Below are 174,754 nucleotides of genomic sequence, written 5' to 3' on the forward strand. Positions count from 1 at the left end.
CGGACGGAGTCGTCCGCGATGACAGCTGGATGGAGGTCTTTCAAGCGGAAGACGGCAGCATCGCCGTCGTGCAGGCTTCCGGTCCCGACTACCCGTGTGTGCTGACTGAGGCCCTCCGCTACCCGGACACCGACGATGAAGACGGCGCCCCGCTCATCGTGCACAGCGGCGAGATCGCCTTGTTCAGCGCCGCGTGCGACGGCACCGGATCACATTCGCAACCCCTGGTGCCTGCCCGACCAGGACCGGTGCCGCCGGTACACGGACGACCATCGCATGCGGCCGATCCAGGCCTGGTGATAACGACGACGTACACAACGTTCGCGTTCAAGGTGCGCTGGTACACCCAGCTAGACGGAGAGAGCTGTTTCGCCCGGTGGCTGCTGATCCCTGCATGAACCTTGTAATCAGTAGGTCCAAACGACATCCGCAGTCGTCCAGATCCGTTCGCTGTGCTGCTCCCCGGTACTGCACCTGTTCAGATCCGTCCGAGGCGGTTCGTGATCGTCCGTCCGGGTGGCTCCCAAGGTGGCTCCCGAGACTGCCGTTGAATTCCTGCTTGCAAATCGGCCTGATCAGCAGGGGAAACGGCCCCGACCTGGGCGAGAAGCAGTCCGCGAGTGACCGTGTGTACCCCCTGTTGCCCGACAGCGGATGGGGAGAGATGCGGCTTACCAACGCCGAACCTCGTGCCGGAAGCCGTTGGACCAACAACGGCCAGACGAGAGAGCGCCGCGCGCTCAAGCACCGCGCGGACGGCGAGACGCGCAAGGTACCGATTCACCCCGAGCTGGTGACCCTCCTGCGGGCGCACCTAAAGGAATTCAGCACCGACCCCGAGGGACGCGTGTTCATTGGCCCCCGTGGCGGACTGATGACCGATCGGGCTTACCTCAAGGTCTTCCACGAAGCCCGAGAGCAGGCGTTCACACCCGAGGAAGCCGCCTCGCCGCTCATGGACGTACCCTACTCACTGCGGCACGCAGCTGTCTCGACGTGGCTTAATGCCCCTCAGGTGGCCGAGTGGGCAGGGCACAGCGTCGACGTCCTTTTACGCGTCTACGCGAAATGCGTTCACGAACAGCAAGATGAGGCTATGCATAGAATCTGGAAAGCTACCCGAACAGCTGATCACTGAAATCAGTCGACAACAGTACGGTCGCCACCACGAACTAAACCTCAGCGATACGATCCCAAAACTCGCGAGGAAGGTAATCTGAAGATCTATACCTATGCACCAGATGCTCTAAGTTCACACTTTCGAGCGGCGATGCCTCTCGTCGCCTCTTTTGCACGTAGGGGCCAATCGCTTCCCACACCATAGGCGGAGATCGATGGAAGCTGGCTACGACCAATTCGAAGTCGATCAGGTTCTGCTTCACTAGCACACCAAGGACCTCTAATTGATCAAGCAGCTGCCAGAATCTATGGAAGTTCTCCCTGTCGAGCTTGTCTGCATCGAACTCCTCCGGCATACCGAATTCTCCAGCCAGCAGCCACCGCCGGAAATCCCTCGCCGAAATGGAGTGATAGTTCTCCTGAAATGCCAGCAACAAGGTGATGTGGCGCGAGCGCCGCGCTTCCTTGACCTGTATATGGGCGTAGACGGATGCAACAATAACAAGAAGCACTCCTAGCGCTGCACTTATTGCGCTCAATGCCGCCCAAACGTCCGACATGCGCCCCTCCGATTTGAGGGCCAAGAAGCACAGTGGTATCTACAGTATCCATCCATTGAATCGACACGTCCAGGCCAATCCAGGGCACGTCTGACGCCTTGACGTCCGACCCGGCTCAGAGACAACACAAGCTTGGACGCGCTCACTGCGCTAACGCGTAGTGCCTCGACAAGGACTAGGCGGTCCGGCGGGGCATCTCAACCGCGCGGCCCTCCATCCCTGGGCACGCATTGGGCACGGTCACCCGTAGAGGGCCGGTGACGGCCGGACGCAGCCGGACATGCCAGAACGACCCCTGATCGCATCTCTGCTGGTCAGGGGCCGTTTTGGCTGGTGTGGCAGGTGCAAGGTTCGAACTTGCGTAGGCTGAGCCGACGGTTTTACAGACCGCTCCCTTTGGCCACTCGGGCAACCTGCCGTGTCTTCCGCTCGCCGCGGCGACAGGTAGAAGAATAGCGGACTTCCCGGGTGCACGTGACATGGGTTCCGTCCGGGTCGGTCCTGGACAGCGGCGGGTCCGGAAACCCAGGAGCGGGCGCGGCAGCCCGGCGGTCATAGTGGGACAGTGATCAGACAGGCCGAGCCGGCGGACCTCGCGGCCCTTCCCGAGATCGAGCGAGCGGCGGACGGGGTGTTCGCGCCGCTCGGCATCGTCTTCCCGCCGGGCACCACGGTCGTCGAGGAGTGCGACGATCCTGCGCGTGTCATCGTGGCCAGCCGGCCGCCGGTGGGGTTCGCCCTGCTCGGGGTGGTCGACGGCCTGACGCACCTTGAGCAGATCGCCGTGCATCCCGGCCATGCCAATCAGGGGATCGGGACCCGGCTTCTGGAGGCCGTCTGCGCGATTACCGCCATGCAAGCCGGTCTCGCCGCGCGAACGACCACCGCCGCGCGAACAACTGTCGACCCGACGACTATCGCCACGCACACACCGGCCGTACGGGCGACCGTTGCGGCGGTGACGCTGACGACGTTCCGGGACGTGCCGTGGAACGCGCCCTGGTACGCGCGACGCGGCTTCCGCGTCATCCAGCCCTCTGAGTGGGGGCCGGGACTCAGCGCGCTGGTCGAGCACGAACGGGCGCTCGGCATAGAGGTGGCGCCCCGCGTCGTGATGAGGAAAGACCTCTGATCCCGGCGGGGCCCACTAATCTCGAAGGGCAACGGAGAGAGGACACGGACACCGATGGCCGACAGCAGTTTCGACGTGGTGAGCAAGATCGACCGGCAGGAGGTCGACAACGCCCTGAACCAGACGGTCAAGGAGGTCGGGCACCGCTTCGACTTCAAGGGCACGGGCGCGAGCATCTCCTGGTCGGGGCAGAAGGACATCGAGATCAAGGCGAACAGCGAGGAGCGGGCCAACGCGGTCCTCGACGTCTTCAAGGAGAAGATCGTCAAGCGCAACCTGTCCCTCAAGATTCTGGACGCGGGTGAGCCGAAGCCGTCCGGCCGGGAGTACCGCCTGGTGGTGGCCCTCAAGGAGGGCATCGACCAGGAGAACGCCAAGAAGATCTCCAAGCTGATCCGGGACGAGGGCCCGAAGGGTGTGAAGGCGCAGATCCAGGGCGAGGAGCTCCGGGTCAGCTCCAAGAAGAAGGACGAGCTCCAGGAGGTGATCTCCCTGCTCAAGGGCAAGGATCTCGACATCGCCCTCCAGTTCGTCAACTACCGGTGATACCGGTCACAGCCGGAAACCAGCGCTAAGGCCCTGACCTGCGGGTTCAGGGCCTTTGTCGTGTCTGGACACCCCACCATCATGACCACTTGGTTGCCCCAAGCAACGATCAGCGTATGATTGCTTAGGGAAACTAAGTTCAAGCGCAGAGGGGCTTTGATGGCGAACGCGATGACCAGGGAGACGCCGCCAGGCGCGGCGGCCCCCGCGATGACGCACCGGGAGATCCTGGAGGCGCTCTCGGGTCTGATGCTGGGGATGTTCGTCGCGATTCTGTCGTCCACCGTCGTGGCGAACGCGCTCCCGACGATCACGGCGGAACTGCACGCGGACGAGACGACGTACACGTGGGTGATCACGGCGACGCTGCTCGCGACCACGGTCTCGACGCCGATCTGGGGCAAGCTCGCCGACCTGTTCAGCAAGAAGTTGCTGATCCAGCTCGGGCTGACCGTGTACGTGATCGGCTCGGCGATCGCCGGCCTTTCGCAGAACCCCTCGATGCTGATCGCGGCGCGGGTGGTGCAGGGCCTCGGCGTCGGCGGCCTGACCGCCCTCGCCCAGGTCATCATGGCGGCGATGATCCCGCCGCGGGAGCGGGGCCGCTACTCGGGTTACCTCGGCGCGGTGTTCGCCGTCGGCACGATCGGCGGACCGCTCATCGGCGGCCTGATCGTCGACACCTCGTGGCTCGGCTGGCGCTGGTGCTTCTACGTCGGCGTGCCGTTCGCGATCATCTCGCTGATCGTGCTGCAGAAGACCCTGCACCTGCCGGTGGTCAAGCGTGACGTGCGCATCGACTGGGGCGGCTCGGTCCTGATCGCGGCCTCGGTCTCGCTGCTGCTGGTCTGGGTCTCCTTCGCGGGCACCAAGTACGACTGGCTGTCGTGGCAGACCGGCGCGATGGTCGGCGGGGCCCTCGTGCTCGCCGCGCTGTTCCTGCTGGTGGAGACGAAGGCCAGGGAGCCGATCGTCCCGCTGCACCTGTTCCGGGTCCGTACGATCAGCCTCGCCGTGATCGCCAGCGTCCTGGTCGGCGTGGGCATGTTCGGCGGCACGACCTTCCTCAGCCAGTACTTCCAGCTCGCCCGCGGCGAGACCCCCACCGTGGCCGGCCTGATGACGCTGCCGATGATCCTCGGCCTCGCGCTCTCCTCCACCGTCTCCGGGCAGATCATCACCCGCACCGGACGCTGGAAGGTCTTCCTCGTCTCCGGCACGTTCTTCCTCACCGCCGGCTTCGCGCTCATGGGCACGCTGCGGTACGACACCGACTACTGGCTCGTCGCCGTCTTCATGTTCCTCGTCGGCGTGGGCGTCGGCATGAGCCAGCAGAACCTCGTGCTCGCCGTGCAGAACCAGGTGCGCGCCGAGGAACTGGGCGCGGGCAGCGCGGTCGTCGCGTTCTTCCGCTCCCTCGGCGGCGCGATCGGCGTCTCCGCGCTCGGCGCCGTGATGGTCAACCGCGTCCGGACCTACCTGCAGGAGAACCTCTCCGCGATCGGCGTCGACGGCACCGGCGGCGAGAGCGGCACGATTCCGAAGCTCTCCACGCTCCCCGCGCCGATCCGGACCGCAGTGGAGGGCGCGTACGGCCACGGGATCGGCGACCTGTTCCTCTACGCCGCACCGGTCGCCTTCCTCGCGCTGATCGCCGTGCTGTTCATCAAGGAGGTCCCGCTGCGGACCAGCGCGCACACCGTCCAGGCCGAGGCTCCGGCGGAGCCCGAGCCCGCCCTCACGGAGCCCGCCCGCGGAAGGAACGGCTCCGCGCCCGGCCGCCACGCCCAGCGCGACCGGCAGACGCCCGTCACAGTCGGCGTAGAGACAACCGGGACCGACACGACCTCGCCCAACGGCTTCGGCGCCGTCCCCCACCACCTCGAGACCCAGCCCTTCGCTCCCGAGCCGTCCGTCCTCACCGCCACGCGCGAGCATCCGTACGCGAGCGTCGCGGAGACCGAGGCGTACGGCACCGGCGGCGGCCGGAGCGGTCAGGGCGGTGTGGAGATCCGCGGGCTCGTCACCGGCCAGGACGGCGTGCCCGTGGGCCGCGCCGTGCTTACGCTGATCGACGTGCGCGGTCACCAGCTCGGCCGTACGGTCACCCGGGACGACGGCGGCTACGCGCTCGCGGCTCCGGGCGGCGGGACGTATGTGCTGATCGCGTCGGCCGGCGACCGGGACCCACAGGTCGCCACGCTGGTCGTCGGCGAGCAGCCGGTGGACTTCGACATGGTGCTCGCGGCCTCCGGACGGCTCGTCGGCACCGTACGCGGCACCGACGGAGCGCCGGTCGCCGAGGCGATGGTCGTGGTGACGGACGTGCGCGGCGAGGTCGTCACGACCGGCGCGACCGACGCCGAGGGCGGCTTCTCCTTCTCCGGCGTGGTGGCCGGGACCTACACGCTCACGGTCAGCGGCGCGGCGTACCGCCCGGCCGCGGTCCCGATCGAGGTGCTCGGCACCGGGCAGACCCGGCAGGACGTCGTGCTGCTGCCCGGCGCGCGGGTGCGCGGCACGGTCCGCGTCCGGGACGGCGTGCCGCTGGCGGACGCCAGGGTCACGCTGCTCGACGCCGCGGGCAACGTGGTGAGCGTGGTGACCACCGGTGAGGACGGCGAGTACGCCTTCACCGACCTCACCGGCGGCCGCTACACCGTCGTCGCGACCGGTTACCCGCCCGTCGCGAACTCCCTGAACCTCGACGGGCAGGGCGACGAACCGTACGACGTGTGGCTGGGGCACCCGGAATGAGCATGTCCACGACGGTCCCCCGGGGACTGCACGCGTCGGTCCGGACCCCGGACGGCTGGGCCGTCCAGCACGCGATCGTCACCGTGACCGACACGGCCGGGCGCCAGGTCGCGCGGGCGGAGGCGGACGCCGACGGGCAGGTCGCCACCGCCCCGCTGGCCCCGGGCGTCTACACGGTGGTCGCGACCGCGATCGGGTACGCGCCGGCCGCGTCCACCGCGATCGCGACCGCCTCGGGGGCGGCGGAGGCCGGGACACTCGTGCTCGCCCGCCAGGGCGGCACCGAGCTTCCGCCGCCCGGGGTGTGGACGATCGACCCGGCGCACTCCAAGGTGTCGGCCACGGCCCGGCACCTCGGCCTGAGCAGCGTGCAGGGGCGGTTCACCGAGTTCTCCGGCCGGATCGACATGGGCGCGACGCCGGAGGAGTCGTCGGTCGTCGCCGAGATCGTGGCGGCGTCCATCGACACCGGCAACGAGATGCGCGATGATCACCTGCGGTCGGCGGACTTCCTCGACGTCCCGGAGCATCCGGTCATCACGTACCGGAGCACCGGGCTGTCGCCGGCGGGCCCGGACCGGTGGACGGTGCACGGCGTGCTGACGCTGAGCGGCGTGAGCCGCCCGGTCGATCTCGACCTCGCGTACCTCGGCACCGGCCCGGATCTGTGGGGCGGGCTGCGGGCGGCCTTCCGCGCGGTCACCGAGCTGCGCCGGGAGGACTTCGCGATGACGTACAACCAGATCGTCCAGGCCGGCATCTCACTGATCGGGGCGACGCTGAAAGTGGAGCTGGACATCCAGGCGGTGCGCGGGTAGACCCTGCCACAGGCAGTCAGGAGGAGGCAGGCCATGACGGAGACGGGGACCTCTCTCCGGCCGCCCGCGGCCGAGACCCAGGAGGGACACGAGACGGTTCAGGAGGCGCACGAGGCGTACTGCGCGGTCGAGCGGCAGCTCGCCATCCTGCTCCGGCGCTCCCAGGCGTTCTCCGCCGGGATGGGACGCAAGGTGCATCCCGAGCTGGACCCCGGCGCGTACGGCCTGCTCGTGCGGATCGACCAGAGCTCGCCCATGCGCTCCAGCGATCTGGCCGCCTATCTGCGGGTGGGCCGGGCGACGATCAGCCGCCAGCTCAAGGTGCTGGAGGAGCTCGGGCTGATCGTCCGCAGCCCCGACCCCGAGGACGGCCGCGCCCACCTGCTGGCCCTCACCGAGGAGGGGCACAGACGGCTCCACGACGCGCGGGCGGCGCGCCAGGGACAGCTGCGTACACTGCTCGCCGCCTGGCCGGAGGAGGACGTGCGGCTGCTCGCCGGGATGCTGGAGAGGTTCAACACACTGACCGAGGGCATGCACCCCTGACTCCGGAGTCCCAGCTGTTACCAGGAGACCTCACCCTGTGACAAAAGCGTCATAACGTGCCCCTAAACTGCGCCTCTGTACAGTTCACGTACTAGAGCGAGGAGGCCGCGTGGCTCCCTGGTCCACTTATCGGCAAGCGGCGGGCATCGGCGCGGCGGCGCTGGCGACGGTCCTCCTGGTGACCGCCTGCGGGGGCGAGTCGGGCGGCTCGGACTCGGCCGCGACGGCCCCCGCCGGCCCGAACACCGTCGCCCTCATCAACGGCGGCAAGATCACGACCTGTACGAACATCCCGTACGAGCCGTTCCAGTTCAACCAGGGCGACAAGGTCGTCGGGTTCGACGTGGACATCGTCGACCTGGTCGCCAAGAAGCTGGGCGTGACGCAGGACATCGTCGACATCGACTTCGCGGCGATCAAGAGCGGCGCCGCGCTCAACTCCCGCAAGTGCGACGTGGCCGCCGCCGGCATGACGATCACCGACGAGCGCAAGCAGAACCTGCTGTTCTCCGAGCCGTACTTCGACGCCACCCAGGCGCTGATGGCCAAGAAGGGCAGCGGGGTCACCTCGCTCGACGACGTCAAGGCCAAGAACCTCAAGCTCGGCGCGCAGGCGTCGACGACCGGTCTCGACTACGTCAAGGGCAAGGGCTTCGAGCCGATCGAGTTCGCCGACTCCCCCAAGGAGCTGCTCGGCCTGCAGACCGGCCAGGCGGACGTCATCGTGCAGGACCTCCCGGTCGTGCTGACGTGGCTGAAGAAGCCCGAGGTCGGCGCCAAGTTCGAGCAGGTCGCCAGCCTCGACACCGGTGAGCAGTACGGCATCGGCATGAAGAAGGACAACACGGCGCTCAAGAAGGTCATCGACGAGGTCCTCGCCGCCGCGAAGTCGGACGGCACCTACAACGCGATCTACAAGAAGTGGTTCGGGACCGAGCCGGGCGCCGCGACCGGCGGTGCCTCGGACGGCGCCACGACCGGTGAGAGCCCGGCCACGACCGGAACCGAGTCGCCCGCCGCCGGATCATGAGTGCTGTGAGCGAGCAGGAGGCACCCTCCCCGGCTGAGCCCCGCAAGGGGCTCAGCCCGCGCCGGAAACAGCGCATCAGCCGGGGCGTCCAGTATGCCCTGCTGGTGGTCCTCGTGGTCGTCCTGGCCGCCCTGGCCGACTGGGGCGCGATCCGCGAGTCGTTCCTCAACCTCGACGTGGCCGGCAAGGGCCTCCCCCAGCTGTTCACGGTCGCCCTGCGGAACACGGTCATCTACACCGTCACCGGGTACGCCTTCGGCTTCGTGGTCGGCCTGCTGCTGGCGCTGATGCGTCAGTCGTCGGTGGCGCCGTACCGCTGGGTCGCGGCCGGATACGTCGAGATCTTCCGGGGGCTGCCCGCGCTCGTCATCTTCCTGATGATCGGCAGCCTGCCGCTCGCGTTCCCCGGCTTCCACGTGCCCGGCGAGGTGTACGGCCAGGCGGCCCTGGGCCTCGGCCTCGTGTCCGCGGCGTACATGGCCGAGACGTTCCGCGCCGGCCTGCAGGCGGTGCCCAGGGGTCAGATGGAGGCGGCGCGCTCGCTCGGCATGCCGTACATGCGGGCGATGGTCTCCATCGTGATCCCGCAGGCCATCAGGATCGTGATCCCGCCGCTGACCAACGAGCTGGTCCTGCTGTTCAAGGACTCCTCGCTGGTGCTGTTCCTCGGGGTCACGGCCGCGCAGGTGGAGCTGGCCAAGTTCGGCAACGACCAGTCGTCCACGTTCGCCAACCCCACGCCGATCCTCATGTCCGGCCTCACATACCTGTTGATCACGATCCCCCTCGGGTACGTCGCCAGGCGGCTGGAGTCTCGTCAGGGAGCGAGCCGATGAGCACCGTCGAGATCAAGGACCTGCACAAGTCGTTCGGCAGCCTGGAGGTCCTGCGCGGCATCGACTTCACCGTCGAGAGCGGCCAGGTGGTCTGCGTGATCGGGCCGTCCGGCTCGGGGAAGTCGACGCTGCTGCGCTGCGTCAACCTGCTGGAGCAGCCGACCTCCGGCAAGGTGATCGTCGACGGCGTCGACCTGACCGACCCGGACGTGGACATCGACGCCGCCCGGCGGCGGATCGGCATGGTGTTCCAGCAGTTCAACCTGTTCCCGCACCTGACCGTGCGGCGGAACGTCACGATCGCCCAGGAGCGGGTGCTCAAGCGGCGCCGGGACGAGTGCGACAGCGTCGCCAGGGAGAACCTGGAGAAGGTCGGCCTGCTCGAGAAGCTCGACGCCTATCCGCCCCAGTTGTCCGGTGGTCAGCAGCAACGCGTGGCCATCGCCCGCGCGCTCGCCATGAACCCCTCGCTGATGCTGTTCGACGAGCCGACCTCGGCGCTCGACCCCGAGTTGGTCGGCGACGTGCTGTCGGTCATGCGGCAGCTCGCCGAGGACGGCATGACCATGCTGGTCGTCACCCACGAGATGGGCTTCGCCCGCGAGGTCGCCGACCGGGTGGTGTTCATGGACGGCGGCGTGATCGTCGAGGACGGGCCGCCCGAGCAGGTCATCGCCGACCCGCAGCACGAGCGGACCCGCGAGTTCCTGCGCCGGGTGCTGCACCCTGGCACCTGACCCCGGCACCTGAGACCCCGCTCTCCCGGCAGTCCACCCTGTGGACGGGGTGGCTGCCGGGCGGGTGGCCCGGGTTATCGTCGCAGTATGGGCAAGGTCTACGAAAAGCTCACCGACCGGCTGCGTGAGTTCGTCTCCGCACAACCCGTCTTCTTCGTGGCGACGGCCCCCGAGCAGGGTGGCCACGTCAACGTGTCGCCCAAGGGCTACGCGGACACCTTCGCGGTCATCGACGACACGACGGTCGCGTACCTCGATCTCGACGGCAGCGGCGTCGAGACCATCGCCCACATCCGCGACAACGGGCGCGTCACGCTGATGTTCTGCGCCTTCGCCGGGCCGCCGAAGATCGTGCGGCTCTTCGGCACCGGCCGGGTGGTGACTCCCGGCGACGCCGAGTTCTCCGGGCTGCTCACGCTCTTCGGGCCGCACCCGGGGGTGCGCTCGGTCATCGTGGTGTCCTGCGACCGCATCGCCGACTCCTGCGGCTACTCGGTGCCCTTCATGGCGTACGAGCAGGACCGGGCGCTGCTCGACGACTGGGCCGGGCGCAAGGACGTCCAGCAGCGGCGGGACTACCGCGCCAAGAACAACCGGGAGAGCATCGACGGCCTGCCCGCGCTCGGCCCCGAGGAGACCGACCCGGTCCGGCAGCACTCCTGAACGCCGCCGGCGCCGGGCCGCGCTCGAAGCCGCGTCAGCGCCGGTAACCGGCCATCCGCTCCAGCCGGGCGATCCGCGCGGCGACCGGCGGATGGGTCGCGAACAGCCGGCCGAGCCCGGCGCAGCGGAACGGGTTCACGATCATCATGTGGCCTGCGGAGGCGAGCCTGCCGTTCTCCGGGAGGGGAAGCCGGCGCGCCTCCATCTCGATCTTGCGGAGTGCCGAGGCGAGAGCCAGCGGGTCACCGGTCAGCCGTACGCCCGCGTCGTCGGCGGCGAACTCCCGGGACCGCGAGATCGCCATCTGGATCATCGTCGCCGCGACCGGGCCGAGGATCATCACCAGGACGGCGCCGAGGAACCCCGGCCCGTCGTCCTTGTCTCCGGAGCCGGAGCCGAAGCCGGAGAACAGGCCGACGTACCCGAAATAGGTGATCATCGTGGCCAGCGCGCCCGCGACGGACGAGATCAGCGTGTCCCGGTTGTTGATGTGCGACAGCTCGTGGCCGAGCACCCCCTTGAGCTCGCGCTCGTCCAGCAGCCCGAGAAGGCCGTGCGTGACGCACACGGCGGCATCACGCGGGTTGCGGCCGGTCGCGAACGCGTTGGGCTGCATGGTCGGCGACACGTACAGGCGGGGCATCGGCCTGCGGGTCTCCGTGCACAGCTCGCGGACGACCCGGTAGAGCTGCGGCTGCTCGACCTCGGCCACGGGCCGGGCCCGCAGGGCCGACAGCGCGATCCTGTCGGCCGTGAAGTAGGCGACGCCGCAGGTCGCGAGTGCGACCACGACGGCGATCCGAGCACCGGCGCCGCCCCCCAGCCAGACCCCGGCCGCCAGGAGGAACGCGGACAGCGCCCCCAGCAGGACCGCGGTGCGCAGGCGGTTGTGGTGCACGCCTCCTCCTCACGGTTGGGTGCGTCCAGCCCTACCAACGCGCAGGTCCTGGGCGAACGTTCCCCGCGAGGTGCTCCGGCGTGCGAGAGGTCAGCTCTCCCCCTCGGGACCGCCCTTCTCACCGGGTTGCCGGGACTTCTTCGGCAGTGAGCCGGGTGGCCGGATGGAGCGGACGTCGCGCATGGCGCGCGGCGGCTCGCGCCGGGGGCGGTTCCCGGGACCGCCCGCGGCGCCGGTCCGGGAGCCCTGCGGCGCGCCGTTTTCGGGACCGCCCGCGGTGCCGTTCCGGGGACCGTTCGCGGGTTCGGTCCGGGGACCGTCCGCGGGTTCGGTCCCGCGCGCTGGCGCTGGTTCCTGCCCGGGAGCGCCGGGGCGCTCCGCCGCGCCGCCCTCCGGCGCCCGGCCCGCCTGCGGACCCGTGGGCTGCGTGGTCCCCTGCACCGTGGGCCGCCCCGCGGCCTCCTCCGCGACGGAGGCGCCCTCGTCGGGCCCCTTCACCGGCCCCGTGACCGGCGGCCGGGCCAACTGCCCGCGCGCGCCCGCCGACGGCCCCTTGAGCGGTCCCTTCGGCGGCTCGGCGCCGACCTCGTGCCCGGGCGGCGGGGGCACGGTCGCGACCCACTCGCCGAGCCTGTCCTTCTCGTGCAGGAGGTCGCGGACGTCGTACTCGGCGTACTCGAACTCCGGCGACCAGAACAGCGCGTCGAACGGGCACACCTCGACGCAGATGCCGCAGTACATGCACAGCGAGAAGTCGATCGCGAAGCGGTCGAGCACGTTGTGGGCACGCGGCCGCCCGCCTCCCGGCGCCGGGACCGTCTCCTTGTGCGAGTCGATGTAGATGCACCAGTCAGGGCACTCGCGCGCGCAGAGCATGCAGACGGTGCAGTTCTCCTCCACCAGAGCGATCACGCCCCGGCTGCGCGCGGGCAGGTCGGGGCGGACCTCCGGGTACTGCCCCGGCTCCGGCCCGTACGGCGCCTGCCGCGCGATCGCGGCCGGATCCCCGCCCGGTCCTTCTCCTGGTACGCACGCCATACCTCATTTTCGCGCACCGTGTCGCGCACTGTGGACGGCGGCCGGGCGCGCGGCTCCGTCCCCGTGGTTTTCCACATCGTCCACAGCCCCGTCCCCAGGGTTGTCCACAGGACGGGTGGAAGAAGGGCACGCACAAACGGCGACGAATCCGTATCGTCTGGACCATGAACGGCTATGGGGGACCGGGAGGCTACCCTCCCGCACCGCAGGGACCACCGAATCCCTACTACGGGGGCTATCCGCCGCCGCCACCGCAACCGCCGTCCGGCGCCGCCAGCGTGTTCTGGGCGCTCGTCCCGCTCTTCACCTGCGGAGCGGGCACGCCCTTCACGATGCTGTACGCCGCCGTCCGGCGGCGCAGCGCCGCGCTCGGCCTGTCCGCCGCCGGATACGCCGCGCTGACGGCGGCGTGGCTCTACAACAGCGTGGTCTACGACGACGTCCCCACGCCGTGGCCGGCGACCGCCGCCATCGTGATCGGCGCTCTCGGTCCCTGGCTCGGCGGGACCCTGCACTCCTTCCTGATCAGGAAGCGGGTGTTCGGCCTCGCCTCGCAGCCCTCCACGCTCAACGAGCACGCGCTGGCGGTCGCGCAGCATCGGCGCACGCTGCGGCAGCAGGCGAGGGAACTGGCCGAGCGGGATCCCGCGATGGCGCGCGAACTGCGGATCGGACGGCCCGACCTGCCCCGGCAGTACGACGACGGAGGCCTGGTCGACCTCAACCGCGCTCCCGCTCCGATCATCGCGAGCCTGCCGGGGATGACCCTCGCCCTCGCCGACCAGGTCGTGCGGGTCCGGGAGCAGGTGGGCGGTTTCGTCTCGGCCGAGGACGTCTCCGCAGCCGCGTCGCTGCCTCCCCACCTCACGGCCGATCTCGCCGAATACGGCATCTTTCTCTCATAAACGCCCCGATTCCGGCCGCAGTCACATATCACTGGTTATTCGAGATGCGTTTCTCTAGGCTGCGAAGTGCTCCTTGCGCGTTTCGTCAGCCGCGACAGCCGGAGGGCACCAGTGACGGCACCGGAAATCGCCGAGTGCAGAGCGGACATGGCCGCGGCCGGCGCCGCCGCGCGGGACATTCTCGATGCGCTCGGCGCCGTGCCCCCGATGTTCGGCGACCACACCTGGCAGGGCCCGGCGGCCGATCAGTGGGCCGCCGGCTGGCAGGCGCGAAAGGTCCAGCTCACCAAGCTGCTCGACGCCGTTCTCACCGAGCAGCCGCATCTCGTCGCCCGTGTCGAGGAGGCGGAACGCCGGAGGGCCGCCTCATAACCCGTCGTCACGGAGTTCGCCGGGGAGAGGGGACGCAATGGGGGAATTCGTCGGGGTCGATCCCGAGAATCTGAAGGAGCTGACCAAACGGCTGGAACATCTCCACGACCTGCTCGCCCGGCAGGGCCCCGCGATTCACCAGAAGATGCAGAAATGGGGCAGTGAACTCAGCTTCGCCTCGCTCTCCCGCCTGATCGCCGCCGCGCTCGACGACGTCCGCGACATGGACGCCCGTACGACCAGGGCGTACGAACTGGCCAGGGAACAGGGGTGGAGCGTCATGACCCGGGCCCCGGGCGTGCTCGGGCCGGTCTTCACCCGTCCCCCGGTCGTACGGCTGGACTGGGAGGCGACCGGGCGGAGCGGCGACCAGGGCAGGCGTGACGCCGAGGCGCTGACCGCCGCTCTCGCGGCCAAGGACCCAGAGGCGGCCCGCGCCGCCCTGTCGACGTTGCCCGAGCACCTGGAACGTCACCTCGCCGACAAGGACTACCAGGCGGCCTTCTGGGCGGGCGCCGGGCCGCTCGCCGTACAGGCCGCCCGCACGCTGTACAACCGCACCGGACCGGCCCTGTTCAGCGCGGAGAGCGTGGGCATCCTGCGGGCGCTCGGCGCCTCGCTGGCCGCCGCGAGCCGGATGCGCGTGGGCACCGGCAAGGAGAGCCGTCCTCTCCTCTCCACCGCGGCCCGCGACGCCATGACCCGCGGTTCCGACCCCTGGTCGGCCGGCATGCTGGCCAAGTACGGCCCGGACGGCCGTTCGTGGGACCCGCGCCTGCTCGCCGACCTGACCCGAGCCATGCTCGACGCCCGCGCCGCGGGCAAGACGATCTGGCCGCCCGCCCGCGGCGAGGCGGAGACCGACACCGGCGCCACCCGTCACCAGCGCCTCATGGCGGAGTTCGACGCCGTCGGGGCCGTCCTGCAACGGGCCGCCGAGAACGGCGTCGCGGCCCGCCACGTGCTCGGCGACCCCGCCACCGGCCTCAGGTACGCCCGCATGCTGGTCAGCGACTCCTGGCACACCCCCGGCTACGATCCCGGCCGGTTCCTCAGCTCGTACGTGCATCCGGGAGGCGCGCTTCCCCCCGCCGGCCGGGTGGACCTTTCGACTCCTGTGGGGGCCTTCCTCAAGGCCGCCGTCTCCGCCGAGCGCGGCACCTCCGCCGACGCCGAGGAGTCCGCCTGGTCCGTCGTCCACATCGTCCAAGCCACCGCCGACTTCGCCAGACTCCACCCTCAGACGGTGCTTCCCAACCAGGTCCGCCAGGCGTTGATCTACACCGCCGAGCGCTACCTGCCGGACTTCGCCAAGTCGGTGGGTCACGACTTCTCCTCGCAGCCGCTGCCGAAGGAGAACGATCCCGCGAATCCCTGGACGGTCGTGGTCAGGAACAGCGAACTGGAGACGGTGATCGCCGAGGCGTTGCGGACGCCGGAAGAGTTCGGACGGTTCAAGGGGATCCTCAACGCTCGCGTGGCGATCGCGGTGGCGGCGACCATCAAGGATCCGTCCGATGCGGATTACCTGAACGAGATAGCCGGCTTGTACGGCCTGGTGCAGCGTCTGCAGAACGAGCGGCACTTCATCGACGAGCAGTTGCGGGATGAAGAAGAGACACGGAACCAGACCGCTTTCGCGATCCTGACCGGCGGCTTCGGTGCGCTCAGCTTCAAGAACACGTGGGGACCGGGGACCATCGCCCAATTCCTGACCGGCAGCTTCGGCCCGTTGGTCAGCGAGTCGTTCGATACGGACCACGCGTTGCGTGCTCTGAAGGACAATGACGATGCCTTCCGCAAGCAGGTTCTTCAGATCGAGGTGCCGGTGGTCCAGGGCCTTATCGGTGCGGGCGCGCTCCATCCGCCAGAACACGTCACCTGGTACACGAACGGCAGGCTGACGCCCAACGCCGAGTTCGTCGAATGGCTCAGCGCACACGCCGAGACCTCCTACGGCGGCAGAACCCTGCTCGAGTGGATCAGGGCCGCGCAGGAAGCGATGAAGGTACAGCAGTGAGGACATCGTGGGCGGCGACCACACTTCTCCTATCGCTGGTGCTCACGCTGGCGGCCTGCACGGAAGAACAGAAGCCGCCGGTCAACGACGAGGTGCAGCGGCGTGATCAGGCGCTCGTGGCGGTGGTGCAGTGCCTTGTGGACCACGGCGGCATCCCGCGCGCGGACCTCCGCGGCCAGCCCTGGCTGGTACGGAACAAGGTCCGCGGAAGCGCGGAACTGGTCGAGTGGCTGAGTGTTCACCGCGAGACGGTTTACGAGGGGAAGACGCTGCAGGCGTGGGAGGACGAGGCGACGGCGGCGTGGCCGGGGTGGAGGTGCCCGTTCTGATGCCGCACCGCCGTCACAGGTGCGGCCGGAGCACCGCGCGGCAGGAGCCGGTGCGGCAGGAGCCGGTGCGGGAAGTAGCACGAGGTCGAGCGCGCCGGTTGCGGGAGTCCCCTCAGGAGGACCCCCAGCCGGGCGGGACGCCTGGGGGGAGCGTCCTGCGGCGGCTCGGGGAGCCCTGGCCGGACTCCCCCGGTTCCTTGGCCCCCGGCCACGCCTTGGCGACCCGGGCGGCCAGCACGAAGTCCTTGCGCAGCGGGTGGCCCTCGAAGCCGTCCGGCAGCAGCAGCGGGCGCAGGTCCGGGTGGCCGTCGAACACCACGCCGAACATCTCGTACGTCTCGCGCTCGTGCCAGTTCGCACCCCGGAAGACGCCCGTCGCGGTCGGCAGGCGGGGGTCGGCGCGTGGCACCCGGGTGCGTACGAGCAGGTGCGCGAACGCGACGGGGTCGAACACGTGGGCCACGACGGAGAACTCCTCCGGTGGCTCGTCCACGGCGGTCAGCCAGTCGAAGAACGCGAACCCGGCCGAACGCGCGGCCGTCAGCGCGTCGATCCATTCGCCGGGCTCCACGTCGAGCACGGCCTGGCCGAAGGAGTCGCCGACGCGGGAGCCGTACGGCTCCGGCAGCGCGCTCACGAGTCCGCGCCCGGGAGGGAGGGGTCCGCGGCCGTCTCACCCGCGATCTTCTCCTGCAGCTTCGTGATCCCGTGCAGCAGGGCCTCGGGACGCGGCGGGCAGCCCGGGACGTACACGTCCACCGGGATGATCTGGTCGACGCCCTTGGTCACGCAGTAGGAGTCCCAGTACGGCCCGCCCGAGTTGGAGCAGGCGCCGAACGAGATGACGTACTTGGGGTCGGGCATCTGCTCGTACAGCCGCCGCACGGCCGGGGCCATCTTGTCGGTGACCGTGCCCGACACGACCAGCAGGTCGGCGCGGCGGGGGCCGTCCGCGAACGGGCTGACCCCGTGGCGGATGAAGTCGTGCCTGCTCATGGAGGTGGCGACGAACTCGATCGCGCAGCACGCCAGGCCGAAGTTGAACACCCACAGTGAGTAGCGGCGGCCCCAGTTCAGCACGAACCGCATCGGCTCGGGCAGCGGCCGCGCCATCGGGCCCACCGTCGGCATCGGAAGATCGTTCACGGGCATGTGCTCACCGCCATACCCCCATTGTCCTCCGCCGGAGGGACCGGTCACGTCCGGCCCGGAAACAGCCCATGACCACGGCAGATGAGCCGGAATGCCCCCTCGCACCGCCTACCGGGTACCCCTGAATATCGGGGGGCGCGATCTCAAGGGCTGAACGCTGACGGTCTCAGCCCGATCCCCCGCATATAGTTGAGGATCGTGACCCGACCCATGCTCGTCGCCCGCTTGCACGTGGACCTGTGCCGGCTCGCCTCGGGCCTGTGTCGCCCGGACGGTTCATGAGGCTGACGGTGCGCCACCCCGGCGGCCGGAGCAACCAGTGGAAACACCCCGCAGACGGCGGGCCGGCAAGTCCCGGTAGACAGCACGTCAAGTGCGCACTACGGAGAAACCAGCCTGACCCCGATGGATCTAGCATGGACATGACAACGTGCCACAAGCAGACAGGCCTGGGCGCGTCAAGGAGGACTGAGGAGCTGTGACCAAGCAGGTTCAGCAGCTCGACCGCGTGATCATCCGGTTCGCGGGTGACTCCGGCGACGGAATGCAGCTCACCGGTGACCGGTTCACGGCGGAGACGGCCCAGTTCGGCAACGACCTGTCGACGCTTCCCAACTTCCCGGCGGAGATTCGTGCGCCCGCCGGCACCCTGCCCGGGGTGTCGAGCTTCCAGCTGCACTTCGCCGACCACGACATCCTGACCCCCGGCGACGCGCCCAACGTGCTTGTCGCGATGAACCCCGCCGCGTTGAAGGCGAATATCGGCGACCTGCCACGCGGCGCCGACATCATCGCCAACACCGACGAGTTCACCAAGCGCAACCTGCAGAAGGTGGGCTACCCGGGCAACCCGCTCGAAGACGACTCGCTGAAGGAGTGGCGGCTCCACGCGGTGCCGCTCACCTCGCTGACCGTACGGGCGCTCGACGGCTTCGACATCTCGAAGAAGGACGCCGAGCGGGCCAAGAACATGTTCGCGCTCGGCCTGCTGTCGTGGATGTACAACCGGCCGACCGAGGGCACGGTCAAGTTCCTGGAGTCCAAGTTCGCGCGGAAGCCCGAGATCGCCAAGGCGAACATCGCGGCCTTCCAGGCGGGCTGGAACTACGGCGAGACGACGGAGTCGTTCTCGGTCTCCTACGAGATCAAGCCGGCCACCCTCACGCCGGGCGTCTACCGGAACATCTCCGGCAACCAGGCCCTGGCGTACGGGCTGATCGCGGGGGCGGTGCAGGCGAAGCTGCCGCTGTTCCTGGGCTCCTACCCGATCACCCCGGCCTCCGACATCCTGCACGAGCTGTCCAAGCACAAGCGGTTCGGCATCCGCACCTTCCAGGCCGAGGACGAGATCGCCGGGGTGGCCGCCGCGCTGGGCGCCTCCTTCGGCGGGTCGCTCGGCGTGACCACCACCTCGGGCCCCGGCGTCGCGCTGAAGGCCGAGACCGTGGGCCTCGCGGTGACCACCGAGCTGCCGCTGATCGTCGTGGACGTACAGCGGGCCGGCCCCTCGACCGGCATGCCGACCAAGACCGAGCAGACCGACCTGCTGATGGCCATGTACGGCCGCAACGGCGAGTCCCCGGTCCCGGTCCTGGCCCCGGCCACGCCGTCGGACTGTTTCACGATGGCGGTGGAGGCGGCGCGCATCGCGGTGAAGTACCGCACGCCCGTGATGCTGCTGTCGGACGGTTACCTGGCCAACGGCTCGGAGCCCTGGCGCATCCCGGAGGTGTCGGAGCTTCCCGACATCTCCGCGCCTTTCACCACCGAGGCCAACGGCGAGGACGGCACGTACCTGCCGTTCAAGCGTGACCCGGAGACGCTGGCCCGCCCGTGGGCGGTGCCGGGCACGGCGGGCCTGGAGCACCGGATCGGCGGCATCGAGAAGGCCGACGGCACCGGCAACATCTCCTACGACCCCGACAACCACGACAGGATGGTCCGGCTGCGCCAGGCCAAGATCGACGGCATCGACGTGCCCGATCTGACGGTCGACGACCCCAGTGGCGACGCCCGCGTGCTGGTGCTCGGGTGGGGCTCGACGTACGGGCCGATCGCGGCGGCGGCCCGGCGGGTGCGCGCGGCCGGGCACAAGGTGGCCCAGGCGCACCTGCGTCACCTGAACCCGCTGCCCGCCAACACCGGCGAGGTGCTGCGCTCCTACGACAAGGTGCTGCTGCCGGAGATCAACCTCGGGCAGCTCGCCATGCTGCTGCGAGCCCGCTTCCTGGTCGACGTGATCAGCTACAACCGCGTGCGGGGGCTCCCCTTCAAGGCCGAGGAGCTCGCCGCCGTCATCGGGGAAGTGATCGAGAGTGTCTGACAGCTTCAACGGGGGCCTCAACGGCAAGGGCCTGGCCCTGATCCCGCGCACCGACTCCAAGCAGACCCTGAAGGACTTCAAGTCCGACCAGGAGGTGCGCTGGTGCCCGGGCTGCGGCGACTACGCGATCCTCGCCGCGGTGCAGAGCTTCCTGCCCGAACTTGGGCTGCGCCGGGAGAACATCGTGTTCGTCTCCGGCATCGGCTGCTCCTCCCGCTTCCCGTACTACCTGAACACCTACGGTTTCCACTCGATCCACGGGCGGGCACCGGCGATCGCGACCGGCCTGGCCGCCTCCCGGCCCGACCTGTCGGTGTGGGTCATCACCGGTGACGGCGACGCGCTGTCGATCGGCGGCAACCACCTCATCCACGCGCTGCGCCGCAACGTCAACCTGAACATCCTGCTGTTCAACAACAGGATCTACGGCCTGACCAAGGGGCAGTACTCCCCCACCTCCGAGATCGGCAAGATCACCAAGTCGACCCCGATGGGCTCGCTGGACAAGCCGTTCAACCCGATCTCGCTGGCGCTCGGGGCCGAGGCCGGGTTCGTCGCCCGGACCATGGACAGCGACCGCAAGCACCTGCAGGGCGTGCTGCGCCAGGCCGCCGAGCACCGCGGGGCCTCTCTGGTGGAGATCTACCAGAACTGCAACATCTTCAACGACGGGGCCTTCGACACGCTGAAGGACCCGGGCACCCGGGACGAGATCACCGTACGGCTGGAGCACGGTCAGCCGATCGTGTTCGGCACCGGCGAGAACGAGCGGGCCGTACGGCTGTCGCCCACGGGCGGCGTCGAGGTCGTGCGCCGCGCCGAGGTGGCCGACGGGGAGATCCTGGTGCACGACGCCCACAACCCCGACCCCTCGCTCGCGTTCGCGCTGTCCCGGCTGGACGAGCCGGCGTTCGAGCACGTGCCGATGGGCGTCTTCCGCTCGATCGACCGGCCCTCCTACGACCACCTGCTGAACGAGCAGCTCGCCACGGCCACGGCCGACAAGGGCGAGGGCAGCCTCGCCGACCTGCTCCACGGCGGGGACACCTGGACCATCGGCTGACGCGACCGACAAACCTCACGGCCCCGGTTCTTTCAGGACCGGGGCCGGGGCTTTTTCTGAAGGCGAAGGCATCACCACAAGTCCCCATTTTCCGGGGGCCGTGAATGGCATACTCGAACCGCGCCGCGGGGCGGTGCCCGAGTGGGATCAGTGTGCCGACGCTACGGAGGGGCTCTGTTGATGGACCTGTACCGCCGGGCGCCCGGGACAGGGCTGCGCTATCTGGGCCATGCCGGGTTCATCGCCGAGCACCAGGGCGTCCGGCTGCTCATGGATCCCTGGTTCTACCCCGCGTTCCTGCACTCGTGGTTTCCGTACCCCGACAACCGGCACCTTCTGGACGTGGTGACCAGTGGTCGTTTCGACTACCTCTACGTCTCCCACGCCCACGAGGACCATTACGACGAGCGCCTGTTACGCATGCTGGACAGGTCGATAACCGTGATCGTCCCCCGCTACCGCTCGAGAATCATGGTGAAGCGGTTCGCCGCGCTGGGCTTCGCCGACGTCGTGGCGCTGGGCCACAAGGAGTCCCACGAGCTCGCGCCCGGCTTCACCGTGACGATGTACCTCGACACCAGTCACAAGGAGGACAGCGGGCTCCTGCTCGACCTGGACGGCTACCGCTTCCTCGATCTCAACGACTGCAACACCCCGATGTCGGAGCTGCCCGGCGACGTCGACCTGCTGGCCGCGCAGTACTCGGGCGCGATGTGGTACCCGAACTGCTACGACTATCCGCCCGAGGTGATGCGGAAGAAGGTCGAGGCCGTCCGGGGGGACCTGCTGGACACGCTCTACCGCAAGGTACGGATCACCGGGGCCACCGCCTACCTGCCGTCGGCGGGCCCGGCCTGCTTCCTCGACCCGGTCCTGGAGGCGTACAACGACAGGGAGGCGACGATCTTCCCGCAGTGGGAGGACGTGGCGGACCGGTTCGCCGACGCGTGCCCCGGCGTCGAGGTGCTGCGGCTCTTCCCGGGCGACGTGGTACGGCTGGACGACCAGCCCGGCGGCACGCTGGTGGAACGTGACAGCGACGCGCCGCCCACCGAGGACCTCGCCGCCTATCGGGAGCGGCGCCGCGACGAGTGGGGCGCGTTCTACGACGAGCCGGCGGAGCCGGTGACCACCGAGGAGATCGAGGCGTACTTCGCCAAGCTGCAGAGCTGGAACAAGCGCTTCCTGGGCGACTTCGCCAAGGACGTCCGCCTGGTGGCGGACGGCCGCATGTGGGACGTGCGCCTGGGCCACCTGGCCGAGCACTTCGTGATCGAGGGCGAGGAGCCGTACGACCCCGAGTACACGCTCCTGCTGTGCCCCAGGACGATGCGGGCGGTGATCGAGGAGCGGACCGGCTGGGAGGAGGCCCTGCTGTCCATGCGGGTGGGCCTGCACCGCGAGCCCGACGTCTTCGACCTGACCTTCATGAGCCTGCTGCGGTACGGTAACCAGCCCGTGCAGACGATGCAGATGCTGCGGGAGCGGCAGAACACCGAGACCATCGAGCGTGACGGTCTGCGCATGCAGCGGTTCTGCCCGCACGCGGGCGAGGACCTCACCCATGCCGTCATCTGCGACGGCGTCGTCGAGTGCCCCCGTCACCACTGGAAGTGGGACGCGGCCACGGGAGAGTGCGTCGACGGCGGCACGCTGCCCCTGCGGGTGGAACCGCTGACCTGACGGCTCGCCGGAGCGCCGGGAGCCGCGACTACGTGGCGCGGAGCTTGTCGTAGTACGCCAGGCATTCGTCGTAGGCGGGCAGCAGGCCGGCGGCCATGGCCTCCGACAGCGTGGGGGCGGCGGCGTCCTTCGGCGACAGGATCGGCTCCAGGCCGGCCGGCCAGGCGATGCCGAGCTCGGGGTCGAGGGGATGCACCCCGTGCTCGCGCCCGGGCGCGTAGGGCTCCGAGCACAGGTAGACGACCGTGGCCCGCTCGCTGGTCGCCATGAAGGCGTGCCCGAGCCCCTCGGCGAGGTAGACGCCCCTCCTCGTGACGTCGTCCAGTTCGACGGCCTCCCAGCGGCCGAAGGTGGGCGACCCGGTTCTGAGGTCCACGACCACGTCGACGACGGATCCGGCCACGCAGGTGACGTACTTCGCCTGGCCGACCGGGACCTCGGCGAAGTGGACGCCTCTCAGCACCCCCCGGCGGGAGACCGAGCAGTTGGCCTGGGCGAGGCGCATGGAGTGCCCCACGGCCTCCGCCAGCCCGTCCGCCTTGAACCACTCGAGGAAGTCGCCCCGGTCGTCGGCGTGGATCGCCGGGGTGAAGGTGTACGCCCCGGCGATCGGCAGTTGTCTCATGTCAGAGTTCGACCGTGGTCCGGGTGCCCTGCCACACGTTGTTCTGCCACACGTTGCCGGGCGCCGATCTGTCGAAGTGCGCCACCGGGCCGTACGCGCCGCAGTTGGAGAAGAGCGAGCGGCTGAACACGTTGTCGCGGACCACGACGTTCCTGCTCGACCCGGCCTTGTCACCGCCGCCGTAGAAGCAGTAACCTCCGCCGCCGATCAGGTTGCCCTGGATGAGGACGTTGGTGACGGGACCGAGGCTGGTGGCCAGCATGATCGCGCTCGTCTGGCCGACGGGGTTGAGGATGGTGTTGTTCTTGATCACCAGCGGTGCGCTTCCGGACGAGCCCTCGGTCTGGATGCCGTCGACGTGGTCCCCGGTGAACGCGCGCAGGTCGTGGATGTAGTTGCCCTCGATGGTCCCGCGCCCGGTGTTGATCGCGTCCGTCGCGTCGTGGATGTCGTTGCCGCGGATCGTGATGTCGCCGTCCCCGATGTTCTTGACGGCCACGGCCAGCTGGCGCCTGCCGTCCCCGGCGATCTCACAGTGGTCGACGACGAGGTTGCCGTGGCCGTTCCTGAGCTGGACGCCCCACTCTCCGGTGGTGATGATCCTGCAGTTGCGCAGGGTCACGTTGTCGGCGTAGACGTCGATCGCGTCGGTGAACTCCACGCCGTCGTAGACGGCGCCGTTCTGCCGGAGTTCGCCGCCCTTCATCCGGGTGAACACCGTGCCCTTCGCGGGGCCCGTGGTGGAGGCGTCGGGGAATCCGTTCGCCGGCGGCGGAGCCTGGGTGGGCTTCGAGCTCGGCTCGGACGTCGCCGTGGGAGTGGCGGAGCGGCCGGGCCCCGTGGTCGGGGTGACGCGCGGCGTCACGGGCGGCGTGACGGGAACGGTCACCGTCGGTGTCGCCGCAGGCGTGGTCGTCGCCGTGTCGTCCGGGTACGCCGGCGTCACCGGCGCCCCCGGCGTCTCCGCGGGCTTCTGGGGGGGCTCTGTCGGGTCCGAGGCCGGCGGCTCGCCCTCCTCGCCCGCCGGATCCGGGACCACCGTGGTGTAACGGAAGACGACGTCGACGAAGTAGTTGTAGCCGGCGGGGTTGGAACGCCGGGGGAAGGACGGCCGGCCGTAGGAGAAGACGCCGTTGCGCTCCGCCGGCGCGACCAGGGGACCCACCTCCAGCGGCCCCTGCGTGAACACCCCGCGCTGCGCCACGTACCTGCCGGCGCCGCTGTTGTAGGAGACCGTGTAGGTGCGTCCGGCCTCCAGCGCCACCGGCGCCGACAGACGGGTTTCCTGCCAGCCTCGGCTGGTCTCGGAGCGGAAGGTGACGCGAGCCAGCAGCGCCCCGCGGTCGCTCCACAGGCTCCCGATGTGCCGGCCGTAGTCACCCCGCGCCTTGAGGAAGCGCAGCGCGACGACCTGGCCCTCGACCTGGGGGACGAACCGCATGCCGACCTCGACCGGCATCGGATCGCGCCGGGTCCTGGCCGACTGCGACTCCGGCGCGAAGCTGGCCTGCAGGACCCGTTCCTGGGCGACGGGAACCGTCGGGCCGAGCGACGTCTCGGGCGAACGGCTGGTGAGGGCCACGGTGACCGCGACTCCGCCGACGGCGCAGGCGGCGAGCAGCGACACCAGGCCGGGCAGCCGGCTCCGCCGGCCGCTCGCGCGCCTCGAGCTACGTACCATCGCTCTGCCTCCGACCTACGCGCCCGGTCGAGCGCCTCGTTTCCGCCGACTCAGCGATATACCCAAGCGGTCATTGTTGCGGCTGCGACACGGCGAGACAACAAGAATGGCAGAGTTCGTCTATTTTTCAGTTAAACAAACCGAGTGTCGGAATTATCCGTCCTCACGGCTCCACCGGACGGCCGGTGTCGAGCCAGACGTTGTCCCGCCACTCGTTACCGCGCCCGGCGGACTCCCAAGCGTTGACCGGTCCCCATCGGCCGCCCTTGGGGAAGATCTGCCGGGTCCAGACGTTTTTGATGACCTTGATGTTGCTGGTGGCGTGTTTGTCGTCGGCCCCCCGCCCCGCGTAGAGGCTGTAGCCGCCGCCCCCCAGCAGGTTGCCCTCGATCAGGACGTCGTGCGGGGCGCCGAAGTCCTGGAACAGGCCCACGGCCGAGGTCTGCTCCTGCTGGTTGAACAGGGTGTTGTTCCTGATGATCAGCTTCAGGCCGGCCGCGGGACCGCTCCCCGCCTGGATCAGGTCGACGTGGTCGTCCTTGCCCGGCGACGGGTCGTGGATGTAGTTGCCCTCGATGAGGCCGTGCGAGGTGACCACGCCGTCGGCGGTTCCGGAGATGTTCGTACGGCGGACGGTCAGCATGCCGCCGAAGTTGAGCACCGCCTGGTCGATCTTGTGTCCCGGCGTGCTGACGATCTCGCTGTCCTCTATCACCAGGCCGCCGACGCCCTGCCGCTGGATGATCCCCCAGCCCTGGTGGGAGTCGCTGACGACCCGGGTGCGGCGGATGACGACGTCGTCGGCCTCGACGCTGATGTCTCCGTGGACCTCGTAGCCGTCGATCACCTCGCCCGGGGTGGTCACCCGGAGGACCGGGTTGGGGATCAGCTGGATGTCGCCGACCCCCGTCGTCTTCGCGTTCGGCCACCGGGACGCGTCGATGGCGCCGGAGGCGCGGGAGGACGGCGTGGCCGTCGCGCGCACGTGCAGGCTCTCCCGCTCCTCGCCGGGACGCGGCACGGCCACCAGCCACACGACCGCTCCGCCGACGACGGCGCCCGCGAGAAGGGCCGCGACCAGCCTCCCCCACCCTGCCGGTGCCATACGTTGTCCCTTCATCGCGACGGTACGGGAGCCCGCGGCGGCGGTGCCGCCGCCGGCGCTCTGCGCAACCGGAGCCAGCTTCGCCGGGAGGCGAGCACCCGGTCCGCCACCACTGCGCTCTTCACCACGACCATGACTACCAGCAGAGCGAGGACGGCGGCGGCCTGTTTGGTGTGCCTGGGCACCTCGACGGCCTTCCGGGTGCTCGCCACGTTCTTCAGTCGGAGAAGGTAGTAGTCGTCGTCGGCGCCCGCGGACATCTGCCAGGACGCCAGCCTGACCCGCATCGCCCGGACCAGCACGGTCATCGCCTTCTCCGCCTCGGCGGCCGCGGGGGCGAAGGTGTCGACCACGATGTACGGCTGGTCGTGGGTCGGCACCTCCTCGCTGCCCTGGTTGTCCATCACGACCCGGTAGTCCGCGCGCCCGCCCGCCCTGGCCACCTCGTCCCGGGACCTGTCGTCGTCGAAGGACGCCGCCAGCAGTTCGGCCGTGCCGATCGTGCTGGAGGTGAACTTGGTCTCCTCGCCCTGCCGCACCACGGAAACCACGCTGTGCGCCTGGTAGGAAGCGGGGGCCAGCTCCGTGACATAGAATCCGGGGCCGCCGATCGCGACGATGACGAACAGCACCACCAGCGGATGCCGGAAAATCGCCCTGAATATGTGGCGAATAGTCACGGAACGCTCCAAGCGGGGTGCAAGGGACCGTCTGAACGTGCCATTGTTGCACCACGCGACTCGGGGCGCATCGCGAATCAGGGCGCGCGCTTCCCCGGCCCGGCTGGCGGAACCTCCTGTCGTAGGGGACACTTTGTGGGTCCGTTTACCTGGGAACGGTCCGGCGGTCCAGGGACGGCCCGTCCGGTACCGCCCGCATGAGCACACCGGCGTCACGACTATTCACGCGGGGTGGAAGTTGATGGAGGTCCGGTGGACCTGATGGAGGCCGTGTTCGTCCTCGCGCGCCGATGGACGATCACGATTCCCCTGCTGGTGCTCACGATCGCGGCCGTGACGGCGGGATACCTTCTGGTGCCCTGGACCTACGAGTCCTCGGGGACCGTCGTGTTCCTCACGTCGAGGCAGATCGCCGAGAAGAACACCGGTGGCAACCCGTACCTGGCCTTCGACGGGTCCCTGTCGATCACCGCGGAACTGGTCGGCCGCGCGGTCGACGACGAGCTCACCGCGCAGGACCTCGCGCAGCATGGTCTCACCGGTACGTACGAGACGCAGATCCCGCCCGACAGCCGCGCCCCCCTGCTCAAGGTGACCGTCACCCACAGCGACCCCGCCATGGCGCAGGCGACCATGGAGGCGATCCTCAAGAGGATCCCCGCCGCGCTCGACGACCTCCAGAAGACCAACAGCTCCATATCCCAGGTCCGGCTCTCGGTGCTCACCAAGAGCAAGAAGCCGGAGCGGGTGGCGACGTCGAAGATCCGGTCGCTGGTGGGAGTACTCGCGGTCGGTCTCATGCTGACGGTCGGCGCGCCGCTGATCATCGAGTCGATCAAGAACCCGCGCCGGCCGATCCAGCCCAAGCGCGTCCCGGACCCGAACGGCGGGCTCGCGCCGAAACGGCTCCGGCTGGACGACGACGCGCCCACGGCCGTCCACGTCTGGCCGCCCGCGGCGGCCGCCCCCGCCCGCCCGCCGGCGAGCGGGAATCCGCCGGAGCCGGCTCGCCCGAGGAGGGACGGGCAGGGTTCGAGCCGGAGCAGGACCCGGGGCACGCGCAGAACCCCCCGCGCGAATCCCGACGGGAACCCGAACGCGGCCGGCGACCGGACCGACACGGCCTGGCCGAGGGAGACCGACGATGGCCGGAACACGAGAAGATACCCCTAGGGCGCGGCGGAAGGCATGGTCAACGGTGCGGTCGACGGCGTGAGCGACCTTTCCGAGCCGGTTCTCGACGACGAGGCGCCGCGTCGGCGGCTGCCCTTCTCCGTGGACGCCGTGACCGTGCTCAGCCTGCTGGTCGTGGCGCTCGTGCTGATCCCGTCGCGATACGTGGTGGGCCCGCTCGGCTCCGCAGGCACCCCCGCGATCCTCATCGCCGCGGTGGCGTTCGGCTGGTACTGCGCGTCGATCTTCACGGAGCGCTCCACGCCGCTGCGGGGGCGGCAGCCGGTCCGGACCTCGATCTTCGTCTACGTGTGCGCCATCCTGGCCAGCTTCGTGGCGGCCACGACCCGGCCGATCTCCCCGGCGGAGCTGCAGGCGGCCAACACGTCGCTGCTGCCCGTGATCGGCTGGTGCGGCATCGCCCTGCTGGCCGCCGACGGAATCCCGAACCGCGAGCGCCTCGACGTGCTGCTGCGCAGGTTCGTCATGGGGGCGACGTTCGTGGCCATCGTGGGGATCGTCCAGTTCGCCACGGCGTTCGACCTGTCGCAGTATCTGGCGTTTCCCGGGCTCAAGGTGAACGGGACGTTCATCTCGCTGTACAACCGCGACGGCTTCAACCGGCCGACCTCGACGACGATCCACCCGATCGAGTTCTCCGCGACCCTCGCGATGGCGCTGCCGCTCGCCCTCCACACCATGCTGTACGGCCCGGCCGCGAAGCGCTGGTCCAACCGTTTCTGTGTGGCGGCGCTCGCGGTGGCCATCCCGCTGACCGTGTCCCGGACCGCGGTGCTCGGCATGGCCGTCACGTTCGCCGTCCTCATGCCCACCTGGCCGAGAGCGTGGCGGCACGCCGCCTACGTCGCCCTGCTGATGTTCACGGGCGTCATGGGCGTGGCGGTGCCCGGCCTGCTGGGGACGTTCAAGCGGATGTTCCTCGGGATGAACGAGGACTCCAGCGCCACCGCGCGCACCGACGACTACGCGGCGGTGGCCGAGTACTTCTCCCAGCACCCCTTGTTCGGCCGTGGTGTCGGCACCTTCCTGCCGCACGTCTACCGGATCCTGGACAACCAGTACCTCGCGACGCTGGTGGAGACGGGCGCGTTCGGGCTGTCGGCCGTGCTGCTCATCTTCGTGTGCGGGTGGACCGTCGCACGCCGCTCGCGACGCAAGTCCGCGGACGCGCCGACCCGTCATCTCGGCCAGGCCCTCGCGGCGGGCATCGCGGTGTTCGCGGTGACGTGCGGCACGTTCGACGCCTTCTCCTTCCCCGTCGCCGTCAGCTCCGCCTTCCTGCTGATCGGCTGCGCGGGCGCGCTGTGGCGCATCACCGACCCGTATGGAGGCGCGTATGTCGCCGTATCCCCGCGTTGGCTTCGCCTGCTTGTGGGACGAGGATCCACGCAGGACCTGGTCGTACACTCCCTGGAACCTGCGCGCGGCAATGCGCGAACGGGCCGACCTGGTTGATCTCGGTGTGGAGATCCCGAGGACGGTCCGCACCGCCCTGCGCGCCGCCCACGTACGGCCCCGCCACGGCCGGCTGGCCACGACGTGGAAGTACTCGAGGATCACCGACGAGTACTGCCGCAGGGCGCTGCTGCGCTCGCTGCGGGGCTCGGACTGCGAGGCGGTCCTGCAGATCCAGGACATCGCGCCGCTGCCGGCGCCTTTCTTCCTCTACCAGGACCTGAGCTACGACGCGCTGCTCAGTGTGCACGACCCGGACAACCGGCACGCCGTGCTGCCCAACATCTCGCCCGGCATGATGCGCCGCAGGCGCGAGCGCCAGCTCGACATCTACGCGCGCGCGACGGGGGTGCTGGCGATGAGCTCCTGGTTCGCCCGGACGCTCGTGGAGGTGACCGGGCTGCCCGCCGGGAAGGTGCACGTCGTGCATCCGGGCATCACGTCCGTGGGCGACCCCTCCCGTCCCCTGCCCGAACGGGAACGTCCCCGGCGGCGGCTGCTGTTCGTGGGCGGTGACTTCCGGCGCAAGGCGGGAGCGCTGGTGGTCGCGGCCACCCGGCTGCTGCGCCGCGACTTCGACCCGTCCCTCACCCTCACCGTGGCGGGACCCCCCGCCTGGCCGTTGCCCGGTGAGCCGCCGGAGGGCGTCCGGTTCCTCGGGCAACTGCCCCCCGCCGAGGTCGCCGCGCTGTGGGACGAGCACGACCTGTTCGTCATGCCGTCACATCTGGAGGCCTTCGGGATCGTCTTCGCCGAGGCCCTCGCCCGGGGCGTCCCGTGCGTGGGCCGCGACGCCTTCGCCATGCCGGAGATCATCCGCCCGGGTGAGAACGGCGGCCTGGTCTGCGGCGACGACCCGGCCGAGCTGGCGGAGACGATCGCCGGGATCCTGGACGACGACGGGCTCTACGCCCGGTGCCGGAAGGACGCCGCCGCGACCGTGGAGTGGTTCAGCTGGGACCGGGCCGCCCGGCAGGCGCTCGAAGTCGTCACCGCCGCCTGAGCGGCCGATGCCGCCGGGCCCCGGGCGGGAGGTCACAGCGCCTTACGGAGCGCCCCGGCCACCTCCTCCTGCTGCTCCGGAGTGATGTGCGGGAAGATCGGCAGGGAGAGGATCTCTCCGGCCGCGCGCTCGGCCACCGGGAAGTCGCCCGCGCTATACCCGAGGTCCGCGAACGCCGGCTGGAGGTGCACCGGCACCGGGTAGTGGATCTGGGCCTGCACCCCCTGTTCGTGCAGACCGGCGAGCACGCGGTCGCGGTCGGGCACCCGGATCACGTAGAGGTGCCAGACATGGTCGGTGCCCAGCGCCTCCTCAGGAGAGGCCGGGAGGGTCACGCCCGCGTCCACGAGGTCGGCCAGCAACTCGCCGTAACGGGCCGCCGCCCTCCGCCGCCGGTCGTTCCACTCGGCGAGCCGCCGCAGCTTCGCCCGCAGCACCACGGCCTGGAGAGTGTCGAGGCGTGAGTTGAAGCCGAGCGTCTCGTGCCGGTATTTCACGACGCTGCCGTGGTTGCCCAGCAGGCGCACCCTTCTGGCCAGCTCGGCCGAGCCGGTGGTGACCGCGCCCGCGTCGCCGTACGCGCCGAGGTTCTTGCCGGGGTAGAAGCTGGTGGCGGCGATGGCTCCGAATCCGCCGGAGCCGACTCCGTCGCGGGTCGCGCCCTGGGCCTGGGCGGCGTCCTCCAGGATCGGAACGTCGCCGGCGACCTCGGCGATCCGGTCCATCCGGGCCAGCCGGCCGTACAGGTGGACGGGGACGATCGCCGCGGTGCTCGGGGTGATCGCGGCGGCGAGCCGGTCCGGGTCGATCAGCAGGCGGGCCGGCTCGGCGTCGACGAGGACCGGCCGTGCCCCCGCCCTGAGCACCGCCTCGGCGGTGGCCACGAACGTGTTGGCGGGCAGGACCACCTCCGATCCGGGTCCCGCCCCCAGCGCTCGCAGCGCGAGTTCGATCGCGTCGGTGCCGTTCGCGACGCCGACGCAGTGCGCGACGCCGCTGAAGGCGGCGTACTCCTCCTCGAACGCGGCCACGTCCGGCCCCTGCATGAAGGCGGTGGAGCCGAGCACGCGGGCGAAGCCGGCGTCGATCTCCTCCGCCACCTCCTCGTGAGCGGCCCGCAGGTCGACGAACGGGATCACAGAAGCTCCTTCTGCCATGAGGCTGTCACGTTGGATTCACGGGCGCCGGACGGAGGTACCGGGCGGGGTTGCCCGCCCACACCTCGCCCTCGGGCACGTCCCTGGTCACGACCGATCCCATGCCGACGAGCGACCAGGCCCCGACGGTACGGTTCTCCCGGACGAGCGCCCCGGCGCCCAGGTAGGCGCCGCGGCGGATCCGCACCCCACCCGCCAGCCGTACGCCGGAGGCGATGGTGGCGAAGTCCTCCACCACGTCGTCATGGGTGAGGGTGACGTGGGGCATTACCGCGACGTGGGCGCCCACCTCGACCGAGGCGGTCAGCACGCACTGTGCCTGCACCACCGATCCGGGACCCACCCGGGAGGTGGCGGACACCACGGCGGTGGGGTGGACGAGGGTGGCGTACCGTTCGGCGGGCAGGCCGAGCCGTGCCACGATCCTGAGGCGGCTGGCGTAGTCGTCCGGCCTGCCGGTGCAGACGACGAGCCGGGCGTGGTCCGGCAGCGCGGCGACGCCGCCGAGGACGGGCAGGCCGTCCACGAGGGTCCCATGGCGGGCCGGGTCGTCGTCGAGGAAGCCGAGCAGCCGCCATCGGCCGGCGGACGCCAGCGCCAGCTGGGCGGTCTCCCTGGCGAAGCCCCCCGCCCCGACGAGCACCAGATCCTCGGGGATCACGTCGCGGCCTCCGCCGCCACCGCGCCGGCGCCCCGCAGGCCGCGCAGCGCCCCCCTCTTCAGGTAGACGAGCGCGCCGACCACCGCCAGCGTGACGGACCCCGCCAGGAGCAGGGCCACCACGTCGATCCTGATAAACCAGGCGATCAGCGCGGCGGCCAGCCCGGCGAGCAGGCCGCCGGCGACGCCGGGCGCGACGCTCGCCGCCAGGCCCAGCGCGCCGACCCCGACCCGTCTCAGCTCGCGCAGGTAGATGGGCAGCACGACGAGCACCGCGACGGCGACGTGCGCGACGCCCGCCCCGGCGAAGCCGTACGCGCGCACCGCTACCACGAGCGCCGGGGCGAGCAGGACCAGCCAGATCACCTGCACGGTGAACACCACCCGTGAGCAGGCGAGCACCACGAAGTAGTCGTAGACCAGCTCGTAGGCGATCCGCAGCGCGCCGAAGACGGCCAGCCACACCAGGGCGGAGGCGGCCGGCTCCCACACCGGGCCGTAGACGAACCGGACGAGCGGTCCGGCGGCCCCGGCCAGCAGCAGGCACACGGGCACCGTCACCGCGACGAGAAGCCCGGCCGTGGAGGTGAAGGCCCCGCGCAGCGCCGGCGGGTCGTGCTGCAGCCGGGCGAAGGCGGCGGGGGCCACGCTGCGCACCGGCTGGGAGAACACGCTCACCGGCCAGTTGGACAGGTTGAAGGCCAGCACGTAGAAGCCGAGGGCGGTGGCCCCCAGCAGATGCCCCACGACGAACTGGTCGAGGTTGGCGACGAGGAAGACGACGATGCTCGACCCCGCGAGCGGCAGGCCGAACCGCAGCAGCCTGCGGGCCACCGAGAGATCGAACCCGAGCCGGAGCCCGCCGGGCGCGAATCCGATGTACAGGAGGGCCGACCCGGCGGCCCCGGCCAGGCGCCCGACCGCGAGGCTCATCGCGCCCCATCCGGCGAAAGCGAGGGCGATCGACACGAGCGCGCCCAGCCAGTTGTTCACCTGGTCGGCGACGGCCTTCCTGTCCTGCCTGAAGTATCTCTGGAGCATGGCGGCGGGGGCGGCCACCGCCCCGCTCACCAGCACGTTGAGGGCGAGCAGCCGCACGACGGGCGCGGCCTGCGGATTGCCCATGGCCGCGGCGAACGCCGGCGCGCCGGCGAAGCAGGCGAGGTAGATCAGGCCGCTGGAGACGAGGGAGATGGTCGCGACCGTGGGAGCGATCTCCTTCGGGTCCCCCGGCCAGCGGACGATGGCCAGGCTCACCCCCAGCTCGTTGAAGCTCAGCACGGCCAGCAGGGCCACCATGGCGACGGCGAACGTGCCGAACTCGGCCGGCCCGAGCAGCCGGGCGAGCACGATGCCGATGGCGAGCGTGCTGAGCCTTCCCACGACGGTGTTGACGAGGCTCCAGCCGAGGGCCCGGGACGCCTGCCCGAAAAGAGAGTCGCCGTCCCGCACCCGGATGCTCCGTAACCGGCTCACCACTTGTCCGCCATCGGCTCCCGGGGGGTGGCACGGGCCGCGGCCACGGCGTTGAAGTCGTCGGCGGGCGCCCGGCCCCGCGCCCGCGCGTACTTGCGGCGCACCTTGTAGCCGACCACGGCGGCCGACGAGCCGAGCGCCGACCGCAGCGAGCCGCGCGGGCCCGTCCCGGTCAGCGCGTCCCGGTAGACACCCTCCTGCACGCGGGCCGCGCTCTGGAGACTGAAACGCTCCACGACGAGCGAGCGGCCGAAGGCGCCGAGCTCGGTCCGCAGCCCGGCGTCCGTCAGCAGCGGGCGAAGCGCCTCCTCCAGCCTGCGAGGGCCCTCGGCGGCGCCGTTCCCGAGGCCGTACCAGCCGCCGGTGAGGAAGCGGTCGACGGTCCGCGGGGTGAGCGTCTCGAAGAACCCCGCCTCGCCCTGCACGACGAGCGGGCAGCCGAAGGCGAGGGCGCGCAGCGCCGACCCGCCCATGCCGATCGCGACCGCGCCGCACGCGTACGCCGGTCGGGGGTCGAACAGCTCGCCGGTCAGCACGACGACCCGCTCACCCGCCCTGGCGTTGGCCTCGGCGGCCCGCCGCTCCACCTGGTCGCGGGCCGCGCCGTCGCCGACGACGACCAGCCGGACCGGCAGTTCGGCGGCCAGACGGCCCACGACGTCGACGGCCGTCAGCAGGCCCTCCAGCTTGAGCTCCGGCACGAGGCGGCACACCACGACGACGTTGAGCCGGTCGTCCCCCAGCCCGAAGCGGGCGGTGAACTCCCCGGAGGGGACGCCGGGCGCGTTGGCGACGACGTCCACCGGCGGCTCGATGAGACGCACGTACCTGCGGCGCCCGGCCTCCAGCTTCCGCAGTTCCTCCGTACCCACGACGAGCGGCAGCTCGGGGGGCAGGAACGGCGCGACGCCGGCGGACATCACCGTGCACACGGCCGCGGCGGGCGACCTGCCGAACGTGGCGAAGTACGCCTCCAGCCCCGGCGGCCACTCGTATCCGTGCACGACGTCGATGCCCCGCTCGGCGACCAGCCTTCTGATCATCCGGATGGTGGGCGGATCGGGGCGCCGCCTCGCCGGGTCCAGCTCGACGTGTTCCAGCCCCGCCGCCCTGACCCGCTCGACGAGCGGCCCGGGATCGCTCACCAGCATGACCTCGTGTCCGAGGTCGCGTACGGCCGCCGCGAGCTCGATGGCGTTGAGCTGGCTGCCCCCGACCTCCATCGTGTGGGGGTAGACGAGGATCCTCATGCCCGGCTCGCCGCCCTGATGACTCCCACCACGACCTCCTGGTCCCGCTCGGTCAGGTCGTGGTGGAGCGGCAGGATCAGCGAGTCGCGGGTGAGCCGCTCGGTGACCGGCAGGTCGGCCTTCGCGTCGGAGGCGTACGCGGGCTCCAGGTGAGCCGCCATGATGCCGCGCCGGGCCGACACGCCCGCCTCGCCGAGGAGCCGCAGCAGCTCGTCGCGGCCGACCGGGAAGTCCTCGGGCGGCAGGACCCAGAAGCCCTGGTAGTTGGTCTCGCCGTGCCGCGGGTCGCGGATCGCGTACAGGCCCGGGATGTCGCTCAGCAGGTCGTGGTAGCGGGCGGCCAGCGACCTGCGGCGGGCGACCATCGCGTCGAGCTTGGCCAGCTGGACCAGGCCCAGCGCGGCCTGCATGTCGGTCATGCGGTAGTTGAAGCCGGTCTCCAGGTACTGCTCCAGGATGGGGGTGGCGCCGGCGGCGTGCCTGTCGGCCGCGCTGACGCTCATGCCGTGCTCGCGCAACCGCCTGGCGCGGGCCGCCCACTCCCCGTTCCCTGTGGTGATCATCCCGCCCTCGCCGGTGGTGAGGAGCTTGCGCGGGTGGAACGACCACGCGGCCACCAGCGCGTCCGCGCCGACCGGACGGCCCTTGTAGACCGAGCCCGCGGCGCACGCGGCGTCCTCGACGACGGCGATCCCCCGCGGCTCGCAGACCGCGCGCACCGCGTCGGCGTCCGCCGGAGTGCCCGCCTGGTGCACCAGGATCACCGCGCGGGTGCGGCCGGTGAGGGCCGCCTCCACGGTCTCCGGGGTGAGGTTGGCGGTGGTGGGCTCGACGTCCGCGAAGACGGGAACCGCGCGGAGGTAGCGGACGGCGTTGGCCGTCGCGATGAAGGAGAGCGAGGGCACGACGACCTCGTCGCCCTCCTCCACCCCGGCGAGCAGCAGTGCGAGGTGGAGCGCGGTCGTGCAGGAGGACAGGGCGACGCCGTGGGCGGCGCTCATCCTCGCCGCGAACGCCGCCTCGAACTCCGCGACCCTCGGCCCCTGGGCCACCCAGCCGGACTCCACCGCCGCGGCGACCGCGGCCGCCTCCTCCGGCCCGAACCACGGCTTCATCACGGGTATCACGCCCGTGACACCTCCCTCGTCTCGTTGTCGAGCAGCCCGGCCAGCGCCAGGGCGCGTTGCGACCAGTCGTGCCGCGCGGCGAAGGCCCTGCGGCGCCCGGCCAGGCCGGGGGTGCGCGGCTCCCGCGCCGCCTCCGCGACGGCCCGGGCGAACTCCTCCGGCGAGCGGGCCGTCCTGATCAGCTCGCGGCCGTCCGGCTCGCTCCGCAGCAGCGCGGTGGCCGGCAGTTCGGAGGAGACGACCGCGCGGCCCGCCGCCAGGTACTCCAGCGTCTTCAGCGGAAAACTGGCCTGGTTGAACGGGGTGTCGGCGTACGGCGTCAGTCCCACGTCGATCATCCGCAGATAGGACGGAAGCTCCGTGAAGGGCTTGTGCCCCACCCATCGGACGGTGGGCCGCCGGATCAGCTCGTCGAACCGGCCGGGGGCGAAGCCCGGCTTCCGGGGGCCGACGAGGAGCAGCGGTCCGGCGACGGCCACCGCCTCCAGGAACGCGATGTCGGTCCGCTCGTTGATGTTGCCCACGAACCCCGCGACCGGGCCGTCCGCGGGAGTGAATGGCACGTCCGGGGGAGGCGGCGCGTCGTCCACATCCGCGTAGGCGGACACGTCGCAGCCGTTCGGGACCAGCTCGGCGGCCCGCCCGAGCGCGGCGAACCGGTCGCGCAGCGCCGGGCTGACCACCGCGACCGCGTCCGCCTTGCGCAGTTGCCGCGCCTCGGCTCTGATCATGGTCCGCACCGGCAGTCCCATCATCGGGGCGCCGGCCACCAGGTCGTCGGTGGCGTAGAACAGGGTGCGCGCGCCCTCGGCCGTGCCGAGGACGTCGTCGTAGTTCGCGGCGATCACCGCGTCGGCCCGCCGTCCCAGGCCGCGCAGCGCCCGCCGTACCGCACGGCGGGTCAGCGCGACGCCGAGCGGGTAGACGCCCGGCCGGGTGCGCGCGGGCGGCACCCGGACGGTGAGCAGGGTCAGGCCGGGACCCGCCGCGTCCAGTGGCGGGCGTGCCAGCGTGCCCGCCAGCTCCGGCCTCCGCCTGCGGGCCGCGACCGCGACGGGCGGGTTGACGTAGAGCACGTCGCGTCCGGTGGCCAGGCGGTCGGCGATGTGGCGGTCGGTGCCCGCCACGGAGCCGTCGTAGTGGCTTCCCGCGAAGTAGACGAGGAGCCCTTCGCTCACCGCGCCCGGCCACCCGCCGCCGCGGCCGTCGCCTCCCGCCACCAGGCGACGAGGCGGGAGAGCCCTTCCTCCAGGCCGATCTCCGGCTTCCAGCCGAGGAGCTCCACCGCGCGGGAGATGTCGGCGAGCCGCCGCGTGACGTTGTTCACCTGGCGCGGCGGCCCGTACTCCGGCCGCAGGTCGCTGCCCATCACGCGGAGCAGGGCCTCGGCGAGGCCGGTCAGGCTGATCTCGGTGCCGCCGGCGATGTTGAAGACCTCGCCGCTCACGTCGGCCGCCGCCGCGGCCAGATTGGCCCTCGCGATGTCCTCGGTGTAGACGAAGTCCATCGTCTGCTTGCCGTCGCCGAGGATCAGCGGCGGCTGCCCTCCGGCGATCCGCTCCATCCACCGGATGAGCACTTCCGTGTAGAGCCCGTGGACGTCCATCCGGGGGCCGTAGACGTTGAAGTACCGCAGCGCCACGTAGTCGAGGCCGCGCGTGGCCCGGAAGCTGCGCAGCATGCCCTCGTTGTACAGCTTCGCCGCGCCGTAGAGCGTGTCGTTGTCGTACGGGTGGTGGTTCTCCGAGGTGGGGAAGACCTCGGCCAGGCCGTAGACGGAGGCGGAGGAGGAGGCCACGACCTTGCGCACGCCCGCGTCCACCGCCGCCTCGATCACGTTGAGCGTGCCGTTGACCAGCACGTCGTTGGCCAGGCGGGGCTCCTCCACGCACTGGGTGATGCGGATGGCCGCCAGGTGGAAGACGTAGTCCACGCCCTCGGTGAGGCTCCTGACCAGGTCCCGGTCCAGGATGTCGCCTTCGACCAGGCGCACCGCCCCGCCCGCCTGCGCCAGGTTCTCCCTGCGGCCGCGGACGAGGTTGTCCAGGACGACGATCTCACCGGCTCCGGCCCGCGCGAGCTGGTCGGCGACGGCCGATCCGATCGTTCCCGCGCCTCCGGTGACGAGGCACCGGCTGCCGGTCAGTGCCGGGTACGCGTGTGTCATTGACTCCTCATTCGATTGGTCGGATCACCGAGTGGGGGCGGGGGGATGATCACAGTTCGACCCGTACGCCACCATTGTTGAGGCTGCGGGACGCCGCTTCCAGCAAACGCAGGATCCGCAGCCCGGAACGTCCGTCGGTCAGCGGCGCCCGGCCCTCGGCGATGGCGCTCGCGAACTCGCTCATCACCCCGCGCAGGGCCTCGCCTTCGGGCAGGGCCGGCACATGGATGTCACCCAGCCGGTAGGAGATGAGGGCACGGTGGCGCTCGTCGGGGCCGAGCTCGCCGGGCCGCCGGTCCACGCCCCGGTCGTAGACGCCGACCCGCTGGGAGGGGTTCAGGTCGTCCCAGACGACCGTGCGGCGCGAACCGCCGAGCACCATCGTCCGGATCTTCGTGGGACTCAGCCAGTTGACGTGGATGTGGGCGATGCTCCCGGTGGACAGCCAGAGGGTCAGGTAGGCCACGCAGGTGCGGCCCGCTCCGATCGGATCCGCGCCGTGCGTCGCCACCGCGATCGGCCGCACGTCGTCGGGGAGGACGAAGTCGAGGATGGACAGGTCGTGGGGCGCGAGATCCCACAGGACGTCCACGTCGGGCTGGACCAGCCCGAGGTTGATGCGGACCGAGTCGATGAACTGGACGTCGCCCACGCCGCCGCCGCGGACCAGCTCACGGATGTGCCGGACGGCGGGGGTGTAGCAGTAGGTGTGGTCGAGCATGAGTGCCAGGCCCGACTCCTCGGCCAGCTCGACCAGTTTGCCCGCCTCCTCCGCGTCCGGTGTGAGGGGCTTCTCCACCAGCACGTGCTTGCCGGCTTCGAGCGCGGCGCGGACGAGTTCGAAGTGGGTGGCCGCCGGGGTCGCGATGGCGACGGCGGCCACGGACGGGTCCGCGAGCACCTGCTCGACGGACGCGGTGGCCCGCACCGTGGAGTAGGACCCGAGCACCGACCGGGCCCGGCCGAGGTCCAGGTCGCAGAGCCACTCCAGCCGCAGTGCGGGCGTCGCCTGCGCGTTGCGGACCAGGTTCGGCCCCCAGTACCCGGCGCCGATGACGGCCAGCCCGATCGGTGAAGACACTGTTGTCCCTTCTGTCGAGACACAGGGCGGCGGGCCGCGCCGCTTCCCGGCACGGCCCGCCGCCTCTGCCTAGGGGTGGAAGACGACGTCGACCCAGTAGTTGGCGCCGTTGTAGGTGTTCTGCGGGAACTGGGACGCGCCGCCGTAGGCGTACACACCGTTTCCGGCCGATCCGCCGCCGTTGGCGAGCGCGGTCAGGTGGCCGTTGACGGCGGGACCGGAGTTGAAGTAACCCCCGTCTCCCGAGTAGTGGCCGTTCGGCGCGTAGTAGGACGCGACGTACGTCGTGCCGGCGGCGATCGGCACCGGGGTGGTGAACAGCAGCGTCTGCCAGCCGCCGGTCGTCTCGGTGGAGAAGGTGCCGGTGGCGAGGCGCGTGCCGTCGGCCGCCCACAGGCTGCCGATGTGCGTTCCGGTGTTGCCCGGGCCCTTGTAGAAGCGGATCCCGGTGATCTCACCGGCCACGTCGGACCGGAACTTGACGCCCACCTCGATCCCCGAGGCGTCGTTCTCGGCCACGTTGCCGGGAACGGCGTCGCTCTCCCAGATGGAGCACGGGCAGGCGCCGGTCGTCGTGAACGACCACTGGGTCTGCACCATGGTGTTGCCCGCGTCGTCCTTGGCTCCGCTCACCCGCACCGTGTACTGCTTGCCGTCGCCGAGGGCGGCGGCCGGTGTGAAGGTGAGCACCTTCCTGGTCGGGTCGAGCGAGGCGCCGCCGCTGACCAGCACGCCGCCCGGCCCCTCCACCGTGATCACCGGGGTGCCGGTCTGCACGGCCTCGCTGAAGGTCGCCTTGACGGCGGTGGAGGCCGGGACGCCGGTGGCGGCGTCGGACGGCGCCTTTCGCGCGACGGTCGGCGCGGCGACGTCCGGCGGCACCGAGAACATCACGTCGACCCAGTAGTTCGAGGCCCCCCACGACCCGGTGGGGAACCGCCGGGAGCCGTAGGCGTACACGCCGTTGCCCCCATCCTGGCCGTTGCCCAGCGCCGTGAGCGGCCCCCGGGTGACGGCCGAGGACAGCCCGGAACTCGTCACCGCGTAGTTGCCGGCCATGGTGTGGTACGACGCGACGTAGGTGGTGCCCTCGGTGACCGGCACCGGCGAGGAGAAGGTCACCTCCTGCCAGCCGAGGGTCGACTCGTTGTTGAAGGTGGCCGAGGCGAGGGCGGTGCCCGCGGCCGACCACAGAGTCCCGATGTGGGTACCGGTGTTCGCCACGCCCTTGTAGAAGCGGATGCCGGTGACAAGACCGTCGACGGAGGCGCGGAACTTCACGCCGAGCTCCACCTCGCTGGGGTCGTTCGTGCTCGCCGTCGCGGGAAGGGCGAGGTCGTCCCAGATGGAGCACGGGCACTGCCCGGGGGGCAGCGTCGCCTTCGCCGTGACGAAGGTGAAGCTGTAGGTCCCCTGCATGGTGTTGCCCGCCGTGTCCTTGGTCCCGCTGACGGCCACGGTGTAGCCGGTGTTCGCGGCGAGCGCCCCCGACGGGGTGAAGGTCAGCTTTGCGGCCGAGCCGTCGAGTGCCGCCGTGCCGGGGATCGTGACGCCGCCCGGGCCCTTGACCGTGAGCGTCCCGAAGCCGCTCTGGATCGGCTCGTTGAACGTGATCGTCGGGGTCGCGTTCGTCGGCACGCTGGAGGAGCCGGCGTACGGCGTCGCGTTGACGACGCTCGGCGGGAACGTGTCCTGGGTGGCGAACACGACGTCCACGCCGTAGTCGCCGCCCCGGTAGGAGCTGTTGGGGAATCCGGCGCCCACCCGGTAGACGCCGTTGCCGTCGGCCTCCGCGGTGCTGGGCGCGGTCAGCGGCGCCCGCGAGTACGACTGGCCCCAGAAGGCTGCGGGGGTCGAGGAGTAGCGCCCCACCGGCGCGTAGTAGGAGGCGACGTAGGTGGTGCCCGCGGTCACGGTGACGGCGCCGGGGAAGACCAGCGTCTGCCATCCGGTCGCGGTCTCGTTGACGAACGTGCCGGTGGCGAGGAGCGTTCCGTCGGTCTTCCACAGGGAGCCCGTGTGGGTCCCGCTGTTGCCCGTGCCCTTGTAGAACCTGACGCCGGTGACCCAGCCGTTGACCGACGGGCGGAACTTCACGCCGAGCTCCAGGGCCGAGGTGTCGGTGCCCGTCGGGACCGTCGGGACGTAGGAGGGCGGGTAGAGGCTGCACGGGCACTTGACGGTCACGTTGCGCCCGGCGCCGGGCGTCTCCAGGTTGGCGCTGTCGTCGACCGCCCGGCTCTTGATGTTCACCGTGCCGGACCCGGTGGCCGTCCAGGTGTAGGACCAGCTCTCACGGCCGTTCGCGGGATGCCACGTGGCGCCGCCGTCGGTGGAGACCTCCACGCCGCCGACCCTGCCGCCGCCCGAGTCGGACGCGGTCCCGGTGACGGTCACCGTGGCCCCGCTGTTCAGCGACGCGTTGAGCAGCGGACTGGTGATCGTCGACGTCGGGGCGGTGTGGTCGGACGACGCGGCGGCCGCGTCGAGGTCCGGCATCAGCGAGGCGGGCTGCACGCCCATGTCGGCCAGGACGTTGACCGTGGCCTGCTGCATGTTCGGGTCGGCGGCCGGGGTGTCGCCGTCGTGCTCGGCGTCGAGGCCCCACGCCCACTGGACGGTGCCCGCGCCGAACACGAGGGCTCCGCTCGCCGCGCGGTACATCGTCAGACTATGGGTGGCGGTGCCGGCCGCCACGTTCGTGCCCCAGTCCTGGATCTTCGCCGGGACGTCCACCGTCGTGCTCGACATGCGGAACAGGCCGGCGGGGCGCGACCCGTTGTCCACGTCCTCGTCCCACTCGTATCCGAGCGTGCCGTCGGGCAGCGTCGTGGGCTGACCGAGCAGGGCGCGAGTGGCCAGGTTCGTGTTGCGCCAGAGCCGCAGCCTGCCGTCGGCGGCGGGGACGGTCATGGCGTAGGTGCAGCAGTTGACCGTCCACAACGTGCCGGTGAGGCTGTTCTCCGGCTTGCCGCCGTCCGCCGGCGGGCTGAAGCGCGGATCGCGCCAGGTGCCCGTCCAGGTCCCGGACGGGTCGGTCTTCGCGTTGTCGTGGGTTTCCTTGTAGCTGACCAGCGTCCGGTACGGGGCGTCGCCGGCGCCGTTCTCCCACCGGGTCTTCCAGAAGACCTCGTTGCCGCTGAAGAACGCGAGGTTGACCCCGGCGTCCCTGGCCGCGGTGAAGGCGTCGCGCTCGGCCCCCGACCAGTACTCGTCGTGGCCGACCGACAGCAGGGTCTTGTGGTGCAGCAGCGCGCCGGGGTTACGGGCCACGTCCATGCTGCCGACGTAACTGATGTCGTACCCGTTGCGCTCCAGGAAGCGGACCATCGGGTACTCGGCGTTGAACAGGTAGTCCCGGGCGGTCGTGCCGACACGGTTGTGGAACGGGCGGTTGTAGCTCACCTTGACGGCGCGGCCCGTGGCCGTGTTGGCACTGCCGCCGTACAGGCTGTTGCCGCCCCAGTCGTTGTACGCCTGCCAGGTGGTGTCGGAGGTCTTGAAGAGCAGGGCGCTGGTGCTGGCGTCGTCACGCACCACGAACACGATCTTGTTGCCGTCGGTCGTGCCGTCCGTACGCACGAGGTGGGCGAAGTAGATGCCCGAGATCTGGCCGGACGGGACCGCCCAGCTCGCCGCGGTGTTCCAGGAGCACTCGGTGAGACCGGTGGTGTCGTTGGTGGGGCAGGTGGCCGGGTTGGCCCGGGCGACGGCGACGTTCGGCGTCAGCTCCGTGACGAAACGCGCGCCGTTGCCCTGGTAGTAGCCGAGCCGGTAAATCTTCACCGTGAACGCCGTGGCGCTCGTACGGATCTTGAAGTTGACCGTGGCGCCGGAGGCGACGCTGAATTGGTCGGAATATCCCTCAATAGTGGATCCGTCGGATGTATCGCGCTCTGAATCCCATTCGTCCGGAGATGTCCCCGAAATCTCATTTTCGCAGGTAATCGCGTTTCCACCTGGGCCGCAGGCCCCCGCGGCCTGCGCCGGAACGGGAATCGCGAACACGGCGAACAGCGCGCCGAGGATGGCGACTCGAAGTCTCATTGACGTTCCTTACAAAGTAGGTGCCGCAGGCGCATCGGACGCCGGACGTACACCAGAGAAAACCCACATAATCGACGTCACCTGAACCACATTGGTTTACCGGCTTGAGGGACCAGATGGATCGATCCATCGCTCACCCCGCCACCGCGGGGGAACGGGCGTCGCGCAGGAGCGGACGGGGCGTCCCGGAGCCGTCGGCGGGCACGGTGTAGACGTCGGTGGTGTTCTCGCCGCGTACCCGTGCGTACATCACGTCGTGGTCGTCGAGCCAGGCCGCCTGGTCGTCGACGGAGGCGGTCTCGGCCAGTTCGACGTCGCGTCCGCTGCGCAGATCGAGGACGTGCAGCCGCCACATCGCGGTGCCGTCGGCGACCCGCTTCTTGTAGACGACCCGCGTCCCGTCCGGGGACAGCGACGGGCACTCGACGTTCTCCCGCACCGTCTCCATCCGGCGCCTCGCGAAGTCACCCCGCACCAGGTAGGTGGAGCCCCCGGTCGACACCGTCGCGTAGAAGCGGTTGTCGTCGTGGTCGAAGGTGACCCCCCAGTAGTTCAGGTCGGCCGGCCGGTGCACCTTGCCCTTCATCACCAGCGTGAACGCCTCCAGGTTCTCGACGAGGGCGCCGGTCCTGGTGTCGAGGACGCCGGTGCGGGTCGAGAAGCCAAGGCCGGCGTAGGAGTCCCCGTTGACGAAGACCGTCCAGGAGACCATGCGGCCGGTCGGCGACACGCGGGCGCGGCTCGGCGCCCCCGGCAGCTCGATCCGCCGCGTCTCCCGCAGCCGGGCGTCCACCATGACCGCGTAGAACCTGGCCACCGCCGAGCGCACCGCCGTCAGGCAGACGCCCGAGCCGGCCGCCGTGTAGAAACGCACGCACTCCAGCCCCGACACCTCCCGGGGTCCGTCCGCGGGGACCGGACCGGACGGCAGGCCGGTGGAGGCCACCTTTCCGCCACCCGCCCCGGCGGTCACGAACACCAACCGGCCGGGCCCGTCGAGGTCGACCCGGCCGGGCCGGGAGGACGCCGCGGCCGTCGTCGTCTCCTGCCGCACCCGCTTCGCCGCGTTGGCCGTGTAGACCCACGCCGCGACCGCCAGAAGGACCGCCGCGGCCGCCAGGGCCACCAGACGCGTCCGCGTGCTCATCGTCACTTCTCCGCTTTCCGCCCCTGGCATCCGGCGTCTCGCGAAGCGCTCGCCGTGCCCTGCCCGACGGCCGCCAGGGCTGTTTCAGTGCTGATCGGGCGCTTTCTGCCGTCTGTTTCAGGCGAGGGCGAGCAGCCCCGCGTCCTCCACGTACCGCTCGCCCGTCTCCGGACAGATCCATCCGCCGTCCGAGGACGGCGTGAGCGGCCGGCCCGCTCGCCCGACCCACCCGATCCGCCGCGCCGGGTTGCCCGCGACCAGCGCGAAGTCGGGCACGTCCCGGGTCACCACCGCGCCGGCGGCGACCAGCGCGTACCGGCCGATCGTCCGTCCGGCGACGATCACGGCCCGCGCTCCGACGGCCGCCCCCTCCCGCACCTGGACGCCGCGGGCCTCCCAGTCCCCGTCGCGCTTGAGCCGTCCGGTCAGGTCGGCCGAGCGCGGGTAGAGGTCGTTGGTCAGCACGGCCGCCGGGCCGATGAAGACGCCGTCCTCCAGCACCGCGGGCTCGTAGACGAGCGCGTAGTTCTGGACCTTCACGTTGTCGCCCAGCACGACGCCGGGGCCGACGTACGCCCCCCGCCCGAGGATGCAGGAGACGCCTATCCGCGCCTTCTCGCGGACCTGCGCGAGATGCCAGACCCGGGTCCCCCTGCCGATCGCCGCGCTCGGGTCGACGTCCGCCGAAGGGGCGATAACGGGTTCCTCGGTAGTCATGCCACTCCTCGGGTGTTCGGTGAATAATCCGGTCCATGACCGAGACCGCCCCGGCCGCCATGACCGTCGTCGTCCCGGCGCACAACGAGGCCACCGTGATCGGGCGGCTGCTCTCCGGGCTGCTCCGTGACGCCGAGCCGGGCGAGATGGACGTCGTCGTGGTCGCCAACGGCTGCACGGACGGCACCGCGGACGTCGCCCGCGGCTTCCCGGGGGTCCGCGTGCTGGAGACGCCCGTGCCGTCCAAGCGCGAGGCGCTGCGCATGGGCGCCGCCGCGGCGGGTGTCTTCCCGATCCTCTACGTGGACGCGGACGTCGAGCTCGGCACGACCGACGCGCGGGCGATGTGCGCCACGCTGAGGGCCGACGGCGTCCTCGCCACGGCACCCGAGCGCGCGCTCCCGCTGGCGGACCGGCCCTGGCCGGTGCGTTCCTACTACGCCGTCTGGAGCCGCCTGCCCGAGGTGCGGGCGGGACTGTTCGGCCGGGGCGTCATCGCCGTCGGCGAGGAGGGCCAGGCGCGGCTCGACGCCCTCCCCTCCGTCATGGCCGACGACCTGGCGGCCTCCCTGGCGTTCCAGCCGCACGAGCGGGCGGTGACGGGGACGGCGAGGGTCGTGGTCCACCCGCCGCGCACCCTCGGCGACCTGATCCGCCGTCGGGTCCGGGCGGTGACCGGAGTGGCGGAGCTGGACGGGAGTCCGGGCGGGCGGACGGCGCGGACCGGGGTGCGCGACCTCGTGGGCATGGCCCGCTCCCCCCGGCTGGTCCCCCACCTCGCCGTGTTCCTCGCGGTGACCCTGCTCGCCCGCACGCGTGCCCGTCGAGCCGTACGGCGCGGGGACTTCACCACCTGGCTCAGGGACGACAGCAGTCGCTGACGCCGTCCCGCCGGCGTCGCGGAGGCCGGTCATGACGGCGATCGGGACGGCCATCCCCGCGTCCACTGCGCCCTGGCGGCCCACAGCGCGCGCCAGTCGTCCCGGCGCGACGTGGGACGCCCCTGCCTGGCCGCGTCGGGCGGACTCATCCATCTGCTCAGCACCGCCCGCAGGAGCACCCCCGACTTCAGCAGCAGGACCGCCGCCCACCGCGTGCCCGGCGTGAAGTGCCGCCGGATCAGGGTGACCTTCCCCGTGTGCAGCATGACCTGCTTGCGCAGACTGCTCGACGAGAGGCCGCCCGGGTGCACGAACGCCGCCGTGGAGGTGACCATCGGGCGGTAGCCCATCCGCGCCGCCCGCAGGCAGAGGTCGGCGTCCTCGCCGTACATGAAGAACGCGCGGTCGAACCCGCCGAGCTCGTCCCAGGCATGCCGGTCCACCAGCATCATCGCCCCCGTGACGATCGGCACGCGCGACTCCTCCGGAGCGCCGCCCGGCGCCGGGGCGGCCCACGGCCGGGGCGTCTCGGGGTCGAGGAGCCGGTGGCCGGGGAAGGCCGTGCTCAGGCCCAGGCCGAAGCAGAGCGCCGACCACAGCGTCGGCCGGCCCCACCACGAGCGCGGGTCGCTCTCCCCGCTCTCGGTGACGCATCTGCCGCCGATGATCCCGGCGTGGGGGTGCCGCCGCGCCGCGTCGAGCAGCGCGGTGACCGCGCCGGGCTCCAGCTCCGCGTCGGGGTTGACGAACAGCAGATGCCCGCCCCGCGCGATCCGGGCGCCGGCGTGGCACCCCCCGGCGAAGCCGTCGTTCTCCTCGCGGGCCACGATGCGGGCGCCGGGCGCCGCCCCCCGCACCACGTCCACCGTGTCGTCGCCGGAGGCGTTGTCCACGACGACGAGCTCTCCCGTGATCCCCTCGCCGCGCGCGTGTTCGAGCGCCCTGTCCACGGCTTTCAGGCAACCGGTCACATAACCCGCGCTGCGGTAGGTCACCACGATCACCGAAACGCCCAGATCCGGCCGGGCGGGCCTCGGCGCCGCGGCGCTCGCCCCCCTCATCCGCTCCAGCGCGGTCATGCGGATGAACGCCCCGTTCGTGCGGAGATAGCGCGGCCCTAGTCGCCGGGGCTCCTGGAGCAGCCGGTAGAGCCACTCCAGCCCGGCCCGCTGCCAGGCGAGGGGAGCCCGCCTGACGACCCCTGCCAGCACGTCGAAGGAGCCGCCCACGCCATGCACCACGCAGGCGCCGGTGCGTTCGCCCCAAGCCTCGACGAACCTCTCCTTCCTGGGCGACGACATGCCGAGGAAGAGCAGGTCGGTGCCCGCCGCGCGGATCTCCTCGGCCACGGCGCCCGCCTCCTCCTCCGAGAAGTAGCCGTCCCTGGCTCCGGCCACGACCAGACCGGGGTGGCGCCGGCGGATCTCCGCGAGCAACGCGTCGAGCACCTCGCGGGTCGCTCCGAGGAAGAACACCCGGTGGCCGCGGCGCTCGCTCTCCCCGAGCAGTGACGTGAACAGGTCGATGCCGGCCACCCGCTCCGGCAGGGACCGGCCGAGCAGCCGGGCGGCCCACACGACCGCCTGCCCGTCGGCCAGGATCATGTCGCACTGGACGACGGACCGCCGCAGTTCCGGCTGGGCCCGCATGTGCACGAGCTTCGCAGCGTTCACCATGCCGATCGACAGGAACGAGCGCGTCTCGACGGCGGACACGCACCGTTCGACCGCGTCCCGCAGCGTGAGCGGATCGATCGGCGTCCCGAAGACCACGGCGGGCGCCCTCACTTCGCGAGCTCCTCGAACAACCAGGCGTAGAGCAGCCACCCCAGCTCGTACGGCCGGCACTCGTGGTCGACCGCCACGGGCGGATAGACCCTGTCGAGCACGCCGATCCGCGTGCCCCTGCTGACCGCCGTGGACATCGCGCGTACGCCTCTGACGAGTTTGCGGGGATCCTCCCGGGCGGCCTTGCGCCAGGTCAGGCCGAGCTCCTCGACGATCAGTTCCTCGCCGGTCTCCGGTCGCCCGGTCATCCAGCCCAGCCCCAGGCGGATCGCGTCGAGGTGCGACGTGCCGCCCGCGTCCGCGAGGTCGAGCAGCGCCATCGGCGCCATGGACAGCTGGTGGACGCTGTACACCGGGTAGCCCTCGACCACCTCACCCGTACGGGCGTCGTAGTGCCACCACCACTGGCCCTGCGGTCCCTGGACCCCGCAGATGCCCGCCGCCACGCGCTCGGCGGCGGCGAGCGCCTCCGGGTCGCCGCCGCTCACGACGTGCAGCCGGGCGAGGGCCTGCAGCGGGTAGACCTGGTCGGCGAAGCAGCCGACATGAGCCCGGTACCAGGGCGCCGAGCCGATCACGTGACGGTAGAGCCGGTCCTCGCCGAGCCCCGCAAGGAGGCGTCCGCGAGCCTTCCGGAGGCGTTCGCCGAGGCCGGAGGTCTCCCCAGCCGCCGTCGCCGCGGCCAGCGCGGAGAGGGCCCACGCGGCCTCGACCGTCGGGACCGGTCCGTCGAGGGCGTCCTCGACCTCGGCCAGCCGGGCGAGGGCGAGGCCGAGGTCGCCGTGCCCGCTCTCGGCCGCGGCCCAGCAGATCAGCGCCACGTCGCCGAGTCCGGTCACCTCCGGCAGGCGCTTGACCAGGTGCCCGGTCAGGTCGAGGGCGGTGTCGCCGGCGAGCGCGGCGCGCTGCCCGTCCTCCGGCAGGGCCGCGACCCCGAGCGCGACGATGGCGCTGTACCTGACGCTGCGCCCCTCCGGCACTGCCGTCCACCGTCCGTCGGGCCCGCGCCGGCCGCGGCGGGTGAACACGAACTCTCCGTCGGAGTAGCCCGGAGGAAGCCCGCGGATCGACAGGGCGACCATGCGGTCGACGAGGTCGGCGGCGGCGGGGTCGGCGGCGCGGAGCCGATCGAGACGGGTCACAGCTCAGCCCTCCGGCGGCCGTACGACGTACCGCGATGTCTACTCTTCACCGGTACCTCCATTTCTGGGGAGAACGAGGAAGGCGGCCACGAGCGTGATCGCCAGCCCGGCCGCCATGACGCCGACGGCGGCCCGCGGCCCGAGCCAGGACCACAGGACGCCGAAAATCCAGGAGGCGGCCATCGCGGCGAGCGCCTGGCCGGTCTGCACGACGGCGAGCCCGGTGGCCCGGCGCCGTTCGGGGAGGAGCGGCCCGACGAGCGCGCTGACCACGCCGTCCGTCGCCGCGTAGCCGAGCCCCCGCAGCAGCAGCACGGCCACGGACACCACCGGATGGTCCGCGGCGAGCACCAGGAGGTAGCAGGCGAGCAGCGCGCCGTACCCTCCGAGGACGACCTTCGGCCGGCCGAGACGATCGGCGAGCCGGCCGGCGGGCACGGCGGCGAGGAGATAGGGCGCGGACACGACGACCGGCAGCAGCGGCAGCCACCGCGCGGCGACGTCGAGCCGCTCCAGCACGAGGAGATAGAGGAAGGCGTCGCTGATCGTCGTCAGCGACAGGGGCACGACGGCGAGGAGCACCCGCCGGAAGGGCCCGGGACCGAGCAACGCCGTGGCCTGGGCCAGCGAGACCCGCGCACGCCCGCGCGCCACCCCGTCCGGCTCCCGGACGAACAACACGAGCACCAGCACGCCGAGGACGGCCACGCAGAAGCTGGTGACGAAGACGGCATCATAGGAGCCCAGCGCCAGTTCCAGCACGCCGAAGGCGACGAGCGGACCGGCGAGGGCCCCGGCGGTGTCGAGCGCGCGGTGCACGCCGAAGGCGCGGCCCTGCGCCTCGTACGGCGCGCTCAGCGAGATGATCGCGTCACGCGGGGCCGTCCGCAGGCCCTTGCCCGCCCGGTCGACGCCGATGACGAGCCCGAGGAGGGGCGCCGACCGGCCGGCCAGCAGGAACCCGAGCTTGGTCACCGCCGAAAGGGCGTAGCCGGCTCCGGCGACCGCCTTACGCCGCCGGAACCGGTCCGCGACGTGTCCCCCGGCGAGGCGCAGCACGGCGGTGGCGCCCGTGTACACCCCGTCGAGCACCCCGAACTGCACCGTGCTCATGCCCAGGCCGAAGACGAGGTAGAGCGGCAGGATCGCCGTGACCATCTCGGACGAGACGTCCGTCAGCAGGCTGACCATCCCGATCGCCAGGACGTTGCCCGTGACGACCCGCAGCGGACGCCGTCCGGACGTCCGTTCGTCCCGGGGCCGCGTGTCCCCCGTTCGCGCCTCGGACAGGTACATGTCAGGCCACCAGCGAGGGCCAGGCGGCGTGCAGCGCGTCCCGCCAGTGGCGGATCGGCGCCAGCCCCGCCCGGGACCAGGCGGCGTGGCCGAGCACGCCGAAGGCGGGCCGGGGAGCCGGTCGCGGGAAGGCGGCGGAGGCCACCGGACGCACCCGGTCCGGGTCGGCGCCGAGCAGCGTGAACACCTCGCGGGCCAGGCCGTGCCAGGAGGTGCTCGCGGAGCTCGTGCCGTGGTAGACGCCGGGGGGCGCGCCGGCCCCGATCATCCGGATGATCTGGTGGGCCAGGTCGTCCGTCCAGGTCGGCTGGCCGAACTGGTCGTCCACCACGTCGACGGCCGGCCGCTCGCCCGCCAGCCGGATCATGGTGCGGACGAAGTTCCCGCCGGTCGCGCCGTACAACCACGCCGTGCGCACGACGTAGCCGGAGTCGGGCAGCGTCTTGAGGACCGCCTGTTCGCCCGCGAGCTTGGTGCGCCCGTAGGCGTTCAGCGGAGCCGTCGGCGCGTCCTCCGCGTACGGCCGCCGCGCGGTGCCGTCGAAGACGTAGTCGGTGGACGGCTGCACGAGCCGCGCGCCCACCTCGCCGCACGCCTCGGCGAGGACCCGCACGGCGTCGCCGTTGACGGCGAGCGCCTCCTCCTCGTGGGTCTCCGCGTCGTCGACGGCGGTCCAGCCGGCGCAGTTCACCACCACGTCCGGCCGCAGTTCGCGGACGGCCGGCCGCACGGCCGCCGGGTCGCTCAGGTCCAGCCGGGCACGGTCCAGCGGCACGACCTCGTGCCGTCCGGCCCGCAGCACGGCGACCAGGGTGCTGCCGAGCATGCCGCCGGCACCGGTGATCAGCCATCGGGGGGTCATCAGGTTCGCTCTCGGGGTGCTCGGGTCGGTGCCGTGTCGTCGTTGGCGGTGTCGTTGTGGGCGTCAGGACCGGGCCTGCTTGAGGGGGCGCCACCAGTCCGCGTTTTCGACGTACCAGCGGACGGTGGCGTCGAGGCCCTCGTCGAACGCGATCCGGGGTTCGTAGCCCAGGGCGCGCAGCTTCGTGTCGTCCAGGGAGTAGCGGCGGTCGTGGCCCATGCGGTCGGCGACCCGCTCGACCCTCTCCCACTCCGCCCCGAGCGCGGCGAGCAGCTTCTCGGTGAGCCGCAGGTTCGTCAGCTCCGCCGTGCCGGCGACGTGGTAGACCTCGCCCGGCTGCCCGACCTCGGTCACGAGCCGGATCGCCCGGCAGTGGTCGTCGACGTGGATCCAGTCCCTGACGTTGCCCCCGTCGCCGTAGAGGGGGACCTTCACCCCCTCCAGCAGGTTGGTGATGAAGAGGGGGATCACCTTCTCCGGATACTGGTAGGGCCCGTAGTTGTTGCCGCACCGGGTGACGGAGACCGGCAGCCCGTAGGTCACCCCGTAGGCCAGGGCGACCAGGTCTCCCCCCGCCTTCGCGGCCGCGTACGGCGAGCGCGGGCGCAGGGGCGCGGACTCGTCCCAGGACCCGGAGTCGATCGACCCGTACACCTCGTCGGTCGAGACGTGCACGACCTTCCCGACCCCCGCGTCGAGGCACGCCTGCATCAGCGTCTGCGTGCCGAGGACGTTCGTCCGCACGAACGGCGCGGCGCCCGCGATCGACCTGTCGACATGGGATTCGGCGGCGAAGTTGATCACGAGGTCGTGGCCGGGAACCACGTGCGCCAGCAGCTCCGCGTCGCAGATGTCGCCGTGCACGAAGTCGAAGCGCCCTGACACGGGCTCCAGGTTCGCCGGGTTGCCCGCGTACGTGAGCGCGTCCAACACGGTGATCTTGTCATTGGTCTCGGCGGCGGCCATCCGGACGTAGTGGGAGCCGATGAAGCCGGCGCCGCCGGTGACGAGCACTCTCATGGGGAGATCTGCACCTTACTGTGATCACCGAGCACGAGCCGGTGCGCCTTGGGCGTGTTGGGGGCCGGAGTGACCTCGACGTCGTGTCCGATGAGCGAGGCCTCGATCCGTCGCACCCCCTGGATCGACGCACGGGCAAGCACGATGGAGTACTCGATCTCGCTGTCCGTCAACCGGCAGTCCTCCCCCACCGAGGTGAAGGGACCGACGTAGGAGTCCGTGACGACGGTCCGGGGGCCGATGATCGCGGGACCAACGATACGGGAACCGCGCACCGACGCGCCCGCCTCCACCACCACCCTGCCGATGAGCTCGCAGTCGCGCACCTCGCCGTCCACCCGGGGCTCCACCGCTTCGAGCACGAGGCGGTTGACCTCCAGCATGTCGGCGACGTTGCCGGTGTCCTTCCAGTACCCGGAGATCACCTCGGGCTCGACGTCGTGGCCGGTGTCGATGAGCCACTGGATGGCATCGGTGATCTCCAGTTCGCCCCGCCCGGACGGCTTGAGTTCGGCGACCGCCTCGTGCACGACGGGGGTGAACAGATAGACCCCCACGAGCGCGAGGTCGCTCTTCGGAGCGCGGGGCTTCTCCTCGAGTCCGACGACGCGTCCCCGCGCGTCCAGTTCGGCGACCCCGAACTGACGCGGGTCGGAGACCTGGGTGAGCATGATCTGGGCGCTCGGGCGCCGGGCACGGAAGCGCCGGACCACCCCGTCGATGCCGCCGACGACGAAATTGTCGCCGAGATACATGACGAAGTCGTCGTCACCCAGGTAGTCGCGGGCGATCAGCACCGCGTGCGCCAGTCCGAGCGGCGCCTCCTGGCTCAGGTAGGTGACGTCGAGCCCGAAGGCCGAGCCGTCCCCGACCGCGGCCTCTATCTCGGCGCGGGTGTCGCCCACCACGATGCCGGCCTCCCGGATCCCCGCGGCCGCGATCGCCTCCAGGCCATAGAACAGGACGGGTTTGTTGGCCACCGGAACCAGTTGTTTCGCCCGTGTGTGGGTGATGGGTCGTAACCTCGTCCCGGCTCCGCCGGCGAGCACGAGGGCCTTCATGTCAGTAGGCCCCCCTTCCCCCGGTCACCGCGGACCACGTCTTCCACAGCACCTGAAGATCCATCATGAGCGACCAGTTCTCCACGTAGCGCAGGTCCAGCCGGACCGACTCCTCCCACGACAGGTCCGATCTGCCGCTCACCTGCCACAACCCCGTCATGCCCGGCCGGACGACCAGGCGCCGGTGCACGTCCGTGCCGTACTGGTCGACCTCGGCGGGCAGCGGCGGACGCGGCCCGACCAGCGACATCTCTCCCCGCAGCACGTTGATGAGCTGCGGCAACTCGTCCAGCGAGTAGCGGCGGAGCAGGTGCCCGACCCGCGTGATTCGTGGATCGTTCCGAATCTTGAACAGCACGCCGTCCGATTCGTTGGACTGCTCCAGCACCAGCTTGAGCCGCTCGGCGTCGACGACCATGGTGCGGAACTTCAGCATGTCGAACTCCCGGCCGTACCGGCCGATGCGCGTCTGCCGGAACAGCGCGGGACCGGGGCTGGTCGCGCGGACGAACGCCGCGATGACCAGCATCGGGACGAGGAGGACCAGGAGAAAGGCCGCGGCCACGATCCTGTCGAAGGCGTTCTTGACCAGCCGTCGCGATCCTTCGAGCTCGGGGTGCTCGACGTGCAGCAGCGGCATCCCCGCGACCGGGCGGACGCTGATGCGCGGGCCGGCGACGTCCATCAGGGCCGGAGCGACGAAGAGGTCGGTGCCCCCGGACTCGATGGCCCAGGCGAGGCGGCGCAGCGCGGCGCCGTGGAGTTCGGGGCACGCGAGGACCGCGACCGCCTCGGCGTCGACCTTGTCGACCACGGCGGCCACGTCCCGGAAGTCCCCGAGCACGGGCACGCCGTCGATGTCGGAGCGCTGTCTCCGGAACTGCCTGTTCGGCAGGCATGCGGCCACCACCCGCATGCCGTGGTACGGCTGCCGCCGCAGCTGCAGCACCAGCTCCTGGACGGACTGCCGGTGTCCCACGGCCACGACCCGCCGCATGTACTCGCCCCTTGAGCGCAGGCGGTGCAGCCTCTTCCGCATCCGGTGCCGGAAGAGCAGCGTCAGCACCGTGGCGAGCGGCAGCATCGCCATGACGTAGCTCCGGGCCACCATGGTCTGCGTCAGATACGCCCCGATCGCGACGGCCGCGGTGAGCCCGAGCCCACCCTGGGCCACCGAGCGGAACTCCGCCGTGCCCTCGCCGTGAGCGCGTGCCCGGTACCCGCCCGCGAGGCCGACGACCAGAGGCCAGCCGAGCGTCAGGGTGGCGCCGAAGACGAGGTCGTAAACCGGGATGTAGGCCCCCAGCTGGAGCCGGGTCAGCTCGACTCCGCAGAAGGCCAGGGCCCCGCACAGGAAATCCCCCGCCGTGAGGAGTCTGCGAAAGGACCGCTCCGACACCCTTGCCGGGAGCCGGACGCCGAGGCCGCGGGGAATCACCCCCAGTTCCGCCAACTCTAACCGCGATTCCATGTCACCACGCCCAAGTAGCCAGACTGCGCAGGAAGATGACGCACCCCCCGTCACACAGGTTGACGCACAACTCATCTTTTTTCAGGGACGGGGGGCATGCACGAGCCTGATGGTAGACAGCGACCGCTCAGTACGGAATGTACGTGATCTGTCCACAGTTGGCCGGGCGAATTCGCGTTTTGGACTTGACGGGAACGTTCCAATATGCCCCTCGCGTCGGTCATCGCACAACACCACTGACTTATACATCAGATCCTCGTCTATGATCTCCGCGTGGCGAGGGCGGGACAGCGGGTGAAAGCCGGAGCCGGGGTACGGCCGGCCGAGCGGTGCGCTTCCCACCACGACCTGACCGCGGCGACCGGTGGATATCCGCTTCGGAACACGTCCGCCGCGTGGAACCGAGCATTGGACGCCTCGTGACGACATCCGGGCAGTTGCCTCTCACTGTGACTCCACCGCCGCGGACGTCGCGCCGGCGCAAGGTGCTGATCGTCGTGACCCTCGCGCTCCTCCTCCCGCCGGCGGCCCTCTTCGCGGTGCTGATGCAGCGCCAGCACGTGTACGACACCAACCTCCGGCGGGTGCAGCAGGTGTTCCCCGAGGAGTCGGACCGACCGGCCAGAGCCATTGGAACCGCCCAGAACTGGCTGGTCGTCGGCGCGGACAAGCGGCCGGGGGAGAGCGGCTTCCAGCGGTCGGACAGCCTGATGATCGCGCATGTCCCCGCCGACCGGAAGCGAATCTTCCTGATCGGCATACCTCGTGACTCGTATGTGACCATCCCGGGCCACGGGCACGACAAGATCAACGCAGCCTACGCGTACGGCGGCCCGCGCCTGCTCGTCCAGACGGTGGAGCGACTGGTCAAGGTCCGGATCGACCACTTCGTCGCGCTGGATTTCGACGGCTTCATCGACATGAGCACGGCGTTGGGCGGCGTCGACGTCTATGTGGCGCGCCAGGTGCACGACCCCGCGAACAAAATCACCTGGCCGCAAGGAAACGTACATCTGGAGGGCGAGCGCGCGTTGCTATTCGTCCGCCAGCGTTACGGACTACCCGGTGGGGATTTCGACCGGATTAAACGGCAGCAGGCGTTCTTACGGGCGGTGGCCGAAAAGGTGGTCAGCAAGGGAATGCTGACCAATCCGTTCGCTGTGGACAAGTTCCTCCAGGCTTTGACGCGATCCCTGTCGGTGGACGCCGGGGTGGACATGAAGACCCTGAGAGGCCTGGCGCTCGAACTCCGCGACATACGCGGCGGCGACCTGCTGTCGGCCACCTACCCCGTCGCCGGCACGGGCACGGTCAAGGGGGTGAGCGTCGTCCGCCTGGACGCGAAGGAGGGCGCCAAGCTCACCGACGCCCTGCGGAACGACACGCTGGAGCGCTACTTCGCCGACCGGGGCGGGCTGAACGAGTCGTCCTTCGTCAGGTGACCCCGCTCGTTCAGTCGTACTCCAGGTCGGGCAGGGGCGAGGGCGGCTCCGGGCTGCGCCACACCACGACGTAGTCGGCGCGCGCGCCGGCCACCGCCGTGCTCAGCCGGTCGAGGTCGAAGTCCGGCAGGTACCGCAGCCGGGCGAGGAAGCTCGCGTCGGTCGCCGAGTGCGGGACCACGCAGCCCTCGCCCTCCCGGTCCAGCAGGACGATGAAGACGTCGTCCGGCTGGCCGGACGGATCCCGGCGATCGTGACCGCCGACGCGGACCTCGACGACGTCCTCCCACGCGAGAGCCTCGACGCTGCCGTCGGCATAGTGACGCGTCACGCCTTCTTCGGTGACGTACACATAGGTGTCCGGCACTGGGTTGCCGTGCATGGGCGCGATTGTGACGACTCACAGCGGCCCCGTGCAAGACCGTTCAGACCCGCGCTCAGCCGTGCCGCCACCGCAGATGGTCGCGCACCGCCCGTACGGCCGCCTCCGCCGGTCCCTCCGCGATCGCGCGGAGCAGCGCCGCGTGCTCGGCCGCGAGCTCACGAGGGTCCTCGTACGCGTGCCTGAGCCGGACGAGACCGAGCCGCGTCTCGGCCGCCAGCGTGCCGTACAGGCGCTCCAGGCGAGGACTACCGGCGGCGGCGACGAGCGCCTCGTGCAGCGCCATGTGCTCGGCCACCACACTCGCCCACGGCGCGCCGGGCGGCAGGCCGGACAGACGGCCCAGCGCCTCCTCCGCGGCGCCCACCCGGCGACCGGCCACCGCCTCGGCCATGAGCTCCTCCAGCGGCCTTCTGACGTACATGAGGTCGGCCAGGTCGGCGGGGGTGATCACCGGGACGTACGCGCTGCGGTTGCGCTCGCGCCGCAGCAGCCCCTCGTGGACGAGGAGCGCCAGCGCCTCCCTGACCGTGGGGCGGGCCACGCCGTACCGGGCGGACAACTCCTGCTCGGGCAGCGCCGCTCCCGGCTCGACGTCCCCCGACAGCACCCGCTCGCGCAGCGCGGCGGCGAGCGCCTCGACGGTGGAGACGGGCCTCAGGGTGGTCACGGGGCCGAGCCTACTCATCGGGCCTACTCGCCGGGCCTACTCGTCGGGCCTACTCGTCGGGCCGGGCCCGTCGGCCGAGCGTGTCAGTGACGCCCGGCCGTCGCCCTCGGCGTCCCCGGCGCGGGGACGTCCGGAGTGCGCGCCCGGGCGGGCAGGGCGACCACGGCGAGGCCCACGGCGAGCAGCGCCAGGCCGGTGCACGAGACCGCGGACAGGTGCTCGCGCAGCGCCACGACGCCGAGCAGGGCCGCGACGGCCGGTTCGGCCAGCGCGAGCGTGGCCGCCGTGGCCACGGGGGTCGTGCGCAGGCCCCGGCCGTACAGGAGGTAGGCGAGGGCCGTCGTGGCGCAGCCGAGATAGAGCGCGGTCAGCAGGCCGCCCGGCCGGGCGAGCCACACCGGGCCGCTCAGCACGAGGACCGGCAGCATGAGGACGGCCGCACCGCCGAAGAGCACGCCCATGACGATCCCCGAATCCGTCCCCCCGCCGATCGCGCGGGCCGCGACGACCGCGTAGAAGGCGTAAAGGAGCCCGCCGAGCAGGGCGAGCCCGATCCCCGCGGCGTCGGCGCCGCCGGCCTCCCCACCGGCTCTCCCGCCGGTGACGAGCACCGCGCATCCGGCGACGGCGGCGGCCGTGGCGAGGGCCCAGCGCCCGCTCGGCCGCTCGCGCCCCACGAGCCAGGACAGGACCCCGGTGAAGACCGGGCCGCTGCCGATGGCCACCACCGTGCCGATCGCGACCCCCGTACGGTGGACCGCGGCGAAGTAGCAGAGCTGGTAGGCCGCCACGGCCGCGGCCCCCAGAGCCAGTGTCCAGTGCGCGCGGGCCCGATGCGCGAGGGTCCAGTGCGCGCGGGCCGGCCGCGCCGGATTCCGCCCGGCGCTCCGTACGTGCTCGCGGGAACGGTCCAGAGGACGCGAGCGGAGGGAGCTGCGGCGCGCGGACACCGCCAGCGCGGCCAGCACGGCACCGCCCAGCACCAGGCGGGCGGCGGCCAGAGAGACGGAGTCGGCGGCGGCGAGGGCTCCCGCGGTGCCCGCGGTCCCCCACAGCACGGCCGCGGCGACGACGGCGAGCGGACCGGATCGCGAGTACATGGCCTCGATTGTCTGACAATCAGACAGAATCGGCAAGGTCTTTGCCCCTCAACGTCGAGACTGTCCTGATACGGGCTGTGGCCCAAGTCGTTAGGAACGATCCCTGGTGGGCCGTCTCACGGATTGCTAGGGTTTCGCCACTAATTAACACGTGTGTAACCGACGGGCGGGGCCATGGCTGGTCGGAAACGGTCCATTCGCTTCAAGATTTTCGCGATCCTGCTGGTGCCGGTGACCGCTCTGGTGGTGATCTGGGGGTTCGCCGCCACCGTGACGATCGAGCAGGGGCAGCAGCTCCTGCGCATCCAGAAGGTGTACGACAACGTCGTCTATCCGGTCAGCGAGACGATCAACGCACTGCAGACCGAGCGGTTCGTGTCCGTGAGCTACCTCGCGTGGCGCACCACCTCGTTGCGTACCGACCTCCAGGGTCAGCGGCGCAGGACCGACGGCTGGGCGGCCGAGATGACCCGCCTGTCGGCGCAGGCCCGGGACGAGACGCCGCCCGCCATGTGGAGCCGGGTCCAGGACCTGATCCGGCAGGTCCGCGGGCTCGACGTGCTGCGCGGCCAGGTCGACGACCACACGCTGACCCGCCTTGAGGCGATCGAGGAGTACAGCTCGGTCATCGAGACCGCCCACCAGGTCTACGACCGGCTCATGATCTCGCCCGACATCGACATCGTCGCGCAGACCAAGGCGATCATCCTCCTCGTCCGCAGCCGCGAGGTGGTGAGCCAGCAGTCGGCGCTCGTGCTGGGCGCGCAGGCGGCCGGACGGATGTCGCAGGACGAGCGGGACGCCTTCTCCGGCATGGTCGGCAAGCGCCGCCTCCTCTACCAGCTCGGCACCAGCCAGCTCGACGCCACCCTGCTCAAGCAGTTCGGCGCCCTGAACGCCGCCCCCGTCTACTCGGCGTTCCTCTCGCTGGAGAACGACGTGATCGCCAGCGTGCGGCCCGGGCAGCCGCTGCCCCCCGACGCGATCGCCTGGCCGACGACGGCCCAGGCCCTCACCAGCCAGCTCACCGAGACGACCAACGTCGCGGCCGACATGACCGCCGCCCGGGCCATGCCACTGGCGCAGGCGGTGCTCTGGCGCATCGGGATCGTCGGCGGCCTCGGCCTGGCCGCGGTGCTCGCGACCCTGTTCGTCTCCTTCCGGTTCGCCCGCACGCTGACCGGCGAGCTCACCGCCCTCCACCGCGCGGCCCGCGACCTCGCCGAGCGGCGCCTGCCCGACCTCGTACGGAGGCTGCGGCGCGGCGACGACGTCGACGTGGCGGCGGAGACGCCGCCCGTGGTGGGGCGCAGCGACACGGTCGAGGTCGAGAACGTGGGCAACTCGTTCACCTCTGTGCAGCAGACCGCCGTGGAGGCGGCGGTGGGCCAGGCGGAGCTGCGCAAGGGCGTCAACAAGGTCTTCCTCAACCTGGCCCGCCGCAGCCAGTCGCTGCTGCAGCGCCAGCTCGGCATGCTCGACAGCCTGGAGAAGGAGATCGCCGACCCCGACCTGCTGGAGCGGTTGTTCGGGGTCGACCACCTCACCACCCGCATGCGCCGCCACGCGGAGGGTCTGATCATCCTGTCCGGGGCGGTTCCCGGGCGTGGCTGGCGCAACCCGGTCCGCCTGTACGACGTGGTGCGCGCCGCGATCGAGGAGGTCGAGGACTACCTGCGGGTGGACGTGACCGTCCCGCACGGGTACTCCCTCGCCGGCGGCAGCGTCACCGACGTGATCCACCTGCTGGCCGAGCTGATCGAGAACGCCACCGTCTTCTCCCCGCCGCACACCCGGGTGCACGTCCGGGGCGAGGTGGTCGGCCGCGGTTTCGCGCTGGAGGTCGAGGACCGCGGGCTCGGCATTCCTCCGGAGGAGCTGGAGCGACTCAACCAACGCCTCGCCGACCCGCCGGAGTTCGACCTCGCCGACAGCGACCGGCTCGGGCTGTTCGTGGTGGGCCTGCTGGCCCGGCGGCACAACATCCGCGTCTCCCTGCGCAGCTCGCCGTACGGCGGGACGAGCGCCGTCCTGCTGCTCCCGCAGGAGGTCGTGGTGGAGGGCGGGATCCACGAGCCGGTGGTGGAGCCTCTCTCTCAGCCGGAGCACGTCGCCCCGGCGCTCGCCCTCACGCCGCCGGTCGGCGGTGACCACGGCTCGCTGCCCAAACGGGTACGCCAGGCCAACATCGCTCCGCAGCTCAGGGAGGATCCGAGGGAGGAGCGGAGTGACGTGTTCTCCTCGTTCCGGTCCGGCTGGCAGCGCGCCCAGGAGGACTCGTGACCGAGCAGGAGGAGGGGCCCCTGCTGCGCCCCTACACGATCACCCGGGGACGCACCCGTCCGACGGGGCCGGAGTTCGACCTGATGACGATCATCAGGACGGCCCCCGCGGCGTACCGCGGGGTCTCCGGTCTGGCCCCCGAGCACTGGCGGATCCTGCAGCTGTGCCGGGGGCCCTCCTCCGTGGCCGACCTGGCCTCGGAGCTGGGCCTCTCGCTGAACGTCGTACGCATCCTGCTGAGCGACCTGCGCGACCAGGGGCTGATCACGGCACGGCCGCCGGCGACCGTGGCCCAGCTGCCCGAGGAGCGTCTCCTGCGCGAGGTCATCCAGGGGCTGCAGGCGTTGTGACGCCTCAGGAGTCCGTCGCGCAGGACTCCACGAGGCGCTGCACGTGCCAGCGGGCCGGGGTCGTCAGCTCGTCGGCGTACCGCTCCAGCAGGGCCGCGCACTGCACCGGATCGGCGATCTCGACGGGCGGCAGGACCAGGATCGCCTCCTCTCCGTCCAGCACGAGTTCGCCCCGCACGCCGAACGTGCCGTCGCCGACCGTGACGGCGGTCTCGAACACGAGGTCGTGCCCGGGCAGCTCCAGCGCCACGCCGAGCCGTACGGCGGGCCCGGCCAGGTCGGTGATGATCTCGACGCGGACATGGGGGAAGAAGTCACGGGAGAGGGACCGTCCCATCTCGCTGAACCGCGCCGCCGTGCGCTGCAACGCCCGCAGAAGCTCGGCGGCGCCCTGACTTTTGGCGTCCACCCCCGCAGGGTAGATCACCGCCGGTAGCGGTTTGGCCGAATATTTAGGTTGGCCCGGAAATTTCCCCAGGGGAAACCGTCGTCAGCGGAAGGCGTAGCACTCGACCTCCGCACGCCGGCGGGTCAGCCCGCCGCCCACCGACTCCTCCACGCACGCCCGCTGGGCGGCGCTGAGTTCGAGGGGCCCGCAGACGGAGACCCCGGAGTACGTGCGGCAGTCGAGGGCGGGGTTGAACGCCCCCACGACGTACTTCGCGCGCACCTGCGCCCGGCACCGCGCACGCGCCTGCCCCGTCTTCGGGTACCGGCACTGGCCGACGAGGACGTCGTACTGCTCCTGGCTGACCTCTTGCCGCTCGACCCCTCCCTCGGGCGGCGCGAGAGCCTGCCGGTACGCGCTCCGCAGACCGGTCCCCGGGCGTACGCCGGTCCCGGCGGCGACCGCCGCGACCGCGGCGGCCGTGCCGAGCGTCGTCATGGCGGCGAGCACGGAGACAGCGACGATCTTTCTCATGCGATCCCCCCGAGGAGGAACGTACCCACGAGCGACAATCCGCCCCAGGTGCCCCGCCGGACCACAATGGACGACCGTGACCTCACGTCATCGTGAGATCGGAGAAGTCACCACGTTGGGTAAACGCGATATTGCCGAGTGTGGTCGAAGAAGATCGCGGGTAGATGTGGTCCCGGAACCGAAGGGGACGGCCTTCCGCCGTTCAAACCCATTTTCCTCGGTCCAAATCCGGTCATTCTCGATACAACGGAGCTTTTAAGTGCGATTTGTTCACGCAGTCACGACAGGCGCCCTGGTTCTCGCCGGACTGACGGGTACGAGCGCGGCCGCGCTGGCCGGCACCGGACCGACCGACCCCTCCGGGTCGGCGTTCACCGGCTACCAGGTCGTCGCCCTGCCCAACGCGAACGTGCCGAACTTCACCCGGCGCACCGTGTACTGCCCGGGCGGCAAGCGGGCCGTGGGCGGCGGCGGCGAGGCGCAGGGCAACGACGCCGTCCTCGTGGGCAGTTTCCCCACGGCCGACGGCACCGGCTGGATCGCCCTCGGCCGGCAGCCCCGCTACGACAGCGTGGGCATCAGCGTCTACGCCATCTGCGCGTACACCAGCTGACACGGCCCGCCCGCGGCGCGCCCCACAGCGCGCCGCGGACGCGGCCCGCGCCGGGAGGCTCACCCCGAGGCGCGGGACGGGCGCCTTCCGGCGTGCGCCGCCGTGTGCGTCAGAGTGCGCGTCAGGGCGTGGGCGGCCCGGCGGGCCGTGGTCTTGGGACGCGAGAGCGCCCGCGGGGCGGGGCGCCCGGCGGGCGGGTCCTCCCCGGAAGGCGCGGCGAGCACCTGGGCGATGTCACACGCCCGGCTCCCCCGGCACAACGCGTTCTGGATGCCGATTCCCTCGTTCGCGACGTTGACGGAGACCTGCTGGGTGCCCCGGTTGCTGATGGGGCTCGACGCCGAGAGCGCCGGCCGCGCCTCATCCCTCCCCGCCGACGCTCCCCGGTCCCGGTGCGACTCCCGCGGATGACCGGCCGCATCGGCGGCGGGCGCCGCGACGGCGAGAGTCAGCACGAGCGACGCACAGGCGAGAAGCCCCGGACCGCTCCGCAGAACCGGCCTGCCGTACCACCGACACCTCATCGCGCGCCGCTCCCGTCAGCCGGACCGCTCCTGCAGCCCCTCCTCGTGCGGGGCCGCTACTCAGGCTAGTGATCCGCCTTTTCCCAGCGTCCGGCACGCGCGGCGTCTTACGCCATCATTGCCATATTCGTCGGCGCACGGTCCGGTCGATCGATTCGCGGCCCGGACGCGCGGCGGGAAACGTCACCAGCCGAAGGCGTTGACCGGCATGTTCTGCCAGATCTTGCAACGCTTCGGGCCGGGGCCGCAGAAGGCGCCCTGGGTGTTGATGCGGCCGCCGACCGTGATGCCGGTCTGCTGCTGGCCCATCATGAAGGTCGGGCTGTAGACGCCGTTGAGGTTCTGGTTGAACCTGCCGTTCCCGGAGCCGAACTGCCTGGCCGTGGCCACCCCTCCGGCCGCCACCTGCCCCTCGCCGCCTCCGTGTCCGCCTCCGTGCCCACGTCCGTGTCCGGCGGCGTGCGTCACCACGCCCGGGCGCAGCGGAGCCGTGCTCGCACTCGCCTCCCGCGCGGTGGCGGCCGAGGCGAGCGCGGCCACGAGGACGGCCAGTGTCAGGCGGCCGGCCGCGAGCGCCGGAATCTTTCGCGAAGGGGGCGTACAGTCGCGGGACATCTGGAAACGCACCTACTCACCAAGGCCATCCGGCGACGGGTCTCGTCGTGGACATAAGCAACGATGCCCTCATACCCCATTCGATGGCCTCGGTTCCGGCCCTGCCGAGCGCGGCATGGATGATGACTCAGCTTTTGCCGCAATTCCGCTTATCCGGCAAATACGCGCAGAATCACCATTTCTACGACACCTGGGCGACCGGTGACACGGGAGCGGGCGACGGATCCGGCCTGCCGTCCTGCCTCGGAGACGTCCATACGGGCCACGCCGGCGAAGACGTCGGCAGCGCCGTGACGGCGGGCCGCGCCGGAAGACCCGTCCCTTGATCAAGACCGTGGTCGAGCCCGTGACCGACGCCCAGATCGAGGCCCAGATCGAGGCCCACGGTCAGCGTTCCGTCGTACGGCAGTTCCCGCTCGCCGCATCGGTCCCAGACGGCGAGCGGGCCCTCGAAGCGCGACGTGAGCAGATGCTGCAGCGGAGTGCGGGGCAGGAAGAGGTCGACGTCGGGCGTCGCCCGGCGCACGGCCCGGGGCAGTCGCGGCTCGCGCAGCCGGACCAGTGTGGCCGGTTGGGAGCGCTCGGCGAGCGCGCGGATGTCGAGGAAGGACAGGTTCGCCACCTCCCGGGCCGCCGAGACGTGCCGCACCAGCACGCGGACCGGACCCGGCGCGCCGTCCATCCGGGCGAGCGCGGGCTCGGCCCCGGCGTCGCAGACGATCTGGTCGGCGAAACCGTCCCTGACCGCCACGACTCCCCCGGCCTCGATCACCGCGACCGCCTCCGCCAGTGCGTCCTGGCCGAGCAGCCCGTCCCAGCGCAGCGCGGGGCCGCAGGCCGCGCATCCCGCGGCGTCGTCCGGGCCGCGCCGCGAACCGGGCCGGCCGCACTCACGCCGGCAGTCCTCGCACAGGGCGAGCGGCCGTACGCGCGGCTCGCCGGCGGGGGGCCCGCACTCACGGCACCGGACCAGCGGGTAGAGATGCCTGCGCCCGCGCGGGTCGAACAACTCGCGTACGCAGCCGGGGCAGATGCGGTGCTCCAGGCCGTACCCGCCGATGCCCGCCGGCACGCTTCCGGCCGGCGCGGAAGCACCGGCGGCCCGCCCGCCGGGAGAAGTCAAGATGCCCATGGCGTCCGCACTGCCCTGGATGATCGACACCAATCCCACAGACACCAACAGTCACAGATGTCACATATTGCGCATCTCGACCACCGGCGCGAGACTGATGATCTCGATCGGCACAGCAGACCGGAGAACCACGGTGACCGACGGACCAGGATCGCCCGCGATCGACTCCTCCGCCTCGCACTCGGCCCGCGTCTGGAACTACCTCCTGGGCGGCAAGGACAACTACGCCGTGGACCGCGAGGCCGGCGACATGATCATGCGGATGTTCCCCGACATCGCCCGGATCGCCCGTCAGCAGCGGCGTTTCCTGGTCCGCGCGGTGCGCTACCTGACGGCCGAGGCGGGTGTGCGCCAGTTCCTCGACATCGGCACCGGCCTGCCGACCGCCGACAACACCCACCAGGTCGCCCAGCGCGTCGCCCCCGAGAGCCGGATCGTCTACGTCGACAACGACCCGCTCGTCCTGGTGCACGCGCGGGTGCTGCTCACCAGCACGCCGGAGGGCAGGACCGACTACATCGAGGCCGACGTGCGCGACACGGACACGATCCTGGCCGCCGCCCGGAACATGCTCGACTTCGACCGGCCCGTCGCGCTGATGATGCTCGGGATCCTGGGGCAGCTTCGCGACGAGGAGGACCCGTGGGCGGTCCTGGCCCGCCTGCTCGACGCCCTGCCGCCCGGCAGCTATCTGGCGGTGAGCGACGGCACCGACACCAGCGAGGCGCTCGTGCGGGCCATCGAGATCTACAACGCCAACTCCGCGAGTTCCTATCACCTGCGCGCCCCCGAGGCGCTCGCCCGCTTCTTCGAGGGCCTGGAGCTCGTCGACCCCGGAGTGGTCACCGTCCCCCGCTGGCGGCCCGACCTCGCGGACGCCGAGAGTTCTCCCCGCGCCGTGGACGCGATCTGCGGCGTCGGCCGCAAGCCCTGACGGACGGCCGGGCCCGGCCGCTGAATATTTCACCGGCTCCGGCGCGGACCGGCAGGGGTCTCGTACGGATTCTCCGAGGTCCCCTCACACTCTCGTCCGTTCGTTGCGGAAAGGGCGCTTTCCCCTGACGCGGACGGTGTACACGCGCCGGGCGATTGATGAGTCTGGGGATCATCGGCGCCCCTCCGGCATCCGGAGCGGCCGCCGGGACACGCCCGGCTCACCTCATCTGGAGAACGATCGCCCATGACATTCGGCGGCAACCGGTTTCTACGCGGACTCCTGACGGCCGTCACGGCCACGGCCCTGGGCGGAGCGGGGATCGTCCTGGGCACGACCTCCGCCGACGCCGCCGTCGGCTGCAAAGTGACCTACGCGACCACCCAATGGGGCACGAACTCGGGTGGCTTCACGGCCGGCGTCACCCTCACGAGCTCCGGCGAGTCGCTGAACGGCTGGAAGCTGACGTTCTCGTTCCCCGGCACCCAGCGGCTCACGCAGGGCTGGTCGGCCCGGTGGACCCAGTCCGCCAACCACGTCGTCGCGGAGAGCGAGACATGGAACGGCTCGGTGCCCTCCGGCGGATCCGTCCACCTCGGCTTCAACGGCACCTGGACCGGAAGCAACCCGCCGCCCACGGACTTCGCCGTGAACGGGGTGCCGTGCCAGGTGATCCTCATTCCGAGCCCGTCGCCGAGCCCTTCACCCAGTCCCTCACCGAGCCCTTCGCCCAGCCCTTCGCCCAGCCCTTCACCGAGTCCCTCGCCGAGTCCGAGCGTCAGCCCGAGCCCGGACGTCCCGGTGGACAACCCGTTCATCGGCGCCACCGGGTACGTCGACCCGGACTGGGCGGCCGACGTGGAGTCCTCGGCCGTCAAGGTGGACGACGCCACCGCGGGCAGGATGCGCGGCCTGAAGAGGACGTCCACCGCGGTCTGGCTCGACCGCATCGCCGACGTCACCGGGGGCTCCGGTGTGACGAGGACGCTCAAGGACCACCTCGACGAGGCCGTGCGGCAGAACGCCGGCTACGTCACGCTCGTGCTGCACGACCTGCCCGACCGCGACTGCCGGTCGCTGGTCTCCAACGCCGAACTGCACGAGGCGCAGGGCGGCCTGAACCGCTACAGGACCGAGTACGTCGACGCCATCGCCGCCCTCCTGGCCAGGCCCGAGTACCGGAACCTGCGCGTCGCGACGGTCGTCGAGCCGAAGGCGCTGATCGACCTCATCGTGGGCACGGGCACCCTGCGGTGCGTGCAGGCGCAGCAGTCGGGCGTGTACACGGCGGGCATCCGCTACGCCCTCGACAGGCTCGCGCCGCTGCCCAACGTCTACACGTACCTGGACGCCGGCAACGCGTCGCTCGCAGGCTGGGACACCAACTTCACGCAGCTGACGACCCTCATCACCGAGACCGTGCGCGGCACGGCGGCGGGGCTGAACAGCCTCGACGGCATCGCCACGAACGTCGCCGACTACGTCCCCCTCACGGAACCGTTCCTGCCCGACCCCAACCGCACCGTGGCCGGCCAGCAGCTCATCATGAGCAGGTTCTACGACTGGAACCCGCACTTCGACGAGCGGGACTACGCCCTCGCGATGCGCGGCGCCCTCGTCGCCAAGGGCCTGCCGAGCTCGCTCGGCGTGGTGATCGACACCTCCCGCGACGGCTGGGGCGGACCGGGCAGGCCGACCGCCGTAAGCACCTCGCTCGACCTCAACACGTACGTGGACCAGAGCCGCGTCGACCGGCGCCCGTCGCGGGGCGCCATCTGCAACCAGAACGGCGCCGGGCTGGGCACGCGGCCGGTCGCGGCGCCCGTGCCCGGGGTCGACGCCTACCTGTGGATCAAGCGGCCCGGCGAGTCGGACGGAGCGGGCGGCCCGGTTCCGCCCGCGGGCTCGGACCAGCCGCTCGACGGCGTGTGCGACCCCAAGGGCAACCTCACGCCCTGGACGGACTCGATACGGCCGACCAACGCCCTTCCCAACGCGCCGCTCTACGGCGACTGGCACCACGAGCAGTTCGTGATGCTGGTGAACAACGCCTACCCCGCGCTCTGAGCACGCTCCGGCGCCCCGCTGCGAAACGCCGGGCGGCTATCCGCCCGGACGGCTCTGGAACAGCTGGGCGTCGGTGCTCGGCGGCGCCTGTGTCGAGGTGTCGACCTGTGAGGTGATGTCGATGCCGTGCCTGAGCTGGGTCCACAGGCCGAGGATCGCCGCCGCCTGGGCGACGATGAGCGCGATCCCGCTGCCCGCCGTACCGAGCCGGTAGACGACGGCCACGGGGGTGAGCCGCGACGCGAGGCCGCCCGGGCGGGTCTGGAGCGTGCGCGCGTCCATGAGGACGGCGACCACGGTCAGGACCAGGAAGAGCAGCAGGATCCGGACGAGAGAACCGCGCACGGGGGCCTGCCCGATGAGGTTGTTCAGCACGGCGTGCGCCCCCGTGGCCGCGCCGTACGCGAGCACGGGCACGGCCCCCTTCAAGTAGCCGCGCCTGCCGGGCAGGCGACGCCACAGCGCGCCCAGCACGAACCCGGCGACCGGCCAGATCAGCAGCCCTCCGATCAGGTCGCCGGCCAGTCCGTAGAACCCGTTGGGCTCGCGGAGCCGGTCGAGCCAGCCGTCGTGGCCCATGCTGTCGGTGCTCCAGGTGGCCCAGATGAGGAACACGGCGGCGGGCGCGCCCACGTAGGTCGCGTACCGCGAGGCGAGCCGCGCGTTGGCCCACCATGAGCTCCCCGGGCCGCGCGCCAGCGCGAGGTCGAGCGGGGTCAGGCCGTCCTCTCTGCGGGGATCGAGGCCGATCTCCCCGCGTAACCGCCCGATGCGCTCCACGACCGGCTCGTTCTCCCTGTGGTAGGCGGCGTCGTCCATGTCTCCCGCGGCCCAGCGCCGGCGCAGGCCCTTCTCCCGCGCCTCCAGGGCCCGGTGCTCCTCGACGATCACGGCGAGCCGCCGCCGCGACACACCCGGGTCCGCGGGCTCGGCCCGTCGCGTCAGCCGCAGCAGCAGAGACAGCACCGCCAGACCGGCGAGCGCGGCGAGCGGGACGGGCATCCCCGCGTACGTGCTGGGCCATCTGATCGTGCCCACGACGAACAGGAAGGCGACGAGCCACGCGGTGAGCGGCCCGACGGCTTCCGTGCGCCGTCCGTGCAGACGCAGCAGCAGCAGAAGCAGGAGCACCACCAGCGGCCACATCAGATAGGCGAGGTTCCGCAGCAGAAAGAAGGGCGACACGACGACATCCGGCAGGTATCCCCAGGTCCGCAGGCCGGTGACGGCCGCGTGGGCCACGAACGCCAGGGTCGTCAGCGCGAGCCCCGGGACGCTCCATCGCAGCAGCGCGCGGACGGCCCGGGGCGTCCTCCTGTCCGGTACGCGAGCCGCCCGCACCGCGATCACCCACGCCGCTCCGGTCAGCAGCGACGCCGTCGCGACGGCCGATGCGACCCACGCGGGGTCCGCCTGCTCGTGGACGTACCGCCTGGCCAGGGGCGCGAAGCCGCTGACGGCGACGAGCGCCGCTCCCGCGAGCACCACTCCCGCCGACGCCGGACCGGTGGGCCCTGGACGGGTGCGCCCGGAGCCGGTGGGCGCCCGGCCGGCCCGCCGGATTCGCGGACGCGCCCGCCGCCACGCGGCCGCGCAGAGCGGCGCCGCCAGGATGAGAACGGCCCCGGCGTCCGTCAGGCCGATGAGGTGGGCCGGGAAGAGCGTCCCGCTGAGGAGTACGGCCGCGATCACCTCCACCGCGGTGATCAAGGCCAGGGTGCCGAGAACGATCCTGACGAGGGCGCGCTCGTCCCGGTCGGCCGAGCGCCGGCCTGGCAGCACGAGCAGTCCGGCGAGCAGCAGGTAGGGCAGCGCGAAGCCCAGGCAGGTCGCGACCGTGAGCACCTTCTGTCCTCCGGAGCCGGTCCAGCGCTGGAACGCGGACCGCGCGGACATCCGGAGGGCGACCTCGACGCGCGGCGGGGCGGCGGCGTCCCGCCACACGTACGTGTGGCCGGGCCGCACCTCCGACGGCAGGGGCATCACTGCGCGCACCTCCGAGTCCGGCGTCCGCACGGCCACGGCCCGCCATCGCGCCCGGGCCAGCCCGGGCGGCAGACCGGCCGGTGAGAGCTGCAACGCGACGAACCGGGTCCGGCCGGACGTCCGGCTCGACCAGAGCCCGGCGACCTCCGTCTCCCACTCCATGTCGTACGACTGCAGAGGAGTCTCCTGGGTGCGCTGGACCACGACCTCGGCGCCGTCCGGCGACATCGTGGCGGTCGAGGTCGACGGACCGCCGGCCGGAAGCAGGCAGCCGTCGGCGCCGCCGGCGGCGAACAGGGCGGCGGCCCCCGGCCAGTCGCGGGGCACGCCGACCCGCGTCGTGCTCCTCATCACAGCGGTGTCGTGGCCGCGTTCCTCGACGGTCACGGACGTCTCGACCCAGGCGGAACCGGGAGGCCCGAACTCGCACTCCGAAGCGGCGAGCGCCGGGCGCGGACCGAGAGCCACCGCCGCGAGGAGCGCCGACGTCAGGACGGCGGCTCTGAGCACCATCGCGACGGGGATCATTCCCACGACAGTCGTCATCTGCCGCACAGCCGACCTCCCCGCGCGATTGGGCTCCAAAGGATCAGTCGCTCGGGAGGCGGCATTGGTTACAGCCAGGGCGACATGTCGGCGCGGCCGCCGGCCCGCGCCGTCAGAGGCCGCTCAGGGGCCGCTCAGAGGTCGTTCAGGGGCCGTTCAGGGGCCGTTCAGGGGCCGCTCAGGCGCCGTTCGCCCTTCGTCGTGATGACGTACACCTGCCAGTTGTAGTAGGCGTAGTAGTTCCTGATGTCGCGCTTCATCTGGCGGGTGTGCAGCAGGACCGCGTCCACGTACGCCTGGGAGTGGTTGTAGGCGTACAGCGCCCGCCGGTAGTCGCCCGGCGCTCCCGACGCGTGCAGGTAGTTGGCCGCGGCGAGCAGGGCGTCCCGGGTGTCGTCGATGTCGCCGCCCATCCCGTACGCCTTCCAGGTGCCGGGCATGAACTGCATCGGCCCCTTGGCGCCGACGTAGCTCGGCGACCGGACGCGGCCGAACTTGGTCTCCACGAGCATGACCGCGGCCAGCACCTGCCAGTCGATCCCGAACCGGCGCCCGGCCCGGCGGAAGCCGTCGAGCAGGACGTCCGCCGGTTCGGGCGGCTCGATGCGGAACTTGACCGGCCCGCTGACGGGGTGGGCCAGGGAGAGCAGGTCGCGTACGGCCGTCACGTTGTCCCGCGCCCGCGCGGCCTGGTCCTTGGACAGTTTCCCGTAGGTGCGCGACGCGACGCCGGGGTTACGGGCCAGATGACGGTAGAGGCGCTGCTCGTACAGGGCGAGCAGGACCACCGGCTCGGGGGCCTGTCCCCTGGCGGGGTCCCCCGTGCGCCGCCAGTCGTCGACGGCGTCCCGCAGCAGCGCGGTCGTCCGGGTCAGCGCCTCGGCCAGCGCGGCGGGATCCTTGGGAATCTTCGCGTCGGGCGCGGGCGGCTTCGCCTCCGGCTCCGCGGGCGGCGGCTGCTCCGGCGTCGCCGGCGCGGACGGGCCTCCGGAAGGCGGCTCCGGCGGCGTCACGGACGCGGCCGGAGCCTCGGCCCCGCCGGAGACGGCCGGCGATCCCTCGCCCCGCGCGCCGGCGCAGCCGGACAGCGAGACCAGACCGGCGAGCCCGCCTGCCAGCAGGCCGGCGAGCAGGCGCGGACGCCGCGACGCGGAGAGGAACAGGACATGACTGGGACGGGCACGCTGATCGTTCATCGGTCCCAACGTATGCCCGCCGGCGGCGCCGTTTCACGTCGTCCCGACGCCGGGGCGCCGTGCGCCGCCGTCCCGATGGCGGGCGGCGGCGACGGGAGGGATACAGCCGGCCGTAACCTTTTCCGGCCGCACCCCATTCCCCGTTCTCCCACCTCAGGTGTTGACCGGATAAGTAACCGGGCAGTAATGCTCGACTCGTGCGCCTGCCCCGGGTGAAATTCGAGCACCGGCCCCACCGGTACGAGGACGGCACCATTCGCATCGGCGGCGAGATTTACGGGATCGCCGCCGAAATCGAGGATCCGTACGGTTGGGTCTGGACCGCCCTGTGCCTGATGGACGGCACCCGCTCCCGCGAGGACATCGCGGACCGGCTCCGCCTGGCCCATCCGGAGCTGACGGACGCCGAGTCGGTCGTCGAGCAGCTCGTCGCGACCCGATACGTGGAGGACGCCGCCGACGTGCCGCCCGCCGCGCTGAGCGAGCGGGAGATCGACCGGTACAGCAGGAACCAGGCGTTCTTCCGGATGGTCGGCCCGGGCCCGCACAGCTGGGAGGCGCAGCTGCGGCTCAAGGGCGCGCGGGTGGTGGTGCTGGGCCTGGGCGGCACGGGCAGCCACGCGGCGTGGGCCCTCGCCGCCGCGGGCGTCGGCGAGATCCACTGCGTGGATCCCGACCTGGTCGAGCTGTCGAACCTCAACCGTCAGGTGCTGTACGGCGAGGCCGACGTGGGACGGCCGAAGGCGGAGGCGGCCGTCGCGCGGCTGCGCGGCGTCAACTCCGACATCACCGTCACCGGCGACCGGCGGTGCGTCGGCAGCCGCCGCGAACTCGCCGAGCTGATCGCGGGTTTCGACGCGCTCGCCCTCTGCGCCGACCGGCCGGACGGGCACCGCATCAGGGTGTGGGCCAACCGCGCCTGCGCCGCGGCGGGGATCCCGTGGGTGGGCGGCGGGTACAGCGGGCCGCTGGTCACCGTGGGCTGCTTCACCCCGGACGCCGGGACCTGCTACGAGTGCCTGTGCGACGGCGAGGAGGCCCGGCGCCGCCCGGGCACGCCGGTGGACCTCGGCGGACCGGGGGTGATCGCCACGTCGGCGGGCCTGTCCGGCCAGCTCGTCGCCCACGCGCTGATCGCGCTGCTGACCGGGGCGTCCGCGCCGCCGGCCGGCACCATCCGGGGAGTCAACCTGATCGCCGCGGACCACCATGTGCGGGTCAGCCATCCCCCACGCCCCGGCTGCCCGGTCTGCGGGACCCGGGTACGCGCCCGTTTCGATTCGAATGGGCGCATTTCGCCGGCATGACCGAAACAGCGATTACCACAACGAATTGACAGAATCATTGACTGCGTGCCGCCGGCGGCGAATCATGAACGCGTTCTCGCGAGAACATCCCCGTCCCTCACCCACGAGAGGAACCGGATGACCCCCAACGAGCACGAGATCGAAACCGCCGACGAGGCGGCCCCGCCGGTCAAGACGAAAATCACCATCCGGCTGCTCGACAAGATCGAGACGACGAACGCCAGCAACAGCGTCGGCAACTGACGCCGGTGCCGCCACCGTGGTGTGCGGGCGCGCAGCGGGAGCGCCCGCACGCCGCAGGCGGTCGTGCCGCACCGGCCCCGCGGCCCCGCGCCGCACCGCGACGGACGGCCCGAAGGAGAGAAGGGTGGCATCCACCCGCACCATCTTTGACGACGTACGGCAGGCCGAGGCGCGGGTGCTGCCCGCCGACGCCTACCAGGCCGAGTTCGCCGAGGAGTTCGACCGGGCGACCGGCGTGGTGTGGAAGCTCGAACGCGCCCAGGAGTTCCGCGAGCCCGACGTCCCGAGCTGGCGGGCGATGATGGCCGGTGACTGGGAACGTTCCCTCGCCCTGATCGCGGAGATGCGGGAGCCGCTCACCGCCTACTACCGCACCCGCCCGGCGACCCGCAGGCTCCGCGTCGTGGAGACCCCGCTCACCCCTTACCTCCAGTGGGAACTGCACGTCCTGGCCGTCAGGGCGGAGGCCGGGGAGCGTCCACGGGTGCTCGCCGCGGGCGCCGTACGGGAGTTCGAGCGCACCGCGCCGCTCCCCGAACTCGTCGCGATCGGCTCGTCACTCCTCTACGAGGTGCTGTACGACGAGATCGGCGGGCACGTCGGCGCCCGGCGGATCACCGACCCGGACCTCGCGGGCCCCTGCCGCGCCGCGATCGAGACGCTCTACGAGCGGGGAGAGGACGTGCGGGCGTACGTCGAGCGGGAGGTCCTCCCGCTGCCGCCTCCCTCGGCCTCCTCCCGGTCGCGCGGCACCCACCGCCCCTGAACCCCGCGCCTGGAGGCCGCGATGAGCCAGGACGCCGGGCAGCCGGCGGACGGGACCCGGGTCCGGCTGCGCGACCTCGCGTTCCGGCGGGACGGCTCCCAGTGGATCGTCGGCCGCCCGGACGGGCAGGAGTTCGCCGCGGTGCCGTACGAGGGGATGCGGGCCATCAGGCTGCTGATGGAGGGCGCGACCATCGAGGAGGCCGAACGGCGGCTGCGCGGCGAGACGGGCGCCGACCTCGACGTCCGGGACTTCGTCCGCGCCCTCGGCGAGCTGGGTTTCCTGGACGAGCCGGGCAGGCCGGCCGCCCCGGCCGAGCCGCCGACGTTCCCCCGGCTGCGTCCCCGGCACGTGCGGTGGACGCTGAGCCCGCTGCTCCACACGGCGGTGGCCGGCGTGATCGCCGCCGGGGCGGTGACGGCGGTGATCAGGCGGGAGACGCTGCCGGGCTGGCAGGACCTGCTGTGGAGCGAGCACGGCACGCTCGTCCTGCTCTCGGAGATCGCCGTCGGCTGGACGCTGATCTTCCTGCACGAGATGGCGCACCTGTCGACCGCCAGGGCGGCCGGGGTGCCGGGCCGGATCCGCCTGGGCACGCGGTTGCAGTTCCTGGCCGTGCAGACCGAGGTGTCCGGGATCTGGCTGGCCGAGCGGCGCGTCCGCCTGACGGTCTATCTCGCCGGGATGGCCGTCGACGCGGCGGCCTGCTCGGCCGCGGTCGTCCTGGCCGCCGTCCTGGGCCGCCACACCGTGCTGTCCCTCGTCACGCTGACCTCGGTGTCCATGCTGACCACCCAGTTCCTGGTGTTCATGCGCACCGACGTGTACTTCCTGCTGCAGGACCTGACCGGCTGCCGGAACATGTACGGCGACGCCACCGCCTACGCGCGCCACCGGGTGCTCCGGCTGCTCGGCAGGCCGACGCCCGACCCGCTCGCCGGCCTGCCCCGGCGGGAGCGCCGCAGCCTCCGGGCGTACGCGGTGCTGGTGGTCGTGGGCACCGTGGTCTGCCTCGGGGTGGCGTTCGCGGTCACGCTGCCCGCGACGCTCGTCCTGCTCTGCCGGGCGGTGCGCGCGCTCGGCACCCCCGCCACGCCCCTCTCCGTGCTGGACGCCGCTGCGGTGCTGCTGGCCGCGCTCGCGTTCCAGGTGGCCTGGGCGCGGGCCTGGTGGCGCAGGCACGGCCCCCGCCTGCGCCGCACACTCCCCCGCCCCCGCCTGCGGCCGTAGCCGTCGCGCAGGCGCCCCCATCGATACTCGTGTAAAAAATTCTGTACACGAGGTCAAAGATTGGCTACCTTGGAGATGTCAAAGATGTTGTACATCGAGAGGAGCCGCTCATGACCCACCTGGAGAAGCGCGCCTGGATCAGGCTGGTCGTCGCCGTGCTCGCCTACGCGGCGTACGTCGTCGTCGTCCTCAGACGGGCGGGCGGGGGTCCGTTACCCGACACGCCGTACACCGCCGCCCTGCTGTGGTCGGTCGGCGGGGCCATCGCCGCCACGATCGCGGCCGAGATCGGGATGGCGATCGTGAACCCCCGCGCCTCCCGCGTGCAGGACGCGCGTGACCGGGAGATCGGGCGGTTCGGCGACCACGTCGGCCAGGCGTTCGTCGTGATCGGCGCGGTGGCCGCGATGCTCATGGCGATGGCCGGGTGGGACCGGTTCTGGATCGCCAACGTGGTCTACCTCTGCTTCGTGCTGTCGGCGGTCCTCGCCGGGATCGCCAAGGTCGTCGCCTATCGCAGGAGCCTTCCGGAATGGTGAAGCCGACCCGCGTGACCAACCGCATCCGCACGCTGCGGTTCACGCACGACGAGATGACCCAGGCCGAGCTCGCCGAGCGCATCGGCGTGACCCGGCAGACCCTCATCGCCATCGAACAGGGCCGATACTCGCCGTCCCTGGAGATGGCCTTCCGGATCGCCCGCGTGTTCGGCGTTCCGCTCGACGACGTGTTCCAGTACCCCGACCTCCCCGAGGAGACGCCATGAAAGCCATCGTCCAGGACGCGTACGGCCCGGCGGACGTGCTCCGCCTGAGCGACGTCGACCGCCCCGAGATCGGTGCCGAGGAGGTGCTCGTCGAGGTCCGCGCCGCCGCGGTGGACCCCGGCGTGTGGGTCCTCATGACCGGCCGGCCGTACCTCATGCGCCTCGCGGGCTTCGGGCTGCGCCGGCCGAAGGTGACGGTCCGGGGCCGTGACATGGCCGGGGTGGTGGCGGCCGTCGGCGCCGGAGTGACCCGGTTCCGGCCGGGTCAGGAGGTGTACGGCACCTGTACGAGCGGCTCGTACGCGGAGTTCGCGAGGGCGCGGCAGGACAGGCTCGCGCCGAAACCGGCCGGCCTCACGTTCGAGCAGGCCGCCGCGATGCCGGTCTCCGGCATGACGGCGCTGCAGGCCGTGCGCGACGTCGCCGGTGTGCGCCCGGGGCAGCGGGTTCTGGTGATCGGCGCCTCGGGAGGCGTGGGGTCGTTCGCCGTGCAGATCGCCAGGGCGTACGGCGCGAGCGTCACCGGCGTGTGCTCGGCGGCGAAGGCGGGCTTCGTGCGGTCGCTCGGCGCCGACGACGTCGTCGACTACACCCGGGAGGAGATCGACCGGGACGGGCCGCGTCACGACGTCGTCGTCGACACCGCCGGAAACCGGCCGCTGTCCCTGCTCCGGCGCGCCCTGACGCCGCGGGGGACGCTGGTCGTCGTCGGCGGCGGGCACGTGGCCCACCGTTTCACCGGGGGCATGGGACGCACGTTCCGGGCGCCGCTGCTGTCACCGTTCACCGGGCAGCGGCTTCGCCCGGTAATGACGCGAGAGCGCGCCGAGGACCTGGAGGAACTGACCCGGCTCGCCGAGTCCGGCGCCGTCACCCCGATGATCGACCGGGTCTACCCCCTCGCCGACGCGCCCGACGCGATCCGTCACCTCATGGGGGGACACCCGGGCGGCAAGGTCGTCGTCACCGTGAACGGGACGGCCTGAGGCACGGCGGAGGCATCGGTGGGCGGCTCTAGGCAAAAGTGATATCACTTTGCTAGTGTCTTGCTAGACATCGAGGAGCGTGCACATGACAGACCTGCAGATCGCCGTCGACATGCCGGCCCCCCAGACGCACGAGAGAGCGGCCCGCGAAACCGGGGGATGGCCGATGCTGATCCTGGCCCTGGTGGGCCTGCTGAGCCCCTTCGTGCTGGTCCCGGTCGGAATCGGCATCGCGGCCGACGGGAGCGGCGGCTCGGGGGCCGTGCTGATCATCGCCGGGGTGCTGCTCCTCCTGGTGGCCGTCGTCGCCTTCACCGGGCTCACCGCGGTCGCTCCGGGCGAGGCGCGCGTGATCCAGTTGCTCGGCCGCTACGTAGGCACGGTCCGTACGCCCGGCCTCCGGTTCGTGGTCCCCTTCACGCAGAAGCGCCGGGTGTCGACCCGGATCCGCAACCACGAGACCGACGTCAGCAAGGTCAACGACGCCGACGGCAACCCGATCGAGATGGCCGCGGTGGTGGTCTGGCAGGTGGAGGACACCGCGAAGGCCGTCTTCGAGGTGGACGACTTCGTGGAGTTCGTCGCCTTCCAGACCGAGACGGCGGTCCGCCACATCGCGGGCAGCTACCCCTACGACGGGCACGACGACGTGCTCTCCCTGCGCCAGAACGCCGACGAGATCACCGGCCGCCTGTCGGCCGAGATCCAGGCCCGGGTGGCCTCGGCGGGGGTCCGGGTGATCGAGTCGCGCATCACCCGCCTGGCGTACGCCCCCGAGATCGCGCAGGCCATGCTGCGCCGCCAGCAGGCCGGAGCGGTCGTCGCGGCACGTCAGCGGATCGTGGAGGGCGCGGTCGGCATGGTCGAGGCTGCCCTGGCCCGCCTCGACGAGCACGACGTGATCGAACTGGACGAGGAGCGCAAGGCCACCATGGTCAGCAACCTGCTCGTCGTCCTGTGCGGCGACCGGGACGTGCAGCCCGTGGTCAACACCGGTTCCCTCTACCGCTGACCGTGGCGACCGACCGGAAGAGCATCCTGCTGCGACTGGACCCCGCCGTGCACGACGCGCTGGCCCGGTGGGCCGGTGACGAACTACGCAGCACCAACGCGCAGATCGAGTTCCTGCTCCGCCAGGCGCTGGCGGAGGCGGGGCGGCTTCCCCGCGAGGCCGCCCGCATCCCCCGGCGCGGCCGACCGCCCAGGACATCGGCCCCGCCCAACGGCTCCGCGGCCTCCCAGGAGCCCGACGAGCCCGAAGGCGGAGCTCCGCCCGGAGACGACTGAGAGAAGGCGACCTCATGAACGTTCCCGGCTCCCTGCCGGCCCGGCTCTACCTGCTCGGCTACGACCCCCGTAAGGAGCGGGTGGTGACGAACTACCGCTTCCCGTACCTGCTCCGCGCCGCCGCGCTCACCGAGCTGCTCCTCGACGGCCGGATCGCCGACGAGCGCGGCAAGGTGCGGGTGGTGAGCGAGAAGCCGCTCGGCGATCCGGTCCTGGACGACCTGCTGCACCAGATCGCCGGGTCCCGCCCCAAGCCGTGGCGGCACTGGATCGACAAGGACGGCCGCGCGACGGTCCGGGCGGTCCGGGACGAGCTGGAGACGCGGCACTGGGTCCGCGTGGAGCTGCGCCAGCCGTTCCTCCTGGTCTTCAACAGGACCCGGGTGCGCGTGCGCGATCCGCGCGTGGTGAAGCGGCTCACGACGCAGGTCACCACCGCGCTCAACGGTCCCATGTCCCGGGTCGGCGAACGGGAGGCCGCCCTGGTCGCGCTGGCCGCCGCGGGCGAGCTCCGGACGGTGCTGCCGCGGGCCAGGCGGAAGGCGTACCGGCAGCGCATCGCCGAGCTGGGCGAACGCGGCGGACCGGCGACGCCCGCCCTGCGCAAGGTCATCCAGCAACTGCACGCGGCGTCCGCCGCCGCCATGAGCGGGGGCGGCTGACCCGCCCGCACGACTCGTACGGCCCCGGCGTTCCGGGGCGGCGGGTCCCCGGGGGCGTCACTGTGCGGCGAGGCCTGGGGCGATCGTGCGCAGCGCCTCGGCGAGGTCGGCGGCGGACGGCGCCTCGTCGGGATCGACGAGCCACTGCGCCGCCATGCCGCCGAGCAGCGCCTGGTAGAACGCGCCGACGGCCATCGCCTTCCGCGGATCCGCGGCCGGGTCGAGGTTCTCGAAGAGCGCCGCGAGTCCCAGCTTCGCCTGGCGGTTGGCCGTCGCGAAGGCCTCCCGCAGCTCGGGCATGCGGTCCATCTGCGCGATGAGCTCGAACTGGATGGCCCACAGGGGCCTCAGCCTGGCGAAGGACTCGATGATCCGGTTCCAGGTGGCCTCGAACCGCTGCGCGGGCGTCTCGCCGAGCGCCGGTCCGGCGGCCAGGGTCCGCTCGATCTCCTTGCCCCACTCCTCCATCGCATCGACGAGAGCCGCGTTGAGCAGCGCCTTCGTCGACCTGAAGTGGTAGCCGATGGAGGCGAGGCTGGTGCCGGCCGCGGTCGCGATGTCACGCGCGGTGGTGCCGGAGTACCCCTTCTCCATCAGGCATCGCCTGGCACCGGCGAGCAGGTCTTCCCGGTTTCCCATGCGCAGATCCTAACCGATTGACGGACCGATGTCTGAGACATCTGTACTAGACAAAATATTGAGACGTTTGTACAGTCCGAGTCGTGACGAACATCCTGATCTCCGGCGGAAGCGTCGCCGGGCTGACGCTGGCGTACTGGTTGCGTGAGTACGGGTTCACCCCCACCGTCGTCGAGCGCGCTCCCCGTCTGCGGGAGGGCGGCTACAAAATCGACATCCGGGGCGCGGCACTCGACGTCGTCAGCCGCATGGGCCTGCTGGACGAGGTGCGCCGGCACAGCACGGACATGCGCGTCGCACGCTTCGTCGACGCCCGGGGGAAGCAGGTCGCGACGATGAACGCCGAGGTGTTCGGCGGCCGCGAGGGCGACGACGTCGAGATCATGCGCGGCGACCTCGTCCGGATCCTGCACGGTGCGGCCGGAGACGGTGTCGAGTACCTCTTCGACAACTCCGTCACCGCCCTGGAGCGGACGCCCGGAGGGGTGCGCGTCACCTTCGAGAGCGGCCCCCCGAGGACGTTCGACCTGGTGGTGGGTGCCGACGGCCTCCACTCCAACGTCCGCGCGCTGGCCTTCGGCGAGGAGTCCCGGTTCGTCCGCGACCTCGGGCACCACATCTCGATCTTCACGGTGCCCAACCACCTCGGCCTGGACCGCACCGAGATGATGCACCCGGCGCCGGGCCGGAGCGCCGGGATGTACGGCACCCGGCGAGACGCCGACGCCAGGGCGATGTTCCTGTTCTCCTCCCCGCCGGGGGCCGGCGACGGGCGGGACGTCACCCGGCAGAAGAAGCTGCTCGCCGAGGTCTTCGCGGACCAGGGCTGGGACGTCCCGCGCCTCCTCGACGCCATGTGGGACGCGCCGGACTTCTACTTCGACTCGATCAGCCAGGTGTGCATGGACGGCTGGTCGTCGGGCCGCGTGGCCCTCGTGGGCGACGCCGCCTACGGGCCCTCCCCCGCGTCCGGGCAGGGCACCAGCCTGGCCCTGGTCGGCGCCTACGTGCTGGCGGGCTGCCTCGCCGCCGCGGCCGGAGACCACACCGCCGGGTTCACCGCGTACGAGCGTGAGATGCGGCACTTCGTCGAGGAGAACCAGAAGCTCGCGGCCGCCAACATCAAGGGCATGGTGCTGAGGTCCGCGGCGCAGATCCGCTTCCAGATGCTGATGCTGCGCCTGATGCCGCACCTGCCGGGTAAGGACCGGATGATCGAGCGGGTCACCGGGCCGATCCGCCGGGCCGCGACCGCGATCACGATCCGGGACTACCGGGTCCCGTCCGTATGAGCCGCACCGCCGGGCGTCCCAGGCCGGGCGGGGCTTCTGGGGCCGCCCGGAATGACGGTGCGCCCGGCTGCGCCCCCACGGCGGAACCGGGCGCACCGAGCCGGCCCCGGACTCTGGCGGCAGAACGGCGGCGAGATGGCATGGGGATGGCGGCGAACCCCCCGTCGCGAGGCCGGTGCTCGCGCGGGTCCGGTGGGTCCGCCGCCTCCTGGTGGGCGGCGCCGTCAGGGCGCCGCCGGTCTCACGATCCGGTGCAGGTGACGGTGGGAGTCGACGCCGTACCGTTGGCGAGGAAGCCGAACGTCGTCGACGCGGACGGCGCGAGCGAGCCGTTGTACGAGGCGTTGCTCACGGAGACCGTCGAGCCGCTGGTGGTCAGCGTGCCGTTCCAGACCTGGCTGATGGTCTGGCCGCCGGCCAGGGTCCACTTGACGGTCCAGCCGCTGATCGCCGAGCTTCCGGCCGTCACGGTGACCTCTCCCTGGAAGCCGCCGGACCACGTGTTGGTGGTGCGGTAGGTCGCGCTGCAGGCGCCGGTGACCGGCGGAGTCGGCGTGCGCGTGGGCGTGGCCGACGGTGACTGCGAGGGCGACTGCGAGGGCGACTGGGAGGGGGACTGCGACGGCGACTGGGAGGGGGACTGCGACGGGGACTGCGACGGCGACTGCGAGGGCGTGGCCGAAGGCGACGGCTGGCCGTTGCCGCTGAACTGCCACCAGTTCACGTTGAACAGGTTGCCGCTGCCGCCGGTGAACTTGAGGTACAGGTCGTGGGTGCCCGTCGCGCCGTTCACCGAGCAGGAGACGGTGGTCCAGGTCTGCCACCCGCCGGTGCCGGAGACGTTGCACGTGCCGACCAGGGTGCCGTTGACGCCGTCCAGGTGCAGCTCGATCTTGCCGCCGGAGTTGGCGGAGGCGACCCGGGCGCTGAAGGACGTCGCGCCGGAGCCGAAGGCGACCCCCTTGACCTTGATGTAGTCGCCGTTCTCGATGAACCCGACGTTCATGCCGCCCTCGGTGGAGGCCTCGGTCTCCACACCCGACTCCCACGCGATCGTCTCGGCCTCCTGCCGGACGTACGGGTTGAGCGTGCCGATCTGCGGCGCCCCGGTCGTGGTCATGTTGATCGTCGGGATCGACCCGTCAGAGCCGTAGGTGAACTTCTCCACCGCCACCGAGCGCGTGTATCCGCCACCGCCCGGCAACGCGCCGTTGTGGTAGAAGAAATACGACCCGCCGTTGTAGTCGATGATCCCCGGGTGGTTGGTGAAGCTGCTGCCCTGCGTCGACATGATCGTGCCGCGGTAGGTCCACGGCCCGGTCGGGCTGGAGGAGGTCGAATAGGCGATGAACTCCGAGCAGCACTTGGCCGCGAACACCATGTAGTACAGGCTGCCCCGCTTGTAGAACCAGGGCCCCTCCTCGAACAGCGTCGGCCGGTTGGCGTCCCCGGTGCGGGTGCCGAACCCCGACGTGGTCAAGGTGACCTTGGTCGCGCTGCCGGAGTAGGAGATCATGTCGCTGTTCAGCTTGACGTACCACAGGTTCGGGTTGCCCCAGTACAGGTAGGCCTGCCCGTTGTCGTCGATGTAGACGGTCGGGTCGATCTCCCCGTTCTCGACCAGCGGGCGCCCGATGGCGTCCTTGAACGGGCCGGTGGGGCTGTCGGAGACGGCCACGCCGATGGCCATCCGGCCGGTCGAGCGGTTGGTCGTGGGGACGTACCAGTAGAACTTGCCGTTGCGGTAGACCGCCTGGCCCGCCCAGGCGTCCGACTTCGCCCAGCTGAAGGTGGCCACGCTCAGCGGGGAGCCGTGGTCGGTCCAGTTCACCATGTCGGTGGTGGAGAAGACCCGCCAGTCCTTCATCGTGAAGTAGGTCGAGCCGTCCTCGTCGTGACCGGTGTAGAGGTACACCCGCCCGTTGTAGACCAGCGGGGCCGGGTCAGCGGTGTAGATCGTCTGCACGATGGGGTTGTCCGCCTTGGCCGTCGTGGCCGGCAGCAACGCCGCCATGCACAACAGGCCCGCCATCCAGACGACACCACGCCTGAGCCGGGCCCGAAGGGTGAACGCCGATCCCATACTCACCTCCTGGGGTAGTGACCACGCGACTTGCGCATCGACACGTTCAGCGGCGACAAGTACTACCTAATTGTTAGCGTTAACAATCACGGGCGCACGATTCCGTTCGCCCGCTTGTACGGAATTCGTCTCCGTCAACGCGTGCCGCGGCGACCGTGGACATCGCCACGGCGCGGAGCCAATCCCATGCGGGCGGGATGGTCAAGGTTCCGGGCCCGCGCCCCGGCGGCGTCACGCGCCCGGGCCACCCGTCCTGAACTGTGTCCGGAGCGCCGCGACCGGGACCTCCGTACCCGTGCGGGGTGTGAAACTTTCAGCTCCGCGACGCGGCGGAAAACCTGCCCATCCGCCGGTCAGCCACCCGGGCCGACCTCGTTGTCCGGCGCGCCGTCGCCTGCCGTGGGCAGGTCGCCTCGTTCCACCGGCACGCGGGGCGGCGCGGTGCCGGCCTTCCCGTCGCCGGTGGCGCGCCGCGCCCCGGCGACGGCCGCCTTCAGCGCCGCCCGGCCGACGTCCGTCACCCCTCCGCTCAGCTTGATGAGGACGTCTCCCCTGAGCGCGACGTACTCGTGGCGGTCACCGGCCATCCGATACCAGCCCACCTCGTCGTGGACGCAGAGGACCAGCGCGTCCGGGGGCGTGGCGAGGTTGATCGGAGTGCTCCGGCACACGTCGTCGTCGAAGGCGCCCCGGTCGACCCGCAGTTCCACCTGACGTCCGCCGGGCGCGGTGTAGAAGACGCCGAACCCCTCCTCGCCGACCCCGCCCATGGACTGCTCGGCCATCTCGTATCCCGGCAGATCGACGAGGTAGACGAGGTCGGGCGCGACCCCCAGCTCCCGCAGGTGATCCATGTCCACACCGGAGGAGGCCGTCACCGACCCGCACGCGCCCAGGCAGGCGAGCCCGAGAGCCGCCGCCATGGCCCATCGGCCTCTCCTCACCCGGTCATCGTCCCCGGCCGGGAGCGTTCGACCACCGCGCGAGCCGCATCGTCGCTCCTTGATCGCCTGCAGGTGTCCCCATTATGCGCGGAAAGCCGTGGTTCGTCCTTGAGACGGTTCAGCGGGCGTCTCCTACGCGCCGCGTGGTTTCGCCCGGACGTGCATGCGTTCGCCCTGGGTGCCGAACAGGCTGAGGATCTCCACCGGCGCCTCGCCGGTGCTGCCGAACCAGTGCGGCAGCCGGGTGTCGAACTCCGCGGCCTCCCCCGCCCTGAGGACGAGGTCGTGTTCGGCGAGCACCAGCCGCAGCCTCCCGTTGAGCACGTAGAGCCACTCGTAGCCCTCGTGCGTACGCGGCTCGGGATCACAGCGCTCCACCGAAATGATCATCTTGTACGCCTGCAGCCCGCCGGGGTGCTGGGTCAGGGGCACGATCGTCGAGTCCCAGCGGCTGATGGGCTTCAACCGCACCCGGGGGTCGCCGACCGGCGGCGCGCCGACGAGTTCGTCGAGCGGCACCTGGTAGGCCCGCGCCAGCGGCAGCAACAGCTCCAGCGTGGGCTTGCGTTCGCCGGACTCCAGGCGCGACAGGGTGCTGACCGAGATGCCGGTGGACTCCGCGAGCCGGCTCAGCGTGCTGCCGTTCTGCCTGCGCAGCGCACGCAGCCGGGAACCGACGGAGGCCAGGACGGCGGCGTCGTCGTTTGCCATACCGGCAATCCTACTTGTCGTTTTCGCACGCGGACAGGCCGATTCCACCGCATCCGCGCCGGAAGTCGCGTGGCCGCCCGGTGAACGAATGTCCTCGATCGGACGTCATATGGGCGAACGGAGGGGAGCGTCATGCGTACCGCAGTCGTCACAGGGGTGATGGTTCTCGGCCTGGCGAGCGTGCCGCCCGTGGCCGCGTCCGGTGCGGCCCACCAGGGCCACCTGGGCTATCAGGGCTACCAGGCGGAGGCGCCCGCGCCCACGTGGAAGCCGGTCAGGGTGAACACGCTGCCCGGGGACGACGTGCTCAACGACGTGACGGTCCTGGGCAACGGGTCGGTGTGGGCGGCCGGGCACCGGGTCGTGAACGGCAGGCAGCGGGGTCTCGTCCAGCGGTTCGACGGCCGATCCTGGCGGGTCGTCCCGAACAGCCCGCCGTACGAGCTGCGGGCCGTGACGGCCACCTCCGGCACGAACGCGTGGGTCTTCGGCGAGGGCAGGGCCGCGCGCTGGAACGGCCGCGGATGGACCACGATCTCCCTGGGCAGTGGCTTCTCGGCGACGGACGCCGACTCGACGGGCGCGAAGGACGTCTGGGCGGTCGCCGGGACGGCCGCCACGGCGAGGCACTGGAACGGGTCCTCCTGGAAGAGCGTCCGGCTGCCGGGCCGCGCCTCCGCCGTCGACGCGTACAAGGCCGGCGTGGCCTGGGCGGCGGGCGTCAAGGGCAACCATCCCTCGATCATGCGGTGGAACGGGACGTCCTGGACCCTGGTCCCGGCTCCGGCCCTCACCCTTCCCGCGCCGGACGCCGTCGTGACCATCCAGGACATCGCGGTCGTGGGATCGAAGAACGTGTGGGCCGTCGGCGGGGTCAGCTGGGAGGGCGCCGACGAGGAGGGCGACGACGTCAACTTCGGCCGCACCCTGGTGATGCACTGGAACGGCAGGTCGTGGACCGTCTCCATCGGCTCCGCCAACGCCCAGCCGTACACCGAGGTGGAGCCCGACGGCAGGGGCGGCGTCTGGGTCCTGCAGGGCAACTGGAACCCCACCCTGTGGCAGGTCACGGGCTCGACGTGGCGACAGGCCCGGCTCGTCCGGAAGTCCGGCACCGACGCCGTCGTGTTCTCCGTCGCCCGCAGGCCGGGAACGACGACGATGTGGGGCGCGGGCTTCAGCGTCCCGCAGGGCGACCCCGACGACCCCTCGGCCAACGGCACGTTCTGGCGTACGCAGTGACCGTCTGACCTCGCCACGCCGTGGACCGACGGCGTGGCGAGCGCTTCGGGATCGCCCGCGGCCGGTGGAAGATGCCCCGCCGGCCGGATGCGCGCGCCCTGGCGACCTGCGGAAGGCCGATCGGCCGGTGTGACGAGCGTCACGTTTTCCGACTACCACACCTGCCCTGACCTGCAGCTCCCCGCTTTATGATCCCTTTATGCGGTCATAATCCCATTTGCCCCCTTTGCGGCAATATGGCGTGTCTTGGTAGTTTCCTTGCCCAACGAACCCGGCCAGCCCGTGTTCGGAAAGCGCATCCACTGTCACCGGCGCCATGTCCTCTCCCGCCCCCCTGGGCGCCGGTGATGCCGAATCCGTGCAGCAAGGAGGCCCGGAGCCGGGGAACCAATCGACCTTCCATCCGAAGGTCCGGGGTGAATCGGCGCGTAAGCGCTGTAGGGCGACTTCCCTGCCCGAATCCGTCAGCTAACCCGGTAGGCGCAAGCGGAAGACCCTAGGAGAGATCCCCCTGTCCGCCAACCCCACCAATCTGCTTCGCGCTGCCTGCGTCACGCTCGGTAGCGCAGCGCTCACCGTCTCCCTGGCAGGCTTCGGCGCCCTGCCTGCCGGCGCCGTCACGGGGACCGTGACAGCCCCGCCCCCGGACTCGACGGCCATCCCGCCCGAGCCCCCCGTCACGGCGTTCACCCCGTACGCCGGAGAGACGCCCACGGCCTCCACGGCGGAGGCCTCCGTCAACACGAAGCTCACCAAGGCCGCTGTCCAGCAGGAGAAGGCCGAACTCGCCATCAAGGTGGCGAAAAAGCAAATCGGCGATCCCTACGTCTGGGGCGCCACGGGCCCGGGGGCGTTCGACTGCTCCGGGCTGGTCCAGTTCGCCTGGCGCAAGGCCGGCGTCAAGATCCCGCGTACGACGTGGTCGATGCTCAACGCCGTCAAGAAGAAGGTCTCCCTGGCGCGTCTCAAGCCGGGCGACCTCATCTTCACCAGCGGCGGCGGCCACGTGGGCATGTACATAGGGAACAAGAAAGTGATCAACGCTCCCCACTCCGGCGCGGTGGTCAGGGTCGACCGCCTCAAGGGCTACTGGAGGAGCAACTTCGTCACCGCCGTACGCCCCGGCGTGTGACCCCGGCGTCGTGGACGACACCCCGGCGGGGACGTCCGGTCACACGTGACCGCGTCTCCGCCGGGGGCCGGCCAGGCCGGCGGCACGCCGGCGGTCGTCCCGGCGCCGCCTGTAAGGGCGGATTCGGCTTGCCGCAAGGGTTCGGGGATGCGGAAGGATTGGGCCATGGACCGCCAGCTGATCAGCCATCTCGCTCATCGGGACCACCCCATCGCCGCGCCGGTCTCCGGTGCCAACGTGACCCGGCTGCTGCGCCGGGCCCGGCTGGCCGAGGGGGCGAGAATCCTCGATCTCGGCTGTGGCGAGGCGGCCTGGACGCTGCGCGCGCTGGCGCTCTACCAGGACGCGACCGCCGACGGTGTGGACATCTCCGCGCTCGGCCTCAAGGCGGCGGAACAGGCGGCCGAGGTCCAGGGCGTCTGGGAACGCATCCGGTTCCACGAGCGGCCGGCCGCCGACTTCCCGGTCGCCGAGCAGTACGACCTCGTGCTCTGCGTCGGGGCCACGCACGCGTTCGGCGGGCTCGTCCCGACCGTCGAGCACGTCCGCCGTTACCTGCGGCCGAACGGGCTGGCACTGGTGGGCGAGGGCTTCTGGGAGCGCGAGCCGACCACGGAGGCGCTCACCCGGCTGGGCGCCGCGAAGTCGGAGTTCCTCGACCTGCCCGGCACCGTCGCCGCCGCCGAGTCCCCCGGTTTCGACGTCGTCCACGCGTACACCAGCGATCTGGCCGAATGGGACGAATACGAGTGGTCCTGGACGGGCACGCTGCTGCGCTGGGCCAACGAGCATTCCGGCCCGGACGCCGACGACGCTCGCACGGCGGCTCTGGAGCACCGTGACATGTGGCTGCGCGGTTACCGGGGCATCCTGGGGTTCGTCACGCTCCTCCTCCAGCGCAGGAACTGACCCGATCCCCTACAGCTGACGGAGCACCCGCATGGCGTCCTCCTCCAGGCGCGAAAGGTCGCGGAGGATGACCCCGGCCTGCTCCAGGTGTCCCGCGTCACCGCTTTCTCCCGCCTTCGCGATCAGGACGGACACCTCCGTCCAGAGGCCGGCGGCCTCGGCGTACAGGCGGTGACCGGTGCGGAGGCCGCCGTCGTCGATCAGCCGGGTGCACTCGTCGAGGAAGTCGCGGTAGAGGGCGCGGAACAGGGCGCCGCCGGTTCCGCCCTTCTCCATGAGGAGAGCGGCCTGCGGCAGGTCCCGCCGCGGCTCGGCTGCGCGTAGCAGCCATCCGGGCACCTGCTTGCCGGCCTTCTCGATGCCGCGGTGGCCCAGGTTCGCGATGGGAGCGGCGAGGAAGGCGTCGGCGCAGTCCCGGATGGCGGGGATGATCTGGTCCCGCCAGTTGAGCGGGCGGGCCGGCAGGGTGAGGGTGAAGGACCGGTTCCTGGCGGTCATCGGGCCGCGTTCGGCCCGCGCCCTGGCGAGGCCGTCCCGGCCGGTGCGTACCGCTCCACCCTGCTGGTCGGTGTCCACCAGGTAGACCTCGTGCTCGTCGTAGCCGTACATCGCGACGACATGACCACCGAAGTGCACCTTGGAGCGGAAGTAGTCCAGGTGGTAGCAGTCGAGCTGGAGGCCGACCGGCCGGCCCGCGTCGACGCGGGCGGCCACATTCTCCCACGCCTTGCGCGACGAGGTGGTCTCCTCGGTCGCCAGCGTCAGTCCCAGCCGGGCGGCCAGGTTCCTGGTGAGTTCGAACGGCTTGACCCGGCCGCCGAGAAAGGGGATCGGCATGGCCTTGCTGTCCCAGTAGACGAAGGACAGGCCCGACCCCAGCCCGAACAGCATGGGCTCGGACAGATCGAGCCCCTCGTGCCGCAACAGCACCCCCAGCGCCGTCGTCTCGCAGTGGCGCATGCCACGGGTCTCGACGTCCTTCACGAAGGTCATGCGTCGCTCTCCTCATGCCGGCCGACGGTCACCCTGACACCTCTATCGCACCTGATGTGAGTAGGGAGGTACTCATGCGGAGCGTCAGAGGCCTCTTTAGCCTTCGAGCATGTCGATCGAGCTCGCCGTCGCGCTGGGCGCGATCGCCACCAAGGCGGCCGTCACCGCGCTGCTCCAGCAGGGCGCGTGGGACGACGCCAACTGGGCGATCGTCGCGCACCAGGTGATCGACGCCGTGGTCGGCGTGCGGAACCGGCCCGACGCGGGGGTGCAGCGGATCGGCCAGCGGTTGGACGTGCTGGAGCGGCAGATCGCGGCGGTGGGGCGGAAGGTCGACCTGATCCCGGTACGGGAGTTCGACGAGCACATGGCCGCAGGGCGCCGGTACATGCGGGACCTACGGGACCAATGGCGCACCGCCTACGACCGGTACGCGCTCGTCGAGCGAGCACAGCACGAGTTCGTCCGTGCGTTCGGCATCGCGGAGAACATGAAGGACGCGTCCCGGCAGGCGCTGGCGGACACCGCCATCGCGGGCTGCTGGTTGTGGGTGCCCTCCATGCCGGACGTGATCAAGACCATCGGGCAGGCACGGCTGATCCTGGAACAGGAGTTGCTGTTCGGCGCGACCCTGCCCACCAGCTCGTACGCCGATGTGGTCAGGCTCTGCAGGGCGTACGGCGAGTGTCCCGCATGGACCGGGAATCCCGTCGTGCCGGCGAGCGGTCCGCCGACGCCCGGCGCCCGGGTGGCCGTCAGGGCCGAGTACAACCGGTGGACCAGATGCGCGGGCGTCGACATGCGGGTCAACCCGGCAGGCGACGACGGTGCTCGGCAGCGGACGGTCACGACGCGCAGCGGGCTGGTGATTCCGGTTGACACGGCGCCGGGCCCGCAGGAGCGGGTGAAGATCGAGCTGCACAACAGGCGCGCCGACTGGATCTCGGTGTCGGTGACGGCGGACGCCGTCGTCGTACGGCTGCCGCAGCACAACAAGCTGCCGGGCCAGAACAGGGTGGCCCCGGGGAGCTCGGCCTCGCTGACTCTGCCTCGGCCGGGGTTCTCGGCGTCCTTCTCACCGTACGGAAGCCCTTCAGCCCTGCCGTCGGATCAGTACTTCGCGAACCCGCGGAACGGCCTGGCCTCGAACCCGTCGCCGATACCGCCGATCCCTGCCATCGGTTTCGTCCTGCCGCGGTCCTCCAAGCGGCTCCAGACCGCACCGCCGCCCTCGACGCCGCGGATCCCCCCTCCCAGGCGCAACCAGAGAACGTCCTGGTGGCAATCCGCCCTGGACTGGGTCGAGGAAAACTGGTGACTCCGATTCCGCCGGTGCCATGACCGCCGGGCCTCGGCGCCGGAGGGGCCTGAAGCGCAAAGCTCCGAGATGAAATTTTCATCTAGGCGGCGACGGCGGCCTCGGCCTTTTCCCTGGTCAAAACCGAAGGAATGGCCGCTCCCGGGCGAAGGGCCGTCGAGGAGAAGACAAGATCCTTGACACGCTTCATGACTTCCTATTTGCTCCGGTTCACCACCACTTCCAGTCGCCCGTTAGAGAGGAGCACTTGGCCGCCCCCGTCACTGTTAGCGTTAACAAACCGTGGCCTCAAAAAACACACGGCAATGCGCCATGCCGACGCTGACGGACATCTGAACTCGCCCTGCTCTTCTGCAGCAGGGAAGGGGCGAGCACGCACACGCCGACGACGGTCGGTCACCGCGCCGCTCCGGGTCGACTGACGGTGGGCTCACCTGGCGTTTGAATCCGTCCGGCAGGGCTGCCCGGCCGGCATGCACAGGCCGCGGACGCCCCACCGGACGAAAAAACAAATGGCTTCCCTATCGACACACGTCCATTTTCGAATGGCAAGGGAGTTGCGGGAAATTGAGACAGAAATCCATTTTCGCCGCTGTCGCGGCGGCCGCGCTTCTCGTTCTGGCGACGGGACAGGCGGCGCTGAGCGACAGCCTTGGCACGGCCAAGTCGTCCTCGGCCACCGCCGTCGCGGCGGCGACCGCCGGATGCGGTAAGACCCCGACGCTGAGAAGCGGTTCACAGACGATCACCACCAGCGGCAAGAATCGTAGCTGGATCCTGAGGATTCCCGACAACTACGACAACACCCGCCCCTACCGGTTGATCATCGCGTACCACTGGCTGAACGGCACCGCCCAGATCGTCGACTCGGGCGGCTCGGACGGAGCCGTCTGGGCCTACTACGGGCTCAAGCAGGTCTCCAACAACAGCACGATCTTCATCGCGCCGCAGGGCATCAACAACGGCTGGGGCAACAGCAACGGTGAGGACCTGACCTTCACCGACGACATGCTGAAGCTTGTCGAGAGCAACCTCTGCGTCGACACGACGCAGCGCTTCGCCCTGGGGTGGAGCTACGGCGGCTCGATGAGCTTCGCGGTCGCGTGCGCCCGGCCGACGGTCTTCCGTGCCGTCGCGGTCTACTCCGGCGCGCAGCTCAGCGGGTGCAACGGCGGCACCCAGCCCGTCGCGTACATGGGCATCCACGGCACCCACGACTCGGTGCTCAACATCTCGCAGGGACGGGCGCTGCGTGACAGGTTCGTCTCGAACAACGGCTGCACGCCCCAGAGCCCGCGGGAACCCGCGCAGGGCAGCCTGACGCACATCATCACCGCCTACTCGGGATGCCGGGCCGGATACCCGGTCGTCTGGGCCGCGTTCGACGGGGACCACACCCCCTCTCCCAATGACGGGTCCACCTCCACCAGCGGCGCCAGGACCTGGACGACGGCTGAGGTGTGGAAGTTCTTCACCCAGTTCCAGTCCGGCCCGTCGCAGTCGCCCTCGGCTTCGCCGTCCCAGTCCCCGTCGCAGTCGCCCTCGCAGTCGCCGTCCCAGTCCCCGTCGCAGTCGCCGTCGCAGTCGCCGTCGCAGTCGCCCAGCGGCGGACCGGGCGCCTGCCGCGTCACCGCCACGGTCAACGCGTGGAACAACGGCCTGACCGAGAACCTCGCCATCACCAACACGGGTTCCTCCACCGTCAACGGCTGGTCGCTCGTCTTCACCCTCCCCGGCGGGCAGACCATCACCAGCGGGTGGAACGCCACCTACTCGCCCACCAGTGGCCAGGTCACCGCGAAGAACATGAGCTACAACGGCACGCTGGCGCCCGGAGCCACCACTGAGGTCGGCTTCCAGGCCACCCACACCGGCAACGCCGGCAAGCCCACCTCGTTCACCCTGAACGGAAGCCCCTGCACCGTCGCCTGATCGGCGAGGATCGCCGGGGGTGGCGCCCGACCGGGCGCCACCCCCGCACGCGTCCGTGCGTACGGCCACGACGACGCGGTCCGGCGCGCGAGGCGCCGGAAGGAGGAGCCCCGCAGGGGCTCCTCCTTCCGCACCTTTGCGATGAGGTCACGAAGGCGGCCAGGCGGCCGCACGTTGGCTAGCCTCACCGCATGCCCCTCGCCTCGATCCCCAGCCCTGCCCAAGGGGTCTGGCACCTCGGATTCATCCCGATCCGGGCCTACGCGTTGTGCTTCGTCCTCGCCATCCTCTTCGGCGTCTGGCTCAGCGAGCGGCGCTGGCGCGCCCGCGGCGGCGAGAAGGGCGTGATCAGCGACCTCGCGGTGCCCGCGGTGGTCTTCGGGCTGGTCGGCGCCCGCCTCTACCACGTCATCACCGACTGGCAGACCTACTTCGGCCCGCGCGCGATCAAGGAGCCCTACCGGGCGTTGTTCGTCTGGGAGGGCGGGCTCAGCATCTGGGGCGCGGTCGCCCTGGGAGGCGTGGGCATGTGGCTGGCCTGCCGCCGCCGGGGGGTGCCCCTGGGCGCTGTGGCCGACACGGTCGCGCCCGCCATCGCGTTCGGGCAGGCGATCGCCCGCTGGGGCAACTGGTTCAACCAGGAGCTGTACGGCGGTCCGACCACGTTGCCATGGGGCCTGGAGATCGACCAGGCCCACGGCGGTGAGCCAGGCGTGCTCTACCACCCGACGTTCCTGTACGAGTCGCTGTGGGACGCGGCGCTCGGTTTCGCACTGATCCTGGCCGGCAGGCGGTTCACGCTGCACCACGGCCGCCTGTTCGCCCTCTACGTCGCCGGCTACACGTTCGGGCGGTTCTGGATCGAAGGGCTGCGGATCGACCCCGTGGGCGGAGTGGACCACGCGGTGACGCTCCTCGGGCTGCGGATCAACCAGTGGACCTCGATCGTGCTGTTCGTCGGCGCGCTGGTGTATCTCTGGGCGACGCGTGACAAGGACGGCGAACAGATCCCGGTGCCGGCCGCACAACAGGGCCGGCCCGCACAGGATTGAATCCCTGCAGCCGCCTCACGGCCTGATGCCTGCGGGGAACCCGGTCCAGCGCAGGCCGGGCGGAAGGTGGCTCATGTCGTTGAACATCACGATCGTGGGCGGCAGCCCGCGCCGGTACTCGATGACCGTCAGCGCGGTGTTGGCGCTGTTCAGCCCGAGCCACCGGGACGGCGGCGCGTCCATCGCGTGCCGCACCAGCCACGCGATCGGGTAGGCGTGCGTCACCAGGACCTCGTTCACGTCGGGCCGGGTCCCTTTCGTGCCCGGATCGGGGACCTTCGCGAACCTGGCGACCAGGGCCTCGGCGAGCCTCCGGCCCGAAGCCGCCTCGGTGTCGTCGTAGCCGTCGAAGAAGCCCGCCCAGGACGCGGGCGTCTCGGCCGCGCCGGGAACGTAGGGCACGTGGTCGGCGAGTTCGGCGGCCTCGGCCACGGGCACGTCCGGTAGGTGACGGGCGATCTCGTGCGCGCTCGCCACGGCACGTGGCAGCGGAGAGTGCCACACGGCGTCGACCGGCAGGCCCGCGAGCCGTTCGCCCAGCAGGCCCGCCTGCCGGCGCCCGATGTCGGTGAGTTCCCCGAACGCGTCGGCGGCGCCGTGACGTGCCAGGTAGAGGCGTCGGATCGGCATCGGGATGCTCGGGTTCCGGTCGGCTTGGCGCTGCCCGGTCACGCGTTCGCCGCCGTGACGGTGCCGTTGGTGCCGTCGACGGTGACGACGGTGTCGTCGCGGAGCCTGCTCGTCGCGGCCGGGATGCCGAGGACGGCGGGGATGGCGTGCTCTCGCGCGACGATCGCGGCGTGCGAGAGCACGCCTCCGGTCTCGGTGACGACGCCGGCGGCGATGCGCAGCAACGGCGTCCAGGCGGGGTCGGTGAAGGGGCAGACGAGGATGTCGCCCGGGCGTACGCGCGCGAAGTCGCCGGGACCGCGGACGATCCTCGCGGTTCCGGTCACGGTCCCGCGACTGCCCGGCGTTCCGGTGAGCGTGGCGGACGGGATGCCGGAGACGCGGGAACGCGCCGCCGACGGTGGGAGTGCGGCGGTGACCGGCCGTGCCTGCAGAACCCAGGCGCGGCCGTCGGCGATCGCCCACTCGATGTCCTGCGGTCCGCCGAGCACGGCGGCGATCCGTCTGCCCAGCGCGGCCAGCCGGGTGGCGGTCGCGTCGCCGACCGCCGGCCGCTTCCGGGCAGCGGTGGGCACGTCCTCGACCACGAGCCGCGCGCCGCGCCGGTCGAGGCGCTGCCGCTTGTCCGCGATGGTACGGGTGACCGACCCGTCCGCGGCGACGAGGTAGGCGTCAGGGGTGACCCTGCCCTCGACGACGCTCGGGCCGAGTCCCCAGGACGCCTCGATCCGGGTCGCGTCGCCGGAGTCCGCGGGGGTGAACATGACACCGGACGCCTCGGCGTCCAGATGGCGTTGGACGATGACGGCCATCAGAAGATCGTCGGAAGAATGGCCGGCACGGCCGGAGGCGGCCCGGTAGGCGACGGCACGCGTAGAGAACAGCGAGGCCCAGCAGGCACGTACGGCCTTGGCGACCTCGTCGGCTCCGTGCACGGCGAGGAAGCTCTCGTGCTGACCGGCCGCCGACGCCTGTCCGGTGTCCTCCTTCGCCGCCGACGACCGCACCGCCACGGGCGGATCGCCGATCTCGCCGAGCGCGCGCCCCAGCGCGTCGATCTCGGCGGCGTGGACGGGGCGGTCCTCGATCGTCCGCCGGGCCGCGGCGACGCCGTCCGGCTCGCCGGCGAGCCGCCCGAGGTCCAGGTCGCGGACGGCGGCGAGGTAGGCGGCGAACGGGACGACGAAGCCGTCGGGCACCGGCAGACCCGCGCGGAGCAACGCACCGAGCGCGCCGGCCTTCCCCCCGCAGGTATCGGCGACGGCCTTAACGAGGGGTACGATCATCCGCCCGCCCTTCAACGTTTCATTGACAACAATTTGTTGATTGTGCATTGTGAGACCCATGCACCGCAAGGACGACATGGCGCACGGCGCGCACGCCGACCACGTACAGGCCCAGCGTGAGCGGGACGCGCGTGAGCGTCTTCTGCGCCTGGGCGCGGACACGCTCGACGCCCGTCCGTGGCGACCCCCGCCCGCCCCGCCGTCGGCGGTCGACCTCGTGCAGTTCGCCGTCTGGCGCAACGCCGACCTGGACCCGGAGGACGTCCTGAGCGCGCTCGCCCTCCTGCCCGCGGCACGAGCCGAGGTCGAAGGACTCGAATCCGCCCTGCTGTTCATCGCCCGCGGCGCGGGACTGACCTGGGCGCAGATGGCGCAGGTGATGGGGTTCAACTCCCCGCAGGCGTGCCAGCAGCACTACACCCGCCTGACGGCGCGGCAGGACGCCGAGTCGTGACGCGCGACTCCACGCCCGGCCTCCTGGTCCTGCACGCCGTGCGCGTCACCGGGTTCGCCGACACTCCGGTGATCGCCCGCCGGTACGGGCTCAACGACGTCACGACGGAGCAGGTGCTGCGCGACGCCGAGGCCCGCGGCTGGGTCGAGCACACCGCCTTCGCCGGCACCGCGGGCTGGTCGTTGACCGAACCGGGCCGGGCCGAGAACGAGCGGCAGCTCGCGGCCGAGCTCACCCGCGCCGGCGCCGCCGACGAGGTCCGCGACGTCTACCGCACGTTCCTCCCGCTGAACGCCCTCCTGCTGCAAGCCTGCACCGACTGGCAGCTCCGGCCCACCGCGGGCGATCGGCTCGCCGTCAACGACCACTCCGATCCCACCTGGGATGCTGGAGTGCTCCATGAGCTCGCCTGCGTCGAGCGGGCGCTCACGCCACTCGCGGACCGGCTCGGTCGCGTCCTCACGCGGTTCCGCGGATACGACACGCGATTCACCGCGGCCCTGGCGCGCGCCCGGGCCGGGGACGGCGCCTGGGTCGACCAGACCGGCCTGGACTCCTGCCATCGGGTCTGGTTCGAGCTCCACGAAGACCTCATCGCCACGCTCGGCCTCGACCGGCACGCGCAACCCTGACCCGCCGTCCCGGCTCGATACACGGACGGCAACTGCAATCCTTTCACACCCGTTTTTCCACTCTTGACACATCCACGGCAGCCGCCACAATGACGGTGTCGTCGCGAGTTGCGCCCTCTCGACGTGGACCATATTCCGTGGTTTTCGGGTCGAGACGTGGGAGTTCACACATGCACTCAGCATTTCGGCGTGCGTTCATGGCGGCGGTCATCGCCGCCGCGGCGATTCTCGTGCCGACGGGGCCCGCGTCCGCGGGGATCTGGCAGCTCACCGACGGGTTCGAACCGTCGACGAATCCGGCGTCCCGATGGACCTTCACCGCGAACGGGGGGTGCAGCGGGCCGGTGTTCGGCAGCGCGTCGAACACGCCGCGTACGGGGAGCGGCATGGCCGCCATGGCGGCCTTCACGAAGGGCGACTGGTGCGCGCTCGGGCGGACCATCACCCTCACGCCGGTGAGCATTCACCCCGGGGCACGATGCACCGCCGGCGTCTACACGGACCTGTGGGGCGAGTGGGCCCAGTTCAACCTTGAGGTGATCGACCCCGACACGTGGAGGTACATCGCGCTGAAGTCGATCACCCAGGACTGGGTCCACGGCTGGGAGCTTCAGACGGTGAGCTGGACGGCGCAACGCTCCGACGTCGTGCTGCGGTTCGCCGTCGTGCAGCGGGAACCGTACTGGCACAACGCGGAGGTCGATCTCGACGACGTCGTTGTGCAGTGCTCCTACTGATCGGCCGAGTCGGCCGGGCCGTCCGGCCCGGCCGGTGCTAGCGGTCCGGGTCGTGAATGACGGCCCACTTGTCACCGCGCTTGAAGTAGAGCATCTCCGTACCGATGTAGAGCGTGGGAGATGCCTTGCGGTCGTCGCGCATCCACAGCCTGCCGGCCCGTGCCGCGGCGAGATCGAAGATCACTGAGGCCTTCCGCCCCCGCTCGTCGCGCTGGTTCAGCGTCACGAAGCGGTCGGCCACGATCGACCGGGGGTTGTCGCCCGGCAGGTCCAGAACCCGGCTGCCGTCCCGGCGGATCGCCTGGCTGCCGGTGATGCACCAGGTCACAGCGCACTGCGCCCGCGCCGGATCGTCGAGCCGCTCCCCCGTGCTCAGGTTGAGCAGGTTCGTCATGGCCGCCGGACCATCGGCGGGACGCCCCGCCCAGGGCCAGGAGAAGAGACGCAACCCCTCCGTGCCCGGGACGGACGACGGTTCGCCGCCCGCCACCGGAACCTGGTTGACGCCCCCCGACCTGGTCGACGACCAGAAGATCCTGCCGCCTCCGACGGCCAGGTCCACACCGTAGACGGTGTCCCCGTTCACCTTGTCCACATCGAGCTCGGCCGGGAACGAGACCACCGCGCGGGGAGATCCCCCGGTCAACGGGATCGACATGATGCGGATGTCTCGGTCCACGTACTCGAACCAGGCGATCACACCTTCGCCCACAGCGGGCGAGTCCACCGGCGCGATGGGATGGTCGATGACGGCCAACCGGTGAAAGATTCGCGCTTCCAAGTGATAAGCCCACAGTTCAGGCGCGGGATCGTAGCCCTTCTTCGACACGTACCCGAGCATGGTGCGTGAATCGATGAACGCCTTCGGCGTGAAGGCCTCACCGTTGGGGACCTTCCGAGGGACCTCCGCGACCACCGAAGGCAGCACCTGTTCCAGCGGCGGCGCGATCTCCTCCACGATCCGCGGTTCGTGAACGAGCGGCGCGGGCTTGGCCGGGATGGCGGGTGACGGCTCGGGAGCCCGCCATGTCACGGCCGACGCCGCCCAGATCACCAGACAGGTGGCCATCGCGGTCGCCGGCACCAGGCCGCGGCGCCCGCGCCGGGTCTGTCCCTCGGTCACCTGGCGGAGCAGATCCGGCGGCACGGCCGGGATCCGCGCCTCGGCGCGGGCGAACGTACGGCGCAGCGCCTCTTCGACGTCGTTCATCGCAGGCTCCTTAGCGGGGTGACGATCTCGCGCAACTTGCCGAGGGCGCGGGACGCCTGACTTCGTACGGTCCCGGGAGAGATGCCGAGGATCTCCGCGATCTCGGCGTCCGACCGGTCCTCGTAGTAGCGCAGGACCAGTACGGCACGCTGCCTCTTGGGCAGTCTGGCCAGTTCGCCCCAGAGGTCCAGCGGGGGTTCCGCCACCGGTTGCGGCTGTTCGGGCACCTCCCATGCCAGGTGTTCGCGCCTGCGCCGTCTCCAGACGGAGATGTGCAGCCGGGTGATCGTGGTTCTCACGTAGCTCTCCGGGTTGTGCTTGCGCCGCACGCGCGGCCATGCGCCGCGCAGCCGCACCATCGCCTCCTGAACGAGGTCGGCGGCGTCGTGCGGGTTGCCGGTGAGCATGTAGGCGTAGCGGAACAACGCGTCGATCCGCTCGGCGGCGAATTCCGCGAAATCCGGCGCGTCATCCACGGGCGGGAATCCTCTCGTCCATCCCGGCTGAGACGCATCAGAACCCCGATATGTTGCATCATCTGGAATCCGCCCAAGCGGGGCAGGCCCGTACGCCGGGAAAGGCGGGCCCGCACCCGCAGGGGGCGCGTCCTCGTAAGTAGTGCCGGATCGGCTGAATGAGTAGTGCCTGCTCTACCTGCACAGGCGCCCATTGCCGATGCTGAGGGCGCAGGAGTCGGTTCCCGATCGGGAGGAGGCACCGAGATGACGGTGCAGGACATGGCCAAGCAGGTACTGGAGATCTCCGACGGCGAGGGGCGGGAACTGCTCGAGGAGTGGGCCGCCGTGGAGAACGCCACGTTCACGGCCTACGCGAGCAGATACCTCACCACCTTCATGCACCCGTGCGCCAAGACGCACTGCTGAGGTCGTAGCGGAATTCAGATCCACCTGAATCCGGGCGGGTGGGTCGGCGGGATCCCCGCCGACCCACCCGCGTTTGGCGAACGGAGCCGATGATGGCGAAACCCGGCGTTCCCCTCCTGTTGAGAAGGCAGACGTTCAAGGCCGAACTGTCCGCACGGTCCCTCGATTTCCAGTCGCTCGTGGGCCGGCCCGCACGATATGACGACGGCTGCATGCCGTGCGTCATGATCATCACGCGTGCCGACGACCGCGAGGCCGACTACATCTCCCTGCGTCTGGCGGCGGCGGGGATACCCCTGCTGAGAATCGACAGCGACCGTTGCGCGGGAGCCGAGCTGGTCTGGGACGTCTTCCGCGGGATCGTGAGCGTGGGAGGTGAACAGTTCCGGCCCAGGGTCTTCTGGTCGCGGTACTTCTCGGCGAGTTCCATCGACGCCCCAGCCCCGGACGGAATCGCTCACTATGTGCGGGAGCAGTGGGGCGCGTGGGCGGAAAGCATGCAGCCGCCCATGGACGTCGTCATGGTCAACCGCCTGACCGGACGGTGGCAGCCGAGCCGGATAGCGCAACTCGCGGCGGCGCGGAAAGCGGGACTGCGGGTCCCCGCCAGCGTGGTCACCACGTGTCCGGGCCTCGCACCGGATCTGATCCCGGGATCTGGTGATCTGGTGATGAAGAGCCTGGGCGAGCATCTGATCGAGGAGACTCCCGGCAATGCGATCGGGTTGTTCCCCCGGAGAGTGAGCCGGGCCGAGTTGTCGGACGACCGGACGGTGGAGTCCGCCCCGGTGTTGGTCCAGGAGTTCGTGCCGTCCAGCGGGGAGCTGCGGATCAATTGGGCCGACGGTGAGTTCGTCGCTTTTCGTCTGGACAAGCGGTCCATGGATGTCGAACGGCTGGACGTCTCCGAGGTGTCGATCGAGCGGGTCCCGATGCCGCCCGAGCTGACCGGGCCGCTCACCCTGCTCTGCGAGCAGTGGAATCTACAGCTGGCGGCTTTCGACCTTCTCGACACACCGTGGGGATATGTGTTCCTCGAGGTGAATCCCGCGTTCGACTGGTTGTGGCTGGAAAATCACGTCGAGGGAAGGCCCGTCTCTTCGGCCGTGTGCGATTTCCTGATCAACGCCTTCGAGGAGGTCTCGTCATGAGGGTGCGGGTCGCCGAGCACGCGGTGCTCTACTGGGACGACGGGAGGTTGGTCTGGGACGACTACCTCCATCAGCAGCAGTTCGCCCTGACCGAGGACAGCTCGCGTGTACTGTGGTGGTTCGGGAAGTGGCGCGAGCTGCGCAGCATCGAACGGTTCGACGCCGCGCTCGTCCCGATCGCGGAGCGGCTGCTGGAGGCCGGCCTCCTCATCGCCGAGGGCTCCGACCGGCATGAGCGGCAGAACGAGCTCAAGAAGCGGTGGGGAGTGTGGGGGCCACCGGCCGCGTACTACCATTTCGCGACTCGTGCACGGTCCGGCAGCAGGATCCTGACCGCCGGAGAGGACAAGGCCAGAACTCGTGAGAAGGTCGGCGCCTCTCCCGCCCCGCCGCCGTTCAAGCCGACCGCCGGCCGGCCGCTGATCGCGCTCCGCAAGCAGCGGCCGAGTGATGCCGGCTGGCCCCGCCCGCGCCTGATGGACGCCCTGTGGACACGGCGCTCGACACGGGCCTATCTCGACAAGCCCGTCGCTCTCGACGACCTGGCGGGCATCCTGACAGCCGCCGGCGGCATCATCGCCTTCCGCGACGATCCGGAGTTCGGCCACAACGTCTTCAAGGCCAGCCCTTCGGCCGGGGCACGTGACCCCATCGAGATCTACCTGTACGCGGGCAACGTGGAGGGTGGTCTCGAACCGGCGATATACCACTTCTCGCCATCGGCCCACGGGGTGACGCGGATGGGGGACGCGCCTTCCCCCGAGAGGCTGGTGTCGGCGCTGGGCGGCCAGGCCTGGCTGGCCGCGGCTCCCGTACTGCTCATCTACACGGCGATGATCGAGCGAAGCCAGTGGCGCTACGAGGCCGCTCGTGCCTACCGGGACATCTCGCTCGGGCTCGGTCACGTCAGCCAGACCGTGCTGCTGACCGCGACGGCCATGGGCCTGGGCGCCGTCTTCGCCACGGCCGTCCGCGACGAGGAACTCGAAGAGCTTGTCGGCTGTGACCATATGTCCGAGATAGTGCTCGGCGTCACCGCACTCGGCCATCCCCGCGGTCCGACGCCGTCGATCCCCGACGACACGGCTCTGTGACCGGCAGGTCCTCCGGGAAAGGGCCGCGCGGGGTGAGCCGCGGAGCACGGCCACGCGTACGCAGGGCCGGCCGGCCCGGGGGAATCCGAGCATGGACCTGATGCCGAGGCTGCCGCGATCCGCCTGGATGACGCTCGTCTCACACGCCTTGTCCGCGGTGGGCACCGGCATGACCATGCCCTTCCTGATCGTTCATCTCCACGACGTGCGCGGGATCGCCATCGGAACAGCCGGGCTGGCGGCGGCCACGGTGGGCGTCGGCGCCCTGACGACCAACCTCGCGGGAGGTATGGCGATCGACCGTTTCGGCGCGCGTGCCGCCCTGATCGGCGGATGGTCGGTCGCCGCGGCCGGGACAGCGTTCATCGCCGTACCGCCGCCCGCGGAACCGTCCCGGCCCCGCCCGGCACCGGCTTGACGATCGCCGCCTGCGTCCTCGCGGCCGTGATGGTCGGAATCGGCGAGACCATGCTGTCCCCGGCCCTTCTGCCTATGATCAACGATCTCGCCCCCGAGCTCCTGTCCGGCCGCTACAACGCCGCGACGTCCCTTGCCTTCACGGTCGGATTCACCCTCGGGCCCGCGCTGGCCGGGTTGATGCTCCAGCACGGTCTGGGCGCTCATCTGATCACCGGATCGATCGTCATGTCCGGCCTGGCCGCGATCCTCGCTCACCGGCTGGCCCTCCGGCTGCCCGCATCCGCGAACAGGATGACGCAGGCTCCGCCCGCCACACCCCAGGTGTCCGCGCTGTAGGGAACCTCAACCCGCCCGGCCCGCCGTGCTGTGTGCCCGCGGTCGTCACAAACGGCATCACTACCGATGTGCGGTTTTTCGCACCTTCCCCTCCCCCGCCATCGGCTCCCGTCGGACAATCAGGAGGCGTCTCCGGCCGGCCCCGCCGACGCGGCCGGCTCCCGTACGACGCGCCCGATTGTCCAGCGGAAGGAGAAAGCTGCGGTGTCGACGGCTGAGATGGTGCCGAGACGATGGTCCTTGGTAGGCCGTGAACCGGAGCGGAAGGCGTTCACGACGGTCCTTGATGAAACCGGTTACAACGGGTTCCTCCTCTTCGGGGAGCCCGGCGTCGGCAAGACACGGCTGGCGGAGGAATGCCTCGCCGTCGCCGTCGGCCGGGGACACGCCGTGGGTCGCGCGGTCGCGACCGGCGCGGCGGCCCAGATCCCCCTCGGGGCGATAGCCCATCTGCTGCCGGACGGCGTGGACCTGTCGGATCCCGTCGCGGGCTTCGCGACGGCGGTCCGGCTCATGTCGCGGGCCTACAGCGCGACGGCCCGCCTCGTCCTGTTCATCGATGACCTGCACCTGCTCGACACCGCCTCGGCCCTGCTGCTGCGCCAGCTCATGGAGACCGGCGCCGTCTTCCTGGTGGGCACGGTGCGCTCCGACGCCTCGTCCGAAGAGAGCGTCGTGACGCTCGGGCGGGGCGATGCCGTCCATCACGCCGACCTCGCGCCGCTGACCTGGCGGGAGGTGCACGAGCTCCTCCAGTGCGCCCTGGCCGGGCACGTCCACCGCGAGACCGTCGACCGATTACACGCCGCGAGCGGGGGCAATCCGCTCTATCTGAGCGAGCTGGTACGCGGTGCGCTGGCCGAAGGCCGGCTGACGAACGATGGGGAGATCTGGCAGCTGCCCACCACCGAGCTCCTTCCGGTCACCCGCCGCCTCACCGATCTGATCCGCCACCGGCTCGCGACGGTGGCGCCGTGCGGCCGTCGCCTCCTCGACGTCCTCGCGCTGTGCGGCCCGGTGTCCGTGGCCGACCTGGAAAGCGACCCCGGCACCGACGCCCTCGACGAGCTGGAGCGAGCCGAACTCGTCACCGTCGTACGGGAGGGACGGCGCACGTACGCCCGCCTGGCACACCCTCTCTACGCGGAGGTGCTGCCCGCGGGCATCACCGAGGGGTGGCGCCGGGAGATCCTGCGCGAGCAGGCGAACAGGCTGGAACGGACCGGCTCGCGCCGCCGGGAGGACGCCATGCGCCTGGCCTCCTACCGGCTCGCCGGCACCGGCACCGCCGATCCGGCCCTCCTCCTTCAGGCCGCCCGGCTCGCCGCGTACGGCGACGACCATGCCCGCGCGCTCGTCTTCCTCCGGGCGATTCCCGAGCAGGCCCTCACCTTCCCGGCGCTGCTCCTGCTCGGCCGTACATTGTCGGAAGCGGGCCGGCCGCAGGAGGCCGAGGAGGTGCTGTGCCGGGCCGACAGGTGTGCCGCCACAGAGAGCCGCGCGCTCGCGGTGGCGCTGGCGCGCACCCACAATCTCATCTGGTGCCGCGGTGCGAGCCGCGAGGAGGCCGTCGCCGCGAACGACGCGGCGCGCGACCGCGTCACGAGCGCCGCCGGGCTGTGGGCGCTGCGGGTGAACGAAGCCAACATGCTCTCCAGCCTGGGCCACCACACCGAGAGCCTCGGCCTGCTCGACGGCATGCCTGACGGGGAGCCGCCGCCGGAAGACATCGCGGGCGTGGCGGCCTGGACGGCCGCCGCCGCGACGAGGTCCAGCGCGCTGTCCTTTCTCGGCCGGAGTGAGGAGGCGGTGCGGTGGGCCGAACGCGCCGTGGCCCTGTGCGCCAGGGCGAGGGCGGAGGGCAGAAGCCGCAGCCCGCAGGAGGCGGCCGCGCGGTCCGCCCTCGTCCTGGCCCTGACCGAGAGCGGGCGCCTGGAGGAGGCACGCGTCACCGCGGAGCGCGCCTACACCGATCCGGGTGCGGCGCCGACCGGGTGGCAGCGTACACTCCTGGTCTTTCCACTCGCCCGCAACGCCTTGATGGCCGGCCGTCCCGCCTCGGCGCGTCGGTGGTACGCGGAAATCGCGCGCGACACCCGCCCCCAGGCAGTGGTCATCCGTCCGCTCGCCCTCGCCGGGCTCGCCGCGGCCGCGGCCCTGCAGGGTGACGTGCGCGCGGCGGAGGCCGCCCTCGCCGAGCACGCCGGCCTCGCGGCGCCGGTGCACGTGCCCGAGGAACGGCTCGGCGAGGCGTGGACGCACGTCGCGCGGGGAGACCGGGAGGCGGCCAGGACGGTGCTCAGGGCGGCGGCGACCGAGGCCCGCGAGCGGGGGCAGTTCTCCTCCGAGACCGTGCTCCTTACGGACCTCGCGCGGCTCGGCGTCGCGGCGGAGGCGGCGGGCCGGCTCGCGGAGCTCGCGAGAACCGGAGGGCCCTTCACCGCCGCCCGGGCACGGCTGGCGACCGCGCTGGCCACTGGTGACCAGGGCGGCTTGACAGCAGTGGCTGGAGACCTGGACCGGATGGGGGCGAGCCTGCTCGCGGCGGAGGCGGCGAGCGCCGCGGCGGAGCTGTGGCGCCGTTCCGGCAACCCCAGGCAGGCCTCCGCCGCGGCCGCGCGGGCGGCCGCCAGCGCGGCCCTGTGCGAGGGCGCGCGCACGCCCATGCTCCAGGCGGCCGACGCGGCCGTACCGCTCACCGCCAGGGAAAGGGAGGTCGCGATCCTGGCCTCCGAGGGGATGCCGAGCAAGGACATCGCGGCCAAGCTGACGATCTCCGTCAGGACCGTGGACAACCACCTGCAGCGCGTCTACGCGAAGCTGGGCGTCTCGAACCGCCGGGAACTGGCCGGCTGGCTCCGCCGCACGACGGCCTGACCCCGGAAGGGGATTCCGCTGTGGGACTGCCGGGGCGGAGCCCCCGCCAGGGGTTTCGGGGCGGGAGTCCCAATGAGGGCAGTCCGAGCGGAGCCGCGAATCCGGCCACGGGCCACACCCCGACGAGTGCGGTCCACAGTCCGGTGGATCAGGCCCTCGCCGGCGCTCCGGCCGGCGGGATACGGGCCGCGATCTGCTCGCGGGCGTGCGGGCAGTCCGCGAACCTGTGCGGGCAGGCGAGGGCGTGCTCGATCAGATCCTTGGCCGCGCGCGCCCGCGCGATGCTCTGCTCCAGTTCGACGACGTGGCGGCGCAACAGGTCCCGGTGGTCCATCGGATCAGGAGCGGACAGCACGGCGCTCAGCTCACGCAGCCCGAGGCCGGCCTCCTTACCCATCAATATCAGCGCCACTCGCACCAGCGCGTCCTGCCCGTAGCGGCGCTGACCGCCGGCACGCCGAGCGGGTTCGATCAGGCCCATGCTCTCCCAGTGCCGCAGCACATGCGTGGCCAGGCCGAACCGCTCTGCCAGCTCCCCTATGGTCAGTTCCTCACTCGACTCCATGCGTACATTAACCGGCACCGTCGGCCGCCTGCTCAAGCAAACGATCGCGGTCACCCGCGTGGGGGGCGGACCCTGTGGTGCGGCCCGGCAACGCCTACGCGTTCACCAGCGCGTGGATCCTCAGTCCTCGCCGGGACGGATGAGTCCGCTCTCGTACGCGAAGGCGATGGCCTGTGCGCGGTCGCGCAGCCCGAGCTTGTCCAGCACCCTGCCCAGATGCGTCTTCACGGTGGTCTCCCCGAGGTAGAGCCGAGCGGCGATCTCCGAGTTCGACAGTCCGCGGCCGACGAGGGCGAACACCTCGGCCTCCCGGCCGGTGAGCCGGTCCAGCGCCGAGTGCCGGGGCTGCGGCGCCGGCGCCCTCGTGTACCTGTCGATCACCGACGGGACCACCGCCGGATCGAGCAGACCGCGCCCGGCGGCCACCTCGCGCAGCGCCTCCAGCAACTGCTCGGGGGGCGACACCTTGAGCAGGAAGCCCGCGACCCCGGCGCGGAGCGCCCCGTCCACGATGGCCTCCTCGTCCAGTGTGGTCAGCACCAGCACCTTGATCTCGGGATGCGCCGCAGTGATCGCGCGGGCGGCCGCGATGCCGTCGAGGCCGGGCATGCGGGCGTCCATGAGCACCACGTCGGGTCCGATCGTCGCGGCCATCCGCACCGCCTCGTCGCCGTCGGCCGCCTCTCCGACGACGTCCATGTCCGGCTCCTCGGAGATCAGCATGCGCAGGCCGGCCCGCATGATCGCCTCGTCGTCGGCCAGCAGCACCCGGATCATCGTGTCCCCTCCGCGAGCGGGAAGCGCGCGTACACCTCGAAGCCGCCCTCGGCACGCGGCCCGGCCCGCAACTCCCCACCGAACATGCCCACCCGTTCGCGCATCCCCACCAGGCCGTGCCCGCCGCCGGGCCCCGGTCCGAGCGCGGTGGCGCCCCGCCCGTCGTCCACCACCCGGACGCTGACTCCGGCCGGCTCGTATGTCACGGTCACCGTCGCGACCGCCGCCTCCGCGTGGCGCAACACGTTCGTCAACGCCTCCTGAACGATCCGGTACGCGGACATGTCAACACCAAGCGGCAACGAGGCCGGCGTACCGGACACCGTGGACGTGGCCTGGAGCCCTGCCGAACGCACCTCATTCACGAGGTCGTCGATCCTCCGCAGAGACGGAGGCGGAGCCAGCCGGTCGGCCTCGTCGGGACGCAGGAGGTGGACCACCCGGCGCAACTCGGTGACGGAACGCCGGCCGAGCTCCTCCACCTGCGACAGCGCGTCGTGCTCGACCGGCCGGTCGGCCAACCGGCGCCGTACCACCCCTGCCTGCATGGTCATCACGCTGACCGTGTGCGCCACCGCGTCGTGCAGCTCGCGGGAGATCCGGGCACGTTCCTCGGCCACCGCCGCCCGCGCCCGCGCCTCCCGCTCGGCGGCCAGCTCCGCGGCGAGCGCGGCCAACTGGCGAGAGCGCGACTGCTCCCGCCGCAGCAACGTGCCGAGAACCCAGGCGGCCCCGACCAGCGCGCCGAAGAAGACGAACTCCCAAGGCCCTTCGCCACCCCAGACCAGCGCGACCGCCGGAACCACGGCGGCACACACCGACGCGGTGAGGGAAAGACGAGGTTCGGCCCGGTAGGCCGCGTGAACCACGAGCACCAGTTCGGCGATGAGCTGGGCCCCGCCCACTCCTTCCGCACCGGTCAGGATCGCGTACGGGAAGGACAGCATCGCCACGGACATCGCGGTGATCGGATAACGCGCCGCGAGCGGAAAGCAGATCACCAGCACCAGGCCGAGCCCGGCGGTGGTGAGCCGGTCATCGGCGCCGCGCGGGTCGCCGTACACCTCGACCAACGCGAGGACGGCGAACAACGCACCCGCCACGGTGCCCGCGAGCAGCCGTCTCCGGCGGCTCCATGGTGTTCCCACGCCCGCTCCCCTCGTCGTCGGCACACCGACGGTAACGAAAGGGGCCGACCCTCGGATCAGACGTGAGAAGGACGGCAGAAGGCCGCGGGTCGTCTCCGGAGAGGACCCGGCAGCCGACGGGGTGACCTGGGATCGCATCCGGGACGGCCCGCTAGGCCGATCCGGCCGGCAGGTGCGCGCTCATAGCGTTACGGCAGCTCAAGAGACAGCCGAAAGGACACCCCATGGACGCCACGTCCGCCGCCTCCGCTCCACTGCGCCGCCTCGCCGGCCTCGCGCTCGTACTCGCCCCCGTCCTGATGTTCGGCGGCATGCTCACCTCACCGCCGCAGGAGGATGACTCCTCCGCAGGGTATCTGGCCTCGTTGGCCGCCGACCACGGGCTGTCGCTGCTGTCGGCGAACCTGCTCCACTACGCCTGGGCGCTCATCGCGCTCGGCGTACCGGCGACCCTGACGCTGCTCCGCGGCCCGAGGGGCCGGAAACTGACGGCCACCGGCGTGGCACTGTCCATGTTCGGCGCCATCCAGATGTCCGGCATGCTGCTTTCCGACTGGTTCACCGCCACCATGCCGAACGTGGTGCCGCTCGCCGACGCGGTGAAGGTGTTCGACACCGTCACGGCCGACCCGACCCTCGCCGTGTGGCGACTCACCGGAATCCTGTGCGGCGTCGCCATGCTCCCGCTGCTTCTGGCCGGGCTCGCCCGAGCGGGAGTGGTCGGCTGGTGGACAGTGCCGGTGATCCTGCTGCCGTTCGTGGCAGCCGCGACGCTACCCCCGGTCGTGGGGGCTGTGGCGGCCCTGGCCTGCTACGCGCCGCTGGTGCTTGTGGGGGTGCGGCTCCTGCGCCGCTCAGCCCGGGACGTGGTCCGGGCCGAGGCACTGGCCGCGCCGGCCCCGGCCGCTTGACTGAGACGAGGAGCCGGCGCCGCCCAGGCGCCGGCTCCTCATGTATCACCTGCTACAGCTCCGTTCCGCATACTGGTGATCACAGGTGCCAGCCGAGCAGGTTCCAGTGCAGGCAGAACCAGAGGAGGGCGAGCAGCCCCGCCAGCACGACCACCTGGTGGCCGCGGGCCAGGACGCCCACGCCCCGCCAGGCCCTCACGGTGGTGGCGAGCGCGGCGACGGTGAGGGCGAGGACCAGCAGCGGCAGCACCAGGAGGACCTGGACGTTGGCCGGCACGCCGTACAGGATGCTCGTGTCGCCGGTCAGGACCAGCGTGAACAGCACCACGAACACCAGTCCGACCGCGGCGGCGAGCCCGGTCAGGACACGCCCGGCACGCCAGACACGCGGAACGGGACGCTTCTTGGCCCGGCGGACCACAGCGGCCACCGGCAGGCCGAGCACGGCGGTCAGGGCGGTGACGGCGAACAGCAGGACGATGACGACGTTGACCGGCGGGCTGTCCCACCAGGGGACGCGTTGGTAGGCGGGGCCGTCCGTGGCCACGTACGCGACACCGCTCGCGCCGGTCACCAGCGCCAGCCGCTGCGTGCCGCCGTCCTGCTGATACAGCCCGGGCCGCAGCGAGCTCCACGTCGAGCCCCTGAAGGTGAGCTTCCCGCCCTCCACCCGCAGCCGGGTGGAACCGGTCAGGGCGACCACCTTCTCGATGCTGGACTCGGCGGACCGGGTGAGCTTGTAGAAGCCCTCGACAGGCACGACGGAAGCACCGCCGTCGGGCACGGCGCGCTTTCCGGGCAGGAAGCGGTCGAAGAAGGCAGGAATGATCTTGGTCATGGCGTCGGCCCCGTCCAGACTGTTCGTGGAGACGAACAGGCCGAGGTCGGCGTCGGGCACCAGCAGCAACGCGCTCTGGAAGCCCTCCCAGCCGCCGTCGTGCATGATCACGCGATGCCCGTTGAGCGTCTGCTCCTTGAACCCGTGGGCGTACCCGTCGACGCGCGGATCGGCCGCGAACGTCCGCCGGTGCATGAGCTGCGCCGTCGGCTCGTCGAGGATGCGCCGGCCGCCGAAGCGTCCGTCCAGCAGGTGGGCGATCATGAAGTGGGCCATGTCGTTCGCGGTGGCACTGATCGACCCGTCGGGGGCGAGGTTGTCGAAGACGAACGGCTTGCGCCGATACGCCCCGCCCTCGTAGTCGTAGCTGCGCGCCAGATCCGTGGCCAAGGGGGCGGGGACGGGCTCGGCGGCCGTGCTGTGCCGCATCGCGAGCGGGGCGAGGATGTGGTCGCGCACGTACTCGTCATACGGCTGCCCGCTCACCCGCGACACGATGTATCCGGCCAGCGCCGCCCCATAGTTCGAGTACGACGACACCTCGCCGGGCGGGCGCACCCGCGCGGGCATGTTGTCGGCGAGATAGTCCGCCAGGGGCGGCACGTCGTCCTTGCTCCGCGACCCCACACCGATCGTGCGGTCCTCGAACCCGGCCGTGTGGTCCATCAGGTCCTGCAGCGTGATCGGCCGGGGGTAGGTCGCGGGGATCCGGAACGCGGTGAGGTAGCGGTTCACGTCCGCCTTCAGGTCCAGCTTGCCCCGCTGAACCTGCTGCATCACGGCGGTCCAGGTGAACAGCTTGGTGATCGAGGCGATCCGGACCATCGAGGTGTCCGGGTCGAAGGGCCTGCGGTTCTCTACGTCGGCCAGTCCGTACCCCTTGCTGAAGAGCGTCTTCCCACCGCCCACCACCGAGACGACCGCGCCCGGCACGTGGTCGGCGGCCAGCCCGTCCGCCATCGCGGCGTCGAAGAAGTCCGCCAGCGCGCGTCCGTCCGGAAGATCGGTGGCTGCCGCGGCAGGAGGGGCGACGCTGGGCGGCACGAGGATCGTCATCGCCGCGCACACCGCGACGAGCATCGAACGGAAGAGATACACGGGACGGCTCCTGACCTTGTCGAGGCCATCCACGATGCGGCCGGCGAGGGTCCGGCCACATCGCCATCGCGGCCACGGGCGTCTCCGACGAAAGTCGGAGACGCCCGGCGTACGGCATCGACGCCGGTATGAGGTGGCGCGCCGCCGCCCTGGCTACGCTGAAGCGATGCTGTCGTACCGCGCGGCGCTGCGGCGGGTGGCCGCGCTCGGGCCACACGCGATCGGCGCGGCCTCCGTGGCGCTCTCCCTGTTCCTCACCGTCCTGGCGGTCAAGACGCCGTGGGCGCCGCTGCCACGACCCGTCATCGCCGCCGCCGGGCTGGCGGGCACGGGTGCGGTGTGGTTCCGGGGCCGGTGGCCGGTCGCGGTGGCCGTCGCCGGGGCGGGCGCGTACGTGCTGTCGGGCAATCCGGGCCCGCTGCTGATCAGCCTGTTCTCCGGCGCGGGCACGCGTTTCCTGGCTATGGCGGCGATCGGCATGGCGGGGTTCCTGGCCCAGCAGTGGGTGGACGGCGGCACGTTGGGCACGGACGCGCTGATCTCGGCGGTGACCGCCACCGGGGTCACGCTGACGGCAGGGGCGTACGCCACCACCCGCCGCGAGCTGACCCGATCGCTCCGCGAGCGCGCCGAACGCGCCGAGACCGAGCAGCGTCTGCGCAACGAGCAGGCGAGGTCCGCTGAGCGCGGCCGGATCGCCCGGGAGATGCACGACGTGCTCGCGCACAAGGTGACGCTCATCTCGCTGCACGCCGGCGGCCTGGAGGTGAACGCGAGCGCGGGGCCGGAGCGCGTCGAGCGGGAGGCGGCGCTGATCAGGGTCAGCGCGCAGGAGGCGCTCGAAGAGCTGCGCAAGATCCTTGGCGTGCTGCGCGCCGGGCCCGACGACGACGACGGCTTCCCCGACCTGCGGCGGCTGGTGGACTCCTGGGTATCGGCCGGCGGGACCGTCACCCTGCACGGCGATATCGGCACGTGGCCACCGGAAACGGCCAGGGCCGCGCATCGCCTCGTCCAGGAGGGGCTGACAAATGCACACAAGCACGCCCGCGGGGCCCCGGTGACGGTCACGGCGACCGGGAACAGGGAAGACGGCGTCACGATCGCGGTCACGAACGGACGATCGGCCCAGCCGAGTGTGGAGACCGGCGCCGGGGTCGGTCTGGAGGGCCTGGCGGAGCGTTTCCGGCTGATCGGCGGAACGGTGCGCGGCGGGCCGGACGATGCGGGAGGCTGGCGTCTTGAGGGCCGGCTGCCGTGGCACGCCGCGGACGCGTTCCCAAGGGAATCACATGATCAGGACACTGCTGGTTGACGACGAGTCGCTGATCCGCGCGGGACTGCGGTTCATCATCGAGTCCGCGCCCGACGTGGAGGTCGTGGGCGAGGCCGAGGACGGCGACCAGGCCGTCGACGCGGTCCGCCGCCTGGGGCCCGACGTCGTCCTGATGGACGTCAGGATGCCCCGGTACGACGGCCTGGCCGCCACGGGGGCCATCCGCCGGCTCGCCCGGCCACCCGCGGTGATCATCTTGACCACGTTCGACAGCGACGAGCACGTCTTCACCGCCCTGGAGGCGGGAGCGTGCGGGTTCCTGCTCAAGGACACCTCGCCGCACGACCTGATCCGGGCGATACGTCTCGCGCACGGCGGCGACTCGATGCTGTCCCCGCGGGTCACTCGGCGGCTGATCCACCGGCTCACCACCGACCAGCCCATCCGGCGCCGCCGTGACGCGCTCGCCCGGCTGGAGACCCTGACCGGCCGCGAGCGCGAGGTGCTCACCGAGGTCGGGCTCGGCCACTCCAACACCGAGATCGCAGCCCGTCTGAACATGAGCGAGGCCACGGTCAAGAGCCACATCTCCCACCTGTTCGACAAGCTCGCCGTCACGAACCGCGTACAGGTGGCGATCGCCGCCTACCGCGCCGGCCTGGTCGACTGATCCGGCCCAGTCCCCGTAGTTCCTGCGGAAGCGCCGCGTGCGATGGCGTACTCGGTGAACCGGCCGCAGGTATCGAATCCGAGGCGGCGGTAGACGGGCTCACCGTCCGGAGAAGCCTGCAGGACCGCGGTGCGACAGCCCTCGTCGTACGCGACGTGCAAGGTGGCCAGGGTGATGGCGCCGCCGTAGCCGCGCCGGCGGTCCGTCGCGAGGGTCGCGATGTTGTAGATTCCGGCGACTCCCCCGTGGAAGAAGACCTCGGCCGAGCAGACCGGGCGGCCGCTCACGTAGCCGACCAGATACCGGGCAGGGCAGCCGGGCGCGAGGGCCCACTCGGCGGCGTCGGTGAAGAACCGGCGCACCGTCGCGGCCGGCGGGTCCCAGTTCGCGGCCAGGACCATCGCGTAGTCGGCGAGCCGCTCCGGAGTCGTCACCAGGCGGATGTCCAGGTCATCGGCGTGCGGCTGCGGCAGGGCGGCATGCAGGTCCTTCCACATGCCCGTCTCGGCCTCGGCCGCCCGCAGACCGGCTCTCTTCAGGAGCGAGGCGAGGTTCGGTGGTGTGGAGGCGGGGCCGACCCACCAGGAGAAGGGGCGACCGGTCGCGGCCAGCGCACGGACGGTCTCCTCCACCCGCGCGGGGGCGGTGTCCGCGGTGAAACGCGCCGCCGCGACGATGTTGAACGTGTCGTCGTCGAGCCCGCTGTCGGCGATCAGGAGGTCGTCCGTCTCCGTGACAGTCGAGCGATCCATGCGACGGTGCAGGTGGCAGGCATGCTCGGCAAGGTTCTGCTCCATCCTGACCAGCAGATCAGGATCGCCGGAAACCTGTCGTTCCACCTCATTCATGCAGATCATCACATCATGCCGGTTTGTGGCTCGGGCGCTGTTTCCACGCCGCGATCGGGTGACGAATGTCCGGGCCGCCCGTCCACGCCGACGGACGATGCTGCTGTTCGGCATTCGCTCGCGAGCGTGGATCTGCCCCGAAAAGCGGCTGATGAGCCAGGCTGGACGTGTGAAGGACGAAGGGCTCTACACGATCGGCCAAGTGGCGCGGCTCACCGGGGTGCCGGTGCCGACGGTCCGGTACTACTCCGACGAAGGGCTGGTACCTCCAGCCGGTCGGTCGGCCGGCGGCTACCGGCTCTACGATCACGACGCCCTGGACCGGCTGGAACTCGTCCGTACGCTGCGAGATCTCGGCGTCGAGATCGCGACGATCACACGGGTGCTCGCCGACACGCAGACTCTGGCCGAGGTCGCCGACGGGCAGATCGCGGCCATGGAGGGCCAGATCCAGACCTTGCGGGTACGCCAGGCGGTGTTGCGCTACGTCACCACCCGCCGTACCGGCACGGCCGGAATCGCCCACGTGAACCGGCTCGCCCGGCTACCGGCGGAGCGGCGCCGGCAGCTGGTGGCCGACCTCGTGGCCGAAGCGACGCGCGGGCTCGACATGGAGCCCGCGTTCGCCGCGCACCTGCGCTCGATGCTGCCCGACCTGCCCGACGACCCATCGGCCGAGCAGCTCGACGCGTGGCTGGAGCTGGCGCACCTGGTCGGCGACCCTCACTTCCGGGAGAGCGTACGCGAGGCGTTCGAGCGGCACGCGACGGACCGCTCCTCCGGCGCCGAGCACGGCGACCACGAGAGCTGGGCGCGGGCCGAGCAGGCCGCGCTGGACCTCGTCGGCCGCGCCCTGGCGGACGGGATTGCGCCGGTCTCCGCCCTGGCCCGGCCCATCGTGAACGAGCTGGTCGCCGTCTTCGCCCAGGCCCACCGGCGGTCCGACGACGCCGGGTTCCGGCTCTGGCTCGCCGAGCGGATCCGCATCGGGGCCGACCCTCGGGTCTCCCGATACTGGCAACTACTGGCCATGATCAACGGTACGCCCCCGAAACCCGATCCGGTCCCTGCGGCCCGCTGGTTCCTCGCCGCACTCGACCCCGCGTACCCGGCCTCTAGGGAACGGGATGGTGCCGGAGCGCCTGGGTGAACCAGTCGAACGCCGGCGCCAGGCTCGGCGGCACCGGCCAGCCGTTGATCGTGTGCAGCAGGGCGAAGTACCGCTCCGTACGGGGATCATCGGCGATCTCCAGCCGAGTCAGCAGCTTCCGGCGGTATTCGGCACTATCGGGATGGCCGAATGTCGCGGTGTATCCGGCGATCAACTCCACCAGCACCGTTCGCGCCTCCTGCGAACCCGGCTCGACCCCGTCCGCCTGCGCCTGCCGCACCCGTTCCCGGACCAGTTCGGTCACCTCGTGATGCAGACCGGTCTGATCCCCGGCCGCCCTCTCGGCCGCCTGATGCTCGGCCATCCTGCGGACCCTGGCCCTGAAGTCGGCGTCGCGGACCAGCTCGGAGAGCTCCGCCCAGGCGCCCAGCTGCTCAGGGCTGGGATCGGCGGGCATCTCGGGCACCACCGTACGCAGCATGGCGACGAAGTCCGGGTTGGCGTCCAGATCACCGAAAGTCTCGTCGATGAAGTCGTTGATGAGGCGCTTGCCATCCTCAGCGGACGGCGTCACGTATCGCGGCATGGAATGCGCTCTCCCGGAGTCGGATCGGATGGGTCGCGGACGGCGGAAACGAACAACGCGCCGCCCACGGCATCGATCCTGGAGTCTCCGGTTACTTGAGACTCAAGTGCCGTTCCGGACAAAGGCTCAGCCCACATCGTGAGCGGCGAGGAACTCCGTCGGTTCGCCGGCGTGCACGTTGCGGCCGGCCGCGATGATGACGAGGACGGCGCCGGGCATCCGCTCGACCATCTCGGCGATCAGGTGCCGGAAATCTGGCTGTCCCGGCCGGTTCACTTGGGGCAATAAATCATCGCGGTGGGCCCTCGCCGGCCACTCGAACTCACGCAGGCGGCCTCGACGTGACGGTGCTATCGGCTGATCTTGTCGACGTGAACGACCTGTATCCGCTCGTGACCCGCCGTCAGGGCGCTCAGGTGCGGCACGTCGGATCTGACGATCATGACAGGACCCGCTTGAGCCAATGCCGTAGCCGCGACCATGGCAGAGGTGTGCATCTCCTGGTGAGCGGCGTGGTCTGCCGGCCTGCGACGAGTAGGCTGATCGTTCGTCATTAGACCGGGGAGGTCGGCGTGGACTATGGCGACAAGCTCTTCTGGCTCTCGGTTGTGATTCAACGCAAGTACGCGCAGATCTGCGCCGAGTTCGACCTGACCCCCTCGCAGGCCACGCTGCTCTGCGCAGTCAGGAACGAGCCGCGGCAGATGGCTGACCTCGCCGCGTCGTTGGGTATGACCAAGAACGCATTGAGCCAGCTGGTCGATCGCACCGCGCGGCGCGAGTTGGTCGGCCGGGCAAGCTCGGCGCAGGACCGACGGGTCGTCATGCTCAGTGCGACGCCCACGGGGAAGGTGCTCGCCGAGGCCGTTTACGCCGAGGTCGCCAAGCGCCTGCCCGAGATCGCCAGGAACCTCGACGCCGACGACCAGCGCGACTTCGAGCGCGTGGCCACCGCCATCGTGGACACCTCGGACCTCTCTTCGCCCACCTCGAACAGACCAATCACACCGTGAGGTCCCGCTACACCCGCACCTTGACGATGTTCATGCCATGAACTAATTTCGTTCATGCCATGAACTAATGAAGGGTGGCAGCGATGAATGCACAGACGACCGGCACGATCGCAGTCTTCGGCGCGACGGGGCAACAGGGCGGGGCGGTGGTCGACGCGCTGCTGGACCACAAGGCGCGGGTGCGGGCTTTGGTCCGCAACCCGCAGTCCGACCGGGCTCAGGCGCTGGCCGCCCGCGGCGTCGAGCTGGCGGCCATCCGGGCCGACGACCCGGCGTCGCTGGCCGCCGCGCTGGCGACGGTCCAGGGGTTCTACTTCATGACCCCGGAGGCGAACAGCCTCGAAGAGGTCGAGGCGGAGATCCGCATCGGTACCGCGCTCGTCGACGCGGCGGTCGAGGCGGGCGTCCCGCACGTCGTGTTCAACTCGGTCTTCGGAGCGGACCGGGAGTCGGGTGTGCCGCACCACGACTCGAAGCACTCGATCGAGGAGCATCTGAGGAAGTCCGGCCTCAGGGCCGCGATGGTTCGCGCGACCGCCTTCATGGAGAACTTCGCGAGCGTGATGGCACCGAGCCTGGAGCATGGGGAGATCGTGCTGAGGCTGCCGCTGCCGGAGGACGTCGCCCTGAAGATGATCTCGGTCAGGGACATCGGCCGGGTCGCCGCCGCGCTCCTGCTCGACACCGCGGAGGCGCCCGGCGGAGCCGTCGAGCTCGTCGGCGACGAGCTGACGGGCCCCCAGATCGCCGCGGCGTTCGGCGCGCGCGCCGGGCTCCCGGCACGGTACGAGGCCCTCCCGTTGAGCGTGCTTCCCAACGACCTCGACAAGGCGATGTTCCGCGAGTTCGCGAAGGCGGCGGAATACCCTTCGGACCTCGCGGTGGTGCGCTCGATCGAGCCGGCCACCCTGGACCTGGTCGAGTGGATCCGAGCTACCGGCTGGACCGCGCCCACAAACGTGGCTGGTTCCTGAGCCTCCGGCGGCGGTCGTTCCGGGGCCGGGCCGAGACCGGCCTCAGGAATCAGATCGCGAGGGCGGTGCGGCGGCCGCGGCGGGCCACCTCGCGCTCCAGGTACCACTCCACGGCCAGCAGCGGGATCGTCCAGCCGAGCCAGCCGGACAGGCCGGAGATCGTCCACGCCATCAGATCGGGGTCGCCGCGGAAGACGGTGTCCTGCAGCGGGGACAGGGTGATGATAAGGATCACGGTCCACACCCGGTTGGTGATGATGGAGTAGGTCAGCACGGCGCTGCGCAGCATCCAGCGCCGGTGGTCGGCGTACCGGCGGGCGCGGGCGGCGCGCCAGCCCGCCAGGGTGAAGGCGAGCCACAGCAGGGCGAGGAGCACGTCGCTGACCGCGAGGAACAGCCCGAACGGGGAACGCGCCCCGATGACCAGACCGGTCAGCCCGGCGGGCAACACCCCGGCGAACACGTAGACCCGCCCGGCGCGCCGGTGCCACACCCGGTGCCGCCGCCGGAACCACGGCCACACCTGGAAGAACGCGGTGACCATGGCAACCGAGGCGAACAGCACGTGCGCGACGAGCAGCGGGTAGTGCAGGCCGAACCCCTGTGGCTGCGGCACCCGGGACAGCGACGGGTCCCCGGTCAGGTACGGCGGCAGCGAGAACGCGAGGAACCCGGCCGTGACCAGGGCGAGCGGCACCGTCCAGCGGCGCCGCCACCACGGACGCCGGTGGGCCGATACCGGCGGAGGACTGTCGATCGTCGTGTGCATGACGGCTCCAAGAGGGCGGTCGAGGATGCGTATCCCATACGCTTAATGCGTATCATATACGCAATGCGTAGGCCGTACGCAAAGTGCTAAGCTCACTGGAATGCCGGACGACATCGGGAACGAGCTGCCGCACGCGCTGAACGTGCTGTGGGGGCGGGCCAAACCGAAGGGGCGGGGACGCACGCCCGCGCTCAGCCTGGAGCGGATCGTGGCGGCGGCCATCGCCCTCGCCGACGAGGAGGGCCTGGCCGCGCTGTCCATGGCCCGGCTCGCCGAACGGCTCGGCTGCGCGCCCATGTCGCTGTACCGGCACGTGACCGGCAAGGACGACCTGCAGCTGTTCATGCTGGCCGCCGCGCCCGGCACGCCGCCGGAGTTCGACACCGCGCCGGCCGACTGGCGCGGCTCACTCACCCGGTGGGCCGTCGAGCTGTTCGGCGTCTACCTGCGGCATCCGTGGATCGCCCAGCTGACGAACTCCCCGCCGATGGACCCCGGCCAGCTCGCCTGGCTCGACGCCGCGCTGCGCTCCCTCGGCGGCACGCCGCTGGACCCGCGGGCCCGGTTCTCGGTGGTCATGCTGGTGCTGCACTACGTGCGCGGCGCCGCCCAGCTCCTGACGTCCATCCCCGCCGAACCAGAGGAAGGGGCCGACCGGGCGTACGCCGCCCTGCTCACCGAGCTCGCCGACCCCGGCCGGTTCCCGGCGCTGGCCCGCGCCGTCGAGGCCGGGGTGTTCGACCCCCAAGCGGGGGCCGCTCCGGACGACGACTTCCGCGCCGGCCTTGACCACCTGCTCGACGGGGTGGGAGTGGCGATCGAACGCGCCGCCGGGGCCTGAGCCGGGTCAGCGGGCGCGGGCTAGATCGTGTCGGCCGATCCGGAGAGAAACGGGTTCTGCTTGGACTGAGCGACGGGGAACTTCACCCCGGTGAGGTCTTCGGAGACGGCCCACAGCCGCTGCTGGACAGCTACCTCGTACGACTTCGAACTGGAGGTGACCAGCCGGGGGTGGCCCATGACCTCGAAACGTCCGCCGGGACCGTAGTACTGGCCGCCGAGCACGGCGGGGTCGGTGGCGGCGCGCAGGGTCGGCAACGCGCCCATCGCCGGCGTCTGGGTGATCAGCGGCGCGAGCCAGGTGAGCGGAAGCCGGAGGGCCGCGGGGGTGTTGCGGGCGAGCTCGGTGCTGGACACGCCGGGGTGCGCGGCCACCGCGACGGTGGTGCCGTGCGTGGCGAGCCGGCGCTGCAGCTCGTACGTGAACATCAGGTTGGCCAGCTTGGACTGACCATAGGCGGCGACCCGGCTGTACGACCGCTCCCACTGCAGGTCGTCGAAGTGGATCGCGGCCCGGATGCGGTGGCCGGTGCTGCTGACCGTCACCACGCGTGAGCCGGGCACCGGCAGCATCAGGTCCAGCAGCAGCCCGGTGAGCGCGAAGTGGCCGAGGTGGTTGGTGCCGAACTGCATCTCGAAGCCGTCCCGGGTGGTCTGCTTCGGGGTGTACATCACGCCGGCGTTGTTGATCAGCAGGTCAATCCGGTCGAGCCGGGACCGCAGCGCCGCCGCCGCGGTCCGGACGGAGTCGAGCGAGGTCAGATCCAGCGCCTGCACGGTCACGTCGCCGGTCATACCGGCCGCGGCCTGCTCGCCCTTCTCGACGTTACGCACGGCGAGGACCACGGACGCCCCGCGCTCGGCGAGCGCCTTGGCGGTCTCGTACCCCAGTCCGGTGTTGGCCCCGGTCACCACGGCCACCCGCCCGCGTTGGTCCGGGATGTTCGCCGTCGTCCACTTCTCGCCCATGCCAGGCTCCCAACTAACGTACCGAAGGTATCTTCCTTCCGTAACGCTAAAGTACCTTCGGTACGTTGTCAACGTACCGAAGGTACTTAAATTAAGCTGGCGACCGTGACTTTCCAGCGGGCGAGAACCGAAGAGCAGCGGGAGATCCGCCGGCAGGCGATCCTCGACATGGCGTCGGCGATGCTCCACGAGATGCCCGTGGCCGCGGTCACCCTGAACGAGCTCAGCCGCCGGGTAGGCCTGGCGAAGCCGAACGTGCTGCGCTACTTCGAGTCTCGCGAGGCGGTGCTGCTGGAACTGCTGGACCGCTTCCTGCAGGAGTGGCTGACGGAACTGGCGGGCGAACTGGCCGCCGGCGTCGACGAAGATCTACCCATGGCCGAGCGAGCGGCAGCGGTGGCAGAGATCCTCAGCCGCTCGCTCTCCAGTCGAACGGTGCTGTGCGACCTCTTCGGCGCACAGGGCAGCGTCCTGGAACACAACGTCTCCGTCGAAGTGGTAGCACGCTACAAGCGCGCCTCCCTGGACCGCCTGACAACCATGACCGCCCTGATCCAGGACTACCTGCCGGAGCTGGGCGAGAACGCGACACTGTTCAGCCTGCAAACCATGGTCATGGCCGGCGCGCTGTCGGCGTACAGCACACCCCCACCCAGCCTGCAGGAGGCCTACCAGGCCGAGCCCGACCTCGCCCGCTTCCACCTGGAGCTGAAGGACTCTCTGAAGCTGGCCCTGACCGCAACCCTCCTGGGCGTGCTACCCCGCCGCTGACCTGCCTTGCATTGGGCAGGTCAGCGAACAACATCGGGACGATACCTCCGGCCTGGAAGCGCGCACCGCTGACTGTGTCATCCTCAGCCGCACGGGCCTACTCGCTCTGACTCCAGCCACGAGCTTCCCGCATCTCCCGCGCCGTCCGACCGAGTCCGACGGCAAGTTGAGCCGCCTCATGGGTCTCCGCGGCACGTGCTCGGCCATCCGCTGAACCTTGAGATCCGTCCCGCGGCCGATGTCCCGATCCCGGCCGCTCACCGTACCGCCGACCGGTGCGCCGATCGGCGACGTCTCAAGCCGATGAGCGGGCGTGGCGGACTCCGCTGCCACGACCGCCGACTATCGGATTTCGATGATGACCTTTCCGAACGGGCTGGTCGACTCGTAGTACCGGAACGCCGCGCCGGCTTCCTCGAACGGGAACACTCGGTCGATGACGGGCCGAAGCCGCCGTGCGGCGATGATCTCGTTCATCTGGGTGAACTGCGCGTGGCTCCCGACGGCCAACGCCCGGACCGTCGCGGCGACACCGAACAACAGGCGAGGGTCGAGTGGCCGCCAGTCACCCGAAACGGACCCGACGAACGCGACGTGTCCGTTGACGGCAAGCGACTTCAGTGACTGCTCCAGAGGTCCGGCGGTGTGGACGACCCGGTCCACCCCGCGCCCGCCGGTGATGCCGCGGACCGCGGTGTGCCAGTCGGGAACGGCGCGGTAGTTGACGACCTCGTCAGCGCCCAGGTCGCGGAGGTGCTGGTCTCTTTCCGTCCGGCCGGTCGTAGCGATCACTCTCGCGCCGAGAAGTTTGGCCAGTTGTACCGCGAACAGTGATACGCCGCCCGAGCCGGTGGTCAGCACTGTGTACCCGGGCTGGATCCCAGGACCGTCCCCGGTCAGCGCGTTCCACGCGGTCACCGCGGCGCACGGCAGCGTCGCGGCCTCGGCGTAGGAGAGGTGGTCGGGAATCGGGACGAGGGCTTGCTCCGGGAGGACGGCGAGTTCGGTGAGCATGCCGTCGAGGGAACCTCCCAGTTGTGGCAGGTACGACGGTTGCAGGGGGCCGTCCAGCCACTGCGGGAACAGCGTGGCGGTGACCCGGTCGCCCGGTCGTACCCGCTGGACGCCCGGCCCCACGGCGACGACCTGCCCGGCACCGTCGGAGACCGGGATGACGTCCGGCTTGACGGGCAACACGTACTGCCCGCGCAGCACCAGCAGCTCGCGGAAGCTGAGCGAGACGGCGTGGACCATGACCGCGACCTCGCCGACGCCTGGCGTGCGCGGTTCGTGGGTCCGCAGCGACAGCCCCTCGATGCCGTCGCCACTGTTGACGTGGTAGCTCCGCACGGACGATGGCAGTGCCGCCGTCATCGCGGTCATCCCTCGATGAACTGGTAATCGCTGACGATGCGACCGTCCGCGCCCAGCATGAGGATTTCCAGCCCGATACCGGCCGCATCGCCACCGCCGCGAGCCACCATCTCCCAGCGAAATTTGACCACGTCGTGGAGCCGTTCGGCATCGCCGCGGGACCGGAAAACGTAGGCGCCCGGAGCGACGAACTCCTCGTACGCGCGCGTCACCCGCAGTTCCAGTGCGTCATAACCGCGAGCCTCCAGTACGAGACGATCGAACCCCAGCCCTTCAGCGGCCTGTCGCATCTCCTGAGGCGGCTGCAGGACATGGACCGCGTCGGGGGACCACAGCTCGCGAACGGCGGCGCGGCGACGCTCCGGGTCGGGTTCACTCCACACCGCGACATAGCGGTCGGTGAGATTCTTCAGGTCTGTGTCGGCCATGACGATCCTCAGGTCGTGGTTGATCGTTTGCGACCACGAATATGCTGCGCCGGACGCACCGCGACAATTCCTCGAAGGGAATCGCCGACCGGTGCCATGCCCGGTAAACAGGAGGAATGATCACCGAATCGGCAAGCGGCGGACTCGCGGGTGCGCTGCGCGAGTGGCGCACCCGCCGACGCGTCAGCCAACTCGAACTGGCGGTGCGCGCCGGCACCACTCAACGGCACGTCAGCTTCATCGAGAGCGGACGCTCGGTCCCTGGCCGGTCGATGATCATACGGCTGGCCGAGTCACTCGAGGTGCCGATCCGCGAACGCAACGAACTGCTCCTCGCCGCGGGGTTCGCGCCCGCGTACCCGCAGACCGACCTGGACGATCCCCAGTTGGCAGCGGTACGAACCGCCCTCGACCGCGTCCTGCACGGCCACCTGCCGTACCCGGCCGTGATCGTCGACCGGCACGGCGACCTCGTCTCGGCCAACGCCGGCTTTCAGGTGATCATCCGCGGAGTGGACCCGCACCTGCTCGCCCCACCGGTGAGCGTCCCCCGAGTCCTGCTGCACCCTCAAGGACTCGCGCCGCGCATCCTCAACCTCGACGAGTGGGCATGGCACATCATCGAACGCATCCACGCCGAGAGCACGCGGAACCCGAGCGATCGGCTCCAACTGCTCGCCGCGGAACTCGTCGGCCTGGCGCCGCCGCGTCCACGAAAACTGCCGCCGCATCATCTCGGCTTCGCGGTACCGCTCCACCTCCGCATGAGCGAGCCGGAGAACCGGGAACTGCGACTCATCACCACACTGACTCACTTCGGTACCGCCACCGACGTCACCATCGCAGAACTGCGATTGGAAGCATTCCTACCGGCCGACGAAACGACCAGCACCGCGCTGACCGAGCTCGTTACGTGGTGAACGCCATCTGCTGAGGCCGCGTATCGGATGTTGCCGGCGGAATCTCGCCTGCTCGCACGGCTCTGACCCTCGATCGGCACCGGGCTTGCCGGGCGACCGAGGGCCAGGATCAGTCAGTTGCCGCAGATCAAGCATCACCGGCAGTCAGGCCGACCGGGCAGCTCACACCGGTGCCGCAGTAGCCGTTTGCACCTTAAAAAGGTATTGCTGGTGGTTGCGGTTCACTCCAGGCAACAAGTCGCGCTACGACCTTGCGACATTTGCTCCCGCCCTCGGCGCTGGGAATGGCTGTATCACATTCGCCAGCAGGTCAGCCGGCCTCAGACATCGGTGTCCTTGGGATGACGGGGCGAGGCATAGACGATCCATACCGTGTGAGCGGCGTCGTCGATCACGTAGCGCACGCGCCCACCGCTGGTAACCTCGAACTCCCATTGCTCGAGGTCCTGTCCGTTGTGGCAATGAGTCGCGAGGTCGCCACGCAGGCGATGCTGACGCTCATGGTCGGTGCGTGAGCGTGGATCTGCGCGCAGCGTCTCCAAGCAGCGGCGTGTGTTGGCCAGGGCATGACGGCATAGTTCCTCCCAGCCCTTCACCGCATCGCTCGTACCGAACCGTACGTCCCATTCGCTGTCAGGAGGCGGGACTGTGACCCGGTCTCCGCGCTTCGGACTCATACCGAAACCTCAACCGGCCCGAAGTCTCCGCTCGTCGCCTCACGCGCCTGCGCATAGTGCGCGGGGTCGGCCTTGATCCGGGCGGTGGCCCGCCAGCCTGCGATGACTTCCTGAGTAGTGGCGTCGACATCCAGCTCGGCCGCGTCAGAGAGCGCCTCAACCAGTTCAAGAGTGAAGGACCGCACCTCATCAGAGGAGAGGTGACGAACCCAGGGAAAGACCTCAGGCATGGCGATGACCAGGGCGCGGGCGGTCGGATCATGCCTCAGCAGCGCGAGGAACAGACGGGAAGCAGTGGCCAGCGTCTGCTCGCGTCGTTCCTCACGGTCAGCCGCGGTCAGGTAGAAGTCCTGGGCATCCCGGTGAGTCACACGTACGCGACCGAGTCGCGCGGCGCGTTCGGCGACAGCCCGGGGATTCCTCGACAGGTCCGAGAAGGTGACGGCGTCGGCATTGCTGATGCTCACGCCGTCAGTCTAATTCAGAACACATTCTGATAGCGCTCCAACCTCGCCCACCTGGCGCGCCGCGCTGTGGGACGGCCGCGCCCCACCCAGGCCCGCACTTCGAGACCGCCGATCGCGTCGAGCCTGACCCCGGCCCACACCGCACCAGCCCGGGCGGCGAAGGGCCAGGATCAGTCAGTTACCGCAGGTCAGGCTTCGCCGGCGGTCAGGCCGACGGGGCAGCTCACACCGGTGCCGCCGATGCCGCAGTAGCCGTTTGGCACCTTAAAAAGGTATTGCTGGTGGTAGCGGTTCTCCTCGGGCAATAAATCATGCTGGGATCTCGCGACACTTGCTCAGCCTCGGCACCGGGACTCGCTGTGTCACAGATGTCGGCGGGTCATTGGACCGGATCGACGCCGTCAACGAGCCGCCGTATCACAATGCGGTCGCGCCCTTGTCCGCGGCCGAGCGAGCCGTGCCAGGGCGGCGGCCGGCAGCGCGACGGCCGGCGCCAGCAGCGCGACGATCATGGCGTTCCAGTACGGCAGCGCCTGGGTGGAGTGGTCATAAAGCCGGGAACCGACCGTCGCGTACACCGACCAGATGAACAGCGGCCCCGCCATGCCCGCCAGTATCCCCGGTCCGATGTCCGCGTTCCGTCGTGCCGTAACCCACGCGGCCACCACGGCGGCCAGCGCGATCGACACGAAGACTCCCACGGGGAAGTCGTCCAGCCGGCCGGTAGCGTCGCCGGCGGTGAACAGCAGGACGAAGCAGACCAGTCCGAGGCGTGTCCCGGTATGCCGGAGCGCGGCGGCGCCTGCCGCCGCGCCGACGCCGCCACCCGCGAGGGACGCCATGAGCGCCACGGCCGGGGGGTCGTACGGCGCGCCGAGCGCCTGGAGATACTGCAGCGGCCCGGCCGTCACCGCACAGCCGAGCCACGCCGCCAGGGGTGGCGCCAGGAAACGCCACCGGCCGGCAGGCATCCCGCCCGCGACGAGCGAGGCCAGCACCACCGAGGCGGCGGGATACCAGAGGGCACGGGTCAGGTCGCGATACCAGCCCGGCCCGTCATACTCGTGGTAGGCCTCCCATAAGGTCATGCCCAGTGCCTTGCCGGCGACGATCTGGCCGCAGGCGAGCACGGCGGCGAGCGCGGCCGTGAACACGATCGAGAGCATGAGGTGCCCGGCCTCGCCGGAATCGGCGTGCGGCAGCCGCCCGATCGTGGTCCGGTGCGCGCGAGTCACCCCAGCGGGATCGGCGTGCGTCGTAACCGGATGCGCGGGGGCCATCTGATCGGCCTGCGCCCTGGGCGGCCTCCCGGCTGCGATCGCGTAGGCGAGCACGGCCCCGATCATCCACCCTGGCCAGCCCGGCCGGACGGCCATGGCGTCGGCGAAATCCGGGCCGCCGCCGAAAGCGCCCTGCGAGATCTCGCCGATCAGAACGGCCGAGGCGCTGCCGTACAGGGTCGCGACCGCGGCCCTGACCGGCTTCCCCCGCAGGAGGCCCCCCGCCGCCAGGCCGGTCAGCACCCCCGCCGACTCGAGCCCGCCGGTCACCCTGAGGAGCACGGAAACGCCCGGGCCCACGGCCGTAGCCACGATCACCGCGAGCACGACGCTCCGCATCTTCGACATCCGCATAGAAAATCACGACAAGACACGGCGTGACGGTGAATCTTGTGGACTCCAAGCCGAGCGGCTCAGGTGGGGCCCGCGGTGGCATCACACTTGCCGCCCAGCGACGCGAACGCGCCCGCAGCCGCAGCCGCAGCCGCAGCCGCAGCGAGAAACAACACCGCCGGGGACGACCCGCCAACGAAGCCGCCTGACCAACCCCTGCGAATGTTCGTGGTTGCCGCACCAGCCCGCACACCTGGCAACATATTCTCCTGCCCTCGGTGCCGGACCTGGCTATGTCATAGATCTGGGCGGGTCAGCCGACCTCAGGCGTCGGTGTCCTTCGGATGACGGGTGTCAATTCCGGCTCGATCGTGGTTCTGGCACTAATTCTGTGATCTTCCAGCGCTCGGCTGCGGATGTTGCTGATCATGCTGGGTGACGATCTCGAAGTTGCTCGCGGTTCTCTTCCCTCACCTGGCCTGTCTGCAGATCGACGGCGTGTGCCGGTCGGGGACGTCGGTGCGGATCCGGGCCAGAGCCCGCACCATGCAGGCGGCGTGTCCGCGATGCGGGACGGTGTCCCACCGTGTGCACAGGAGCCACGAGCGGCGGGTGTACGACACAGCCGTCGGCGGCCAGGAGACCATCCTCCACCTGCGGATACGGCGATTTCGGTGCGGCAACGACGCCTGCGCCGCGAAGACCTTCCGGATGAATACCTTGACACCTTCTTCGACACGGGAAGCGAGCATCAGGGGAAAATCGGCGAAGGTGGCACCACGGATGTAGCGGACGCTTAACCCGAATTCAGGCCGAGGGCGGTCCGCCGACTCGACCCTCGGCTGTCGCGTATCGGACTCCACTCAAGATTCCAACCCTTCAATCGGCACCGGGCTTGCCGGGCGACCAAGGGCCAGGATCAGTCAGTTACCGCAGGTCAGTCCTCACCAGTGGTGAGGCCGATCGGACACGCGACGCCCGTACCACCGATCCCGCAGTAGCCGTTTGGCACCTTAAAAAGGTATTGCTGGTGGTAGTCGTATCGCTGGGGCAATAATTCGGCACCTACACCCGCACGAGGCGGACTGCCTTTCCGCAGAGCTTGCTCATGTCGTCCTCGTCCGAGGTGAGGACGATAACGGGCCGGGTGGAGCGAAGAGCCGTGGCGGCCACGACGGCATCGATCGCGTACTTGTGGCCGTGAAGACCGCTCTCACGGAGCAGATCCAGCGCGTGGACGGAGACCTCCTCGGTCACCGGCTCGACACGCAGCCGGGACAGATGCCAGCGCAACCGGTCGTTTGTCACCCGGCCGTCGAAGGCCTCGATAGACGTCAAGGCACTGATAACCACGCGGAAGTCGTTGTTCTGTGCCTCTCGGACGATCGCCGTAACTCGCTGATCGGCCGCGCACCACTTCGAGAGTCCCTCGGAGTCAAGGATGACCGTCCCCGCACTCAGCTTGCTTCGTGCGCGTGCCATCCACGCCCCTCCTGTAGCTCCGGAGCGGACTTCACGCTACGGAACAGCTGCTCAGCCTCGTCCCGCAGATGCTGCGGGATGGGACCGCACTCGTTCTCGTTCGCCTGCAGGGCCTCCTCCAGTAGGTCCCGCTCGATCTGCCGCTCCACAGCGGCGTCGACGTACGCGGAGAACCCACGCGCGCCGACACGCTCCTTGATGGCGCGGATGTTGCCGGCTCGCAAGGAAACGCTCACCTTGGCCGCGGGCCCGTCCCCGGGCGGGAAGGCCTGTTCAGGTGTACTCATAGCGGTAGTTTACTACTTCAAGTAGCAAACGATCGGCATCGGAGGCAGGAAACCTCCGAGTACCACCAGGCCGCTCGGAGGTGTCACGATCCCGCCCGGCGACTGATCAGCTCTCGCCGGTCGTCAGGCCGATGGGGCAGGAGACTCCGGTGCCGCCGAGGCCGCAGTAGCCGTTCAGCACCTTAAAAAGGTATTGCTGGTGGTAGCGGTTCACTTCAGGCAATAGATGCCTCCTCACCTCACGCTGCGACATCTCACTGCCTGCGGGCAGGTCGGGGCCTACACTTGGCAGCATGGACTTGGACAACGAAGGCTGGGCCGACATCGAGGAGCCACTCGACGTGCCCGCACTTCCACGGCACCTCTCCGCGCTCGTCGGCGCGCTACAAGGGCCGGCAGACCTCGGCGTCCACCACGACCGGTACCTCACCTATCCTCACCACGAGGAGTCCGACGGAGCGATCACCGCGTGATCCTCTGCGACACGGGACCCCTCGTCGCGGCGTTCAACAGGGCCGACAAGGACCACGCTCGCTGCGTCCGGTTTCTCGCGCAGAACTGGACCAAACTCGTCGTGCCATCGCTCGCGGTGACAGAGATCTGTCACCTGCTCTCCGATCCAGTGCGCCGCGGCAGCCCCACTCTCGCCGCCGAGTTCTGCGCTGCCATCGCCGACGACGAACTCCGCGTGATCGAGGCGACGCCCCATGACTATCGGCGAATGTCCGAGCTGCTCTCGGCCTACGCCTCGCTCCGTCTTCAGGCCGTGGACGCCTGCGTGATAGCCCTGGCCGAGCGCTTCGACCTTCGCGAAGTCGCCACGTTGGATCAGCGCGACTACCTTGTCGTTGCCCCTCGTCATCTTCCCAAGGGGCAACGACTCACGATCCTGCCAGCCGACTGATCAGGCCTCGCCAGCGGTCAGGCCGACGGGACAGCTCACGCCGGTGCCGCCGATGCCGCAGTAGCCGTTTGGCACCTTAAAAAGGTATTGCTGGTGATAATCCTCGGCGAAGTAGAACTCGCCGGCGGGGGCTATGTCGGTGGTGATCTCGCCGTACCCGGCGTCGGTCAGCACCTTCTGGTACGCCTCCTGGGACGCCAGGGCGGCCTCCAGTTGCTCCGGGCCGTGCGTGTAGACGGCCGACCGGTACTGCGTGCCGACGTCGTTGCCCTGGCGCATGCCCTGGGTGGGGTCGTGCGCCTCCCAGAAGACCTTGAGAAGTTCCTCGTACGACACCTGGGCCGGGTCGAAGACCACCCGGACGACCTCGGTGTGCCCCGTGAGGCCGGAGCAGACCTCCTCGTACGTGGGGTTGGGCGTGTACCCGCCCGCGTAGCCCACCGCGGTCGAGACGACGCCCGGGGTCTGCCAGAACTTGCGCTCGGCCCCCCAGAAGCAGCCCAGCCCGAACTCGGCGATCTCCGTTCCCTCGGGGTACGGCGGAGCCAGCGGCGCGCCGAGGACCTGATGGCGGGTGGCCACCGGCATGATCTCGGCCCGGCCCGGCAGCGCGTCCGTGGGCTCCACCATCGTCGTCTTGTCCCTGCCGAACAGCCAGCCCATCGTGAACCTCCCCTTCTGTTCTGCCAACACCAACCACCCACCCGGCCGCGTTGTTCCTCCCGTAAGGATTCCTAAACGTCAGGCGTAGAGCTCCTTATTTGTCCTGAATCCAGGTAAGCAGCGAAGATAGGCGACATGCCTGATACCCGCCGTGGCCTCCTGTTCGGCGTCGCCGCCTACACGATGTGGGGTCTGTTCCCTCTCTACTGGCCCCTGCTCAAGCCCTCCGGCGCGGTGGAGATCCTCGCGCACCGGATGGTCTGGTCGCTCGTCGTGGTGGTCGCGGTCCTCGCCGTACGACGTCACTGGTCGTGGATTCGCACCATCACCCGACGCCAGCTGATCCTCCTCACCGTCGCGGCCGTCACGGTCTCGGTGAACTGGGGCACCTACATCTACGCCGTCAACACCGGCCACGTGGTCGAAAGCGCCCTCGGCTACTTCATCAACCCCCTGGTCAGCGTGCTCTTCGGGGTGCTGGTCTTCCGTGAGCGGCTACGCGTGTGGCAGTGGGCCGCGGTCGGCCTTGGCGCGGTCGCGGTTCTCATCCTGACGCTCGACTACGGGCGCCTGCCCTGGATCGCGCTCGTGCTCGCCTTCAGCTTCGGCACGTACGGCCTGGTCAAGAAGAAGGCGGGGGTGGGCAGCGCGGAGAGCCTGACCATCGAGACCCTCGTGCTGCTGGTGCCGGCCCTGGCCTACCTGCTCGTCCTGGAGGCGAACGGCACGGGCACCTTCGCCCACCACGGCGCCGGCCACGCCCTGCTGCTGGTGGCCGCCGGCCTGATCACAGCGGTGCCGCTGCTGTTCTTCACCGCCTCGGCGCTGCTGGTCCCCCTCACGGTCATCGGCCTCCTGCAGTACATCGCGCCGGTGCTGCAGTTCCTCTGCGGCGTGCTGATCGTCCACGAGACCATGCCCGCCAGCAGGTGGGCCGGCTTCGTCGTCGTCTGGCTCGCGCTGAGCGTCTTCACCTGGGACAGCATCCGCGCCGCCCGCGTCTCCCGCCGCGAGCGCGCCGCCGAGCTCCAGACCGTGTAGTACGCCCCCGGGAGTACGGCTCCCGCCACCGACGGGGGGACGACCTCGACCGGCCGCAGCGGCGAGGATCGGCCCATGAGCAAGGACTTCCGCTTCGGGATCGTCGCCGGCCTGGCTCCCGACGCCGCCGCGTGGACGGCCACGGCCCGCCGGGCCGAGAACCTCGGCTACTCGACCCTTCTCGTCCCCGACACGCTGGGGACGCTCCCGCCGCTGCTCGCCATGACCGCGGCGGCCACCGCCACGACGACGCTGCGCGTGGGCACGTTCGTGCTGGCCGCGCCTTACCGCAATCCCCGGTTGCTGGCGCACGAGCTGGCCGGGCTCGACTTCCTGTCCGGCGGACGGCTGGAGGTCGGCCTGGGAGCCGGCCGCCCCGCCGCCGAGCGGGACGCCCACGCGCTCGGCGTGCCGTACGGCACCGCGGGTGAGCGCGTCGCGCAGGTCAGGTCGGTGATCGACGAGGTGCGGACGGCGTTCGCGAAGGGCCGCCTCAGCGTGCGCCCTCAGGGGCCGCCCATCCTGGTCGCGGGCGCCGGCCCCCGCATGCTCGCGCTCGCCGCGGAGGCGGCCGACATCGTCGCGCTCGCCGTGCCCGCCGACACGCCCGAGGAGGGCCTGCGCGGGCCCGTCGGCATCCTGCGGGAGACGGCCGGGGCGAGGTTCGACGACATCGAGCTGAGCATGAACCTCTTCCAGGTCGGCGACACGCCGGCCCCGTGGCTGCCCGAGGGATCCCGCACCATCCCCGACGGCGCGGCCGCCGTACTGCGCGGTTCGCCCCGGGAGATGGCCGACACGCTGCTGCGCCGCCGTGACGAGCTGGGCGTCTCCTACGTCACCGTCAACGGCTTCTACGCCGACGCGTTCGCTCCCGTCGTCCAGCTCCTCGCCGGCCGCTGACACGCACCCCTCGGCGGCGTCAGCGCGTGGCCCCGATGCGCGACCGGGTGCGTGCGGGCGCCGACTCCGGCAGCGAGGCGAGGATGTCGGCGAGCGTGACCCCCGCGAGGCTGTCGCGCCACGCGGCGTGCGCCTCGCCCATCTTCTCGGCGATCACGCAGATGCTCCGGCAGTCCTCGGGAGGCAGCGCCCCCCGTCCCCTCTGGCGGATCTCACGGCACTCGTACGGCGAAGACGCGCCGTCGACAGCCTCGACGATCTGCAGCAACGTGATGTCCGAGGCCGCCCGCCCGAGCCGGAAGCCGCCCCGCGGGCCGGTCATCGCGGCCAGCACGCCGGCCTTCACGAGCGCCTGCAGCTGCTTGGCCAGGTAGGGCGCCGGGACGTCGTAATACTCAGCCAGCTGTGCCGCCGACGCGGTGGCGCCCGGCTCCAGCTGCGCCAGCGTGGTGGCGCAGTGCAACACCCACTCGGTGCTCGCGGGCAGCTTCATAGGCCGTAGTATATTGCAGACATTGCGGACCTTTTTTGTCCGAGATGGCATCCGTGGCATCGAGTGAAGGAGAAGACCATGCGAATCGCAGTCGCCGGCGCCACCGGGAACATCGGGTCGCTCACCGTCGCCGCCCTCGAACGGGACGGGCACGACGTCGTACGCATCAGCCGGTCCCTCGGCGTGAACCTGCTGACCGGTGAGGGGCTGGACGACGCTCTGGCCGGCGTCGAGGCGGTGGTCGACGCGATCAGCTCGGAGGCGACCGACCGGGACGAGGCGGTGGCGTACTTCGGCACGACCACTCGCAACCTGCTCGCCGCCGAGGAGCGGGCGGGCGTCCGTCACCACGTGCTGCTGTCGATCATCGACGTCCACCGGGTGGAGGGCAACGCCCACTACGCCGGCAAGCGGGAGCAGGAGCGCCTGGTCTCCGCCGGTCCGGTGCCGTGGACGATCGTCCCGGTCGCGCAGTTCCACGACTTCGCCGAGATGGTGGTGAGCTGGACCGAGCAGGACGGCGTCGCCACGATCGCACCGCTGCTCGTGCAGCCGATCGCGCCCGCGGACGTGGCCGACGTCCTCGCCGAGATCGCCGTGGGCGAGCCCCAGGGGCGCTACGCCGACGTGGCCGGTCCCGAGCCGCAGGACCTCGTCGACATGGCCCGGCGCACCCTCGCGGCGCGCGGCCGTACGGTCAAGCTCGTGCCGACCTGGTCGGGGCTCTTCGACACGTCGATGGCCGGAGACGTGCTCCTTCCCGGAGAGGGTGCCCGCATCGCGCCGACCACCTTCGACGAGTGGCTCGCCGACCAGAAGTAGACCTCGTGCTCGGCCACCGGCCGGACGGGGCGGCCCCGGCCCGCGGAGACGTCAGGCGAGCGCCGCCTCGGCTCTGGCGTACGCCGCCTCGGCGGGGCGTCAGCCCGTACGGTCGACGACGTAGTCGCACAGGGCGACCAGGGCCGCACGGGCGGGGATGTCGGGCAGGCCGGCGAGGGCGGTCTTGGCCCGGTCGGTCCAGCGGATCAGCTCGGCGCGGGCCTGCGTCATCGCGTGGTTGGCCCGCAGCAGCGTGAGCGCCTCCTCGACGTCCTCCTCCGCCACCGGCCCCGACAGCAGCGTACGCAGCCGGGCGTCGGCAGGGTCGTCGGAGGCCAGGGCGTGCAGCACGGGGAGTGTGCGGATGCCCTCGCGCAGGTCGGTGCCGGGCGTCTTGCCCGAGTCGGCCGTGGGCGCGGCCACGTCGATGAGGTCGTCGCCGAGCTGCCAGGCCACGCCGATCGCCTCGCAGGCGTCGGTGAGGCGGTCCACGACGTCGGCGGGGGCGCCGGCCAGCATGGCGCCGAAGCGGCCCGAGGTGGCGATGAGAGAGCCCGTCTTGTCGGCGAGCACGCTGATGTAGTGGGCGACCGCGTCGCGGCCCTCGGCCGGGCCGATCGTCTCGCGGATCTGGCCGCGCACGAGACGGGAGAACGTGCGCGCCTGGATCCGGATCAGCTCGCTGCCGAGGTCGGCCAGGATCTCCGACGCCTGGGCGAAGAGATAGTCGCCGGTGAGGATGGCCACGGTGTTGTCCCACCGGGCGTTGGCGGACGGGGAGCCCCGGCGCACCGGGGCCTCGTCCATCACGTCGTCGTGGTAGAGCGTGGCCAGGTGGGTCAGCTCGATGACGACGGCCCCGGGCACGACGCCGGGAGCGTCGTGGGTGCCGAACTGGGCGGCGAGCAGCACGAGCGTGGCCCGGAACCGCTTGCCGCCCGCCTCGATGAGATGCCGGGACGCCTCCGTGACGAAGGCGTCCTCGCTCTCGACCGACGAGCGCAGCAGCTTCTCCACTGCCGCGAGACCGTTCGCCAGGTCCTCGGCCAACCGCTCGTCGACGAAAGGAATGTCCACTACGGGCGGCGCGGCCATACGGAGATCTCCTATCGGACGAACAGGGACTGCGCAGCCGTGTGCGCGAGGTCAAGCACGGGCTGAGGGAACACCCCGAGAACTACCGTAGCCAATGCCGCGATACCTACCACAGCCGCGGTCCCCCGGGAGGGCAGGACGACGGACGGACCGTCGGCGGCCGGGTCGCTGAAGAACATCAGCACGATCACCCGCACGTAGAAGAACGCGGCGACGGCCGAGGCCACCACGCCGACGATGACCAGCGGCAGCGCTCCCCCGCTGACGGCCGCCTGGAAGACGGCGTACTTGCCGAAGAACCCGCTGGTCAGCGGGATACCGGCGAAGGCCAGCAGGAAGAAGGCGAACGTGCCGGCCAGCAGCGGCGAGCGCTTGCCGAGCCCGGCCCAGCGGGACAGGTGCCACGCCTCGCCGCCCGCGTCGCGCACCATCGTGACGACCGCGAACGCGCCGACCGTGGTGAAACCGTACGCCACCAGGTAGAACAGCAGGCCCGACAGGGCCGCGGTGTTCTGCGCGGCGCTGCCGGTGGCGATCACGCCGATGAGCAGGAAGCCGCCGTGGGCGATCGAGGAGTAGGCGAGCATCCGCTTGATGTCGGTCTGCGTGATCGCGAGGATCGCGCCCACCACCATCGTGAGAATCGCCACACCGTAGAACACCGGGCGCCAGTCCCAGTCGAGACCGCCGAGGCCGACCCAGAACACGCGCAGCAGCGCGCCGAAGGCGGCCACCAGGGTGCCGGAGGCCATCAGCGCCGTGATGGGCGTGGGCGAGCCCTGGTAGACGTCCGGCTTCCACGCCTGGAACGGCGCCGCGCCGATCTTGAACAGCAGGCCGACGCCGAGCATGGCCGCGCCGATGTAGAGCAGCGTGTCCTGGCCGCCGACCGAGCCGAGCGCGAGGTTGATCTTCGCGAGGTCGACCGAACCGGCGTAGCCGTACAGCAGGGCGGTGCCGTACAGGAAGAACGCCGAGGAGAAGGCGCCGAGCAGGAAGTACTTGACCGCGGCCTCCTGCGACAGCAGGCGGCGGCGGCGCGCGAGGCCGCACAGCAGGTACAGCGGCAGCGACATGACCTCCAGGGCGACGAACGCCACCAGCAGGTCGTTGGACGCCGGGAAGAGCAGCATGCCGCCCACCGCGAACAGCAGCAGCGGGTAGACCTCGGTGTGCGCGGCGCGCTCCACCAGCGACTGCTCCTCCTCGGCCGACCCGGGCAGGGCCGCCGCGGAGCCGACGAAGTGCTCCTCGTCCTTGATCAGCAGCACGCTCACGAAGGCGAGCACGAGGATCGTGCCCCAGATGAACAGCGCCGGGCCGTCGACCGCCACCGCGCCCATGGCCGCGGGCTTGGTCGGCACGCCCCTGACCGCCTGCCACACGGTCAGCGCGAACGCGCCGGCCAGCGAGAGGAGCGTGAGCGGCAGGTGGACCGCCGAGCGCAGGTAACGCGGCGTGAACGCCTCCACCAGCACACCGGCGATCGCCGCGCCGAAGACGACGAGCATCGGCGCCAGCAGGGCGTACTCGATGGTGGGCGCCTCAATGGTGCCGTTCACTTGCCCTCCTGAGCAACGGGTACGGCCGGCTTCGGGTCCGTGACCGAGACGCTGGACAGCGTGTCCTTCACGGCGGGATTGATCACGTCGAGCAACGGCTTGGGATAGAAGCCGAACACCAGCAGCAGCGCGATCAGCGGCGCCACCACGAACTTCTCCCGCGTGTTGAGGTCCGGCAGCGCCTTCACCGACTCGGCGGTCGGGCCGTTCATCGTCCGCTGGTACATCCACAGGATGTAGATCGCGGCGAGGATCACGCCGGTCGTCGCGATGACCGCGGGCACGAGGTACCGCTCGTAGGTGCCGATGAGGACCATGAACTCGCTGACGAACGTGCTCAGGCCGGGCAGCGAGAGGCTGGACAGACCCGCCACCAGGAACGTCCCGGCGAGGATCGGCGCCACCTTCTGCACGCCGCCGTAGTCGGAGATGAACTGCGAGCCCCTGCGGTAGATGAGGAAGCCCGCGACGAGGAACAGCGCGCCGGTCGAGAAGCCGTGGTTGACCATGTAGAGCGTCGCACCCGAGCCCGCGTTGGTCGTCATGGCGAACACGCCCATCGCGATGAAGCCGAAGTGCGACACCGAGGTGTACGCGATGAGCCGCTTCATGTCGGTCTGCCCGATGGCCACGATCGCGCCGTACACGATGCCGATCACCGACAGCGTGATGACCAGCGGCGTGAAGAACTTCGCGGCGTCGGGGAACAGTTCGAGGCAGAAGCGCAGCATGCCGTACGTGCCGACCTTGTCGAGCACGCCCACGAGCAGGACGGCCGCGCCGGCCGGGGCCTGGGCGGCGGCGTCCGGCAACCAGGTGTGGAACGGCCACAGCGGCGCCTTGATCGCGAAGGCGACGAAGAAACCGAGGAACAGCCACTTCTGCGTCGTCACGTCCTGGATGGTCCCGACCAGGTCGGTGAACATGAACGTGCCCTTGCCGGCGATCGAGTAGAGCGCGATCACCGCCACCAGCATCAGCAGCCCGCCGAACAGCGAGTACAGCAGGAACTTCACGGCCGCGTACGACCGCTGCGCCCCGCCGTACGACCCGATCATGAAGTACATCGGGATCAGCATGGCTTCGAAGAAGACGTAGAAGAGGAAGACGTCGGTCGCCGCGAAGACGCCGATCATCATGGCCTCGAGCACCAGCAGCAGCGAGAAGTACGTGCGGACCGAGCGCTTGCCGGCCTCGGCGTCGTGCCACGAGGCGAGCACCACGATCGGCACGAGGATCACCGACAGCAGGATCAGCACCAGGGCGATGCCGTCCACCGCGACGCCGTAGTGGACGCCGAACGCGGGGATCCAGTCGTACGTCTCGGCGAACTGGAACTTGTCGCCGTTCGGGCTGAACTGGACCGCCATGGCGACGGTCAGCGCCAGCACGATCAGCGACACCACGAGGGTGAACTGCTTGGCGAGCTTGTCGTTGCGGACAAGGGTCACGCCCAGCGCGCCGAGCACGGACACGCCCATCAGGGTTGAAAGCCAGGGCATCACAGGTTCCCTACGACGAGCCAGGCACCGGCCAGGACGGCCGCACCCAGGAAGATCGACAGCGCGTACGAGCGGACGAACCCGGTCTGGATCCTGCGCAGCCGCCCGGAGGTCCCCCCGATGCCGGCGGCCAGGCCGTTCACCAGGCCGTCGACGCCGCGGTTGTCGAAGAACACGGCCAGGCGGGTCAGCCACTGGCCGGGGCGCATGAACAGCGCCTCGTTCAGGGCGTCGCCGTACAGGTCACGACGGGCGAAGGTGGTGAGGAACGAGCCGCGCGGGGCGACCGCCGGCACCTCGGCCGCGCCGTACCGCAACCAGGCGAACACCGCGCCCACCGCGACGAGCGCGAGCGTGGCCAGCCCGGTGAGGCTGAACGGGTGGAAGGACGGCATCTCCTCCGGCGCGCCGACGGCCGGCGCGAGGAAGGTCATGAACCTGTTGCCGAGGACCAGGAACGCGCCCAGGCCGATCGCGCCGATCGACAGGATGATCAGCGGCCAGGTCATGACGGCGGGCGACTCGTGCGGGTGGGCCGTCGGCTCCCAGCGCTTGGCGCCGAAGAACGTCATGAACACCAGGCGCGACATGTAGAAGCCGGTGATGCCGGCGCCGAGCACGGCCAGCCAGCCGAGGACGGCGTTGTGCTCCATCACGGTCTCGATGATGCCGTCCTTGGTGAAGTAGCCGGACAGCAGCGGGAACCCGATGATCGCGAGGTAGCCGATGGCGAACGTCGCGAACGTGACCGGCATGACCTTCCGCAGCGCGCCGTACTTCCTCATGTCGACCTCGTCGTTCATGGCGTGCATGACCGAGCCGGCGCCGAGGAACATGTCGGCCTTGAAGAAGCCGTGCGTGATCAGGTGCGCGATCGCGAAGGCGTAACCGGCCGGGCCGATGCCCGCGGCGAGCACCATGTAGCCGATCTGCGACATCGTCGAACCGGCCAGCGCCTTCTTGATGTCGTCCTTGGCGGTACCGATGATCGCACCGGCGAGCAGGGTCGCCACACCGACGATCGTCACCACGAGCTGCGCCGTCTCGGCGCCCTGGTAGATCGGGCCGGACCGGACGATGAGGTAGACACCGGCGGTGACCATGGTCGCCGCGTGGATGAGGGCCGAGACCGGGGTCGGGCCCTCCATCGCGTCGAGAAGCCAGGACTGCAGCGGCAGCTGGGCCGACTTGCCGCACGCGCCGACCAGCAGCAGCAGGCCGATCGCGGTGAGCGTGCCCGAGGACGCCTTGTCCGCGTTCGCGAAGACGTCCTTGAAGGCCAGCGTGTGGAACGTCGCGAAGATCGTGAAGAGGCCGATCAGCAGGCCGAAGTCACCGACGCGGTTGACGATGAACGCCTTCTTGGCCGCGGTCGCCGCCGAGGGCTTGTGCTGCCAGAACCCGATCAGCAGGTACGACGCGAGGCCGACGCCCTCCCAGCCGACGAACAGCGCGACGTAGTTGTCGGCCAGCACCAGCAGGAGCATCGCCGCGACGAACAGGTTCAGGTAGGCGAAGAACCGCCGCCTGTTCGGGTCGTGCGCCATGTAGCCGATCGAGTAGATGTGGATCAGCGAGCCCACACCGGTGATCAGCAGGCAGAACGAGATCGACAGCGGGTCGACCAGCAGGCCCACCTTCGCCAGGCCCGGGACGAAGTCGTACAGCTCGATGCCCCGGCGGCGCTCGCCGGGGGCGAAGCCGAGGAGCTGGACGAACGACAGCGCGGCCACCGCGAACGAAGCCACGGCCATGAGCACCCCGAGCAGGTGGCCGATCTTGTCAGTCCTCCGGCCGCCCAGCAGGAGGATCGCCGCTCCCACCAGGGGCAGAGCGATCATCAGCCAGGCGGCCCCGATCGCTCCACCGGAGTGCTGGATGATCTCAGCGGGTTCCACGGCCACCTCTTAGTACTTCAGCAGGCTGACGTCGTCGACCGACGCGGACCTGCGGGTTCGGAAGATCGTCACGATGATGGCCAGGCCGATGACCACCTCTGCGGCGGCCACGATCATCACGAAGAACGCGATGAGCTGGCCGTCGAGGTTGCCGTTCTGCCGGGCGAAGGTGACGAACGCCAGGTTGCAGGCGTTGAGCATGAGCTCGACGCACATGAACACCACGATGGCGTTGCGCCGTACGAGCACGCCGACGCCGCCGATGGCGAACAGCAGCGCGGAGAGCACCAGATAGTGGGTGGTCACTTGCCGTCCTCCTCGGTGACCGCGGACTCGCCGCGGGGACGGACCACGCGACCGGCCACGACGGTGTCCTGCTCGGTGCCCTCGGGCAACGGCTCGGTGTCGGGACCGCCGTCCCTGGCCTCCTCGGCCACCGTCGGCGTGCTGTGCCCGCCGTGCCCGTTGGCCTGGGCGGCGGCCCGCTGCGCGGCCTCCTCCTGCTCCAGCACGTCGGCGACCTCCGGGGGCAGGATGCCCTTGGACTCCTCGTACCGGGCGATGTAGCGGTTGACCGACAGCGGCGAGATGGTCCCGTCGGGCAGCAGCGCCGGCATGTCGATGGCGTTGTGCCGGGCGTAGGTGCCGGGGCCGGGCAGCGGCGCCGGGTTCTTGCCGGTGCGGCCGAAGGCGGCGAAGCGCTGCCGGGACAGGTCCCGCTGGGTCGGCTTGGCCTCGGTGCGCTCCCGGTGCGCCAGCACCATCGCGCCCAGGGCAGCGGTGATCAGCAGCGCCGAGGTCACCTCGAAGGCGAACACGTGACGCGTGAAGATCAGCTGAGCCAGGGAGGACACGTTGCCCCCCTCGGTGGCCGCGGTGAGGCCCTTCGGCGAGCCGACCACCGCGTTCCCGATGCCGAGCGCGAGGAGGACGGCGAAGCCCAGCCCGCCCACGACGGCCCAGAAGCGCTGCCCCTTGATCGTCTCCACCAGGGAGTCGGAGGAGTCCACGCCCACGAGCATGAGCACGAACAGGAACAGCATCATGACCGCGCCGGTGTAGACGATGATCTGCACGGCCGCCAGGAACGGAGCGTCCTGGACGGCGTACAGCACCGCCAGCGAGAGCATGACGACGCCGAGCATCAGGGCCGAGTAGACGGCCCTTCGGCTGAAGACGAGTCCGAGTGCGGCGATCACCGAGACGACCGCGAGCACCCAGAACGTGATGGACTCACCCATTGCTTCGACCCAACCGGTAGTAGTCCTCCTCGGTCTCGCCGAGGCGCATCGGGTGGGGCGGCTGCTCCATGCCCGGTCCGAGCGGCGCGAGGAGCATCTCCTTGGTGAAGATCAGCGACTCGCGGCTGGAGTCGGCGAGCTCGTACTCGTTCGTCATCGTGAGCGCCCGGGTGGGACACGCCTCGATGCAGAGCCCGCAGAGGATGCAGCGCAGGTAGTTGATCTGGTAGACGCGGCCGTACCGCTCACCGGGCGAGAACCGCTCCTCGTCGGTGTTGTCGCCGCCCTCGACGTAGATGGCGTCCGCCGGGCAGGCCCAGGCGCACAGCTCGCAGCCGACGCACTTCTCCAGGCCGTCGGGCCACCGGTTCAGCTGGTGCCGCCCGTGGAAACGCGGCGCGGTGGGCCGCTTCTCCTCGGGATAGTTGACCGTCACCGGCTTCTTGAACATGTGGTGGAAGGTGACGCCGAATCCCTTGATCGGATTCAGCCAATCAGTTGCTCCCACTGGTCACCTCCTTGGCGTCGGTAGGGACACGCGCGGCGGGCACGGCGCCGTGGTAGTGCGGGAGGTCGAGCGCCGGCACCGGGAACCCGCCCGCCGCCGGCTCCTCGCGCAGTTGCTCGAACTCCTCCTCGACCTGGGCGGCCCTGGCCTCCCTGCGGCGCTGGTTCACCGTGTCGAACCGCAGCCAGACCACGAACGCGACGATGATCACCACCGCGCCGAAGGCCATGATGCCCATCCGGTCGGTCTCCGGCAGGCGCAGCGCCTTGAAGGTGGCGGCCAGCAGGATCCAGACCAGGTTGAGCGGGATAAGCACCTTCCACCCGAAGGCCATGAGCTGGTCATAGCGAACGCGTGGCAGCGAGGCACGGACCCAGACGAAGAACCCGAACGCGATGACCAGCTTGGCGAAGAACCAGAGCATGGGCCACCAGCCGGTGTTCGCGCCGTCCCACAGGGAGATCGGCCACGGGGCCCGCCAGCCGCCGAAGAACAGCGTGATCGCCATGGCCGAGACCGTGAACACGTTCACGTACTCGGCGAGCATGAACATCGCGAACTTCAGCGACGAGGAGTATTCGGTGTGGAAGCCGCCGACCAGTTCGCCCTCGCCCTCGGGGAGGTCGAACGGCACGCGGTTGGTCTCGCCGAGCATGCAGACCGCGTAGATCAGGAACGACGGGATCAGCGAGAACACGTACCAGGACGGCGTCGGGATGTGCAGCCCGAGGATGTCCCAGGTGCCGCCGCCCGCCTGCTTGGCCACGATCTCCGACGTGGACAGCGTGCCCGCGTTCAGGAACACCGCGACGAACGACAGGCCCATCGCGATCTCGTACGACACGACCTGGGCGCTGGAGCGCAGGCCGCCGAGGATCGCGTACGGCGAGCGGGAGCCCCACCCGGCGAGCACGATGCCGTACACGCCGATCGAGGCGGTGGCCAGCACCAGCAGGACCGCGACCGGCAGGTCGGTGAGCTGCAGCGGCGTCCGGTGGCCGAACATCCAGACCATCGGCCCGAACGGCACCACGGAGAAGGCCAGGAAGGCCGGGACGGCGATGATGACCGGGGCCAGGAAGTAGATCACCTTGTCCACGGTGCGTGGCATGAGGTCTTCCTTCAGGCCCATCTTCAGGCCGTCGGCCACCGTCTGCAGCAGGCCGAACTTACCCGCCCGGTTGGGGCCGTAGCGGTGCTGCATGCGCGAGATGAGCTTGCGCTCGGTCCACACGCCCATCAGCACGCCCAGCATCAGGAACACGAAGATCGCGACGGCCTTGATGATCGTGATCCACAGAGGATCGTGGCCGAAGTCGCTCAGCGTGGGTCCGGGGTTGTTCACGAGACGCTCCCGATCTTGACGACGTCTCCGGCGACCGCGCGCAGGTCGCGCGTGACCGACAGGCCGGCGGAGTTGGACGGCACCCACACGACACGGTCGGGCAGGTCCGCGACGCGCACCGGCAGGACGACGCCGTCACCGATGGTGATCTTGCCGCCGTCCACCGCGCCGATCTCGGCGGCGGTGGCCTCCGACAGCAGCGCCGCCGTCGAGCGGGCGGTCCCCGCCAGGTACGGCTCGCCGTCCTGCATCCGGCCGTCGTCGAGCAGCAGGTGCCAGGTGGCCAGCACCGCCTCGCCCGCCTGCGGCTCCGCGACCACGAGGCCGGCGACCGCGGGCGCGGCCGGGCGCGGGCCCTTCCAGGCGCCGAGCGTGGCCATCTCGCGCCGCGCGGCGGCGTCGTCGGGCAGGCCGAGGTGCACGTCCATCAGGTCGGCGATCGAGCCGATCGCCCGCAGGTCGCTCATCAGGCCCGGTACGGCGGTCGCCACGCCGAAGGAGCGGCCCCTGCCCTCCCAGTCGACGAACGTGCCGGACTTCTCGGCCACCGCGGCGACCGGCAGGACCACGTCGGCCCGGTCGGTGACCGCGCTGGCGCGGATCTCCAGGCTGACGATGAACGGGGTGTTCTCCAGCGCGGCCAGGGCCCTCGCGGGGTCGGGCAGGTCGTAGGGGTCCACGCCCGCCACGACCAGCGCGTCGACCTCGTCGTTCAGCGCGGCCTCGACGATGCCCGCGGTGTCGCGGCCGGGCGCCTCGGGCAGCGAGGCGACGCCCCACGCCCTGGCGACCTCCGCGCGGGCGGTCTCGTCGGCGGCCGGGCGGCCGATCGGCAGCAGGCCGGGCAGGGCGCCCGCCTCCAGCGCGCCGCGCTCCCCCGCCCGCCGCGGCACCCAGGCGAGCCGGGCGCCGGTGGCGAGCGTGAGCCGTACGAGCGCCGACAGGGCGCCGGGGGCGGCGGCGAGCCGCTCACCGGCGAGGATGATCGTGCCGGGCGGCAGCAGGTCGCCGGAGACGAGGTCGCCGAGCGCCTCGGCCTCCGCGCCGGGCAGCGTCCGGATCAGCGAGCCGTTCATCTTGGCCAGGCCCGGCGTGGCGAACGGCGCGATCGCGTGGACCTTCAGGCCCCGCTTGCGCGCCGCCTTACGCAGGCGCAGGAAGACGATCGGCGACTCCTCCTCGGGCTCGAACCCGGCGAGGAGCACGGCCGGGGCCGTCTCCAGGTCGGCGTAGGAGACCTCGATGCCCTTGCCGGCGACGGCGTGGGCGAGGAACCGCGCCTCCTCCTCGGAGTGCGGCCGGGCCCGGAAGTCGATGTCGTTGGTGCCGAGGGCGATCCGGGCGAACTTGCTGTAGGCGTAGGCGTCCTCGACCGTGAGCCGCCCGCCGACCAGCACCCCGGCCCTGCCCCGGGCCCGCGCGAGGCCCTGGGCGGCCGTGGCCAGCGCGTCCGGCCAGGAGGTCGGGACGAGCTTGCCGCTCTCGTCGCGCACCAGCGGCGAGCGCAGCCGGTCGGGCGCGGTGGCGTAGGTGAACGCCCAGCGGCCCTTGTCGCAGTTCCACTCCTCGTTGACCTGCGGGTCGTCCCCGGCGAGGCGGCGGGTGACCTTGCCCCGGCGGTGGTCGGTGCGCAGCGAGCAGCCCGACGCGCAGTGCTCGCACGCGCTCGGCGTGGAGACCAGGTCGAACGGGCGGGAGCGGAACCGGTAGGCCGCGCCGGTCAGCGCGCCCACCGGGCAGATCTGGATCGTGTTGCCCGAGAAGTAGGACTCGAACGGCTCGCCGTCGGCGACGCCCACCTGCTCCTTGGCCCCGCGGTCGAAGAAGTCGATGAGCGGGTCGCCCGCGATCTGGTCGGAGAAGCGGATGCACCGCGCGCACTGGACGCAGCGCTCGCGGTCGAGCAGCACCTCGGTGGACAGCGGGACCGGCTTGTCGAACGTGCGCTTCTGCTCGACGAACCGGCTCTCACCCTGGCCGTTCGACATCGCCTGGTTCTGCAGGGGGCACTCGCCGCCCTTGTCGCAGACCGGGCAGTCGAGCGGGTGGTTCAGCAACAGCATCTCCATCACGCCGCGCTGTGCCTTCTCGGCCACCGGCGAGGTGAGCTGCGTCTTGACCACCATGCCCTCGGCGACCTCGATCGCACAGGACGGCTGCGGCTTGGGGAAGCCGCGGCCGTTGCCCGCGTCGGGGATGTCGACGAGACACTGGCGGCAGTTGGCCGCGGGCGAGAGCAGCGGGTGGTCGCAGAACCGGGGGATCTGGATCCCCAGCAGCTCCGCGGCCCGAATGATCAGCGTGCCCTTGGGGACGCTGACCTGGAAGCCGTCGATGGTCAGGCTGACCATGTCCACGACCGGCTGTTCCGGCTGCGTCGTCTGAACTGTCACTTGGACCCCCACACCGTGGAAGCGGCGGGATCGAACGGGCAGCCGCCGATCTCGAAGTGCTTGAGGTATTCGTCGCGGAAGTGCTTCACCGACGAGTGGATCGGGCTCGTCGCGCCGTCGCCGAGCGCGCAGAAGGAACGCCCGAGGATGTTGTCGGCGATGTCGGTGATGGTCGCCAGGTCCTCCTCCGAGCCCTGGCCCTTCTCCAGCCGCTTGAGCACCTGCTTGAGCCAGTAGGTGCCCTCGCGGCACGGGGTGCACTTGCCGCAGGACTCGTGCGCGTAGAACTCCGTCCAGCGCAGGACCGCCCGGACCACGCAGGTGGTCTCGTCGAAGATCTGCAGGGCGCGGGTGCCCAGCATCGAGCCCTTGGCGCCGACCGACTCGAAGTCGAGCGGCACGTCGAGGTGCTCGGCCGTGAAGATCGGCGTCGAGGAGCCCCCCGGCGTCCAGAACTTCAGCTCGTGGCCCTCGCGGATGCCGCCCGCCATGTCGAGCAGTTCGCGCAGCGTGATGCCCAGCGGGGCCTCGTACTGGCCCGGCCGGGTCACGTGGCCCGACAGCGAGAAGATGCCGAAGCCCTTGGACTTCTCGGTGCCCATCCCGGCGAACCAGTCGGCGCCGTTGGCGATGATGCTCGGCACGCTCGCGATCGACTCGACGTTGTTGACCACCGTCGGGGAGGCGTACAGACCGGCGACCGCCGGGAACGGCGGCTTGAGCCGGGGCTGGCCGCGGTAGCCCTCCAGCGAGTCGAGCAGCGCCGTCTCCTCGCCGCAGATGTACGCCCCGGCGCCGCTATGCACGACGAGGTCCAGGTCGTAGCCCGAGCCGAAGATGTCCGTCCCGAGGTAGCCCTTCTCGTACGCCTCGCGGACCGCGGCCTGCACCCGGCGGATGACGTGGAGCACCTCGCCGCGGATGTAGATGAACGCGTGGTTCGCCCGGATCGCGTACGACGAGATGATGACGCCCTCGACCAGCGAGTGCGGGTTGGCCATCATGAGCGGGATGTCCTTGCAGGTCCCCGGCTCCGACTCGTCGGCGTTGACGACGAGGTAGTGGGCCTTGCCGTCGCCCTGCGGGATGAAGCCCCACTTCATGCCGGTGGGGAAGCCCGCGCCGCCGCGGCCGCGCAGGCCGGAGTCCTTCACCGCCTGGATGACCGCGTCCGGGTCCATGCCCAGAGCCTTCTTCGCGGCCTCGTACTCGCCGTACCCGTCGAGGGTGAACGAGCCGGCCACGTCCCAGTTGTCGGTAAGGACGGGCGTAAGCGTTGTCACTTCTCGCTCCCCTCGGCCTTGGGGGCCTCCCAGCCGTTGGCCCTGGCGATCTTCAGACCCTCAAGGGAGGGACCGGCGGCCGACGGTCCGTCGGCGGCCAGGCCGTCGGGGAACCCGGCGAGGACCCGGGAGGCCTCCCGGAACGTGCACAGGCGGCCCGGGCCGCGCGTGGGCGCGACCTCCTTGCCGGCGCGCAGGTCGTCGGCGAGCTGCTTGGCCGACTCCGGGGTCTGGTTGTCGAAGAACTCCCAGTTGACCATCATGACCGGGGCGAAGTCGCAGGCGGCGTTGCACTCCAGCCGCTCCAGCGTGATCTTGCCGTCCGGGGTGGTCTCGTCGTGGCCGACGCCCACGTGCTCGCTGAGCTCCGCCCAGATCTGGTCGCCGCCCATGACCGCGCACAGCGTGTTGATGCAGACGCCGACGTTGTAGTCGCCGGCCGGCCTGCGCTTGTACATCGTGTAGAAGGTCGCCACACCCACGACCTCGGCCTTGGACAGGCCCAGCATCTCGGCGCAGAACTCCTGCCCGTCGTCGGAGACGTAGCCGTCCACCGACTGCACCAGGTGCAGCAGCGGCAGCAGCGCCGAACGCGGCCGGGGGTAGCGGCCGATGATCTCCTTGGCGTCCGTCTCCAGACGCTCGCGGACCTCAGGCGCGTAAGTCATCGGTCCACACCTCCCATGACCGGGTCGATCGAGGCGACCGCGGAGATGACGTCGGCGACCATGCCGCCCTCGCACGTCGCGGGCACCGCCTGCAGGTTCGTGAACGACGGGTCGCGGAAGTGCACCCGGTAGGGCCGGGTGCCGCCGTCGCTGACCACGTGCGCGCCGAGTTCGCCGCGCGGCGACTCGACCGAGGAGTACACCTGCCCGGCGGGCACCCGGAAGCCCTCGGTCACCAGCTTGAAGTGGTGGATCAGGGCCTCCATCGAGCCGCCCATGATGTGCGCGATGTGGTCGGGCGAGTTGCCGAGTCCGTCGGGGCCGAGCGCGAGCTGCGCCGGCCAGCCGATCTTCTTGTCCTCGATCATCACCGGGCCGCCCTTGAGCGGGCCGGACAGGCGGTCGAGCGCCTGCTCGATGATCTTGAGGGACTCCTCCATCTCGTCCATCCGGACGAGGTAGCGGCCGTACACGTCGCAGGTGTTCTGCGTCGGCACCGCGAACTCGTACGTCTCGTAGCCGCAGTAGGGCTGCGACTTGCGCAGGTCCCACGGCAGGCCGGCGGCCCGCAGCATGGGGCCGGTGATGCCCAGCGCCATGCAGCCGGTCAGGTCGAGGTAGGCCACGTCCTTGGTGCGCCGGGTGTAGACCGGGTTCGCGTCGAGGAGCTTGCGCATCTCCTTGAGCCGCCCCGGCATGACCTTGAGGAACTCACCGATCTTGTCGACCGCGCCGGCCGGCAGGTCGACGCTGACGCCGCCCGGCCGGACGTACGCCATGTTCATCCGCAGGCCGGTGATGTACTCCATCAGGTCGAGCACCATCTCGCGCTCGCGGAAGCCGAACAGCATCGGCGTCGTCGCGCCCAGCTCCATGCCGAACGTCGCGATCGCGACGAGGTGCGAGGAGATCCGGGTGAGCTCCATCGTCAGGACCCGGATGGCCTGCGCCCGGTCCGGGATCCGGTCGGTGATGCCGAGAAGCTTCTCGACGCCCAGGCAGTACGCCGTCTCGTTGAAGATCGGCGCGAGGTAGTCCATGCGGGTGACGAACGTGACCCCCTGGGTCCACGTCCGGAACTCCATGTTCTTCTCGATGCCGGTGTGCAGGTAGCCGATCACCGTGCGGGCCTCGGTCACGGTCTCGCCGTCGAGGGTCAGCACGAGCCGGAGCACGCCGTGGGTCGACGGGTGCTGCGGGCCCATGTTGACGACGAGGCGCTCGTCGGCCGACTCGCTGACGGTCTTGACCAGCTCGTCCCAGTCCTGGCCGGCGACGTCGTAGATCCGGCCCTCGGTCTCGGTGGTGCTCACGACGCTCTCCTCGCTGCCCTCGTTGCCTGGTGCGGGTCGACGCTCACGAGTACGACCTCCTCCGGTCCGGCGCGGGGACCTCGGCGCCGCGGTACTCGACCGGGATGCCGCCGAGCGGGTAGTCCTTGCGCTGCGGGTGCCCCTCCCAGTCGTCCGGCATCTCGATCCGGGTCAGCGCCGGGTGGCCGTCGAAGACGATGCCGAAGAAGTCGTACGTCTCGCGCTCATGCCAGTCGTGCGTGGGGTAGACCTGAACCGTGGAGGGGATGTGCGGGTCGGCGTCGGGGCAGGAGACCTCCACCCGGACGCGCCGGTTGTGCGTGATGGAGCACAGGTGGTAGACGGCGCGCAGCTCGGCGCCGGTCTCCTCCGGGTAGTGGACGCCCGAGACGCCGAGCGACAGCTCGAACCGCAGGGCGGGGTCGTCGCGCAGGTGCTTCATCACCTCGGTCAGCCGCTCGCGCCGCACGTGGAAGGTGACCTCGCCGCGGTCGACGACCACCCGCTCGATCGCGTCGGCGAACGCCGGCTCCAGCGCGTCGGCCACGTCGTCGAAGTACGACCCGTACGGCCGGCTGCTGACCAGCTTGGGCGGGCGGCGGACGACCAGGCGGTTGTAGCCGGAGGTGTCGCCGGTGTCCCTGGAGCCGAACATGCCCGTACGGGCGATCGGCTCCTCGGGCAGGCCGGGCAGGTTCTCGGTCGTCACTTCCCGGCCCCCTGGTCGATGAGCGGCAGCGTCCGCAGCGCCTGGAGCTCCAGCTCCTCGACCTGCTTCTCGCGGTGCGCGCCGAACTTCATGTTCTGGATCTTGTCGTGCAGCTTCACGATGGCGTCGATAAGCATCTCCGGCCGCGGCGGGCAGCCGGGCAGGTAGATGTCGACCGGCACCACGTGGTCCACACCCTGCACGATGGCGTAGTTGTTGAACATGCCGCCGCTCGACGCGCAGACGCCCATGGCGATGACCCACTTGGGCTCGGCCATCTGGTCGTAGATCTGGCGGAGGACGGGCGCCATCTTCTGCGACAGCCGGCCGGCCACGATCATGAGGTCGGCCTGCCGCGGGGAGGCGGAGGCGCGCTCCATGCCGAAGCGGGCCAGGTCGTGCTTCGGGCCGCCGGTGGCCATCAGTTCGATGGCGCAGCACGCGAGACCGAAGGTCGCCGGCCAGACGGAGTTCTTCCGGGCCCAGCCGGCCACCTGCTCGACGGTGGTGAGGGCGAACCCGCTCGGGAGTTTCTCTTCAAGACCCATGGCTAATCCCAATCGAGGCCGCGGCGGCGCCACACGTACGCGTACGCCACGAGGACGGTGACGATGAACAGCACCATCTCGACCAGCCCGAACACGCCGAGCCTGTCGAAGGCCACCGCCCACGGATAGAGGAAGATGATCTCGATGTCGAACACGATGAACAGCATCGCGGTGATCATGTACTTCAGCGGGAAGCGGCCACCGCCGACGGGCTGCGGCGTCGGCTCGATGCCGCACTCGTAGGCGTCCAGCTTCGCGCGGTTCCAGCGCTTCGGCCCGGTGAACGGGGCGATGCCCACGGAGAACACGGCGAACCCCGCCGCGAGGACCGCGAGCACCAGAATCGGCACATACAGCTCCATGGCTACATGTCCTCGCTTACTCGGTGAAATTGGCTGATCACGAGAATGCCGGAAGGCGCGGCGGGCCGGCCGGCGGCCCGCGCGGCCGTCGGCGACGCCGTACGCGTCATCTCGGTCATGCGGGTCATGTTCATGCGACTCTCGGTCATACGGGCCTCGGTCATGAGGGCGGAGCCACCTTCGACAGGGCGTTGATTATGCGGTCGGAGACGTCGCCCCGCCGGTCTGTGAGATTAGCGAGAAGCTTGAACGCGAATCTCATCAGGGTGGGATGGGGCATCCCGTGCCGGGTGGCGAAGCTCATCACCCCCGGCCTCCCGATCGCCTCGACGAACAGGCGGCCGAGAGTGAAGTATCCGCCATAGGCGTCTTTGAGGATACGCGGGTACGCGAGTAATACGCGCTCACGCTGGGCGGGCGTCGGCCGGGCCAGTGCCTGCGCGATCACTTCGGCGGCCGTCCGGCCGGTCTCCATGGCGTACGCGATGCCCTCGCCGTTGAACGGGTTGATCGAGCCGCCGGCGTCCCCGATGAGGACCAGGCCGCGGGTGTAGTGCGGCTGCCGGTTGAATCCCATCGGCAGCGCGGCGCCCCGGATCGGGCCCGTCATGTTCTCGTCGGTGAAGCCCCACTCCGGCGGGGTGTTCTGCATCCAGCGCCGCAGCAGGTCGCGGTAGTCGATGCTCTTGAACGCGTCGCTGGTGTTCAGCAGGCCGAGGCCGACGTTGGCGGTGCCGTCGCCCATGGGGAAGATCCAGCCGTAGCCGGGGAGCAGCCGGTCGCCGTCCCACAGTTCGAGCCACGTCTCCAGGTAGTCGTCGTCGTGGCGGGGGCTGGTGTAGTAGGTGCGCACGGCCACGCCCATCGGGCGGTCCTCGCGCTTGTGCAGGCCCATCGCGATCGACAGCCGGGTCGAGTTGCCGTCGGCCGCGACCACCAGGCGGGAGCGGTAGACGACCTCCTCGCCGTCCGCCCTGGCCGTCACACCGATCACGTGGCCGCTGCGCTCGTCCAGCAGCGGGCCTGTAACGTTCACGCCCTCGCGCAGCCGCACGCCCGCGCCCTCCGCGTGCCGGGCGAGGATCTGGTCGAAGTCCGCGCGGGTGCGCACGAGGCCGAAGCCGGGGTAGCTCGACAGCTCCGGCCAGTCGAGTTCGAGCCGCACGCCGCCGCCGTAGACGCGCAGCCCCTTGTTCCGCACCCAGCCGGGGGCGTCGACGTCGACGCCCATCGCGACGAGTTCCTTCACCGCCCGCGGGGTCAGCCCGTCGCCGCAGACCTTCTCCCGGGGGAAGCGCGTCTTCTCCAGCAGCAGCACCTGGAGGCCGGCGCGGGCGAGGTGGAAGGCCGCCGTCGAACCCGCGGGACCCGCACCGACGACGATGACGTCGGCGTCGACCTCTCTCCGCGTTGCGCGGGCTTGCTCGCTCACGGGGTCCTGTCCGTTCCAGGGAAGGAAGGCCTCGAAACTGGTTAGACCTTCGTGCCTTTGTGAACAACTTCACAAACTGTCGCGCCGCAGTCTAACCCCTACTCGCGGCGGGATGTCAGAGGGGTGTGGGCAACCACGCCTCACCGGCCCTTGACGGCGCGGTGGAGGGCGACGATGCCGAGGCTCAGGTTGCGCCAGCCCACCTTCTCCCAGCCCGCCTCCTGGATGATCCCCGCCAGCGCCCGCTGGTCGGGCCAGGCCCGGATCGACTCGGCGAGGTACTCGTAGGAGTCGGGATTGGAGCTGACCATCCGGGCGACCGGCGGCAGCAGTCTCATCAGGTACTGCGAGTAGACGAGGTCGAACGACTTCGGCGTCGGCCGGGAGAACTCGCAGATCACCATGCGCCCGCCCGGCCGGGTCACCCGGAGCAGTTCGCGCAGCGCCTGCCCGGTGTCGGCGACGTTGCGCAGACCGAAGGAGATCGTGACGGCGTCGAAGGTCTCGTCGCGGAACGGCAGGCGCAGCGCGTCGCCCGCGACGAAGGTCACCCCGCGCACGCCCCCGCCGTACAGGCCGGACCCGCCGCGCCGCGCCACGCCGGTGCTGAGCATGCCGAACGAGAAGTCGCACGCGATCGCCCGCGCGCCGAGCGCGGTGAACGCGTCGGTGGAGGTGCCGGTGCCCGCGGCGAGGTCGAGGACCAGCTCGCCGGGGCCCGCGTCCACCGCCGCCGCCGTGGCCCTGCGCCACAGGCGGTCCTGGCCGAGGGAGAGGACGTCGTTGACCAGGTCGTAGCGCCGGGCCGTGCGATCGAACATCGCGGCGACCTCGTGCGGCTGCTTGTCCAGCGATGCGCGCGTCATGCACGCAAGCCTAGGCCGCGCCGCCCGGGCCCCCTCACCACCCGGACAGGATGAGCGGAACGTAGTTCATCGATTACGCTCAGTCTGCTAGAACTTGGGGAATGCGTCTCACCACCGCACTGATCGCAGTGACCTCGCTCGCCGTCCTGCCGGCCGCGCCGGCCTTCGCCGGCCTCCGGCAGCCCCACGTGGTGTCGGAGAACCCCGTGAACACCACTCCGCACGTGCTCGACGGCATCGTCACCGCGTTCGCGCTGGTCGGCCGCACCGTCGTGGTGGGCGGCGAGTTCAGCGCGGTGCGGGAGGCCCGCGGCGGGGCGGACCTGCCGCGCGCCAACGTCTTCGCCTTCGACCTGCCCACCGGCCGCGTCCTGCCCGGCTTCGCGCCGGACCTCGATGGGCCGGTGTCCGCCCTGGCCCCGGGCCCCGGCGGCACCGTATACGTGGGCGGCGCGTTCACCTGGCCGTCCCGGGGGCTGACCCGGCTGCGCGTCTCCGACGGCACTCCCGTCTCCTCCTTCTCCGCGCCCGTCTACGCGGGAGAGGTGACCAGCCTGGTACGTCTCGGCGGGGCGCTCTACGTCGGCGGCGACTTCGCCAGGATCGGCCGCAGCGCGCGCACCGCCCTCGCCCGCGTGGACGCCGGCACCGGCGCGGTGGACCCCCGCTTCACCGTCACCCCCGGCGGCGGGCGCGGCGGCGGGGCCGGGATCTACGCCATGGCCGCGACGTCCGACCGCTTAGTCGTGGACGGCTCGTTCACCACGCTCGACGGCCTGCGCCGCCCGCAGCTCGGGGTGATCGACCTGACGACGGGCCGGGTGGCCGGCTGGCACACGGAGGCGTACGCCCCCGCCTGCAAGCCCGACTTCCCCTCGTACGTCCGGGGGCTGGACCTGTCGCCCGACGGCCGCTACTTCGTGGTCGTCACGACGGGCGGCCCGGCGCCGCGCACCACCAAGCTGTGCGACTCCGCCGCGAGGTTCGAGACGTACGCGAAGGGCGACGCGATCCGTCCGACCTGGGTCAACCTGACCGGGGGCGACTCCCTGTACGCCGTCGCGGTGACCGGTTCGGCCGTCTACGTGGGCGGTCACCAGCGCTGGCTGAACAACCCGCGAGGGTCCGACACGGCCGGCGCGGGAGCGGTCCCCAGGCCGGGCATAGGGGCGATACACCCCGTGACGGGCCGTGCGCTGACATGGAACCCGACGCGGGAAAGGGGAATCGGGGTAAAGGCCTTCCTGACCGTAAAGACAGGTCTTTTGGTGGGAAGCGACACGACGGAGCTCGGGCATGAGTACCATGCCCGGGTCGGCATGTTCCCGGCGGCCTAGGAGTTCCCGGGTCCCCGACGTTTCGTGGCGATGCGCTCGCTCACCGCGTCGCGCTGTTTCGACAGCAGCACGTAGCTGGCCAGACCGCTGACCAGCACGGCGACCAGCAGCAGCGGGAACGACCGCAGGCCGACGAGATACAGGACGCCGACCGCGACCGCGAACAGGCCGAGGCGCGAAAGGGTGTAAACGACAACCGGATGCACAGCGTCGAGGTTACGTCACTCTCCCGGTGCGCTGGTCGCTCTTCGCATCTGCTGCAAGCACTGCTAGTGTTCACAACAAGGCGCTTTTGTAAAGAAACACCCATGAGCGCCCCAAAGAGGCTCTATCATATAACAATCGGGCACTGAGCCGGTAACAACCCGTGATCTTCTCCGAAAACCACGGATAAATCAGGCTTCGCTCGGCACACTGGTTACCTGTCCGCCCGCTGCAGGACGCGGGACGCGAGGGGGAGAGATTGTGGAGAGTAGCAGCGAGCGACTGCTGACTCCTGGAGAGGTTGCGGCTCTCTTCAGGGTCGACCCGAAGACCGTGACCCGTTGGGCCGCGGCCGGGCGTATCAGCAGCATCCGTACCCCCGGGGGGCATCGGCGGTTCCGTGAATCGGAAGTACACGCCCTCCTTCGCGGAGAGGACGTCCTCACGGCCGATCGGCCGAACGGCGACTCCCCGCGAGTCTGACGCAGTACCAGCACCGGGTGATCCTGCGCGCTACCCGGACGCCGCAGGGTCACCGGAGTCAGTCCCACCTCGATTTCAGGCTGCCGTAACAGGCCCTCCCGGCTCGTCCTGCTCCCTTGCCGGGGATCAACGGTCCTGCTCCGCCTTGAAGGCCAGGAACGCCTGCTCCAGCGCGTCGTCGCCCTCCCGCCAGCGACGGCGTCGCTCGGCGTCCTCCTGCTCGGTGATGGACTCGGCCAGCCAGCCTTCGTAACCGGGTTCCCCCGGTGCGACCTCGACGTACGCGTTGCCGATGAGGCGCCCGTCATCGGTGGTCAGGGACCGGGGCACGCGCAGCGTCCCGTCGCCGAGCCGGATAACGTACATCCGAATCACCTAGATTCCGTAGCGCCTGTTGAAGAAGAGCATGACGTTGAGGGCCGTCCGCGTGTCACCGCCCAGCATGTCCACCAGCGCCGGGCGCTGCCGGGACGCGATCGCCGCGAACGCGTCGGCGAAGAACTCCTTGCACCCCAGGCCGCCGGGCTGCCGGTGGAACGACGACGCGAGCAGCGGCAGGCACTCCTCGTAGAGCGCCGCGAACTCCGGGGAGTCCGAAACCCACTCTCCCGGACCGGCGTCGACGTCGTCCAGCGCATGCCCGACTTCGTGCATCATCACGTCCGGGGTGGGCGACGGCCGGTCCCCCACCACGATCTTGCGGTCGCCGTACGCGCCGGCGCAGATGTCCCAGGTGGCCCGGCCGGAGGGCAGCGGGGCGCCGCGCAGGTAACCCATGTCGTCGAGGTCGGGCACTCCGCCCCGGCCCACGTAGATGCCGTCGAGCCCGATGGCGAGCTTGGTCTTCAGCTGCTCCGGCAGCCGGGCGAGGCTGTCCACGGCCCGTACGGCGTCGGCGGAGGGCGGACCCTCCGCGGCGTCCCACTCACGGAACAGGACGCGTTCCAGCGGCCCGCAGTGTTTCCTGCCGTCCCGCAGGTCGGGGGTGTCGGGCGCATGGGGCGCCGCCCGGGTCGGCAGGTCGTCGAGCTCGAAGTCCTGCCAGGTGTACTGGGGACGGTCGTCGACCACCGGCGCGGTCACGGCGTACACCCGCTCCGGATGCCGCTCGGGCGACCATTCTGCGCCCCATTCGGCGGCCCAGTCGACGCCCCACTCCGGCGGCCGGTTCTGCGCCCGCTCCCACGGCCGTTCCGAGGCCCGCTCGGCGCCTCGGTCGGAAGCGCGGTCGGAAGAACGGTCGCGAGCCCGCTCCGAGGACCGCTCGGCGCCTCGATCGAAGGGGCGGCCGGAGCCCCAGTCGGAGGCGCGATCGGCAGAACGGTCGGGGGTGCGGTCGGGGGCGTGGTCCTCCGCGCGTCCGGGGACGTCGGTGCGGCGGTGGGAGGACACGTAGGGCCCTCGCTGCCACCACCGCGTTCCGCGCCGGTGGCGGCCCCTGTCGCCCGGCTCCGCCATCGCACCCCTCTGTTCAGGCCGAATCCGTCAGGCTGCTGGTTCTGTTCAGGGCTTCCGTCACGTGGTTCCACCGGCGTCTCCGGCAGGCTCCGCGTTCCGTCGGGCGCGGTCTCCGGACGCCGTGTACCGGTCCACCGTACGATGCCCGGCTGTCCACGTCACCCCGAAGCGGGACACGATCAGTCGCCGGCATGGCTTACCGTGTGGGCATGCCTAGCGTGATTATCGGCCTGGCGCTGCTTGCCTTCTGGCTCTACTGCCTCTTCGACGTGATCACGACCCCCGAGGAGGACATGCGCAACCTCCCCAAGTTCGTATGGGTCCTCATCGTGGTCTTCCTGGCCGGTGTCGGCGCCCTGACCTGGCTCCTCGTGGGCCGTCCCCGGGCGGTGCACTCCGTGTACGGCCCGAACGGCGCCGTGGGCGGTCCGGGGGCGCAGGCGGAGGCCCAGGCGGGCGGCCGGGGCGGGGCGTGGTCCCGGCGCGGCGACGCGCCGCGCGGGCCCGACGACGACCCGGACTTCCTGAGCAGCCTGGAGCGCCGTCTGCGCGGCGACGACTGACCCGACGACCCACCCACAACCGACGACCGACCCGACGACCGACCCGACGACCGACCACAGCCGGACGACCGGCCACCGGGCGGCCCCTCACGCCCGGCCCGGCACCCCCACCCGCGGGAGCACCCGCAGAAGCCGTCCCCCGGCGGCCCCTCGCCGGACGGACGCCGGGGTCACTTGGGCACGTCGGCGTAGGAGTGCAGTCCCGAGAAGAAGATGTTGACGCCGACCAGGTTGAACAGCAGGCAGCCGAAGGCGACCAACGAAATGATCATGGCGGCCTTGCCGCGCCATCCGGCCGTCGCCCGCGCGTGGAGATAGGCGGCGTAGACGACCCACGTGACGAACGCCCACACCTCCTTCGGGTCCCAGCCCCAGTAGCGGCCCCACGCCCGGTCGGCCCACAGCGCGCCGGCGATGACGGCGAACGTCCAGATCGGGAAGGAGATGACGATCGCGCGGTGCGCGACCCGCTCCAGCGTCTCCCTGGCGGGCAGCACCGACGGCCGCCCGTCCTGGCGGATCAGGTAGAGGATCGCGCAGACGCCCGCCACGATGAACAGCCCGCTGGCCACGATCGCGGCGGTGACGTGGATCGCGATCCAGTAGGAGTGCAGCGCGGGCATCACCGGGCCCGCCTGGACGTGCAGGAAGAGCACGGCGAAGCCCAGCCCGAGCGCCGCGGTCACCGTCACGAACGCGCCGAGGTAACGGATCGGCTGGCGGATCAGCAGCGCGAGGAACGCGGTGACGGCCGCGAAGCAGATCGCCACTACGAACTCGTACATGTTGGCCCACGGCCACCGGTCCACCGCGATGCCCCGGGTGAGGATGCCGGCGAGGTTGCCGGCCCACGCGATCCAGGCGAGGACCACGCCGGCGACGCCGGCCCGGACCGCCCACCCCGCCGGTTGCGGCGGCGTCCGGACGGCCCCGGCCGCGCCCTCCGCCGGGAGTGCCGGGCCGCCCGCGCCGACGAGTTCACGCGTACGCGCGGGCTCCGCCGTACGGACCCGGCCGAAGGCGAGCTCCAGCGCGAAGCAGATCATCGCGGCGAGATACAGCAGCACGGTGACCAGGATGAGCTGGTCGCTCACCATGGCGAGAGTGTCGTTGACGGCTTGGCTGACCGGGGCGGGCATGATTCACTCCTCGTCCGGGCGGACGCCCGGTGCGGCGGTTCCGGTGGGCGGCTCGTCCGGCTCGGCCTGCCCGGCGACGATCGCGGAGTCGCCCAGGACGGGCGCTCCGGGCCTGCCCGGCTCGTCGTCGTCCCGGGTCTCGTCCGGTGTGGCGTCCTCGGTGGGCGGGCCGCCGCGCAGGGCGGTGACGATCTGCGCGAACTCCTCGGCGAAGGCCGCGCCGCCGCCCTCGGTGCGGGTCAATCCTCCCACCGTGGCCCTGCCGTCCTTCACCCGCACCCAGACGCGGCGGCGGCGGATCGTGAGTGACAGCACGAGCCCGATCACCGCGGCCGCCGCCGCGAGCAACGCCGGCTCCCGGCCCGGGTCGTAGGTGACCTGGAGGCTGATCCACTCCTTGACGCCGGTGAACTGGATCTTTCCCGCGCCGTCGGCGAGTTCCTTGGTGTCGCCCACGTTCAGCGGCGCCGGCTGGGCGGCCATCTTGCCGAGCGGCTTCAGGCGCGTGGTGTCGAGCTGGTACACCGACTGCGGCCGGCCCGAGCGCAGGCCGAGGTCGCCCGCGAACGGGAAGACCTGCACGGTCGGGTTGGCCGCGCCGGGGAAGACCGACACCCAGGCGTCGCCGTTCGGCACGGTCGTGGGCAGGAAGCGGGCCAGGAAGCCGAGCTGGGACGGCCGGGCGTCCGGCACCTTGATGACGCACTCGGACGTGTACGTCGCCTGGTCGCCGGCCAGGCAGGGCACCGGGCCGTCGTAGGCCACCTGGCCCTCGCCGTCCGTCACCCGGAACGTGGGCGCGTAGCCGTGCCCGATGAGGTAGGTCAGCGTGCCGCTCACGTCCAGCGGCTCGTTGACCTTGAGGTCCACCTGGCGAGGCGCGGACTCCGGGGAGTCCTGCACCTCCAGCCGCGCGAGGTAGTCGAGCGGCTGGCCCTGCTTGGCCCCGGCGGCGACGTAGCTGGCCTCGAAGTCCTTCAGCGTGAAGGAGAACGGCTCCAGCGACTCGGCGGTGACCCGGCTCCCCGGCATGAAGCGGTCGTAGGCGGCGACGGCGTTGGAGAAGCCGTCGCCCTCCACCACCAGCACGTTGCCGCGGTAGCCGTACAGGCCACCGGCGCCGACGGCGAACAGCAGCACGAGCAGCGCGATGTGGAAGAGCAGGTTGCCGGTCTCGCGGAGATAGCCCTTCTCCGCCGCCACCCAGCCGTCGCCGGTGACCACCCGGAAGCGCCTGCGCCGGAGCACGGCGGCGGCCCGGTCCACGGTGAGATCGCCCTCGAACTCCTCGGAGTGCGGCAGGCGGAGGAGGTTGCGCGGCGCGGCGGGCGGCCTGCGCCGGATCTCCCTGAGATGCGCCAGCGCGCGCGGGAACACGCACCCGGCCAGCGAGACGAACAGCAGCAGGTAGATCGCGGCGAACCAGGGCGAGGTGAAGACGTCGAACAGCCAGAAGCGGTCGAGCCACTTCGCCTGGGTGGGACTGTCCTTGAAGTACTGCGCGACCCTGCCCGGGTCCACGCCACGCTGGGGATAGACGGAGCCCGGCACCGAGCCGAGCGCGAACAGGAACAGCAGGATGAGCGCGGTGCGCATCGAGGTGAGCGTGCGCCAGGCCCAGCGCAGCCATCCCGTCAGGCCCAGGCCGACCGGCCCGGCCGGCTCCCGCGCCGCGTCCCCGGCCTCCGTCCCGGCACCGGCCGCCGTCTCGTCGCGCGGCGCCGCCTCGTCGAGGAGCGCGGGCTCGTCCCGTACGGCGCGTGCGAGGTCGTCGGGCGCGCTCATCAGATCACCGGCCTGAATCCGCCGACCCACACCTGCAGGTGAACGATGATCTCCGCCCACTGCCCGGTCACGAGCAGCACGCCGACGGCCACGAGCATGCCGCCGCCGACCCTGGTGATCAGCGGGGTGTGCCGGCGGACCGCCCGGAACGCGTGGAGGGCCTTGCGGTAGGCCAGCCCGGCCAGCACGAACGGCAGGCCGAGGCCCAGCGCGTACGCGAAGGCGAGGGCCGCGCCGCGCAGCGCGCTGCCCTGGTTCACCGACAGCGTCATGACCACCGCCAGCGTCGGGCCGATGCACGGCGTCCAGCCGAGGCCGAAGACGACGCCGAGCAGCGGGGCCCCCGCGAGCCCGGCGGCGGGCAGCCGGTGGATGCGCACGTCGCGCTGGAGGCCGGGCAGCACGCCCACGAAAGCCAGCCCGAGGACGATCGTCACCACCCCGAGAACCCTGCTGATCACGTCGGCGTTGCCCTGCAGCGCCGCGCCGAGACCGCCGAACAGCGCCCCGCCGAGCACGAACACCAGGGCGAACCCGAGCACGAACAACGCGCTGCCCAGCACCATCCGGCTCCGCTTGGGGTCGCCGCTCATGCCCGTGACGTACGACAGGTAGCCGGGGACCAGCGGCAGCACGCACGGGGAGACGAACGACACGAGCCCGGCGGCCGCCGCGATCGGCGCGGCGAGCAGCAGCGAGCCCGTCGCGACGGTGCTGCCGAGGTCACTCATCGGTCACCTTGGTGACGGCCGCGAGGAGGTCGTCGTACTTCACGGCGCCGAGCGCGCGGGCGGCGATGCGGCCCTGGGCGTCGATGATCAGCGTGGAGGGGATGGCGGCGGGCGGCACCGTGCCCTGGAACTTCAGCAGCGTCTTGCCGCTCTGGTCGTAGATGCTCGGATAGCCCGGCTTCACCGAGCGGTCGTACGCCTGCGCGGACGCCTGGAGATCCTTGAAGTTGACGCCGAGGAACTCCACGCCCTTCGGCTTGGTGGTCGCCGCGATGTCCTTGAGCACGGGCGCCTCGGCCCGGCAGGGCGCGCACCAGGAGGCCCAGAAGTTCAGTACGTGGACCTTGCCAGTAGTGAGCGTGGCGGTGCCGCCGTCCAGGGTCTGTCCCTCGATCGCGGGCGCCTTCTGGCGCTGCGCCGCGGTGAAGAACTCGACCCGGCCGTCGCCCGCGACGAAACGGGTGTCGCCGGAGCGGGGCTGGGCCTCCTGGCCGCCCGCGCAACCGGCGAGGGCCGTGACGGCCGCGGCCGCGGCGGCGAGCGCGGTCAGGCGCTTTGCGGTCAGGCGCTTGGCGGACACGGGAGATGGATCTCCTTGTACTACAACCGGTAGAGCTGTAAGCCTACCGACCGGTGGGGGTGCCCGGTTCTCCGGGGCACAGGGTCGCCGGGGCACAGGTGGCCCGGGCACGGGGTCGCCGGGGCGCGGATCGCCGGGGCACGGCCACGTGCGTGACGTCACCCGGGAACGATCACGCCCCGGGCATCGCTCGCGGGCCGGGCGTCTCCTCGTCCTCCGGTCCGGTCGCCGTCTCCTCGGTATCGACGCGCACCACCTCGGTGTCGACGCGCACCGCCCGGGGACGGGCCCCGTCGGCCTCCTCGGGATGAGCGCGCAACGCCTCCGGGAGGGCCGCGTCGGCCTGCTCGAACAGCGCGGCCTCGCCCTGCGGCTGCGCGACCTCCCGCAGCAGCGCCCCGGCGGGCTCGCTGTAACCGACGCTGATGAGCCGGTTCCCCTCGAAGGTCAGGCTGGTGAGGCTGGCCAGCGCGCACTGACGCCTGCGCGGGTCGTGCCACAGCCGCCTGCCCTCGGCGGCGAGCCGGATGACCCAGATCGGCAGCTGATGACTGACCAGCAGCGCCTCGTGGCCGCGGGCCGCCGCCCGCGCGTCGTCCACCACCGACTTCATGCGGGCCACGACCTCGCGGTACGGCTCGCCCCAGGACGGCCGGAACGGGTTCCTGAAGTGGCGGTAGGAGCGGGGATCGCGGAAGACGGTGTCGCCGCCGGTCATCCGCAGGCCCTCGAAGACGTTGCCCGCCTCGATGAGACGCTCGTCGGTGGTGATCTCCAGGCCCAAAGCCTGCGCGGCCGGCTCCGCGGTCTCCTGGGCGCGCTCCATCGGCGAGCTCCAGACCGCGACGATGTCCCTGCCCGCGACGGCCTTGGCGACGATCTCGGCCATCCGGCGGCCGGTCTCGGACAGGTGGTAACCCGGCAGCCTGCCGTACAGGACGCCGCGGGGATTGTGGACTTCTCCGTGCCGGAGCAGGTGAACGATGGTCATCTCTGTCATGACCTGCACAGCCTACCCACCGGACGGCTCCGGGCACGCGGAGCGCAGCGCCTCTACGGCGGCGCGGATCGCGGGACGCCTCGCGGCGTCGGTCCGCCACACCGCGTAGATCCGCCTGACCGGCGGCGGCTGGACGGCCAGGACGGCGACGCCCTCCGGCAGCGGTCCCCGGCCGAGCCGCGGGATGAGCGCGCATCCGTGGCCCTCGGCGACCAGCGCGAGCTGGGTGGGGTACTCGTCGGCCATGGAGACGATGTGCGGCTCCCGTTCCTCGGAACGCAGCAGGAACACCAGGAAGTCGTGGCAGACCGTGCCCGGGGTCGAGCTGATCCAGCTCTCGCCGTCGAGGTCGCTCAGCCGCACCCGGTCGGCGCCCACCAGCGGGTGGTCGGCCGGCACCACGACGTCGGCCACGTCGTCGAGCAGCGCCGTGCGCGACAGCCCCTCAGGCAGGGCCATCGGCCGGTTGAGCCAGTCCTGGAGGACGGCGAGATCGAGGTCGCCGCGCGACAGCTCGCGGATCTGCCGTTCGGGCTCCCGCTCGTAGACGAGCAGGTCGAGGTCGGGGTGCTGCCTCTTCAGTGTGGTGAGGGCGCGCGGCACGATGCCCCGCGCCGCGGTGGGGAAGGCGGCCATGCTCAGCCTGCCGACCACCTCCCCGCGCAGCGCCTCGAAGTCGGCCTCCGCCGTCTCCACGAGCGCGAGGATGCGCTCGGCGTGGTCGGCGAGCAGCCCGGCCGCGTCGGTGAGTTTCACCCCGCGGCCGTTGCGCTCGATCAGGACCGCGCCGGTCTCCCGTTCGAGCTTGGCGAGCTGCTGGGAGATCGCCGACGGGGTCACCATCAGCGCCTCGGCGGCGGCGCCCACGGACCCGTAGACGGCGACCGCGTGCAGTGCCTTCAGCCGGTTCAGATCCAACATGTAGACAGTCTAAACCGTCCGGGTAAGAAAAACTCGGTTGTGCTCAACTGTTTAGCGATGCGATGATTTGCTCATGCGAATCTTCAACAAGTTCTTCACGAAGCCGACCCGTACCGAGCAGACCTCCTACCTGGAGACTCTGGCGAAGCAGGCCAGGCAGAGCCGGGACCGGCGTCACTCCCGCTGACCTTCCGGGCGACCGATCCATGCGCCCCCGCCACCTGGCTCTGGCCGTCGCGCTCGCCGCCGTCTGGGGCTGCAACTTCGTCGTCATGCAGACGGGCCTGAAGCACTACCCGCCGCTCACGTACGCCGCCCTCCGGTTCCTGCTGGCCGCCTTCCCCGCCGTGCTGGTCGCCGGAGGACCGCGCGTGCCCTGGCGGTGGGTGCTGGCCACCGGCGCGTCGCTCGGCGTCGCCCAGTACGGCCTGTTGCTGCTCGGCATGCGCGCCGGCATGCCCGCCGGGCTGACCTCACTGGTCATCCAGGTGCAGGCGGTCTTCACCGCGCTGTTCGCGACCGCGCTGCTCGGCGAGCGGCTCGGACGGCGCCGGGTCACCGGTACGGTCGTGGCCTTCGCCGGCCTGGGCCTGATCGCGGCCGGTGTCGTCGCGGAGTCGGGGGCGATCCCCTTCGGGGCGTTCCTGCTGTGTGTGGCCTCGGCGGCCGGGTGGGGGCTCGGCAACGTCGCCACCCGCAGGGCCGCGCCGCCCGACTCCCTCCGCTTCATGGTGTGGGTCAGCGCCGTCTCGGCGCCGCCCCTCCTGGCGCTGGCCCTGTTGACCGAGGGCCCGTCCTCGCTGGGGTCGTTCACCGTGGAGGGCGTGGGCGCCGTGCTCTACACCGCACTTCTGTCGACCCTCGGCGGGTTCGCCGTCTGGGGATGGCTTCTCACCCGGTACGACGCCTCGCTCGTCGCGCCGTACGGCCTGCTGGTGCCGGTCTTCGGACTCGCCTCTGCCGCCCTGTTCACCGGCGAGCCCGTCTCCCCGCTCACGGTCGCCGCCGGCGCCCTCATCCTCGCCGGCCTCCTCTACGCCAACACCCGCCCCCACACGGCCCCCGCTCCCACTCCCTCCCCCTCCCCCCGCTGACCTTGGTGAAGTGAGGCGCGGGCTGGGGCTAGCCGCGGAGGTGGTCGCGGGCCGACGTGTGGAACGCGGCGACCAGCCGGCCGCGGTCCGCGGCCCGGGTCGCCACGACGACGTGACCCGGTTCGACGCCGTGCAGCGGGATCGTGGTGAGGTCGGGGCGGATGCCGGCCGCGTACAGGGCGGCCGGGACGATGGCTACCGCCTGCCCCGCGGCGATGTGTTCGAGCTTGTCCTCGATGGTCTCGACAAGGGGCCCGTCGGGCGCGGGACGGCCTCCGGGTCGCGGGTCGACGCGCCAGTACGCGTCGAACTCGGGATCCGGGAAGCGGGGGATCGGCTCGCCCTCGATGTCGTCGAGAGTGACGGACTCCTTGCCGGCCAGCCGGTGCCCGATCGGCACGAGCAGCATCTTCGGCTCGTCGTAGAGGATCGTCACGCGCAGGCCGCCGGTTCGCAGCGGCAGCCGGGTGACCACCGCGTCGACCCGCCGGTCGAGCAGCGCCTCACGCGGCTCGTTCCACTCCAGGTGCAGCGTGCGTACGTCGGCGTCGGGATGCCTGTGCCGCAGGTCCCGCACCGCCGGCGTGACGATGAGGCCCGCGGTGTAGCCGATGGTGATCCGGGTGGGCTGCGCGGCGGCCCGGGCGACGGCCACGGCCTGCTCCGACGCGCGCAGCAACGCGCGCGCGTGCGGGAGGAAGGCCTCTCCCGCCTCGGTGAGCCGGGTGCCCTGCCGCGTGCGGTCGAGAAGCCGCGCGCCCACCTCGGCCTCAAGACGGCTGATCTGCCGGCTCAGCGACGGCTGCGCGACGCGCAACTCGTCCGCGGCACGGCCGTAGTGCAGGTGCGCCGCGACGACGGTGAAGTAGCGCAGCAGCCGTAGGTCGAGATCCGTCATACCGGAAGCGTATGACGTGTTGCGGAACAGGCCTTTGATCAGCCATGACGCGCGTCCCTAGCGTGGACTCATGGCTACCGAGAACGAGATCGCGGCGCGGCGCTTCTACGAGGCCCTGGCCACCGGTGACACGGCGCTGGTCGACGAGGCCCTCGCCCCTGACTGGGAGGCCGTCCCGGCCCTGCGAAGCGCGACCGGCCCCGACGGATGGAAGAGGAGCATCGATCACCTACGAGGGGTGTTCTCCGGCCTGACCGTCACGATCGAGCACCTCGTCGAGTCCGGTGACATGGTGGCCGTGCGCTCGGTCGGCCGCGGCGTGCACACCGGGGAGCTGCTCGGCGTCGAGGGCACGGGCCGCGAGGTCGAGCTCCGGGCGTCGGACTTCCACCAGATGGCCGGAGGCCGGATCGTGCGGACGTGGCACCTGGAGGACTACTTCGGGATCGCGCAGCAGATCGGGCTGGAGTTCACCCGTGGCGCTTGACGAAGGACGGCGGTGGTGACCGGGGCGGCCCGGGGCATCGGATACGCGTACTGCCGCCGGCTCTCGCGTACATGACCGGCAAGGGCGGCAGCCGGCCGTCTCAGGCGCCGGCGGCCTGGGCGGCGGCCTTCGCGGCCAGGGGCAGGGCCTCGGCGATCCGGGTGAGCGCCTCGTCGTCGTGGGCGGCCGACAGGAACCACGCCTCGTACGCCGACGGCGGCAGGTAGACGCCCTGGTCCAGCATGCTGTGGAAGAACGCCCGGTACGCGTCGGTGTTCTGGGTGCGGGCCGATTCGAAGTCGGTGACCGGGGTGTCGGTGAAGAAGATCGAGAAGAGGTTGCCCGCGCGCTGGAGGCGGTGCGGCACCCCGGCGGCGGCCAGCGCGTCGGAGGCCGCCCGCCCGATGACCAGGGCGGAGGCGTCGATGCGGTCGTACGCGTCGTCGTCGCAGGCGCGCAGCGTGGCCAGCCCGGCCGCGCAGGCGAGCGGGTTGCCCGACAGCGTCCCGGCCTGGTAGACGGGGCCCTCGGGGGCGAGCGCGGCCATGACCTCCGCCCGGCCGCCGAACGCCGCGGCGGGCAGCCCGCCGCCCATCACCTTGCCGAACGTCATGAGGTCGGCCTCGACGGGGTCGACGCCGTACCAGCCGGAGGCGGAGACGCGGAAGCCGGTGAGCACCTCGTCGACGATCAGCAGCGCGCCGTGCTCGGTGCACAGCTCACGCAGGCGCGCGTTGAAGCCGTCGGCGGGCGGCACGACGCCCATGTTCGCCGGGCACGCCTCGGTGATCACGCAGGCGATCTCGAACGCGCGGAAGGCCTCCTCGACCGCCTCGACCGAGTTGTACGGCAGGACGATCGTGTCGGCCGCCGAGGCGCCGGTGACGCCCGGGGTGTCCGGCAGGCCGAAGGTGACGACGCCCGAGCCGGCGGACGCCAGCAGCGCGTCGACGTGGCCGTGGTAGCAGCCGGCGAACTTCACGACCTTCGCCCGGCCGGTGAAGCCGCGGGCGAGCCGTACGGCGGACATGGTGGCCTCGGTGCCCGAACTGACCAGGCGGACCTTCTCGACCGGCGCCACGCGGGCGACGATCTCCTCGGCGAGCAGGACCTCTCCCTCCGTCGCGGTGCCGAAGGAGAAGCCGCGGGCGACGGCCTCCTCCAGCGCCTCCACGACCGCCGGGTGCCGGTGACCCAGGATCATCGGGCCCCAGGAGCACACCAGGTCGACGTAGCGGTTGCCGTCCACGTCGGTGATGTACGGCCCCTCACCGGAGGCCATGAAGCGGGGCGTGCCGCCCACGGCGCCGAAGGCGCGCACCGGCGAGTTCACCCCGCCGGGGACGATCCGGCGGGCGCGGTCGAACAGGTCCTCGGAGGTCTGCGTACGAGTCACGCCCTCCAGGTTACGGGCCGGCCGGCGCGGTGGTCGTACCGGGAACCGCTCGCGAGAACCACTCGCGGAGACTACTCGCAGAAGTCGGCGAGCAGGTCGAGGACGCGCAGCGGGTCGGGCAGGGGACGCCCGTCGGGAGGCCTGATCCAGCTCACGGTCCCGCCGGACGGCGTGGTGGACGGCGGCGCGAGCACGTAGCTCTCCCGGCAGTGCCAGCGCAGCCCCGGCGTGCTGTCGATGGTCTCCGGGCCCGCGTCGAGGTGGCAGGACCACCACTCGTCCTCGTCCTCGGGGGCGCCGCGCGTGGCCACGAAAAAAAGCACCCGGTCGCCGTTCTCGGCGACCGGGCCGGTGTCGAAGCCCGCGGCGTCCATGGCCGCCAGCGTGGGGCGGCCCGCCTCGGCCGTCACGTCGAAGACGTCGAACACCCTGCCGGTGGGCAGGATCACGTTCGCGTCCGGATCCTGCTTCCACCACCGCGTCAGCAGCGCGGTGTCCGTCGTGGCCTGCATCTGCCAGGCGGGCGACAGCGGATGCATGCCGGGGTCGGGACAGCCCACCCGGTCACAGGAGCACGCCCTGCCCCCCTCGGCCAGCGGATGGGCTCCCATACAGCTCGCCCAGCCCAGCTGGGCGTACTCGAGCACCGACGTCATCTTCGGTGGCGCGTGATGCGCGCGCCGTTTCGCACGACGGGCCAGCGGTACTCCGACCATGGCGCTCCTCCCCACAAGCGACCTAAGCGGTCTCCGACGAGACACGCCCTGCCGCGCGGCCCCGGCGGCGCCTCGCCACGCTGCCCCGGCCACGCCCGAAACCGGCGGCGTGCGCCGGACATTCCGTCGCCGCCGCCCTGCGATAGGCACGATGGTACGTACCTGCTGATTTCCCTCGCCTGGCAGGGCCCTGATGAGAGGTCAGGATAGTGCCCGGGCGACCTCCGTGGCCCAGTACGTGAGGATCATGTCGGCACCGGCGCGGCGGATCGCGACCAGCGACTCCATGATCACCCGCTCCCGGTCGATCCAGCCGTTGGCCGCCGCGGCCTCGACCATCGCGTACTCGCCGCTGACCTGGTAGGCCGCGACGGGCACCTCGACCAGGTCGCGCACCTGCCGCAGGATGTCCAGGTACGCCAGCGCGGGCTTGACCATGACGGCGTCCGCGCCCTCGGCCAGGTCGAGGCGCACCTCGCGCAGCGCCTCGCCGATCGGACCGGCCGGGTCCTGCTGGTAGGCGCTGCGGTCGCCGAACTGCGGCGCGCACTCGGCGGCGTCTCGGAACGGCCCGTAGAAGCCGGAGGCGTACTTGGCCGCGTAGGCCAGGATCGGGATCTCGGCGAACCCGGCCGCGTCGAGGGCGGCGCGGATGGCCCCCACCTGGCCGTCCATCATGCCGCTCGGCGCGATCATCTGGCTCCCGGCCGCCGCCTGGGCGACCGCCGCCGACGCGTACCGCTCCAGCGTCGCGTCGTTGTCCACCTCGCCGTCGGCGGTCAGCAGGCCGCAGTGGCCGTGGTCGGTGTACTCGTCCAGGCAGGTGTCGGTCATCAGGACCAGCGCGTCGCCCAGGTCGGCGGCGAGGTCGCGCAGGGCCGCCTGGACGATCCCGTCGGGGTCGTCGGCGCCCGAGCCCCGGGCGTCCTTGTGCGCCGGAATCCCGAACAGGATGATCCCGCCCACCCCGGCCTCGGCCGCCTCGTGCGCGGCCTTGCGCAGCGACTCGCGGGTGTGCTGGACGACCCCGGGCATGGAGCCCACCGGCTGCGGCTCGGCGATGCCCTCCTTGACGAACACGGGCAGGATGAGCTCGGCCGGGTGCAGCCGCGTCCCCGCGACCATCCGCCGCATCGCGGCGGTGCGGCGCAGCCGCCGGGGCCGCGCCACCGGGTATCGGGCGTTCACAACGATCTCCCCGCTCTGGATCGCGCGGCCCGCGGGATCGCCCCCGCGGGCCGCGCGCGAATCGAATCCACTCGCGCTGCTACTTCACGCGCTGCTACTTCACGCGTTCTACTTCACCCTGCGCCGCGCGCCCCGGCGCATCTGGGAGGGACGGCGCGGCACCTCGCCCGCCGACACCGCGGCGTGGCGCATCTTCGCACCGTAGTCCGCCAGCGCGGCGGCGAGGGCCGAGGCGGACGGCCTGTCGGCCATCACGTCGACCCGCAGGCCGAACTCCTCGGCCGTCTTGGCCGTCTGCGGCCCGATGACCGCGATCACCGTGACGTTGTGCGGCTTGCCGGCGATGCCGACGAGGTTCCGTACGGTCGAGGACGACGTGAACAGCACGGCGTCGAACCCGCCGCCCTTGATCGCCTCACGGATCGGCGCGGGCGGCGGCGCGGCCCGCACGGTGCGGTAGGCCGTGACGTCGTCGCACTCCCAGCCGAGCTGGGTCAGCCCCGCCACCAGCGTCTCGGTCGCGATGTCGGCCCGCGGCAGCAGCACCCGGTTGATCGGGTCGAGCATCGAGTCGTACGGCGGCCACTCGGCCAGCAGGCCCTCGGACGACTGCTCGCCCGTCGGCATGAGGTCGGGCTTCACGCCGAACTCCACCAGCGCCCGCGACGTGGCCTCGCCGACCGCGGCGACCTTGAGCCCGGCGAACGCGCGGGCGTCCAGGCCGTACTCCTCGAACTTCTCGCGGACGGCCTTGACGGCGTTGGCGCTGGTGAAGGCGACCCACTCGTAGCGTCCGGTGACCAGGCCCTTGATGGCGCGGTCCATCTGCTGCGGGGTGCGGGGCGGCTCGACGGAGATCGTCGGCACCTCCTCGGGCACCGCGCCGTACGAGCGGAGCTGTTCCGACAGGCCCTTCGACTGCTCCTTGGTGCGCGGCACCAGAACCCGCCAGCCGAACAGCGACTTGGTCTCGAACCACGACAGGCGGTCGCGCATGCCGACCGCATCGCCGACGACGATCAGCGCGGGCTCGGTCATCCCGGCGTGCTTGAGGTCGGGGCCGAGCCGCCCGAGCGTGGAGACCACCGTGTACTGCTCGGTGGTGGTGCCGTCGCTGGTGACCGCGACCGGCGTCGAGTCGGGCTTGCCGCCCGCGATCAGCGCCTTGCTGATCGGGACCGCGTCCGCGACGCCGTTGTAGATCACGAGGGTGCCCGCGCAGTCGGCGTGCCTCGCCCAGTCGTCCACCTGCGCGGCGTCCACGATCCGGAACTCCGGCGCCGACGCCGCGGGCGGGATGCCGGCGTACGTCAGCACGGCCGTGGCCGGCGGGACGCCGGGCACGATCTCGAAGTCGACGTCCGCCTTGGCGCAGGCGGCCACCTCGTCGGTGACGGAGGAGAAGAAGGACGGGTCGCCCGAGCACAGCCGCACCACGGTGCGGCCCGCCTTGGCGGCCTGGATGGTCTTCAGCGACACCGAGTTCTCCGCCGCGTCGGCGGAGATGTCGACGACCTCGACGTCCTCGCGGCAGTGGCGCAGCAGCGGTCCGTACGCCCGGCGGTCGAGGACGGCGACGTCGGCCCTGCTCAGCAGGTCGGCGCCGCGCAACGTGAGCAGGTTCTCGTCACCGGGACCGGCGCCCACGAAGGCGACGAACCCGGATCGGGCCTGGGTGGTGTGGTCGGCGGGGCTCAATGGGCCTGCTCCCCCATCAACGTGTCGGCCCCTTCGGCGATCATGGCTGCCGCGAGTTCACGGCCGAGCTCCACTGCCGCCGGAGAAGGTCCGGAGGTGGACTTGCGCACCGACCGTGCGCCGTCGACGGCGACGACGGTGGCGGTCAGATTGAGAATGTGCCCGTCACCGGAGGCGAAAGCACCTACCGGGGCCGCGCAACCGGCCTCGAGGGCGGCGAGCACCGAACGTTCGGCGTCCACGGCGGCCCGCGTCAGCGGGTCGTCGACGGCGCTCAGCAGTTCGACGAGATCGTCACGGTCGGCCAGGCACTCGACGGCGAGGGCGCCCTGCCCGGGGGCGGGCAGCATCTCGCCGACCTCGAACACCTGGGCGATCTCCCCGGTCCGGCGGATCCTGGCCAGCCCGGCGGCGGCCAGCACGACGGCGTCGAGCTCGCCCGACGTCACCTTGCCGATGCGGGTGTCCGCGTTTCCCCTGATGGGGAGGTAGTCGAGATCCGGCCGGAGCAGGCGCAGCTGGGCCACCCGGCGCGGCGACCCGGTGCCGACCCGGGCTCCGGGCGGCAGGTCGCGCAGCCTCACCGGGCCGACGAGCGCGTCGCGGGGGTCGTCCCGCTCGGGGATGGCCGCGAGCGCGATGCGCTCGTCCTGCTTGGTCGGCAGGTCCTTGAGCGAGTGCACCGCGAAGTCGACCTCGCCGGCGAGCAGCCGGCCGCGCAGGTCGTTCACGAAGACGCCCGTGCCGCCGAGCTGGGTCAGGTGGGCCCGGGAGACGTCGCCGAACGTCGTGACGCCGACGAGCTCGACCTCCCGGCCGGTCAGGGCGGTCAGCCGCTCGGCGACGATCCCCGACTGGGTGGTCGCCATCAGGCTCCTGCGGGTGCCGAGACGAAGAGGCGTGCTCATCGCTCCACCTCCGGGCTCTTCGGGCTCCGCATGCCGTCCAGGCTCCTCAGGCTGTCCAGGTTTTCCAAGGTCTCCAGGCCGTCCAGGCGGTCGAGGCACGACACGGCGTCGGGCGCGTTCGGGTCGAGGCCGAACAGCTCGCGCAGCGCCTCGGCGTACTGGTCGCCGCCCGGCGCGGCGGCCAGCCGCTTCACCCGTACGGTCGGCTCGTGGAGCAGTTTGTCCACGACCCGCCGTACGGTCTGGGTGATCTCGTCGCGGGTCCGCCCGTCGAGGCCGGGCAGGCGGGACATCAACCGGCCCATCTCGGCCTCCACCACTCCGGCGGCCTTGCTGCGCAGGGCCACGACCGTGGGGGTCACCAGGGCGGCGCGCTCCGCGTGCAGGTAGGCGGTGACCTCCTCGGTCACGATGCGCCAGACCTCCTGGATCGCCTCGGCCCGGCCGCCGTCGGCGACGTCGTCGCCCACGCCGTCCTGCTGCATCGACTCCAGGTCGACGAGCGTCACGCCGGGCAGGTCCCGTACGCCGGGGTCCACGTCGTGGGGCAGTGCGAGGTCGAGCAGGAACAGCGGGCGGTCGCGGTCCCCGATCATCTCGGGGTCGATCGTGCGGGTTCCGGCGCCGACGCAGGAGATCACGAGGTCGGCCCCGGCCAGCTCGGCGGGGATGCCGGCCAGGTCCGCGGCGCGCCCGCCGACCGTCTCGGCGAGCCGCTCGGCCCGCTCCCGGGTGCGGTTGGCGATGACGATGTCGGTCACGCCCGCGCGGGAGAGGGTCGCGGCGGACAGCGAGCTCATCGAGCCCGCGCCGACCACCAGGGCGCGCCTGCCGGCGATCGGCCCGAGGACCCGCTCGGCGAGCGTCAGGCCGACCCCGACGAGCGAGGCGCCGGCCCGGTCGATGCCGGTGTCGGCGTGCGCCCGCTTGCCGGCCCGCAGCGCGTGCTGGGCCAGCTCGTTGAGGGTGGTCCCGGCGGTGCCCTCCTCCTGCGCCAGGCGGAGCGCGGTCCTGATCTGGCCGAGGATCTGCCCCTCGCCGACGACCATGGAGTCGAGCCCGCAGGCGACCGTGAAGAGGTGCTGGACCGCCCGGTCCTCGTAGTGCACGTACAGGTGCGGCGCGAGCCGCTCGTGCGGCAGGCCGGAGTGCGCGGCGAGCAGGTTCGTCACGGCGCCGAGGCCGCCGTGGAAGCGGTCGACCGCGGCGTAGACCTCGACGCGGTTGCAGGTGGAGACGACCAGCGCCTCGGACACGTTCTCGTCCGCCTGCAGGTCGTGCAGCAGCTTGACGAGGGCGTCCCCGCCGATCGTCACGCGTTCGAGCAGGGCGACCGGGGTGGTCCGGTGGCTCAGGCCGACGACGAGGATACTCATGAGCTCGCTCCCACTGATGGCTCACTCACATGACCACCCCGTCCGGCCACTCCTCGGCCATGATGGGTCCTCCATTAGCCTTGCGCTGCTCGTGGAACGCAAGTATCTGCAGTTCGATAGATAAATCGACTTTACGGACATCTACGCCGTCAGGCACAGCCAGGACGACGGGGGCGAAGTTCAAAATACTGGTGACGCCGGCCGCGATGACACGGTCGCAGACCTGCTGGGCCGGCGCGGCGGGGGTGGCGATCACGACGATCGACACGCCGCGCTGCCTGATCACCGTCTCCAGCTCGTCGGCGTGCTCGACGACGAGACCGGCGATGCGGTCGCCGACCACGTGCGGATCGGCGTCGAGCAGGCCCGCGATGCGGAACCCGCGGGAGGCGAACCCGCCGTAGTTGGCCAGCGCCCGGCCGAGGTTTCCGACGCCCACGATCGCCACCGCCCAGTCCTGGGTGAGACCAAGCTCACGCGAGATCTGGTAGATGAGGTACTGCACGTCGTAGCCGACACCGCGGGTTCCGTACGACCCGAGGTGAGACAGGTCCTTGCGGAGCTTGGCCGAGTTGACGCCCGCGGCGACCGCCAGGTCCTCCGAGCTCACCGTCGGCGTGCCCCGTTCGGCCATCCCGTTCAGGGCACGCAGATAGAGCGGCAGCCTCGCCACGGTGGCGTCGGGGATACCGCGATCGCGTGCCTGCGGGATACGGCGGATCACTTGCCGGAACTCCTGGGGGACGGACGGCCGGTGCGCCCCCGGCCGCAAGGGTGGATGCGACGGAATGAATCCAGGTTAGTGCCTTTGTGAAGCAATGCACAAAGTCGATCGTGCTCACCAGCGTCCCAGGAGGGTGTGCCGGTCGCCGATCCGGGTCCGCCGGGATCGTGACCACGCGGATCGTGAGGGCGCCGGAAGCGTGACTACGCTGGCGGCATGGCTCCTGCGGATCACCGGATCACCCTGCTCGGCAAGCCCGGCTGCCATCTGTGCGACGACGCCCGCGCGGTCGTCGAGCGGGTGGCGGGCGAGCTCGGCGTCCCGTGGGAGGAACGCGACATCACCGCCTCACCGGAGGATCAGGCCGAATACTGGGAGATGATCCCGGTCGTCCTGGTCGACGGCGTCCAGCACACGTACTGGAGGGTCGACGAGGCCCGCCTCCGCGCCGCCCTCGCCCGCTGAGCCCCTCTCCCCGGATCACATCCGGGTGGGGAGCGGGACGACCTTGGCGGCGTTGACGGCGAGTTCGATGACGTTGGCGGCCAGCACGTACTTCACCCGCTCGGTGGTGAACCGCTCCATGTGCGGCTGCCTCTGGTGCTCGCCGTAGCCCACCTCGTCGCGGTAGAGCTCGTAGACGATGCGCTGGAGCGGGGCCGACTTCACCGCGTGGCAGACGAACAGCAGCGTGTCGGGCTCGTTGCGCTGCACCGCCTCCACCGTCTCCTCCGCCAGCTTGTCGAACGCCTCGCCCGAACCGTCCAGCAGCGTGAACACGGTCAGCAGGCCGTAGATGCCGGGAGACGGCTTCACCGAGCCCCCCTGCCGGGCCGGGCGGCCCGCCTGCTGCGCCCCCTCCGGGCTCACGCCCTGCCGGGACCTGCCGAAGCCCACGCCGAAGCTCGCCGCGAGGTCGGCCGGGCTGGGCAGCTCCGCCCCGCCCACCGGGGTGGCGCCCGCCGGCGCCCCCGGATAGACCGCCCCCGTCGCGGGCATCGCCCGGTCCTGCCCGGCCGCCGGGCCGGCGGGCATGGCGTAGTCGGGCCGGCGCGGCTGGCCGTACTGGTCGGCGGCCAGCAGCTGGCCGGTCGCGGGCCCGCCGAAGTCGTCGGCGAGCGGCCGTCCGTCCGGGCGCCCGTCGGGGCGGATCTCCGGGCGGCCGTCCGGGGGGCGCATGCGGGCCGCGTAGTCGACCTCGCCCTGCTCGCCCGCGCGATACTCGGCCACCAGGTCGCCCAGCCCCGAGCGGCGCGGCGCGGCGCCGGGCGGGACCGCCCCCGCCGCCGCGCCCCTGGCTCCCGGACCTCCAGGGCCTCCCGGGCCTCCCGCCGCGACGGCCGGACCCGAGGGGGCGGAGGGCACCCTGGTCTCGGAGGGCCCCCGGCTCTCGGCGCGCAGGGCGGTGTCGGCCCGCCCGCCGCGCCGGTCCTGCCACTCCTCCTCGGGCGCGTCCTCGTCCTCGTCCTCGTCGTCGTACGGCGCGAGCGGACGCGCCACGGCGTACCAGACGCCGCCGGCGGCGGCGGCCATCAGCGCGACGACCAGCAGCCCCGGAAGCCCGAACTCCAGCGCGCCCGCGAGGGCCATGCCCGCGGGGGCGAGCACCACGGTCGCGTTCATGTTGTCGGCGTCGTAGTCGTCGCCGTCGCGCCAGCTCATCAGCGCGATGCCGAGGGCGAGGAGGAGCAGGAACACCACCAGGCCGTGGACGCCCCGCAGCAGCCACTCGGGCCACAGGTCCCAGTGGGCGGGGCCGTCGGGCAGCGTCTTGCCGAACCCCGAGGCGACGATGGGGTCCAGCACCATGATGACCGTGCCCACGACCGTGAGAGCGGCGCCGAGCAGCCACCCGGCGAAGCGGGCCGCCGCCTTCTCCGAGAGAAGCTGGAGCACGCCCACGGCCAGCCACAGCGGGGCCAGCAGCGACCCGGTGATCTGGTACGCCCGGAACGTCACGGACCCGAAGCCGGTGAGGTGGCCGACGGCGACGGCGCCGAGCGACACCGCGAGCGCGCCCGTGGCGATGCTCCACGCGATCAGCCATCCGGCCGGCTCGTCACGGAGACGCCCGACGAGGACGCCGGTGGTGATGCCGGCGAGCAGGGCGCCGGCGAACGCGAGGAGAGCGACGAGGACTTCCATGGTGGCACCCATGCTGCCTGACAACGCCTTCGCACGGGTAGCCGGTCGCCCTGTACGGGTGCGGGATCCGGCGCCGCCGATGGGCCTCCGCATCCGGCGGCGGCCCGTCCGTTCCGTCCCCCGATCAGCGCCCGAGCACCGCCGACGCCGTGTTTCACGGTGGCGCCCGTTCTCCGGCAGCGAGTTCTTCCACTCGAACGGATTGTGTTATCTCCCGTTGATTTCTAGAGTGTTGCCGCACGCCGACTCCCCTTCCCCCATGGGATAACGGATGCCGAACCTGTGGCCGTTGGCCGGGCTGTCGCCTCCGGCCACCGCCGTATCCGCGCAGCCCGCGCGCTCCGCGGATCTCACCGAGCGCGGCCGTGGCCGACAACACGGCCGCGAGTACAGCCACGAACACGACCGCGAGAACGACGAGATGCGAAGCCTCGTGCTGCGCGCCAAGACCGGCGACAGCGAGGCGTTCGGCCTCCTCTACGACCATTACCTCGACCTGGTCTACCGGTACGTCTACTTCCGGGTGGGCAGCCACGCGCTGGCCGAGGACCTGACGAGCGACACGTTCCTGCGCGCGCTGCGGGGCATCGCCGACTTCACCTGGCAGGGCCGCGACTTCGGCGCCTGGCTCGTCACCATCGCCCGCAACCTGATCACCGATCACTACAAGTCGGGACGCAACCGGCTTGAGGTCACCACGGCGGTGATTCTCGACACACCTCTGGACGGCCCGCACATCCCCGAGAACGCGGTCGTCGCGAACATGGTGAACGAGCGCCTCATGCAGGCGCTCAAGCAACTCGGCCCCGAGCAGCAGGAATGCGTGATCCTGCGGTTCGTGGAGGGCATGTCACTCGCGGAGACGGCGAAGATCATGGGCAAGAAGGCCGGAGCGATCAAGGCCCTCCAGTTCCGGGCGATAAGGGCACTCGCCCGGGCACTCCCGGACGATCTCGCTGACGGCCCGTAACCATTCCCACACCCTGTCGTTGGGCATGTCGCAGGTCGGATCTTCGCAGCACGGTCGATCCGGCCGGGAAAGGACAGTCGCCGACGTCGAGCGGGGGATGGCGGGAACCGTGATCGGCTGGTGGCGCCCCTCGCGCCGGAAGGGCGGCCGGACCTCGGCCCGCACCCGGCGGGTCGCCGCGCGCGTGACGGCCCTGCGGTCCCTGGTGAACGGCGGCCCGAGCCCCGACTTCCGCGAGCGGCTGCGGGCCGATCTCATGCGTGCCCACGCCGACGAACGCACCGCGGGCAGGCACGCGGCGCCCCCCGCCGCCCCCGCCGCCCCCGCCGCCCCCGCCGGGAGCCGGCGGCCCCGGCCCCGCCGGGCCCTGGTCGTCCGGCTGCGCCCCGTCCTCGTCTTCGGCG

177 protein-coding genes, 1 tRNA gene, 2 pseudogenes and 1 riboswitch (1 of these 181 running past the window's edge) are annotated in these 174,754 nt (G+C 71.0%); of the genes and pseudogenes, 78 read left to right on the forward strand and 102 right to left on the reverse strand.

What is annotated here, in order from left to right:
• A protein-coding gene (locus HHX40_RS28715) for a hypothetical protein (protein WP_182883077.1) crosses the window boundary here: on the forward strand, positions 1-398 show its 3' portion. 184 nt of this gene lie to the left of the window's left edge; 398 of the gene's 582 nt are visible here — the last part of the coding sequence; the start codon falls outside the window, past its left edge; its stop codon occupies positions 396-398.
• Between the two features lie 161 nt (positions 399-559).
• Positions 560-1,138 carry an integrase gene (locus HHX40_RS28720; protein ID WP_182883078.1) on the forward strand — a complete coding sequence of 193 codons (579 nt, stop codon included), beginning with the start codon at positions 560-562 and terminating at the stop codon, positions 1,136-1,138.
• 34 nt (positions 1,139-1,172) lie between these two features.
• Here the strand turns inward: HHX40_RS28720 and HHX40_RS28725 are convergent, their stop codons facing one another.
• Together HHX40_RS28725 and HHX40_RS28730 are read right to left on the reverse strand one after the other, a co-directional pair.
• Positions 1,173-1,679, reverse strand: coding sequence for a hypothetical protein (locus tag HHX40_RS28725; RefSeq protein WP_182883079.1), 507 nt, complete (start codon positions 1,677-1,679; stop codon positions 1,173-1,175).
• 336 nt (positions 1,680-2,015) lie between these two features.
• Positions 2,016-2,097: transfer RNA gene (locus HHX40_RS28730), tRNA-Tyr, on the reverse strand.
• Between the two features lie 147 nt (positions 2,098-2,244).
• Here HHX40_RS28730 and HHX40_RS28735 point away from each other — a divergent pair.
• The 9 genes from HHX40_RS28735 (at position 2,245) to HHX40_RS28775 (ending at position 10,744) form a co-directional block, all read left to right on the forward strand.
• Entirely contained in the window at positions 2,245-2,811 is a 567-nt protein-coding gene (locus HHX40_RS28735; protein WP_182883080.1) for a GNAT family N-acetyltransferase, read from the forward strand.
• A gap of 54 nt (positions 2,812-2,865) precedes the next feature.
• Positions 2,866-3,357 carry a YajQ family cyclic di-GMP-binding protein gene (locus HHX40_RS28740; RefSeq protein ID WP_111697993.1) on the forward strand — a complete coding sequence of 164 codons (492 nt, stop codon included), beginning with the start codon at positions 2,866-2,868 and terminating at the stop codon, positions 3,355-3,357.
• A 159-nt stretch (positions 3,358-3,516) separates the two neighbouring features.
• Entirely contained in the window at positions 3,517-6,114 is a 2,598-nt protein-coding gene (locus HHX40_RS28745; RefSeq protein WP_220499694.1) for an MFS transporter, read from the forward strand.
• Between the two features lie 2 nt (positions 6,115-6,116).
• Positions 6,117-6,932, forward strand: a complete 816-nt coding sequence (locus HHX40_RS28750; protein ID WP_182872773.1) for a YceI family protein — start codon at positions 6,117-6,119, stop codon at positions 6,930-6,932.
• A 33-nt stretch (positions 6,933-6,965) separates the two neighbouring features.
• Positions 6,966-7,478, forward strand: coding sequence for a MarR family winged helix-turn-helix transcriptional regulator (locus tag HHX40_RS28755; RefSeq protein WP_182883081.1), 513 nt, complete (start codon positions 6,966-6,968; stop codon positions 7,476-7,478).
• Positions 7,479-7,587: 109 nt separating this feature from the next.
• Positions 7,588-8,508, forward strand: a complete 921-nt coding sequence (locus HHX40_RS28760) for an ABC transporter substrate-binding protein (protein ID WP_182872774.1) — start codon at positions 7,588-7,590, stop codon at positions 8,506-8,508.
• The gene (locus HHX40_RS28765) at positions 8,505-9,344 is read left to right on the forward strand and encodes an amino acid ABC transporter permease (protein ID WP_182872775.1); all 840 of its coding nucleotides are present in this window, start codon (positions 8,505-8,507) and stop codon (positions 9,342-9,344) included. Before HHX40_RS28760 ends, HHX40_RS28765 begins: the two co-directional genes overlap by 4 nt.
• Complete coding sequence (locus HHX40_RS28770; RefSeq protein ID WP_182883082.1) at positions 9,341-10,081, forward strand: amino acid ABC transporter ATP-binding protein; 741 nt, start codon at positions 9,341-9,343, stop codon at positions 10,079-10,081. The genes HHX40_RS28765 and HHX40_RS28770 overlap by 4 nt, the downstream gene beginning before the upstream one ends.
• Positions 10,082-10,168: 87 nt before the next feature.
• Positions 10,169-10,744, forward strand: coding sequence for a pyridoxamine 5'-phosphate oxidase family protein (locus HHX40_RS28775; RefSeq protein ID WP_182883083.1), 576 nt, complete (start codon positions 10,169-10,171; stop codon positions 10,742-10,744).
• Positions 10,745-10,778: 34 nt separating this feature from the next.
• Here the strand turns inward: HHX40_RS28775 and HHX40_RS28780 are convergent, their stop codons facing one another.
• Together HHX40_RS28780 and HHX40_RS37245 are read right to left on the reverse strand one after the other, a co-directional pair.
• Positions 10,779-11,642: a M48 family metalloprotease gene (locus HHX40_RS28780; RefSeq protein WP_182883084.1), complete on the reverse strand. Its 864-nt coding sequence runs from the start codon at positions 11,640-11,642 to the stop codon at positions 10,779-10,781.
• 90 nt (positions 11,643-11,732) lie between these two features.
• On the reverse strand, positions 11,733-12,680 hold the full coding sequence (locus HHX40_RS37245) for a 4Fe-4S binding protein (protein ID WP_259404009.1): 948 nt from the start codon (positions 12,678-12,680) through the stop codon (positions 11,733-11,735).
• A gap of 164 nt (positions 12,681-12,844) precedes the next feature.
• Here HHX40_RS37245 and HHX40_RS36055 point away from each other — a divergent pair, with 164 nt between their 5' ends.
• The 4 genes from HHX40_RS36055 (at position 12,845) to HHX40_RS28805 (ending at position 16,306) form a co-directional block, all read left to right on the forward strand.
• Complete coding sequence (locus tag HHX40_RS36055) at positions 12,845-13,585, forward strand: ComEA family DNA-binding protein (protein ID WP_220499695.1); 741 nt, start codon at positions 12,845-12,847, stop codon at positions 13,583-13,585.
• Positions 13,586-13,696: 111 nt separating this feature from the next.
• Positions 13,697-13,957, forward strand: a complete 261-nt coding sequence (locus tag HHX40_RS28795; RefSeq protein ID WP_133305991.1) for a hypothetical protein — start codon at positions 13,697-13,699, stop codon at positions 13,955-13,957.
• A gap of 37 nt (positions 13,958-13,994) precedes the next feature.
• Positions 13,995-15,977 (forward strand): hypothetical protein, encoded by a 1,983-nt coding sequence (locus HHX40_RS28800; protein ID WP_182883085.1) that lies wholly within the window; start codon positions 13,995-13,997, stop codon positions 15,975-15,977.
• Positions 15,974-16,306 (forward strand): hypothetical protein, encoded by a 333-nt coding sequence (locus HHX40_RS28805; protein ID WP_182883086.1) that lies wholly within the window; start codon positions 15,974-15,976, stop codon positions 16,304-16,306. Before HHX40_RS28800 ends, HHX40_RS28805 begins: the two co-directional genes overlap by 4 nt.
• Positions 16,307-16,418: 112 nt before the next feature.
• Here the strand turns inward: HHX40_RS28805 and HHX40_RS28810 are convergent, their stop codons facing one another.
• Together HHX40_RS28810 and HHX40_RS28815 are read right to left on the reverse strand one after the other, a co-directional pair.
• Complete coding sequence (locus HHX40_RS28810) at positions 16,419-16,943, reverse strand: NADH-quinone oxidoreductase subunit C (protein WP_182883087.1); 525 nt, start codon at positions 16,941-16,943, stop codon at positions 16,419-16,421.
• Entirely contained in the window at positions 16,940-17,437 is a 498-nt protein-coding gene (locus tag HHX40_RS28815) for an NADH-quinone oxidoreductase subunit B (protein WP_220499696.1), read from the reverse strand. The genes HHX40_RS28810 and HHX40_RS28815 overlap by 4 nt, the downstream gene beginning before the upstream one ends.
• Positions 17,438-17,656: 219 nt before the next feature.
• On the opposite strand from HHX40_RS28815, the gene HHX40_RS38340 reads away from it, so the two are divergent.
• From HHX40_RS38340 to HHX40_RS28830, 4 genes are all read left to right on the forward strand, one after another.
• Positions 17,657-17,740: a putative leader peptide gene (locus HHX40_RS38340; protein ID WP_368856965.1), complete on the forward strand. Its 84-nt coding sequence runs from the start codon at positions 17,657-17,659 to the stop codon at positions 17,738-17,740.
• 196 nt (positions 17,741-17,936) lie between these two features.
• The gene (locus tag HHX40_RS28820) at positions 17,937-19,781 is read left to right on the forward strand and encodes a 2-oxoacid:acceptor oxidoreductase subunit alpha (RefSeq protein ID WP_138459418.1); all 1,845 of its coding nucleotides are present in this window, start codon (positions 17,937-17,939) and stop codon (positions 19,779-19,781) included.
• The gene (locus HHX40_RS28825) at positions 19,774-20,844 is read left to right on the forward strand and encodes a 2-oxoacid:ferredoxin oxidoreductase subunit beta (protein ID WP_111700642.1); all 1,071 of its coding nucleotides are present in this window, start codon (positions 19,774-19,776) and stop codon (positions 20,842-20,844) included. Before HHX40_RS28820 ends, HHX40_RS28825 begins: the two co-directional genes overlap by 8 nt.
• A 180-nt stretch (positions 20,845-21,024) precedes the next feature.
• On the forward strand, positions 21,025-22,527 hold the full coding sequence (locus tag HHX40_RS28830; protein WP_182883089.1) for an MBL fold metallo-hydrolase: 1,503 nt from the start codon (positions 21,025-21,027) through the stop codon (positions 22,525-22,527).
• A 28-nt stretch (positions 22,528-22,555) separates the two neighbouring features.
• Here the strand turns inward: HHX40_RS28830 and HHX40_RS28835 are convergent, their stop codons facing one another.
• The 4 genes from HHX40_RS28835 to HHX40_RS28850 form a co-directional block, all read right to left on the reverse strand.
• Positions 22,556-23,152 carry a dTDP-4-dehydrorhamnose 3,5-epimerase family protein gene (locus tag HHX40_RS28835; protein WP_182883090.1) on the reverse strand — a complete coding sequence of 199 codons (597 nt, stop codon included), beginning with the start codon at positions 23,150-23,152 and terminating at the stop codon, positions 22,556-22,558.
• Between the two features lies 1 nt (position 23,153).
• On the reverse strand, positions 23,154-24,833 hold the full coding sequence (locus HHX40_RS28840; RefSeq protein WP_182883091.1) for a DUF4082 domain-containing protein: 1,680 nt from the start codon (positions 24,831-24,833) through the stop codon (positions 23,154-23,156).
• A gap of 163 nt (positions 24,834-24,996) precedes the next feature.
• Entirely contained in the window at positions 24,997-25,938 is a 942-nt protein-coding gene (locus HHX40_RS28845) for a hypothetical protein (protein ID WP_182883092.1), read from the reverse strand.
• A gap of 11 nt (positions 25,939-25,949) precedes the next feature.
• The gene (locus tag HHX40_RS28850) at positions 25,950-26,618 is read right to left on the reverse strand and encodes a hypothetical protein (protein ID WP_182883093.1); all 669 of its coding nucleotides are present in this window, start codon (positions 26,616-26,618) and stop codon (positions 25,950-25,952) included.
• Between the two features lie 252 nt (positions 26,619-26,870).
• Between HHX40_RS28850 and HHX40_RS28855 the strand changes: the two genes are divergently transcribed.
• From HHX40_RS28855 to HHX40_RS28865, 3 genes are read left to right on the forward strand one after another with little or no spacing between them, the layout of a single operon-like run.
• The gene (locus HHX40_RS28855) at positions 26,871-27,791 is read left to right on the forward strand and encodes a hypothetical protein (protein ID WP_182883094.1); all 921 of its coding nucleotides are present in this window, start codon (positions 26,871-26,873) and stop codon (positions 27,789-27,791) included.
• A gap of 39 nt (positions 27,792-27,830) precedes the next feature.
• Complete coding sequence (locus HHX40_RS37960) at positions 27,831-29,267, forward strand: O-antigen ligase family protein (RefSeq protein WP_182883095.1); 1,437 nt, start codon at positions 27,831-27,833, stop codon at positions 29,265-29,267.
• Positions 29,242-30,270 carry a glycosyltransferase family 4 protein gene (locus tag HHX40_RS28865; RefSeq protein ID WP_182883096.1) on the forward strand — a complete coding sequence of 343 codons (1,029 nt, stop codon included), beginning with the start codon at positions 29,242-29,244 and terminating at the stop codon, positions 30,268-30,270. The genes HHX40_RS37960 and HHX40_RS28865 overlap by 26 nt, the downstream gene beginning before the upstream one ends.
• A gap of 32 nt (positions 30,271-30,302) precedes the next feature.
• Here HHX40_RS28865 and HHX40_RS28870 read toward each other — a convergent pair whose 3' ends face one another.
• From HHX40_RS28870 to HHX40_RS28920, 11 genes are all read right to left on the reverse strand, one after another.
• Positions 30,303-31,409 carry a DegT/DnrJ/EryC1/StrS family aminotransferase gene (locus tag HHX40_RS28870; RefSeq protein WP_220499697.1) on the reverse strand — a complete coding sequence of 369 codons (1,107 nt, stop codon included), beginning with the start codon at positions 31,407-31,409 and terminating at the stop codon, positions 30,303-30,305.
• Between the two features lie 25 nt (positions 31,410-31,434).
• Entirely contained in the window at positions 31,435-32,088 is a 654-nt protein-coding gene (locus HHX40_RS28875; protein ID WP_208758777.1) for an acetyltransferase, read from the reverse strand.
• Positions 32,085-33,563 (reverse strand): oligosaccharide flippase family protein, encoded by a 1,479-nt coding sequence (locus HHX40_RS28880; RefSeq protein WP_220499698.1) that lies wholly within the window; start codon positions 33,561-33,563, stop codon positions 32,085-32,087. The genes HHX40_RS28875 and HHX40_RS28880 overlap by 4 nt, the downstream gene beginning before the upstream one ends.
• On the reverse strand, positions 33,560-34,813 hold the full coding sequence (locus tag HHX40_RS28885; RefSeq protein WP_182883098.1) for a glycosyltransferase family 4 protein: 1,254 nt from the start codon (positions 34,811-34,813) through the stop codon (positions 33,560-33,562). Before HHX40_RS28885 ends, HHX40_RS28880 begins: the two co-directional genes overlap by 4 nt.
• Complete coding sequence (locus HHX40_RS28890) at positions 34,810-35,940, reverse strand: DegT/DnrJ/EryC1/StrS family aminotransferase (RefSeq protein ID WP_208758779.1); 1,131 nt, start codon at positions 35,938-35,940, stop codon at positions 34,810-34,812. The genes HHX40_RS28885 and HHX40_RS28890 overlap by 4 nt, the downstream gene beginning before the upstream one ends.
• Positions 35,937-37,118: a glycosyltransferase gene (locus HHX40_RS37965; RefSeq protein WP_182883099.1), complete on the reverse strand. Its 1,182-nt coding sequence runs from the start codon at positions 37,116-37,118 to the stop codon at positions 35,937-35,939. Before HHX40_RS37965 ends, HHX40_RS28890 begins: the two co-directional genes overlap by 4 nt.
• The gene (locus tag HHX40_RS28900) at positions 37,115-38,107 is read right to left on the reverse strand and encodes an NAD-dependent epimerase/dehydratase family protein (protein WP_182883100.1); all 993 of its coding nucleotides are present in this window, start codon (positions 38,105-38,107) and stop codon (positions 37,115-37,117) included. Before HHX40_RS28900 ends, HHX40_RS37965 begins: the two co-directional genes overlap by 4 nt.
• 49 nt (positions 38,108-38,156) lie before the next feature.
• Positions 38,157-39,188 (reverse strand): Gfo/Idh/MocA family protein, encoded by a 1,032-nt coding sequence (locus HHX40_RS28905; protein WP_111700626.1) that lies wholly within the window; start codon positions 39,186-39,188, stop codon positions 38,157-38,159.
• A gap of 69 nt (positions 39,189-39,257) precedes the next feature.
• Complete coding sequence (locus HHX40_RS28910; protein WP_182883101.1) at positions 39,258-42,974, reverse strand: DUF4082 domain-containing protein; 3,717 nt, start codon at positions 42,972-42,974, stop codon at positions 39,258-39,260.
• 394 nt (positions 42,975-43,368) lie between these two features.
• Positions 43,369-44,382, reverse strand: coding sequence for a TolB family protein (locus tag HHX40_RS28915; protein WP_182883102.1), 1,014 nt, complete (start codon positions 44,380-44,382; stop codon positions 43,369-43,371).
• Between the two features lie 117 nt (positions 44,383-44,499).
• Positions 44,500-45,099, reverse strand: a complete 600-nt coding sequence (locus HHX40_RS28920; protein WP_111700623.1) for an acyltransferase — start codon at positions 45,097-45,099, stop codon at positions 44,500-44,502.
• 35 nt (positions 45,100-45,134) lie between these two features.
• Between HHX40_RS28920 and HHX40_RS37970 the strand changes: the two genes are divergently transcribed.
• Complete coding sequence (locus HHX40_RS37970) at positions 45,135-45,980, forward strand: glycosyltransferase (protein ID WP_220499699.1); 846 nt, start codon at positions 45,135-45,137, stop codon at positions 45,978-45,980.
• A gap of 29 nt (positions 45,981-46,009) precedes the next feature.
• Here HHX40_RS37970 and HHX40_RS28930 read toward each other — a convergent pair whose 3' ends face one another.
• The 7 genes from HHX40_RS28930 to HHX40_RS28960 form a co-directional block, all read right to left on the reverse strand.
• Positions 46,010-47,767 (reverse strand): WecB/TagA/CpsF family glycosyltransferase, encoded by a 1,758-nt coding sequence (locus HHX40_RS28930; protein ID WP_182883103.1) that lies wholly within the window; start codon positions 47,765-47,767, stop codon positions 46,010-46,012.
• Entirely contained in the window at positions 47,764-48,909 is a 1,146-nt protein-coding gene (locus tag HHX40_RS28935; RefSeq protein ID WP_182883104.1) for a hypothetical protein, read from the reverse strand. The genes HHX40_RS28930 and HHX40_RS28935 overlap by 4 nt, the downstream gene beginning before the upstream one ends.
• A gap of 39 nt (positions 48,910-48,948) precedes the next feature.
• Positions 48,949-50,205, reverse strand: coding sequence for an MFS transporter (locus tag HHX40_RS28940; protein ID WP_182883105.1), 1,257 nt, complete (start codon positions 50,203-50,205; stop codon positions 48,949-48,951).
• 1 nt (position 50,206) lies between these two features.
• Complete coding sequence (rfbD, locus tag HHX40_RS28945) at positions 50,207-51,067, reverse strand: dTDP-4-dehydrorhamnose reductase (protein ID WP_182883106.1); 861 nt, start codon at positions 51,065-51,067, stop codon at positions 50,207-50,209.
• A 63-nt stretch (positions 51,068-51,130) separates the two neighbouring features.
• The gene (gene rfbB, locus HHX40_RS28950; protein ID WP_182883107.1) at positions 51,131-52,087 is read right to left on the reverse strand and encodes a dTDP-glucose 4,6-dehydratase; all 957 of its coding nucleotides are present in this window, start codon (positions 52,085-52,087) and stop codon (positions 51,131-51,133) included.
• Positions 52,084-53,148 (reverse strand): glucose-1-phosphate thymidylyltransferase, encoded by a 1,065-nt coding sequence (locus tag HHX40_RS28955; RefSeq protein ID WP_111700618.1) that lies wholly within the window; start codon positions 53,146-53,148, stop codon positions 52,084-52,086. Before HHX40_RS28955 ends, rfbB begins: the two co-directional genes overlap by 4 nt.
• A 1-nt stretch (position 53,149) precedes the next feature.
• Complete coding sequence (locus tag HHX40_RS28960) at positions 53,150-54,619, reverse strand: sugar transferase (protein WP_182883108.1); 1,470 nt, start codon at positions 54,617-54,619, stop codon at positions 53,150-53,152.
• 449 nt (positions 54,620-55,068) lie between these two features.
• Here HHX40_RS28960 and HHX40_RS28965 point away from each other — a divergent pair, with 449 nt between their 5' ends.
• On the forward strand, positions 55,069-56,061 hold the full coding sequence (locus tag HHX40_RS28965; RefSeq protein ID WP_182883109.1) for an LCP family protein: 993 nt from the start codon (positions 55,069-55,071) through the stop codon (positions 56,059-56,061).
• 10 nt (positions 56,062-56,071) lie between these two features.
• Here the strand turns inward: HHX40_RS28965 and HHX40_RS28970 are convergent, their stop codons facing one another.
• The 3 genes from HHX40_RS28970 to HHX40_RS28980 form a co-directional block, all read right to left on the reverse strand.
• Positions 56,072-56,443: a hypothetical protein gene (locus HHX40_RS28970; RefSeq protein WP_111700615.1), complete on the reverse strand. Its 372-nt coding sequence runs from the start codon at positions 56,441-56,443 to the stop codon at positions 56,072-56,074.
• A gap of 55 nt (positions 56,444-56,498) precedes the next feature.
• Positions 56,499-57,113, reverse strand: a complete 615-nt coding sequence (locus HHX40_RS28975) for a GntR family transcriptional regulator (protein WP_310738335.1) — start codon at positions 57,111-57,113, stop codon at positions 56,499-56,501.
• A gap of 83 nt (positions 57,114-57,196) precedes the next feature.
• The gene (locus HHX40_RS28980; RefSeq protein WP_182883110.1) at positions 57,197-58,213 is read right to left on the reverse strand and encodes a DMT family transporter; all 1,017 of its coding nucleotides are present in this window, start codon (positions 58,211-58,213) and stop codon (positions 57,197-57,199) included.
• A gap of 174 nt (positions 58,214-58,387) precedes the next feature.
• Between HHX40_RS28980 and HHX40_RS28985 the strand changes: the two genes are divergently transcribed.
• On the forward strand, positions 58,388-60,496 hold the full coding sequence (locus tag HHX40_RS28985) for a nitrate- and nitrite sensing domain-containing protein (protein ID WP_182883111.1): 2,109 nt from the start codon (positions 58,388-58,390) through the stop codon (positions 60,494-60,496).
• Complete coding sequence (locus HHX40_RS28990; RefSeq protein WP_111700611.1) at positions 60,493-60,846, forward strand: DUF742 domain-containing protein; 354 nt, start codon at positions 60,493-60,495, stop codon at positions 60,844-60,846. Before HHX40_RS28985 ends, HHX40_RS28990 begins: the two co-directional genes overlap by 4 nt.
• A 4-nt stretch (positions 60,847-60,850) precedes the next feature.
• On the opposite strand, the gene HHX40_RS28995 is transcribed toward HHX40_RS28990, so the two are convergent.
• Both HHX40_RS28995 and HHX40_RS29000 read right to left on the reverse strand, forming a co-directional pair.
• On the reverse strand, positions 60,851-61,255 hold the full coding sequence (locus HHX40_RS28995) for a hypothetical protein (RefSeq protein WP_182883112.1): 405 nt from the start codon (positions 61,253-61,255) through the stop codon (positions 60,851-60,853).
• An 81-nt stretch (positions 61,256-61,336) separates the two neighbouring features.
• Positions 61,337-61,768: a hypothetical protein gene (locus HHX40_RS29000; protein ID WP_259404010.1), complete on the reverse strand. Its 432-nt coding sequence runs from the start codon at positions 61,766-61,768 to the stop codon at positions 61,337-61,339.
• Between the two features lie 259 nt (positions 61,769-62,027).
• On the opposite strand from HHX40_RS29000, the gene HHX40_RS29005 reads away from it, so the two are divergent.
• A complete protein-coding gene (locus HHX40_RS29005; protein ID WP_182883113.1) occupies positions 62,028-62,381 on the forward strand; it encodes a hypothetical protein in 354 nt (117 codons plus the stop codon).
• A gap of 59 nt (positions 62,382-62,440) precedes the next feature.
• On the opposite strand, the gene HHX40_RS29010 is transcribed toward HHX40_RS29005, so the two are convergent.
• The 3 genes from HHX40_RS29010 to HHX40_RS29020 all read right to left on the reverse strand — a co-directional run bounded on the left by HHX40_RS29010 (position 62,441) and on the right by HHX40_RS29020 (position 64,682).
• Complete coding sequence (locus HHX40_RS29010) at positions 62,441-62,836, reverse strand: hypothetical protein (protein WP_182883114.1); 396 nt, start codon at positions 62,834-62,836, stop codon at positions 62,441-62,443.
• 252 nt (positions 62,837-63,088) lie between these two features.
• Positions 63,089-63,520 (reverse strand): hypothetical protein, encoded by a 432-nt coding sequence (locus HHX40_RS29015; protein ID WP_182883115.1) that lies wholly within the window; start codon positions 63,518-63,520, stop codon positions 63,089-63,091.
• A 181-nt stretch (positions 63,521-63,701) separates the two neighbouring features.
• On the reverse strand, positions 63,702-64,682 hold the full coding sequence (locus tag HHX40_RS29020) for a Sua5/YciO/YrdC/YwlC family protein (protein WP_182883116.1): 981 nt from the start codon (positions 64,680-64,682) through the stop codon (positions 63,702-63,704).
• A 103-nt stretch (positions 64,683-64,785) separates the two neighbouring features.
• On the opposite strand from HHX40_RS29020, the gene HHX40_RS29025 reads away from it, so the two are divergent.
• Positions 64,786-65,586: an SAM-dependent methyltransferase gene (locus HHX40_RS29025; RefSeq protein ID WP_310738336.1), complete on the forward strand. Its 801-nt coding sequence runs from the start codon at positions 64,786-64,788 to the stop codon at positions 65,584-65,586.
• Between the two features lie 246 nt (positions 65,587-65,832).
• On the forward strand, positions 65,833-67,653 hold the full coding sequence (locus HHX40_RS29030; RefSeq protein WP_182883117.1) for a glycoside hydrolase family 6 protein: 1,821 nt from the start codon (positions 65,833-65,835) through the stop codon (positions 67,651-67,653).
• 36 nt (positions 67,654-67,689) lie between these two features.
• Here the strand turns inward: HHX40_RS29030 and HHX40_RS29035 are convergent, their stop codons facing one another.
• Positions 67,690-70,185, reverse strand: a complete 2,496-nt coding sequence (locus tag HHX40_RS29035) for a DUF6185 family protein (RefSeq protein WP_182883118.1) — start codon at positions 70,183-70,185, stop codon at positions 67,690-67,692.
• Between the two features lie 167 nt (positions 70,186-70,352).
• The gene (locus HHX40_RS29040) at positions 70,353-71,381 is read right to left on the reverse strand and encodes a lytic murein transglycosylase (RefSeq protein WP_182883119.1); all 1,029 of its coding nucleotides are present in this window, start codon (positions 71,379-71,381) and stop codon (positions 70,353-70,355) included.
• A 197-nt stretch (positions 71,382-71,578) separates the two neighbouring features.
• On the opposite strand from HHX40_RS29040, the gene HHX40_RS29045 reads away from it, so the two are divergent.
• From HHX40_RS29045 to HHX40_RS29085, 10 genes are all read left to right on the forward strand, one after another.
• On the forward strand, positions 71,579-72,688 hold the full coding sequence (locus tag HHX40_RS29045) for a HesA/MoeB/ThiF family protein (RefSeq protein WP_220499701.1): 1,110 nt from the start codon (positions 71,579-71,581) through the stop codon (positions 72,686-72,688).
• A 117-nt stretch (positions 72,689-72,805) separates the two neighbouring features.
• Entirely contained in the window at positions 72,806-72,931 is a 126-nt protein-coding gene (locus tag HHX40_RS37265; protein WP_259402009.1) for a hypothetical protein, read from the forward strand.
• A 124-nt stretch (positions 72,932-73,055) separates the two neighbouring features.
• Positions 73,056-73,697 carry a DUF6879 family protein gene (locus tag HHX40_RS29050; protein ID WP_182883120.1) on the forward strand — a complete coding sequence of 214 codons (642 nt, stop codon included), beginning with the start codon at positions 73,056-73,058 and terminating at the stop codon, positions 73,695-73,697.
• A 21-nt stretch (positions 73,698-73,718) separates the two neighbouring features.
• Positions 73,719-74,927 (forward strand): hypothetical protein, encoded by a 1,209-nt coding sequence (locus tag HHX40_RS29055; protein WP_182883121.1) that lies wholly within the window; start codon positions 73,719-73,721, stop codon positions 74,925-74,927.
• A gap of 110 nt (positions 74,928-75,037) precedes the next feature.
• Positions 75,038-75,466, forward strand: a complete 429-nt coding sequence (locus tag HHX40_RS29060; RefSeq protein WP_182872816.1) for a hypothetical protein — start codon at positions 75,038-75,040, stop codon at positions 75,464-75,466.
• On the forward strand, positions 75,460-75,693 hold the full coding sequence (locus tag HHX40_RS29065) for a helix-turn-helix transcriptional regulator (RefSeq protein ID WP_111700599.1): 234 nt from the start codon (positions 75,460-75,462) through the stop codon (positions 75,691-75,693). Before HHX40_RS29060 ends, HHX40_RS29065 begins: the two co-directional genes overlap by 7 nt.
• The gene (locus tag HHX40_RS29070) at positions 75,690-76,679 is read left to right on the forward strand and encodes an NAD(P)-dependent alcohol dehydrogenase (protein WP_182883122.1); all 990 of its coding nucleotides are present in this window, start codon (positions 75,690-75,692) and stop codon (positions 76,677-76,679) included. The genes HHX40_RS29065 and HHX40_RS29070 overlap by 4 nt, the downstream gene beginning before the upstream one ends.
• A gap of 85 nt (positions 76,680-76,764) precedes the next feature.
• Complete coding sequence (locus HHX40_RS29075; protein WP_182883123.1) at positions 76,765-77,691, forward strand: SPFH domain-containing protein; 927 nt, start codon at positions 76,765-76,767, stop codon at positions 77,689-77,691.
• 2 nt (positions 77,692-77,693) lie between these two features.
• Complete coding sequence (locus HHX40_RS29080; RefSeq protein WP_310738337.1) at positions 77,694-77,966, forward strand: hypothetical protein; 273 nt, start codon at positions 77,694-77,696, stop codon at positions 77,964-77,966.
• A gap of 14 nt (positions 77,967-77,980) precedes the next feature.
• Complete coding sequence (locus HHX40_RS29085) at positions 77,981-78,628, forward strand: GOLPH3/VPS74 family protein (RefSeq protein WP_182883124.1); 648 nt, start codon at positions 77,981-77,983, stop codon at positions 78,626-78,628.
• A gap of 57 nt (positions 78,629-78,685) precedes the next feature.
• On the opposite strand, the gene HHX40_RS29090 is transcribed toward HHX40_RS29085, so the two are convergent.
• Positions 78,686-79,267 carry a TetR/AcrR family transcriptional regulator gene (locus HHX40_RS29090; protein ID WP_182883125.1) on the reverse strand — a complete coding sequence of 194 codons (582 nt, stop codon included), beginning with the start codon at positions 79,265-79,267 and terminating at the stop codon, positions 78,686-78,688.
• 83 nt (positions 79,268-79,350) lie between these two features.
• On the opposite strand from HHX40_RS29090, the gene HHX40_RS29095 reads away from it, so the two are divergent.
• Positions 79,351-80,559, forward strand: a complete 1,209-nt coding sequence (locus HHX40_RS29095) for an FAD-dependent monooxygenase (protein WP_182883126.1) — start codon at positions 79,351-79,353, stop codon at positions 80,557-80,559.
• 241 nt (positions 80,560-80,800) lie between these two features.
• Here HHX40_RS29095 and HHX40_RS29100 read toward each other — a convergent pair whose 3' ends face one another.
• From HHX40_RS29100 to HHX40_RS29110, 3 genes are all read right to left on the reverse strand, one after another.
• Positions 80,801-82,642, reverse strand: coding sequence for a family 43 glycosylhydrolase (locus HHX40_RS29100; RefSeq protein ID WP_182883127.1), 1,842 nt, complete (start codon positions 82,640-82,642; stop codon positions 80,801-80,803).
• 353 nt (positions 82,643-82,995) lie between these two features.
• On the reverse strand, positions 82,996-83,565 hold the full coding sequence (locus HHX40_RS29105; protein ID WP_182883128.1) for a hypothetical protein: 570 nt from the start codon (positions 83,563-83,565) through the stop codon (positions 82,996-82,998).
• Between the two features lie 153 nt (positions 83,566-83,718).
• Positions 83,719-84,297 carry a helix-turn-helix domain-containing protein gene (locus tag HHX40_RS29110; RefSeq protein WP_138459458.1) on the reverse strand — a complete coding sequence of 193 codons (579 nt, stop codon included), beginning with the start codon at positions 84,295-84,297 and terminating at the stop codon, positions 83,719-83,721.
• A 132-nt stretch (positions 84,298-84,429) separates the two neighbouring features.
• Here HHX40_RS29110 and HHX40_RS29115 point away from each other — a divergent pair, with 132 nt between their 5' ends.
• From HHX40_RS29115 to HHX40_RS29125, 3 genes are all read left to right on the forward strand, one after another.
• Positions 84,430-85,539 carry a hypothetical protein gene (locus HHX40_RS29115; protein ID WP_182883129.1) on the forward strand — a complete coding sequence of 370 codons (1,110 nt, stop codon included), beginning with the start codon at positions 84,430-84,432 and terminating at the stop codon, positions 85,537-85,539.
• A 338-nt stretch (positions 85,540-85,877) separates the two neighbouring features.
• Positions 85,878-86,037: riboswitch (cyclic di-AMP (ydaO/yuaA leader) on the forward strand.
• Positions 86,038-86,167: 130 nt separating this feature from the next.
• The gene (locus HHX40_RS29120) at positions 86,168-86,671 is read left to right on the forward strand and encodes a C40 family peptidase (protein ID WP_220499702.1); all 504 of its coding nucleotides are present in this window, start codon (positions 86,168-86,170) and stop codon (positions 86,669-86,671) included.
• 165 nt (positions 86,672-86,836) lie between these two features.
• The gene (locus HHX40_RS29125) at positions 86,837-87,580 is read left to right on the forward strand and encodes an SAM-dependent methyltransferase (RefSeq protein ID WP_111700587.1); all 744 of its coding nucleotides are present in this window, start codon (positions 86,837-86,839) and stop codon (positions 87,578-87,580) included.
• Between the two features lie 9 nt (positions 87,581-87,589).
• Here HHX40_RS29125 and HHX40_RS29130 read toward each other — a convergent pair whose 3' ends face one another.
• Positions 87,590-88,573, reverse strand: coding sequence for a BtrH N-terminal domain-containing protein (locus tag HHX40_RS29130; protein WP_182883130.1), 984 nt, complete (start codon positions 88,571-88,573; stop codon positions 87,590-87,592).
• A gap of 109 nt (positions 88,574-88,682) precedes the next feature.
• Here HHX40_RS29130 and HHX40_RS29135 point away from each other — a divergent pair, with 109 nt between their 5' ends.
• The 3 genes from HHX40_RS29135 (at position 88,683) to lgt (ending at position 92,875) form a co-directional block, all read left to right on the forward strand.
• Positions 88,683-89,891, forward strand: coding sequence for a hypothetical protein (locus HHX40_RS29135; RefSeq protein WP_182883131.1), 1,209 nt, complete (start codon positions 88,683-88,685; stop codon positions 89,889-89,891).
• A 567-nt stretch (positions 89,892-90,458) separates the two neighbouring features.
• On the forward strand, positions 90,459-91,823 hold the full coding sequence (locus HHX40_RS37270) for a cellulose binding domain-containing protein (RefSeq protein WP_182883132.1): 1,365 nt from the start codon (positions 90,459-90,461) through the stop codon (positions 91,821-91,823).
• A gap of 191 nt (positions 91,824-92,014) precedes the next feature.
• On the forward strand, positions 92,015-92,875 hold the full coding sequence (gene lgt, locus HHX40_RS29145; RefSeq protein WP_182883133.1) for a prolipoprotein diacylglyceryl transferase: 861 nt from the start codon (positions 92,015-92,017) through the stop codon (positions 92,873-92,875).
• A gap of 15 nt (positions 92,876-92,890) precedes the next feature.
• Here lgt and HHX40_RS29150 read toward each other — a convergent pair whose 3' ends face one another.
• Both HHX40_RS29150 and HHX40_RS29155 read right to left on the reverse strand, forming a co-directional pair.
• Complete coding sequence (locus HHX40_RS29150) at positions 92,891-93,505, reverse strand: histidine phosphatase family protein (protein WP_182883134.1); 615 nt, start codon at positions 93,503-93,505, stop codon at positions 92,891-92,893.
• Positions 93,506-93,543: 38 nt separating this feature from the next.
• Entirely contained in the window at positions 93,544-94,791 is a 1,248-nt protein-coding gene (locus tag HHX40_RS29155) for a PEP/pyruvate-binding domain-containing protein (protein WP_182883135.1), read from the reverse strand.
• A gap of 58 nt (positions 94,792-94,849) precedes the next feature.
• Between HHX40_RS29155 and HHX40_RS29160 the strand changes: the two genes are divergently transcribed.
• The 3 genes from HHX40_RS29160 to HHX40_RS29170 all read left to right on the forward strand — a co-directional run bounded on the left by HHX40_RS29160 (position 94,850) and on the right by HHX40_RS29170 (position 96,614).
• Positions 94,850-95,245: a DNA-binding protein gene (locus HHX40_RS29160; RefSeq protein WP_182883136.1), complete on the forward strand. Its 396-nt coding sequence runs from the start codon at positions 94,850-94,852 to the stop codon at positions 95,243-95,245.
• Complete coding sequence (locus HHX40_RS29165) at positions 95,242-95,877, forward strand: transcriptional regulator (protein ID WP_182883137.1); 636 nt, start codon at positions 95,242-95,244, stop codon at positions 95,875-95,877. Before HHX40_RS29160 ends, HHX40_RS29165 begins: the two co-directional genes overlap by 4 nt.
• A 170-nt stretch (positions 95,878-96,047) precedes the next feature.
• Positions 96,048-96,614, forward strand: a complete 567-nt coding sequence (locus HHX40_RS29170; RefSeq protein ID WP_182883138.1) for a hypothetical protein — start codon at positions 96,048-96,050, stop codon at positions 96,612-96,614.
• Between the two features lie 37 nt (positions 96,615-96,651).
• Here the strand turns inward: HHX40_RS29170 and HHX40_RS29175 are convergent, their stop codons facing one another.
• Together HHX40_RS29175 and HHX40_RS29180 are read right to left on the reverse strand one after the other, a co-directional pair.
• Complete coding sequence (locus HHX40_RS29175; RefSeq protein WP_182883139.1) at positions 96,652-97,824, reverse strand: hypothetical protein; 1,173 nt, start codon at positions 97,822-97,824, stop codon at positions 96,652-96,654.
• A complete protein-coding gene (locus HHX40_RS29180) occupies positions 97,821-98,300 on the reverse strand; it encodes a SigE family RNA polymerase sigma factor (RefSeq protein WP_182883140.1) in 480 nt (159 codons plus the stop codon). The genes HHX40_RS29175 and HHX40_RS29180 overlap by 4 nt, the downstream gene beginning before the upstream one ends.
• Before the next feature lie 246 nt (positions 98,301-98,546).
• Here HHX40_RS29180 and HHX40_RS29185 point away from each other — a divergent pair, with 246 nt between their 5' ends.
• The 6 genes from HHX40_RS29185 (at position 98,547) to HHX40_RS29210 (ending at position 104,586) form a co-directional block, all read left to right on the forward strand.
• A complete protein-coding gene (locus HHX40_RS29185) occupies positions 98,547-98,708 on the forward strand; it encodes a hypothetical protein (RefSeq protein ID WP_182883141.1) in 162 nt (53 codons plus the stop codon).
• An 89-nt stretch (positions 98,709-98,797) separates the two neighbouring features.
• On the forward strand, positions 98,798-99,859 hold the full coding sequence (locus tag HHX40_RS29190) for a hypothetical protein (RefSeq protein ID WP_220499703.1): 1,062 nt from the start codon (positions 98,798-98,800) through the stop codon (positions 99,857-99,859).
• Positions 99,856-100,953 carry a SagB/ThcOx family dehydrogenase gene (locus tag HHX40_RS29195; RefSeq protein WP_182883143.1) on the forward strand — a complete coding sequence of 366 codons (1,098 nt, stop codon included), beginning with the start codon at positions 99,856-99,858 and terminating at the stop codon, positions 100,951-100,953. The genes HHX40_RS29190 and HHX40_RS29195 overlap by 4 nt, the downstream gene beginning before the upstream one ends.
• Positions 100,954-101,044: 91 nt before the next feature.
• Complete coding sequence (locus tag HHX40_RS29200; protein WP_182883144.1) at positions 101,045-101,371, forward strand: MFS transporter; 327 nt, start codon at positions 101,045-101,047, stop codon at positions 101,369-101,371.
• On the forward strand, positions 101,368-101,709 hold the full coding sequence (locus HHX40_RS29205) for an MFS transporter (RefSeq protein ID WP_182883145.1): 342 nt from the start codon (positions 101,368-101,370) through the stop codon (positions 101,707-101,709). The genes HHX40_RS29200 and HHX40_RS29205 overlap by 4 nt, the downstream gene beginning before the upstream one ends.
• Before the next feature lie 204 nt (positions 101,710-101,913).
• On the forward strand, positions 101,914-104,586 hold the full coding sequence (locus tag HHX40_RS29210; RefSeq protein WP_220499704.1) for a helix-turn-helix transcriptional regulator: 2,673 nt from the start codon (positions 101,914-101,916) through the stop codon (positions 104,584-104,586).
• A gap of 148 nt (positions 104,587-104,734) precedes the next feature.
• Here HHX40_RS29210 and HHX40_RS29215 read toward each other — a convergent pair whose 3' ends face one another.
• The 3 genes from HHX40_RS29215 to HHX40_RS29225 all read right to left on the reverse strand — a co-directional run bounded on the left by HHX40_RS29215 (position 104,735) and on the right by HHX40_RS29225 (position 107,076).
• Complete coding sequence (locus HHX40_RS29215; protein ID WP_182883146.1) at positions 104,735-105,151, reverse strand: MerR family transcriptional regulator; 417 nt, start codon at positions 105,149-105,151, stop codon at positions 104,735-104,737.
• 120 nt (positions 105,152-105,271) lie between these two features.
• On the reverse strand, positions 105,272-105,928 hold the full coding sequence (locus tag HHX40_RS29220) for a response regulator (protein ID WP_182883147.1): 657 nt from the start codon (positions 105,926-105,928) through the stop codon (positions 105,272-105,274).
• A complete protein-coding gene (locus tag HHX40_RS29225; RefSeq protein ID WP_182883148.1) occupies positions 105,925-107,076 on the reverse strand; it encodes a sensor histidine kinase in 1,152 nt (383 codons plus the stop codon). The genes HHX40_RS29220 and HHX40_RS29225 overlap by 4 nt, the downstream gene beginning before the upstream one ends.
• Positions 107,077-107,300: 224 nt before the next feature.
• Between HHX40_RS29225 and HHX40_RS29230 the strand changes: the two genes are divergently transcribed.
• Positions 107,301-107,987 carry a hypothetical protein gene (locus HHX40_RS29230; protein ID WP_182883149.1) on the forward strand — a complete coding sequence of 229 codons (687 nt, stop codon included), beginning with the start codon at positions 107,301-107,303 and terminating at the stop codon, positions 107,985-107,987.
• 79 nt (positions 107,988-108,066) lie between these two features.
• On the opposite strand, the gene HHX40_RS29235 is transcribed toward HHX40_RS29230, so the two are convergent.
• A complete protein-coding gene (locus HHX40_RS29235; RefSeq protein ID WP_182883150.1) occupies positions 108,067-109,923 on the reverse strand; it encodes a serine hydrolase domain-containing protein in 1,857 nt (618 codons plus the stop codon).
• Between the two features lie 166 nt (positions 109,924-110,089).
• Here HHX40_RS29235 and HHX40_RS29240 point away from each other — a divergent pair, with 166 nt between their 5' ends.
• Positions 110,090-111,238: a sensor histidine kinase gene (locus HHX40_RS29240; protein ID WP_182883151.1), complete on the forward strand. Its 1,149-nt coding sequence runs from the start codon at positions 110,090-110,092 to the stop codon at positions 111,236-111,238.
• Entirely contained in the window at positions 111,216-111,869 is a 654-nt protein-coding gene (locus HHX40_RS29245; protein ID WP_182883152.1) for a response regulator transcription factor, read from the forward strand. The genes HHX40_RS29240 and HHX40_RS29245 overlap by 23 nt, the downstream gene beginning before the upstream one ends.
• On the opposite strand, the gene HHX40_RS29250 is transcribed toward HHX40_RS29245, so the two are convergent.
• Positions 111,845-112,666, reverse strand: a complete 822-nt coding sequence (locus HHX40_RS29250; RefSeq protein ID WP_182883153.1) for a GNAT family N-acetyltransferase — start codon at positions 112,664-112,666, stop codon at positions 111,845-111,847. The genes HHX40_RS29245 and HHX40_RS29250 overlap by 25 nt on opposite strands.
• A gap of 220 nt (positions 112,667-112,886) precedes the next feature.
• Here HHX40_RS29250 and HHX40_RS29255 point away from each other — a divergent pair, with 220 nt between their 5' ends.
• Entirely contained in the window at positions 112,887-113,867 is a 981-nt protein-coding gene (locus HHX40_RS29255; protein WP_182883154.1) for a MerR family transcriptional regulator, read from the forward strand.
• Here HHX40_RS29255 and HHX40_RS29260 read toward each other — a convergent pair.
• Both HHX40_RS29260 and HHX40_RS29265 read right to left on the reverse strand, forming a co-directional pair.
• Entirely contained in the window at positions 113,833-114,414 is a 582-nt protein-coding gene (locus HHX40_RS29260) for a hypothetical protein (protein ID WP_182883155.1), read from the reverse strand. The two genes, HHX40_RS29255 and HHX40_RS29260, sit on opposite strands and share 35 nt — an antisense overlap.
• A gap of 126 nt (positions 114,415-114,540) precedes the next feature.
• Entirely contained in the window at positions 114,541-114,690 is a 150-nt protein-coding gene (locus HHX40_RS29265; RefSeq protein WP_182883156.1) for a hypothetical protein, read from the reverse strand.
• Positions 114,691-114,986: 296 nt separating this feature from the next.
• Here HHX40_RS29265 and HHX40_RS29270 point away from each other — a divergent pair, with 296 nt between their 5' ends.
• The gene (locus HHX40_RS29270) at positions 114,987-115,427 is read left to right on the forward strand and encodes a MarR family winged helix-turn-helix transcriptional regulator (RefSeq protein WP_182883157.1); all 441 of its coding nucleotides are present in this window, start codon (positions 114,987-114,989) and stop codon (positions 115,425-115,427) included.
• A gap of 83 nt (positions 115,428-115,510) precedes the next feature.
• Complete coding sequence (locus HHX40_RS29275) at positions 115,511-116,401, forward strand: NmrA family NAD(P)-binding protein (protein ID WP_182883158.1); 891 nt, start codon at positions 115,511-115,513, stop codon at positions 116,399-116,401.
• A gap of 49 nt (positions 116,402-116,450) precedes the next feature.
• Here HHX40_RS29275 and HHX40_RS29280 read toward each other — a convergent pair whose 3' ends face one another.
• Complete coding sequence (locus HHX40_RS29280) at positions 116,451-117,170, reverse strand: DUF2306 domain-containing protein (RefSeq protein ID WP_182883159.1); 720 nt, start codon at positions 117,168-117,170, stop codon at positions 116,451-116,453.
• Between the two features lie 100 nt (positions 117,171-117,270).
• On the opposite strand from HHX40_RS29280, the gene HHX40_RS29285 reads away from it, so the two are divergent.
• Positions 117,271-118,011 carry a TetR/AcrR family transcriptional regulator gene (locus HHX40_RS29285; protein WP_182883160.1) on the forward strand — a complete coding sequence of 247 codons (741 nt, stop codon included), beginning with the start codon at positions 117,271-117,273 and terminating at the stop codon, positions 118,009-118,011.
• Between the two features lie 20 nt (positions 118,012-118,031).
• Here HHX40_RS29285 and HHX40_RS29290 read toward each other — a convergent pair whose 3' ends face one another.
• Complete coding sequence (locus tag HHX40_RS29290) at positions 118,032-118,979, reverse strand: SDR family NAD(P)-dependent oxidoreductase (protein WP_182883161.1); 948 nt, start codon at positions 118,977-118,979, stop codon at positions 118,032-118,034.
• A gap of 105 nt (positions 118,980-119,084) precedes the next feature.
• Here HHX40_RS29290 and HHX40_RS29295 point away from each other — a divergent pair, with 105 nt between their 5' ends.
• A complete protein-coding gene (locus tag HHX40_RS29295; protein WP_182883162.1) occupies positions 119,085-119,750 on the forward strand; it encodes a TetR/AcrR family transcriptional regulator in 666 nt (221 codons plus the stop codon).
• Positions 119,751-120,092: 342 nt separating this feature from the next.
• Here HHX40_RS29295 and HHX40_RS29300 read toward each other — a convergent pair whose 3' ends face one another.
• Together HHX40_RS29300 and HHX40_RS29305 are read right to left on the reverse strand one after the other, a co-directional pair.
• A complete protein-coding gene (locus tag HHX40_RS29300) occupies positions 120,093-121,124 on the reverse strand; it encodes a zinc-dependent alcohol dehydrogenase family protein (protein WP_220499706.1) in 1,032 nt (343 codons plus the stop codon).
• Between the two features lie 5 nt (positions 121,125-121,129).
• The gene (locus tag HHX40_RS29305; protein ID WP_182883164.1) at positions 121,130-121,552 is read right to left on the reverse strand and encodes a hypothetical protein; all 423 of its coding nucleotides are present in this window, start codon (positions 121,550-121,552) and stop codon (positions 121,130-121,132) included.
• A gap of 116 nt (positions 121,553-121,668) precedes the next feature.
• On the opposite strand from HHX40_RS29305, the gene HHX40_RS29310 reads away from it, so the two are divergent.
• Positions 121,669-122,472, forward strand: coding sequence for a helix-turn-helix domain-containing protein (locus tag HHX40_RS29310; RefSeq protein ID WP_182883165.1), 804 nt, complete (start codon positions 121,669-121,671; stop codon positions 122,470-122,472).
• A gap of 320 nt (positions 122,473-122,792) precedes the next feature.
• On the opposite strand, the gene HHX40_RS29315 is transcribed toward HHX40_RS29310, so the two are convergent.
• The 4 genes and pseudogenes from HHX40_RS29315 to HHX40_RS29330 all read right to left on the reverse strand — a co-directional run bounded on the left by HHX40_RS29315 (position 122,793) and on the right by HHX40_RS29330 (position 125,244).
• Positions 122,793-123,068: a hypothetical protein gene (locus HHX40_RS29315; RefSeq protein ID WP_259404012.1), complete on the reverse strand. Its 276-nt coding sequence runs from the start codon at positions 123,066-123,068 to the stop codon at positions 122,793-122,795.
• Positions 123,069-123,145: 77 nt separating this feature from the next.
• Positions 123,146-123,616, reverse strand: coding sequence for a hypothetical protein (locus HHX40_RS29320; protein ID WP_182883167.1), 471 nt, complete (start codon positions 123,614-123,616; stop codon positions 123,146-123,148).
• 188 nt (positions 123,617-123,804) lie between these two features.
• A pseudogene (locus HHX40_RS38345) lies at positions 123,805-123,903 on the reverse strand (peptide-methionine (S)-S-oxide reductase); the annotation flags it as partial.
• A gap of 114 nt (positions 123,904-124,017) precedes the next feature.
• Positions 124,018-125,244, reverse strand: a complete 1,227-nt coding sequence (locus tag HHX40_RS29330) for a hypothetical protein (protein WP_182883168.1) — start codon at positions 125,242-125,244, stop codon at positions 124,018-124,020.
• 531 nt (positions 125,245-125,775) lie between these two features.
• Here HHX40_RS29330 and HHX40_RS38350 point away from each other — a divergent pair.
• Positions 125,776-126,018, forward strand: coding sequence for a transposase family protein (locus HHX40_RS38350; protein ID WP_396788431.1), 243 nt, complete (start codon positions 125,776-125,778; stop codon positions 126,016-126,018).
• 276 nt (positions 126,019-126,294) lie between these two features.
• Here the strand turns inward: HHX40_RS38350 and HHX40_RS29340 are convergent, their stop codons facing one another.
• Both HHX40_RS29340 and HHX40_RS29345 read right to left on the reverse strand, forming a co-directional pair.
• Positions 126,295-126,711 (reverse strand): PIN domain-containing protein, encoded by a 417-nt coding sequence (locus HHX40_RS29340; RefSeq protein ID WP_182883170.1) that lies wholly within the window; start codon positions 126,709-126,711, stop codon positions 126,295-126,297.
• Positions 126,687-126,998, reverse strand: a complete 312-nt coding sequence (locus tag HHX40_RS29345) for a hypothetical protein (protein ID WP_182883171.1) — start codon at positions 126,996-126,998, stop codon at positions 126,687-126,689. The genes HHX40_RS29340 and HHX40_RS29345 overlap by 25 nt, the downstream gene beginning before the upstream one ends.
• A gap of 293 nt (positions 126,999-127,291) precedes the next feature.
• Here HHX40_RS29345 and HHX40_RS29355 point away from each other — a divergent pair, with 293 nt between their 5' ends.
• Positions 127,292-127,471 carry a hypothetical protein gene (locus HHX40_RS29355; protein WP_182883172.1) on the forward strand — a complete coding sequence of 60 codons (180 nt, stop codon included), beginning with the start codon at positions 127,292-127,294 and terminating at the stop codon, positions 127,469-127,471.
• Positions 127,468-127,902 carry a type II toxin-antitoxin system VapC family toxin gene (locus HHX40_RS29360; RefSeq protein WP_182883173.1) on the forward strand — a complete coding sequence of 145 codons (435 nt, stop codon included), beginning with the start codon at positions 127,468-127,470 and terminating at the stop codon, positions 127,900-127,902. Before HHX40_RS29355 ends, HHX40_RS29360 begins: the two co-directional genes overlap by 4 nt.
• On the opposite strand, the gene msrA is transcribed toward HHX40_RS29360, so the two are convergent.
• Positions 127,903-128,565, reverse strand: a complete 663-nt coding sequence (msrA, locus tag HHX40_RS29365) for a peptide-methionine (S)-S-oxide reductase MsrA (RefSeq protein WP_182883174.1) — start codon at positions 128,563-128,565, stop codon at positions 127,903-127,905.
• A gap of 135 nt (positions 128,566-128,700) precedes the next feature.
• On the opposite strand from msrA, the gene rarD reads away from it, so the two are divergent.
• Both rarD and HHX40_RS29375 read left to right on the forward strand, forming a co-directional pair.
• Positions 128,701-129,606, forward strand: a complete 906-nt coding sequence (gene rarD, locus HHX40_RS29370; protein WP_182883175.1) for an EamA family transporter RarD — start codon at positions 128,701-128,703, stop codon at positions 129,604-129,606.
• A 75-nt stretch (positions 129,607-129,681) separates the two neighbouring features.
• Positions 129,682-130,509: a TIGR03621 family F420-dependent LLM class oxidoreductase gene (locus tag HHX40_RS29375; RefSeq protein WP_182883176.1), complete on the forward strand. Its 828-nt coding sequence runs from the start codon at positions 129,682-129,684 to the stop codon at positions 130,507-130,509.
• A 19-nt stretch (positions 130,510-130,528) separates the two neighbouring features.
• On the opposite strand, the gene HHX40_RS29380 is transcribed toward HHX40_RS29375, so the two are convergent.
• Positions 130,529-131,002 (reverse strand): RrF2 family transcriptional regulator, encoded by a 474-nt coding sequence (locus HHX40_RS29380; protein WP_182883177.1) that lies wholly within the window; start codon positions 131,000-131,002, stop codon positions 130,529-130,531.
• A gap of 78 nt (positions 131,003-131,080) precedes the next feature.
• Here HHX40_RS29380 and HHX40_RS29385 point away from each other — a divergent pair, with 78 nt between their 5' ends.
• Positions 131,081-131,824, forward strand: coding sequence for an SDR family oxidoreductase (locus HHX40_RS29385; protein ID WP_182883178.1), 744 nt, complete (start codon positions 131,081-131,083; stop codon positions 131,822-131,824).
• 99 nt (positions 131,825-131,923) lie between these two features.
• Here the strand turns inward: HHX40_RS29385 and HHX40_RS29390 are convergent, their stop codons facing one another.
• The 18 genes from HHX40_RS29390 to HHX40_RS29475 all read right to left on the reverse strand — a co-directional run bounded on the left by HHX40_RS29390 (position 131,924) and on the right by HHX40_RS29475 (position 150,549).
• The gene (locus HHX40_RS29390) at positions 131,924-132,919 is read right to left on the reverse strand and encodes a polyprenyl synthetase family protein (RefSeq protein WP_182883179.1); all 996 of its coding nucleotides are present in this window, start codon (positions 132,917-132,919) and stop codon (positions 131,924-131,926) included.
• 11 nt (positions 132,920-132,930) lie between these two features.
• Positions 132,931-134,481, reverse strand: coding sequence for an NADH-quinone oxidoreductase subunit NuoN (gene nuoN / locus HHX40_RS29395; RefSeq protein WP_182883180.1), 1,551 nt, complete (start codon positions 134,479-134,481; stop codon positions 132,931-132,933).
• A complete protein-coding gene (locus tag HHX40_RS29400) occupies positions 134,478-135,983 on the reverse strand; it encodes an NADH-quinone oxidoreductase subunit M (RefSeq protein ID WP_182872877.1) in 1,506 nt (501 codons plus the stop codon). The genes nuoN and HHX40_RS29400 overlap by 4 nt, the downstream gene beginning before the upstream one ends.
• Positions 135,983-137,824: an NADH-quinone oxidoreductase subunit L gene (gene nuoL / locus HHX40_RS29405; protein ID WP_182883214.1), complete on the reverse strand. Its 1,842-nt coding sequence runs from the start codon at positions 137,822-137,824 to the stop codon at positions 135,983-135,985. Before nuoL ends, HHX40_RS29400 begins: the two co-directional genes overlap by 1 nt.
• Before the next feature lie 66 nt (positions 137,825-137,890).
• Entirely contained in the window at positions 137,891-138,187 is a 297-nt protein-coding gene (nuoK, locus tag HHX40_RS29410; RefSeq protein ID WP_030506864.1) for an NADH-quinone oxidoreductase subunit NuoK, read from the reverse strand.
• Entirely contained in the window at positions 138,184-139,122 is a 939-nt protein-coding gene (locus tag HHX40_RS29415) for an NADH-quinone oxidoreductase subunit J (RefSeq protein WP_182883181.1), read from the reverse strand. The genes nuoK and HHX40_RS29415 overlap by 4 nt, the downstream gene beginning before the upstream one ends.
• Positions 139,115-139,630, reverse strand: a complete 516-nt coding sequence (gene nuoI, locus HHX40_RS29420; RefSeq protein ID WP_111700538.1) for an NADH-quinone oxidoreductase subunit NuoI — start codon at positions 139,628-139,630, stop codon at positions 139,115-139,117. Before nuoI ends, HHX40_RS29415 begins: the two co-directional genes overlap by 8 nt.
• A complete protein-coding gene (gene nuoH, locus HHX40_RS29425; protein ID WP_182883182.1) occupies positions 139,617-140,975 on the reverse strand; it encodes an NADH-quinone oxidoreductase subunit NuoH in 1,359 nt (452 codons plus the stop codon). Before nuoH ends, nuoI begins: the two co-directional genes overlap by 14 nt.
• Positions 140,972-143,368 (reverse strand): NADH-quinone oxidoreductase subunit G, encoded by a 2,397-nt coding sequence (locus tag HHX40_RS29430; protein WP_182883183.1) that lies wholly within the window; start codon positions 143,366-143,368, stop codon positions 140,972-140,974. The genes nuoH and HHX40_RS29430 overlap by 4 nt, the downstream gene beginning before the upstream one ends.
• Positions 143,365-144,651 (reverse strand): NADH-quinone oxidoreductase subunit NuoF, encoded by a 1,287-nt coding sequence (nuoF, locus tag HHX40_RS29435; protein WP_111699574.1) that lies wholly within the window; start codon positions 144,649-144,651, stop codon positions 143,365-143,367. Before nuoF ends, HHX40_RS29430 begins: the two co-directional genes overlap by 4 nt.
• The gene (gene nuoE, locus HHX40_RS29440) at positions 144,648-145,319 is read right to left on the reverse strand and encodes an NADH-quinone oxidoreductase subunit NuoE (protein ID WP_111699575.1); all 672 of its coding nucleotides are present in this window, start codon (positions 145,317-145,319) and stop codon (positions 144,648-144,650) included. The genes nuoF and nuoE overlap by 4 nt, the downstream gene beginning before the upstream one ends.
• Positions 145,316-146,632 carry an NADH-quinone oxidoreductase subunit D gene (locus HHX40_RS29445; protein WP_182883184.1) on the reverse strand — a complete coding sequence of 439 codons (1,317 nt, stop codon included), beginning with the start codon at positions 146,630-146,632 and terminating at the stop codon, positions 145,316-145,318. The genes nuoE and HHX40_RS29445 overlap by 4 nt, the downstream gene beginning before the upstream one ends.
• A gap of 43 nt (positions 146,633-146,675) precedes the next feature.
• Positions 146,676-147,341, reverse strand: a complete 666-nt coding sequence (locus HHX40_RS29450) for an NADH-quinone oxidoreductase subunit C (RefSeq protein WP_138459494.1) — start codon at positions 147,339-147,341, stop codon at positions 146,676-146,678.
• On the reverse strand, positions 147,338-147,889 hold the full coding sequence (locus HHX40_RS29455; protein ID WP_111699578.1) for a NuoB/complex I 20 kDa subunit family protein: 552 nt from the start codon (positions 147,887-147,889) through the stop codon (positions 147,338-147,340). Before HHX40_RS29455 ends, HHX40_RS29450 begins: the two co-directional genes overlap by 4 nt.
• A gap of 2 nt (positions 147,890-147,891) precedes the next feature.
• Positions 147,892-148,251: an NADH-quinone oxidoreductase subunit A gene (locus tag HHX40_RS29460; RefSeq protein ID WP_111699579.1), complete on the reverse strand. Its 360-nt coding sequence runs from the start codon at positions 148,249-148,251 to the stop codon at positions 147,892-147,894.
• 2 nt (positions 148,252-148,253) lie between these two features.
• Positions 148,254-148,415, reverse strand: coding sequence for a hypothetical protein (locus HHX40_RS29465; protein ID WP_165900563.1), 162 nt, complete (start codon positions 148,413-148,415; stop codon positions 148,254-148,256).
• Positions 148,412-149,683: a geranylgeranyl reductase family protein gene (locus HHX40_RS29470; RefSeq protein WP_182872881.1), complete on the reverse strand. Its 1,272-nt coding sequence runs from the start codon at positions 149,681-149,683 to the stop codon at positions 148,412-148,414. Before HHX40_RS29470 ends, HHX40_RS29465 begins: the two co-directional genes overlap by 4 nt.
• A 140-nt stretch (positions 149,684-149,823) precedes the next feature.
• On the reverse strand, positions 149,824-150,549 hold the full coding sequence (locus tag HHX40_RS29475; protein WP_138459496.1) for a demethylmenaquinone methyltransferase: 726 nt from the start codon (positions 150,547-150,549) through the stop codon (positions 149,824-149,826).
• 101 nt (positions 150,550-150,650) lie between these two features.
• Between HHX40_RS29475 and HHX40_RS29480 the strand changes: the two genes are divergently transcribed.
• Positions 150,651-151,886 carry a hypothetical protein gene (locus HHX40_RS29480; RefSeq protein WP_182883185.1) on the forward strand — a complete coding sequence of 412 codons (1,236 nt, stop codon included), beginning with the start codon at positions 150,651-150,653 and terminating at the stop codon, positions 151,884-151,886.
• On the opposite strand, the gene HHX40_RS29485 is transcribed toward HHX40_RS29480, so the two are convergent.
• Positions 151,883-152,092 (reverse strand): DUF4229 domain-containing protein, encoded by a 210-nt coding sequence (locus HHX40_RS29485; RefSeq protein WP_111699583.1) that lies wholly within the window; start codon positions 152,090-152,092, stop codon positions 151,883-151,885. The two genes, HHX40_RS29480 and HHX40_RS29485, sit on opposite strands and share 4 nt — an antisense overlap.
• A 259-nt stretch (positions 152,093-152,351) precedes the next feature.
• Here HHX40_RS29485 and HHX40_RS29490 point away from each other — a divergent pair, with 259 nt between their 5' ends.
• Positions 152,352-152,573 (forward strand): BldC family transcriptional regulator, encoded by a 222-nt coding sequence (locus tag HHX40_RS29490; protein WP_036325312.1) that lies wholly within the window; start codon positions 152,352-152,354, stop codon positions 152,571-152,573.
• A gap of 126 nt (positions 152,574-152,699) precedes the next feature.
• Here HHX40_RS29490 and HHX40_RS29495 read toward each other — a convergent pair whose 3' ends face one another.
• Entirely contained in the window at positions 152,700-152,939 is a 240-nt protein-coding gene (locus tag HHX40_RS29495; protein ID WP_111699584.1) for a hypothetical protein, read from the reverse strand.
• 9 nt (positions 152,940-152,948) lie between these two features.
• The gene (locus HHX40_RS29500) at positions 152,949-153,965 is read right to left on the reverse strand and encodes a hypothetical protein (RefSeq protein ID WP_310738338.1); all 1,017 of its coding nucleotides are present in this window, start codon (positions 153,963-153,965) and stop codon (positions 152,949-152,951) included.
• A gap of 275 nt (positions 153,966-154,240) precedes the next feature.
• On the opposite strand from HHX40_RS29500, the gene HHX40_RS29505 reads away from it, so the two are divergent.
• Positions 154,241-154,594, forward strand: a complete 354-nt coding sequence (locus tag HHX40_RS29505) for a PLD nuclease N-terminal domain-containing protein (protein ID WP_182872884.1) — start codon at positions 154,241-154,243, stop codon at positions 154,592-154,594.
• A gap of 170 nt (positions 154,595-154,764) precedes the next feature.
• Here the strand turns inward: HHX40_RS29505 and ccsB are convergent, their stop codons facing one another.
• From ccsB to HHX40_RS29535, 6 genes and pseudogenes are all read right to left on the reverse strand, one after another.
• A complete protein-coding gene (gene ccsB / locus HHX40_RS29510; RefSeq protein ID WP_182883187.1) occupies positions 154,765-155,733 on the reverse strand; it encodes a c-type cytochrome biogenesis protein CcsB in 969 nt (322 codons plus the stop codon).
• A 3-nt stretch (positions 155,734-155,736) separates the two neighbouring features.
• Entirely contained in the window at positions 155,737-157,518 is a 1,782-nt protein-coding gene (locus HHX40_RS29515; protein WP_182883188.1) for a cytochrome c biogenesis protein ResB, read from the reverse strand.
• Positions 157,518-158,249, reverse strand: coding sequence for a cytochrome c biogenesis CcdA family protein (locus HHX40_RS29520; RefSeq protein WP_182883189.1), 732 nt, complete (start codon positions 158,247-158,249; stop codon positions 157,518-157,520). Before HHX40_RS29520 ends, HHX40_RS29515 begins: the two co-directional genes overlap by 1 nt.
• On the reverse strand, positions 158,242-158,829 hold the full coding sequence (locus HHX40_RS29525) for a TlpA disulfide reductase family protein (protein ID WP_310738339.1): 588 nt from the start codon (positions 158,827-158,829) through the stop codon (positions 158,242-158,244). The genes HHX40_RS29520 and HHX40_RS29525 overlap by 8 nt, the downstream gene beginning before the upstream one ends.
• A gap of 397 nt (positions 158,830-159,226) precedes the next feature.
• Positions 159,227-159,829: pseudogene (locus HHX40_RS29530) on the reverse strand (histidine phosphatase family protein); the annotation flags it as partial.
• A gap of 12 nt (positions 159,830-159,841) precedes the next feature.
• The gene (locus HHX40_RS29535; protein ID WP_111699588.1) at positions 159,842-160,750 is read right to left on the reverse strand and encodes a LysR family transcriptional regulator; all 909 of its coding nucleotides are present in this window, start codon (positions 160,748-160,750) and stop codon (positions 159,842-159,844) included.
• Positions 160,751-160,956: 206 nt separating this feature from the next.
• Between HHX40_RS29535 and HHX40_RS29540 the strand changes: the two genes are divergently transcribed.
• On the forward strand, positions 160,957-161,844 hold the full coding sequence (locus tag HHX40_RS29540; RefSeq protein ID WP_182883191.1) for an EamA family transporter: 888 nt from the start codon (positions 160,957-160,959) through the stop codon (positions 161,842-161,844).
• 28 nt (positions 161,845-161,872) lie between these two features.
• Here the strand turns inward: HHX40_RS29540 and HHX40_RS29545 are convergent, their stop codons facing one another.
• On the reverse strand, positions 161,873-162,742 hold the full coding sequence (locus HHX40_RS29545; protein WP_182883192.1) for a LysR family transcriptional regulator: 870 nt from the start codon (positions 162,740-162,742) through the stop codon (positions 161,873-161,875).
• 70 nt (positions 162,743-162,812) lie between these two features.
• On the opposite strand from HHX40_RS29545, the gene HHX40_RS29550 reads away from it, so the two are divergent.
• Positions 162,813-163,229: an ester cyclase gene (locus HHX40_RS29550; protein ID WP_182872891.1), complete on the forward strand. Its 417-nt coding sequence runs from the start codon at positions 162,813-162,815 to the stop codon at positions 163,227-163,229.
• Between the two features lie 100 nt (positions 163,230-163,329).
• Here the strand turns inward: HHX40_RS29550 and hemL are convergent, their stop codons facing one another.
• The 7 genes from hemL to HHX40_RS29585 form a co-directional block, all read right to left on the reverse strand.
• A complete protein-coding gene (gene hemL, locus HHX40_RS29555) occupies positions 163,330-164,625 on the reverse strand; it encodes a glutamate-1-semialdehyde 2,1-aminomutase (protein ID WP_182883193.1) in 1,296 nt (431 codons plus the stop codon).
• Positions 164,626-164,696: 71 nt separating this feature from the next.
• Entirely contained in the window at positions 164,697-165,341 is a 645-nt protein-coding gene (locus HHX40_RS29560; RefSeq protein ID WP_111699594.1) for a bifunctional DNA primase/polymerase, read from the reverse strand.
• 201 nt (positions 165,342-165,542) lie between these two features.
• Positions 165,543-166,529 (reverse strand): porphobilinogen synthase, encoded by a 987-nt coding sequence (hemB, locus tag HHX40_RS29565; protein WP_182872893.1) that lies wholly within the window; start codon positions 166,527-166,529, stop codon positions 165,543-165,545.
• A 108-nt stretch (positions 166,530-166,637) separates the two neighbouring features.
• A complete protein-coding gene (locus HHX40_RS29570) occupies positions 166,638-168,227 on the reverse strand; it encodes a uroporphyrinogen-III synthase (protein WP_182872894.1) in 1,590 nt (529 codons plus the stop codon).
• The gene (gene hemC, locus HHX40_RS29575) at positions 168,224-169,135 is read right to left on the reverse strand and encodes a hydroxymethylbilane synthase (RefSeq protein WP_111699597.1); all 912 of its coding nucleotides are present in this window, start codon (positions 169,133-169,135) and stop codon (positions 168,224-168,226) included. The genes HHX40_RS29570 and hemC overlap by 4 nt, the downstream gene beginning before the upstream one ends.
• Complete coding sequence (locus HHX40_RS29580; protein ID WP_182883194.1) at positions 169,132-170,511, reverse strand: glutamyl-tRNA reductase; 1,380 nt, start codon at positions 170,509-170,511, stop codon at positions 169,132-169,134. Before HHX40_RS29580 ends, hemC begins: the two co-directional genes overlap by 4 nt.
• A 25-nt stretch (positions 170,512-170,536) precedes the next feature.
• On the reverse strand, positions 170,537-171,235 hold the full coding sequence (locus tag HHX40_RS29585; protein ID WP_111699599.1) for a redox-sensing transcriptional repressor Rex: 699 nt from the start codon (positions 171,233-171,235) through the stop codon (positions 170,537-170,539).
• A 216-nt stretch (positions 171,236-171,451) separates the two neighbouring features.
• On the opposite strand from HHX40_RS29585, the gene HHX40_RS29590 reads away from it, so the two are divergent.
• A complete protein-coding gene (locus HHX40_RS29590; RefSeq protein ID WP_111699600.1) occupies positions 171,452-171,700 on the forward strand; it encodes a glutaredoxin family protein in 249 nt (82 codons plus the stop codon).
• A 15-nt stretch (positions 171,701-171,715) separates the two neighbouring features.
• Here HHX40_RS29590 and HHX40_RS29595 read toward each other — a convergent pair whose 3' ends face one another.
• Positions 171,716-173,380 carry a putative quinol monooxygenase gene (locus HHX40_RS29595; protein ID WP_182883195.1) on the reverse strand — a complete coding sequence of 555 codons (1,665 nt, stop codon included), beginning with the start codon at positions 173,378-173,380 and terminating at the stop codon, positions 171,716-171,718.
• A 271-nt stretch (positions 173,381-173,651) separates the two neighbouring features.
• Here HHX40_RS29595 and HHX40_RS29600 point away from each other — a divergent pair, with 271 nt between their 5' ends.
• Together HHX40_RS29600 and HHX40_RS29605 are read left to right on the forward strand one after the other, a co-directional pair.
• The gene (locus tag HHX40_RS29600; RefSeq protein ID WP_182883196.1) at positions 173,652-174,350 is read left to right on the forward strand and encodes a sigma-70 family RNA polymerase sigma factor; all 699 of its coding nucleotides are present in this window, start codon (positions 173,652-173,654) and stop codon (positions 174,348-174,350) included.
• Positions 174,351-174,447: 97 nt separating this feature from the next.
• A partial coding sequence (locus HHX40_RS29605) for a hypothetical protein (RefSeq protein ID WP_220499708.1) occupies positions 174,448-174,754 on the forward strand: 307 nt, incomplete at its 3' end.

The sequence above is a fragment of the Microbispora sp. H10949 genome (genome assembly GCF_014161435.1).
Lineage (GTDB): Bacteria > Actinomycetota > Actinomycetes > Streptosporangiales > Streptosporangiaceae > Microbispora > Microbispora triticiradicis.

Excerpts from the sequence above, each read along its gene's own strand:
- HHX40_RS29345 (WP_182883171.1), bottom strand. The coding sequence starts at position 126,998 with ATGAGTACACCTGAACAGGCCTTCCCGCCCGGGGACGGGCCCGCGGCC.
- HHX40_RS28840 (WP_182883091.1), bottom strand. The coding sequence starts at position 24,833 with ATGGTACGTAGCTCGAGGCGCGCGAGCGGCCGGCGGAGCCGGCTGCCC.
- HHX40_RS29465 (WP_165900563.1), bottom strand. The coding sequence starts at position 148,415 with ATGACCGAGGCCCGTATGACCGAGAGTCGCATGAACATGACCCGCATG.
- HHX40_RS29550 (WP_182872891.1), top strand. The coding sequence starts at position 162,813 with ATGGCTACCGAGAACGAGATCGCGGCGCGGCGCTTCTACGAGGCCCTG.
- HHX40_RS29460 (WP_111699579.1), bottom strand. The coding sequence starts at position 148,251 with ATGGAGCTGTATGTGCCGATTCTGGTGCTCGCGGTCCTCGCGGCGGGG.
- HHX40_RS28985 (WP_182883111.1), top strand. The coding sequence starts at position 58,388 with ATGGCTGGTCGGAAACGGTCCATTCGCTTCAAGATTTTCGCGATCCTG.
- HHX40_RS28940 (WP_182883105.1), bottom strand. The coding sequence starts at position 50,205 with ATGTACCTGTCCGAGGCGCGAACGGGGGACACGCGGCCCCGGGACGAA.
- HHX40_RS29245 (WP_182883152.1), top strand. The coding sequence starts at position 111,216 with ATGATCAGGACACTGCTGGTTGACGACGAGTCGCTGATCCGCGCGGGA.
- HHX40_RS29160 (WP_182883136.1), top strand. The coding sequence starts at position 94,850 with ATGCACCGCAAGGACGACATGGCGCACGGCGCGCACGCCGACCACGTA.
- HHX40_RS29415 (WP_182883181.1), bottom strand. The coding sequence starts at position 139,122 with ATGGGTGAGTCCATCACGTTCTGGGTGCTCGCGGTCGTCTCGGTGATC.
- HHX40_RS29300 (WP_220499706.1), bottom strand. The coding sequence starts at position 121,124 with ATGACGGCGGCACTGCCATCGTCCGTGCGGAGCTACCACGTCAACAGT.
- HHX40_RS38350 (WP_396788431.1), top strand. The coding sequence starts at position 125,776 with ATGCAGGCGGCGTGTCCGCGATGCGGGACGGTGTCCCACCGTGTGCAC.
- HHX40_RS29035 (WP_182883118.1), bottom strand. The coding sequence starts at position 70,185 with ATGACGACTGTCGTGGGAATGATCCCCGTCGCGATGGTGCTCAGAGCC.
- HHX40_RS29515 (WP_182883188.1), bottom strand. The coding sequence starts at position 157,518 with ATGAGCGCGCCCGACGACCTCGCACGCGCCGTACGGGACGAGCCCGCG.
- HHX40_RS29545 (WP_182883192.1), bottom strand. The coding sequence starts at position 162,742 with ATGACGGATCTCGACCTACGGCTGCTGCGCTACTTCACCGTCGTCGCG.
- HHX40_RS29600 (WP_182883196.1), top strand. The coding sequence starts at position 173,652 with ATGCCGAACCTGTGGCCGTTGGCCGGGCTGTCGCCTCCGGCCACCGCC.
- HHX40_RS28835 (WP_182883090.1), bottom strand. The coding sequence starts at position 23,152 with ATGAGACAACTGCCGATCGCCGGGGCGTACACCTTCACCCCGGCGATC.
- HHX40_RS29400 (WP_182872877.1), bottom strand. The coding sequence starts at position 135,983 with ATGCCCTGGCTTTCAACCCTGATGGGCGTGTCCGTGCTCGGCGCGCTG.
- HHX40_RS29195 (WP_182883143.1), top strand. The coding sequence starts at position 99,856 with ATGAGGGTGCGGGTCGCCGAGCACGCGGTGCTCTACTGGGACGACGGG.
- HHX40_RS28740 (WP_111697993.1), top strand. The coding sequence starts at position 2,866 with ATGGCCGACAGCAGTTTCGACGTGGTGAGCAAGATCGACCGGCAGGAG.
- HHX40_RS29375 (WP_182883176.1), top strand. The coding sequence starts at position 129,682 with ATGAGCAAGGACTTCCGCTTCGGGATCGTCGCCGGCCTGGCTCCCGAC.
- HHX40_RS28885 (WP_182883098.1), bottom strand. The coding sequence starts at position 34,813 with ATGAGGATCCTCGTCTACCCCCACACGATGGAGGTCGGGGGCAGCCAG.
- HHX40_RS29115 (WP_182883129.1), top strand. The coding sequence starts at position 84,430 with ATGCGTACCGCAGTCGTCACAGGGGTGATGGTTCTCGGCCTGGCGAGC.
- HHX40_RS28725 (WP_182883079.1), bottom strand. The coding sequence starts at position 1,679 with ATGTCGGACGTTTGGGCGGCATTGAGCGCAATAAGTGCAGCGCTAGGA.
- HHX40_RS29175 (WP_182883139.1), bottom strand. The coding sequence starts at position 97,824 with ATGAACGACGTCGAAGAGGCGCTGCGCCGTACGTTCGCCCGCGCCGAG.
- HHX40_RS29100 (WP_182883127.1), bottom strand. The coding sequence starts at position 82,642 with ATGGGATCGGCGTTCACCCTTCGGGCCCGGCTCAGGCGTGGTGTCGTC.
- HHX40_RS28830 (WP_182883089.1), top strand. The coding sequence starts at position 21,025 with ATGGACCTGTACCGCCGGGCGCCCGGGACAGGGCTGCGCTATCTGGGC.
- HHX40_RS29355 (WP_182883172.1), top strand. The coding sequence starts at position 127,292 with ATGGACTTGGACAACGAAGGCTGGGCCGACATCGAGGAGCCACTCGAC.
- HHX40_RS28955 (WP_111700618.1), bottom strand. The coding sequence starts at position 53,148 with ATGAAGGCCCTCGTGCTCGCCGGCGGAGCCGGGACGAGGTTACGACCC.
- HHX40_RS29000 (WP_259404010.1), bottom strand. The coding sequence starts at position 61,768 with ATGAGAAAGATCGTCGCTGTCTCCGTGCTCGCCGCCATGACGACGCTC.
- HHX40_RS29595 (WP_182883195.1), bottom strand. The coding sequence starts at position 173,380 with ATGGAAGTCCTCGTCGCTCTCCTCGCGTTCGCCGGCGCCCTGCTCGCC.
- HHX40_RS28750 (WP_182872773.1), top strand. The coding sequence starts at position 6,117 with ATGTCCACGACGGTCCCCCGGGGACTGCACGCGTCGGTCCGGACCCCG.
- HHX40_RS29475 (WP_138459496.1), bottom strand. The coding sequence starts at position 150,549 with ATGACGCGCGCATCGCTGGACAAGCAGCCGCACGAGGTCGCCGCGATG.
- HHX40_RS29240 (WP_182883151.1), top strand. The coding sequence starts at position 110,090 with ATGCTGTCGTACCGCGCGGCGCTGCGGCGGGTGGCCGCGCTCGGGCCA.
- HHX40_RS29330 (WP_182883168.1), bottom strand. The coding sequence starts at position 125,244 with ATGTCGAAGATGCGGAGCGTCGTGCTCGCGGTGATCGTGGCTACGGCC.
- HHX40_RS29055 (WP_182883121.1), top strand. The coding sequence starts at position 73,719 with ATGAGCCAGGACGCCGGGCAGCCGGCGGACGGGACCCGGGTCCGGCTG.
- HHX40_RS29480 (WP_182883185.1), top strand. The coding sequence starts at position 150,651 with ATGCGTCTCACCACCGCACTGATCGCAGTGACCTCGCTCGCCGTCCTG.
- HHX40_RS29580 (WP_182883194.1), bottom strand. The coding sequence starts at position 170,511 with ATGAGTATCCTCGTCGTCGGCCTGAGCCACCGGACCACCCCGGTCGCC.
- HHX40_RS29275 (WP_182883158.1), top strand. The coding sequence starts at position 115,511 with ATGAATGCACAGACGACCGGCACGATCGCAGTCTTCGGCGCGACGGGG.
- HHX40_RS29385 (WP_182883178.1), top strand. The coding sequence starts at position 131,081 with ATGCGAATCGCAGTCGCCGGCGCCACCGGGAACATCGGGTCGCTCACC.
- HHX40_RS29495 (WP_111699584.1), bottom strand. The coding sequence starts at position 152,939 with ATGTACGTTATCCGGCTCGGCGACGGGACGCTGCGCGTGCCCCGGTCC.
- HHX40_RS29150 (WP_182883134.1), bottom strand. The coding sequence starts at position 93,505 with ATGCCGATCCGACGCCTCTACCTGGCACGTCACGGCGCCGCCGACGCG.
- HHX40_RS29340 (WP_182883170.1), bottom strand. The coding sequence starts at position 126,711 with ATGGCACGCGCACGAAGCAAGCTGAGTGCGGGGACGGTCATCCTTGAC.
- HHX40_RS28755 (WP_182883081.1), top strand. The coding sequence starts at position 6,966 with ATGACGGAGACGGGGACCTCTCTCCGGCCGCCCGCGGCCGAGACCCAG.
- HHX40_RS36055 (WP_220499695.1), top strand. The coding sequence starts at position 12,845 with ATGAACGGCTATGGGGGACCGGGAGGCTACCCTCCCGCACCGCAGGGA.
- HHX40_RS29220 (WP_182883147.1), bottom strand. The coding sequence starts at position 105,928 with ATGATCCGGGTGCTGCTGGCCGACGACGAGGCGATCATGCGGGCCGGC.
- HHX40_RS29310 (WP_182883165.1), top strand. The coding sequence starts at position 121,669 with ATGATCACCGAATCGGCAAGCGGCGGACTCGCGGGTGCGCTGCGCGAG.
- hemC (WP_111699597.1), bottom strand. The coding sequence starts at position 169,135 with ATGAGCACGCCTCTTCGTCTCGGCACCCGCAGGAGCCTGATGGCGACC.
- HHX40_RS29230 (WP_182883149.1), top strand. The coding sequence starts at position 107,301 with ATGGACGCCACGTCCGCCGCCTCCGCTCCACTGCGCCGCCTCGCCGGC.
- nuoL (WP_182883214.1), bottom strand. The coding sequence starts at position 137,824 with ATGATCGCTCTGCCCCTGGTGGGAGCGGCGATCCTCCTGCTGGGCGGC.
- HHX40_RS29105 (WP_182883128.1), bottom strand. The coding sequence starts at position 83,565 with ATGGCGGCGGCTCTCGGGCTCGCCTGCCTGGGCGCGTGCGGGTCGGTG.
- HHX40_RS29125 (WP_111700587.1), top strand. The coding sequence starts at position 86,837 with ATGGACCGCCAGCTGATCAGCCATCTCGCTCATCGGGACCACCCCATC.
- HHX40_RS29030 (WP_182883117.1), top strand. The coding sequence starts at position 65,833 with ATGACATTCGGCGGCAACCGGTTTCTACGCGGACTCCTGACGGCCGTC.
- nuoE (WP_111699575.1), bottom strand. The coding sequence starts at position 145,319 with ATGACTTACGCGCCTGAGGTCCGCGAGCGTCTGGAGACGGACGCCAAG.
- HHX40_RS28865 (WP_182883096.1), top strand. The coding sequence starts at position 29,242 with ATGCGCGAACGGGCCGACCTGGTTGATCTCGGTGTGGAGATCCCGAGG.
- HHX40_RS29215 (WP_182883146.1), bottom strand. The coding sequence starts at position 105,151 with ATGGAGTCGAGTGAGGAACTGACCATAGGGGAGCTGGCAGAGCGGTTC.
- HHX40_RS29535 (WP_111699588.1), bottom strand. The coding sequence starts at position 160,750 with ATGTTGGATCTGAACCGGCTGAAGGCACTGCACGCGGTCGCCGTCTAC.
- HHX40_RS29505 (WP_182872884.1), top strand. The coding sequence starts at position 154,241 with ATGCCTAGCGTGATTATCGGCCTGGCGCTGCTTGCCTTCTGGCTCTAC.
- HHX40_RS29250 (WP_182883153.1), bottom strand. The coding sequence starts at position 112,666 with ATGGAGCAGAACCTTGCCGAGCATGCCTGCCACCTGCACCGTCGCATG.
- HHX40_RS37245 (WP_259404009.1), bottom strand. The coding sequence starts at position 12,680 with ATGGCGTGCGTACCAGGAGAAGGACCGGGCGGGGATCCGGCCGCGATC.
- HHX40_RS28765 (WP_182872775.1), top strand. The coding sequence starts at position 8,505 with ATGAGTGCTGTGAGCGAGCAGGAGGCACCCTCCCCGGCTGAGCCCCGC.
- HHX40_RS28900 (WP_182883100.1), bottom strand. The coding sequence starts at position 38,107 with ATGACACACGCGTACCCGGCACTGACCGGCAGCCGGTGCCTCGTCACC.
- HHX40_RS28815 (WP_220499696.1), bottom strand. The coding sequence starts at position 17,437 with ATGCCGACGGTGGGCCCGATGGCGCGGCCGCTGCCCGAGCCGATGCGG.
- HHX40_RS29070 (WP_182883122.1), top strand. The coding sequence starts at position 75,690 with ATGAAAGCCATCGTCCAGGACGCGTACGGCCCGGCGGACGTGCTCCGC.
- HHX40_RS29190 (WP_220499703.1), top strand. The coding sequence starts at position 98,798 with ATGATGGCGAAACCCGGCGTTCCCCTCCTGTTGAGAAGGCAGACGTTC.
- HHX40_RS29060 (WP_182872816.1), top strand. The coding sequence starts at position 75,038 with ATGACCCACCTGGAGAAGCGCGCCTGGATCAGGCTGGTCGTCGCCGTG.
- HHX40_RS29065 (WP_111700599.1), top strand. The coding sequence starts at position 75,460 with ATGGTGAAGCCGACCCGCGTGACCAACCGCATCCGCACGCTGCGGTTC.
- HHX40_RS29285 (WP_182883160.1), top strand. The coding sequence starts at position 117,271 with ATGCCGGACGACATCGGGAACGAGCTGCCGCACGCGCTGAACGTGCTG.
- HHX40_RS28915 (WP_182883102.1), bottom strand. The coding sequence starts at position 44,382 with ATGAGCACGCGGACGCGTCTGGTGGCCCTGGCGGCCGCGGCGGTCCTT.
- HHX40_RS37265 (WP_259402009.1), top strand. The coding sequence starts at position 72,806 with ATGACCCCCAACGAGCACGAGATCGAAACCGCCGACGAGGCGGCCCCG.
- HHX40_RS29085 (WP_182883124.1), top strand. The coding sequence starts at position 77,981 with ATGAACGTTCCCGGCTCCCTGCCGGCCCGGCTCTACCTGCTCGGCTAC.
- HHX40_RS28800 (WP_182883085.1), top strand. The coding sequence starts at position 13,995 with ATGGGGGAATTCGTCGGGGTCGATCCCGAGAATCTGAAGGAGCTGACC.
- HHX40_RS29075 (WP_182883123.1), top strand. The coding sequence starts at position 76,765 with ATGACAGACCTGCAGATCGCCGTCGACATGCCGGCCCCCCAGACGCAC.
- HHX40_RS37970 (WP_220499699.1), top strand. The coding sequence starts at position 45,135 with ATGACCGAGACCGCCCCGGCCGCCATGACCGTCGTCGTCCCGGCGCAC.
- rfbB (WP_182883107.1), bottom strand. The coding sequence starts at position 52,087 with ATGAGAGTGCTCGTCACCGGCGGCGCCGGCTTCATCGGCTCCCACTAC.
- HHX40_RS29280 (WP_182883159.1), bottom strand. The coding sequence starts at position 117,170 with ATGCACACGACGATCGACAGTCCTCCGCCGGTATCGGCCCACCGGCGT.
- rfbD (WP_182883106.1), bottom strand. The coding sequence starts at position 51,067 with ATGACCCCCCGATGGCTGATCACCGGTGCCGGCGGCATGCTCGGCAGC.
- HHX40_RS29455 (WP_111699578.1), bottom strand. The coding sequence starts at position 147,889 with ATGGGTCTTGAAGAGAAACTCCCGAGCGGGTTCGCCCTCACCACCGTC.
- HHX40_RS29560 (WP_111699594.1), bottom strand. The coding sequence starts at position 165,341 with ATGGTCGGAGTACCGCTGGCCCGTCGTGCGAAACGGCGCGCGCATCAC.
- HHX40_RS29290 (WP_182883161.1), bottom strand. The coding sequence starts at position 118,979 with ATGGGCGAGAAGTGGACGACGGCGAACATCCCGGACCAACGCGGGCGG.
- HHX40_RS29155 (WP_182883135.1), bottom strand. The coding sequence starts at position 94,791 with ATGATCGTACCCCTCGTTAAGGCCGTCGCCGATACCTGCGGGGGGAAG.
- HHX40_RS28845 (WP_182883092.1), bottom strand. The coding sequence starts at position 25,938 with ATGGCACCGGCAGGGTGGGGGAGGCTGGTCGCGGCCCTTCTCGCGGGC.
- msrA (WP_182883174.1), bottom strand. The coding sequence starts at position 128,565 with ATGGGCTGGCTGTTCGGCAGGGACAAGACGACGATGGTGGAGCCCACG.
- HHX40_RS29520 (WP_182883189.1), bottom strand. The coding sequence starts at position 158,249 with ATGAGTGACCTCGGCAGCACCGTCGCGACGGGCTCGCTGCTGCTCGCC.
- ccsB (WP_182883187.1), bottom strand. The coding sequence starts at position 155,733 with ATGCCCGCCCCGGTCAGCCAAGCCGTCAACGACACTCTCGCCATGGTG.
- HHX40_RS29135 (WP_182883131.1), top strand. The coding sequence starts at position 88,683 with ATGTCGATCGAGCTCGCCGTCGCGCTGGGCGCGATCGCCACCAAGGCG.
- HHX40_RS29380 (WP_182883177.1), bottom strand. The coding sequence starts at position 131,002 with ATGAAGCTGCCCGCGAGCACCGAGTGGGTGTTGCACTGCGCCACCACG.
- HHX40_RS28970 (WP_111700615.1), bottom strand. The coding sequence starts at position 56,443 with ATGCACGGCAACCCAGTGCCGGACACCTATGTGTACGTCACCGAAGAA.
- HHX40_RS29170 (WP_182883138.1), top strand. The coding sequence starts at position 96,048 with ATGCACTCAGCATTTCGGCGTGCGTTCATGGCGGCGGTCATCGCCGCC.
- HHX40_RS29090 (WP_182883125.1), bottom strand. The coding sequence starts at position 79,267 with ATGGGAAACCGGGAAGACCTGCTCGCCGGTGCCAGGCGATGCCTGATG.
- HHX40_RS29110 (WP_138459458.1), bottom strand. The coding sequence starts at position 84,297 with ATGGCAAACGACGACGCCGCCGTCCTGGCCTCCGTCGGTTCCCGGCTG.
- HHX40_RS29260 (WP_182883155.1), bottom strand. The coding sequence starts at position 114,414 with ATGCCGCGATACGTGACGCCGTCCGCTGAGGATGGCAAGCGCCTCATC.
- HHX40_RS29015 (WP_182883115.1), bottom strand. The coding sequence starts at position 63,520 with ATGTCCCGCGACTGTACGCCCCCTTCGCGAAAGATTCCGGCGCTCGCG.
- HHX40_RS28775 (WP_182883083.1), top strand. The coding sequence starts at position 10,169 with ATGGGCAAGGTCTACGAAAAGCTCACCGACCGGCTGCGTGAGTTCGTC.
- HHX40_RS29040 (WP_182883119.1), bottom strand. The coding sequence starts at position 71,381 with ATGAACGATCAGCGTGCCCGTCCCAGTCATGTCCTGTTCCTCTCCGCG.
- HHX40_RS29185 (WP_182883141.1), top strand. The coding sequence starts at position 98,547 with ATGACGGTGCAGGACATGGCCAAGCAGGTACTGGAGATCTCCGACGGC.
- HHX40_RS29200 (WP_182883144.1), top strand. The coding sequence starts at position 101,045 with ATGGACCTGATGCCGAGGCTGCCGCGATCCGCCTGGATGACGCTCGTC.
- HHX40_RS29130 (WP_182883130.1), bottom strand. The coding sequence starts at position 88,573 with ATGACCTTCGTGAAGGACGTCGAGACCCGTGGCATGCGCCACTGCGAG.
- HHX40_RS29540 (WP_182883191.1), top strand. The coding sequence starts at position 160,957 with ATGCGCCCCCGCCACCTGGCTCTGGCCGTCGCGCTCGCCGCCGTCTGG.
- rarD (WP_182883175.1), top strand. The coding sequence starts at position 128,701 with ATGCCTGATACCCGCCGTGGCCTCCTGTTCGGCGTCGCCGCCTACACG.
- HHX40_RS29590 (WP_111699600.1), top strand. The coding sequence starts at position 171,452 with ATGGCTCCTGCGGATCACCGGATCACCCTGCTCGGCAAGCCCGGCTGC.
- HHX40_RS28960 (WP_182883108.1), bottom strand. The coding sequence starts at position 54,619 with ATGGAATCGCGGTTAGAGTTGGCGGAACTGGGGGTGATTCCCCGCGGC.
- lgt (WP_182883133.1), top strand. The coding sequence starts at position 92,015 with ATGCCCCTCGCCTCGATCCCCAGCCCTGCCCAAGGGGTCTGGCACCTC.
- HHX40_RS28920 (WP_111700623.1), bottom strand. The coding sequence starts at position 45,099 with ATGACTACCGAGGAACCCGTTATCGCCCCTTCGGCGGACGTCGACCCG.
- HHX40_RS29390 (WP_182883179.1), bottom strand. The coding sequence starts at position 132,919 with ATGGCCGCGCCGCCCGTAGTGGACATTCCTTTCGTCGACGAGCGGTTG.
- HHX40_RS28980 (WP_182883110.1), bottom strand. The coding sequence starts at position 58,213 with ATGTACTCGCGATCCGGTCCGCTCGCCGTCGTCGCCGCGGCCGTGCTG.
- HHX40_RS28745 (WP_220499694.1), top strand. The coding sequence starts at position 3,517 with ATGGCGAACGCGATGACCAGGGAGACGCCGCCAGGCGCGGCGGCCCCC.
- HHX40_RS29305 (WP_182883164.1), bottom strand. The coding sequence starts at position 121,552 with ATGGCCGACACAGACCTGAAGAATCTCACCGACCGCTATGTCGCGGTG.
- HHX40_RS28770 (WP_182883082.1), top strand. The coding sequence starts at position 9,341 with ATGAGCACCGTCGAGATCAAGGACCTGCACAAGTCGTTCGGCAGCCTG.